At 64.0% G+C, this 230040-nt stretch carries 219 protein-coding genes, 4 tRNA genes, 8 pseudogenes and 1 riboswitch (2 of these 232 running past the window's edge); of the genes and pseudogenes, 138 read left to right on the top strand and 93 right to left on the bottom strand.

Annotated elements, in window-relative coordinates; translation table 11 throughout:
* From QK290_RS05010 to QK290_RS04995, 4 genes are all read left to right on the top strand, one after another.
* A protein-coding gene (locus QK290_RS05010; protein WP_282329580.1) for a cysteine synthase family protein crosses the window boundary here: on the top strand, nt 1-758 show its 3' portion. 187 nt of this gene lie to the left of the window's left edge; only the last 758 of its 945 coding nucleotides appear in the window; its start codon lies off the left edge, out of view; the stop codon is at nt 756-758.
* Between the two features lie 134 nt (nt 759-892).
* Nucleotides 893-1189, top strand: a complete 297-nt coding sequence (locus QK290_RS05005) for an antibiotic biosynthesis monooxygenase (protein ID WP_282329579.1) — start codon at nt 893-895, stop codon at nt 1187-1189.
* A gap of 102 nt (nt 1190-1291) precedes the next feature.
* Nucleotides 1292-2560 (top strand): uroporphyrinogen-III C-methyltransferase, encoded by a 1269-nt coding sequence (cobA, locus tag QK290_RS05000; protein ID WP_282329578.1) that lies wholly within the window; start codon nt 1292-1294, stop codon nt 2558-2560.
* A 52-nt stretch (nt 2561-2612) separates the two neighbouring features.
* Entirely contained in the window at nt 2613-4079 is a 1467-nt protein-coding gene (locus tag QK290_RS04995; RefSeq protein WP_282329577.1) for an FAD-dependent oxidoreductase, read from the top strand.
* A gap of 82 nt (nt 4080-4161) precedes the next feature.
* On the opposite strand, the gene QK290_RS04990 is transcribed toward QK290_RS04995, so the two are convergent.
* Complete coding sequence (locus QK290_RS04990) at nt 4162-4308, bottom strand: hypothetical protein (protein ID WP_282329576.1); 147 nt, start codon at nt 4306-4308, stop codon at nt 4162-4164.
* Nucleotides 4309-4329: 21 nt separating this feature from the next.
* Nucleotides 4330-5157 (bottom strand): DUF1206 domain-containing protein, encoded by an 828-nt coding sequence (locus QK290_RS04985; protein ID WP_282329575.1) that lies wholly within the window; start codon nt 5155-5157, stop codon nt 4330-4332.
* Nucleotides 5158-5384: 227 nt separating this feature from the next.
* Here QK290_RS04985 and QK290_RS04980 point away from each other — a divergent pair, with 227 nt between their 5' ends.
* Nucleotides 5385-5921 carry a hypothetical protein gene (locus QK290_RS04980; protein ID WP_282329574.1) on the top strand — a complete coding sequence of 179 codons (537 nt, stop codon included), beginning with the start codon at nt 5385-5387 and terminating at the stop codon, nt 5919-5921.
* 81 nt (nt 5922-6002) lie between these two features.
* Here QK290_RS04980 and QK290_RS04975 read toward each other — a convergent pair whose 3' ends face one another.
* Together QK290_RS04975 and QK290_RS04970 are read right to left on the bottom strand one after the other, a co-directional pair.
* Nucleotides 6003-6683 (bottom strand): FadR/GntR family transcriptional regulator, encoded by a 681-nt coding sequence (locus QK290_RS04975; protein WP_282329573.1) that lies wholly within the window; start codon nt 6681-6683, stop codon nt 6003-6005.
* A 6-nt stretch (nt 6684-6689) separates the two neighbouring features.
* Nucleotides 6690-7913, bottom strand: a complete 1224-nt coding sequence (locus QK290_RS04970) for an MFS transporter (RefSeq protein WP_282329572.1) — start codon at nt 7911-7913, stop codon at nt 6690-6692.
* A gap of 167 nt (nt 7914-8080) precedes the next feature.
* Between QK290_RS04970 and QK290_RS04965 the strand changes: the two genes are divergently transcribed.
* Nucleotides 8081-9706 (top strand): CYTH and CHAD domain-containing protein, encoded by a 1626-nt coding sequence (locus tag QK290_RS04965; RefSeq protein ID WP_282329571.1) that lies wholly within the window; start codon nt 8081-8083, stop codon nt 9704-9706.
* A gap of 51 nt (nt 9707-9757) precedes the next feature.
* Here QK290_RS04965 and QK290_RS04960 read toward each other — a convergent pair whose 3' ends face one another.
* Nucleotides 9758-11191, bottom strand: a complete 1434-nt coding sequence (locus QK290_RS04960; protein WP_282329570.1) for a PucR family transcriptional regulator — start codon at nt 11189-11191, stop codon at nt 9758-9760.
* A gap of 158 nt (nt 11192-11349) precedes the next feature.
* On the opposite strand from QK290_RS04960, the gene QK290_RS04955 reads away from it, so the two are divergent.
* Complete coding sequence (locus QK290_RS04955; RefSeq protein ID WP_282329569.1) at nt 11350-12780, top strand: gamma-aminobutyraldehyde dehydrogenase; 1431 nt, start codon at nt 11350-11352, stop codon at nt 12778-12780.
* Nucleotides 12781-12864: 84 nt separating this feature from the next.
* The gene (gene gabT / locus QK290_RS04950; RefSeq protein WP_282329568.1) at nt 12865-14235 is read left to right on the top strand and encodes a 4-aminobutyrate--2-oxoglutarate transaminase; all 1371 of its coding nucleotides are present in this window, start codon (nt 12865-12867) and stop codon (nt 14233-14235) included.
* A gap of 135 nt (nt 14236-14370) precedes the next feature.
* Here the strand turns inward: gabT and rarD are convergent, their stop codons facing one another.
* On the bottom strand, nt 14371-15330 hold the full coding sequence (rarD, locus tag QK290_RS04945) for an EamA family transporter RarD (protein WP_282329567.1): 960 nt from the start codon (nt 15328-15330) through the stop codon (nt 14371-14373).
* Nucleotides 15331-15450: 120 nt separating this feature from the next.
* Here rarD and QK290_RS04940 point away from each other — a divergent pair, with 120 nt between their 5' ends.
* The 7 genes from QK290_RS04940 (at nt 15451) to QK290_RS04910 (ending at nt 24412) form a co-directional block, all read left to right on the top strand.
* Nucleotides 15451-16446 carry a DNA topoisomerase IB gene (locus tag QK290_RS04940; protein ID WP_282329566.1) on the top strand — a complete coding sequence of 332 codons (996 nt, stop codon included), beginning with the start codon at nt 15451-15453 and terminating at the stop codon, nt 16444-16446.
* 80 nt (nt 16447-16526) lie between these two features.
* Nucleotides 16527-17981 carry an FAD-dependent oxidoreductase gene (locus tag QK290_RS04935; RefSeq protein ID WP_282329565.1) on the top strand — a complete coding sequence of 485 codons (1455 nt, stop codon included), beginning with the start codon at nt 16527-16529 and terminating at the stop codon, nt 17979-17981.
* 142 nt (nt 17982-18123) lie between these two features.
* Nucleotides 18124-19527, top strand: a complete 1404-nt coding sequence (locus QK290_RS04930; protein WP_282329564.1) for a GAF domain-containing protein — start codon at nt 18124-18126, stop codon at nt 19525-19527.
* A gap of 126 nt (nt 19528-19653) precedes the next feature.
* On the top strand, nt 19654-21177 hold the full coding sequence (locus QK290_RS04925) for an aldehyde dehydrogenase family protein (protein ID WP_282329563.1): 1524 nt from the start codon (nt 19654-19656) through the stop codon (nt 21175-21177).
* A 63-nt stretch (nt 21178-21240) separates the two neighbouring features.
* The gene (adhP, locus tag QK290_RS04920) at nt 21241-22263 is read left to right on the top strand and encodes an alcohol dehydrogenase AdhP (protein ID WP_282329562.1); all 1023 of its coding nucleotides are present in this window, start codon (nt 21241-21243) and stop codon (nt 22261-22263) included.
* Nucleotides 22263-22670 (top strand): DUF779 domain-containing protein, encoded by a 408-nt coding sequence (locus tag QK290_RS04915; RefSeq protein WP_282329561.1) that lies wholly within the window; start codon nt 22263-22265, stop codon nt 22668-22670. The genes adhP and QK290_RS04915 overlap by 1 nt, the downstream gene beginning before the upstream one ends.
* Nucleotides 22671-22846: 176 nt before the next feature.
* Entirely contained in the window at nt 22847-24412 is a 1566-nt protein-coding gene (locus QK290_RS04910) for an amino acid permease (protein ID WP_282329560.1), read from the top strand.
* Between the two features lie 184 nt (nt 24413-24596).
* Here the strand turns inward: QK290_RS04910 and QK290_RS04905 are convergent.
* The 4 genes and pseudogenes from QK290_RS04905 to QK290_RS04890 all read right to left on the bottom strand — a co-directional run.
* A pseudogene (locus QK290_RS04905) lies at nt 24597-24734 on the bottom strand (DUF2461 family protein); the annotation flags it as partial.
* A 77-nt stretch (nt 24735-24811) separates the two neighbouring features.
* The gene (locus tag QK290_RS04900) at nt 24812-26299 is read right to left on the bottom strand and encodes a catalase (RefSeq protein WP_282329559.1); all 1488 of its coding nucleotides are present in this window, start codon (nt 26297-26299) and stop codon (nt 24812-24814) included.
* Between the two features lie 7 nt (nt 26300-26306).
* Nucleotides 26307-26792, bottom strand: a complete 486-nt coding sequence (locus QK290_RS04895) for a Fur family transcriptional regulator (protein WP_282329558.1) — start codon at nt 26790-26792, stop codon at nt 26307-26309.
* Nucleotides 26793-26822: 30 nt separating this feature from the next.
* On the bottom strand, nt 26823-27587 hold the full coding sequence (locus tag QK290_RS04890) for a hypothetical protein (protein ID WP_282329557.1): 765 nt from the start codon (nt 27585-27587) through the stop codon (nt 26823-26825).
* A 151-nt stretch (nt 27588-27738) separates the two neighbouring features.
* On the opposite strand from QK290_RS04890, the pseudogene QK290_RS04885 reads away from it, so the two are divergent.
* Both QK290_RS04885 and htpX read left to right on the top strand, forming a co-directional pair.
* A pseudogene (locus tag QK290_RS04885) lies at nt 27739-27900 on the top strand (MFS transporter); the annotation flags it as partial.
* A gap of 64 nt (nt 27901-27964) precedes the next feature.
* Nucleotides 27965-28831, top strand: a complete 867-nt coding sequence (htpX, locus tag QK290_RS04880) for a zinc metalloprotease HtpX (RefSeq protein WP_282329556.1) — start codon at nt 27965-27967, stop codon at nt 28829-28831.
* A gap of 19 nt (nt 28832-28850) precedes the next feature.
* Here the strand turns inward: htpX and QK290_RS04875 are convergent, their stop codons facing one another.
* Nucleotides 28851-29342, bottom strand: a complete 492-nt coding sequence (locus QK290_RS04875; protein WP_104061835.1) for a YajQ family cyclic di-GMP-binding protein — start codon at nt 29340-29342, stop codon at nt 28851-28853.
* 226 nt (nt 29343-29568) lie between these two features.
* Between QK290_RS04875 and QK290_RS04870 the strand changes: the two genes are divergently transcribed.
* The 3 genes from QK290_RS04870 (at nt 29569) to QK290_RS04860 (ending at nt 30685) form a co-directional block, all read left to right on the top strand.
* On the top strand, nt 29569-29823 hold the full coding sequence (locus QK290_RS04870) for a hypothetical protein (RefSeq protein WP_282329555.1): 255 nt from the start codon (nt 29569-29571) through the stop codon (nt 29821-29823).
* Between the two features lie 180 nt (nt 29824-30003).
* Nucleotides 30004-30085: transfer RNA gene (locus QK290_RS04865), tRNA-Tyr, on the top strand.
* A 168-nt stretch (nt 30086-30253) separates the two neighbouring features.
* Entirely contained in the window at nt 30254-30685 is a 432-nt protein-coding gene (locus QK290_RS04860) for a CBS domain-containing protein (RefSeq protein WP_282329554.1), read from the top strand.
* A 107-nt stretch (nt 30686-30792) separates the two neighbouring features.
* Here the strand turns inward: QK290_RS04860 and QK290_RS04855 are convergent.
* A pseudogene (locus QK290_RS04855) lies at nt 30793-31435 on the bottom strand (LysM domain-containing protein); the annotation flags it as partial.
* Between the two features lie 647 nt (nt 31436-32082).
* Between QK290_RS04855 and QK290_RS04850 the strand changes: the two are divergent.
* On the top strand, nt 32083-32652 hold the full coding sequence (locus QK290_RS04850) for an acyl-CoA thioesterase (RefSeq protein WP_282329553.1): 570 nt from the start codon (nt 32083-32085) through the stop codon (nt 32650-32652).
* A 64-nt stretch (nt 32653-32716) separates the two neighbouring features.
* Here the strand turns inward: QK290_RS04850 and QK290_RS04845 are convergent, their stop codons facing one another.
* Together QK290_RS04845 and QK290_RS04840 are read right to left on the bottom strand one after the other, a co-directional pair.
* The gene (locus QK290_RS04845) at nt 32717-33517 is read right to left on the bottom strand and encodes an ABC transporter permease subunit (RefSeq protein ID WP_282329552.1); all 801 of its coding nucleotides are present in this window, start codon (nt 33515-33517) and stop codon (nt 32717-32719) included.
* Nucleotides 33514-34467, bottom strand: a complete 954-nt coding sequence (locus tag QK290_RS04840) for an ABC transporter ATP-binding protein (RefSeq protein WP_282329551.1) — start codon at nt 34465-34467, stop codon at nt 33514-33516. The genes QK290_RS04845 and QK290_RS04840 overlap by 4 nt, the downstream gene beginning before the upstream one ends.
* A 161-nt stretch (nt 34468-34628) precedes the next feature.
* Here QK290_RS04840 and trxA point away from each other — a divergent pair, with 161 nt between their 5' ends.
* A complete protein-coding gene (gene trxA, locus QK290_RS04835) occupies nt 34629-35075 on the top strand; it encodes a thioredoxin (protein ID WP_282329550.1) in 447 nt (148 codons plus the stop codon).
* A 90-nt stretch (nt 35076-35165) separates the two neighbouring features.
* Here the strand turns inward: trxA and QK290_RS04830 are convergent, their stop codons facing one another.
* Nucleotides 35166-35444 (bottom strand): antibiotic biosynthesis monooxygenase, encoded by a 279-nt coding sequence (locus QK290_RS04830; protein WP_282329549.1) that lies wholly within the window; start codon nt 35442-35444, stop codon nt 35166-35168.
* Between the two features lie 115 nt (nt 35445-35559).
* Here QK290_RS04830 and QK290_RS04825 point away from each other — a divergent pair, with 115 nt between their 5' ends.
* Complete coding sequence (locus QK290_RS04825) at nt 35560-37236, top strand: AMP-binding protein (RefSeq protein WP_282329548.1); 1677 nt, start codon at nt 35560-35562, stop codon at nt 37234-37236.
* A gap of 142 nt (nt 37237-37378) precedes the next feature.
* Complete coding sequence (locus QK290_RS04820) at nt 37379-38299, top strand: hypothetical protein (protein ID WP_282329547.1); 921 nt, start codon at nt 37379-37381, stop codon at nt 38297-38299.
* 75 nt (nt 38300-38374) lie between these two features.
* On the opposite strand, the gene QK290_RS04815 is transcribed toward QK290_RS04820, so the two are convergent.
* A complete protein-coding gene (locus tag QK290_RS04815) occupies nt 38375-39358 on the bottom strand; it encodes a 3-methyladenine DNA glycosylase (RefSeq protein ID WP_282329546.1) in 984 nt (327 codons plus the stop codon).
* 132 nt (nt 39359-39490) lie between these two features.
* Here QK290_RS04815 and QK290_RS04810 point away from each other — a divergent pair, with 132 nt between their 5' ends.
* The 5 genes from QK290_RS04810 to QK290_RS04790 all read left to right on the top strand — a co-directional run bounded on the left by QK290_RS04810 (nt 39491) and on the right by QK290_RS04790 (nt 44314).
* The gene (locus QK290_RS04810) at nt 39491-39778 is read left to right on the top strand and encodes a VOC family protein (protein ID WP_282329545.1); all 288 of its coding nucleotides are present in this window, start codon (nt 39491-39493) and stop codon (nt 39776-39778) included.
* 43 nt (nt 39779-39821) lie between these two features.
* Nucleotides 39822-41207: a cystathionine beta-synthase gene (locus tag QK290_RS04805; protein WP_282329544.1), complete on the top strand. Its 1386-nt coding sequence runs from the start codon at nt 39822-39824 to the stop codon at nt 41205-41207.
* Between the two features lie 70 nt (nt 41208-41277).
* Nucleotides 41278-42438, top strand: coding sequence for a cystathionine gamma-synthase (locus QK290_RS04800; RefSeq protein WP_282329543.1), 1161 nt, complete (start codon nt 41278-41280; stop codon nt 42436-42438).
* A 71-nt stretch (nt 42439-42509) separates the two neighbouring features.
* Entirely contained in the window at nt 42510-42998 is a 489-nt protein-coding gene (locus QK290_RS04795) for a helix-turn-helix domain-containing protein (RefSeq protein ID WP_282329542.1), read from the top strand.
* Nucleotides 42995-44314, top strand: coding sequence for an MFS transporter (locus QK290_RS04790; protein WP_282329541.1), 1320 nt, complete (start codon nt 42995-42997; stop codon nt 44312-44314). Before QK290_RS04795 ends, QK290_RS04790 begins: the two co-directional genes overlap by 4 nt.
* A gap of 32 nt (nt 44315-44346) precedes the next feature.
* Here the strand turns inward: QK290_RS04790 and QK290_RS04785 are convergent, their stop codons facing one another.
* The gene (locus QK290_RS04785; protein WP_282329540.1) at nt 44347-47508 is read right to left on the bottom strand and encodes a glycoside hydrolase family 2 TIM barrel-domain containing protein; all 3162 of its coding nucleotides are present in this window, start codon (nt 47506-47508) and stop codon (nt 44347-44349) included.
* 172 nt (nt 47509-47680) lie between these two features.
* Here QK290_RS04785 and QK290_RS04780 point away from each other — a divergent pair, with 172 nt between their 5' ends.
* Nucleotides 47681-48292: a TetR/AcrR family transcriptional regulator gene (locus QK290_RS04780; RefSeq protein WP_282329539.1), complete on the top strand. Its 612-nt coding sequence runs from the start codon at nt 47681-47683 to the stop codon at nt 48290-48292.
* Between the two features lie 19 nt (nt 48293-48311).
* Here QK290_RS04780 and QK290_RS04775 read toward each other — a convergent pair.
* From QK290_RS04775 to QK290_RS04760, 4 genes and pseudogenes are all read right to left on the bottom strand, one after another.
* Nucleotides 48312-49437 (bottom strand): annotated as a pseudogene (locus QK290_RS04775) (acyl-CoA dehydrogenase family protein).
* Nucleotides 49438-49446: 9 nt separating this feature from the next.
* On the bottom strand, nt 49447-50973 hold the full coding sequence (locus QK290_RS04770) for an APC family permease (protein ID WP_282329538.1): 1527 nt from the start codon (nt 50971-50973) through the stop codon (nt 49447-49449).
* A 31-nt stretch (nt 50974-51004) separates the two neighbouring features.
* Nucleotides 51005-52216 carry a glutathionylspermidine synthase family protein gene (locus QK290_RS04765; protein ID WP_282329537.1) on the bottom strand — a complete coding sequence of 404 codons (1212 nt, stop codon included), beginning with the start codon at nt 52214-52216 and terminating at the stop codon, nt 51005-51007.
* Nucleotides 52217-52218: 2 nt separating this feature from the next.
* On the bottom strand, nt 52219-52812 hold the full coding sequence (locus QK290_RS04760; RefSeq protein WP_282329536.1) for a Tat pathway signal protein: 594 nt from the start codon (nt 52810-52812) through the stop codon (nt 52219-52221).
* Between the two features lie 182 nt (nt 52813-52994).
* On the opposite strand from QK290_RS04760, the gene QK290_RS04755 reads away from it, so the two are divergent.
* The 4 genes from QK290_RS04755 to QK290_RS04740 all read left to right on the top strand — a co-directional run bounded on the left by QK290_RS04755 (nt 52995) and on the right by QK290_RS04740 (nt 56660).
* Nucleotides 52995-53648 carry an MOSC domain-containing protein gene (locus tag QK290_RS04755; RefSeq protein WP_282329631.1) on the top strand — a complete coding sequence of 218 codons (654 nt, stop codon included), beginning with the start codon at nt 52995-52997 and terminating at the stop codon, nt 53646-53648.
* Between the two features lie 406 nt (nt 53649-54054).
* The gene (locus QK290_RS04750) at nt 54055-56217 is read left to right on the top strand and encodes a DEAD/DEAH box helicase (RefSeq protein WP_282329535.1); all 2163 of its coding nucleotides are present in this window, start codon (nt 54055-54057) and stop codon (nt 56215-56217) included.
* Between the two features lie 235 nt (nt 56218-56452).
* A tRNA-Thr gene (locus QK290_RS04745) sits at nt 56453-56524 on the top strand.
* A 62-nt stretch (nt 56525-56586) separates the two neighbouring features.
* Nucleotides 56587-56660 (top strand) — tRNA-Met (locus QK290_RS04740).
* Nucleotides 56661-56732: 72 nt separating this feature from the next.
* Here QK290_RS04740 and QK290_RS04735 read toward each other — a convergent pair.
* Nucleotides 56733-58118: a protein kinase gene (locus QK290_RS04735; protein WP_282329534.1), complete on the bottom strand. Its 1386-nt coding sequence runs from the start codon at nt 58116-58118 to the stop codon at nt 56733-56735.
* A 128-nt stretch (nt 58119-58246) separates the two neighbouring features.
* Here QK290_RS04735 and QK290_RS04730 point away from each other — a divergent pair, with 128 nt between their 5' ends.
* Nucleotides 58247-58804, top strand: a complete 558-nt coding sequence (locus QK290_RS04730; protein ID WP_282329533.1) for a dihydrofolate reductase family protein — start codon at nt 58247-58249, stop codon at nt 58802-58804.
* A 74-nt stretch (nt 58805-58878) separates the two neighbouring features.
* Nucleotides 58879-59535, top strand: a complete 657-nt coding sequence (locus tag QK290_RS04725; protein ID WP_282329532.1) for an SDR family oxidoreductase — start codon at nt 58879-58881, stop codon at nt 59533-59535.
* A 114-nt stretch (nt 59536-59649) separates the two neighbouring features.
* Here QK290_RS04725 and QK290_RS04720 read toward each other — a convergent pair whose 3' ends face one another.
* Nucleotides 59650-60852 (bottom strand): ROK family transcriptional regulator, encoded by a 1203-nt coding sequence (locus QK290_RS04720; RefSeq protein WP_282329531.1) that lies wholly within the window; start codon nt 60850-60852, stop codon nt 59650-59652.
* Nucleotides 60853-61075: 223 nt separating this feature from the next.
* Between QK290_RS04720 and QK290_RS04715 the strand changes: the two genes are divergently transcribed.
* From QK290_RS04715 to QK290_RS04695, 5 genes are read left to right on the top strand one after another with little or no spacing between them, the layout of a single operon-like run.
* The gene (locus tag QK290_RS04715) at nt 61076-62377 is read left to right on the top strand and encodes an extracellular solute-binding protein (RefSeq protein ID WP_282329530.1); all 1302 of its coding nucleotides are present in this window, start codon (nt 61076-61078) and stop codon (nt 62375-62377) included.
* Between the two features lie 26 nt (nt 62378-62403).
* Complete coding sequence (locus QK290_RS04710) at nt 62404-63339, top strand: sugar ABC transporter permease (protein WP_282329529.1); 936 nt, start codon at nt 62404-62406, stop codon at nt 63337-63339.
* Nucleotides 63339-64223, top strand: a complete 885-nt coding sequence (locus tag QK290_RS04705) for a carbohydrate ABC transporter permease (protein ID WP_282329528.1) — start codon at nt 63339-63341, stop codon at nt 64221-64223. The genes QK290_RS04710 and QK290_RS04705 overlap by 1 nt, the downstream gene beginning before the upstream one ends.
* Nucleotides 64224-64276: 53 nt before the next feature.
* Entirely contained in the window at nt 64277-65989 is a 1713-nt protein-coding gene (locus QK290_RS04700) for a glycoside hydrolase family 13 protein (RefSeq protein ID WP_282329527.1), read from the top strand.
* Nucleotides 65989-66930, top strand: a complete 942-nt coding sequence (locus QK290_RS04695) for an aldo/keto reductase (protein WP_282329526.1) — start codon at nt 65989-65991, stop codon at nt 66928-66930. Before QK290_RS04700 ends, QK290_RS04695 begins: the two co-directional genes overlap by 1 nt.
* A 540-nt stretch (nt 66931-67470) precedes the next feature.
* Here the strand turns inward: QK290_RS04695 and QK290_RS04690 are convergent.
* The 6 genes and pseudogenes from QK290_RS04690 to QK290_RS04665 form a co-directional block, all read right to left on the bottom strand.
* A pseudogene (locus QK290_RS04690) lies at nt 67471-68034 on the bottom strand (cation transporter); the annotation flags it as partial.
* 62 nt (nt 68035-68096) lie between these two features.
* Nucleotides 68097-68423: a winged helix-turn-helix domain-containing protein gene (locus tag QK290_RS04685; RefSeq protein WP_282329525.1), complete on the bottom strand. Its 327-nt coding sequence runs from the start codon at nt 68421-68423 to the stop codon at nt 68097-68099.
* A 56-nt stretch (nt 68424-68479) separates the two neighbouring features.
* On the bottom strand, nt 68480-68818 hold the full coding sequence (locus tag QK290_RS04680; protein WP_282329524.1) for a YnfA family protein: 339 nt from the start codon (nt 68816-68818) through the stop codon (nt 68480-68482).
* On the bottom strand, nt 68815-69423 hold the full coding sequence (locus QK290_RS04675; protein WP_348994655.1) for an N-acetyltransferase family protein: 609 nt from the start codon (nt 69421-69423) through the stop codon (nt 68815-68817). Before QK290_RS04675 ends, QK290_RS04680 begins: the two co-directional genes overlap by 4 nt.
* Before the next feature lie 41 nt (nt 69424-69464).
* Nucleotides 69465-69815 carry a metalloregulator ArsR/SmtB family transcription factor gene (locus QK290_RS04670; RefSeq protein ID WP_282329523.1) on the bottom strand — a complete coding sequence of 117 codons (351 nt, stop codon included), beginning with the start codon at nt 69813-69815 and terminating at the stop codon, nt 69465-69467.
* 101 nt (nt 69816-69916) lie between these two features.
* On the bottom strand, nt 69917-70657 hold the full coding sequence (locus QK290_RS04665) for an MIP/aquaporin family protein (protein ID WP_282329522.1): 741 nt from the start codon (nt 70655-70657) through the stop codon (nt 69917-69919).
* A gap of 46 nt (nt 70658-70703) precedes the next feature.
* Between QK290_RS04665 and QK290_RS04660 the strand changes: the two genes are divergently transcribed.
* From QK290_RS04660 to QK290_RS04600, 13 genes and pseudogenes are all read left to right on the top strand, one after another.
* Nucleotides 70704-71378, top strand: a complete 675-nt coding sequence (locus QK290_RS04660; RefSeq protein WP_282329521.1) for a helix-turn-helix domain-containing protein — start codon at nt 70704-70706, stop codon at nt 71376-71378.
* 149 nt (nt 71379-71527) lie between these two features.
* Nucleotides 71528-71950, top strand: coding sequence for an arsenate reductase ArsC (locus QK290_RS04655; RefSeq protein ID WP_282329520.1), 423 nt, complete (start codon nt 71528-71530; stop codon nt 71948-71950).
* A 39-nt stretch (nt 71951-71989) separates the two neighbouring features.
* Nucleotides 71990-72416: pseudogene (locus tag QK290_RS04650) on the top strand (FAD-binding protein).
* Between the two features lie 214 nt (nt 72417-72630).
* Nucleotides 72631-73974 carry an FAD-dependent oxidoreductase gene (locus QK290_RS04645; RefSeq protein WP_282329519.1) on the top strand — a complete coding sequence of 448 codons (1344 nt, stop codon included), beginning with the start codon at nt 72631-72633 and terminating at the stop codon, nt 73972-73974.
* A gap of 93 nt (nt 73975-74067) precedes the next feature.
* On the top strand, nt 74068-74739 hold the full coding sequence (locus tag QK290_RS04640; RefSeq protein ID WP_282329518.1) for an arsenate reductase ArsC: 672 nt from the start codon (nt 74068-74070) through the stop codon (nt 74737-74739).
* Nucleotides 74736-75158, top strand: coding sequence for a low molecular weight phosphatase family protein (locus QK290_RS04635; protein ID WP_282329517.1), 423 nt, complete (start codon nt 74736-74738; stop codon nt 75156-75158). The genes QK290_RS04640 and QK290_RS04635 overlap by 4 nt, the downstream gene beginning before the upstream one ends.
* A gap of 90 nt (nt 75159-75248) precedes the next feature.
* Nucleotides 75249-76112, top strand: a complete 864-nt coding sequence (locus tag QK290_RS04630; protein WP_282329516.1) for a CoA ester lyase — start codon at nt 75249-75251, stop codon at nt 76110-76112.
* Nucleotides 76113-76144: 32 nt separating this feature from the next.
* A complete protein-coding gene (locus QK290_RS04625; RefSeq protein WP_282329515.1) occupies nt 76145-77146 on the top strand; it encodes a DUF2797 domain-containing protein in 1002 nt (333 codons plus the stop codon).
* Nucleotides 77147-77168: 22 nt separating this feature from the next.
* Complete coding sequence (locus QK290_RS04620) at nt 77169-77393, top strand: DUF3188 domain-containing protein (protein WP_282329514.1); 225 nt, start codon at nt 77169-77171, stop codon at nt 77391-77393.
* A 44-nt stretch (nt 77394-77437) separates the two neighbouring features.
* Nucleotides 77438-77905, top strand: a complete 468-nt coding sequence (locus tag QK290_RS04615; RefSeq protein ID WP_282329513.1) for a MaoC family dehydratase N-terminal domain-containing protein — start codon at nt 77438-77440, stop codon at nt 77903-77905.
* 2 nt (nt 77906-77907) lie between these two features.
* Nucleotides 77908-78345: a MaoC family dehydratase gene (locus QK290_RS04610; RefSeq protein WP_282329512.1), complete on the top strand. Its 438-nt coding sequence runs from the start codon at nt 77908-77910 to the stop codon at nt 78343-78345.
* A 162-nt stretch (nt 78346-78507) separates the two neighbouring features.
* Nucleotides 78508-79575, top strand: coding sequence for a UDP-N-acetylmuramate dehydrogenase (locus QK290_RS04605; protein ID WP_282329511.1), 1068 nt, complete (start codon nt 78508-78510; stop codon nt 79573-79575).
* Between the two features lie 39 nt (nt 79576-79614).
* Nucleotides 79615-79795: pseudogene (locus QK290_RS04600) on the top strand (winged helix DNA-binding domain-containing protein); the annotation flags it as partial.
* A gap of 92 nt (nt 79796-79887) precedes the next feature.
* Here the strand turns inward: QK290_RS04600 and asd are convergent.
* From asd to QK290_RS04560, 8 genes are all read right to left on the bottom strand, one after another.
* On the bottom strand, nt 79888-81030 hold the full coding sequence (gene asd / locus QK290_RS04595) for an aspartate-semialdehyde dehydrogenase (protein WP_282329510.1): 1143 nt from the start codon (nt 81028-81030) through the stop codon (nt 79888-79890).
* A gap of 94 nt (nt 81031-81124) precedes the next feature.
* Nucleotides 81125-81343, bottom strand: coding sequence for an NF038396 family protein (locus tag QK290_RS04590; RefSeq protein ID WP_282329509.1), 219 nt, complete (start codon nt 81341-81343; stop codon nt 81125-81127).
* A gap of 1 nt (nt 81344) precedes the next feature.
* Entirely contained in the window at nt 81345-81929 is a 585-nt protein-coding gene (locus QK290_RS04585; RefSeq protein ID WP_282329508.1) for a dihydrofolate reductase, read from the bottom strand.
* Complete coding sequence (locus QK290_RS04580; RefSeq protein WP_282329507.1) at nt 81926-82729, bottom strand: thymidylate synthase; 804 nt, start codon at nt 82727-82729, stop codon at nt 81926-81928. The genes QK290_RS04585 and QK290_RS04580 overlap by 4 nt, the downstream gene beginning before the upstream one ends.
* Nucleotides 82730-82827: 98 nt before the next feature.
* Nucleotides 82828-83796, bottom strand: a complete 969-nt coding sequence (locus QK290_RS04575) for an NUDIX hydrolase (RefSeq protein ID WP_282329506.1) — start codon at nt 83794-83796, stop codon at nt 82828-82830.
* A 10-nt stretch (nt 83797-83806) separates the two neighbouring features.
* Nucleotides 83807-86056 carry an RNA degradosome polyphosphate kinase gene (locus tag QK290_RS04570; RefSeq protein ID WP_282329505.1) on the bottom strand — a complete coding sequence of 750 codons (2250 nt, stop codon included), beginning with the start codon at nt 86054-86056 and terminating at the stop codon, nt 83807-83809.
* A 148-nt stretch (nt 86057-86204) separates the two neighbouring features.
* On the bottom strand, nt 86205-87176 hold the full coding sequence (gene mshD, locus QK290_RS04565) for a mycothiol synthase (protein WP_282329504.1): 972 nt from the start codon (nt 87174-87176) through the stop codon (nt 86205-86207).
* 236 nt (nt 87177-87412) lie between these two features.
* A complete protein-coding gene (locus tag QK290_RS04560) occupies nt 87413-88111 on the bottom strand; it encodes a response regulator transcription factor (protein WP_282329503.1) in 699 nt (232 codons plus the stop codon).
* Nucleotides 88112-88494: 383 nt separating this feature from the next.
* Between QK290_RS04560 and QK290_RS04555 the strand changes: the two genes are divergently transcribed.
* The 6 genes from QK290_RS04555 to QK290_RS04530 all read left to right on the top strand — a co-directional run bounded on the left by QK290_RS04555 (nt 88495) and on the right by QK290_RS04530 (nt 93962).
* Nucleotides 88495-89229: a permease gene (locus QK290_RS04555; protein ID WP_282329630.1), complete on the top strand. Its 735-nt coding sequence runs from the start codon at nt 88495-88497 to the stop codon at nt 89227-89229.
* Nucleotides 89230-89398: 169 nt separating this feature from the next.
* A complete protein-coding gene (locus tag QK290_RS04550) occupies nt 89399-90013 on the top strand; it encodes an FABP family protein (RefSeq protein WP_282329502.1) in 615 nt (204 codons plus the stop codon).
* 74 nt (nt 90014-90087) lie between these two features.
* The gene (locus QK290_RS04545; protein WP_282329501.1) at nt 90088-90810 is read left to right on the top strand and encodes a flavodoxin family protein; all 723 of its coding nucleotides are present in this window, start codon (nt 90088-90090) and stop codon (nt 90808-90810) included.
* 75 nt (nt 90811-90885) lie between these two features.
* A complete protein-coding gene (locus tag QK290_RS04540; RefSeq protein WP_282329500.1) occupies nt 90886-91968 on the top strand; it encodes a glycine cleavage T C-terminal barrel domain-containing protein in 1083 nt (360 codons plus the stop codon).
* A complete protein-coding gene (locus QK290_RS04535) occupies nt 91968-92417 on the top strand; it encodes an ankyrin repeat domain-containing protein (protein ID WP_282329499.1) in 450 nt (149 codons plus the stop codon). The genes QK290_RS04540 and QK290_RS04535 overlap by 1 nt, the downstream gene beginning before the upstream one ends.
* A 36-nt stretch (nt 92418-92453) precedes the next feature.
* Entirely contained in the window at nt 92454-93962 is a 1509-nt protein-coding gene (locus QK290_RS04530; RefSeq protein WP_282329498.1) for a DHA2 family efflux MFS transporter permease subunit, read from the top strand.
* An 8-nt stretch (nt 93963-93970) separates the two neighbouring features.
* Here the strand turns inward: QK290_RS04530 and QK290_RS04525 are convergent, their stop codons facing one another.
* The 8 genes from QK290_RS04525 to QK290_RS04495 form a co-directional block, all read right to left on the bottom strand.
* The gene (locus QK290_RS04525; protein ID WP_282329497.1) at nt 93971-94687 is read right to left on the bottom strand and encodes a GNAT family N-acetyltransferase; all 717 of its coding nucleotides are present in this window, start codon (nt 94685-94687) and stop codon (nt 93971-93973) included.
* A 91-nt stretch (nt 94688-94778) separates the two neighbouring features.
* The gene (locus tag QK290_RS04520; protein WP_282329496.1) at nt 94779-95804 is read right to left on the bottom strand and encodes an ATP-dependent 6-phosphofructokinase; all 1026 of its coding nucleotides are present in this window, start codon (nt 95802-95804) and stop codon (nt 94779-94781) included.
* Between the two features lie 97 nt (nt 95805-95901).
* Nucleotides 95902-96375: a response regulator transcription factor gene (locus tag QK290_RS04515; RefSeq protein WP_282329495.1), complete on the bottom strand. Its 474-nt coding sequence runs from the start codon at nt 96373-96375 to the stop codon at nt 95902-95904.
* Nucleotides 96375-96662, bottom strand: a complete 288-nt coding sequence (locus QK290_RS18625) for a hypothetical protein (protein WP_348994435.1) — start codon at nt 96660-96662, stop codon at nt 96375-96377. The genes QK290_RS04515 and QK290_RS18625 overlap by 1 nt, the downstream gene beginning before the upstream one ends.
* A 3-nt stretch (nt 96663-96665) precedes the next feature.
* Entirely contained in the window at nt 96666-96833 is a 168-nt protein-coding gene (locus QK290_RS18620; protein WP_348994654.1) for an AAA family ATPase, read from the bottom strand.
* Between the two features lie 375 nt (nt 96834-97208).
* Nucleotides 97209-97460 (bottom strand): PspC domain-containing protein, encoded by a 252-nt coding sequence (locus QK290_RS04505; RefSeq protein ID WP_282329494.1) that lies wholly within the window; start codon nt 97458-97460, stop codon nt 97209-97211.
* Between the two features lie 3 nt (nt 97461-97463).
* Nucleotides 97464-97757, bottom strand: a complete 294-nt coding sequence (locus tag QK290_RS04500) for a hypothetical protein (protein WP_282329493.1) — start codon at nt 97755-97757, stop codon at nt 97464-97466.
* A 1-nt stretch (nt 97758) separates the two neighbouring features.
* Nucleotides 97759-99177, bottom strand: coding sequence for a PspC domain-containing protein (locus QK290_RS04495; RefSeq protein WP_282329492.1), 1419 nt, complete (start codon nt 99175-99177; stop codon nt 97759-97761).
* 125 nt (nt 99178-99302) lie between these two features.
* Between QK290_RS04495 and QK290_RS04490 the strand changes: the two genes are divergently transcribed.
* Complete coding sequence (locus tag QK290_RS04490) at nt 99303-100736, top strand: PspC domain-containing protein (protein ID WP_282329491.1); 1434 nt, start codon at nt 99303-99305, stop codon at nt 100734-100736.
* Nucleotides 100733-101414, top strand: a pseudogene (locus QK290_RS04485) (response regulator transcription factor). The gene QK290_RS04490 and the pseudogene QK290_RS04485 overlap by 4 nt, the downstream one beginning before the upstream one ends.
* 84 nt (nt 101415-101498) lie before the next feature.
* Here the strand turns inward: QK290_RS04485 and QK290_RS04480 are convergent.
* Entirely contained in the window at nt 101499-102716 is a 1218-nt protein-coding gene (locus QK290_RS04480; protein ID WP_282329490.1) for a pyridoxal phosphate-dependent aminotransferase, read from the bottom strand.
* Between the two features lie 276 nt (nt 102717-102992).
* Here QK290_RS04480 and QK290_RS04475 point away from each other — a divergent pair.
* The 9 genes from QK290_RS04475 (at nt 102993) to rplL (ending at nt 109555) form a co-directional block, all read left to right on the top strand.
* A tRNA-Trp gene (locus QK290_RS04475) sits at nt 102993-103065 on the top strand.
* An 81-nt stretch (nt 103066-103146) separates the two neighbouring features.
* Complete coding sequence (gene secE, locus QK290_RS04470; protein ID WP_282329489.1) at nt 103147-103431, top strand: preprotein translocase subunit SecE; 285 nt, start codon at nt 103147-103149, stop codon at nt 103429-103431.
* A gap of 116 nt (nt 103432-103547) precedes the next feature.
* Nucleotides 103548-104429: a transcription termination/antitermination protein NusG gene (nusG, locus tag QK290_RS04465; RefSeq protein WP_282329488.1), complete on the top strand. Its 882-nt coding sequence runs from the start codon at nt 103548-103550 to the stop codon at nt 104427-104429.
* Between the two features lie 130 nt (nt 104430-104559).
* Complete coding sequence (gene rplK / locus QK290_RS04460; RefSeq protein WP_024365990.1) at nt 104560-104991, top strand: 50S ribosomal protein L11; 432 nt, start codon at nt 104560-104562, stop codon at nt 104989-104991.
* Between the two features lie 142 nt (nt 104992-105133).
* A complete protein-coding gene (rplA, locus tag QK290_RS04455; protein WP_282329487.1) occupies nt 105134-105841 on the top strand; it encodes a 50S ribosomal protein L1 in 708 nt (235 codons plus the stop codon).
* 114 nt (nt 105842-105955) lie between these two features.
* Nucleotides 105956-107074, top strand: coding sequence for a GNAT family N-acetyltransferase (locus QK290_RS04450; protein ID WP_282329486.1), 1119 nt, complete (start codon nt 105956-105958; stop codon nt 107072-107074).
* Nucleotides 107075-107082: 8 nt separating this feature from the next.
* A complete protein-coding gene (locus QK290_RS04445) occupies nt 107083-108201 on the top strand; it encodes a GNAT family N-acetyltransferase (protein WP_282329629.1) in 1119 nt (372 codons plus the stop codon).
* 296 nt (nt 108202-108497) lie between these two features.
* Nucleotides 108498-109097, top strand: coding sequence for a 50S ribosomal protein L10 (rplJ, locus tag QK290_RS04440; protein ID WP_282329485.1), 600 nt, complete (start codon nt 108498-108500; stop codon nt 109095-109097).
* Between the two features lie 80 nt (nt 109098-109177).
* On the top strand, nt 109178-109555 hold the full coding sequence (rplL, locus tag QK290_RS04435) for a 50S ribosomal protein L7/L12 (protein ID WP_056344416.1): 378 nt from the start codon (nt 109178-109180) through the stop codon (nt 109553-109555).
* A gap of 123 nt (nt 109556-109678) precedes the next feature.
* On the opposite strand, the gene QK290_RS04430 is transcribed toward rplL, so the two are convergent.
* Both QK290_RS04430 and QK290_RS04425 read right to left on the bottom strand, forming a co-directional pair.
* Nucleotides 109679-110176: a YbaK/EbsC family protein gene (locus QK290_RS04430; RefSeq protein ID WP_282329484.1), complete on the bottom strand. Its 498-nt coding sequence runs from the start codon at nt 110174-110176 to the stop codon at nt 109679-109681.
* A 16-nt stretch (nt 110177-110192) separates the two neighbouring features.
* The gene (locus QK290_RS04425) at nt 110193-111392 is read right to left on the bottom strand and encodes an acetyl-CoA C-acetyltransferase (RefSeq protein WP_282329483.1); all 1200 of its coding nucleotides are present in this window, start codon (nt 111390-111392) and stop codon (nt 110193-110195) included.
* A 221-nt stretch (nt 111393-111613) separates the two neighbouring features.
* On the opposite strand from QK290_RS04425, the gene QK290_RS04420 reads away from it, so the two are divergent.
* From QK290_RS04420 to QK290_RS04380, 9 genes are all read left to right on the top strand, one after another.
* Nucleotides 111614-112084: a hypothetical protein gene (locus tag QK290_RS04420; RefSeq protein ID WP_282329482.1), complete on the top strand. Its 471-nt coding sequence runs from the start codon at nt 111614-111616 to the stop codon at nt 112082-112084.
* A 295-nt stretch (nt 112085-112379) separates the two neighbouring features.
* Nucleotides 112380-115898: a DNA-directed RNA polymerase subunit beta gene (gene rpoB, locus QK290_RS04415; protein ID WP_185261231.1), complete on the top strand. Its 3519-nt coding sequence runs from the start codon at nt 112380-112382 to the stop codon at nt 115896-115898.
* A 105-nt stretch (nt 115899-116003) separates the two neighbouring features.
* Complete coding sequence (locus QK290_RS04410) at nt 116004-119903, top strand: DNA-directed RNA polymerase subunit beta' (RefSeq protein WP_185261230.1); 3900 nt, start codon at nt 116004-116006, stop codon at nt 119901-119903.
* 334 nt (nt 119904-120237) lie between these two features.
* Nucleotides 120238-120612, top strand: a complete 375-nt coding sequence (rpsL, locus tag QK290_RS04405; protein WP_011692814.1) for a 30S ribosomal protein S12 — start codon at nt 120238-120240, stop codon at nt 120610-120612.
* Between the two features lies 1 nt (nt 120613).
* Nucleotides 120614-121084: a 30S ribosomal protein S7 gene (gene rpsG / locus QK290_RS04400; protein ID WP_011692813.1), complete on the top strand. Its 471-nt coding sequence runs from the start codon at nt 120614-120616 to the stop codon at nt 121082-121084.
* A gap of 69 nt (nt 121085-121153) precedes the next feature.
* Nucleotides 121154-123268: an elongation factor G gene (gene fusA / locus QK290_RS04395; RefSeq protein ID WP_185261229.1), complete on the top strand. Its 2115-nt coding sequence runs from the start codon at nt 121154-121156 to the stop codon at nt 123266-123268.
* A 245-nt stretch (nt 123269-123513) separates the two neighbouring features.
* Entirely contained in the window at nt 123514-124704 is a 1191-nt protein-coding gene (tuf, locus tag QK290_RS04390; protein WP_111906637.1) for an elongation factor Tu, read from the top strand.
* 154 nt (nt 124705-124858) lie between these two features.
* The gene (locus tag QK290_RS04385) at nt 124859-129073 is read left to right on the top strand and encodes a hypothetical protein (protein ID WP_282329481.1); all 4215 of its coding nucleotides are present in this window, start codon (nt 124859-124861) and stop codon (nt 129071-129073) included.
* A 30-nt stretch (nt 129074-129103) separates the two neighbouring features.
* On the top strand, nt 129104-129229 hold the full coding sequence (locus QK290_RS04380) for a hypothetical protein (protein WP_255527485.1): 126 nt from the start codon (nt 129104-129106) through the stop codon (nt 129227-129229).
* Nucleotides 129230-129302: 73 nt separating this feature from the next.
* On the opposite strand, the gene QK290_RS04375 is transcribed toward QK290_RS04380, so the two are convergent.
* Nucleotides 129303-130754: a GH1 family beta-glucosidase gene (locus tag QK290_RS04375; protein WP_282329480.1), complete on the bottom strand. Its 1452-nt coding sequence runs from the start codon at nt 130752-130754 to the stop codon at nt 129303-129305.
* A 447-nt stretch (nt 130755-131201) separates the two neighbouring features.
* Between QK290_RS04375 and rpsJ the strand changes: the two genes are divergently transcribed.
* The 23 genes from rpsJ to map all read left to right on the top strand — a co-directional run bounded on the left by rpsJ (nt 131202) and on the right by map (nt 144155).
* Nucleotides 131202-131510, top strand: coding sequence for a 30S ribosomal protein S10 (gene rpsJ / locus QK290_RS04370; protein ID WP_038464699.1), 309 nt, complete (start codon nt 131202-131204; stop codon nt 131508-131510).
* A 17-nt stretch (nt 131511-131527) separates the two neighbouring features.
* Nucleotides 131528-132178, top strand: coding sequence for a 50S ribosomal protein L3 (rplC, locus tag QK290_RS04365; RefSeq protein ID WP_160673120.1), 651 nt, complete (start codon nt 131528-131530; stop codon nt 132176-132178).
* Nucleotides 132179-132182: 4 nt separating this feature from the next.
* The gene (gene rplD / locus QK290_RS04360) at nt 132183-132806 is read left to right on the top strand and encodes a 50S ribosomal protein L4 (RefSeq protein WP_185261226.1); all 624 of its coding nucleotides are present in this window, start codon (nt 132183-132185) and stop codon (nt 132804-132806) included.
* Nucleotides 132803-133108: a 50S ribosomal protein L23 gene (gene rplW, locus QK290_RS04355; protein WP_018773664.1), complete on the top strand. Its 306-nt coding sequence runs from the start codon at nt 132803-132805 to the stop codon at nt 133106-133108. Before rplD ends, rplW begins: the two co-directional genes overlap by 4 nt.
* A gap of 29 nt (nt 133109-133137) precedes the next feature.
* Nucleotides 133138-133977 carry a 50S ribosomal protein L2 gene (gene rplB / locus QK290_RS04350; protein WP_185261225.1) on the top strand — a complete coding sequence of 280 codons (840 nt, stop codon included), beginning with the start codon at nt 133138-133140 and terminating at the stop codon, nt 133975-133977.
* Between the two features lie 12 nt (nt 133978-133989).
* Nucleotides 133990-134271 carry a 30S ribosomal protein S19 gene (gene rpsS / locus QK290_RS04345; RefSeq protein WP_011775591.1) on the top strand — a complete coding sequence of 94 codons (282 nt, stop codon included), beginning with the start codon at nt 133990-133992 and terminating at the stop codon, nt 134269-134271.
* A gap of 38 nt (nt 134272-134309) precedes the next feature.
* Nucleotides 134310-134675 carry a 50S ribosomal protein L22 gene (gene rplV / locus QK290_RS04340; RefSeq protein ID WP_056344381.1) on the top strand — a complete coding sequence of 122 codons (366 nt, stop codon included), beginning with the start codon at nt 134310-134312 and terminating at the stop codon, nt 134673-134675.
* Nucleotides 134676-135518, top strand: a complete 843-nt coding sequence (gene rpsC / locus QK290_RS04335) for a 30S ribosomal protein S3 (RefSeq protein ID WP_056344378.1) — start codon at nt 134676-134678, stop codon at nt 135516-135518.
* Nucleotides 135519-135935: a 50S ribosomal protein L16 gene (rplP, locus tag QK290_RS04330; protein ID WP_056344375.1), complete on the top strand. Its 417-nt coding sequence runs from the start codon at nt 135519-135521 to the stop codon at nt 135933-135935.
* A gap of 2 nt (nt 135936-135937) precedes the next feature.
* Complete coding sequence (gene rpmC, locus QK290_RS04325; protein ID WP_282329479.1) at nt 135938-136267, top strand: 50S ribosomal protein L29; 330 nt, start codon at nt 135938-135940, stop codon at nt 136265-136267.
* Nucleotides 136264-136572 carry a 30S ribosomal protein S17 gene (rpsQ, locus tag QK290_RS04320; RefSeq protein ID WP_056344371.1) on the top strand — a complete coding sequence of 103 codons (309 nt, stop codon included), beginning with the start codon at nt 136264-136266 and terminating at the stop codon, nt 136570-136572. Before rpmC ends, rpsQ begins: the two co-directional genes overlap by 4 nt.
* A 418-nt stretch (nt 136573-136990) precedes the next feature.
* On the top strand, nt 136991-137359 hold the full coding sequence (gene rplN / locus QK290_RS04315; protein WP_024366126.1) for a 50S ribosomal protein L14: 369 nt from the start codon (nt 136991-136993) through the stop codon (nt 137357-137359).
* A 3-nt stretch (nt 137360-137362) separates the two neighbouring features.
* Nucleotides 137363-137722 (top strand): 50S ribosomal protein L24, encoded by a 360-nt coding sequence (gene rplX, locus QK290_RS04310; protein WP_282329478.1) that lies wholly within the window; start codon nt 137363-137365, stop codon nt 137720-137722.
* Nucleotides 137722-138303 (top strand): 50S ribosomal protein L5, encoded by a 582-nt coding sequence (gene rplE, locus QK290_RS04305; RefSeq protein WP_141141211.1) that lies wholly within the window; start codon nt 137722-137724, stop codon nt 138301-138303. The genes rplX and rplE overlap by 1 nt, the downstream gene beginning before the upstream one ends.
* Before the next feature lie 78 nt (nt 138304-138381).
* Nucleotides 138382-138780, top strand: coding sequence for a 30S ribosomal protein S8 (gene rpsH / locus QK290_RS04300; RefSeq protein WP_056344363.1), 399 nt, complete (start codon nt 138382-138384; stop codon nt 138778-138780).
* 18 nt (nt 138781-138798) lie between these two features.
* Nucleotides 138799-139335, top strand: coding sequence for a 50S ribosomal protein L6 (gene rplF / locus QK290_RS04295; RefSeq protein ID WP_056344361.1), 537 nt, complete (start codon nt 138799-138801; stop codon nt 139333-139335).
* Nucleotides 139336-139337: 2 nt separating this feature from the next.
* Nucleotides 139338-139721 (top strand): 50S ribosomal protein L18, encoded by a 384-nt coding sequence (rplR, locus tag QK290_RS04290; RefSeq protein ID WP_056344358.1) that lies wholly within the window; start codon nt 139338-139340, stop codon nt 139719-139721.
* Nucleotides 139718-140458, top strand: a complete 741-nt coding sequence (gene rpsE, locus QK290_RS04285) for a 30S ribosomal protein S5 (RefSeq protein ID WP_282329477.1) — start codon at nt 139718-139720, stop codon at nt 140456-140458. The genes rplR and rpsE overlap by 4 nt, the downstream gene beginning before the upstream one ends.
* Nucleotides 140459-140461: 3 nt before the next feature.
* A complete protein-coding gene (gene rpmD, locus QK290_RS04280; protein WP_056344352.1) occupies nt 140462-140668 on the top strand; it encodes a 50S ribosomal protein L30 in 207 nt (68 codons plus the stop codon).
* Nucleotides 140669-141151 (top strand): 50S ribosomal protein L15, encoded by a 483-nt coding sequence (rplO, locus tag QK290_RS04275; protein ID WP_104062629.1) that lies wholly within the window; start codon nt 140669-140671, stop codon nt 141149-141151. It begins immediately after the preceding gene.
* Nucleotides 141152-141370: 219 nt separating this feature from the next.
* Nucleotides 141371-142681 carry a preprotein translocase subunit SecY gene (gene secY, locus QK290_RS04270; RefSeq protein ID WP_282329476.1) on the top strand — a complete coding sequence of 437 codons (1311 nt, stop codon included), beginning with the start codon at nt 141371-141373 and terminating at the stop codon, nt 142679-142681.
* A gap of 5 nt (nt 142682-142686) precedes the next feature.
* Entirely contained in the window at nt 142687-143256 is a 570-nt protein-coding gene (locus QK290_RS04265) for an adenylate kinase (protein WP_282329628.1), read from the top strand.
* Between the two features lie 71 nt (nt 143257-143327).
* Complete coding sequence (gene map / locus QK290_RS04260) at nt 143328-144155, top strand: type I methionyl aminopeptidase (protein ID WP_282329475.1); 828 nt, start codon at nt 143328-143330, stop codon at nt 144153-144155.
* Nucleotides 144156-144257: 102 nt separating this feature from the next.
* Here map and QK290_RS04255 read toward each other — a convergent pair whose 3' ends face one another.
* The 3 genes from QK290_RS04255 to QK290_RS04245 all read right to left on the bottom strand — a co-directional run bounded on the left by QK290_RS04255 (nt 144258) and on the right by QK290_RS04245 (nt 147551).
* Nucleotides 144258-145604 (bottom strand): ABC transporter substrate-binding protein, encoded by a 1347-nt coding sequence (locus tag QK290_RS04255; RefSeq protein WP_282329474.1) that lies wholly within the window; start codon nt 145602-145604, stop codon nt 144258-144260.
* 70 nt (nt 145605-145674) lie between these two features.
* Complete coding sequence (locus QK290_RS04250) at nt 145675-146595, bottom strand: carbohydrate ABC transporter permease (RefSeq protein ID WP_282329473.1); 921 nt, start codon at nt 146593-146595, stop codon at nt 145675-145677.
* Nucleotides 146592-147551, bottom strand: a complete 960-nt coding sequence (locus QK290_RS04245) for a sugar ABC transporter permease (protein WP_282329472.1) — start codon at nt 147549-147551, stop codon at nt 146592-146594. Before QK290_RS04245 ends, QK290_RS04250 begins: the two co-directional genes overlap by 4 nt.
* A 222-nt stretch (nt 147552-147773) precedes the next feature.
* Here QK290_RS04245 and QK290_RS04240 point away from each other — a divergent pair, with 222 nt between their 5' ends.
* The 8 genes from QK290_RS04240 to QK290_RS04205 all read left to right on the top strand — a co-directional run bounded on the left by QK290_RS04240 (nt 147774) and on the right by QK290_RS04205 (nt 153152).
* Complete coding sequence (locus QK290_RS04240) at nt 147774-148736, top strand: P1 family peptidase (RefSeq protein WP_282329471.1); 963 nt, start codon at nt 147774-147776, stop codon at nt 148734-148736.
* A gap of 168 nt (nt 148737-148904) precedes the next feature.
* Nucleotides 148905-149126 (top strand): translation initiation factor IF-1, encoded by a 222-nt coding sequence (infA, locus tag QK290_RS04235; RefSeq protein ID WP_009358723.1) that lies wholly within the window; start codon nt 148905-148907, stop codon nt 149124-149126.
* A 69-nt stretch (nt 149127-149195) separates the two neighbouring features.
* A complete protein-coding gene (gene rpmJ, locus QK290_RS04230; protein WP_009358722.1) occupies nt 149196-149309 on the top strand; it encodes a 50S ribosomal protein L36 in 114 nt (37 codons plus the stop codon).
* Nucleotides 149310-149485: 176 nt separating this feature from the next.
* Nucleotides 149486-149860: a 30S ribosomal protein S13 gene (rpsM, locus tag QK290_RS04225; RefSeq protein WP_066293239.1), complete on the top strand. Its 375-nt coding sequence runs from the start codon at nt 149486-149488 to the stop codon at nt 149858-149860.
* Between the two features lie 51 nt (nt 149861-149911).
* Complete coding sequence (rpsK, locus tag QK290_RS04220; RefSeq protein WP_018769149.1) at nt 149912-150313, top strand: 30S ribosomal protein S11; 402 nt, start codon at nt 149912-149914, stop codon at nt 150311-150313.
* Between the two features lie 132 nt (nt 150314-150445).
* Complete coding sequence (locus QK290_RS04215; RefSeq protein ID WP_056344331.1) at nt 150446-151456, top strand: DNA-directed RNA polymerase subunit alpha; 1011 nt, start codon at nt 150446-150448, stop codon at nt 151454-151456.
* A 77-nt stretch (nt 151457-151533) separates the two neighbouring features.
* Nucleotides 151534-152226 (top strand): 50S ribosomal protein L17, encoded by a 693-nt coding sequence (gene rplQ, locus QK290_RS04210; protein ID WP_282329470.1) that lies wholly within the window; start codon nt 151534-151536, stop codon nt 152224-152226.
* 32 nt (nt 152227-152258) lie between these two features.
* Nucleotides 152259-153152: a tRNA pseudouridine synthase A gene (locus QK290_RS04205; RefSeq protein ID WP_282329469.1), complete on the top strand. Its 894-nt coding sequence runs from the start codon at nt 152259-152261 to the stop codon at nt 153150-153152.
* Nucleotides 153153-153164: 12 nt separating this feature from the next.
* On the opposite strand, the gene QK290_RS04200 is transcribed toward QK290_RS04205, so the two are convergent.
* The 3 genes from QK290_RS04200 to QK290_RS04190 form a co-directional block, all read right to left on the bottom strand.
* A complete protein-coding gene (locus QK290_RS04200; protein WP_282329468.1) occupies nt 153165-154757 on the bottom strand; it encodes a signal peptidase I in 1593 nt (530 codons plus the stop codon).
* 72 nt (nt 154758-154829) lie between these two features.
* Nucleotides 154830-155252 carry a hypothetical protein gene (locus QK290_RS04195; RefSeq protein WP_282329467.1) on the bottom strand — a complete coding sequence of 141 codons (423 nt, stop codon included), beginning with the start codon at nt 155250-155252 and terminating at the stop codon, nt 154830-154832.
* A gap of 21 nt (nt 155253-155273) precedes the next feature.
* Nucleotides 155274-155349: riboswitch (cyclic di-GMP riboswitch) on the bottom strand.
* Between the two features lie 169 nt (nt 155350-155518).
* A complete protein-coding gene (locus QK290_RS04190) occupies nt 155519-157189 on the bottom strand; it encodes a PAS domain-containing sensor histidine kinase (protein WP_282329466.1) in 1671 nt (556 codons plus the stop codon).
* Between the two features lie 261 nt (nt 157190-157450).
* Here QK290_RS04190 and QK290_RS04185 point away from each other — a divergent pair, with 261 nt between their 5' ends.
* Complete coding sequence (locus QK290_RS04185; RefSeq protein ID WP_282329465.1) at nt 157451-158239, top strand: response regulator transcription factor; 789 nt, start codon at nt 157451-157453, stop codon at nt 158237-158239.
* Nucleotides 158240-158259: 20 nt separating this feature from the next.
* Here QK290_RS04185 and QK290_RS04180 read toward each other — a convergent pair whose 3' ends face one another.
* The 11 genes from QK290_RS04180 to QK290_RS04130 form a co-directional block, all read right to left on the bottom strand.
* Nucleotides 158260-158724 carry an Hpt domain-containing protein gene (locus QK290_RS04180; protein ID WP_282329464.1) on the bottom strand — a complete coding sequence of 155 codons (465 nt, stop codon included), beginning with the start codon at nt 158722-158724 and terminating at the stop codon, nt 158260-158262.
* 97 nt (nt 158725-158821) lie between these two features.
* On the bottom strand, nt 158822-159706 hold the full coding sequence (locus QK290_RS04175) for a type II secretion system F family protein (RefSeq protein ID WP_282329463.1): 885 nt from the start codon (nt 159704-159706) through the stop codon (nt 158822-158824).
* 7 nt (nt 159707-159713) lie between these two features.
* Nucleotides 159714-160646, bottom strand: coding sequence for a type II secretion system F family protein (locus QK290_RS04170; RefSeq protein WP_282329462.1), 933 nt, complete (start codon nt 160644-160646; stop codon nt 159714-159716).
* 6 nt (nt 160647-160652) lie between these two features.
* Nucleotides 160653-162200: a CpaF family protein gene (locus tag QK290_RS04165; protein ID WP_282329461.1), complete on the bottom strand. Its 1548-nt coding sequence runs from the start codon at nt 162198-162200 to the stop codon at nt 160653-160655.
* Complete coding sequence (locus QK290_RS04160) at nt 162200-163396, bottom strand: AAA family ATPase (protein ID WP_282329460.1); 1197 nt, start codon at nt 163394-163396, stop codon at nt 162200-162202. Before QK290_RS04160 ends, QK290_RS04165 begins: the two co-directional genes overlap by 1 nt.
* Nucleotides 163393-164163 carry an RcpC/CpaB family pilus assembly protein gene (locus QK290_RS04155; RefSeq protein WP_282329459.1) on the bottom strand — a complete coding sequence of 257 codons (771 nt, stop codon included), beginning with the start codon at nt 164161-164163 and terminating at the stop codon, nt 163393-163395. Before QK290_RS04155 ends, QK290_RS04160 begins: the two co-directional genes overlap by 4 nt.
* Nucleotides 164164-164205: 42 nt before the next feature.
* Nucleotides 164206-165231 (bottom strand): pilus assembly protein TadG-related protein, encoded by a 1026-nt coding sequence (locus QK290_RS04150; RefSeq protein ID WP_282329458.1) that lies wholly within the window; start codon nt 165229-165231, stop codon nt 164206-164208.
* A complete protein-coding gene (locus QK290_RS04145; protein ID WP_282329457.1) occupies nt 165219-165590 on the bottom strand; it encodes a TadE/TadG family type IV pilus assembly protein in 372 nt (123 codons plus the stop codon). Before QK290_RS04145 ends, QK290_RS04150 begins: the two co-directional genes overlap by 13 nt.
* A gap of 134 nt (nt 165591-165724) precedes the next feature.
* Nucleotides 165725-165916, bottom strand: a complete 192-nt coding sequence (locus tag QK290_RS04140; RefSeq protein ID WP_282329456.1) for a Flp family type IVb pilin — start codon at nt 165914-165916, stop codon at nt 165725-165727.
* Nucleotides 165917-166610: 694 nt separating this feature from the next.
* Nucleotides 166611-168416, bottom strand: a complete 1806-nt coding sequence (locus QK290_RS04135; protein ID WP_282329455.1) for a glycosyltransferase family 39 protein — start codon at nt 168414-168416, stop codon at nt 166611-166613.
* A 116-nt stretch (nt 168417-168532) separates the two neighbouring features.
* Nucleotides 168533-169771: a bifunctional glycosyltransferase family 2/GtrA family protein gene (locus tag QK290_RS04130; RefSeq protein WP_282329454.1), complete on the bottom strand. Its 1239-nt coding sequence runs from the start codon at nt 169769-169771 to the stop codon at nt 168533-168535.
* 52 nt (nt 169772-169823) lie between these two features.
* On the opposite strand from QK290_RS04130, the gene QK290_RS04125 reads away from it, so the two are divergent.
* Nucleotides 169824-171803, top strand: coding sequence for a DUF6541 family protein (locus QK290_RS04125; protein WP_282329453.1), 1980 nt, complete (start codon nt 169824-169826; stop codon nt 171801-171803).
* Nucleotides 171804-171956: 153 nt separating this feature from the next.
* Here QK290_RS04125 and QK290_RS04120 read toward each other — a convergent pair whose 3' ends face one another.
* From QK290_RS04120 to QK290_RS04070, 11 genes are all read right to left on the bottom strand, one after another.
* Nucleotides 171957-172172, bottom strand: coding sequence for a Flp family type IVb pilin (locus QK290_RS04120; RefSeq protein ID WP_282329452.1), 216 nt, complete (start codon nt 172170-172172; stop codon nt 171957-171959).
* Between the two features lie 8 nt (nt 172173-172180).
* Nucleotides 172181-173056 carry a type II secretion system F family protein gene (locus QK290_RS04115; protein ID WP_282329451.1) on the bottom strand — a complete coding sequence of 292 codons (876 nt, stop codon included), beginning with the start codon at nt 173054-173056 and terminating at the stop codon, nt 172181-172183.
* Nucleotides 173057-173068: 12 nt separating this feature from the next.
* Complete coding sequence (locus QK290_RS04110; protein ID WP_282329450.1) at nt 173069-174019, bottom strand: type II secretion system F family protein; 951 nt, start codon at nt 174017-174019, stop codon at nt 173069-173071.
* A 2-nt stretch (nt 174020-174021) separates the two neighbouring features.
* Nucleotides 174022-175503 (bottom strand): CpaF family protein, encoded by a 1482-nt coding sequence (locus QK290_RS04105; protein WP_282329449.1) that lies wholly within the window; start codon nt 175501-175503, stop codon nt 174022-174024.
* On the bottom strand, nt 175500-176705 hold the full coding sequence (locus QK290_RS04100) for an AAA family ATPase (protein ID WP_282329448.1): 1206 nt from the start codon (nt 176703-176705) through the stop codon (nt 175500-175502). Before QK290_RS04100 ends, QK290_RS04105 begins: the two co-directional genes overlap by 4 nt.
* Entirely contained in the window at nt 176702-177475 is a 774-nt protein-coding gene (locus QK290_RS04095) for an RcpC/CpaB family pilus assembly protein (RefSeq protein ID WP_282329447.1), read from the bottom strand. Before QK290_RS04095 ends, QK290_RS04100 begins: the two co-directional genes overlap by 4 nt.
* A 21-nt stretch (nt 177476-177496) precedes the next feature.
* Nucleotides 177497-178507, bottom strand: a complete 1011-nt coding sequence (locus QK290_RS04090; RefSeq protein ID WP_282329446.1) for a pilus assembly protein TadG-related protein — start codon at nt 178505-178507, stop codon at nt 177497-177499.
* Nucleotides 178495-178887: a TadE family protein gene (locus tag QK290_RS04085; RefSeq protein ID WP_282329445.1), complete on the bottom strand. Its 393-nt coding sequence runs from the start codon at nt 178885-178887 to the stop codon at nt 178495-178497. Before QK290_RS04085 ends, QK290_RS04090 begins: the two co-directional genes overlap by 13 nt.
* Before the next feature lie 78 nt (nt 178888-178965).
* Entirely contained in the window at nt 178966-179166 is a 201-nt protein-coding gene (locus QK290_RS04080; protein WP_282329444.1) for a Flp family type IVb pilin, read from the bottom strand.
* Between the two features lie 146 nt (nt 179167-179312).
* The gene (locus tag QK290_RS04075; protein ID WP_282329443.1) at nt 179313-179513 is read right to left on the bottom strand and encodes a Flp family type IVb pilin; all 201 of its coding nucleotides are present in this window, start codon (nt 179511-179513) and stop codon (nt 179313-179315) included.
* Between the two features lie 276 nt (nt 179514-179789).
* Entirely contained in the window at nt 179790-180413 is a 624-nt protein-coding gene (locus QK290_RS04070; protein WP_282329442.1) for a prepilin peptidase, read from the bottom strand.
* 338 nt (nt 180414-180751) lie between these two features.
* Between QK290_RS04070 and rplM the strand changes: the two genes are divergently transcribed.
* Both rplM and rpsI read left to right on the top strand, forming a co-directional pair.
* Nucleotides 180752-181195 (top strand): 50S ribosomal protein L13, encoded by a 444-nt coding sequence (gene rplM, locus QK290_RS04065; protein WP_058931751.1) that lies wholly within the window; start codon nt 180752-180754, stop codon nt 181193-181195.
* Nucleotides 181196-181233: 38 nt separating this feature from the next.
* The gene (rpsI, locus tag QK290_RS04060; protein WP_056344277.1) at nt 181234-181740 is read left to right on the top strand and encodes a 30S ribosomal protein S9; all 507 of its coding nucleotides are present in this window, start codon (nt 181234-181236) and stop codon (nt 181738-181740) included.
* Nucleotides 181741-181859: 119 nt separating this feature from the next.
* On the opposite strand, the gene QK290_RS04055 is transcribed toward rpsI, so the two are convergent.
* From QK290_RS04055 to QK290_RS04040, 4 genes are all read right to left on the bottom strand, one after another.
* Nucleotides 181860-183653, bottom strand: a complete 1794-nt coding sequence (locus QK290_RS04055; protein WP_282329441.1) for a glycosyltransferase family 39 protein — start codon at nt 183651-183653, stop codon at nt 181860-181862.
* 76 nt (nt 183654-183729) lie between these two features.
* Nucleotides 183730-185514 carry a glycosyltransferase family 39 protein gene (locus tag QK290_RS04050; RefSeq protein ID WP_282329440.1) on the bottom strand — a complete coding sequence of 595 codons (1785 nt, stop codon included), beginning with the start codon at nt 185512-185514 and terminating at the stop codon, nt 183730-183732.
* A 92-nt stretch (nt 185515-185606) separates the two neighbouring features.
* Nucleotides 185607-186845 carry a bifunctional glycosyltransferase family 2/GtrA family protein gene (locus QK290_RS04045; protein ID WP_282329627.1) on the bottom strand — a complete coding sequence of 413 codons (1239 nt, stop codon included), beginning with the start codon at nt 186843-186845 and terminating at the stop codon, nt 185607-185609.
* A gap of 116 nt (nt 186846-186961) precedes the next feature.
* Nucleotides 186962-188074 (bottom strand): acyltransferase, encoded by a 1113-nt coding sequence (locus tag QK290_RS04040; protein ID WP_282329439.1) that lies wholly within the window; start codon nt 188072-188074, stop codon nt 186962-186964.
* 668 nt (nt 188075-188742) lie between these two features.
* Here QK290_RS04040 and glmM point away from each other — a divergent pair.
* Entirely contained in the window at nt 188743-190104 is a 1362-nt protein-coding gene (gene glmM, locus QK290_RS04035) for a phosphoglucosamine mutase (protein WP_282329438.1), read from the top strand.
* A gap of 59 nt (nt 190105-190163) precedes the next feature.
* Here glmM and mscL read toward each other — a convergent pair whose 3' ends face one another.
* The 3 genes from mscL to coaA form a co-directional block, all read right to left on the bottom strand.
* A complete protein-coding gene (gene mscL, locus QK290_RS04030) occupies nt 190164-190553 on the bottom strand; it encodes a large conductance mechanosensitive channel protein MscL (RefSeq protein ID WP_282329437.1) in 390 nt (129 codons plus the stop codon).
* A gap of 64 nt (nt 190554-190617) precedes the next feature.
* Nucleotides 190618-191490 (bottom strand): M15 family metallopeptidase, encoded by an 873-nt coding sequence (locus QK290_RS04025; protein ID WP_282329436.1) that lies wholly within the window; start codon nt 191488-191490, stop codon nt 190618-190620.
* Between the two features lie 5 nt (nt 191491-191495).
* A complete protein-coding gene (gene coaA / locus QK290_RS04020) occupies nt 191496-192461 on the bottom strand; it encodes a type I pantothenate kinase (RefSeq protein WP_282329435.1) in 966 nt (321 codons plus the stop codon).
* A gap of 88 nt (nt 192462-192549) precedes the next feature.
* Between coaA and glmS the strand changes: the two genes are divergently transcribed.
* Both glmS and QK290_RS04010 read left to right on the top strand, forming a co-directional pair.
* A complete protein-coding gene (gene glmS / locus QK290_RS04015) occupies nt 192550-194439 on the top strand; it encodes a glutamine--fructose-6-phosphate transaminase (isomerizing) (RefSeq protein ID WP_282329434.1) in 1890 nt (629 codons plus the stop codon).
* 10 nt (nt 194440-194449) lie between these two features.
* Entirely contained in the window at nt 194450-195604 is a 1155-nt protein-coding gene (locus tag QK290_RS04010; protein WP_282329433.1) for a hypothetical protein, read from the top strand.
* Here the strand turns inward: QK290_RS04010 and QK290_RS04005 are convergent.
* Both QK290_RS04005 and QK290_RS04000 read right to left on the bottom strand, forming a co-directional pair.
* Nucleotides 195597-196892: a HipA domain-containing protein gene (locus tag QK290_RS04005; RefSeq protein WP_282329432.1), complete on the bottom strand. Its 1296-nt coding sequence runs from the start codon at nt 196890-196892 to the stop codon at nt 195597-195599. The two genes, QK290_RS04010 and QK290_RS04005, sit on opposite strands and share 8 nt — an antisense overlap.
* On the bottom strand, nt 196885-197112 hold the full coding sequence (locus QK290_RS04000; protein ID WP_282329431.1) for a helix-turn-helix domain-containing protein: 228 nt from the start codon (nt 197110-197112) through the stop codon (nt 196885-196887). The genes QK290_RS04005 and QK290_RS04000 overlap by 8 nt, the downstream gene beginning before the upstream one ends.
* A 133-nt stretch (nt 197113-197245) precedes the next feature.
* On the opposite strand from QK290_RS04000, the gene QK290_RS03995 reads away from it, so the two are divergent.
* The 5 genes from QK290_RS03995 to treZ all read left to right on the top strand — a co-directional run bounded on the left by QK290_RS03995 (nt 197246) and on the right by treZ (nt 205702).
* Nucleotides 197246-197593, top strand: a complete 348-nt coding sequence (locus QK290_RS03995; protein WP_056344245.1) for a holo-ACP synthase — start codon at nt 197246-197248, stop codon at nt 197591-197593.
* Between the two features lie 37 nt (nt 197594-197630).
* Nucleotides 197631-199244 (top strand): NAD(P)H-hydrate epimerase, encoded by a 1614-nt coding sequence (locus QK290_RS03990; RefSeq protein WP_282329430.1) that lies wholly within the window; start codon nt 197631-197633, stop codon nt 199242-199244.
* 73 nt (nt 199245-199317) lie between these two features.
* Nucleotides 199318-201573, top strand: coding sequence for a glycogen debranching protein GlgX (glgX, locus tag QK290_RS03985; protein WP_282329429.1), 2256 nt, complete (start codon nt 199318-199320; stop codon nt 201571-201573).
* Nucleotides 201570-203909: a malto-oligosyltrehalose synthase gene (treY, locus tag QK290_RS03980; protein WP_282329428.1), complete on the top strand. Its 2340-nt coding sequence runs from the start codon at nt 201570-201572 to the stop codon at nt 203907-203909. The genes glgX and treY overlap by 4 nt, the downstream gene beginning before the upstream one ends.
* On the top strand, nt 203906-205702 hold the full coding sequence (gene treZ / locus QK290_RS03975) for a malto-oligosyltrehalose trehalohydrolase (protein ID WP_282329427.1): 1797 nt from the start codon (nt 203906-203908) through the stop codon (nt 205700-205702). Before treY ends, treZ begins: the two co-directional genes overlap by 4 nt.
* Before the next feature lie 368 nt (nt 205703-206070).
* Here treZ and QK290_RS03970 read toward each other — a convergent pair whose 3' ends face one another.
* The gene (locus QK290_RS03970) at nt 206071-206247 is read right to left on the bottom strand and encodes a CsbD family protein (protein WP_282329426.1); all 177 of its coding nucleotides are present in this window, start codon (nt 206245-206247) and stop codon (nt 206071-206073) included.
* 282 nt (nt 206248-206529) lie between these two features.
* On the opposite strand from QK290_RS03970, the gene QK290_RS03965 reads away from it, so the two are divergent.
* The 3 genes from QK290_RS03965 to QK290_RS03955 all read left to right on the top strand — a co-directional run bounded on the left by QK290_RS03965 (nt 206530) and on the right by QK290_RS03955 (nt 210566).
* On the top strand, nt 206530-208020 hold the full coding sequence (locus QK290_RS03965; RefSeq protein ID WP_282329425.1) for an NCS1 family nucleobase:cation symporter-1: 1491 nt from the start codon (nt 206530-206532) through the stop codon (nt 208018-208020).
* 260 nt (nt 208021-208280) lie between these two features.
* Entirely contained in the window at nt 208281-209318 is a 1038-nt protein-coding gene (gene mgrA / locus QK290_RS03960) for an L-glyceraldehyde 3-phosphate reductase (RefSeq protein ID WP_282329424.1), read from the top strand.
* Between the two features lie 162 nt (nt 209319-209480).
* Nucleotides 209481-210566 carry an inositol-3-phosphate synthase gene (locus tag QK290_RS03955; protein ID WP_282329423.1) on the top strand — a complete coding sequence of 362 codons (1086 nt, stop codon included), beginning with the start codon at nt 209481-209483 and terminating at the stop codon, nt 210564-210566.
* Between the two features lie 85 nt (nt 210567-210651).
* Here the strand turns inward: QK290_RS03955 and QK290_RS03950 are convergent, their stop codons facing one another.
* The 4 genes from QK290_RS03950 to QK290_RS03935 all read right to left on the bottom strand — a co-directional run bounded on the left by QK290_RS03950 (nt 210652) and on the right by QK290_RS03935 (nt 216278).
* Entirely contained in the window at nt 210652-211569 is a 918-nt protein-coding gene (locus QK290_RS03950) for a DUF559 domain-containing protein (RefSeq protein ID WP_282329422.1), read from the bottom strand.
* Nucleotides 211570-211690: 121 nt separating this feature from the next.
* A complete protein-coding gene (locus QK290_RS03945) occupies nt 211691-213373 on the bottom strand; it encodes a formate--tetrahydrofolate ligase (RefSeq protein WP_282329421.1) in 1683 nt (560 codons plus the stop codon).
* Nucleotides 213374-213428: 55 nt separating this feature from the next.
* Nucleotides 213429-214694 (bottom strand): D-inositol-3-phosphate glycosyltransferase, encoded by a 1266-nt coding sequence (gene mshA / locus QK290_RS03940; RefSeq protein WP_282329420.1) that lies wholly within the window; start codon nt 214692-214694, stop codon nt 213429-213431.
* A gap of 111 nt (nt 214695-214805) precedes the next feature.
* A complete protein-coding gene (locus QK290_RS03935; protein WP_282329419.1) occupies nt 214806-216278 on the bottom strand; it encodes a 6-phospho-beta-glucosidase in 1473 nt (490 codons plus the stop codon).
* 70 nt (nt 216279-216348) lie between these two features.
* On the opposite strand from QK290_RS03935, the gene QK290_RS03930 reads away from it, so the two are divergent.
* Genes QK290_RS03930 through tsaD form a run of 6 tightly spaced genes read left to right on the top strand, consistent with a single transcriptional unit; the run spans nt 216349 to nt 221690 of the window.
* A complete protein-coding gene (locus tag QK290_RS03930; RefSeq protein ID WP_282329418.1) occupies nt 216349-217440 on the top strand; it encodes a carbohydrate kinase family protein in 1092 nt (363 codons plus the stop codon).
* A gap of 48 nt (nt 217441-217488) precedes the next feature.
* Nucleotides 217489-218727, top strand: a complete 1239-nt coding sequence (alr, locus tag QK290_RS03925) for an alanine racemase (RefSeq protein ID WP_282329417.1) — start codon at nt 217489-217491, stop codon at nt 218725-218727.
* Between the two features lie 2 nt (nt 218728-218729).
* Nucleotides 218730-219347, top strand: a complete 618-nt coding sequence (tsaE, locus tag QK290_RS03920) for a tRNA (adenosine(37)-N6)-threonylcarbamoyltransferase complex ATPase subunit type 1 TsaE (protein ID WP_282329626.1) — start codon at nt 218730-218732, stop codon at nt 219345-219347.
* On the top strand, nt 219347-220018 hold the full coding sequence (gene tsaB, locus QK290_RS03915; protein ID WP_282329416.1) for a tRNA (adenosine(37)-N6)-threonylcarbamoyltransferase complex dimerization subunit type 1 TsaB: 672 nt from the start codon (nt 219347-219349) through the stop codon (nt 220016-220018). The genes tsaE and tsaB overlap by 1 nt, the downstream gene beginning before the upstream one ends.
* A 2-nt stretch (nt 220019-220020) precedes the next feature.
* Complete coding sequence (gene rimI, locus QK290_RS03910; protein ID WP_282329415.1) at nt 220021-220569, top strand: ribosomal protein S18-alanine N-acetyltransferase; 549 nt, start codon at nt 220021-220023, stop codon at nt 220567-220569.
* Nucleotides 220566-221690, top strand: a complete 1125-nt coding sequence (tsaD, locus tag QK290_RS03905; RefSeq protein WP_282329414.1) for a tRNA (adenosine(37)-N6)-threonylcarbamoyltransferase complex transferase subunit TsaD — start codon at nt 220566-220568, stop codon at nt 221688-221690. The genes rimI and tsaD overlap by 4 nt, the downstream gene beginning before the upstream one ends.
* A gap of 89 nt (nt 221691-221779) precedes the next feature.
* Here tsaD and QK290_RS03900 read toward each other — a convergent pair whose 3' ends face one another.
* The gene (locus tag QK290_RS03900) at nt 221780-222931 is read right to left on the bottom strand and encodes a glutamate--cysteine ligase (protein WP_282329413.1); all 1152 of its coding nucleotides are present in this window, start codon (nt 222929-222931) and stop codon (nt 221780-221782) included.
* Nucleotides 222932-223272: 341 nt separating this feature from the next.
* Here QK290_RS03900 and QK290_RS03895 point away from each other — a divergent pair, with 341 nt between their 5' ends.
* Both QK290_RS03895 and QK290_RS03890 read left to right on the top strand, forming a co-directional pair.
* The gene (locus QK290_RS03895; protein WP_282329625.1) at nt 223273-224724 is read left to right on the top strand and encodes a glycoside hydrolase family 3 N-terminal domain-containing protein; all 1452 of its coding nucleotides are present in this window, start codon (nt 223273-223275) and stop codon (nt 224722-224724) included.
* A gap of 102 nt (nt 224725-224826) precedes the next feature.
* Entirely contained in the window at nt 224827-225645 is an 819-nt protein-coding gene (locus QK290_RS03890; RefSeq protein ID WP_282329412.1) for a shikimate 5-dehydrogenase, read from the top strand.
* Nucleotides 225646-225669: 24 nt separating this feature from the next.
* Here QK290_RS03890 and QK290_RS03885 read toward each other — a convergent pair whose 3' ends face one another.
* On the bottom strand, nt 225670-226899 hold the full coding sequence (locus QK290_RS03885; protein ID WP_282329411.1) for a class I SAM-dependent methyltransferase: 1230 nt from the start codon (nt 226897-226899) through the stop codon (nt 225670-225672).
* Between the two features lie 54 nt (nt 226900-226953).
* On the opposite strand from QK290_RS03885, the gene QK290_RS03880 reads away from it, so the two are divergent.
* The 4 genes from QK290_RS03880 to QK290_RS03865 form a co-directional block, all read left to right on the top strand.
* Complete coding sequence (locus QK290_RS03880; protein WP_282329410.1) at nt 226954-227337, top strand: hypothetical protein; 384 nt, start codon at nt 226954-226956, stop codon at nt 227335-227337.
* Between the two features lie 211 nt (nt 227338-227548).
* Nucleotides 227549-227842 (top strand): co-chaperone GroES, encoded by a 294-nt coding sequence (gene groES / locus QK290_RS03875; protein ID WP_056344177.1) that lies wholly within the window; start codon nt 227549-227551, stop codon nt 227840-227842.
* A gap of 77 nt (nt 227843-227919) precedes the next feature.
* Nucleotides 227920-229530 carry a chaperonin GroEL gene (groL, locus tag QK290_RS03870; protein WP_248759662.1) on the top strand — a complete coding sequence of 537 codons (1611 nt, stop codon included), beginning with the start codon at nt 227920-227922 and terminating at the stop codon, nt 229528-229530.
* Between the two features lie 235 nt (nt 229531-229765).
* On the top strand, nt 229766-230040 hold the start of the coding sequence (locus QK290_RS03865) for an ATP-dependent DNA ligase (protein WP_282329409.1). It continues 1249 nt past the right edge of the window; 275 of the gene's 1524 nt are visible here — the first part of the coding sequence; the start codon lies at nt 229766-229768; the stop codon falls past the right edge of the window.

The following is a 230040-nucleotide window of genomic DNA, read 5'->3' as shown; positions in this document are numbered from 1 at the left end:
GTGATCTCACCCCCGGCGATACGGTCGTCGAGTACACCGCCGGGACAACTGGCATCTCGCTCGCCCTGGTCTGCGCAGCCAAGGGCTACGGGCTCCATGTAGTTTTTTCGGACGCGTTCAGTGACGAGAAACGCCGCACCATGGAGGCGCTGGGGGCAACGGTTGAGGACGTGCCGAGCGACCACGGACGGATCACGGAGCGGCTGATCAAGGCGATGATCGCCCGGGCGGGTGAACTGAGCGCGCAGCCAGGCCATTGGGCTTGCGACCAGCTCAACAACCGCGACGCCGTGACGGGTTACCTTACGTTGGGCCAGGAAATCTGGCAACAGTCCTACGGCCGCGTCGACGCTTTTGTCCAGTTCGTCGGCACCGCCCACTCGATCCACGGCACGGCGCGTGCCCTGCGCGCCCACCTTCCCGGGGTACGGATCATTGCCGTTGAGCCTGCCGAGTCTGCCGTACTCTCCGGGGGCCCGACGGGCTCCCACCGGATTGAGGGGACCGGCATCGGCTTTATTCCCCCGCTTTGGGAGCCAGCGGAGGTGGATGCGATCGAACGTGTCTCATCGGAAGAAGCGATGGCGATGAGCCGGAGGCTCGCCCGCGAGGAGGGCATCTTCGCCGGCACATCCTCCGGAGGAAATGTCGTTGCCGCGCTTCGCGTGGCCGAACAGCTCGGTCCAGACGCAACCGTTGTCACCGTCATGGTCGACTCCGGCTTCCGCTATCTCAGTACCGGTCTGTACGGGCAGTAGCCGGGACGTGCACCGCGAGGCGTCAGCGGAATCCCATCGTTCCGGCGCACCCTTGTTCTGGTCCGGGCATCTTCCTAGACTCTGGCATAGGCCGGCAGGCGGCCGATTCCGCGGATGTTTTTGAGGAGACTGCAATGGCGCTTAACTTTGGAGTACTGGCACTGGTCGAGGCCAAGCCGGGCAAGGAGCAGGACGTCTGGGACTTCCTCAGTGGAGGCCGTGACATCGTGGCCACCGAGCCGGGCACTAAGACCTGGTACGCCTTCCGCGTCGACGAAAACACCTTCGGCATCTTCGACACCTTCGAGACCGAGGAAGCGCGGCAGGAGCATCTCAGCGGTGCCATCCCGGCGGCGCTCGGCGAACACGGCCCAAGCCTCCTGGCCAAGGATCCCAACATCCGGCTGGTCGAGCTCATCGCCGTAAAGTAGACCGGAACCGGGGCAGCACCGAATATGACGCAGGGTTACCTTACGTGAACTGGTGTTTCCGCTGCCGTTGTTGGTGAAACTGAGCGGCCCTACCGTTGATTCATGGCAATTCAGGATATTTACCCCACAGCACTGCGGCTGCTCGGCCGCCCCGTGCTGGTGGTGGGCGGCGGCCCCGTGGCATCCCGCCGCGCCAAAGGGCTGCTCGACGCCGGTGCACAGGTCACTGTCGTGGCTCCCGCTGTCTCCGCCGCGCTCCGCGAACTGTCCGACGCCGGCCTCCTCGCCTGGGAGCCGCGCACTTACCTTCCGTCCGACGTCGACGGCGTCTGGTTCGTCCAGACAGCCACCGGCGATCCCGCCGTGGACACCCGGGTGTCGGCCGACGCCGAGGCGCAGCGCATCTGGTGCGTCAACGCCTCCGACCACGAAGCCTCAGCCGCGTGGACGCCCGCCGTCGCCGTGGTGGATGACGTGCAGATCGCCGTGAACGCCGGGGGAGACCCGCGCCGCGCCATGGCCCTGCGTGACGCCGTCGCCACCGCCCTGGAAACCGGCGATCTCCCGCTGCGCCGCCGCCGTGCGTCTGCGGGCTCCGTGGCCCTTGTGGGTGGCGGGCCCGGCGATACCGGCCTCATCACCGTCCGCGGCCGCCGGCTCCTGGGTCAGGCCGACGTCGTGGTGGCCGATCGCCTCGGCCCGCGCGAACTGCTCAACGAACTGGGCCCTGACGTCCAGGTCATCGAGGTGGGCAAGACCCCCGGCCACCATCCTGTGCCGCAGGCCGAGATCAACCGCATCCTCGTCGACGAAGCGCTCGCCGGGCACCGCGTGGTCCGGCTCAAGGGCGGCGACCCTTACGTCCTGGGTCGCGGCGGCGAGGAAGCCGAATACTGCCGGCAGCACGGCGTCGAGGTTGAAGTCGTCTCCGGCGTCACGTCCGCGATCTCTGTTCCGGCCGCCGCCGGCATCCCCGTGACGCACCGCGGCCTAGCCAAGGGCTTCAGTGTTGTCACCGGCCATGAGGAGTTGTCCGAGGTCCCCGCCCGGGCAGACCACACCATCGTCCTGCTGATGGGCGTGGCCGCACTTCGCGACTCCGCCGCTGCCCTGGCCGGCGCCGGTTTGCCTCAGGACACTCCAGTTGGCATCGTTGAGAACGGCTATCTGCCGAATCAGCGCGTGACGATCGGCACGCTCGGTTCCATCGCTGACCAGGCGGAAGCCACCGGCGTCGCAAATCCTGCCGTGATTGTGATCGGCGACGTGGTCCGCGTCAGCCCGTTCGCGCCGTCGCACTTCAAGACAGCGGACTACGGCACCACCACCCCGAACAGCCCCCGCACCCCCGCACGAGCCCGCACCACCTAGCCACCCACGTTCTTACCCCTGAAGTCCATGCAGAAGATAAAGGAACACAGCCGTGTCATCAAGCACCTCCGTAGGATCTGCCGAGCGTCCGCTGCGCGTTGCCGTTGTGGGCTCCGGCCCGGCCGGCGTCTACGCCGCGGACATCCTCACCAAGAGCGAAGCCGTCAAGAGCGGCGAGCTGACCGTGAGCATCGACCTCTTTGACCGCTACCCGGCACCCTACGGCCTGATCCGCTACGGCGTGGCCCCGGACCACCCGCGCATCAAGGGCATCGTCAACGCCCTGCACAAGGTCCTGGACCGCGGCGACATCCGCTTCTTCGGCAACGTGGACTATGGCACGGACATTTCCATCGAGGATCTCCGCACGCACTACGACGCCGTCATCTTCGCCACCGGCGCCATCAAGGACGCGGACCTGAACATCCCGGGCGGCGAGCTGGATGGCTCCTACGGCGGCGCAGACTTTGTCTCCTGGTATGACGGCCACCCCGACGTTTCCCGCGAATGGCCGCTGGACGCCACGGAGGTCGCCGTGATCGGCAACGGCAACGTGGCTCTTGACGTGGCCCGCGTCCTGTCCAAGCACGCCGACGACCTGCTGGTCTCCGAAATCCCGGACAATGTCTACGCCGGCTTGAAGAACTCGCCCGTCACGGACGTGCACGTGTTCGGCCGCCGTGGCCCCGCCCAGGTCAAGTTCACCCCGCTGGAGCTGCGCGAGCTGAGCCACTCCAAGGACGTGGACATCATCCTCTACGCCGAGGACTTCGAGTTCGACGAGGAATCCGACCGCCAGGTCCAGAGCAACAACCAGACCAAGACCATGGTTGGCACGCTCACCAACTGGATCGCCGAGCAGCCCGAAGACCTCTCCGAGCTCAAGGCTTCCCGCCGACTGCACCTGCACTTCCTGCACAGCCCGGTGGAGATTTATGACGACGCCGAGACTCCGGGCAAGGTGGCCGGCATTCGGTTCGAGCGCACCGAGCTGGACGGCACGGGCAACGCCCGCGGCACCGGCGAGATCGTGGACTATCCGGTCCAAGCCGTGTACCGCGCGATCGGCTACTTTGGTTCCGCCCTGCCGGAGATCGAGTTCGACCACAAGAAGGGCGTTGTACCGAACGACGGCGGCCGCGTCCTGGATGCCGCCGGCACCCACGTGCCGGGCATCTACGCCACCGGCTGGATCAAGCGTGGACCGGTAGGCCTCATCGGCCACACCAAGGGCGACGCCCTTGAGACCGTGACGTACCTGCTGGAAGACCGCGAAAACCTTCCGGTTGCCGCTGTTCCCGAGGCGGACGCCGTCGTCGAACTCCTCGACGCCCGCGGCGTGAAGTTCACCAGCTGGGAAGGCTGGCTGGCGCTGGACGCGCACGAACTCGCGCTCGGTGCCGCGGCCACGGAGGCCGGCGGTTCTCACGGCGTTGAGGTCAAGCGCGAGCGCATCAAGGTGGTGCCGCGCGAGGACATGGTTGCCATCTCCCGCGATGGCGTAGCAGCCAACGTGTAGCACGCACCAAAAACAAACAACGCGGGGTCACTTTGCGCCCATAAATCCCGTTGGGATGGGCGCGAAGTGACCCCGCGTTGCTTTAACGTCCAGCCCCGACGGCGGCCACGCTGGTGCTGTCATTGATCACCAGTGGCCAGTGGCCCACGGAGTGGTGCAGCCGGGAGCCGGTCCCGGGCCACTGCGCGTCGACGGCCGGGGACATGAACAGTTGGCTCACGGTTGACATTGGCTTCCCTTCCCTTGGTGGTTACATCCTGCCAAACCGGGCCCGGACCAGCGCGAACAGGCCGTAGCAGATAAAACCCACCCCGATCGCGACAAGCAGGTACGGGCCGAACGGATGGTCTCGGAGCGCCTTGAGGCTTCCGTCCAGACCCGTGGATTCCTCGGGACTCTGCTTCCCCGCGGCGATCACAAACAGCAGTCCGGCCAGGTTCAGCGCGATTCCCTTAGCCACGTGCCCGATGACGCCCAAGGAGTCGATGAGCTTGCCGCGGCGGGTGCCCTCGAACCGGAAGAGTTCCTCCTTGAACCCGCGCCGCAGTCCCTTCACCACAAAGTAGACGCCGACGCCCATGGTGGTCAGGCCTACCGCCACCAGCGCAGGCAGCCCGAACTGCGTGTTCAGGAGGGCCGTGCTGAAATCGCGTGCGGTGTCTCCGGAATCTCCGCGCAGGCCCACGGCAAACCCGGCGAAGCTGAGGCCCACACTTCCGTAAGCTACGGCCAAAAAGCCGGAGGAGATCAGCTTTCCGAGCCGCTTCGCTCGGGGAAGACGCCGCGAACGGAGGGTGGCCTCACTGAGTTGCCACAAAGCCAGGCCGGTGCACGCCACGACGCAGGACCACAGCACGGCCGGTCCCCAAGGGTTGGCGCCCAGCTGCTCGATGGCACCGGTGGCTTCCGCCTGCCCCGGCTGGCCGAAGGCCAGGGCGATGGCAATCGCACCAACGATGATGTGAAGCAGGGCCATCACGGCAAATCCCGAGCGCGCCACAACGTCCAGCGCCTTGGTGTCGGACGCCTCCTCGACGGCGTCCGCCGCCTCGCCGATGGCGGATTCCCCGTCTGCCATCAGTCAGCCGTTCGCCGGTTTCCTGGCGCGCAAGGTAGCGGCACCCGCGGCCAGGTCATGTGCGTCATGCATGGCGACGATATTACGCGCAACCGTGCCCGAAGTTGGGGGTTTCGTAACATTGATAAGTGTGCTTACCATGGCATGTCCATGACCCATATGGGCCAGGCCAGGACAGGCCGCACCAGCGGCATTTCGGAACCAGTTCGACGTTAGGAATCCACATCATGGCAGGAAATCTTGTTGCCCGGTCCGTTCACGATCTGAGCGCTGCGGCATGGTTCGGCGGTTCACTCATGGGCGCCATCGGATTGAACGGTGCGGCCGCTGATGCCAAGGACCCGGCCGAGCGGACCCGGCTCTCCAGTGCAGGCTGGATGAAGTGGGCGCCGGTCCAGACTGCGGCTTTCGCCTCGCATTTGCTGGCTGACCTCGCGATTGCCTTTGAGAACAAGGACCGCATCGCGAAGCAGGACGGCGTGGCGCGGGACACTGTGATCAAGACGGCGGTGACCGTGGCCGGCGCCGCCGTGACACTGTACGCCGGGATTCTCGGCAAGAAGGTGGACCAGCTCGCGGACCAGGGCGGCGAGGGGGCCACGGAGCCCAGGGCAGGGGCCTCCGATGAGCTGAAGTCGGCGCAGCAGCAGCTCAAAATGCTGCAGTGGGCCATTCCTGCTTTCGCCGGTGCCGTGATTATCCTCGGTGCCAAGCATGGTGAGATGCAGCGGCCCAAGAACGTGTTCCAGGGTCTCCGCCCCTGACCGGCAGCGGCAGCACTTAGACGCGGTAACGCCCGACGGCGGTGCGGCACCCAGGTGCCGGACCGCCGTCGGGCGCTGGACTTACGCCCGCAGCCACTCCGCGCAGGTGTTAAGGTTCTGGTTGACGCTGGCCACCGCGGAATCGGCGTCGTGGGCCTCGATAGCGTCCACCACGGCACCGTGGCCTTCATTCGTGAGGCCGTCCAGCCTGCCCTTGCGCTGCTGTTTCAGCAGGTCCTGGTGGAACACATCGCCGAAACTGACGTAGAGCTCGTGCAGCAGCGGGTTCCCGGAGGCTTTGGCAAGGCGCGCGTGGAAGGCCCAGTCCGCCCGGGCCCACCCCTCGAAGTCACCGGCGTTCCAGGCGGATTCCCGGGTGGAGAGCACCGTGCGCAGGTCGGCGACGTCGTCGGCCGTTGCATTCCGGGCCGCGAGGCGCGCCGCCTGCGTGTCAAGGCCGAGCCTGACCTCGAGGATGTGTTCGTCCGTGTGGTCCTGGTACATTCGCCGGGCGGCGCCGGACATCTCGCTGGTGGCCCGGACGTAGGTGCCGTCGCCGCGGCGGACCTCCAGCATCCCGCTATGCGCCAGGGCTTTGATGGCTTCGCGCAACGTGCCGCGCGAGACCCCCAGGCCATGCATCAGCTCCGGCTCGGACGGGATGCGCTGGTCCAGGGGCCATTCGCCGGAGTGGACCATCTGACGGAGTTTGGCGGTGACCTCGTCGGCGAGGGGCTGGCGGGGTGAGGTGCTCAGGGTCATGGCGTTCTACTTCTTCAGGGCGGACAAGGGGGCACGGGAGATGAGGTGTGCAACCACCACTTGGACCACGGCAAGTCCCAGCAGCAGTGCGAGGGGAAGCATCCAGCCGCCAGTCCCGCTGAACAGCAGGCCCGCACCGAAGGGGCCGGCCGTGGCCAGCAGGTAGCCGGTGGACTGCGCCAGGGTGGACAGGGCGGTGGTCTCGGCGGTGCTCGTCCCGCTCCGGCTGATCATCACCATCACCAGCGGGAAAATGCCCAGGCCGAAGCCAAGCAGGACGGTGGGGATGACGGCCAGGGCCACCGGCAGGAACATCAGCGCTGACAGGCCGGCCACCATGGTGGTGCTGACCAGATACAGCGCCGGCCGGAGCATCCGGGGCCGCGAGCCGATGGCGATTAGTATCATGCCGGCCGGTACGGAGACCAGCTGCATCAGCCCGTACATCAGGCCGCTGTCCGCTGGGCTGAGGCCCATGCTGATCAGCATCGACGGGAACCAGCTGATGAGCGAGTACGCGAGCAGCGCCTGGAGTGCGAAGAGGGCGGTGAGAAGCTGGCCCTTCCGGGTTCGGATCAGTGGCCATGGGGAGATGCGGGCAGCAGTGTTGCGGACGCTGTTGCGGTGCGCATGCAGAACAACGGGCAGGAAGCCCAGGAAGGCGGCCACGGCCAGGAATCCGATCGTGCCGACGGCGGCGGACGGTGAGCCGAGTGCCAGCGCCATCGGGACGACGGCGACCGCGGTGACGGTGGCGCCGGTGGTCATGGCGACGGTGTAGAGCGCGGTCATCGCCGAGGTGCGGCTGGCGAAATGCTCGCGAATGAACGACGGCATGGCCACGTTGCAGACCGCCAGGCCGGACATCCCCACCACGGTGCCTGCCACGAGCATGCCCGTTGCCGGGATCCCTCGGAGCAGCAGCCCGCCGGCCAGGAACCCAAGCGCCAGCAGGATGGCCTTCTCCACGCCCAGCCGTCCGGTCAGCCACGAGGTCGCGGCCCCCGCCACCGCAAAACAGAGCGTGGGGATGGACGGGATGATCGCTGCCACCAGCGGTCCGTAGCCAAGGACTTGCTGAAAATCGTGGAGGAGGGCCGACGCCGCCGCAATCCCCGCGCGCAGGTTCAGCCCAATAAGCACCAGCGCAATGACGCCGAACACGACGGCGGAACGCGGCTTGGGCGGCGCGTCGGACAGCGTCGGGGTACCGGAAGGGGAAACAGTCATGCCCTTAACGTTAGACGTTAGACGTTTGATGTCTAGACTTCTGTGGTGAACCTCTCCCGGCCGTTAATGTTGCGGGCATAGACTCGGGCCACAAGTGTTCAGTCCCGGGCTCGTAAGAACTTGTCCAGCTGGACCTGGCGCCCGTGATTCTGGAAGGACGGCCGGTCATGGCTTCGCAGGCAGTTGAGGTCGAAAAGAAGTACGACGTCGGCCCGGACGCCGAGGTGCCGGCGCTCGCGGACATCCCCGGGGTCACCCGGGTGGGGGAGCCACACGTGGACACCCTGGAAGCGGTGTACTTCGACACAGCAGGCCATGCGCTCGCCGCCCGCGACATCACACTTCGCCGCCGCACCGGCGGAGTCGACGCCGGCTGGCACCTGAAGCTGACCGCGGAGGGCCCCGGATCCGACGAGGAGTCTGGCGACGCAGCCGGCGGCTCCGGGTCGGAACCCCGGCGTCGCCGCGAGCTGCACGCCCCGCTGGGCCAGCCCGGCGTCGTTCCTGACAGCCTGTTGGCTCACGTGATGGCGTACCTCCGCGGTGAGGACGCCGCACCGGTGGTCCGGCTGAAAACCCGGCGGACCACCTATGCGTTATATGGCGAGGACGGTGTCCACCTGGCGGATTTGGCCGATGACCGCGTGAGCGCAGAGTTGCTCGGCGCTGCGGGCGGCGCGGGTGACGCCGCGATGGGGGACGCGGCAGCGCCCGAGGGGGAGGCACGGACCCGGCAGTGGCGTGAATGGGAACTCGAGCTGGTGCACGGGAGCACTGACCTGTTCCCGGCCGCAGAAAAAATCCTGGCAGCCGCAGGGGCGCGCCCGGCCAAGCACGGCTCCAAGCTGGCAAAGGTCCTGGCGCTGCCTGCCACGGAATCCGGTGCCGCGGCCGGCCCAAAAAGTCCCGGCAAGAAGGATCCGGTGTCAGACCTGCTGACCGCCTACCTGGCTGCGCAGATCCGCGACATCCTGGCACATGATCCCGGCGTCCGTCTGGAGGAACCGGAGGCTGTGCACGATCTGCGGTCGGCCACCCGCCGGGCCCGTTCGGCGCTGCAAGCCTACCGGCGGTTCTACAATGCCCTGGCTGTGCGGCACCTCGGTACAGAGCTCAAATGGCTTGGCCGCGTGCTGGGCGTGCCGCGGGACGCTGAAGTCATGCTGGACCGCCTGCGCGGGCATATGGCGGAGCTGCCCCCGCTACTGGCTTCGGCGGTGAAGGACCGGCTGGAGGATGACCTGGGACCGAGCCGGGACGCAGCCCACCGGAAACTCCAGATGGCGATGGTTTCCGCGCGCTATTTCCAACTCCTGGACGGCCTCGAGGCCTTCCTTGACAACCCGCCAGTCCGCCCGGGCGCCGCAGCCCCGGCCCGTAAGGCGGCAGGGCAGCTGGTGGCCAAGGCCGCCAAACGCCTGCAGCGCGGAGCGAGGACGGCCAAACGTGCACGCCGGGGAGCCGAGCACGAGACGGCGCTGCACGAGGTGCGCAAGGATGCCAAACGGCTGCGGCATGTGGCGGAGTCCGCAGAGCCGGTGCACGGTAAGCGCGCCACGAAGATCGCCAAGGCCGCGCGCCGCCAGCAGCAGATCCTCGGCGATTTCCACGACAGCGTGGTGGCCCGGGACCTGCTGGCCAAGCTGGCGGCGGCGCCGGACCTCCCCGAGGCTGTCGCGTCCGCCTACGTCACGCTCCATACCCGGCAGGTACAGCTCGCGGCCGACGCCGAAGTTGAGTACCGGAAGGAACGCAAGAAGTCCCGCAAACCCCTCCAACGCGGGGTCATTTAGCGCCCATCCGGGGCCGTAACATGGGCGCGATGTGACCCCGCGTTGCGGCACTCAGGGGTGCCGCGCTCCGAGCCGCGACACGGCGAGAGCCAGCCACAGCTGGACACGGTCCGCCGTGACCGAAGGATCGTAGCCGGTGAGTTCGGTGATCTGCGCCAACCGGTACCGCACCGTGTTCCGATGCAGGGTCAGGGCTTCGGCGACGGCGGCCACGGAACCGTTGTTGTTCAGGTAGCTTTCCAGGGTGGTCACCAGTTCCGCGCCGTGGGCAGCGTCGAAGGCGCGGAGTGGGTTCAACGACTCGTGGGCCATGTCAGCCAGCGGAACGTCTTCGCTGGCCAGCAACAGGGAGGTCAGGCTCAGGCGTTCCGGCTCGTTAACCGGCAGGCCGTGGCTGGCCGCATCGCGCGCCTCGAAGTAGCTCCAGCGCAGGCCGTTCGGCTTGGTGTACCCGCCGCCGATCCCGATCGTCGCGTGGATCCCTGCCTCCGCCAGGTGATCGCTGAGGCGCCTGGCCAGCGCAGGTGCCGCGCTGCCGTCGTCGTTAATCACCACCACCAGGTCCTTCCCGACGACGGCGGCCACCGCGTTCTCCAGCGGCTGCGGCACGGAGGTGCTCACCAGCGCCTTGTGATGGGCGGCGGACACCGCCAGCAGCACCACGTTTTTGCGTGTGCTGTTCAGGCCCACGCCGGCGAGGCGCCGCTGGGCCTCGCTGGTCTCCAGGGAGCCGTGGATGACGTCCTCGAGCACCTGGCCGCACAGGGCGCGCTGGGCCTGGCGCTGCTTGACCATGTTGTTCAGCTCCACGCTGATCAGGTTCTGGGCGTAGCCGATAATCCCTGAATCCTCGAACGGCTGGCGGACCCAGAGTGTGCAGGCATCGCGGCGGCCGGTGGGGATGGGGTAGGAGGACCACGTGTCAGCGGTAGGGAGCTCGGAGCTGCTGTTGTACAGGTGGGCGGTGAACTGGGTGAGGGCAATCTCTGTCCGCAGCATGCCGCCCAGGTGCTTCAGGAGCTGGGCGAGGCCGCCGCCGGTGAGGAGCGCGCGGGCCAGGATCTGGTGGCCCGCGATCAGGCGCTCCAGCTTCGCGACGTGATCGGCGGCCTGCGCTTCCGCCACCAGTTTGCCGATGGCAATGAACGGCGTCTCGTACGGCACCTGGACTATCGGCAGCCCCCAGCGGTTGGCCTCGGCAATCAGGGCCGGCGGGACGGCGTCGTGCGTCAGACCGGTCCCGAAGCCGATGCCCACGGCTCCGGCGCGCTGGACCTGCCGGACGAAGCGCCGCTGCTCGGGCGCGGACCGCAGGCGCATGCCGGTGGTGAGTACCAGTTCGCCGCCGCTGAGGAAGCGCTGCGGGTCTTCCAGTTCCGTGACGGCAACCCAGTTGATGTCCTCGTGCCAGGTGGTCTCGGCAAGGCCTGCATTGGATAGGTGGAGGGAGTGCACGCCGAGCAGGGTGGCGAGGGAGATGGCCATGGTCCAAGGATAGACGGATGCTGGTCAACCGCACTAAACATTGCGCCCCAGGGTGTGCAGGTGGCTATTCCCCGGGGTGTTGGTGCTGGCATAGGCTCAAGGCAGTCGCAACCATCCGCTTTGCAGCTGATGTTCCCTTATGAAAGAGGTTGTACACCGTGGTTCAAACCTTGCAGAACTTCATCAATGGTGAGTTCGTCACGCCTGCGGGCACCGACCTGCTGGACATCGTTAACCCCACCAACGGCGAGGTTGTGGCGCAGTCTCCTGTGTCCATCCAGGCCGACGTCGACGCTGCCATGACCGCGGCCAAGGACGCCTTCAAGACCTGGAAGCACGCCACCCCCGGGCAGCGCCAGCTGATGCTCCTCAAGCTCGCGGACGCCGTTGAGGCCAACAGTGACGAACTTGTGGAGGCCCAGCACCGCAACACCGGGCAGGTGCGCAGCCTGATCGCGTCCGAGGAAGTGGCCGCCGGCGCGGACCAGCTCCGCTTCTTCGCCGGTGCCGCGCGCATCCTCGAGGGCAAGTCCGCGGGCGAGTACTTCGAAGGCCACACCTCCTATGTACGCCGCGAGCCCATCGGCGTCGTGGCCCAGGTTGCCCCGTGGAACTACCCGTTCCTGATGGCCATCTGGAAGATCGGCCCCGCCCTCGCGGCCGGCAACGCCGTGGTCCTCAAGCCCTCCGACACCACCCCGGAGTCCACCCTGGTGCTGGCCCGCCTGGCCGGCGACATCCTGCCCGCCGGCGTCCTGAACGTCGTTCTGGGAACCGGCGCAACCGGCGCGATGATGGTGGAGCACCGGGTCCCCGGCCTGGTCTCCATCACGGGTTCGGTCCGGGCCGGCATCGCCGTGGCCTCCGGGGCCGCGAAGGGCCTCAAGCGCGCCCACCTGGAGCTCGGCGGCAAGGCCCCGGCCATCGTGTTCAAGGACGCGGACATCAAGAAGAGCGCCGCGGCCATCGCCGAGTTCGCCTTCTTCAACGCCGGCCAGGACTGCACCGCCATCACCCGCGTGCTGGTTGAGGATTCGGTCCACGACGACGTCGTGGCAGCCATGGTGGAGCACACAAAGACCCTGCACACCGGCTCGCAGAACGACGAAGACAACTACTTCGGCCCGCTGAACAACGTGAACCACTTCAACGCCGTCACCTCCGTGGTGGAGCACCTGCCGGAAAACTGTCAGGTTGTTACGGGCGGGCACCGCGCCGGGGACAAGGGCTTCTTCTTCGAACCCACCATCGTCACCGGCGCCAAGCAGACCGACGACATCGTCCAGAAGGAAACCTTTGGCCCGGTCATCACCGTGCAGAAGTTCTCATCCGAAGCGGAGGCACTCGAGCTGGCCAACGACGTCGAATACGCACTCGCATCCAGCGTCTGGACGTCCGACCACGGCACGGCCATGCGGATGAGCCGCGACCTGGACTTCGGCGCGGTCTGGATCAACACCCACATCCTCCTCACCGCTGAAATGCCCCACGGTGGCTTCAAGCAGTCCGGCTACGGCAAGGACCTCTCCATGTACGGCGTCGAGGACTACACCCGCATCAAGCACGTCATGAGCGCACTCGACGCCTAGTCCCCACCGGCGCCCTAACCTCGCTCCGCTTCGGCCAGGGAACCCTGCCGGCGTGGGCCCATTCAGCAAGGAAAAACGACTCCCATGAGCACCACAGCAAGTGAAATCACCTTCCGCCTGGAACAGAAGCGCCGTGTCCAGGCCGACTTCCCGGGCCCCAAGTCCATCGCCCTGACCGAGCGCCGCAAGGCAGTGGTCGCCGCTGGTGTCGCCTCCGCCGTTCCGGTCTACGTTGCGGACGCCGACGGCGGCATCATCCACGACGTCGACGGCAACTCCTTCATTGATCTCGGCTCGGGCATCGCGGTGACCAGCGTCGGCGCATCCGATCCCGCCGTCGTCGGGGCCGTGAAGGAAGCGGTGGAGCACTTCACCCACACCTGCTTTATGGTCACTCCGTACGAGAGCTACGTTGCCCTCGCGGAGCAGCTCAACCGCCTGACCCCGGGTAGCCACGAGAAGCGGACCGTGCTGTTCAACTCCGGCGCAGAGGCTGTGGAGAACGCCGTCAAGGTGGCCCGCCTCGCCACCGGGCGTGACGCCGTCGTTGCCTTTGACCACGCCTACCACGGCCGCACCAACCTGACCATGGCGCTGACCGCGAAGGCGATGCCGTACAAGATCAACTTCGGCCCGTTCGCGCCCGAGGTCTACCGCATGCCCATGAGCTACCCGTACCGCGAGGAGAATGCCTCGATCACCGGTGCGGAGGCCGCCAAGCGCGCCATCTCCATGATCGAGAAGCAGATCGGCGGCGGCCAGGTGGCCGCGATCATCATCGAACCCATCCAGGGGGAGGGCGGCTTCATTGTCCCGGCCGAGGGTTTCCTGCCGGCACTGGCCGCCTGGGCCAAGGCAAACGGCGTGGTGTTCATCGCCGACGAGGTCCAGTCCGGTTTCTGCCGCACCGGCGAATGGTTCGCGGTGGACCACGAGGGCGTTGTCCCGGACATCATCACCATGGCCAAGGGCATCGCTGGCGGCATGCCGCTGTCCGCAATCACCGGCCGCGCGGACCTGCTGGACGCCGTCCACCCGGGCGGACTGGGCGGCACCTACGGCGGTAACCCGGTTGCCTGCGCTGCCGCGCTGGCCGCGATCGGATCCATGGAGGAATACAACCTCGCCGGCCGCGCGCGCCACATCGAGCAGCTTGCCACGGGACGCCTGCAGGAGCTGCAGGCTGAGCTCGCCGGCGCCGGGACTGCCGTGATCGGCGACATTCGTGGCCGCGGCGCGATGCTGGCCGTCGAACTGGTCCAGGCCGGGTCGAAGGAACCCAACCCCGAGCTGACCAAGGCCGTGGCCGCCGCTTGCCTCAAGGAAGGCGTCATCATCCTCACCTGCGGCACCTACGGCAACGTCATCCGCCTGCTGCCGCCGCTGGTCATCACCGACGACCTGCTGAACGACGGCCTGGACGTCCTCGCCGCGGCCATTAAGGCCAACGCTTAGGACTCACCTCCACAGAGTTAGCGTCCCCTCGCAACGGCGCGAACGAACACTTGAGGCCCTGGAAACTCGCGTTTCCAGGGCCTCAAGTGTTCGTTCGCGCTGGGGGTGGGGCTTAAGTGTTCGTTCGCGCTCGTCTTACGAGGTGCGGGCCCGCTTCCTTGCCAACGAGTTTTTTCGGGTGGCACGGAGCATGTCGACGGTCAGCAGCAGCAGGGCAAGCCACACCACCCCGAAGCCGATCCAGCGGCTGGTGGTCATGGCTTCCTGGAAGACCACCAGCGCCACGATGAACTGCAGGAGCGGGGCTACGTACTGCAGCAGCCCGATGGTGGTCATGGGCAGCCGGCGGGCCGATGCGCCGAAGAACAGCAGCGGCACCGCGGTGATCACGCCGGAGGCCGCCAGGAGCCAGAAATGCCCGGGGCCCTGGCTGGCCAGGGTGGCCGAGCCACTGACACCCAGGAACACCATGGTGGCCGCGGCGATCGGGGCCAGCACGATGGTTTCCAGGCTGAGGCTGGTCACCGCGTCCACTTTCGGGCCAACCCGTTTCTTCACAAACCCGTACAGCCCAAAGCTGAAGGCCAGTGTCAGCGCGATCCACGGCAGTTTGCCGTAGCTCACTGTCAGCACGGCTACTGCCACAAAACCGATCCCGACGGCGGCCCACTGGAGGGGGCGCAGCTTCTCCTTGAGGACGAACACACCCAGGAGGACCGAGACCAGCGGATTGATGAAGTAGCCCAGCGCGGCTTCGACAGCCTGGCCGGTGGTGACGCCGTAGGTGTACGTCAGCCAGTTCACGGCAATGAGGGCAGCCGCCAGGGCCAGTGAACCGAACACCGAGCGGTCCCGGAACGCCCGGGCCAGCGCGCGCCAGGACCGGGTGACGGTGATCAGGAGAATGCAGAAAAGCAGGGACCACACCACGCGGTTGGCCACGATCTCCACCGCTCCGGCGGGCATCAGCGCAAAGAAGTACAGGGGAAGCAGCCCCCACAACCCGTACGCGCCGAACCCGAACAGGACTCCCGCCGTCGTCTCCTTGTCCACAGCCTTAAGACCGGATGGAGCGGTGACAGCGGTCTTGGGCAAGGAGTTCGTTTCAGGGGGAGTAGGCACCTAACCAATAACACCAGTTGTTGGACTCGTATTCCAGTCAATAGTCAGTACGCTGTCCTTCATGGAACCGATGAACTCCCAGCTGGCCGTCCCGTGAGGCTCCGCCGCAGCAACGCGAACGGCCGCGGCTACCGTCGCGTGCCCGCCGGGACGGGGTTCAGCTACCGGGACCTGGCCGGCTCCACGCTGCCGCCGGGGCCGGTCCGGGACAGGCTGGAGAGCATCGGCATCCCGCCGGCCTGGACCGACGTCTGGATTGCGCCGTTCGACAACGGTCACATCCAGGCGACCGGCCTGGATGCGATGGGCCGGCGGCAGTACATCTACCACCCTGCCTGGCGCGAGCGGAAGGACCGGGTGAAGTTTGACCGCGCCCTGCAACTGGCCGAGTCGCTGCCCACCGCCCGCCGGCTGGTCACCCTGGACCTGCGCAGCGACGGTACCAGCCGCGAACGTGTACTGGCGGCGGCTTTCCGGATGCTGGACAGCGGGTCCCTGCGCGTGGGATCCGAGCGGTACACCAACGAGAACGGCAGCCGCGGCCTGGCCACGCTCCTGTGCGCGCATGTCCACGTCCGCAGGGAGTGCCTGGAGCTGAAGTTTCCGGCCAAGAGCGGCAAGGACTGGGAATCGGAAATCCACGACGCCGACCTCGCCGCCCTGGTGCGGACGCTTAAGCGCCGCGGTGGAAATGCCAGGCTGCTGGCGTACAAGGAGGGCCGGACCTGGCGGCCGGTCACCAGCGCGGACATCAATGCCTACGTCAAGGAGCGGACGGGCCTGGACTTCACCGCCAAGGACTTCCGGACGCTGCGCGGAACCGTGGCGGCCGCCATCAGCCTGGCGCGCAGCGGCCCGCAGAGGACTGTTTCGGCGCGGAAGGGCGCCATCAGCGTGGCCATGCTGGAGGCTGCCGCGGTACTGGGGAACACGCCGTCCATCGCGCGCAAAAGTTATGTTGATCCCCGGCTGCTGGACCACTTTGCCGCGGGGGAGACCATCGACCCCAAACGCCTGGACTCCGCGGAGGCCGAGCTCCGGGCGCTGTTGTACCGGGAAGGCGACGTGGTGCCGCTGGAACACATTTAGAATGGGACATTGTGCGCAACTGCACTGCGCGCTGCACTGCGCGTCTCCGTCGCAATCTCCTCGTTCCAGAAGGGCTCCCGGTGTCCAACCCAGGCGAAACCACCTCCAAGCGTCCACTCCGCGTTGCCATTGTGGGTGCGGGGCCGGCAGGTGTTTATGCGGCGGACATCCTGACCAAGTCCAACGGTGTTAAGGACGGCGATTTTGAGGTCAGCATCGACCTTTTCGAGGCCTACCCTGCCCCGTACGGCCTGATCCGCTACGGCGTCGCGCCGGACCACCCCCGCATCAAGGGGATCGTGAACGCGCTGCACAAGGTCCTGGACCGGGGCGACATCCGCTTCCTGGGCAACGTCACGTACGGCCGTGACCTCACCCTCCATGACTTCCGGGCCTTCTACGACGCCGTAATTTTCTCCACCGGCGCCATCAAGGACGCCGATCTGCCTATCCCGGGCATCGACCTGGCGGGATCATTCGGCGGCGCCGACTTTGTGTCCTGGTACGACGGCCACCCCGACGTGCCCCGCGACTGGCCGCTGGAAGCCAAGGAAATCGCGGTGATCGGCAATGGGAACGTGGCGCTGGATGTGGCCCGGATGCTCGTCAAGCACGCCGATGAACTCCTCACCACCGAGATCCCGGACAACGTCTACCAGGGCTTGAAGAACTCACCGGTCACGGACGTGCACGTCTTCGGCCGCCGTGGCCCGGCACAGGTCAAGTTCACGCCGCTGGAGCTGCGCGAGCTGAGCCACATGAAGGACGTGGACATTGTCCTGTACCCGGAGGACTTTGAGTTCGATGAGGCTTCCGACGACGCCATTCGCAGCAACAACCAGATCAAAACCATGGTGAACACGCTGACCAACTGGCTCGTGGAAGAGCACGCCGAAGCGGAAGAACCGTCCTCACGCCGCCTGCACCTGCACTTCCTGCACAGCCCGGTTGAGGTCTACGGAAACCCCGACGACGGCGGGTCCGGCCAGGTGGCCGGCATCAAGTTTGAGCGGATGGAACTGGACGGCACCGGCAACGTCAAGGGCACGGGCGAGTTTGTGGACTACCCCGTCCAGGCCGTGTACCGAGCCATCGGCTACCACGGCTCGCCCCTGGACGAGCTGGAATACAACGCCAAACGCGGAGTGATCCCCAACGAGGGCGGCCGCGTGCTCGACGCCGACGGCACCCCCGTCCCCGGCATCTACGCCACCGGCTGGATCAAGCGCGGGCCGGTCGGCCTGATCGGCCACACCAAGGGCGACGCCCTGGAAACCATCGGCTTCCTGCTGGAGGACCGGCTCACGCTTCCCCCGGCGGAGAATCCTGATCCGCAGGCCATCATCGACCTCTTGCAGGAGCGCAGCATCGAGTTCACCACGTGGGAGGGCTGGATCAAGCTGGATGCGCACGAAGCAGCCCTCGGCGCAGCGTGGACCGAAGGCGAGCCGGGCACCGACGGGACCGCCGCCGTCGTGCGTGAACGCATCAAGGTAGTCCCGCGCGAGGAAATGATCAGCATCTCCCGCGCCTGACCCAGCCTCACCCACCAAAACAGCGCGAACGGACACTTGAGGCCCCAGCCAGAGGGGCCTCAAGTGTCCGTTCGCGCAAGTGGGCTGGCGCTGGAGGGTTCGCGCTGGCGGCCAGTAGACTTGCAGGACCGATGGGAGTTCGATGAGGAACCTGATCCTGCCGCCGGCATCTGACGGCGAAGCGACAACGCTGGCCCAGCGTGATGCCCTGGCCGCGCATGAGCAGCTTGGCGCCCATGCATTTCCGGACGCGCCGGAAATCCCCGGGCTGCGCAGGCTGATCCGGGAATCCTGGCAGCGGTCCGTCAAACTGCAGGCCAACCCGGACAACCCCGAAGCACCCCTTGTCCTGCAGACGGACGAACTTGAGGAATACCGGCGGCAGCACCCTTTGGCCAGCATCATGCCCGTGATCCACAAGCTCCTGGTCCAGCCCAGCCACGACAGCGGCCTGCTCGTTGCTGTCGGTGACGAAGTTGGCCGTCTGCTCTGGGTGGAAGGGGATCCCGCCCTGCAGCGCCGCGCCGAAGGCATGATGTTCGTCCCGGGCGCCGACTGGTCAGAGGCCACGGTGGGGACCAGTGCGCCCGGAACTGCCCTGGCCCTGGGCCGCGGGATCCAGATTTCCGGGGCGGAGCATTACCAGCGGTCCGTGCACGCATGGAGCTGCACCGCCGTCCCGTTCCACGATCCGGATTCCGGTGCGCTGCTGGGCGTTGTGGACATTACGGGCAAGGCCAGTGCGGTGGCGGCCCACACGCTGTCCCTCGTAGAGGCGACCGTCGCTGCCGCGCAGGCGCAGCTCCGAGTTGAACGCCTGCAGCTGGCGGCGACCCTAGCCAGCCGGCCGGCCCGACGGCGGAACACCAGTACAGCGTCAGGGTCACGGTCGGCCAGATCGGACTCGGCGCGGGCCGGGGGAGTCGGCGGTGCTAAAGAAGGCAGCCTGTACCGCAACAGCCTGCAGCTGCTGGCCCGCGACCAGGCCCTGCTCAGTATCGAAGGAAAAACGGTGGCACTGTCCGCCCGCCACAGTGAAATCCTCGCACTGCTCAGCACCCACCCCGCCGGGCTGAGCGCCGAGGAGCTGAGCTTCCTGCTCTACCCGGGCGACGGCCCCACCATGACGCTCCGCGCGGAAATGGTCCGGTTGCGCAAGATCCTCCAGCAGCTCAACCCGGCCGCCGTCCCCGAATCCCGGCCGTACAAACTCACCATGGACCTGGTCCCGGACAGCGGGCAGGTGCTGACCTGTCTGCAGCGCGGCGCCCACCGGATTGCACTCGAAATCTACCGCGGCGCCGTGCTGCCGCGCTCCGAAGCGCCGGGCATCATCGACCTCCGCGACAGGGTCTCCTCGCTCATGCGCGAAGCGGTCCTGACGGACGGCAGTGCCGAGACGCTGCTCAAATACGCTGCCCTCCCGGAAGCGAGGGACGACGTCGCCGTCCGGACTGCCGCCCTGAAGCTGCTGCCGCTGCGCTCGCCGAAGCGGGCCGCCATCGTTGCGGACCTTGAGCGGCTGGAAGCTGAACTCAGCGCCTGACCAGCGGGGGCCGTGAGCTGGCTCACACCCGCGCAACCTGACTGCAACCTTCACACTCCTACGCTGAAACCAACGGCGGACGCCATCATCAGGCGCCACCTTTCATGCACAGCAAAGGAGCTAGCAATGACTGTTTACGCACAGCCCGGTACCGAGGGTTCGAAGGTCACGTTCAAGAACCGCTATGAGAACTGGATCGGCGGCGAGTGGGTTGCCCCCGTCAAGGGCCAGTACTTCGAGAACATCACACCCGTCACCGGTAAGGTCTTCTGCGAAGTGGCGCGCGGCACCGCGGAAGACGTTGAACTCGCCCTGGACGCGGCCCACAAGATTGCACCGTCCTGGGGCAAGACCTCCGTGGCCGAGCGCGCCGCGGTCCTGAACAAGATCGCCGACCGCATCGACGAGAACCTCGAGATGCTCGCCGTCGCCGAATCGTGGGACAACGGCAAGCCCATCCGCGAAACCCTGAACGCAGACATCCCCCTTGCCGCGGACCACTTCCGCTACTTCGCCGCCGCCGTCCGCGCCCAGGAGGGCCGGCTTTCACAGCTCGACGACGACACCACCGCCTACCACTATCACGAGCCGCTCGGCGTCGTGGGCCAGATCATCCCGTGGAACTTCCCCATCCTGATGGCCGTTTGGAAGCTTGCCCCCGCCCTCGCAGCCGGCAACGCCGTGGTCCTCAAGCCCGCAGAGCAGACGCCGTCGTCCATTTTGGTCCTGATGGAACTCATCGGTGACCTGCTGCCCGCCGGTGTGCTCAACGTGGTCAACGGCTTCGGCGTCGAGGCCGGCAAGCCGCTCGCGTCCAGCCCGCGGATCCGCAAGATCGCCTTCACCGGCGAAACCTCCACTGGCCGCCTGATCAGCCAGTATGCGTCCCAGAACCTGATCCCCGTCACCCTGGAGCTCGGCGGCAAGAGCCCGAACATCTTCTTCAACGATGTTGCCGAGTCCGACGACGCGTTCTATGACAAGGCGCAGGAGGGCTTCGCGCTCTTCGCCTTCAACCAGGGCGAGGTCTGCACCTGCCCGTCCCGCGCACTGGTCCAGGAGGACATCTACGATTCCTTCATGGCCGACGCCGTGGCCCGGGTGGAGAAAATCATCCAGGGCAACCCGCTGGACACCGAAACCCAGCTCGGCGCCCAGGCCTCCAACGACCAGCTTGAGAAGATCCTCTCCTACATTGACATCGGCAAGCAGGAGGGCGCCAAGGTGCTTACCGGCGGCGCCCGCGCCGAAATGGCCGGCGACCTGGCCGGCGGATATTACGTTCAGCCCACCGTTTTCGAGGGCCACAACAAGATGCGGATCTTCCAGGAGGAGATCTTCGGACCTGTTGTGTCTGTCGCCCGGTTCAGCGACTACGACGACGCGATGGAAATCGCCAACGACACCCTCTACGGGCTTGGCGCCGGCGTCTGGTCGCGGAACGGCAACGTCGCCTACCGCGCCGGGCGCGAGATCCAGGCCGGCCGTGTCTGGGTCAACAACTACCACGCCTACCCGGCTGGCGCCGCGTTCGGCGGGTACAAGTCCTCCGGCATCGGACGTGAAAACCACTCCATGATGCTGGACCACTACCAGCAGACCAAGAACCTGCTGGTCAGCTACAACGAAAACAAGCTCGGCTTCTTCTAAGCCCTCAGGAAGGCAGCACCACCTCCACCGCTCCAACGCTTTATCAACGCAAGGATTTCGCCAATGACGACGACAATGCAAGCAGCAGTAGTAACCGAGTTCGGCAAGGATCTTCAGATCCAGACCCTCCCCATTCCAACCCCGGGCCGGGGTGAGGCGCTGGTCAAGGTCATCACCACCGGCGTCTGCCACACCGACCTCCACGCGGCGGCGGGCGACTGGCCGGTCAAGCCGACACCACCGTTCATCCCCGGCCACGAAGGCGTAGGGGAAGTGGTTGCCCTGGGCGAAGGGGTCACCGACCTGGCTGTCGGCGACCTCGTCGGCAACGCCTGGCTCTGGTCCGCCTGCGGCGACTGCCAGTACTGCCGGACCGGCTGGGAGACGCTCTGCGAAGTGCAGAAGAACGCAGGCTACAGTGTGGACGGTTCCTTCGGGGAGTACATGCTCGTGGACACGCGTTTTGCGGCCCGCATCCCGGCGGGCTCGGACCCCGTCGAAATCGCCCCGGTGCTTTGCGCCGGCGTCACGGTCTACAAGGGTCTGAAGATGACCGAAGCCAAGCCCGGACAGTGGGTTACCATTTCCGGCATCGGCGGCCTCGGCCACATTGCTGTCCAGTACGCCGTGGCGATGGGCCTGCGGGTAGCGGCCGTGGATATCGCGGACGACAAACTCGCCCTGGCCAAGAAGCATGGTGCGGAGCTGACCGTCAACGCGCTGCACGAAGATCCCGCTGAAGTTATCCAACGCGAAACCGGAGGTTGCCATGGAGTCCTGGTCACCGCAGTACACCCGTCTGCTTTTGGCCAGGCGATCGGCATGGCCCGTCGGGGCGGGACGATTGTGTTCAACGGCCTGCCGCCGGGCGACTTCCCGGCACCGATCTTCGAGATTGTGCTCAAGGGCCTGACCGTCCGCGGCTCGATCGTGGGGACCCGGCAGGACCTGGAGGAAGCACTCGAGTTCTACGCCGAGGGCAAGATCCATCCCACGGTGTCCACCCGGGAACTCTCCGAGGTCAACGCCGTTCTTGACGAGATGAAACACGCCAAGATCGACGGCCGCGTCGTCATCAAGTACTGATGATGGAGGCGAGGCTTGACGCGGCAGTGACGCTGCCCGGGGAGGACATCTCCCGCGTGGCGCTCACGGCCGAGGCCCTGGAACTGCTCAGGAAACTATGGGGCCAGCACGGACCCCTCATGTTCCACCAGTCAGGCGGCTGCTGCGACGGGTCCTCGCCCATGTGTTATCCGGCCGGGGAGTTCATCACCGCGGAAGCTGACGTCCTCCTGGGGCTGTTCGACATCGCCGACGGCCTGGAGCCGTGGCCCCTCGAGTTCTGGATGTCCAAGGAGCAGTTCAACTACTGGAGCCACACCCATCTGACCGTGGACGTGGTCCAGGGCCGGGGGAGCGGATTCTCGGTTGAGTCGCCGGAAGGCAAACGGTTCCTGATCCGGTCAAAGCTGATGGACTGGCCCGTCTAAACGGTTCGATCGAAAGGCCCTTGAGGTCCTCCAAAGGAGGGCTTCAGGGGCCTTTTCGCAATTATCTTCGGCATTAGTTGCGTCTCACCATGCGGGACGGGTGTGAACGTCCAGTGGGTGGACAAGTATCGTTGATGGGTCTGTTTCCAATACAAATCAGGATTGTGGAATTCCTTATGAACCTTCTCCGGACCAAATCCATCGAGCAGTCCATAGCCGACGCCGATGAACCCGGACGCAAGCTCAAGCGGTCGCTGAGCAGCTGGGACCTGATGATCATGGGTGTCGCAGTCGCCGTCGGCGCCGGTATCTTCTCGGTGGGCGCCAAGGCCGCAGCCAACTTCTCCGGCCCCGCCGTGACGCTGTCCTTCGCCGTTGCCGCCGTGACGTGTGCCCTGGCCATCATGTGCTATGCCGAGTTTGCGACAGCTATTCCGGTCGCCGGGTCGGCCTACGTCTTCACGTACGCCACCATGGGCGAACTGCTCGCCTGGATCATCGGCTGGAACCTGATCCTGGAACTGTTCACCGCTGCGGCAGTGATCGCCAAGTACTGGGGCATCTACCTCAGCAAGGTGTTTGCACTGATGGGCGCCGACGTGCCGCCGGCGCTGTCGATCGGCGGCGTGAACCTCTACTGGGGCGCGTTCCTGATCGTTGCCGTCTTCACCGTGCTGCTGGTTATGGGCACCAAGCTCTCCGCCCGCGTGGGCAACGTCTTCACCCTGATTAAGATCGCCGTGGTGCTGTTTGTGATCGTGGTGGGTTTCACGTACGTGAAGTTCGAGAACTACGTGCCGTTTGTGCCTGCGGCGGAACCCACAGCCAGCGGCGCCGCGGACGTCCTGAAGCAGTCATTCTTCGGCTTCCTCACCGGCGCCGCGCCTGCACAGTACGGCACTCTGGGGATCTTCGCCGGCGCTGCCCTGGTGTTCTTCGCCTTCATCGGCTTTGACGTCGTGGCCACGTCCGCGGAGGAAGTCAAGAACCCGCAGAAGACCCTGCCGCGCGGCATCTTCGGCGGCCTGGCCGTGGTGACGCTGCTATACATCCTGGTGTCCCTCGCGCTCACCGGCATGGTGTCCTACACGGACCTCGCGGCAGCTGAAACCCCCACCCTCACCACCGCCTTCGAGGCCGTCGGCAATACCACCGCGGCTAAGGTCATCGCCTTCGGCTCCCTGATCGGCCTCACCACCGTCATCATGGTGCTGCTGATGGGGCTGTCCCGCGTGGTGCTGGCCATGAGCCGCGATGGGCTGCTGCCCCGCGCACTGTCCAAGACCAGCGAAAAGCGTTCGACGCCGGTCCGCCTCCAGATCATCTGCGGCGCCGCAGTAGCACTTGTGGCCGGCCTGACCAACGTGGACCTGCTGGAGGAAATGATCAACATCGGCACGCTGTCCGCGTTTGTGGTGGTGAGCCTGGGCATCCTGGTGCTGCGCAAAAAGCGCCCGGACCTGAAGCCGTCCTTCCGCGTTCCGTTCGGCAAGGTCCTGCCGGTGGTTTCCGCCGTCCTGTGCCTGTACCTGATGACGAACCTCGCCGTGGAGACCTGGATCTTTTTTGCCGGCTGGCTGGTCATCGGCGTGGTGATCTATTTCGCCTACGGTCAGCGGCACTCCCGCCTGAACGAAAGGTTCGCCGAAGCAAAGTCCGCCGTGGACGCCACGGAATCCAGCGCGGACGCCGGCCTTGCCGGCCGTGCAGCAGCCGAGGACGAAGCCCTCAGCCGCCAGTAGGCCCGTACCCGCGCAGCTGCCAAGGCTGCTTCGCCACAGAGGCACCCGTCCACCCCGTAGGTGGCAGGGTGCCTCTGCCGTTTAACCCTCCTTGTGATCCGGCCGATTTTCTACAGGAAAGTCCGGAGTCAGGGCTCTGCGTGCCGGCCTACCCAGTCCACCAGGGGCCGCAACTCGTCCCACAGCCCCGCGATTTCCCGTACGGCGATTTGTCTTGGGAGAACCTGATGTCCCGGTTGGGCCGGAAGATCTTGCCCGGCCCGAACCGGGGCTCCAGTTCGGCCAGCAGGGCCGTGACCGGATCCCGCACGAGGGTGTTGTAGCCGTCCTTGCGGAAACACGTCCGCCCCGCCACGAAACCGTGACGGGGCGGACGTTGCACCACAAGGGGCGGAGAAACTAGCCGATCTTGTTGGCAGCCTCAGCGTCGGAATCAGGGGAGCCCGTGCCCAGGTTGGCGCGCAGCTTGGCGCCGAGTTCGGCGTCCACGTTGGTCCAGTACTGGATGGCTCGTTCCTTGATCTCGGCGATCTTCACGCCGCCCACAGCACCGGTGATGGTGTCCAGCAGGCGGGCCTTGGCGCCGTCGTCGAACACCTCGCGGTACAGGGTGCCAGCCTGGACGAAGTCGCCGTCCTCGGCGTGCAGGGAGTGTGCGGAGAGCGTAAGCTCGCCGTCGTTCTCCCAGCCACCGGCCGGGGAAGCCGGCTCAACGGCAGCGGGACCGTTAAAGGAGTTCGGCGCGTAAACCGGTACTGAGGGGGCGTTGAAGTGGTAACGCCCGGCGCCGTCCTGGCTGTAGTTGTTGACCTGGTTCTTCGGCTGGTTCACCGGGATCTGCGCGTGGTTGGTGCCCACGCGGTAGCGGTGTGCGTCGGCGTAGGAGAAGATGCGGGCCTGCAGCATCTTGTCCGGGGAAGCGGCGATACCGGGCACGAAGTTCGACGGCGCGAAGGTGGCCTGTTCGATCTGCGAGAAGTAGTTCTCCGGGTTCTTGTTCAGCTCCATGGTGCCCACGTGGATCAGCGGGTAGTCCGTGTGCGGCCACACCTTGGTGAGGTCGAACGGGTTGAAGCGGTAGCCCTTGGCATCTTCGTACGGCATGACCTGGACGTGCAGTTCCCAGGACGGGAAGTTGCCCTCGGCGATGTTTTCCTGCAGGTCGCGGATGTAGAAGTCCGCGTCCGAGCCGGCCAGCTCTTCAGCCTGGTCGCCGGACATGGTCTTGACGCCCTGGTTGGACTTGAAGTGGTACTTGACCCAGAAGCGCTCGCCCGCGGCGTTGATCCACTGGTAGGTGTGCGAGCCGTAGCCCTGCATTTCACGCCAGGAGGCCGGCAGGCCGCGGTCGCCCATGAGCCAGGTGACCTGGTGTGCGGACTCGGGGGACAGGGTCCAGAAGTCCCACTGCATGTCGGCGTCGCGCAGGTGGGTGCCCGGGAGGCGCTTCTGCGAGTGGATGAAGTCCGGGAACTTGATGCCGTCGCGGATGAAGAAGACGGGGGTGTTGTTGCCCACGAGGTCGTAGTTGCCCTCGGAGGTGTAGAACTTGACGGCGAAACCGCGGGGGTCGCGCCAGGTGTCCGGGGAGCCTGCTTCGCCGGCAACCGAGGAGAAGCGGATCAGCATCTCGGTCTCAGCGCCCGGCTGCAGGAACGCGGCCTTGGTGTACTTGGAGATGTCCGAAGTGGCCTTGAACGTACCGAATGCGCCGCCGCCCTTGGCGTGCACTACGCGCTCCGGTACCCGCTCGCGGTTGAACTGGGCGAGCTTTTCGATCAGGTAGTGGTCCGTGAGGATGATGGCGCCGTCGGCACCGACGGACTGTGCGTGCGCGTCGGAAGTGACGGGCGCGCCGGACTGGGTTGTTGAGATGTTCGCAGTCATTTTTCTCCTATTTCTCGATTACTTGTGAGGGACGTTCAGAAGGAAGTTTTTGGGACGCCTGGCAGTCCTGGCAGATGCCCTGGTACATCACGTCGGCGATCTGGATGGTCATCGGCTTGGAGTTCTCATCCCAGTGCGGGGTGAGGCAGGGCGCGTGTCCGACGGCGCAGTCGACGTCCTCCACGAGGCCGCAGCTGATGCAGATGGCGTGGTGGTGGTTGTCACCGACGCGGGTCTCGTACAGGGCCGGGGAATGCGGCGGTTCGAAGCGGCGCAGCATGTGCAGATCGGTCAGGTCGCCGAGGACCACGTATACGGATTGCGCGGTCAGCTCCGGAAGCTCGGTGCGCGCGGCGGCCAGGATGCTCTCCGCGGGGGAGTGCGGGTGATGTTCGACGGCGGTGAGCACGGCGAGCCGCTGCCTGGTCACCCGGCGGCCGTGGGCGCGCAGGGCAGCAGCCCATGCATCGTGGCCGCCAAAGTGTTCCGTCATGCCTCTATTGAAACACTTATTATGAGTCGATCACAATAAGGCTTGGCTTACTTTCGGCAAATCCAGGAATTCCTGCATGGGGTTGAGGGATTCTCCTGCCGAGCGGCCCATGGCATGGAATTTCAGGCCGCCGGCTCCGGGCTCCGGCACCACACAGCTTAGACCCGTCACGCCGGGGCGGTCCGTCAGGCCCTGGATGGCGGCGGCCAGCGCCAGCAGGTGACCCGGGGTCAGGACGGCTCCGCCCGGCGCCGGCGGCAACGCCGGGGAGAGTAGTGTGTGGTGCGCTCCGGCCTTGACCTGCGGGGCCCTGGCAGTGAGTTCCGGGAAGGTGCCGTCCGCCGGCGGGACGGGCTCTGCCTCTTGCTCCGCAGCCAGCCGGCGCAGGGCGGTGCGGAGGCCGCCGTCGTACTCTTTGAGCTCTTCCGCTGGGGCCGGCACCCGGCGCTGCGCGGGAAGGCGCAGCTGTTCGCCGGGGGTGACCGGCTCGGCGTCCCAGCGCCCGAACAAGTGGAAGGTGGGGGTGGAGGATTCCGCCTCCGGTTCGCCTATGGCCGCTCCGATGGGGTGCCACCGGTGCGCAAACATTACCGTGCAGCGGCTGGCTCCCAGGACTTCGGCGAGGGCCTGCCGGGCAACGTTGTCGCAGTGCAGCCAGTCAGTGGCCGAGCGGAGATCGAACGCGGTGGCCGGATTGGTGAGCCGGATCAGCAGATGGCCGGCGTTCAGAGCAGTCCGGGGCCGGGCAACCTCCCAGAAATCCGAGGCAAAAAGCAGCCGCCTGGACACATTCATAAGCCGATTCCTTTCCCCCGACTGAGGATACCAATCGTGTGACAGAACAGGACGCCGCTGCCCCATTAGGGTTGAGGTGTACCGGCTCACGCAGGACAGTTTCTATGTGGGCCTGCTGGGTGTGTTTGCGCTGGTGCCGCGTCAACCAGCCGGCCCGCGGGTGGGTGACATGCTGGCAGGCGCCGGGACTAAGATTTTGAGTGAAGTCTTTGTCATGCTGTTGGGCGGGGTTTTGTGCATCGCGGTGGCCTGGCCGGCGGCACAGCTGCAGCCGGGCTTCTGCAAGTACGATGCCCGCGACCCGGTGCCTTAGGACCTTGCGGTGTGGGGGCAATGCATTGTTGGCAACTTTGTCCGGTCGACGAGGAGGAGTGGACGTGCACAAGCATTACAACGGGCTGAAAACTGCGGCGCTCTTTGGCGTCCTGTGGGCGGTGCTCCTGGGCCTGGGCGGCCTGATCGGGATCAATACCCGCAGTGCAGCGCCCATCTGGATCATGGCCCTGATCGGTGTGGCCACCACGGCATACGGCTACTGGAACAGCGACAAGATTGCCATCCGTTCCATGCAGGCCTACCCTGTGACGGAGGCCCAGGCGCCACAGCTGTACCAGATTGTCCGCGAACTCTCGGTCCGGGCCAACCAGCCGATGCCGCGCATCTACCTCTCACCCACCATGAACCCGAACGCGTTCGCCACCGGCCGGAACCCCAAAAACGCCGCCGTGTGCTGCACCGAGGGGATCCTGCAGCTGCTCGATGCCCGGGAACTGCGCGGAGTTCTGGGGCACGAGCTGATGCACGTGTACAACCGGGACATCCTTACGTCCTCGGTGGCTGCCGCCGTGGCCGGCGTCATCACGTCCGTGGGCCAGATGTTGCTGTTCTTCGGCGGCGACCGGCGCAACTCCAACCCGCTGGCCATGCTGGCGATGGCGCTTTTGGCGCCGTTTGCGGCGTCGCTGATCCAGCTGGCCATCTCCAGGACCCGCGAGTACGACGCCGATGAGGACGGTTCGGAGCTCACCGGCGATCCGCTGGCACTTGCCTCGGCCCTGCGCAAGATTGAGCAGGGGGTGCGGATAGCGCCGCTGCCGCAGGAGCAGAAGCTGGTCAACACCTCGCACCTGATGATCGCCAACCCGTTCCGCGGCGGGGCGATGACCAAGCTTTTCGCCACGCACCCGCCGATGAAGGAGCGGATCGCCCGGCTGGAACGGATTGCCGGCCGGCCGCTGAACTGAGGACGACCGAGGAGGGGTGCTAGCTGCGGAAGTTGACGAACTGCAGGTCCGCCTCGTCGAAGTCCTTCAGCAGCGCCATAACAGACTGCAGGTCATCGCGGGACTTGGACGAGACGCGGAGTTCGTCGCCCTGGATCTGGGATTTGACCCCCTTGGGGCCCTCGTCGCGGATCAGCTTGTTGATCTTCTTGGCCAGATCCTGCTCGATGCCTTCCTTGATGGAGGCTTCCAGCCGGAATTCCTTGCCGGATGGGTACGGCTCACCGGTGTCCAGGGACTTCAGGGAGATGCCGCGGCGGATCAGCTTCGATTGGAGGACGTCCAGCACGGCCAGGACGCGTTCCTCCGAGTTCGCCTTCATCAGGATCTTCTCGCCGCTGAATTCGACCTCGGCGCCGACGCCCTTGAAGTCGTAGCGCTGGACCAGTTCCTTCTGTGCCTGGTTTAGCGCGTTGGCCACTTCCTGCTTGTCCACTTTGCTTACGACGTCGAACGTTGACTCGCCTGCCATGATTCTCCTTGTGCCGGTGGGTGCCCTGAAATTGGCTCTGCAGGGCGTGGATCTCTGCATTCCAGCCTAATACGGATCGCCCGGCTGTGGCGCTGCGGCGGTTGCGGCGCCGTTGTGGATTCGGTATGTTTCCGGATTCACAGTTCCCTCATAGCGGATGCACTGCGGGAACGAAGCCGGGTGATGGAGAGTTGAACGCGTTGGAAGTAGCTCGAAAGGGAACACCATGCCACGCACCGCCGTCCGTTACGTCACTCGAACCACCGCCGCAGCCGCCGGCGCCGTGGCCACCGCCGCAACCTCGGTTGCCGCAGCAGCTATCGCCGCCTCCATCATCTTCAGCCCTGTCCCGGATGCCTCGGCCCGCATGGACGGTGTGAGTGAGGACCTGCTGCGGGCGGTCCAGCTGAACCAGATCACCGAGGAGCAGGCCGTCAAGTTCGAGGCAAGGCTGGCCGGACGGATTCTCGGCGACGCCTGAGCCCCCCGTTTTTCGCGGAATTGCGGGGCTTCCGGCGGCGTTTTGAGGGGCCCGCCGCCTCGATTCGATGTTTCGGCAGAAGTTCTGTAAAGTTGTCTTGCCCGCGGTTACTGGAAGCGGAACGGCCCGGAAACGGACGTTCTGCACACTGCAGCCGGGGGTGATCTTCTTTTGAAGTTCGGCAGATTACCCGAGCGGCCAAAGGGGGCTGACTGTAAATCAGCTGGCAACGCCTACGGGGGTTCGAATCCCTCATCTGCCACCCAAGGAAAAGCCTCCGGAACCCATCAGGTTCCGGAGGCTTTTTTGTGCCCGAAATCAGAGGAGGGGCCGTCGTCGACATCAGTGTTGGCCCCGGCGTAGGCTGGCACCATCGGCGCATATGTCCCCGATGCCTTGCGTCGATACATCACTCGATGAAGGAGAACCAATGAGCGTTGTACGTGAATTTATGACCACGGATGCACAGTGTATTAAGGAGCATCAGTCCCTCGCAGATGCCGCTCGGATGATGTTGGATCTGGACTGCGGATCGCTGCCGATCTGCGGCGATGACGGCAAGTTGAAGGGCATGATCACCGACCGCGACATCGTGGTCAGGTGCGTTGCCGCCGGCCGTGATCCCCGCGAGATGCTGGCCAGCGAGCTGGCCACCGGCAGGCCCCACTGGGTTGACGCCGATGCCAGTGTTGACGCAGCGATCGAAATCATGGAGCGGCACCAGGTAAGGCGGCTCCCGGTTATTGGCGACCACAAGATGGTTGGCATCATCAGCCAGGGCGACATTGCGCGCAACTACACCGAGGAGCGCGTGGGCGAACTGGTGGAGCACATTTCGGAACGCCACCCGATGTCTGCATAGTCAGGCAAATTCCCGCATGGCCTTGTTCGCGGCTCCTTGCCTTAAGGTTCGGAACCGCGAACAAGCTTCGGAAACGCTGGACCGCGTACCGGGGCCGGACCTGCCTATCAGTTGAGCGCGATCAGAAGCATCTGGTTGGTCCCGGGGATGCAGGTCTGCAGGATGGCCCGGGGGAAGCCGCCGAATACCGTGATGACATCGTTGGTGGTTCCCGGGTTGGGGACCTGGCCCCTCGCTGCCGCTGTGTAGATCCCGTAGCCCGGAATGCTGACGGTCTCGCCCACGCCGATGCCGGAGAAACGCGCCACCCGCCGCAGAAGTCGTGCTCCGTGATGAAGAGCGAGTTGCCGTCGTTTGGCGTGTAGTGGATGGGCCCCATGCAGGCGTCCAGCATGGCCTGTCCGCCAGTGCCCGCGACGTAGATGGTGCGGACAGCGGGCGCGGCCTGGACCGGCGCCGGGGCGGGGACGTAGGCCGGTGAAGCAGCGACGGGGTCAGTGCATGCCGTAGCCGGGGCTGGAGCGGAAACCTCGACGGCGGGTCCCGTCAGCTTCAGCATCTGGCCTGGGACGATGATGCTGTACAGGCCCAATCCGTTGGCGGCCAGCATTGCGTTCGTGTCAACGCCGTACCTGCCCGCAATCCCACCGACAGTGTCGCCGGGAGCCACCGTGTAGAGGTTGGGGTCGGCCGCTGGTGCCGGAGTAGGTTCGGGCGCTGGAGGTGGGGGGCCTCGGCCGGGGCCGCGGGCGCCGCGGCTGTGACTTCAGGCTGCGCGGTGCCGGCTGCCGCCCCATCAAAGTCAACGGACCCAACATAAGGCGCGTCCAGGGGCACCGCCGCCAAAGGCCGGGCAACCCGCACTACGGGAGAGGCCGCCGTCGTAGTGGCCCCCGGTGGCACCGACAACTCTGCCGTGGGGGCGGGGCCGGCCAGGTGGTGGTGGTGGCCCACCACAGGGCGTCTCCGAAGGTCAGGATCTTGGCATCCGGGGCAGGCTGTTCAATGTCCAACACCGCCAGCGCGCCAACGAATACCAGGAGCGCCGCCGACCCGGCCACGTACGTGTCCACCCGGCCCCTCAGGGTTTCGCCGATGGTCCTGTGCAGGACCGAAAGCAGTGTAACCAGCCGGAGCAGGCGCAGCGGCCGGAAATGGAAGGGCCACGATCAGCAGTTCGTGCAGGTTCCATACAAATCAACGGCGTCACTCTCTGGCCAGCCACCGTTTCGTAGCGTTATCCGGGGCGAAGATACCCCACGTCAGCAACATCACGGTCTCGAGCTATTCTGCACTCGGCGAGGTCGCGGTAGCGTTGTTGCGTCATGGGCCACGTCCACGTGGCGGCCCAGCTTCTTTGGACTTGCCAGTAAGTTACTGCCGGGTAACATGGAGGCATGCACCTGCTTTTGCGAACGCTTCTGATGCTGTTCACCGCCGCCCGCCGCTCCGCGCTGACCATCTGGGACACATCGTCCCTGCCGCTGCGCGTCCTGCCCACCGATATCGACATCGCCATGCACGTCAACAACGGCATGTACTTTTCCCTCATGGACCTGGGCCGGTTCGACCTGATGGTCCGCAGCGGCGTGTGGAAGACGATGCGCCGGCGCGGCTGGACACCGGTGGCGGCGGGGGAGACCATCGCTTTCCGGAAGTCGCTGCAGCTCTGGCAGCGGTACACCATCGAAACGAGGATCATCGGCCTGGATGCCAAGGCCATCTACTTTGAGCAGCGCATGGTGTCCGACGGCGAGATTTACGCGCGTGCCTACATCGCCACCCGCTTGGTCTGCAAGGGCAAGCCGGTGAGCCAGGAGGAGATCCTGCGCGAGTTCGGGCAGCCCCCGGCAGATATGGTGCTGCCCGAATGGATCCACGAGTGGCGCGAGACCAACGCACTGCCCGGCAGCCGGACGCCGGCGCCGCACCTTTGGGAAAGCCTCAACCGGGAACCTCGGCCCTGACCGCAGACCCCGGCCGCTGGCCACCCTGACCGGCGCCAACCCTGGCCGCCGGTTACCCGGAAAGCTACGTGCCGACGTCGCGCCTGTCCACAGAGAAGGCGGCCACGGCCACCAGCGCCGCCGAAATTCCCCAGATCCACCCTGCCGCAGCCCAGTCCGCGCCGTTGACCACCGGTGAATTACCGTAAGCCCAGTGGTATGGGCTCAGATTCAGCAGCCACCCAACGTCCTCGCTCTGCCGGCCGACGGCGTTGAAGGTGTATCCAAGGACTCCGACGGCGGCGCCCGCGGCCAGTCCGTACGTCCGCCTTCCGGACATAGCGCCGGCGCATAGCGCGGTCGTTCCGCTCAGCAGTGCCAGCCCTGCAAACAGCACTGCTGCGCCGAAGAGGTTATCGGGCCGTATGGCCAGGTGGGCCGAATCATTGAGCAGCCGGACCATGGCAAAGACCAGGGCCGCGAGCAGCACCACACGAAGGAAGAGGGAGAGTGCGCGTTCCAGGACCACCTGGACGCGGGTCACCCCGTGGGCGAGGGTCAGCTCCAGCTGCCCGGACTCTTCGTCGCCGCCCACCGCGGCGGCACCCCACCCGACAGAAGCGATGGTCATCAGCAGGAAGCCGAGCAGGCCGAACAGCGTGGCCTGGGTGTACCCGGGACCGGTGGCGATCTGGTCGTAGTTCAGCGCCTTGGTCATCTCGGCCGGGAGGGAATCGATCATGCCCTGCATCTCCGTACTCCCGCCGATGGACGGGTACAGCGGCAGGTACAGGAACGTGGCGCCGGCCAGGGCGGCAGCCCATGCCGTGGTGGAGCGCCAGGAATCCAAGAAGGCCCGGCGGAACAGCGGCAGCGTGGTGCTCATCGCACGGCCTCCCGCTGCTCGGTGTCGTCGGGACCTGCGTCCGCGGGACTTGAATACATCTTGAGCACTGACTCCTCAAGATCCGGTTCCGCCAGCACCAGGTCCGTCAGCTCCAGCGTTCCCAGGGCCCTGACCAGCGGCTGGATGGCCCCCTCCAGCGTGGCGGTCAAGGTGATGCTGCCGCCGGACTCCAGCACCTCAACGTGCCCGACGCCGGGTACCCCAGCCAGCAGCGCGCCGGCGTCGTGCGCTGTTATTCCGATCGCTGTGAACCGGACCCGGCGCACCGCACCTTCCCGAAGCCCGCTCACGGACTCGACGGCGATGATCCGGCCATCCCGGAGGATGGCCACCGTGTCTGCGGTCTGCTGGACCTCGCTGAGGACGTGGGAGCTGAGGAAGATGGTCTGGCCGTTGTGCTGCGCCTCGCGGACCATGGCATGGAATTCCTGCTGGACCAGCGGATCCAGGCCGCTGGTGGGCTCATCGAGGACCAGGAGCTCGGGGTCGTGCATAAACGCCTGGACCAGGCCCAACTTCTGTTTGTTGCCTTTGGACAGCTTGCGCGTGTGGCGGTCCAGGTCGAGCCCAAGCCGTTCGGCCAGGTCTTCGATCCTGCCCGGGGGCACCGGACCGCTGATGGCCTGGTAGTGGGCCAGGAGTGTCCGGCCCGTGACGCGGCCCTCGAGGAACAGCTCACCCGGAAGGTAGCCGATCCGCCGGCGGAGTTCCGGACCACCCGCCCGGGGGTCCTTGCCCAGGACCCGGACCTGCCCGGAGGTGGGACGGATGATGTCCAGTAGGCAGCGCATGGTGGTGGTCTTGCCGGCGCCGTTGGGGCCTATCACGCCGAACACGGAGCCTGCCTCGACCGCGAAATCCACCCCGTGGAGCACCTCGCGCCGGCCGAATTTCTTCGTCAGGGACTGGGCGGAGATAGCCTGGTCCATGAACCCTCCTGGATGCGGCAGTCGGCGGCTGATGACCCCAAGGGTAGGCCTCACAATGCCCGGTGTACACGGCCCCGCACCGGATATTCCCGATGACGCGGGGAGCGAACAGGGGACGCCCGGCCGGGACATCGGCCTGCGCCTCGCGTACCGTTGAAGGCATGGCTACCGTAGATATCACAGGTGAACAGTTCGCATCGACCATCGAAGGCAACGACATTGTCCTGGTGGACTTCTGGGCTGAATGGTGCGGTCCCTGCAAGCAGTTCGGGCCCACGTACAAGGCCGTGTCGGAGAAGCACTCCGACGTCCTGTTCACAAAGGTGGACACCGAGGCGCAGCAGCAGCTCGCCGCCGAGGCCGGAATTACTTCCATCCCCACGCTGATGGCGTTCCGCGAAAAGGTCCTGGTCTTCTCCCAGCCGGGTGCCCTGAACGCCCAGCAGCTGGAGCAGGTTGTTGACGCGGTCAAGGCCCTGGACATGGAGGAGGTCCACGCCCATGTGGCGCGCTCGCAGGCAGAAGCCGCAGCCGCCGCGGAAAGCAACCCGGCCACCGCCGGAAAGACGTCCGGCCCCCAGGATGGCACACAGATCCCGGATATCTAAGCGCCCTTACCTGCAACGCGGGGTCACTTCGCGCCCATAAATCTTGGTTAGATGGGCGCGAAGTGACCCCGCGTTGTGGTTTGCGGAAGGTTACAGGCGTTCCAGCTGCACGGGCTCGGCCAGCAGCGCGCTCAGGGATTCGTTCAGGTCCTGGACGGCGGTGCCCCTGGAATGCTTCGCAAGCAGTTCCTCGGATTCCCACTGTTCCGTCAGGACCAGCTTCTCTTCAGTAGCTTCGGTCAGCTCGTAGCGGATGCAGCCGGCTTCGTTGACCACCTCGTCGATGGCGATTTCCAGGGCGAGCTTCACACGGAAGAACTCGCCGTCGTTGGGGATGAACGTTGCCTGCAGGTCGATGGGTGCACTCATGGATTTCACAATACCGGGAGCCGGCATGCAGGCCCGCCCTGTTTACGCGCGGGCACCCTCCTGTTGCGCTTCTCCTGCGCTTTCATTGCCGGGGGCCAGGCGGTAGCGTGCCAGCATGCGCGCTTACACAGCCGGGGACACTGACGTCCCGCTTCTCGAGGAAACCATCGGCCGGAACTTCGAGCGGGTGGTGGCCCGGTTCCCCTTCCACGACGCGCTGATCGAGGCCGCGCCGGTGCCGGGCGCCGACGCCCGACGATGGAGCTACACCAAAATGAACGACGACGTCGATCGCCTCGCGCGTGCGCTCCTCGCCTCGGGGGTGGCCAAGGGGGACCGGGTTGGCATCTGGTCCCCGAACTGCGCCGAATGGACGCTGCTGCAGTACGCCACGGCCAAGGCCGGCGCTATCCTGGTCAACGTGAACCCGGCCTACCGGAGCCACGAGTTGGAGTTTGTGGTGAAGCAGAACGGCATGCGGATGCTGGTGACGGCGCCGTCGGACCGGAACAGCGACTACGTGGGGATGGCGCGCCAGGCGCTCGCCGGCTGCCCGGACCTGCGGGAACTGGTGTTCCTGCCGGATTACGGCCTGGACGAGCTTGACGCCGGGGACCCCAAAAGCCACGGGGAGCTGACGTATGCCGAGCTGCTTAAGCGGGCCGACGCCGTCGGCCATTCCGGTCTGAAGGCCCGCATGGCGGAGCTGGGCCCGCACGATCCCATCAACCTGCAGTACACGTCCGGGACCACGGGCTTCCCCAAAGGCGCAACGCTGACGCACCACAACATCCTGAACAACGGCTACTCCATCGGTGAACTACTGGGCTACACCGAGCACGACCGGGTGGTGATCCCGGTGCCGTTCTACCACTGCTTCGGGATGGTGATCGGGAACCTGGCGGCCCTCAGCCACGGTGCGGCCACCATCATCCCCGGCCGCGGCTTCACGCCGGCGGCGGCGCTGGAAGCCGTCCAGGACTTTGGCGGGACATCGCTGTACGGCGTGCCCACCATGTTCATCGCCGAACTGGCACTGCCGGACTTTGCCTCCTATGACCTGGCCACGCTCCGGACCGGTGTCATGGCAGGATCGGTGTGCCCCATCGACGTGATGAACCGGGTGATCTCGGAGATGCACATGGTGGACGTGGCCATTTGCTACGGCATGACCGAGACATCCCCGGTGTCCACAATGACCCGCAAGGGTGACACTCTGCAGCATCGCACCGAAACCGTGGGCCGCACCATGCCCAGGCTGGAAAGCCAAATCATCGACCCGGGCACCGGCGAAGTGCTGGAGCGCGGCGGGATCGGAGAGCTGTGCACGCGCGGCTATGCCGTCATGGCCGGGTACTGGGAGCAGCCGGACAAGACCGCGGAAGCCATCGATGCCGACGGCTGGATGCACACCGGCGACCTCGCCCGGATGGACGACCAGGGTTACGCGGTGATCGAGGGCCGGATCGAGGACCTCGTGATCCGCGGCGGCGAAAACATCTACCCGCGCGAGATCGAGGAATTCCTGTACAGCCACCCGTCCATCCAGGATGTGCAGGTGATCGGAGTGCCCGATGCCAAATACGGCGAGGAACTGATGGCCTGCATCATCCTCGCTCCGGGGGCGGAACCGCTGGACGCGGCTTCACTTGCGGATTTCTGCCGGGGCAAGCTGGCACATTACAAGATCCCGCGCTACGTGGACGTCCGCGAAAGCTTCCCCATGACCGTTTCCGGGAAGATCCGCAAAGTGGAGATGCGCGAGGAAGCCGTGGGCCGGCTGGGCCTCTGACGCACCCCCATAGCAACGCGGGGTCACTTACGGCCCATGTTTGCATCCCGGATGGGCCGTAAGTGACCCCGCGTTGGGGTGGATGAAACCGGGCCTGTGGATAACTCAGTATCCTCTCAACGGTGCGGACAGAATGGTGCACATGGTCCGCATCACGCCCTTGCCGCAGACGCTCAACACCCAGCCGTTCACCATCTATGAGTCCCGGATGCTGGGGGTCGCGCCCAAGCGCCTTCGCGCCAGGGACGTGCTCGACGGCGGACGGCTGATTTACCTGCCTGCCGGCCGTGAGTTTGTCCTTGCCGAACGGTCCCGGGTCCTTGCCGCGGCAACGCCCGGAGCCTGGGTTTCCCACGAGAGCGCGGCAATACTGACCGGGCTCGGCCTGCCGCCCTGGCTGGGTAAGGAGGAAACGATCCACCTCAGCAAACCCCACGGACTTCCTCGGGTCCGCCGTGCCGGAGTGGCCGGCCACCGGGTGCATGCGCTGCCCGGCGAGGTCATGGAAATCGACGGAATCCCAGTCTCCGTCCCGCCCCGGACCTGGCTTGATCTGGCGCATCACGTACCGCTGGCATATGTGATCGCCATGGGAGACCAGCTGATCCGCATGCCTCGGCCCGGTCTTGAAGGAAGGACCGAACCATACGCCTTCAAGGAAGGACTGCGATTGCTCATCCGGCAGCATCCAAACATGAAGGGTGTGGAGAAGGCCCGGCTTGCCCTGGACGAGATGAGAGTCGGCGCGGACTCGTTTCCGGAGACATTCCTACGCCTGGCCATGCTGGATGCCCGACTTCCTGAGCCGGAATTGCAGCTCCGTCTGGATCCGGATGACCCGTGGTCGCCGTCCGCGGACCTGGGCTACCGGCGCTTCAGGACCGCAGTGCAGTACGACGGCGCCCCTCATCTCACCCGGGATCAGCAGTCGCGGGACAACCGCCGGGACGAAGGCTTCACCAATGCCGGTTGGTCCTATTTCAAGGCCAACGCGGATGACCTTGCCGAAGGATTCACCAGCCTCATCGCCAGGATCAAGAAGGCCAAACTCCGCTCCCTCTAGTCCAATGCGGGGTCACTTAGCGCCCATGTTGGCGTCCCGCATGGGCGCTAAGTGACCCCGCGTTGCTTTCGGTGGTCAGTGCCGGCGGTGGTCCTGGATGGTCATCCGCGGCCCGAACGTCGGTTTGCGGAAGCCGCTCAGGCCGATCATCCGGACCACCCGCTGCCGGTGCCCGGTCCATGGCTCAAGCAAGGCCAGCATGCCGGCGTCGTCCGTCCGGCGGCCGGTGAGGGCGGCGCCCACATAGGCGGCGAGGTGGTAGTCGCCCACCGCGATGGAGTCCGGGCATCCATGCGTGCGCTGTACCACTTCGGCCGCGGTCCACACCCCGATGCCGGGGATCACCTGCAGCTTTGCTGCCGCATCCGCGGACGGCAGGGCGGCCAGCCGTTCAAGCGCGACGGCGGATCGCAGGGCCCGCATGACGGTCGCCGAACGCTGGGGTCCTACGCCGGCCTGGTGCCATTCCCACGAGGGGATGCGCTGCCACTGCTCAGGGGTGGGCTGGAGGCGGAGCCCTTCCGGCGCCGCGCTTCCGGCCGCCGGAGCCGGCGAGCCGAACCGGTACATCAGGTACCGGTAGCCGCGGCGGGCCTCAATAACGGTGACCTTCTGCTCGAGGATAGTGGGCACGAGGCAATCAACCACCCGCCCGGTCGAAGGGAGATGGACAGCCAGGTTCCGGCGTCGGGCGTCCCGGACCATCCTTGGGAGCGTGGCGTGGAAGTCCGGTTCGTCAAACGCCGACCAGTCGTCCCCGGCGCCCAGAAACCGGGGCACTCCGGCGAGTCCGGCGGCAGAACCGGGACCCCAGGCCTGCGCGTCAACAGCGGCGTCAACAGCCCCGTCCGCAGCAGCGGTGAGGCGCAGCGTGACCGGGCCGTCCGGCGTCGTAAACGCTGTCCATATCCCGTTAGGCCCGAACGAAAACGACGGATCACCGGTACCCCGCAGGAGCGTTCCCAGCGTCTGGTGCAGGCTGTACGGGCCGTCCGGATGCCAGCGCAGGGACGCATCCGCGGCGGCTGCAAGCCGGGCCGGAGCGTCAAGGATGGTCATGTATTCATGGTCCCACGGTGGGCTGACAACGTAGCTTCCGGAGGCCCTTACAGTCCGAAGACGCCAGGACTAGACTCCATCGTGTGGCGCAGGGCGTCCGCGCTTTTCCCCTCGCATTCAAAGGAGCATGCAGTGGCTGGAGTTGTGCATTTCGAGATCCCCACCGGTGACAAAGAACGCGCCAACACCTTCTACCAGAGCGCGTTCGGCTGCACCCTGCTCCCCATGCAGGGGATGGACTACACCAGCGCCATCACTACGCCGTCGGACGAACAGACAGGCATGCCGAGCGCGCCGGGGCCATCAACCGTGGCCCAGGCCAAGGACGCCGTTCCCGGCATGGGCTGGTACGCCTATTTCAAGGACACCGAAGTCAACATCATGGGCCTCTGGCAGACGGATTCCTCGGCGGGGAGCTGAGCCCCGGGCAGGACCAACGGCGGCAGGCGGTAACTTTGTACCTATGAAGTACGCGCAGTCCGTCCTGGACCTCATCGGAAACACGCCGCTCATCAAGCTCAACCACGTAACGGAAGGCCTCAAAGCCACTGTCCTGGTCAAGCTGGAATACATCAATCCTGGCGGCTCCATCAAGGACCGCATCGCGGTGAAAATGATCGAAGAGGCCGAACGGACCGGCAAGCTCCTGCCTGGCGGGACCATCGTTGAGCCGACGTCGGGCAACACCGGTGTTGGTCTGGCGCTCGTTGCCCAGCAAAAGGGCTACAAATGCATCTTCGTGGTGCCGGACAAGGTGGGCGAGGACAAGCGCGCCGTGCTTCAGGCGTATGGCGCCGAGGTCGTGGTCACCCCCACGTCTGTGGCCCCGGACAGCCCGCAGAGTTATTACAGCGTCTCGGACCGGCTCGTCACGGAAATTCCGGGTGCCTACAAGCCTGACCAGTTCTCCAACCCGGCCGCGCCCGGCAGCCACTACGAGTCCACAGGACCGGAGATCTGGCAGGACACGGACGGCACGGTGACGCACTGCGTGATCGGCGCCGGCACCGGCGGCACCATCACCGGCACCGGCCGTTTCCTCAAGGAGATCTCGGCGGAGCGTCCGGAGGCCGACGGCGGCCGGGTCAGGATCATCGGGGCGGACCCCGCAGGTTCGGTCTACTCCGGCGGCACCGGGCGCCCGTACTTCGTGGAGGGAGTGGGTGAGGACATGTGGCCGGCCAACTACGACAAATCCGTGCCGGACGACGTCATTGCCGTCACCGACGCCGATTCCTTCGCCATGACCCGGCGGCTGGCCCGCGAGGAAGGGCTGCTGGTGGGCGGCTCGTCCGGCATGGCCGTGGTGGCAGCACTGGAGACCGCCCGCGACCTCCCCGATAGCGCCGTGGTGGTGGTCATCCTCCCGGACTCCGGCCGCGGCTACCTGGCCAAGATCTTCAACGACCAGTGGATGCGTTCCTACGGCTTCCTCTCCGGCGGCGAAGAAGCCTCCGTGGGTGAGGTCATCAAGACCAAGAACGGCGAGCTGCCGGATCTGGTCCACATCCACCCCAACGAGACCGTCCGTGATGTCATCAACATCATGAACGAGTTCGGCGTCAGCCACATCCCGGTCCTCTCGCAGGAACCGCCGGTGGTCATGGGCGAGGTCCTGGGCGCCGTGGATGAGCGCAGCCTGACCTCCAAGCTGTTCCGCGGCGAAGCCAAGCTGACGGACAAGATCTCCGAGCACATGGGGCCCCGCCTGCCCGTCATCGGCTCACTGGAAACCATCTCCGCAGCCCGCGAGCTGCTCTCCGACGTGGACACCGTGATGGTGACGTTCGTCGGCGCGCCCGTGGGAATCCTCACCCGCCACGACCTCCTCGCCTACCTCAGCAACTAATACCCCGGTGGTTGAGCCTGTCGAAACCAGGATCTCGACAGGCTCGATCACCGCATGAAAGGACCTTCAAATGTCTGCAGAAAACCAGGGTTTCAACACGCGCGCCGTCCACGCCGGCCAGGCCTTCGAGCCCCGCACCGGCGCCGTGGTCCCGCCGGTGCACTTCAGCTCCACGTACGCCCAGGACGGAATCGGCGGGCTCCGCGACGGCTACGAATACGGCCGCGGCACCAACCCAACGCGCGACGCCCTGCAGGAGCAGCTCGCGGCGCTCGAAGGCGGAAGCCATGCGTACTCCTTCAGCTCCGGCCTCGCGGCGGAGGACTCCCTGATCCGGGCGCTGACCCGGCCCGGCGACCATATTGTGCTCGGCAACGACGCCTACGGCGGCACCTACCGGCTCATCAACCGCGTGCTCGGGGACTGGGGGATCGGCAACACGCCCGTGGACATGGCGGACCTGGACGCGGTGCGCAAAGCCGTGGCCGCGAGCAAGACCCGCTTCGTCTGGGTGGAGACCCCTTCCAACCCGCTGATGAAGATCACCGATATTGCGGCGCTCGCGGCGATAGCGCACGACGCCGGTGCCCTCCTCGTGGTGGACAATACCTTCGCGTCGCCCTACCTTCAGACCCCGCTCGCCCTGGGTGCCGACGTCGTGGTCCACTCCACCACCAAGTACATCGGCGGGCACTCCGATGTGGTGGGCGGCGCCATTGTGGTCAACGACGCGGAGCTCGCGGAGAAGATCGGCTTTGTGCAGTTCGCCGTGGGCGCGGTGTCCGGCCCGATGGACGCGTTCCTCACTACCCGTGGCCTGAAGACGCTCGGCGTGCGGATGGACCGGCACAGCGACAACGGCCAGGCCGTGGCCGAATGGCTGCTGCAGCGCCCCGAGGTGGAGGCTGTGCTGTACCCGGGCCTGCCCTCCCACCCGGGCCACGAGCTGGCGAGGAAGCAGATGAAGAAGTTCGGTGGCATGGTCTCCGTCCAGTTCAAGGGCGGCGAGGCGGCGGCCCGCACGGTCGCGGAAAACACGCAGGTGTTCACGCTGGCGGAATCCCTGGGCGGCATCGAATCGCTGATGAACTACCCCTCGGAGATGACCCACGCATCGGTCAAGGGCACTGAGCTCGCGGTTCCGGTCAACCTGATCCGGCTCTCCTGCGGCATCGAGGACGTGGAAGACCTCATCGCGGACCTGGAGCGGGCTTTCACGTTCCTCGAGTAGCACCTTCCCACCACGGGCACGAGCCAAAAGGCGCCCTGGCTTTCTTCAAGAAAGTTAGCTAGGGTGCCTTTATGGTACTCCGCTCCGACTGGTCCCAGCGCAACTGCAGCATGGCACGAGGTCTCGACATTTTGGGTGACCCCTGGAGCATGCTTGTGCTCCGCGAGGTCTTTTTCGGCAACGGGCGTTTCGACGCCATGAAGTCCCGGCTCGCGGTCGCGGACTCGGTGCTCACCAGGCGCCTGGCGGGTCTGGTGGAGTCGGGGCTGCTGGCGAAGAAGGCGTACGACGACGGGGGCCGCACCCGCCAGGAGTACGTCCTGACCCCGACGGGTGAGGACGCCCTCCCTATCCTGAACGCCGTGGTTATGTGGGCGGAAAAGCACCTCCCGGCACCCTCGGACCAGGCCCACATGTACGTGATCCATTCCGGCTGCGGCCAGCGGACCAGTTCCGCGGACACCTGCACCGGCTGCGGGGAACGGCTGACCGCCGCGAACACCAGCTGGCACAGCCTCACCCGGACGGATGCGCCGGTGCAACTGGCCACCGCCGCGTGAGCGCCACGGAAACAACCCGGCGTCGGCGCCTGCACCCCGCCTGGATCGTCGCGGCAGTCGCCTTCCTGGCCCTCGTGGGAGCCGCCGGATTCCGTGCTGCCCCGGGCGTCCTGATGGTGCCGCTGCAGCAGGAGTTCGGCTGGTCCACCACCGTTCTGTCGGCAGCCGTCAGCATCAACCTGGTGCTGTTTGGCCTGACCGCCCCCTTCGCCGCTGCCCTGATGGAAAGATTCGGAATCAGGGCCGTCACCGCCACCGCCCTGGTGCTGATCGGCGCGGGCAGCGCGCTCACGGTGCTGGTCAACCAGTCCTGGCAGATTCTCCTGACCTGGGGCCTTTTGATTGGACTCGGCACCGGGTCCATGGCGCTCGTCTTCGCCGCCACTATCGCCAACACCTGGTTCTCCAAGAGCCGGGGCCTGGTGATCGGCATCCTCACCGCCGGCAGCGCTGCCGGCCAGCTGGTCTTCCTGCCGTTCATCGCCATGCTGGCCCAGGACCCGGGTTGGCGGCAGGCATCGCTGCTGATCGCCGCCGGCGCGCTGGCGGTGGTGCCGCTGGTGCTGAAGTTCCTCAAGAACTCACCGGCCGACGTCGGCGCCTTGCCTTACGGTGAAACGGCACCTAAGAAGGGCGTGACTGAGGCTGCCGCTGCCGCCCTTGCGACGGACAGTGGGCGTAACAGCAACGCCGCGGTGCGCGCCCTCCAGGTGCTCAAGCGGGCCAGCAAGGTGCGGACGTTCTGGGCGTTGGTGGCGGGATTCGCGATCTGCGGCGCCACCACGAACGGGCTGATCGGCACACACTTCATCCCCTCCGCCCACGACCACGGCATGCCCGAAACCACCGCGGCCGGGCTGCTTGCCGTCGTCGGGATCTTTGACATCGTGGGCACCATCGCCTCCGGCTGGCTGACCGACCGCTACAACCCAAAGATCCTGCTGGCCGTGTATTACCAGTTCCGGGGGATCGGCCTGCTGGTGCTGCCGCTGCTCCTGAGCGCCAGCATCCAGCCAAGCATGATCGTTTTTGTGGTGATCTACGGCCTGGACTGGGTGGCCACCGTGCCGCCCACCGCGGCAATCTGCCGGAAAACGTTCGGCGCGGACGGCAGCGTGGTGTTCGGTTGGGTGTTCGCGGCCCACCAGCTGGGCGCGGCCGCCGCGGCCCTCGGCGCCGGCGTCATCCGGGACGCCACCGGCCAGTACACCTACGCCTGGTTCGGCGCGGCGGCCATGTGCACCATCGCCGCCGTGATCAGCGCGACCATCCGCAAGGACGCCGGCCAGAAGGAGCCGGTGGCCGTGGCAGTTTGAGCTGGACGGCTGATCGCGCGGCTGCCGGGCCTCTACCCGGCAGTCCCGATCCGCAGCGTCAGCGTGCGGGCCTCCGGGCGAAGCGCGAACTCCGGCCAGACGTCCGGACCGCAGGCCCGTGAACCCAAACCGTGCTGGGCGGCGTCCAGGTAGAGGTAGCTGTGCGCACTTGGAGGCAACTCGTGGGGATGGGCCGCCGCGCTGACCTCCTGTGCCGTGTGACGGGCCAGGGTGAAACCGGGCCGGCGCCCGCGGGCATCCGCCACCGTGTCCATTTTCAGCCAGGGCGCGCCCGCGTTGTTCAGCTCGAGTGAACGCACAGCGCTGCGGTGCCCGCTTTCCTGCGGCTTCGCGTACGGGATTGTGAGGTCGTCGATGGCCGCCGAATACCGCCCGATCAGTGCTGCGTGCATGCTGTCCGGATACGATTCCCGCGGTCCGGCGCCGAACCAGGAGGCACCGTCCACGGAGCCGGGCAAATCGAACTGGACCCCGATGCGCGGCCAGATCATGTTCCAGCCGGCACTGGGAACAATGTCCAGGCGCAGCCACAGCTCCCCATCCGCGAGCTGCCAGTGCTCTTCGACCGTCACGGAGTCGGCGCTGTCCGCGGGCGCGTACCGCGTCCGGACCGCCACGCCTGAATCGTTCGCCGCGACCTTTTCTACCCGGGCAGTCAGACGGTCCAAGCCTGCTGTCCGCCACACCGAGGCCGACGTCGGAGCCGGCACGCCGTTTCCGTTGTTCAGCCACGGGTCGCCGAGATCGTAACTGCCGCCGCCGGCTCCCTCGTCGTTGTCCGTTGGTGCGCGCCAGAGCTCCAAGCGGGGACCGGCCACCGACAAACCGCCCAGCGACACAAGTCGGCCCTCCTCGAAGACCGCGGGTCCGAGGGTTACCGTTCCGGCCCCAGCGGAACCGGCACCCGCAGGCCCGGCCGCCAGGCTGCCTGTCCTGCCGGCGGAAGCCAGCGGCCGCGGCGCCTGGACCGGGGCTGCAGGCGCCGTGAGATCCAGCTGGGCCGCTGAAATCACGTGCCCGGCCGGAGCCCAGCCGGTGTCCTTGCGGAGTACGGCTTCAACGGTGAGCCAATGCTCCCCGGGCCCGGAGACGGTGAACTCCGGTAGCGCGAGGGTCACTGATTCGCCGGCCGCAAGAGCCTTGCCGGACGTGCCGGCAACTGCCAGTTCGCCCGAGTCGCTGCGGATGCCGTCCACTTCAGTCCGCCACTGGAACACAACGTCGGAGGCGTCCGCCGAGTGCCGCAGATTGGTGACCGTGATGAACTGCCGCGTACCGCCGTCGGACGCCGTTCCGACGGGCACCTCGGTGCCGAAGCCCAATCGGATCGGCGCCACGATCTGCTTGTATTCGAAAAGTCCCGGGCTCGGTGTCGAATCGGAGAGAACCATTCCGTCCATCACGAAGTTGCCGTCGTGGATGACTTCGTTGAAATCGCCGCCGTAGGCGAAGAATTCGGTTCCGTCTGCCGTGCGTGTGCGGATGCCGTGGTCCCGCCATTCCCAGACGAACCCACCGTGCAGCCGTGGGTAGCGGTCAACGAGGTTCTCATATTGGTCGATGGCACCGGGGCCGTTGCCCATCGCATGAACGTACTCGCACAGGATGAAGGGTTTGGTCCGCTGGCGTGCCGACTCGGCGGCGGAACAGCCGAGCAGCAGGGAGCCGGAGCCGTCCCGGCCGATCGCTTCAGTCTCGGGCACGGAGGAGTACATCCGCGAATAGACATCCGTATAGGCGCCGCTGTAATCACCCTCATAGTGCACGGGGCGTCCGGTGTCACGGGCATGGGCCCACGCGGCCATGGCTGCGAGGTTGGCACCCGTGCCAGCCTCGTTGCCCAGCGACCACATCACGATGGAGGGGTGGTTCTTGTCGCGCTCAATGGTGCGCTCGATGCGGTCCACAAAGGCTTCGCGCCAGGCGGGGTCGTCGCTGGGATTTCCGGCCCATTGCTGGGCATGGAATCCGTGCGTTTCGAGGTCGCACTCAAGAGTCACCCAGAAGCCCATTTCATCGGCCAGGTCCAGCAACCGGGGATGGGGCGGATAGTGGCTGGTGCGGATCGCATTGACGTTGAACTGCTTCATAAGGGCCAGATCGGTGCGGGCAAACTCTTCGTCGAAGACGCGGCCCCGGTCTGGATGCGTCTCATGCCGGTTCATGCCGTGGAACACCACACGCCGGCCGTTCACCAGAAAGCGGTCCCCCACGATTTCCACCGTCCGGAACCCCAGTCGGAGCGAGACCGTCTCGGCAGCGCTGGCCACCGTTGCGTCGTACAGCCGCGGGATCTCGGCAGACCACGGTTCGACGGCGTTGATCGCCACCGGGGCAACGTCCGCCGCGGAGTTCCACGTGACGTCCACGCCCAGCTCCGGAACGGACAGCGTCACCGGAAAGGCGTCACCGGTTGCCGTGATCTCAGGGTCAATCGTGCCGGCGCCGGAATCACCGGAGCCGCTGAACGAGGTGCGCAGCCAGACGTCGTCGATGCCGCCTGCCGGCCGTGCCTGAAGCGTCACGTCGCGGAAGATGCCGGGCATCCACCACTGGTCCTGGTCTTCGAGGTAGCTCGACGCCGACCACTGGTGCACCCGCACGGCCAGCACGTTCGATCCCGAACGCACAGCATCGGTTATATCGAATTCCTGAGCCAGCCGGCTCCCGACGCCGACGCCGATCGGCACCCCGTTGACCCATACCTTGTACCGCGATTCGACGCCGTCGAACCGCAGCAGGATCCGCTCGGCTTCGGACCATGATTCCGGGAGGTCGAAGGTGCGCCGGTAGTCGCCGGTGGGATTCTCGTCGGGGACGTTGGGCGCATCGGTGGGGAAGGGGAACTGGACGTTGGTGTAAATGGGCCGCCCGTAGCGACCGTCGCCTTCCAGCACCCAATGGGCCGGGACGGCGATCTCGTCCCATAACGAGTCATCGAACGCCTCCTCCGCGACGCTCTCCACAGCCTCGCCGGCGGGCAGGACGCCGCGGCCCCCGGGGGTTCCGGGTGCACCAGGCAGGAGCCGGAAGCGCCAATTGCCGTTGAGCGACTGGGTGGGAGCCGTGGTGTGCAGCCAGGAGCGGGCGGCCGTCCGCCGGCCCGAACCCGGTCCGCGGTCAGTGATGTAGGAAACGTCGGCGGTGCGGCCGGACGCTGTGAACTGGGACATTACTGGTCTGCTCCTTCTGTCAGCCCGCCGCGCCAGAGGCGCTGCAGGACCATCATGGCAAGACTGTGAGGTCCGACACGTCCGGGACCGTTACGAGAAAGGCTAACACAAAATTCGAGTAGTGACTCGAATTTTGATTTATCGCACAAATCCGCCTGTACACTGGCATGCCATGACCACAAACGAGGCGGGGCGGCCGTCCCGGAGGGGACCATATGCGAAGTCGACGGAACGCAGGCAAGCCATACTTGTTGCCGCGCACGCAGTCTTTGCGGCCCACGGGTACCGCGGGGGCTCCTTGCAGGATGTTGCAGACCACCTCGGCATGAGCCAGACGAGCCTCCTGCATTACTTCCCGTCGAAAAGCGATCTGCTGCTTGCCGTGCTCAACTGGCGCGACTCGAATACCGGAGATGGCACAACACCTCCCGATCCCGGGGAAGGGCTCGTTGACGCCGTGATCCGCCAGGCCCGCTTCAATGAAGAAGTCCCGGGCGTCATTGAGTTGTACACCGTGCTGTGCGCGGAATCCGTCACGGACGGCCATCCGGGGCGCGAATTTTTCACCGAACGATTTGACCGGTTGCGGGGGAGCTACGCCCGTCGGTTCACGCAGCTCGCCGAGGAAGGGCGGCTGCGCCCCGGTGTGGAACCGGAAGCCGCCGCGGCATCCTTGATTGCCCTGTGGGACGGCATCCAAACACAGTGGCTGTTGTCGCCCGATAGCGTCGACATGGCAGGGTGCCTGCGTGGCTACCTTGGGCTGGTCATCCTGCCCGATTAGCCACGCGGGGCAGGTATGTTTACCGGAACGCGCCGAGGCCCGTGATGTGCTGGCCCAGCACCAGAAGGTGGACCTCGTCGGGGCCCTCGTACGTGCGGACTGACTCCAGGTTGGCAGCATGCCGCAGCGGCGAATAGTCCAGCGTGATGCCGTTGCCGCCGGGGATGGAACGGGCTTCCCGGGCGATCTTGATGGCCTCGCGCACGTTGTTCAGCTTGCCCAGCGAGATCTGCTCGGGCCGCAGCTTCCTTTCGTCTTTGAGGCGCCCCAGGTAGTAGGCCAGTATGGTGCCTTTCTGGATCTCCAGCAGCATATTCACCAGCTTTTCCTGCGTCAGCTGGTACCCGGCCAGCGGCTTGCCAAACTGCAGCCGGTCCTGCGAATACGCCAGGGCGGCCTCGTAGGAATCACGCGCGGCGCCCATGGCACCCCAGCCGGACGCCGTCGAAGGCCACATCGCACTGGATGGAAGCGCGCATGGAGAGTTTCTGCGCGATGGGGGTGGTGGTCACACCCGGCGTGCCGGCCGGCACCAGGAAGCCGCGGACGCCGTCGTCGGTTTTTGCCCACACCACCATCACCCCGGCCACGGACGCCAGCCCGATCCAGCGCTTGGCGCCGTCCAGGACCCAGCCGGCGTTGTCGCCGGTGCCGTCCCGGCGGGCAAAGGTGGTCATCGAGGACGGGTCGGAGCCCGCCGTGGGTTCGGTCAGGGCGAAGCAGCCGATCACTTCGCCGGCAGCCATCCGGGGGAGCCACTCCTGCTTCTGGTCCTCCGAACCCCATTTATGGATCGCCGTCATGGCCAGGGACCCCTGCACCGAGACGAAGGTCCGGATTCCGGAATCGCCGGCCTCAACTTCCATCGCGGCCAGGCCGTATTCGACGGCGGAACGGCCCGGGCAGCCGTACCCTTCCAGGTGCATCCCCAGGACGCCGAGCTCGCCGAGCTCGGGAGCGAGCTCCAGCGGAAAGGCGGCGTCGTCATACCAGCGGGCGATGTTTGGTTTGATCCGCTGGTCGGTGAAGTCGCGGATTCTCTGCCGAACTTCCAGCTCGTCCGAGCTCAGCAGCGCATCAAGGGCCAGGATGTCCGAAGGGTCCGGCGCGGCAGGTACTTGGGCAGTGACATCAGCGTCGCTCATCTGAGTATCTTAGGCCGACGTCGAGCTGGCGGACGCCGCCGTCGGCTTCCCGGTGAAGTACTCCCGCGTTGACGGCAGGAGCCGGCAGACAACGGCCAGGACAACGCCCAGGGCCAGGAGCACCACGCCGCTGATAAACGCCCCGCCGACGCCGAAGATCTGGGTGTCACCGTAGGCCGGATCCCACATCTGGACGGCGGAAATGAAAAACGCCGCGGTGAGAATCAGTGCACCGAGCAGCGGAAAGATGCCCCGGAACCAGAGATTGCGGGCCGATTCCCGCAGCGTGCCGCGGAAATACCAGAAGCACGCGAAGCCGGTCAGTGCATAGTAGAACGCGATGAACAGGCTGATGGCGCTGATGGAATCGGAGAGCAGGTTTTCGCTGAGGAAGCTCATGGCTACGTAATACGCCACGGCCGCTGCGCCCATGACCTGGGTGGAGAATCCGGGGGTCTGGTTGCGGGTATGGACTTCGCCGAACTTCGGCGGCAGCGCGCCGTGAACACCCATCGACAGGGTGCCGCGGGCCGTGGGCAGGATGGTGGTCTGCGTGGAAGACAGGACCGAAGCCAGCACGGCCACCACAATCAGCCAGCCCCACGGACCCAAAACCACGTCCTTCATGGCCAGGAAGACGTCGGCCTGGTTCGCTTCGTTGCCCAGGCCAATGCCCTCGGTACCCACGGTGGCGTACATCATCACAAGGAGGGCTACCGAGACGTAGATGGCCACCAGGACAAAAGCTGAAATGACGGCGCCGCGCCCCGGCGTCGTGGTCGGGTTTTCGGTTTCCTCGTTCACGGCCAGGCAGGTATCCCAGCCCCAATAGATGAACAGGGCAAGGAGCGCCCCGTGCACCACGGCGAACGGGTCCGCGAAGGCGCCGGCTGGGTTGAACCACTCGACGTCGAAGGCCTGGCCCTCGGGCGCACCGCCCGCGATCCGCACAATGATGGCCAGCGCGAAGATGCCCAGCGAGACGTACTGCACGTACGTCAGGACCCGCTGGACGTGCTCACCCAGCCGGATGCCCCGGTAGTTCACCAGGGTCATGAAGACGATGAACAGCACACCGGTGGCCGTGACCACCACGTTGTTTTCGGCCAGTGAGCCGTCGCCGATCAGCAGCCACAGGTACTGGCCTGCCACCTGCGCCAGGTTGGCCAGGACCACGATGCCGGCCAGGGCAACACCCCAGCCGCCCAGCCAGCCCGCCCAGGGACCGAACGCCCGGCGGGACCAGGTGAACGTGGTGCCGCAATCCGGCATGGCGCTGTTCAGCTCCCGGAAGGCGTAGGCGATGAACAGGACAGGGATGAACCCGAGGACCAGGATCAGGGGAGTGTAGGTTCCGTTCACGGCGACGATCAGGCCCAGCGTGGCGGCCAGCGAATACACGGGCGCCGTGGACGCGAGGCCCAGCATGACCGAGTCGCCGAGGTCCAGGATTCCCGCGTGGAGCCCCTTGGCGGGGACGGCACCGCCGGAGGGTCCGCCGGAAGCGCCGCCCGCCGTCGTCGTCTCCGCACTCATACGGTCACCGGGCTCGGGAAGTTCAGGGGGCTCATAGTGCAATACCTGCTTTGCTGGAGTGGGCCTGCGCTGAAAGCGGCGCCGGGGCGTCAATGGTGTTGGGCACAAAACGGCAGAAGTAGTCGGTGATGGGGCCGTCCGATTCGCGGATCCCGCAGCCCACGGACTCGCCGTCCACCACCCAGAGGCCCAGGACGGGGTGGTTGCCGTCGAAGTCGGGCAGCGGGTGGAACTGCTGGTAGCACCAGCCCTCACGGCCGTACCCGCCGGGCTGCTCCAGGCTGATGCCCGGGGCGTGGATTTTGATGTTGTCGCCTTCGCGCCCGTGCAGCGGCTTGGCCACCCAGTCCTTCAGGGGTCCGGGTTCGTTGAGGTAGGCGGGCAACAGGTTGGGGTGGTCCGGGTACAGGTGCCACAGCGCGGCCAGCAAGGCCTTGTTGGAGAGCAGCATCTTCCACGCAGGCTCCACCCAGCGGGGATTGTGTGCGCGCTGCAGCAGCCGGTGCCCGAACGGCTCCTTCATCATCAGCTCCCACGGGTACAGCTTGAACATGGTGCTGATCATGAAGTTGTCCAGGTCCACAAAGCGGTTCAGGTTGGGATCCCAGCCGATATCGGACATGTTGATGCCGATGGTGGTCCAGCCCGCCTGGCTGGCCACGTCCCGCATGTATCCGGCCGTCATCCAGTCCTCGCCGGACTCCTCAGCCTCCGAATGGGCAATGTGCAGCGTGCTCATGCCGGTGCGGTACTGCATTTTCTTCCACTGCCGGATCAGGGCTTCGTGGATGCCGTTCCACTGGTCCTTGTCGGGGAACACGTCCTGCAGCCAGAACCATTGCGCCACGGCGGCTTCGATCAGGCCCGTGGGGGTGTCGGCGTTGTACTCCAGCATCTTGGCCGGTCCGCCCTGGCCGTCATAGATAAAGTCGAAGCGGCCGTAGATATCCAAGTCAGCGGCCTGCAAAGACTCAGCCGCGAGCTCCAGTGCCTGCGGGCCGATGCCGATGTTCCCCATGGCACCGGTGGCCAGGAACCTGGCCGCCTCCAGGCACATCCTGTGCGTGTCCTCGGCTGTGACCTCCAGCGTCTCCACCTCGTCCATGGTGAATTCGTAGTAGGCAGCCTCGTTCCAGTATTCAATCTTCTTACCGTCCGGCATGGTGGTGGTGGAGAAGACCAGGCCCTGCTCTTCGATCTTCTGCTTCCAGTCAGGCCTGGGCTCCGATAACAACCGCTTCACACCTAGCCCCCCGTGCTTCCGCCTTTGGAGCTGCTGCCAAAGCCGCCCCTGCTGACTGTTCCGCCCTTGGTGCTGTACCCGGTGGAAGCCTTGGCGCCGCTGGGGATGGTGCTGGTGTAGCTCGGGTACGAGGACCGGTTCTGGCCTACGCCGGGAACGCTGGCGCCGCGGGAGTAGAAGTACCATGCGTAGAGTGCGCCACTGCGGCCGGCGGAGCTGTTGCACTGAGTATCTTCCACGCGCTCGCCGGTTTCGTCGTTGAAGCAGACCTGGGCGTAGTCGGCCTCATCCTGGTTGCTGGCCACAACAGCGGTGATGGTGCCGGCAAGGAGGGCCGTGACTCCCAACCCCACCACGACGGTCCGCCGCTGGGAACGCTTTTTGTGCGCGGCCGCATCATGGGTCTGACGCTCGCGGTCACGGGCGAAGGGATCAACCGTGGGAATGGGTTCGTTCAGGAGTTCAGGGCGCAGTTCCGGCTTGGGAACCTGCCAGGGCGGCGGCTTCGGCACGCCGTGATCCTTGCCTTGACCGGCGCCCTGGTCTTTGGGCTGGTCTCTGTCCGGACCGTTGCCTTGGCCCATTTCCGGGTCCATGACGTCCCCCCTGGTAGTCCATGCTGAATGTGGGCGCAGCTGTGCGCCGGAAGCTCAATCCTGAGTTCAGCCTAGCCGCTGCCCTGGCTGGCTGCGAGCGTCTGCGCCAGCCGGAAACCGGGGGAGAAGTCCCCACACTGCCGACCGGGCTCAATGTCCGCATGGGAACCTACACTGGAGCCATGGAAACCGCATCTGTGCTTGCCGTCTGCCGCGTCCATCAGCTCCTGCCCGACGAGGGGAGCGTGGGTGTCACGGCCATCGACAAGCGGCCGGTTGAAGGGCCTGTCAAGGTCCACAAACTGGGGCTCCATGGTGATATCCAGGCGAGCCGTGTCCACCACGGCGGTGAAGACCAGGCCCTCTACGCGTACTCCCAGAAGGACGCCGACTACTGGATGAACCAGCTTCAGCGCGACCTTCCGCCGGGGATCTTCGGTGAGAACCTGCGCGTAGCCGGAATCGAAACCACCGGCGCGGTCATCGGGGAACGCTGGAAGATCGGTCTCGACGTCGAAGTGGAGGTCACCTCCCCGCGCACACCCTGCGCCACCTTCCAGCGCAGCATGGGAGAGCCGCAGTGGGTAAAGCGCTTTACCGAAGCGGGCCTGGTGGGCGCGTACCTCCGTGTGGTCCGTACCGGCACCTTCCGGGCAGGGGACCACATCCACCGACTTTTTGTCCCAAGGCACGGCATCACCGTCGGAAAATGGTTCAACGAACCGGACCTTGAGTCGATGGAGGCGTTGCGGGACGCCGACGCCGACGGCGAGATCCGGCTGCAGCCCGAATACCAGGAGGAGTTTGCCCGGCTGCAGCGGCAGTTGGCCCGGTAGCCCACTGGCTGAAATGCCACGAAGGGGAGCCGTGTGCGCAAGCTCACCGCCGCCGTCGTACGTTCAATTAGCCGCAAAGCGGATCTGTACCTTACACTTGAAACATCCCCCACTCCGGAAATCCCTTATTCCTGCCCAATTTTTGAGGCAGGACTGGCAAGTGTTGGGGCCCGCTATTGTGATGCGGGCATTTTCATAGGGAGAGCCGGCTAAAGAAAACGCTGTACAGACTGCTGGGATAGCAGCCAAGAGATGCAGCGGGAAGTCCTGCCACGGGATTGCGAAAGCGCCGGACTTCTAAGTGACCGGCCGGTCAATGTATGCCCGGCACCCACGGCACACGTACTGCGGCTCCGCTCACCTCGGGTTGTGCCGCCTGGCCCCCTATGGATGAGGAAATTTCCCTATGCCCGAAAATCAAAATGACGCCACCGCTGAAGCAGTAACTGCCGAAACCGTTGCTGTCGAATTCACCGAGGCCGTTGCCCCCGCAGCAGAGCCCGCCGCCACCGAAGTTGAAGCCCCCGCCGCTCCCGCCAAGGTTGAAGAAGCTCCCGTAGCCAAGGCTGAAGAAGCTAAGACCGAAGAGGCACCCGCCAAGGCTGAGGAAGCCGAAGAAGAGGGCGTCAAGTTCGCCGATCTTGGCATCGATGCCCGCGTCCTCGCTGCGCTGCAGGATGTCGGCTACGAAAAGCCTTCCCCCATCCAGGCAGCAACCATCCCGCTGCTGCTTGAAGGCCGCGACGTTGTGGGCCTCGCCCAGACCGGCACCGGTAAGACTGCAGCATTCGCAGTACCGGCGCTGTCCCGCCTGGCTGAGCTCCACGACCTCCACGGCCCGTCACGCAAGACGCAGGCCCTGGTCCTGGCTCCGACCCGCGAGCTCGCGCTTCAGGTCGCCGAGGCCTTCACCTCGTACGCCAAGCACATCGATGACTTCACCGTCCTCCCCGTCTACGGCGGCTCCGCTTACGGCCCCCAGCTCGCCGGCCTGCGCCGCGGTGCCCAGGTTGTTGTCGGTACTCCGGGCCGTGTGATCGACCACATCTCCAAGGGCTCCCTAGACCTGTCCGAGCTCCAGTACCTGGTGCTGGACGAGGCTGACGAAATGCTGCGCATGGGCTTCGCTGAAGACGTGGAACAGATCTTCCAGCAGACCCCGTCGGACCGCCAGGTTGCACTGTTCTCGGCCACCATGCCGAGCCAGATCCGCCGGATGTCCAAGCAGTACCTGAACAACCCGGCCGAGATCTCGGTCAAGTCCAAGACCACCACCGGCGCCAACACCCGCCAGCGGTACCTGCAGGTTATGGGCCCGCACAAGCTTGACGCCCTGACGCGCATCCTCGAGGTTGAAGAGTTCGACGGCGTTATCGCCTTCGTGCGCACCAAGATGGCTACCGAGGACCTGGCTGACAAGCTGAAGGCCCGCGGCTTCCAGGCTGCCGCCATCAACGGCGACATCCCGCAGCAGCAGCGCGAACGCACTGTCGAGGCGCTGAAGGAAGGCCGCATCGATATCCTGGTGGCCACCGACGTCGCCGCCCGTGGCCTTGACGTTGAGCGCATCAGCCACGTGGTCAACTACGACATCCCACACGACACCGAGTCCTACGTCCACCGCATCGGCCGCACCGGCCGTGCAGGCCGTTCCGGCGACGCCATCCTGTTCATGACGCCGCGCGAGAAGTACCTGCTGCGTTCCATCGAGAAGGCAACCCGCCAGCCGGTGGAGCAGATGCACCTGCCCACGGCCGAGACCGTCAACACGCTGCGCCTGGGCAAGTTCGCCGAGCGCATCACGGAGACCCTCGAGTCCGAGGACGTTGCCGCGTTCCGCGACCTCATCTCCTCCTACGAGGAAGAGCACAACGTGCCGGCCTCGGAGATCGCTGCTGCACTGGCCGTGATGGCCCAGGGCGGTCAGCCGCTGCTCGTCAAGGAACTGGCCGCAGCTCCCGATTTCCAGAAGCGCGAGCGCTCCAAGGACGGCTTCGGCTCACGTGGCCCCACCCGTACGCTCACCGAAGGCAATGCCACCTACCGGATCGCCGTCGGACGCCGCCAGCGCGTTATGCCGGGCTCCATCGTGGGCGCCATTGCCAACGAAGGCGGCATCTCCTCGGCCAACATCGGCGGCATCGACATTCGCGCCGACCACTCCCTCGTGGAGCTCCCGGCGGACCTTAGCGCCGACCAGCTGAAGGCGCTGTCCCGCACCCGGATCGGCGGCGAGCTGATCCACCTCGAGCTGGACAACGGCCGCAAGCCCTCCGGCGACGGCGAGCGTGGCGGCTACCAGGGCAACCGTGGCGGCGGCGACCGCGGCGGTTACCAGGGCAACCGTGGCGGCGGCGACCGTGGCGGTTACTCCGGCGGTGGCGAGCGTGGCGGCAACTTCAAGGGCAACGGCGGGTTCAAGAAGGAATTCCGCAAGACCGACGGCGAGCGTAGCTCCGCTGACCGTGGCGGCCGCTCCTTCAGCGACCGCAACGAGCGCAGCGTGGGCACGGACGCGGCACGCAAGCCGCGCACCGAAGGCGGCTTCAAGCCCCGCAACAAGTGGTAACCACTGCTTCCTAAAGTGAACTGAGAACGGGCCGGCTTCCTGCCGGCCCGTTCTGCTTTAACCTTGCCGCTGATGTTCGCTTGGTCACATGTCCGCAGGGATCCGTCCCCGGGCCCGTGCATGGTCCGCCCGAAGGCCCCAGGAAGCCCGTATTTTCGGCATTTTTGGCCGCTTTCGCACCGTTCTGGAGCCGATTTGTTGGTGGCCAAATCTTCCGGTAGAGTATTTACTCGTTGCCCCCCTAGCTCAGTGGTAGAGCGCGTTCTTGGTAAGAACGAGGTCACCGGATCGATTCCGGTGGGGGGCTCTGGATGAGGGCCTGTGTCAAGGCGGTTTTTGACCGGCTTGGCGCAGGTTTTTCTCATTCGTGGCGGTGTAGCTCAGTTGGTTAGAGCGCACGACTCATAATCGTGAGGTCGGGAGATCGAGCCTCCCCACCGCTACAGGCTAAGCCCCCGGAATCCACGGATTCCGGGGGCTTTTTGGCGACTATCGATAGTTCGCACTGCCCGGGGTTAGGGCGACAGCACGGTTTGAGCTGATTTTCGGCTGGCGAGGCGCAGTTCCAGATCATTCATGACCAACGCTGCCAGGTCCTGCAGGGTGGCCGTTTCTGCCGGCGTCATCGTCCGCGGGGCGATGTCGAGGATGCACAGGGTTCCTAGGTTATAGCCCTCGCGGGTCCTCAGCGGTGCGCCGGCGTAGAAACCGAGGCCGAAATCTCCGGCGACTAGGGGATTGGCGAGTGTCCGTGGGTCTTCGGGTGCGTTCTCCACAACCCAGACCTCGCCCTGCATGATGGCTGACGCGCAAAGGCCCGGGTCCCGGGCGACTTGCGCGACCGTGGTCCCGTGGTGGGACTTGAACCAGATGCGATCATGATCGACGATACTTACGATTGCTATCGGGACGTTGAAAAGCCTTGCTGCCAGTGCGGTTATTCTGTCGAAGGTGCCGTCCGGCAGGGTGTCCAGGACCCGGTATCGGTGCACCGCGGCCATGCGGTCGGCTTCGTCGTCGGGAATGATGGAGGGGTCCACCTTGCGTTTGCCCCGGCCCGCTGAGACCCGCTCAGCGAGTGACATGGACACTTCGCGGGCTGCGGGTCGGTCCAACGGGTCGGCCGCGGTCATGGCGGCAAGCAGTGTCTTCCAGTCCTGATCCATGTCGGCAGGAATGGGAGGGTCCTGGAACAGCCGGGCGACGGCGCTCTGCAGTGGGTCCCCGGGGTAGGCTGCCTTTCCGGCCAGGCACTCCAGCAGGACCAGGCCGAGGGAATAAACATCGCTGGCCGGAGTAACGGGTTCAGCGCGTGCCTGTTCCGGGCTGAGGTAGGCCGCGGTCCCCAAAAACGCACCGTCCGCATCTTTGGGTGTTTCTGAAATGCGCGCGATTCCGAAATCGGTCAATTTCGCCCGCATTCTCGCGGCGTCATTATGGTAGTCAAAGATCATGATATTGCCTGGTTTGACGTCCCGGTGGATGACATCATTGCGATGGATATAGGCTAAAGCGTCCGCGAGGTCACGCCCTATTTGTGCGGTGTGGCGCGCGCCAAGCGGGCCGCTGCCAAGCCGCTGCTTCAGATCCGGTCCATCGATCAGTTCCATCACCAGGTAGACCCTGGGCCGGCCAGGGACGGAGCGGTCTACGCCGGCGTCCAAAAGGGTGACCAGGCCGTGATGATGCATGCGGGCCAGGATCTTCACCTCATCGTCGTCCGCGCCTGCGCCGCTGGTGCTGCGGGCTGGTTTCCTGATGATTTTGACAGCTACGTCACGCCCAAGGAATTCATCCACGGCCCGATACACGGTGGCCATCGCGCCGGAGCCTATCCGCTCCAGGACGCGGTAACGGCCGCCGAGGAACATGTCTGAGCGGCTGCTGTCCGGAGTGATCACTCAGCAACCTTACTTTCTTGGGTTGCCCGGCGCTAAAGCATCCACTAGCCTGCCAATCCGCAGGGTCTGATACCGCGTTCCCGGCGGTATCTATCCAACGGCGGGCGGGCGGCGGCACAATGGGCCGTATGGGCCAGCTTTTCTACTCAGGCATCGCGTCCCTGGACGGCTATGTGGCGGACCGGGACGGCAACTTCAGCTGGAGTGAGCCGGACGAGGAGGTGCATACCTTCGTCAACGATCTCGAACGCGACGTAGGAACCTACCTCTACGGCCGCCGTATGTACCAGGTCATGTCGGTGTGGGAAACCATGGATACTCCCGATCTCCCGGCCTATATCCGGGACTATGCGCGGATGTGGCAGAGGGCAGAGAAAGTTGTCTATTCCACCACCCTCACCGCCGCATCCACGGCCAAAACCGGGATTGAGCGGATTTTTGCTCCCGAGGCCGTCCGGGACCTGAAGAACGTCACTGACGGGAACATCAGCATCGCCGGCCCCATCTTGGCGGCCGCCGCGCTCCGGGCAGGACTGGTGGAGGAATGCCGTTTGTTCCTTAACCCGGTGGCAGTGGGAGGAGGCCGGCGATTCCTGCCGGACGGGCTGGGCCTGCGGCTTGAACTCCTCGAAGAGCACACCTTTGGAAACGGCGTCGTCTACCTCCGTTACCGCACGCTTTCCTGACGGCGGCCAGGACTGCTGTCCACATACCGCCGGCAAATGCGCCTGCCCGCCGCCGCGAGGGGCAGAATGGGGGCATGACCCGCATCGTTATCATCGGCGGCCACGGCAAAGTGGCCCTCCACCTGTCCGCGCTTCTTACAACCGAAGGTCACAGCGTCACGTCGATCATCCGCAACCCGGACCATGCGGCCGACGTCGCTGCAACCGGAGCTACGCCGTCAGTCCTGGATGTTGAAAATTCGACGACGGCGGCAATCGCCGACGCCCTCAAGGACCATGACGCCGTCGTCTGGTCCGCCGGGGCCGGGGGAGGAAGTCCGGACCGCACTTATGCGGTGGACCGTGACGCAGCCATCCGGTCCATGGACGCGGCGTCGGAGGCCGGCGTCGGGCGGTACATCATGGTGTCCTACCTGGGCGCGGGGCCGGACCACGGCGTCCCGGCGGAGAACAGCTTCTTTGCCTACGCGGACGCCAAGGCGGCGGCGGATGAGTATCTGCGCGGCACCGCACTGGCCTGGACCATCCTGGGTCCGGGGACGCTGACGGACCAGCCGGGGACAGGGCTCATCGAAGTGGACCCCGGAACGGACGGCAGCCGGGCAACCTCGCGCAGCAACACGGCCAGTGTGGCAGCAGCCGTGCTTGACCTGCCGGAAACGGCGGGGAGGACCATCGAATTCCGTGACGGCACACTCCCGATTGCCGCCGCCCTGGAGCCGCAGCCGTAGCCGAGGGGCCGGCCGCAACGCTGGAATAACACAGCGCGAAGGGACAGTTGAGGCCCTGGAATCGATGCGGATCCGGGGCCTCAACTGTCCCTTCGCGCCGTTGGAGCACGCAGCTTAAGCCGGTACCGCGAGCTCCAGGTCCAGGGTGTTTTTTTCCACGTAGTCGAGGGCGCACCGTACGGCGCCGACGGTCACGATCGAATCGCCCAGCGGGGAAACCGCCACCCGCGCGGGAGTGACAGTGTATTCCTTGAGGCGTTCGGCGATCGGCCCAAGCAGCACGCCGGCAGATTTTGCCACGGCGCCGCCGATGACCACCAGTTCCGGGTTGATGATGGTCGACACGGCCCCGATGACCCGGGCCATCCTGTCGGCCAGCCGTTCGAGGATCGCCCGCGCCACGGCATCTCCGTTGGCAGCAGCCGCGAAGACCTGCTCCGCTTCGACGCCTTCGGCGGCAAAGTCCCGGAGAGATGTTTTGGCCTTGCCGGCAAGGGCGACTGCTGCCCACGTCCTTGCAAGTGCGGCGATGCCGTAGGTATCTCCCACACCCTCCACCATGTCGAGGAAGGCGAGTTCGCCGGCGCCTCCTCCCCGACCGTGCAGCAGCCGCCCGCCGTCGATCACTCCCGAGCCGAGGCGCTCGCTGGCAAGGATGACCACGACGTCGTCCACCCCGACAGCCGCGCCCCTCCAGCGGTCGCCGAGTGCGGCCAGGTTCGCGTCGTTCTCGAGTAGTACCGTCCAACCCCGCCGGTCCCGCAGCGCAGCCTTCAGGTCGACGTCGAACAGTCCCCAGAAGTGCTGCGTCACCAGCACCTCGCCGTTACGGTCAACTGGCGCCGCAACGCCGGCGCAGACGGCCAGGACGGAATCCGGCGAAGCGCCCACGCCGTGCAGTGCCATCATGGCGGTGCGGTCAATCACAGCAATACGTTCCTCGGCAGGGATTTCGGCTTCCGCGAACGGCTGGCTGGCCCTGCCGATTGCCTTCCCACGGAGATCCGACACCACGACGGTGGCCTTGGAGACACCCACGTCCATGCCAAGCACGTAGCCGGCTCGTTCGCTGAGCTCGAACCGCCGTGCCGGCCGGCCCTTCTGATAGCCACCAAATGCCCGTTGGTTCTCCAGTTCGCGGATCCAGCCCCGCTGCATGAGGTCCTCACATACCGCAATGGCCGTGGCCCGCGTGAGTCCGGTGGCCTCCATGACTTCGGTGACAGTCACCGCTTCTGAGGCGCGCATGAAGTCAAGGACGGCTCCGGCACTCACCCGACGTAGTAATTGGGGCGTTGCCACGGATATTTCAGTCATGGGTGTTGACCTCTCTGTGCTCTGCACCACATAATACTTGAGGAACTAAATTTAGATTCCAAATAAACACTCCAAGCTATGTGGGCCGGACGGCCGCCGACCACTGGCACCCCAGCCCTTCACTCAGCCTTTGCAAAGGAGCAACCGTGAACCGCATCCCGAAGCATTGCCCACTCCCGCCCAAGCCGCGGCCCCGTCAGTCCCGTACGTCAGCCTCTGCCCTGTGAAAGCCGCTGTTCCGGCAATGCTGCCCAGCAGACGCTCCCTCTTCCGGGTAGCCGGTCTGGCCGGGGTGGCAGCCCTCATTCCGCTCTCCGGCTGTGCCGGCAACGCAGGCCAGCAGAACGGTGTCACCACTCTCCGCTTCATGCAGAACAAGCCGGAGGTGGTGAACTACTTCGACCAGGTCATCAAGGACTTCGAGGCGCTCAATCCTGATATCCGCGTGATCCAAGACTTCAACGAGGGCAACTTCGTGCCCGGCCTGGTCCGGAACGATCCGCCCGACGTCGTGACCCGAGGCTTCGCGAAGGCAACTGCCGACTTCGTGAAGAAGGGCATCTTCGCCGACCTCAGCGACCTCCCCGCAGCGTCCACCATTGATCCTGAGATGCAGGAGCTCATCAGCTCTTGGGGCCAGTACAACGGCAACGAGGTCAGCGCCCTGCCGTTCTCCTTGGCTGCGGCCGGCGTCATCTACAACCGGGACATCTTCGACGCCAATGGCGTAGCCGTCCCCACCACCTGGGACGAATTCGTGGCAGCCTGTGAAACCTTCAAGACGGCCGGCATCACGCCGATTTACGGAACGTTCAAAGACTCCTGGACCCTGGCACAGGGCATGTTCGACTACGTCTCCGGCGGTTCACTGGACTCGGCGGAATTTTTCACCAGGATCAATGCCAAGGGTGCCGATATCAGCGCGGAAGCCGCCGAATCCTTCACCACCAACTTCGGGCCCGCGCTGCCCCAGATGCTCCAGCTCGTTTCCTATTCCCAGAATGGCGCCAGCAGCAAGAACTACGCGGACGGAAATGCTGCCTTCGCCAAAGGACAGGCCGCCATGTACCTCCAAGGACCCTGGGCCCTGTCGCAGCTGGTTTCGGCCAACAAGGACATCAGGGTGGGTACATTCCCCCTGCCCGTAACGAACAACCCGGAGGAAACCAAGGCAAGGGTGAACGTGGACATGGCACTGTCCATCACCAGGAACACTCCCAATATGGCTGCGGCCCGGCGTTTCGTCGGTTACCTGCTGGAACCCTCAGTAGTGAACACGTACAACGAAAAGAACGCCGCCTTCTCGCCGCTCAAGGACGCCCCGCCGGTGACCAACCCGCAGATCAGCGGACTGGACGAATCGGTCAGAAAAGCCCGCTACTACCAGGGCGCCGGCACATACTTCCCGCCGTCGGTGCCACTGCACAACTACATCCAGTCTTTTGTGTACAGCAAGAACGGCGACCAGTTCCTCGCCGCTCTCGACGACGAATGGCGCCGCGTCGCCGAAAGGACGGCGGTCTGATGCCCACCACGATTCCAGGAGTCCCCATGACAACGACGTCCACCGTGGCGAAGGTCGGCCCCAGTCCGGAACGCCCGGCCGAGACCAACGTGCGACGGTCCCCGCGACGGATCGACCCCACGTATTACTGGATGGTGGTGCCGGTACTGGCACTCTTCGCCTTTTTCATCACCCTTCCTGCGCTGGTAGGCGTCTTTTTCAGCCTGACAAACTACGCCGGCTACGGAGAATGGACGTTCATCGGCTTCGCCAACTATGTGAACATCTTCAAGGATCCGGCAATCCTGCAGTCCTACATCTTCACGTTTGTATTCGCGCTGACCACCACGGTGGTAGTCAATATCGTGGCCCTCGCGATCGCCTTGGGACTGAATGCGAAAATCAAGTGGCGCACCGGTATCCGCACCGTGTTCTTCATCCCCATGGTGCTGTCCGCTCTGGTTGTGTCCTTCGTATTCAACTACCTGTTCTCGAACACCCTTCCGGTGCTGGCCGAGCGGTTCGGCGTCACCCCGTTGGCCACGAGCATCCTGGCCAACGAAAGCCTCGCCTGGCTGGCCATTGTCCTGGTCACGGTGTGGCAGGCCGCGCCCGGGGCGACCATCATTTACCTCGCGGGTCTCCAGAGCGTGCCCGCCGAAGTCTACGACGCCGCTGACCTGGACGGCGCGGGCAGTTTCCGGCAGTTCCTCAGCCTCACACTGCCCCTCATCCTCGGCTACCTCGTCATCAATGTGATCCTCGGCTTCAAGGGATTCCTGGGGACTTACGAGATCATCGTGGGCCTCACCGGCGGCGGGCCGGGCATGGCAACCCAGTCGGTGGCCATGCGCATCTTCTCCGGCTTCACAGGCGGCGACTACTCCTACCAGATGGCAAATGCCGTCATCTACTTCCTGATCACCTTGCTGATCTCCGTCATCCAGCTGCGCCTCATCCAGCGCCGGGGGGTATCCCTCTAATGACCGCATCACTACTTCCACAGCGCAGAACCCGTGTCCTCACAAAACGCCCGTCCGGCCGCGAGGGCTTCAAAATCAACTGGTGGCTCACCGCCCTCATGCTGGTGGCATCCCTGACAGTCCTGCTGCCGCTGTACTTCACCGTGGCCATGGCCCTGAAGTCCCCGGACCAGATCGGCACCGGGACCGGCCTGGCCTGGCCCAACCCGATGAACTGGGAGAACTTCGCCGCGGCGTACGTCGCTACCAACTTCCCGCGTGCCTTTATGTCCACGGCCTTTGTCACCGTCTTCAGCGTCCTGGGCTCGCTTGCCTGCAGCTCGCTGGTGGCCTACGCCATCGCGCGGAACTGGAACCACCGCTTCTTCCGCGGTTCCTTTGTGTACCTCCTGTCCGCCATGTTCATCCCGTTTCCCGTGATCATCCTTCCCCTGATCAAGCAGACAGCACTCCTTGGCCTGGACAACCCGGCCGGCGTCGTTTTCCTGCACGTGCTGGGCGGAATCTCGTTTAACGCGCTGCTGTACATCGCCTTCGTCCGCTCCATTCCGGCGGAACTGGAGGAATCGGCCCGGATGGACGGCGCCACCACCTGGCAGGTGTTCCGCAAGGTCATCTTCCCGCTGCTGGCTCCCATGAACGCCACAGTAGGCATCTTCGCCTTCCTGGGTTCGTGGAACGACTTCCTGCTGCCGCAGATGATGATCGCCGACCCGGCCCTGCAGACCCTCCCCGTGGTCCAAATGCTGTTCCAGGGCGAGTTCAACACCAACTACAGCCTCGCGTTCGCGTCCTACCTGATGGCCATGGCGCCCACCTTGGTGGTTTACATCCTGGCCCAACGTTGGGTACTGTCCGGAGTCATGCGCGGGGCCGTTAAATAGCCAGACTTATTCACCCAGCAAGAACAACCCAAACAAGAGAAAAGGATCATCCTTTGTCCACCACTGCCACGCTGGCAACCCTGTCCGATTCCGACCGTCTGGCCGATCCCAACTGGTGGCGCCAGGCCGCGGTTTACCAGATCTATCCCCGCAGTTTTTCCGATTCAAACGGGGACGGCATGGGTGACATCAAGGGCATCACGGCCAGGGTCCCGTACCTGCGGGAACTGGGCATCGACGCCGTATGGCTCAGCCCGTTCTACCCGTCAGCCCTCGCCGATGGTGGATACGATGTTGACGACTACCGCGACGTGGACCCCAAACTGGGCACGCTGGCGGACTTCGACGAGATGGCCAAAGCGCTGCACGCCGCCGGCATCAAGCTGATCGCCGACATTGTCCCCAACCACTCCTCGAACCGGCACAACTGGTTCAAGGAGGCACTAGCCTCGCCGAAGGGTTCCGCCGCGCGTGAGCGCTACATCTTCCGTGACGGTAAAGGACCCAACGGCGAATTTCCGCCGTCGGACTGGGACTCCGTCTTCGGCGGACCCGCCTGGGAACGCATCAGCGAGCCCGACGGAACCCCCGGGCAGTGGTACATGCACATCTTCGCCAAGGAGCAGCCGGACCTGAACTGGGCCAGCCGGGAGGTCCGCGATGACTTCCTGAAGACCCTGCGTTTCTGGTCCGACCGCGGCGTGGACGGCTTCCGCGTGGACGTGGCCCACGCCCTCACCAAGGACCTCACCGAGCCGCTCCTCTCCAAGCTGGAGCTGACCGAGGCCAACACCGGTACCGACGGGTTCGACGACGGTTCGCACCCGTTCTGGGACCGCGACGACGTGCACGACATCTACGTCGAATGGCGCGAAGTCTTCAACGAATACAACCCCCCACGCACCGCCGTCGCCGAAGCCTGGGTGCATGCCACCCGCCGTGCCCGCTACGCCAGCCCGGAGGGCCTCGGCCAGGCCTTCAACTTCGACCTGCTCCAGGCCGACTTCAACGCCGAGGATTTCCGCGAAATCATCACCCGCAACCTCGCCGAAGCCGCCGCGACCGGGGCGTCCTCCACCTGGGTTTTCTCCAACCACGACGTCGTCCGGCATGCCACGCGCTACGGCCTGCCCAAGGCGTCCAAGGGCAAGAAGCACGCCAAGGGCCAGGACGGCAAGGGCTGGCTGCTGGCCGGCGGCCCCAAGGAGGAACTCGACGTGGACCTTGGCGAGCGCCGTGCCCGCGCCGCCACCCTGCTGATGCTCGCTGTGCCCGGGTCGGCCTACCTGTACCAGGGCGAGGAGCTGGGCCTGCAGGAAGTGGCGGAGATTCCGGACTCCGAGCGCCAGGACCCCGCGTTCTTCCGGAGCAGGGGTGTCGAGGTGGGCCGTGACGGCTGCCGCGTGCCCCTGCCCTGGAAGGTTGAAGGGACCTCCTTCGGCTTTGGCGACGGCGGCGCGCACCTGCCGCAGCCGCAGTGGTTCAGCAAGTACGCGGTGGAGGCGCAGGACGGTACCGAAAACTCCACCCTGGAGCTGTACCGCACGGCCCTGAAGCTGCGCCGCGAACTGCAGGCCAACGAGGAGCTGGAGTGGGTGGAGACCGGCAACCCCGAGGTCCTGCATTTCCGACGCCCCGGCGGCTGGCAGTCCGTTACCAACTTCGGGGACACCGCCGTCGAACTGCCGGGAGGAGCGCTGCTAGTGAGCAGCTCAGCGCTGGAAGACGGCAAACTGGGCGCCAACAGCACCGCCTGGCTGCGCTGATGCAGGAACTCATCTACGGCTGCATGGGCCTGGGCGGCAGCTGGACCGACGAACCGCACGGAACCGAACATGTGGACCAAGCCGCTGCCGCCGTCGAGGCCGCACTGGATGCCGGCATTACGCTGTTCGACCACGCAGACATCTACCGCAGCGGCAAGTCTGAAGCGGTGTTCGGCGAGGTGCTGGCGGCAACGCCCGGCCTGCGCGACCGGATCCGGCTGCAGACCAAGTGCGGGATCCGCCTCAACGAACGCGGGCTGGCCACGCACTATGACCTCAGCCGGGAATCCATCCTGGAACGGGTGGACGGAAGCCTGAAGAGACTGCAGACGGACTACGTGGACGTCCTCCTGCTGCACCGCCCCGATCCCCTGACGGACCTGGCGGAGGTGGCGGCCGCCGTCGGGCAACTTGTGGCTGACGGCAGGATACGGGCGCTAGGGGTGTCCAACATGTCCGGCGCGCAGATCGATGCGCTGCAGGAACGGCTGGAGGCGCCGGTGGTGGCCAACCAGCTGGAGATGAGCCTGCTGAAGCGGGCCTGGCTGGAGAGCCAGGTGCTGGTGAACCATCCGGAGTCGGTGGATTACAGCTTCCCGCACGGGACCCTGGAGTACTGCAGCAGCAACGGCGTCACCGTCCAGGCTTACGGTGCGCTGGCGCAGGGCCTGTACACCGGGGCAGCTCCGGAAAACCCGACGGCGGCCGAGACTGCCGCGGCCGCGATGGTTGCGGAGCTTGCCGGTCAGTACGGCACCACGGGGGAGGCTGTCCTTCTGGGCTGGCTGATGAAGCATCCGGCCGGCATCGCGCCCGTGATCGGCACCGTGAATCCGGCGAGAATCGCGGCCTGCGCGGACGCCGCCCGCGTTGCGGAGGCCATGACCCGGGCCCACTGGTACGGGCTATGGGTTGCGGCACGGGGCAGCACCCTCCCCTGAGCCCCGGTGATCGAGCCTGTCGAGATCCAGAGTTTTGACACTAGCTCGTCAGGCTCGATCACGGGGGAAGCCTTATGAGTTGGTCACGGCAAGACGGAACGCTGATGGTAAGTGTCAGAGGCCGTGGTTCGTCAGGGCTTCCATCACCTGATCGATGGTCGGAACGCCGGCAAGTCCGTCTGGCGTGAGGTAGATCCTGCAGGCTAGATCGCCGGCCGGCGCCCCGGCGGGGAAGATGTCAGCCCCGTTTGCCGTGATCGTTGGAGAACCGGCAAAGCCCGTCCCGGCCGTATCTGCCGAAGTCTTGATGCGCCGCATATGGACGCGGATGTCCTGGCGACCCAAGGCTATCAGGGCGGCTTCCACCTGCTCGAGTGCTATTGCCACATTCGGGCAGTCATCGATGTGCAGGAGTTCTATTCTCACTTTACTGCCGGTACCCGATTCGGCTACGGCGCAGCAGCCGGAAGCATGGCTTTGCGCAACATCCGACTTCCGGGATGCCGGATCGAGCACATCGGCCGGTTCGGTCCCCGGCTCAGGGACGGCGCAGCAAACGTCCCCTTTCCAGGCGTTGAGGCCTTCGCGAGTGGCGATCCCGGCGATGATCAGTGCCGCGCCGGCGTCTGCCCACCACCATCCCAGTGCGCTGTTGAGAACCAGGCCCACCAGCAGAACGGCGGACAGATATGTGCACAGCAGGGTTTGTTTTGAATCTGCGACCGCGGTTCGGGAGCCAAGTTCCCGGCCCGCTCGGCGTTGGAGCCAGGACAGGACGGGCATGATGGCCAGCGACAGGGCAGCGATCAGAATACCGGGGCTGGAATGCTGTGCCTGGTTGCCTCCGGACAGGGTCCTGACCGAGTCCGCGGCGACGAACAGTGCGAGGGCGAAGAAGGATATCGCGATGAGCCGCAGGGTGATGTGCTCGCGCCGTTCCGGGTCCCGCGCGGAAAACTGCCAGGACAGGGCGACCGCGGAAGCGACCTCGATCAACGAATCAAGCCCGAATCCGACGAGGGCCGAGGAACCGGCCAGGTTGCCCGCCCACAATGCGACCACGGCCTCAACGACGTTGTAGGTGATCGTCGCGGCCGCGAACATGCGGATGCGGCGGCTCAGGACAACACGGCGGTCAGCGGTAGGCCCACTTTGAATTTCCGTGGTCACACCAGGCACATCCCGTCGGGTGCGCAGCAGGCAGGATCCACGGACAGCACTACGCCCAACAGATCCATGATCGCGTGGCCCAGCCGTGCATCAGCAAGCTCATACCGGGTCCGCCGGCCGTCCGGGACGGCCACCACCAGGCCGCAGCCCCGCAGGCATGTCAGATGATTGGACATGCTCTGCCGCGAGACGCCCAGTGAATCGGCCAGGTCGGACGGGTACCCGGGCACATCCGCCAAGGCAAGCAGAATCCGCGCCCGGGTAGGGTCAGAGACCGCGTAGCCGAACCGGGCCAGAACCGGGGCACTCACAAGGGTTTCCATCAGTCAATAGTACAGCCATGAATGTATTCACGGAAATATGTACTCGAGGCGGATTTTCAGACAGCGTTGCGTGGTGCGAACATGATTACGGCCACCCCGAGCAGGCAGATCACGGAGCCGGTGACATCCCACCGGTCAGGCCGGAACCCATCGAAGATCATGCCCCAGATCAGTGATCCGGCCACGAACACGCCTCCGTAGGCGGCGAGTATCCGGCCGAAGTGGGCGTCCGGCTGCAGGGTCGCGGCGAAGCCGTAGATTCCGAGGGCGAGCACTCCCAGGCCCGCCCACCACCAGTCCTTGCCCTCGCGGACAGACTGCCAAACGAGCCAGGCCCCACCAATTTCGGCCGCGGCGGCGAGGATGAACAGCAGAACTGTTTTTGCGATAGTCACGGATTCAGTATTGCAGGACGCCCCGGCGTTCCGGGCAGCAGTATGGCTTGCGCGCGAGTATGCGGAGTCATTGGGGAATGAGCCGTCCGTACTTTCCGGGACCGGCCGGCTTTTCGCTGACTAGATGAAGGGGAGCGGCGTTCGATCAAGATCGCGACCCGCCACTGGCCGGCAAGGGAACCATGTGACATGCGGGCAATGCGGTTTCTGCGTCCGACGATAACGAAACCGGCGGTGTCGTGGAGGTGGAGGCTGGGTCCATTCTCGGAAAACACACTGGCCTGAATCGTCCAGATTCCAGCGCTCTCCGTGGAGTTGATGAGGGCGTTCAGGAGGGCTCTGCCGAGACCGAAACCGCAGGCTTCCGCGGTCACGTAGATGGAGTGTTCCACTACTCCTGCGTAGGCCGGTCGGGAGGAGGCGGGCGATGCCGCGGTCCAGCCGAGTGCTTGACCTTCGCTGGATGCTGCGACATGGCGGTGGCGGGGCAGCCTGGACCGGTCGAACGAGTCCCAGTCAGGGGCTTGCGATTCGAAGGTTGGCTGGCCCGTGTCGATACCTTCCTGGTAAATCCGCCGGACTGACGGCCAGTCGGACGGCTCCATGTTCCGCAGGGTCACCGTGTCCCGCGGGATCACCGTGGGGGTCATAAGTCGCCCAGGATGCCGGCGGCGTCGTCGAGGGCGCTGGGGACGAGGGAGTAGTAGGCCCAGGTGCCGCGTTTTTCGCGGCGCAGCAGCCCTGCCTCCACCAGGATTTTCAGGTGGTGGGAGACCGTGGGCTGGCCCAGGTCCAGAGGTGCCGTCAGGTCGCACACGCAGGTTTCACCGGAAGCGTCGGCCTTGACGATGGAGAGCAGTCGCAGCCGGTTCGGATCGGCCAGCGCCTTGAAGACCAGGGCTTTCTGCTGCGCTTCCTCGGCCCCCAGTGCAGTCGGCCCTGCCGGGGTGCGGCAGGCGTCATCCGTGGCCTGGTCGGGGCGGGGCGCCAAGTTCATGTGCCCATTATGCCTCGATATTGACTGTCATCAATATGAGCATTGCGGTTCCGTCGCGGCTCGGCTGCCGGGGGCGCCCGGCCCGGCCGGCCGGTGACGTACTAGGAGCTGGCACTTTCCGACCAGCGCGGAAGAACGACGTCGTCCGCATAGTTCGCGGCGGAGGGGAACAGGACGAGCAGCAGCCCCAGGCCTACGGCTGCCCCGAGCAGCTGCGCCACCACAAAGCCGGGGACGGAGCCCGGCGCGATGCCGGCGAAGGTGTCGCTGAAGATGCGGCCGACCGTCACGGCCGGGTTCGCGAACGACGACGAGGACGTGAACCAGCAGGCGGCGCCGATATAGGCACCTACCGCCGGAGCCGCGAGGGCGCCCCGGTTGGTCGCGGCCAGGGCGAAAATCAGCAGGACGAGTCCTGCGGTGGCGACGACTTCACCCAGCAGGTGCCCGGTGGTGGCACGGTCCTTCATCGAGATGGAGGTTCCCACCTCAAACATGGCGTTCGCGAGCGCGCTGCCGCCGATGGCACCCACGGTTTGTGCAATCGCGTAGGTGCCGAGCTCCGGCAGCGTCAACCCGGTTCCGCGGCGCCGCCCCAGGATCCAGTCGACGAGCGAGACCGCGGGGTTGAAATGAGCGCCGCTGACGGGGCCGAGGATGAGGATCAATACAGTCAATCCCAGGAGTGTGGCGGTGCTGTTCTGCAGTAGCTGTAGGCCCACGTCACCGGGGGATAGCTGCTGTGCCGCGATCCCGGAACCGACAACGATGGTGACAAGCAGGCCGGTGCCCAGCAGTTCGGCGACGGTGCGGCGCCACAGTGGCGGCTGATTGGAAGTCATGCCAACTAGCTTGACCCAAGATATTATCTCAGTCAAAATTGAACCAATGAATACTGAGCCAGCTGAAGCCTTTCAGGCGCGGGTCGCCAAGCATGCCGCCCTCGCGGATCCCGCACGGCTGCGTATCGTGGATCTGCTGACGCTGGGGGATCTTGCCCCTACAGAGCTTCAAGCTGAGCTCGGGATGCCCTCCAACCTGCTGTCCCACCACCTGCGCGCGTTGGAGGGTGCAGGCCTGACGACCCGTCGCCGCTCTGAAGCGGACAGGCGGCGCAGCTACGTCCGGCTTGCCATCGGGGCGCTCGAAGGGCTGGCGCCTGGGGCTCAGTATGGGGCCAGTCGTGTCCTCTTCGTATGCACGCGGAACAGCGCCCGGTCGCAACTGGCCGCCGCGCTCTGGAACCAGACCAGCGGAATCCCCTCGATCTCGGCCGGAACTCATCCCGCGGACAGTATTGCCCGGGGGACCATTGATGTAGCCCGCCGCCACGGCGTTGCTCTCGCGGACGTTTCCCCGCGCCGGCTGGATGACGTGGGGCGCGATGAAGACTTCGTCGTGACTGTGTGCGACAACGCCCACGAGGAACTGCCCGGCCTTCGGGGTATCCACTGGTCTGTCCCGGATCCGCTGCGGCTGAACACCAGGGAGGCCTTTGAGGGCGCTTTTACTGACATCTTCCATCGCGTCCAAGACCTCGCGCCCCGCCTGCGCGCTGCCTGATATTCCACCGGATCTAAATATTGACAATCATCAATCTTTCGTTCGACACTGCATGCATCGACAATCATCAATGTCTGGTCGGAAAAGCGGTGCAGGCGCAATAACCTCAAACAGACCGATCCGCACCCAACTGACTCCAGGAGAAACACGTGAGCACCGAAACCGCCAAGAAGCCCTCCGTCCTTTTTGTCTGCGTCCACAATGCCGGCCGTTCCCAGATGGCCGCTGCCTTCCTCACCACGCTTTCCAAGGGCGGGATCGAGGTCCGTTCCGCCGGTTCCCAGCCTGCGGATAAGGTCAACCCGGCCGCCGTCGAGGCCATGGCCGAGGTCGGCATTGACATGTCTGCCGAGATCCCCAAGGTCCTCACCACCGAGGCCGTCAAAGAGTCCGACGTTGTGATCACGATGGGCTGCGGCGACGAATGCCCGTACTTCCCGGGCAAGCGCTACGAAGACTGGGACCTGGAGGATCCGGCCGGCCAGGGTGTTGAAGCGGTCCGCCCCATCCGCGACGAAATCAAGGCCCGCATCGAAGGACTCATCGAGTCCCTGATCCCGGCCGCCAAGTAACCCCCAAATCGGCATTTTCGAATCTTAGGAGAGACCTTCGTGAGCGCCGAACGGTTGATCATCATCGGCTCCGGCACTGCCGGCTACACGGCCGCCATTTACGCCGCCCCCGCCGGACTCACTCCGCTGGTCCTGGCCGGCTCGGTCACCGCCGGCGGTGCTTTGATGAACACCACCGAGGTGGAGAACTTCCCGGGCTTCCCGGGCGGTATCCAGGGCCCAGCGAGCCATGGACAACCCCAAGATCAGCTTCGCGTGGAACTCCGCGATCACGGCAATCCACGGTGATGCCAAAGTCACCGGCGTCTTCGCCTGCGGGGACGCCGTGCACCACCGCTACCGCCAGGCGATCACGGCCGCCGGCACCGGCTGCGCCGCCGCCCTCGATGCGGAACGCTACCTCGCCGCAGTGGACGACGCCGACAGCATCGCCACGGCACTGGTCGAAGTGCCGACCCACGCCTGACCACCCAAGGAAGGAGAGGGGGTGAGCTGGATGGACACCGGATGCTGCACCGACGCGGGCTGCTGTGACGAGGACGATCTGGACTGCTGCTAACCTCCCCTCCTTCCGCCCAACTAGGTAGCAGCAAGTGTCGTTATGGGCCCTCAAAACGACATTTACTGCTACCTAGTTGGGCGACGAACTGTCACACCCACAGATGAAACAGAGGACAACCATGGATTCAGCGAATGACCTTCCTATTGCAGTGATCGGCGCCGGCCCTGTGGGACTGGCCACCGCGGCCCACCTGCTCGAACGCGGCCTCGAGCCGCTGATCTTCGAGGCAGGCCCGACGGCGGGTTCCGCCATCGAACAGTGGCGCCACATCCGGCTGTTCTCACCCTGGCGGTTCAACCTCGACGCCGCGGCCGTGCGTTTGCTGGAGGCCGCCGGCTGGGAAACCCCTCGCCTGACGGCACTGCCTTACGGCGGGGAACTGATCGATAATTACCTCGCCCCGCTGGCAGCAACCCCGGAGATCTCCTCCCGGCTCCAGACCAACGCACGCGTCATTGCCGTCACACGCCAAGGCATGGACAAAACCCACGTCCGGGACCGTGACACCACCCCTTTCACCGTCCGGGTCGAACAGGAGCGCGGCGAGGTCCGCGACCACACGGTGGCCGCCGTGATTGACGCTTCCGGCACCTGGTCCACCCGCAACCCGCTTGGAACCTCCGGCCTGCCCGCCATCGGCGAAAATACGGCCGACGACCGGATCTCGTCTCCGCTGCCGGACGTCACAGGGCGGGACCGTGCCACCTTCGCGAACCGTCGCGTCCTGGTCGTGGGAGCCGGGCACTCGGCCGCGAACACACTGATCAATCTGGCAGACCTCGCCAAGGAAGAGCCCGGAACCACCATTCTGTGGGCCGTGCGCGGAGGGTCCGCCGACAAGGTCTACGGCGGCGGAGACGCCGACGGCCTGCCCGCCCGCGGCCAACTGGGCGCCCGGCTCCGCCGACTCGCGAAGGCCGGAACCATCGAACTGCACACCGGCTTCGGCATCTCCTCACTGAAGACCCTGGATACCCATGTGAGCGTCGAAGCCGCCGACGGACGCACCCTGGACGCCGACGTCATCATCCCTTGCACAGGCTTCCGGCCGGACCTGGACATCCTGCGCGAGCTCCGGCTCAACCTTGATGCCGCCGTCGAGGCCCCGGTCGAGCTCGGTCCGCTGATCGACCCCGAATTCCATTCCTGCGGTACGGTCCAGCCGCACGGCGCCAAACTTCTCGCCCACCCGGAAAAGGACTTCTACATCGTCGGCATGAAGTCCTATGGCCGTGCCCCGACCTTCCTGCTGGCTACCGGCTACGAACAGGTCAGGTCTGTCGCAGCGGCACTCTCCGGAGACCAGGCCGCGGCGGACACTGTCCACCTGGAACTGCCCGAAACCGGGGTCTGCTCCACCGACGCCGGCACCAGCTGCGACGTCCCCGCGGCTTCACCGGCAGACACCGACGGATCGTCGGAGGGCAGCTGTTGTGCCGCCCCGGAGCCGGTCCTCATTTGATTCCCCACCGGGCTGGCTCACGGCCGCTCCGGGGAACACTGACCACACCAACTACGACGCACCGTTCCGGACGCACGCCAAGGGAGTATTGCCATGACCGAACACCAGAAAACGACGCTGGGATTACAGGACAATACTGAAATTCTGCACCGGATCAGCGAACGCCTCGCCGAGCGTTTCACCGGGGTGTTCGCCGTCGAGACGGTCGAACGCTACGTCTTCGAGTCCTACACAGCCTTGGCCAGGACAGCGAAGATCAGCGCCTACCTGCCTGCCACCACGGAGCACTTCGCCAACGACCGGCTGGCCGCCCTGGCTAAATCCAAAGGGTCGGTGGTCTCCGAGGTCCCGGAGGTCCTGTTCGTTTGCGTGCAGAACGCCGGCAGGTCACAGATGGCTGCCGCGCTGCTCAACGTTGAAGCCAAGGGCAGGATCCGCGTCCGGTCGGCAGGCTCCATGCCGGCAGCTGAGCTGGATCCAACCGTTGTGACTGTAATGTCCGAAATGGGCTTGGACCTGGGCAAGGACTATCCGAAGCCGCTCACGGACGATGTCGTGCGGGCATCTGACGTCGTCATCACCATGGGCTGCGGGGATTCCTGCCCGATCTACCCCGGGAAACGCTACGAAGACTGGGACCTCGCCGACCCCGCCGGTCAGTCCCTGGAGACAATCCGGGTCATTCGCGACGAAATCCAGGCGCGCATCAAAACCCTCGTTGGCTCACTCCTGGCCGCAGAACAGAAAGAAGACACCAACTCATGACCGAAAGCACCAAGGCTCCGCGCGTCCTGTTCGTTTGCAGCAAGAACGGCGGCAAATCCCAACTGGCGGCCGGCCTCATGCGCGATCTCGCCGGGAACGACGTCACCGTTTACTCGGCAGGCACCAGGCCGGGCAGCTGCCTGAACAATGAGGCCGTGGAATCCCTGAACGAGCTCGGCATCGACATCACGGGGGAGCACCCCAAGGCTGTCACTGACGAGGTGCTTGACGCCGTCGACGTCGTTATCGTGCTGGGCACCGAAGCCAAGCTCGAAGCCCGCGAAGGCACCCGCTTCGAAACCTGGGAGACCGACGAACCTTCCACCCGGGGCATAGAAGGCACCGAACGCATGCGCCTCGTCCGCGACGACATCAACACCCGCGTCCGAAAGCTCTATGCGGAACTCACAGGCAACTGAGCCTGCCGTATCCCGGTCGTATCTGTATTGTTCGGCACGTCCGGCGCCATGGCTTAGCGCTGGCGGTGCCCGGGCAGATACGGTAGTAGCATGACGTCACCCACCGCCACCGAGACCTTACGCCCCAAGCGCAACATCCCAGCAGAAATCGCCCGTTCGTGGCTTCTGGTCAACGCCATGAAAGCCGACCTGTTTGACCAGTCGGCTGTTTCGCGCGCTGACTCGATAATCCTGGACATCGAGGACGCCGTGGACCCGTCGCAAAAGGACGAGGCGCGCGGGCACGTGATTGACTGGCTCTGCGGCGGCGGCCAGGCCTGGGTCCGCATCAACGACGCCACCAGCCCGTTCTGGGCCGATGACCTGGCAGGGTTGCGCGGGACGCCCGGCCTGCTCGGCGTGATGCTCGCCAAGACCGAATCAGCTGATCAGGTGACCGAAAGCTTCCACCGGATGGACGGCAAGACGCCCGTCATCCCGCTCGTGGAATCGGCGCTCGGCATCGAGGAAGCCAACAACATCGCCAAGGCCCAGGGTGCTTTCCGCCTCGCTTTCGGCTCCGGCGACTTCCGCCGCGACACCGGCATGGCGGCCACACCGGAGGCCATGGCGTACCCGCGCGCGAAACTGGTGGTTGCCAGCCGCGTCGGCAACCTGCCGGGCCCCATCGACGGCCCCACCGTCGGCACCAACCACCCCATCCTGCGAGAGCAGACCGGCATCACCGTGATGATGGGGATGACCGGCAAGCTGTGCCTGGCCATCGACCAGACGAACGTCATCAACGAGGTCATCAGCCCCACCCCGTCGGACGTCGCCTGGGCCACGGACTTTATGTCCGACTTCGAGGCCAACGGCCGCGTCATCCGTGACGGCTCGGACCTGCCCCGCCTGGGCCGCGCCGAAAAGATCATGAAGCTCGCGGTAGCGTTCGGCGTGCAGCCGGCGCTGTAGCGCTACCCGCACACCCAAGCACAGGAGACCCCGTGACCGATACTCGTTATCTGGTTCACGGGGTCTTTTGGGATGGCGCCCCGGCGCAGACGGTAAGGCACGACGGCGGCAGCCCTGTTCTGCGCCTCCAGTCACCGTCCGGGAACGTCCGCGAGGTCAGCCTCAAGCCGGGCGCCAGGCTCGGTTTCGCGGTCGCCGATCACCGCAGGTTCTGCCTGGGGCACCACAAGGTCCACTCAGCCAGTAGCCGAGACCACATCCTGTGCCCGGCCAGCGCCCGCGCCGTGAAGGGCAAGCAGTGCGAACGCTGCTTTGTGCTGGACGATTCCCGCCTCATCCACGATTTCCACCGGGGCGGCCGTGTTCCGGACGGGCTGCGAACTTATCTTCTGCAGGATCACTGGCTCTACGTTGCCACGTTCGCCGGCGGGGCCAGCAAGGTGGGCACGGCGTCCCACCTGAGGAAATGGAACCGGCTCGCGGAACAGGGCGCGGTGGTGGCGCGGTACGTTGCCAGGGCGGCGGACGGCCGGGTGGTGCGGATCCTTGAGGACATGGTGACGCGCGAGGCCGGGCTCGCGCAGCAGGTCCGCTCCGCCGCGAAAGCCGAAGCCCTCGCGGGGCCGTTGCCCGCGGCCACCTTGGACGGCATCAACGAGCGGCACGCGGCCGCGGTCCGCACGATGCTGGGCCAGGCCGCCGTCGACGGTTCCAGCCCAGAAGGTTCCAGCCCAGAGGGTTCCAGCCCAGAGGGTTTCAGCCCAGAAGATTTCAGCATTGTGGACGAACTGTGGGTGCGGCCGGCGCAGGCGGCAGGGCTCTGTGCCCCCACGGCGCGCCACACCTACCCTCATCCGTTGGAGCAGGGAAAGCACGGCTTCGGCATCAACGCGCTGAGCGGGACCAACGCCCTCGCCAGCCTGGCCGGAACGGATGCGGCGTTTGTGGTGAACCTGGCCCGGCTGGCTGCCCGGACCATCGTCCTGGGCGACTTCGCCTCGGAGGTGCCGGCCGTGCAGGAATCGCTGTTCTGAACGTGCTCGGTAGACTGTCACGGTGCTCAAAGAATTCTGGGAGTCAGCGCCCACCTCGTACAAAGTCCTGGTGTTCGGCGCCATGGGCCTCATCGCCGTCGGGATCATCCTGAACCTGGTGGGCAACACCACCAACAACCGTGACCTCGCCATGGCGTCCCTTGCGGTCATCGGCCTAGGCCTGGTCCTGCACATCATCGGGATTGTGGTGCGGGGCCAGACTATTCGGAAGAACCTCCGCAAGTAGCCGGAATTCCTGGTGTCCCGGGGCAGACCGATAGGCTTGAGGCCATGACTATCAATCCGGACCTGCAGGGCCGCAGCTACCCTGCCGCAGAGGTTTACGACGTCGGCCGCGAGAAGATCCGCGAGTTCGCCCGCGCGGTCAAGGCCACGCACCCAGCCCATTTCGACGTCGAGGCCGCGAAGGCCCTCGGACACAAGGATTTGGTGGCACCACCCACGTTCGCCATCATCATCGCCCAGCGCGCCGATGCCCAGCTGATCGAGGATCCGGACGCCGGCATCGACTTCTCCCGTGTGGTCCACGCCGACCAGCGCTTCATCCACCACCGCCCCATCTTTGCCGGCGACCGGCTGGTTGCCGAACTGCACGTTGACGGTGTCCGTGCCATGGGCGGCGGGGCCATGATCACCACCCGCCAGGAAATTTTTGCCCTGAACGACGGCGGCAACGGGTCGCGCGAGGCAGTCGCCACCACCACTTCATCCATCCTCGTCCGCGGAGAGGGACAGTAACCATGAGCCCCAGCTTCCACGAACTCAGCGCCGGCCAGGACATCGGCAGCCGCACCATCGAGGTCACCCGGACCGACCTGGTCAAGTACGCCGGCGCCTCCGGCGACTTCAACCCCATCCACTGGAACGAAGCCTTCGCCACCGGCGTGGAACTGCCCGGCGTCATTGCCCACGGCATGTTCACCATGGGTGCCGCCGTCCAGCTGGTGACCGACTGGGCAGGCGACCCCGCCGCCGTCGTCGACTTCCAGACCCGCTTCACCAAGCCGGTCCTGGTTACCGACACCACCGGAACCCCGGACGCCGGGGCCATCATCGAGGTCAGCGGCGCCATTGGAAAGCTCGACGCCGAGGCCGGCACCGCCCGCGTTGACCTCACCGTGGTTGCTGCGGGCCAGAAAGTGCTGATGAAGGCCCAAGCCGTCGTCAGGCTTTCATGATCCTTTGACCTGAACGCAACTGCCTCGGCCGAGGTCATGGCTTGGCGCAATGCCGTTGTGGTTGCCCACGCCGGCAGCGGACCTGCCCCCGGCACTGTTGGTTTGCTGTTGCTGTGCATGACGCTAGGGTCGTTCGTGTGGCTTTCCCTATAGTGTGGTCTGGTGACTTCCACTTTGCTCTCCCAGCTGACCACCGCCGCCGTCGGAGGACCCGCCGGCAAGTACATTGAGGCCACAACCGAGGCGGAGATCATCGACGCCGTCCGCACGGCGGACGCTGCGGGGGAGCAGGTCCTCATCATCGGCGGCGGCTCCAACCTCCTGATTTCCGACGACGGTTTCCCCGGCACCGTGATCAGGATCGCCTCGCAGGGGTTCACCGTCAACGCCGAGGATTCCTGCGGCGGCGTGGCAGTGGTGGTCCAGGCCGGCCACAATTGGGATGCCCTGGTGGAACACGCCGTGCTGCATGCCTGGTCCGGCCTTGAAGCGCTGTCCGGTATCCCGGGCGCCACGGGCGCCACGCCGGTGCAGAACGTCGGGGCCTACGGATCGGACGTCTCCCAAACCATCGCGGCGGTACGCACCTGGGACCGGAGCCGGAACTCGGTCCAGACCTTCACAAACTCCGAGTTGAAGTTCGGCTACCGCGATTCCATTCTGAAGCAGACCACTGTCGAGGGCTCACCCCGCTACGTGGTGCTGACCGTGGAATTCCAGCTCCCGCTGGCCCGGATGAGCGCGCCCATCCGCTACGCCGAACTGGCCCGCTCACTCGGTGTGGAGGCAGGCAAACGGGCTTACTCCAACGATGTCCGCCGGGAAGTCCTGCGGTTGCGGGCCTCCAAGGGCATGGTGCTCGACCCGGCCGACCGGGACACTTATTCCACCGGTTCGTTCTTCACCAACCCGATAGTCCCCGTGGACGTGGCGGCAACGCTGCCGGAGTCCGCGCCGCAGTACCCCGCCGGGGCGGACGGGCTGGTGAAGCTGTCCGCCGCGTGGCTGATCGACCAGGCAGGGTTCGGCAAGGGCTATGGCCTGGAAGGGGTCAGCGCCTCCGGCGGCCGGGCGTCATTGTCCACGAAACATACGCTGGCCATCACCAACCGTGGCTCCGCCAGCGCCACGGACATGCTGGTCATCGCGCGCGAGGTGCGCGCCGGCGTCGTCGAACGCTTTGGCATTGAACTTCACCCGGAACCGCTGCTCATTGGCCTGGCGCTCTAGCGTCAGCCTGCGTCAATGCTCGACGACGGTGTGCCCGGCAGCCTCGTCTTGGAGCCGGAGCACGCCAACAAGATCGTCCCGGGCGGCAACGGAGTATTCAAGAAGACAGTCGTGGCAGGGGGAGAAGTGATCGGCACGTGGGCGCGCGCCGGCAGGACCCGCCGGTCAGGCGGCTTTCGAGAAAGCGGCCGAACTATACCGCGCGTTCCTGGACAGCTGACACTGATAGCAACGCGGGGTCACTTAAGGCCCATCCGACGGTGCGGAATGGGCCTTAAGTGACCCCGCGTTGCTGCTTAGAGTGAGGCGGACCTACAGGTTCCCGGTGGCGATGTTGAGCATGCGGCGCAGCGGCTCGGCGGCGCCCCAGAGCAGCTGGTCACCAACGGTGAAGGCGCTGATGAATTCCGGGCCCATTTCCATCTTGCGGATGCGGCCCACGGGGATGTCCAGTGTGCCGGACGCGGCCACGGGGGTCAGGCCTGCCATGGAGTCTTCCTTGGTGTTCGGGATGACCTTGGCCCACTCGTTGTCTTCCGCGAGAAGCTTCTCGATCTCGGCCACGGAGAGGTCCTCGCGGAGCTTGAGCGTCAGCGCCTGCGAGTGCGAACGCATGGCGCCGATCCGGATGCACAGGCCGTCCATGATGATCCGGTTTTCGTCCGATGTGCCCAGAATCTTGTTGGTCTCAACCCCGGCCTTCCACTCTTCTTTTGACCGGCCGTTGCCCAGGTCCGCATCGATCCACGGGATCAGGGAACCGGCCAGCGGCACGCCGAACTGGGTGGCGTCGATGTCGGTGCGCTGATGGGCCAGGACCTTGCGGTCAATTTCGAGGATGGCCGACGCCGGGTCGTCCAGTTCCGAGCTGACCTCGGCGTTGAGCGTGCCGAACTGGCTGAGCAGCTCGCGCATGTGCCGGGCGCCGCCGCCGGAGGCCGCCTGGTAGGTCATGGAGGTGCCCCATTCGACGAGGCCATTCTTGAACAGCCCGCCGAGGCCCATAAGCATGCAGGAGACAGTACAGTTGCCCCCGATGAAGTCCTTGGTGCCGTTGACCAGGCCCTTGTCGATGACGTCGCGGTTGATCGGGTCCAGCACGATGATCGAGTCGTCGTTCATGCGCAGCGTGGAGGCGGCGTCGATCCAGAGGCCGTCCCAGCCGCGGCTGCGCAGCTCGGTGTGCACACGCGTGGTGTAGTCCCCGCCCTGGGCGGTGACAATAATGGGCAGCTTAGCCAGCGTGTCGACGTCGAACGCGTCCCCAAGCTTGCCGGCCGCGCCAGCGGCAGCACCGGCAATCGACGGGGCGGCAGCTCCCGCGTTTGACGTGGAGAAGAACACCGGGTTGATGTTGGCGAAGTCGCCTTCGTCCTGCATGCGCTGCATCAGGACGGAGCCGACCATGCCGCGCCATCCGACCAGGCCGACGGAGGGGGTAGCTGCTGTAGTCATTCGTACAGTTTAGACGCCGGAACGGGCCAGGCGCAGTCGGTTACGTCATACCCCGTGGGGACGGCGTGCGGCAGCGCGCGGCAGGAAACCGATGTCAGCCGCGGTTAGTTTCCGCCAGCACCGCGGCTTTGCGGAGCCGCAACGCGTAGAAGGCGCCGAAGGCGAAGACCTGCGTGACCACCACCAGCACGATGGCCCCGGGGATCTTGTTGCCGCCCAGGATCATGGTCAGGCCAACGATCGCAGACAGCAGCGCGAGCAGCGGCAGCAGCATGTAGCCCAGGACAAACAGTGTTTCCGGTTTTTTCAACATCTCAGCCCTGCGTCCTAATCCATTTGGTAAACCTGTAGCGTGTTCCGTTGGCTGCTGTCAGCCACCCGTCCGGCGGGACGGACGCCGCCGCCTCCCAGGTTTCGTCGAGCTCGGGAGCGAACGTGTCGCCGTCGGCCTCCACATCGATGGTGGTGACCACCGCGACGTTGGCGAGTTCGGTGGACTGGCGGAAGACTTCGCCGCCGCCCAGGATCCACACGGTCCCGCCGCCGTCGACGAACTGAGACTCCAGGAGGGCATCATCCAGGGAGGGGACCACGACGGCGCCCTCCGCCTCGGGCGTTTCGCCCCAGTTTTTCTGCCGCGTGATCACAATGTTGGTCCGGCCCGGCAGGGGACGGTACTTGTCCGGGAAGGACAGCCACGTCTTGCGGCCCATGATCACCGGATGCCCCATGGTGAGACGGTTGAAGTGCTTCAGGTCTTCGGGCAGGTGCCAGGGCATGTCGCCGTTTTTGCCGATCACGCCGCCGGACGTCTGCGCCCACACCAGGCCGACGCCGGTCACGGAACCGGAAAGCTCCTGGGCGAAGGACTGGGGGTCTGCTGCGTTTCCGGTACTCATACGGCGATCGGGGCCTTGATCGTGGGGTGGTGCTGGTAACCAACCACCTCGAAGTCCTCGAGCGTGTAATCGAAGATCGAGGCCGGCTTCCGGGCGATCAACAGCTGCGGATAGTCATACGGTTTCCTGTCCAGCTGTTTCAGGACCTGGTCCATGTGGTTCTCGTAAATGTGGACGTCGCCACCGGTCCAGACAAACTCGCCGGGCTCCAGCCCTACCTGCTGCGCCACCATGCAGGTGAGCAAGGCGTAGGAGGCGATGTTGAAGGGCACGCCCAGGAACATGTCCGCCGAGCGCTGGTAGAGCTGGCAGGACAATTTGCCGTCAGCCACATAGAACTGGAAGAACGCGTGGCACGGAGGCAGCGCCATATCCTTGAGCTCGGAGACGTTCCACGCGGACACAATGTGCCGGCGTGAATCCGGGTTGGTTTTGAGGTTCTCCACAAGCTCGGCGACCTGGTCAATATGGCCGCCGTCAGGGGTGGGCCAGCTGCGCCACTGGACGCCGTACACGGGACCCAGTTCGCCTTCCGCGTCAGCCCACTCGTTCCAGATGCTCACGCCCTGGTCCTGCATCCACTTTGCGTTCGATTCGCCGCGCAGGAACCACAACAGCTCTACCGCCACGGACTTGAAATGCACGCGTTTGGTGGTGATCAGCGGGAAGCTCCGGCCAAGGTCAAAGCGCAGTTGACGGCCGAAAACGCTGGTGGTTCCGGTGCCCGTGCGGTCGGATTTGTGCGTGCCATGGGCCAGGACATCGCGCAGGAGGTCTTCATAAGGCGTCGGGATGCTCACGGCTAAAGTCTACCGGGCGCTCCGCCCGCGGCCGCCGATGACATTGCCCGGACAGGGACCGGGTCCGCCATGCCGGGATGCAGCCGGGCGCTCAAACCTTAGTCGTCGAAGGGCTTCAATTGCTCCACGGCCACGATGCGGTGCTTGTTGCCGACGGCCACATGGCACACCACCATCTCGCCAGGGGACAGATAAGGGTCCGAGTCGGGCAGGAGCGTGCGCAGGCGGCCCGGCATGTGCTTACCCAGCTGGCCCAGGACTGTGGGCAGTGCAGGTCGATGCGTGCAGACGGCGACGGGCTGTGCCTTTTCCAGGAGCGACTCGATGACGGCAGCGGTTTTTTTGGGCGTCCGGGCGTGCTTATGTTCTGTCAGCGCCTCCACCAGCTTGACCTTGGCCCCGGTCGCCCTCAGGTAAGGCGCCACGGTTGACACGCAACGCTGCCAAGGGCTGGTCACCACGCGCGGCGGCTTCCAGGCCTGCAACAGCCGGCCCACGGCCTGGGCCTGCCTGATCCCCGTCGCGGCCAGCGGCCGTTCACCCTCGGCTTTGGACCAGGACGAGCGCGGTTTGGCCTTCGCATGCCGCACCACAATCAGTGGCCACGTGTTCAGCTCACCGCGGCTATGGGCAGCCTGCAGATACTCCAGGGGAACGACGTCGGACGGGTTGGTCAGCAGCCCGGCGGCCGTTTCGGGGGCGCACCACACCACGCGGTCCACCTCCTTGCCGTCTGGAACGAGCCGGGCACCGTTAACCTGGACCGCCCAGTAGTGGACCACCTTCAGTCCGGACGGCACGTGGTAATGGATGGGTGGGAGCGGGATACCCAGGGGCGCGGCAAGCCCGATTTCCTCCTGCACCTCACGTGCGGCGCATTCGGGAATGGTCTCGCCGGGGTCGATCTTGCCCTTGGGCCAGGACCAGTCGTCATACCGCGGACGGTGGATCAGCAGGACTTCAAGACCGTCCGAGTTGATCCGCCAGGGCAGCGCCCCGGCCGCAACGACGGCAACTGCCTCGCCGGGATGGTCTGTCTGATCTGCTACGAGGATGTCGCTCGCCAACGCCGTAGCCCTACCGCCGGCTCAGGCTGCGCTGGCGGGTGCGCGAGGCCAGCAGCCAGGACTGGATGTCGTCGAGGGGGCTGCCGTCGTCGGCAGTGTGGTGACGGTTCCACAAGCCCTCGTTATCCAAGTGCCAGCTGGCTGTTTCCGGGTCCATGTAGCGCTGCAGCAGGTCAAGGACGTAGCGGATGTCGTCAGGATTGGACAGCTGGACCAGGGCCTCGACCCTGCGGTCCAGGTTTCGGTGCATCATGTCGGCCGAGCCGATGTACACCACGGGATCGCCGCCGTTGGCGAAGGCGAAAACCCGGGAGTGTTCCAGGAAGCGGCCCAGCACCGAGCGCACGGTGATGTTGTCGCTGAGGCCCGGGACGCCGGGACGCAGCGAGCAAATGCCGCGCACAATGACGTCCACCATCACACCGGCCTGGGAGGCGCGGTACAGGGAATCGATGATGGCTTCGTCCACCATGGAGTTGACCTTGATCTGCACCCTGGCGGCCAGCCCGGCGCGGGCGTTGCGGATCTCGGTTTCGATGCGGTCAATCAGCCCCGAGCGGACGGAGCGGGGAGCAACCAGGAGCCGCTTGAACGTGGACTTCGGCGCGTAGCCGGAGAGCTGGTTGAACAGCTTGGAAAGGTCCTCGCCCACCTGGTCATTGGCGGTCAGCAGGCCAAGATCCTCGTAGTAGCGGGCCGTGCGGGGGTGGTAGTTGCCGGTGCCGATGTGGCAGTAGCGGCGCAGCCCGTCCACTTCCTGGCGAACCACCAGCGACAGCTTGCAGTGGGTTTTCAGGCCCACGATGCCGTAGACCACGTGGACGCCCGCCTGTTCCAGCTTCCGGGCCCAGGAGATGTTGGCCTGCTCATCGAACCTGGCCTTGATCTCCACGAGGGCCAGCACCTGCTTGCCGGCCTCGGCTGCGTCGATCAGGGCGTCAACGATGGGGGAGTCGCCCGAAGTCCGGTACAGGGTCTGCTTGATGGCCTGGACCTTGGGGTCCGCGGCCGCCTGTTCCAGAAACGCCTGCACCGAGGTGGAGAAGGAGTCGTACGGGTGGTGGAGCAGGATGTCGCGGCGGCGCATGGCCGAGAAAACGTTGGCGGCCTTGGACGTCTCGGACTCGTTCAGGAACCGGGACGTGTGCGGCAGCTGCTTGGGGTAATGAAGGTCGGCACGGTCAATTCCGGCAATGACGGACAGCCCGCGGAGGTCCAACGGAGCCGGCAGCGAGTACACCTCGGACTCTTCCACGCCGAGCTCACGGATGAGCAGGGCCCGGATGTTCGGGTTGATGTCGTGGGTGACCTCAAGACGTACGGGAGGGCCGAACCGGCGGCGCAGCAGTTCCTTCTCCAGCGCCTGCAGGAGGTTCTCGGCGTCGTCCTCTTCCACCTCAAGGTCTTCATTGCGGGTGACGCGGAAGATGTGGTGTTCCAGGACTTCCATGCCGGCGAAGAGCTTGTCCAGGTGGACGGCGATGACTTCCTCAAGCGCGATAAAACGTGCCACGCGTCCCGCGACAGCTCCGGCCCGCGGACCGTCGATGGAGATCAGGCGGGGAAGCTGGTCCGGAACCTTGAGGCGGGCGAAGAGCTCCTTGTCGCTCACAGGGTTGCGAACCACCACGGCCAGGTTCAGGGACAGTCCCGAAATGTAGGGGAACGGGTGCGCCGGGTCCACAGCCAGAGGCGTCAGGATGGGGAAGACCTTTTCGGCGAACATCGCGCTGAGCTGCTGCTTGGCGGCGTCGTCCAGTTCGTCCCAGTGCATCAGGTGGATGTGCTCGTAGGCCAGGGCGGGGCGGATCTGTTCGGCGTAGACCTGGGCATGGCGCTGCTGGAGGCGGTGGGCTTCGTCGCCGATCTTCTCCAGGACCTCTACCGGGCTAAGTCCGGCAGGGGAGGGCACCGCGAGGTTGGTGGCGATCCGCCGCTTCAGGCCTGCCACGCGGACCATAAAGAACTCGTCAAGGTTGGACGCGAAGATGGACAGGAAAGCCACACGTTCCAGGAGGTGGAGCGCGGGATCTTCGGCGAGCTCCAGGACGCGGGAGTTGAATGCCAGCCAGCTGAGCTCGCGGTCCAGGAACCGGTCCGGCCGGATGTCCCCTTCAGGCACAGGGTTTGGCGCAAATTCGGGGATGTCGATCCGGTCCTGCGTTGCACGCGAGGCGGGGACTTCAGACGAGCCGAAGCGCGCGCGCACCGGCACCGAGGCGCCTTCGGACGTGACTGTTCCGGCGGGTTCCGGTTTCATGGTCTCTCCTCTTACCTGGCGCTTGATGCTGGCCCTCGGCCGGCGCGGTTCTCTACCAACCTTACAATCAATCAGCATTCACGAGCCTTGGATTTGGGCTTATCCGAAGCTGCTAGTCACACGAGTGGGCTAACTCACCCGGGCCCCTCTAAACGGCGGACAGCGGGCCGTACATCACGTCCATGTCCCAGCGTGTGAAGCCCAAGCCCCGGTAGAGGGACACGGCCGCAGCGTTGTCGGCATCCGTATAAAGCATCACGGCGTGAAGCCCCAGGCCCTGAAGATGCCTGATGCCTGCCACGGTGAGTGCCTTGCCCAGGCCCATACCCTGCGCGGCAGGTGTCACGCCCACCGCATAGACCTCGCCGATCGCCGGATGGGCGCCGTGGTGCGGATGCACCTTGGTCCAGTGGAATCCCAACAGCCGGTCCTCGGCGTCCACCGCCAGCAGGAAGCCGGCGGGATCAAACCAGTCCTCGGCCAGCCGGGCATCCAGGTCCGCGCGGGACATAGAGCCCTGCTCGGGGTGGTGGGCAAAGGCGGCGCGGTTCGCAGCCAGCCAACCGTCCTCGTCCTTGCCCGGCACAAAGGCGCGGAGCGTGACGCCGTCCGGGAGACCGACGTCGGGCAGTTCCGCAGTGGCGGTAGTCAGCCTCATCTTCCAGAGCTCGCGGACCGGACCGTAGCCGTAGCGGGCGGCGAGGTCCGCTGCCGCCTCGTGGTTGCCATGGGACCAAGCCTTCAGGCCGTCCAGGCCGCGCTCTGACTTCAGTGCGCCCACAAGGCGGTCTGCCACGCCCTGGTTGCGGTAGCTCGGATGGACGGCGATTTCCAGCACGCCGCCGTCGTCCGCTTCCGCGACAACGACCGCAAACCCGGCCAGGTCCTGACCGGAGGAAGGATCGGAATCTTCGTCCGGTGCGTAGAGCGCAAGGGTCAGGAGGGAATGCTCCGCCGAGTCCCCGGCGCGGAGCGTCACCACCGTTTGTTCAGACAGTGAGGGGTTGCCGTCAGACTCCTCGGCAGCTGCCAGGAGCGTCACGCAGTCCTTCAGCAGTTGTTCCTCCACGCCGCCGTGGACAACAAAGACGGGCCATTTTTCCGGGTGCGCAGGACTCATGAGGCTAGGCTATACGCCCCGGCCGGAAGGCGCCCCGATTTGATGGCCCCGGGGCAGGCACGTATAGTCGTTATCTCACCCGCCGGTTACGGCGGGAACGAGGGGGATCCACCAGTGGGGTGGCCTCGATACGTTCGACCCGTATGTCCTCCACCAGCAAAGCTTCACAAATACAGGAACAGCCCCGGGCCACTCGTCCGGGGCTGTTCCTGCCTGAAGGTGCTGTTTGAACGGTGTCAGGCTTCTGTCAGTTCGTCTTCCTGCTGCCGCACCAGGGTCAGGCGGTAGCCGACGTTCCGGACCGTGCTGATCAGGTTTTCGTGGTCGGCGCCGAGTTTGGCGCGCAGCCGCCGCACGTGGACATCAACGGTGCGCGTGCCGCCGTAGTAGTCATAGCCCCACACCTCGGTGAGCAGCTGCTGGCGGGTGAAGACGCGGCCGGGGTGCTGGGCGAGGTATTTGAGGAGTTCGAATTCCTTGAACGTCAGGTTTAGGGGCGCTCCGTTGACGCGCGCCGTATAGCTCGCTTCGTCGATGACCACACCCGCCGCGCGGATCTCCGTGGGGGCGTCATCCTTGTCCGGCACAGCCCGCGCTATGGAGAGCCTGATGCGGGCTTCCACTTCGGCGGGACCGGCTGAATCGAGCACGATGTCATCTACTGCCCAAGCCGACGAAACAGCGGCCATGCCGCCTTCGGTCAGGATCAGGACCAAGGGTGCGCTCAGGCCGGTGGCTTTCAGCAACTGGGTGAGGGAGCGGGCGCCCACCAGGTCCTTGCGGGCGTCCAGGAGCACGACGTCGCAGGGATCTGTCTCCAGCAGGGCTGTGGGTTCCGCGGCGAGGATGTGCACACGGTGATTCAGCAATTCCAGGGCAGGCAGGATATTTACCGATGAACCGGTGCTGTTCGTCAATAGCAGGATGTGCGACATTGTTCCTCCAAGGGGCGTCCGCGCATCTTCGGGCGACTGAACCGGGTTTTCACCGGCCGGTACTATCTGTACTGCAGCGAAATTCGCCGACTTAAGGATCTATCCGGCAGGCATCCGTTGCAGGAAGCGTAGCTGAACCTTGAGTATACCCACCAGCCCGCGCGGCGGCACGGATTCCGGCCCGGCAAACTTCCGCTTTGCGACATATCCGGGTCATATAAGGCAGGATTGAGCCGTGGGGCAGAACGCCCTGACGCGGTAGGCAGAGCCGCCGGGTCCACAGCCAGAATGGGATGCCACGAATTGAGTGCAGAGTCGAAGCCGCCGCGATCCGGCCGGCCGGGTCCCCTGTGACCGCCGAGGTGCAGGCCCCGGCAAAATCACTGGGCTCGTGGGTCATCGGTGTTGTCGGAGTGGCGGGTCTGGTGGCCATCATCGCCGGCGTGTACGTCTCCCGCGAGGCACTTGTCGGCGTCGCCGTGGTGATCGCCATGGCGGTCGGCATCGGCTGGCCTCACTTCCTCCGCATCCCCGCGAAGAAGACCCTGGCAGCGGTCATTGCGCTGGCCGGCGTCGGGTCTGCGCTCGCTGCCGGTTTCGTCCCCGCGCCGGGCTTCCTGGACTGGACGCCTGCATTCATGGCGCTGGGCATGATGGCTGTGTTCATCGTGCAGCTCATCCGAGGCACCGGCCAGGCCCAACGGCTTGAATCCACCCTTGGCTGCTGCGCCGGTGTGCTCCTCTCATGCCTGGGTGCCGGCTGGATTGCCGGCGCGCGCTTCAACGGCGTGCGGGAGATGCTCCTGGTCGCTGCCATTAGCGCCGCCGTGGCACTGCTGGCCGGCCTGATCCGATGGCCGGACAGCATCGTGGCCCCGCTCGGCATCGTGATGGCAGGACTTGCCGGGCCACTTGCCGGCCTGGTCTTCTCCGACATTACAGTTGTGCCCGCGGCGATCTTCGGCGTTGTGGTGGGCGCCGTGCTGGTCAGCTTCCGGCGCCTGGTAACACTCCGCGGCGGTCCGCTGAATCTTTTGGCTGCGGTTAGCATGGGGCTTGCACCGGTTTCGGCCGTGGGCTCCCTGGCTTACTTCATAGACAAACTCCTCATCTACTAACCGGTTAGGATGGCATCATGTCCGTACTTGCATTTGAAATCTTCTTCCTCGTCCTGCTCGGCATCGCCAGCCTGTCCATGGCCTGGTTCGCCGGCTTTGTGGTTTACCGCCTCTTTAAAGGCCAGAAGTAAACCTGTTCAACGAACTAGCATTTTCCTGAGGTAATTGCGTGCCGATAGAAATTCCTACAGACCTGACACCGGAACTTGTTCCGCTTTCCTGGCTCATTGGTGAGTGGGAGGGCAGCGGCCGGCTCGGGAGCGGGGACGAGGACTCGGAGCACTTCCTCCAGCATGTGTCCTTCACGCATAACGGTCTGCCGTATCTGCAGTACCGCGCGGAGAGCTGGTTAACTGACGACGACGGCACACGCCTGCGGCCGCTGACGGTTGAGACCGGCTTTTGGGCGCTGGAGCGCAAACAGCTTGATGCCGACGGCGGACCGGGCCTGATTCCGGCCGATATTGTTCCCGCACTCAAGAGCGCCGATGAAGTCGAAGCGCTGCGCAATAAAGACGGCGGGTTCGATATCTCGGTGTCCATCTCACATCCCGGCGGGATCTCTGAGCTCTACTACGGGCAGATCAAAGGCCCGCAGATCCAGCTCAGCACCGACATGGTGATGCGCGGCAGCCATTCCAAGGACTACAGCGCGGCCACCCGGATCTTCGGCCTCGTGGACGGCAATTTGCTCTGGCGCTGGGACGTGGCCCCCGGCGGAACATCACAGCCCGGCAAAGGTCTCGAGGCGCACGCCTCGGCTTTCCTCGAAAAGGTTTCCTGACACCCAGCCGCGTCACCGATTCTCAGTAGACTTGGCTTCCTGGGCAACACCGGCGAGTGAATCAAGGGAGCGTCATGGCTACACCGAAGAACTCCACCGATTACAGCGACCTGAAGGCTGTGTACTTTAACGGGACCCTTAAGCGGTCGCCGGAGACCAGCAACACCGAGGGCCTGATCAACGTCAGCCGCCTCATCATGGAGAAGCAGGGCGTCAGCACCCGCGTGATCAGGACCGTCGATCACGACATCGCCAGCGGTGTCTACCCCGACATGACCGAGCACGGCTGGCCGTCCGATGAGTGGCCGGAACTTTACCCGGCTGTTGAAGAAGCCGACATTGTGGTGGTTGCCGGTCCCATCTGGCTCGGCGATAACTCCTCACAGACAAAGATGCTCATCGAACGGCTGTACGCCCACTCCGGGCAGCTCAACAGCAAGGGACAGTGGGCGTTCTACCCCAAGGTGGGCGGCTGCCTGATCACCGGCAACGAGGATGGCATCAAGCACTGTTCCATGAACGTGCTGTACAGCCTGCAGCATGTCGGCTTCACCATACCCCCGCAGGCCGACGCCGGCTGGATCGGCCCGGTGGGTCCGGGCCCGAGCTACCTGGATGAAGGCTCCGGCGGCCCCGAATCCGACTTCACCAACCGCAACACCACCTTTATGACCTGGAACCTGCTGCATTTCGCCCGGATGCTCAAGGACGCTGGTGGGATTCCCGCGTACGGCAATCTCCCTGAAGAATGGAAAGCCGGAACCCGCTTCGACTTCGAGAACCCCGAATACCGCTGACGCCGCCCCCGGGCGGGGAGCGGGATCCGCTGCCCTTGACCGGAATACCTACTCTCCTAAGGACGTTCCCCCAGTATGACTACTCCCAGCCCCCTACTGTCGCGCCCCGGCGCCGTCGAGGCCACCGGCGCGGACGCCGGCGTCGCATCCCACTATGGTGAGCCGCTGCGTGAGCAGCGCGCCCTCGCAGCCGGTACCGCCGTCGTCGACCTCTCCCACCGCGGCGTGGTGACCGTCAGCGGTCCGGACCGGCTGACCTGGCTGAACACCCTGTCTTCCCAGCAGGTCACCGGCCTGCAGCCTGGGGAGTCAAGCGAGCTGCTGTTCCTGAGTGTCCAGGGCCGGATCGAGTTTGACGCCCGGGTAGTGGACGACGGCGGGACCACCTGGCTGATTGTTGAGGCCGCCGAGGCTGCACCGCTGGCTGAGTGGCTGAACAAAATGAAGTTCATGCTGCGCGTCGAGATCACCGACGTCTCCGCCGACTGGGCAGTTCTCGGGTCCACTAAGACTGTGGTGGAATGGTCCGGACTGCTGGCGTGGCAGGATCCGTGGCCGCACGTTGGCGCCGGCGGCTACTCCTACGCCGTGGTCCCGGAAGAAGGACACCCGGGGCTGGAGCGGCCATGGATCGAGTACCTGGTGCCGGCTGCTGAACTCGAGGAAACCTTGGCGGACCGCCCGCTCGCCGGGGTCATGGCGGCCGAAGCCCTCCGCATCGCTGCGTGGCGCCCCAGGCTGGGCGCGGAAACCGACGACAAAACCATTCCGCACGAACTGGACCTGCTCCGTACCGCCGTGCACCTGTCCAAGGGCTGCTACAAGGGCCAGGAGACCGTCGCCCGCGTGCACAACCTGGGCCATCCGCCGCGGCGCCTGGTGTTCCTGCAGCTGGACGGGTCGCAGCACACCATGCCAGCTCCCGGCAGCCCGGTGATGCTCGGCGAGCGGAAGGTCGGGACAGTGACGTCCGTTGCCCAGCACTATGAAATGGGCCCGGTGGCGTTGGCCGTCATCAAGCGGTCCGTCGCACCGGATGAAATGCTGACCGTGCTGGACGGCGAGGAGCCGTACATCGCTGCCCAGGAAGTAATTGTTGCTCCCGACGCCGGCCAGGTAGTGGGGCGCCAGACTGGATTCCTGAGGGGGACCCGCTGATGACCGAGAACACCGCATCCGACGACGCTTCACCCGGCGATGCCAGCGCCGATGCCTCAACGCCGGACGACGAGGCCGTGGCGTTGGCGCACCGGCTCTTCCAGGCTGCCCGGGAGGGGGACGCCGGACTCCTGCGCGGCTATTTGGACGCCGGCGCCCCGGCCACAATGACCAATGCGGCCGGCGATTCCCTGCTGATGCTGGCTGCCTACCACGGCCACGCGGAAACGGTGCAGCTGATCCTTGAGCACGGCGGTGAGGCCAATACGGCCAACGACCGCGGCCAGACCCCCCTGGCCGGTGCAGCATTCAAGGGGTACACGGAGGTGTCCCGGGTGTTGCTGGACGCCGGTGCAGATCCCGACGCCGGCAGCCCCTCCGCCCGGGCTGCGGCGCAGATGTTCGCCCGCGCGGACATCCTCGATCTGCTGGGCAGCGTTCCGCAGTGAGTCACGAGCGGCAGCCGACGTAGTCAAAGGAACCGCATGGAAACTGTAGCCAGGCCTTGGTTGGCTTTGTGGTCGCTGGTGGTGGGGTTCTTTATGATCCTGATCGACACCACCATCGTGTTCGTGGCTAACCCCAGTATCGGAAGGGCGCTCGACGCCGATATCACGGCCGTCGTCTGGGTTACCAGCGCGTACCTGCTGTCCTATGCCGTGCTCCTGTTGATTGCCGGGCGTCTGGGGGACCGTTTCGGACCGAAAAAGGTCTACATTGCGGGTCTGGCGGTATTTACACTCGCGTCCCTGTGGTGTGGGCTGTCCGGCGACATCGCGATCCTCATCCTGGCCCGGACCGTGCAAGGAGTGGGCGGTGCCCTGATGACGCCCCAGACCATGGCGGTGATTACCCGCATCTTCCCGCCGGACCGCCGTGGCGCGGCCATGGGGCTGTGGGGTGCCACGGCGGGCATGGCCATCCTGGTGGGGCCCATCCTCGGCGGAGTCCTGGTTGATTCCCTTGGCTGGGAGTGGATTTTCTTCATCAATGTGCCCATCGGCATCGTGGCGTTCCTGCTGGTGATGCGCAACGTCCCGGAACTGAAAACGCACAGCCACTCCTTCGATGTGGTGGGGGTGCTCCTGAGCGCCGTTGCCATGTTCCTGATCGTTTTCGGGATACAGGAAGGACAGACGTACAAGTGGGGGACCATTGATGGCGGCCCGTTCACGGTATGGGGCCTGATCATCGCCGGCGTTGTTGTAATGGCGATTTTCATCGGCTGGCAGTGGTGGCTTGAACGGAGAGGCGGCGAACCCTTGCTGCCGCTGGGCCTGTTCCAGGACCGGAACTTCGCGCTGGGAAACGCGGGAATAGCCGTGGTGGGATTTTCCATTACGGCCTACCCTTTGGCTTCCATGATTTTTTACCAGGTCGCATTGGGTCTGACTCCCACGCAGTCTGCCCTGTTGCTGATTCCGATGGCCGTCCTCACCGGTGCGTTGTCGCCCATAGTGGGCAAGCTGATTGACCGCGTCAATCCGCGCTGGTTTGCAGTCACCGGGATGCTGCTTTTCACCTTGGCCATCTCCTGGACGTCGGTGCTTATGACGCCCGATACTCCTGTCTGGATGTTCCTCCTGCCGAGTGCGGTACAGGGCCTGGGCATGGGCTGCATCTTCGGGCCGATCGCCAATGCCACCACACGAAATCTGGCGCCGCGCCAGGCGGGTGCCGGTTCGGGTGTTTTCAATACCAGCCGGCAGATCGGTTCAGTGCTAGGGGCAGCCGCCATGGCCGCACTGATTCAGACCCGGATTGTGGCCGAATTCCCGCCTCTGCCGCCCGGACAGACGGCGTCCACTGAAGGCTTTGGCGCGGCCCTGCCGCAGGCGCTGCACGCACCGTTCGCGACGGCGATGGGCCAGTCCGTCCTGTTGCCGGCGGCAGTGCTTCTCGTCGGCGCGCTGACAGTAGCGTTTTTCGCGAAGCCCGAGCCCGTTCCCCAGCCCGGGGATGGTGCTGAGGCGGAAGTCCCCGCCGCCGGCTGATGTGCAGTTCAGCGCAGGTGCACGCTGGTCTGGATGCCGCCGGCGGACAGGCCAAGCTGCCGCGCCAGGGCCACCGCCCCGGTATTGCTGACTTCGGCGCGCCACTGGACGGTGAGGCCCGCCGCGAGGGCCTCGTGGGCGGCGATGGATGCGGCCACGGATCCCAGCCCGCGTCGCCGCCACTCGGGGTCCACCAGGACTCCCATCCGGGCGAGAAGGCCTTCCCATTCCCCGTAGGCGCCGCATGCCACCGGAAGGCGCTGCCCGTCCACCTCGTGGAGGATCGTGTACCGGTGCTCAAGTTTTGACAGGTGCACTTCGTTGACGTCGTCCGGCGGGCACAGGCCTTCCAGCTCGATCGCCTCTGGATTTCCGTGGGACACGGTGAGTTCTTCGGAGGGCTGGCGCAGGGGCAGGTCGTCGGCGAAGAACAACGCCGCCGCGCCCAGGCCGTGGCCTCCGTGGGACCGGGTCAGGGTCAGCAGTGTCACATGCTGGGCCATCTCTTCGTCCGGAATTCCGGCGGCGGCGTCAATGACCCATTGTGGTCCCACCAGTGCCGAGCTGCCGAACAGCCTGACGAACTCCACTGTCTCTGCAGCGTTGTCGGCCCTGACCATCCGCTCGCCGGAACTCAGCGACGCAGCGAAAGCGCCGTCGTCGAGCCCCAAATGCCGGGCCCAAGCGAGCTGGATGATGGCGGCAGAACCGGGGTCAAGAGTCATATCCCCAGCCTACCCAGCACAGCGAAGCGCGAACGGACACTTGGGGCCCCACAGCAGAGGGGCCCCAAGTGTCCGTTCGCGCGTAGACGGCTCAGCCGAAGAGGACCGCGGCCTCGTCGTAGCGCTTCTGCGGAACGGTCTTCAGCTGGCCCAGGGCCTTGTCGAAGCTCACGTGCTCAATGTCGGTGCCCTTAAGCGCCACCATAGTGCCCCAGTAACCCTCCACGACGGAGTCGATCGCGGCCATGCCCAGACGGGTGGCGAGCACACGGTCGAACGCGGACGGCACGCCGCCGCGCTGGATGTGCCCCAGGATGGTGGCGCGGGTCTCGATGCCGGTGCGGGCTTCAATCTCAGGGGCGAGCTGGTCCGCGATCCCGCCCAGCCGTGGCCGGCCGAACGTGTCCAGGCCTCGCTCGGAGTGCGGGGATTCCATGTGGTCCGGCACAAAGCCCTCGGCCACCACAATCAGCGGAGCGCGGCCACGGTCGTGGGCTTCCTGGACCCATTCGGCGATCTGCTCAATGCTGACCTTCTGCTCGGGGATCAGGATGGCGTGCGCGCCGGCCGCCATGCCGGCGTGCAGTGCGATCCAGCCCACGTGACGGCCCATCACCTCGGCGATCATGCAACGATGGTGGGACTCGCCCGTAGTCCGGAGCCGGTCAATGGCTTCGGTGGCGATCTGCACGGCCGTGTCGAAACCGAAGGTGTAATCCGTGGCGTCGAGGTCGTTGTCCACGGTCTTGGGGACGCCCACAATCTTGAGCCCGGCATCCGTGAGGCGCTTCGCAGCAGCCAGGGTCCCTTCTCCGCCGATCGCGATGATGGCGTCGATGCCGAGGCGGTCCATATGGGCCTTGATGACCTCCGGCCCGCCGCCGTTTTCAAACGGGTTGGTGCGGGAGGTGCCCAGGATGGTGCCACCCTGCTTGGCGATGCCGCGGACCAAGGTGCGGGGAATATCGATGATGTCGCCTTCGACGACGCCCCGCCAGCCGTCCAGGAACCCCACGAATTCGTGGCCGTGGATGGCGATGCCCTTGAGGACGGCTCCGCGGATGACAGCGTTCAGTCCGGGGCAGTCGCCGCCGCTGGTAAGAATTCCAATTTTCATGTCTCGGCTCAAATCCTGGTGTGAAGGTATACAGGCAGAGCGCCACGCTGAGCTCACCTAGATTGTAGTCGGCGGTGTGCGTTACGACACAAACCGGTTACAAAATGCCGCGTTCCATGGAAAGGACCACGGCACGGGTCCTGTCGTCCACGTCCAGCTTGTTGAAGATCCGCAGCAGGTGGGTCTTGGCCGTCGCTTCGGCAATGTGGAGCGCGGCGGCCACCCCGGGATTGCTCAAACCCTGTGCCACGCAACGAAGGACCTCCACCTCCCGGGCCGTCAGCCGAGGCAGTTCAGGCTCGCGCATCCGCGAGACCAGGCGTGCCGCCACCGGCGGAGCGAGAACCGTCTCACCGCGCGCTGCAGCGCGCACGGCCTCGATGATGCGGTCCCCGGCCGTGTCCTTCAGAAGATAGCCCACCGCCCCTGACTCCACTGCGCGCATGATGTCGGAGTCGTCGTCGTACGTGGTCAGCACCAGCACCTTCAGGAAACCGCCGAGCACGTCGCCGCCGCTTCCGCCTCGGACTGGGCCCAGCGAGAAGCCCGAATCGTGGGTGCCAGCCGACATCATCCTCCCCAGCAACGCGCGGTGGCGCTGGCGCCGTCCAGGAAGGGCCTCCGCAGGTCCATGAGTACGACGGCGGGGCGCAGCCGGCTGACGGCGTCCACCGCCTCCTCGCCGCCGTCGGAGAGCGACGCGACCAGGGACGCCGGCTGCTCTGTAGCCACTTCACGCACGCCGAAAGCATCCCGCCACCGGACGCGCGGTGCGCGGAGGCCCGTGCCGCCGATGTCCTGCTGGTTACCTTCGGCGATCAGCCGTCCGTGGGTGATGATGCCGAGCAGGTCCGCCAATTGCTACGCCTCGTCCAGGTAGTGCGTGCTGCGGACAATGCTGGTGCCGCCGCCGCTCAGCTGGCGGATGAGGTCCCAGAACTGCCGCCGGGCTTCGGGATCGAAGCCTGTGGTGGGTTCATCCAGGAAGAGGACTTCCGGGTTGCCGATGATCCCCAGCGCAACGTCCAGCCGCCGCCGCTGGCCGCCCGAAAGGGTTGAGATTCGGGCGCCGCCCTTGCCGCCGAGCCCAACGGACTTGACCTCGCCGCTGTCCGGTTTCCGGTGGCCTTCCAGGATCTCGATGGTGGTGGACTTGCCGGCGCCGTGGGGCCTAGGAGGGCGTAGGTTTCACCGGCAAGGATGGTCAGATCCACCTGGTCCACTGCCGTGGGGTTCCCGCCTTTGGGCAGGCCGTCCGTTTTGTTGAGGTCACGGACCGCAATGGCATCAGGGGCTTGCCGCTGCCCCGGGCTGAGGGAACTGTTCATGCTTCCAGCGTGGCAGTCCCGGGGTCCCGGCCAACAGACCAGGCCGGTTGAACGTGACGGTTCTTGGTCTGTGGTGTCAGCTGATGGACCGGCGGTCCAGGAAGTTCTGCAGCGGGATGGAGTTCTGCTGGTCAGGAAGGACCAGCCAGGCCGCGATGTAGAGGACGACGGCGGGACCGGGGAGGAGGCAGAAGACCAGGAAAGCGATCCGGACGAATGCCACATCCACGTTGAGCTTTGCTGCAATGCCGCCGCACACACCTCCCAGCCAGCGTTGGGGCCCACGGTTCAGGCCGAAGCCCCTGACGATGCTGAAGAACTTGTCCATGGTTCAAGACTTCCCTGTTGCGGGTTCGTTGTCACGTTTCCGGGCCGAGAGGAGACCGCCGATCACCAGCGCGGCGCCGGCGCCGATCATCAGGCCGATCAGGACATAGGTGCCGTTCAGGGTCACCACACCCAACCGGGCGATGATGATCAGGGCGGCCAGCGCCATCACGATCAAGCCCCAGACTATGGTGCCCACGCGGGCGGATGGCTGCTGCGGGGCGTCGGCTCCTGGGTGACCGGCCGCCGTCGTGCTTTCCGGAGTGTATGGGTCCGGTGACGGATTGACGCTGCTCATGTCAGTTCCCTTCCTGGATGGTGACGTTGCTGAAGGTGCCGTCGATCTCCACGATCAGCTTGGCGCCGGGCTTGTCGGTGTTGTAGCTGCTCTCGCGGGTGGAGATGCCGCTCCGGTGGTCGTTGCCTTCGGTGAGGTTGCCCATGGTCATGTCCGCCCTGATGTCTACGGGGACGTTGTCCGGAATGACCACCTTGACGTTGCTGGCGGTGATGTCCAGGGAAACTACGACGTCGGAGGCCAGCGGGGCGGTGACGTTCAGTTCCGTGAGGTCAACAGTCCCGCGGCCTGCGGTGATGTCGAAGCCGTTCCGTGCCTGTTCGATGCTGACGGGTGCCCAGTCGACCTGGGTGAAGCGGACCCTGTCGCCGTTGCCCGCGACGTTGAAGATTCCGCCGATCACCAGGGCCACAACGGCGAAGAAGCCGAGGATTCCTGACGTCCTGCCGCGCAGCCCCGCAATGAGGATGCCCAGGCCCAGGACCGCTGCGCCGCTGGCCCAGACGATCGCGTTGGTGGCGTCGCCGAGGTTGATCACGTTACCGGCGTTAAGGGCCTTGAGCCCGCCGCCCACCAGAAGCGCTGTTCCGGCTGTAATGGCTACGGCCGGGGCGCCGGGGCCGGAGGGACGGACCTTGGGTGCCCGGGACGGACCCTGCGGTGGCTGGTAGCCGCCGTCGCTACCGCCCCCGCCGTAGGAGCCACCGCTGCCGTAGCTGCCGCCGCCGTGTGGCGGGTTGACGCTCGACGGCGGGACCGGCAGGTAAGGTCCGCCGCCGGACGGGCCGGCCGTGCGGGTGGAGGTGGAATCCGTCGCCGCGAACGGCGAGGCGTAGGGGATTGTGGGATAGGCAGCCGAGTAACCGGAGTTTCCGCCGGCCGGCTGCGGTGTGGTGTTCATAAGGGCTCCGTTCCGGGCCTTGCTGCGTTGGGTCAGGTAGTAGATCAAATAGATGGCGCCGCCCACCCAGAAGACGGTCCAGAGGAATCCGCCGAAGCCGTTGCGGCTCCAGCCCCAGAATCCGCCACCGAGCCCGGTGAGCCCCACCACGGTGGTGATCAGCGAGCCTGTCATACCGCTGGACCAGCGGCCGGCCCCGGCTTCCTGGACGTGGATACGTCCGTCGGGTTCGGGAAGGAATGCCCAGGCCAGGCCGTAGAGAAGGACGCCGATTCCGGCGAAGAGGGTGAGAACAATGAAGATGCCGCGCACAATCAGCGGATCAATGCCCATCCGGTGTGCGATGCCGCTGGAGACGCCGCCGATCCACCGGTCGCGGCCGCGCTGGATGCCGTGGCTCCGGACCCAGGTGAAGAAGTCATTCGGCTGGCCCGGTGCTTTGGCGCCGGTCTGCGGGTCGCGTGGGGGGAGCGGTTCCGTGGGCTGGCCATCATCGGGGGTAGGGGTCTGGGAGTTCATACTTCGATCCTGCCGTCCGGCGCGGCGGCGCTCTACCGGGGAACACCCTGACTCGCCCCTGAGTTACCCCCCGGTTCGGGCCGGAATCGGGTCCGGGGAACCCTGATCCGTGCTTGGATTGACACATGATCCCCGCCCTCACCCGCCCACCGCTTGTCCGCAGCAGCGACCGCGTCATCGCGGGCGTCTGCGCTGGCCTCGCGGCGCATCTGGGCTGGCCGGTGAAAAGCGTGCGGATCGGCATGGCATTCGCAACCCTCGTCGGCGGCGCCGGGTTCGCCTTCTATGCGTGGCTCTGGATCATGGTCCCCACCGCAGACGAAAGCGCCCGCCGCAACGCCAGGCGTCCGGCGTCGCCCATTGCGCCGGCCGTCAGCCTTGACCCGGCATTCAGCGCCGGGCCTCCGCCAGTGCCGACCTCGCCCGGTCTGCCCGCGGCCGGTCCATGGTGGGGAAATCCCGACGCCGGTGCTTTCGCCCCCGGTTTCGCTCCCAGTGGTGTCTCCGGCGGCGGGCCCCCTGCCGGCTACCCCGCCGGTTACCCGGCCGCCGTGCGGTCGCCGTGGTTCCGGGTCCGCCGCACGCGGTACGGCAAGGAAATGCTGCTGGGCGCCGGGCTCCTCCTGGTGGCGGGCATCATGATTGCCCGGCTGCTCGGCGTGGACGTGCCCCTGGGGACCCTCATCCCCGCCGCCGCCGTGCTGAGCGGTGCAGCCATCGCCTGGATGCAGCTCGACGAAACCCGCCGTGCCGGGCTCGTGGACAAAACCAAGGCCGACCAGGCAGGCGGCTGGGCGCGCCTCGCCGCCGGATTGGCGCTGGTGGTTGCCGGCGTGCTGGTAATGGTCTCCGGTTCCGGATCCTGGGAACAAACCTGGCTGGCCCTGCTCGCATCGGTGGCGGTGCTTGGCGGCGTGGTTCTGGTGCTCCTTCCGTGGGCCCTCAAATTCTGGCGGGACCTGGAAACAGAGCGCGCGGGCCGGATCCGCGAAACGGAGCGGGCCGAAATTGCTGCCCACCTGCACGACTCCGTCCTCCAGACCCTCGCCCTGATCCAGCGGCGGGCGGGAAACGAACACGACGTCCTCCGGCTCGCCCGGGCCCAGGAACGCGAACTCAGGAGCTGGCTGTTCCAGGACCCCGGTAAGGAAGCAGGCCAGCTTTCGGCCCGCATCAAGGCGGCGGCGGCCGAGGTGGAAGACTCCCTCGGCAACGCCGTGGAGGTGGTCAGCGTCGGGGACACCGCCATGACCGAATCCCACGAGGCGCTGCTCCAGGCCAGCCGTGAGGCGATGCTCAATGCGTCCCGTCACGGCGGCGGGACCGTCTCTGTCTACCTGGAAGTTTCCGATGGACGCACAGAAATCTTCATCAAGGACAGGGGTCCGGGCTTCGACCTGCAGGATGTTCCCGAAGACCGGCTCGGCGTCCGTGAATCGATCATTGGACGCATGAAACGGCACGGTGGATCTGCGTCCATAACCAGCACGCCGGACGGTACGGAGGTGCGGCTGGGCATGCCGGCGCTCCAAACGGACAACGCGGAAGGAAAATCATGAACAACGTACAGGGGACCGCGGGCATCCGCCCCGCACAGCCGGTCCGGGTGGTGATCGTGGACGACCACGCTATCTTCCGTTCGGGGCTCAAAGCTGACCTCGATCAGAGCATCCTCGTTGTTGGGGAAGCGGCCACTGTTGAGCAGGCAATCGCTGTAATCGCGCAGGAGCGTCCGGAGGTGGTGCTCCTGGATGTGCACCTGCCTGGCGGCCTGGGCGGTGGTGGCCGGGAAGTCATCGCGGGTTCCGTGGCGCTCCTGGGCACTACCAAGTTCCTGGCACTGAGCGTCTCCGACGCCGCCGAGGACGTGGTATCGGTCATCCGCGCCGGCGCCCGGGGGTACGTCACCAAGACAATTTCCGGGGCCGAAATCACCGACGCGGTGTTCCGCGTGGCCGGCGGCGACGCCGTGTTCTCGCCCCGGCTGGCCGGCTTTGTGCTGGACGCCTTTGGCACCGCTCCGGCGGACATTGCCGACGACGAGCTGGACAGGCTTTCCGCCCGCGAGCTCGAAGTGATGCGCCTGATCGCCCGCGGCTACAGCTATAAGGAGGTGGCCAAAGAGCTGTTCATCAGCATCAAAACCGTGGAAACCCACGTGTCAGCGGTGCTTCGCACTCCAGCTCTCCAGCCGGCACGAGCTGACCAAGTGGGCCGCCGAACGCCGCCTCCTCTAGCCCCAAAGATGCGCTATCACTTTTGGTGGTTATAAGCCGTGCATAAGGACCAAAAGTGATAGCGCATATGCTGTTCGGGGAGGCCTACTTGGCTTTGCCCAGGAAGTCCTGGAGCCGGGCGACGCCGGTGGCCAGGTCCTCGTCGCCGAGTGCGTAGGAGAGCCGCAGGTAGCCGGAGGGGCCGAACGCCTCACCGGGCACCACAGCCACCTCAACTTCATCCAGGATCAAAGCAGCGAGTTCGGCGGAGGTGGACGGCGTTGCGGTGCCCGCCGCCGTCGGGAATTCCTTCCCCAGCAGCGCACGGACGTCCGCGTAGACGTAGAACGCACCCTTCGGCGTCGGGCACTCAACACCGTCAATCGCATTCAGGCCGGCCACGATCGCCTTGCGGCGGCGGTCAAACGCCACCTTCATCTCGTCCACGGCGGTCAGCGGTCCGGAGACGGCGGCGAGGGCTGCAATCTGCATGATGTTCGAAACGTTGGACGTGGCGTGCGACTGCAGGTTGGTGGCCGCCTTGATGACGTCGGCCGGGCCGATCATCCAGCCGACCCGCCAGCCGGTCATCGCATAGGTCTTGGCCACGCCATTGAGGATGACCACTTTGTCGCCGAGTTCCGGAGCTGCCGTGGCTATCGAGGTGAACGGGACGCCGTCGTAGGTCAGGTGCTCATAGATCTCGTCGGTGACCACCCAGAGCCCCTTGGCTGCGGCCCACTTGCCGATCTCAGCCACATGCTCCGGGCTGTACACGGCGCCGGTGGGGTTGGACGGCGAGACAAACAGCAGGATCTTGCTCTTGTCCGTTACAGCGGCCTCAAGCTGCTCAACGGTGACCAGGTAGTCCTGCTCAGGTCCGGCGAACACCTCAACGGGAACACCGCCGGCGAGCCTGATGGCCTCCGGGTACGTGGTCCAGAACGGTGTGGGGACAATCACTTCGTCGCCCGGATCCACCAGCGTGGCGAAGGTGTTGTACACGGCCTGCTTGCCGCCGTTGGTCACCAGGACCTGGGACGGATCCACGGCGTAGCCGGAGTCGCGGAGCGTCTTCTCGGCGATGGCTTTTTTGAGCTCCGGCAGTCCGGCGGCGGGGGAGTAGCGGTGGTACTTGGGCTGGCTGGCGGCCTCGATGGACGCTTTGACGATGTAGTCCGGGGTGGGGAAGTCCGGTTCCCCTGCCCCGAAGCCAATAACCGGCCGCCCCGCTGCCTTCAGCGCCTTGGCCTTGGCATCAACGGCCAGGGTTGCGGATTCGGCAATAGCGGAAATGCGCTTGGAAACGCGGGCGGCAGACATGGCAGGGTCCGTTCTTCGCTTGCAGCCCGGAGGCTGAATGGTGGAATTCGACGTGATCTACTCTATGCTGTTCAGCGGATCGTTCGGGCTGCCGGCGTGGATGTGACAGCAGGTCAAGTCACCCACCAGGGCAGGATTGGAGGGTCCGGAATGAAGCTGGTTCGACGTAGACGAAGTTGTTGCGTAGACTGGTTCTCCGGTGTTGAAAACACGGATGATGACGTGCGCCCCAGTGCAAACTGCGGAAGTTTTGTTAGGATGCTGTTTTCGATCCATAGGGTAGTGGCGCAATTGGTAGCGCAGCGGTCTCCAAAACCGCAGGTTGCAGGTTCGAGTCCTGTCTGCCCTGCGCAAGCTGTTCCGGCGGAATGCCGGAGCACGCGCAGCAACCATGGTTCTGATCAGGACCGGGTAATCCAACATTGCAAAGATGAGCGAGGAACAGGTGACCGAAACAGCTGCCAGCAGCTCCAAGGGCCGCCCAGCTAAGAAGGACGCCAAGGCAAACTTCTTCGCTCGAATTGCACTCTTTATGCGCCAGGTCATCGGCGAACTGAAGAAGGTTGTTGCACCAACCCGCAAGGAACTGATCAACTACACGCTCGTGGTGCTGGTGTTCGTGGCCATCATGATGGTGATCGTCAGCCTGCTGGACATCGGTTTTGGAACCGTGGTCAGCTGGGTCTTCGGCGGGATAGCTCCCGGGGACCGCTAAGGCATATCGTCCGCAGGCCGCGTGGCCTTGTCCGGGTAAACCGGAAGAATCCACGCGGTGTGCGGAATTGAGCCATTTAAATAGGCATGTTAGGCAATGAGGAAGCAGGAGACCAAGTGTCTGAGCAGGAGCTCGAGGTAACCGAGACTGAGCTGGAAGAGTCCACGGACAACACGGCGGCCGCCACGGTTGAAGCCGGTGAAGAGTCCGAGGTTGAGTCCGCTGCGCCCGATTCCGCTGACGCCGATTCCGCTGACGCCGATTCCGCCGACGATTCAGACGATCCAGAGGATGCCGATTCAGAAGGTGACGCCGTAGAAGGCGAAGCTGCTGAAGGCGACTCAGAGAGCGACGACGCAGACGCAGACGCCCTGGCAGCCGCGGCCGCCCAGGCCGAAGTTGACCCCGCCGACGAATTCAAAGCCAAGCTGCGCCGCCAGGAGGGTGACTGGTACGTCATCCACTCCTACGCCGGCTACGAAAACCGCGTCAAAGCCAACCTTGAGACCCGCATCCAGACCCTGGACATGGAAGATTACATCTTCGAAATCCAGGTGCCCATGGAAGAGGTCGTTGAGATCAAGAACGCTCAGCGCAAGGTCATCAACCGCGTCCGGATCCCCGGCTACGTCCTGGTCCGCATGGACCTGACGGATGCCTCCTGGGGCGCCGTCCGCCACACCCCCGGCGTTACCGGCTTCGTGGGCAACGCCCACAACCCGGTGCCGCTGCGCCTCGACGAAGTCTTCTCCATGCTCGCGCCGGTCTTCGAAGAAGAGCAGGCCGAAAAGGGCAAGCCCGTCAAGCACGCTGCCGCCCAGGTCGACATCGACTTCGAGGTCGGCGAATCGGTCATCGTCAAGGAAGGTCCGTTCGAGACCCTTCCCGCCACGATCTCCGAGATCAAGGTGGAATCCCAGACCCTCGTGGTGCTCGTGTCGATCTTCGAACGCGAAACCCCGGTCACGCTGGCATTCAACCAGGTCAGCAAGATCTAATAACCCGCACAGAATTCGTTCCGGACTGCCCGCTTAGCAGCCCCGGAACGGCCGGTCGCCTCGCCATGGCGACCACCAACCTGAGGCACGCTCCTGTGTCCCAGGAAGATATTGAGAGAAGGACCTTACATTGGCTCCCAAGAAGAAGGTCACCGGCCTCATCAAGCTGCAGATCCAGGCAGGCGCCGCTAACCCGGCCCCGCCGATCGGTCCTGCACTTGGCCAGCACGGTGTCAACATCATGGAATTCTGCAAGGCGTACAACGCTGCCACAGAAGCCCAGCGCGGAAACGTTATCCCCGTGGAAATCACGGTCTACGAAGACCGTTCCTTCACGTTCATCACCAAGACCCCGCCGGCTGCAGAGCTCATCAAGAAGGCTGCAGGCGTTGCCAAGGGTTCACCCACCCCGCACACCGTCAAGGTTGCCAAGCTGACTCAGGCCCAGGTCAACGAGATCGCCACCACCAAGATGGAAGATCTCAACGCCACCAGCCTCGAAGGCGCAGCGAAGATCATCGCCGGTACCGCCCGCTCCATGGGTATCACCGTAGAAGGCTAAAAGCCTTCACCGTCGGGAAGCCGGCACCACTGCCGGACAACCGGCACAAACCGTAATGTCGCAGGATCCATTCAGGATCCTCGGCTGTGGCAGGGCCCAGCGCGGTCCGTAGACCACAACTGCACAAGGAGAAATAAGCAGCATGGCAAAGCGCAGCAAAGCATATGAGGCAGCAGCCGCCAAGATCGACGCGGAGAACTTCTACGCGCCGTTCGAGGCAGTAACGCTCGCCAAGGACACCAACCCGTCCAAGTTCGACGCCACCGTTGAGGTTGCCTTCCGCCTGGGCGTTGACCCTCGCAAGGCTGACCAGATGGTCCGCGGCACCGTTATCCTGCCCCACGGCACGGGTAAGGTCTCCCGCGTACTGGTTTTCGCAACGGGCGACAAGGCTGAGGCAGCAATCGCTGCCGGCGCCGACTTCGTTGGTTCCGATGACCTGATCGAAAAAATCGCAGCCGGCTGGACCGACTTCGATGCAGCCGTTGCCACCCCTGACCTCATGGGCAAGGTTGGCCGTCTTGGTAAGGTCCTGGGTCCCCGTAACCTGATGCCGAACCCGAAGACCGGCACCGTGACCGCAGATGTTGCCAAGGCTGTCAACGACATCAAGGGTGGCAAGATCGACTTCCGCGTCGACAAGCACTCGAACCTGCACTTCATCATCGGCAAGGTCTCCTTCGACGCCCTCAAGCTGGCCGAGAACTACGCAGCAGCACTGGAAGAGGTGCTTCGTTTGAAGCCGTCCGCTTCCAAGGGCCGCTACATCCAGAAGGCCACCGTGGCCACCACGTTCGGTCCCGGCATCTCCGTCGACCCCAACGTCACGAAGGTCCTGACCGAGGCCTAGTCCTCAGCAGCACTTCCGCCGGTTCATTCCGGCACACCCTGGGACCGTCCGGCACTGCGCCGGGCGGTCCTTTGGTTTACCCCGCTGAACCGTCCGGATGGTTAGGTTGGGGGCATGACCGGCCAGCAGCTGAAGATCACCGCAGTCGCCATTCCTGCAGCGCTCGACGCCGGGACGCACCACAGTGCCGGCGGCACCGCCGGCTTGATGGACTTTCACGAGTGCCACGCCTTGCGCGAGAAACACGAACTGGAGAAATGGGGCGACCTGGACCGCTGCCCCACAGCCATGGAGAGCCTGGAATACTGGCGCGGTAATCAGTACGAGGATCGCCGGCTCGTCATCGCACGGCTTGGCCAGCAAACCGTGGGCACCTGCTCCGTAACCCTGCCCCTACGCGAAAACACGTCCACGGCAGGGATCCTGGTGGACGTGGCGGCAGCCTTTCGGCGGCAGGGCTGGGGCCGGAAGCTGCTGGAACATGCCGAGGCTGTTGCCGCGGACAACGGCCGCACTTCTTTTAATGCCTACTGTGAGCTGCCCTCCGGGACAGGGGATAAGGACACCCTGCTGATTCCCGCCAAATCGGGAGCGGGCGGGCTGCCCGCAGATAACCCTGCCGTGGCCTTTGCGGACGGTGCGGGTTACGAGCTCGAGCAGGTGGAGAGGGCCAGCCGGCTCACGCTGCCGGTCCCGGCGAACCAACTCGATGCACTGGAGCTGGAGGCATCTTCACGGGCAACCGGATACACCCTGGTGGGCTGGTCTGATCGGTGTCCTGACGAACTCGTGGTGGAATACGCAGTCCTCAAGAACCGGATGAGCACGGACGTCCCTATCGCCGGCCTGGACTGGGAAGCTGAGGACTGGGACCCTGTCAGGGTCCGGCAGGAGGAGCAGTCGAGCAGCCGCGGCGGCGTGCAGAGCCAGGTCGCGGCGGCGCTGCACAGGCCTACCGGCAAGCTGGTGGCCTACACGGTCGCGAACTGGCGGCCGGGCATTCCTGCGAGCATTGCCCAGCAGGACACGCTGGTCGCGTCCGAGCACCGCGGCCAGAGGCTGGGATTGCTGGTCAAGACAGCGAACCTGCGGGCGGCCCAGCATCGGTGGCCCACGGCGCGATCGGTGCTGACATGGAACGCTGTGGAAAACCGGCATATGCTGGCGATAAATAGTTTGCTTGGATTCACACCTGCTGGTTATGAGGGCGAATGGCAGAAACGGCTGGGATGACGCACCTGATGGCAGAAGACGTACGGATCGAGCAGCTGTGGATCCCGGATACCTTGGACGCGCCTGACGCAACGGATTTTTTGGCTGCCGTCGAGGTGGGCCGCAAAGTCCGGATGCAGACCTGGGGCACTGATGACCTCGCTTACACGCCACTGGAGAAGCTCCTTGAGCTGGCCGATCCCTATGAGCGCCAGATTATCTTGGTGGCCAAGGCCGGGGATCGGATCATCGGCACGGTGGACATTGCCCTGCCGCTGACGGACAACCTGGACACGGCGGAGTTCACGCTGGACATCCTGCCGGAATTCCAGCGCCAGGGGGTGGGCCGCAAACTGCTCCTCGCGGCCGAACACCTGGCGCGCAGCGAGGGCCGTACCATGATCCTCGTTGACACCAACCATCCCGGCGCGTCCCTGCACGAGTTCGAGGCTGCCCAGCTGGTGCCGGGTTCAGGCCAGGGCTTTGTGCCGCTGGAAAGCCGGGAAGTCGAATTCGCGCGCCGGACGGGCTACACGCTGCAGCACATCGAACAGTTCAGCGCCTGTGCACTGCCCTTGGACACCAAGCTCGTGGCCGATCTCCAGGCCGAGGCTGATGAAGCCAACAACGGGCGGTACCGGCTCCATCACTGGACTGACCGCTGCCCGGATGAGTGGCTGGAAGCCGTAGCCGTGCTCGAGAACCAGGCGGGCGCCGACGTCGATCCTGCCCTTGAGCCCCCCATAGACCAGGACATGGTGTTCGACGGCGGTATCCTCCGCGGGGCCGAAGAGGCCACCATCGCGCAGGGGAGGCGGACGGTGGTGACCGCCGTTGAGCATCTGGCCACCGGGGCACTGGTGGGCCTGACCACTATCAGCGTCCTGGCCCACCGGCCCGATGTGGTGTTCCAGGACGACACCCTGGTCCTGCAGGAACACCGCGGGAACAAGCTGGGGCTTTTGATCAAGGTGGCCAACATGGAGCGGCTCACCGAGCAGTTCCCGGACGCCCGGGTCATCTACACCTGGAACGCCCCCGAGAACAGGTACCTGCTGACTGTCAACCAGCAGCTGGGCTTCACCACGGCCGGCGTGACCGGCATCTGGCAAAAAGAGCTCCCAGACCTGGGGACCAGTAAGAGCTGAGGCCGATTTGGTGGTCCGGCGGCCCGTCCCGTAAGCTTGAACTACCAAAGACCGTCGGTTGTTGGAAATCCATTCTCCTGAGCGCAGCTCAACTCTGCAGTTGTGTGCGGGAGGCCAAATGTATTTCTGGACGAAGGACCCTGAACATAGGGCGGCCGGCGCAGGTGAACGAAGCAACGCTCCACAGTGAAAGCCGTGTCGAGCCAAGCCCCGTGCATCTGCGCGGGGCGTTTTTTAGTTTTAGCTCATCTGAGCGGGGCCCGTCGCATACCGGCACTATCCCCGGAAGGAGGGTTATGGCAACGCCTACAAAGGTTTCAGCAGTAGCTGAGATCACTAACGATTTCAAGGAATCGAACGCCGCTGTCCTGACCGAATACCGTGGGCTCACCGTTGCACAGCTCAAGCAGCTGCGTGTTTCTCTCGGCCAGGACACCAAGTTCTCGGTCGTCAAGAACACCCTGACCGCAATTGCAGCCAAGGAAGCTGGTGTCGAAGCATTCAACGACCAGCTCTCCGGCCCCACTGCAATCGCGTTCATCAAGGGTGACGCAGTTGCCGCTGCCAAGAGCCTGACGGATTTTGCCAAGGCCAACAAGCAGCTGGTCATCAAGACCGGTTACTTCGAGGGCAAGGCACTGAACGCGAGCGAAGTCGCTGCCCTGGCAGCACTCGAGTCCCGCGAGCTGCAGCTCGCAAAGGTTGCAGGCATCCTCAAGGCTCCTGCTGCCGCCGCTGCACGCACCATTGACGCACTGCGCCTCAAGCTCGAAGAAGCGAACGGTTCACCGGCAGCAGCCGAGGCTCCCGCCGCGGAAGATGCTCCGGCCGCAGACGAAGCCCCCGAAGCAGCTGCAGAGGCTCCCGCCGAAGCACCCGCTGCCGAAGAGAACTAGTTTCTCTTCACCCACCAGACTCCGGTGTGAAGGCAATGGCCCAGGCCGCCAAGCACCACCTATAGGAAGGACGCCACACCATGGCGAAGCTCACCAACGAAGAGCTCATTGAAGCTTTCAAGGAACTGACCATCATCGAGCTCTCCGAGTTCGTCAAGCTCTTCGAAGAGACCTTCGAAGTTACTGCAGCTGCAGTTGCTGTTGCTGGCCCCGCCGGTGGCGGCGCAGCTGAAGAAGCTGAAGAGCAGACTGAATTCGACGTTATCCTCGAATCAGCTGGCGAAAAGAAGATCGCAGTGATCAAGGAAGTTCGCGCAATCACTTCCCTGGGTCTGAAGGAAGCTAAGGACGTTGTTGACAGCGCTCCGAAGGCTGTTCTCGAAGGCGTCACGAAGGAAGCTGCCGAGAAGGCAGTGGAGCAGCTCCAGGCTGCCGGCGCAACCGTTACCCTCAAGTAACTCACGCCGCTTCACGGAAACCCCGTCCACTTCGGTGGGCGGGGTTTCCTGCGTTTAACCCAACGCGGGGTCACATATGGCCCATGAAGTGCCCATTGATAGGCCGTAAGTGACCCCGCGTTGCTAGTTCGGTTCGGAGATATCGGCGACAACGGCGCCCAGGGCTGCGGTAAGGGCGTCGGCGTCCACAAAGGCGCTGTAGCCGTGTTCGCCGGCGCCCATGGAGATCCGGCGTCCGGCAATGGTGGCGTCCGCGTACACCGGCCAGGCGGTGGTGCTGCCGAGCGGCGTGATGGTCCCGCGTTCGTATCCGGTCGCGTCGAGCGCTACGTCCGCGGGCGGCAATGAGAGTTTGTTGACGCCCACCAGGGTCCGCAGTTTTGGCCACGAGATTTGCCGGTCACCCGGAATCAGCGCGAACAGGAACGTTCCGTCCTTGTGTTTGACCACCAGGGACTTCACGATTTCCGCCGGCGTGATGCCCAGGATCCCGGCAGCCTCCTCGAGGCTCCGCACAGCGAGGCGCTCCACAATCTGCACGGCCAGGCCGCGCGCGGCGGCGTCAGCAAGGAAGCGCTGACGTCCGACGGCGGCACTTGGGTTGCCGGCCTGCCCCACCATCAGTCCCTGCCCGCCATCAGTCGCGGTACAGCAGCAGGGCTTCACCCTGACCGCCGCCGCCGCACAGGGAGACCGCGGCCTTACCGCTGCCACGCCGTTTAAGTTCGTGGGCCGCGTGCAGCGCCAACCGCGCACCGGACGCCCCGATCGGGTGGCCCAGCGCAATGGCGCCGCCGTGGATGTTGCACTTTTCCAGCGGGTAGTCCAGGTCTTTCAGCGACTGCACTGCGACCGAACCGAATGCTTCGTTAATTTCGATGAAGTCCAGGTCGGCAGTGGTCCATTCCGCCCGCTGCAGAGCGTTCATGATGGCGTGGGACGGCTGCGAATGCAGGGAGTTGTCCGGGCCGGCAACCTGGCCGGGCTTCCCCACCACAGCCAGGTATTCCAGCCCGTTCTCCTCCGCGAACCGGCGCGACGCCAGCACCAGCGCGGAGGCGCCGTCGGACAGGGGAGAGGAGTTGCCGGCCGTGATGGTTCCCTCGCTGACGAAGGCGGCCCGCAGCCCGGACAGGGACTCGACGGACGTGTTCGGCCGTACGCCTTCATCGGTGGAGACAATAATGGGATCGCCCTTGCGCTGCTTGACGCTGATGGGCGCGATCTCGTCGTCGAAGACGCCGTTCTTTCCCGCCAGCGCGGCACGCTGGTGCGATTGGGCGGCAACGTTGTCCTGCGAGGTCCGGTCGATGCCCAGCGTCAGGTTCTTGGTTTCGGTGGACAGCCCCATGGACTGGCCATCGAACGCATCCGTGAGTCCATCGTGCGCAGCGACATCCAGCGCCTGGATGGCGCCGTAGGTCCAGCCCTGGCGCGAACCCGGCAGGAGGTGGGGCGCGCGGGACATGGATTCCTGGCCACCGGCCACCACCACCGTGGCGTCGCCGCTGCGGATCATCCTGGCGGCGTCGATCACCGCGGTCAGCCCGGACAGGCACACCTTGTTGATGGTGAGAGCAGGAACGTTCCAGCCAATCCCTGCGCCAATGGCGCTCTGGCGTGCGGGGTTCTGACCGGCACCGGCCTGCAGGACCTGGCCCATGATGACGGCATCCACCTGGCCGGCCTGCACGCCGCTCGCGGCGACCGCGGACCTGATCGCGTGCGCTCCGAGTTCGACGGCGGTGAAGCTCGCCAGTTGCCCGTTGAGCCGGCCCTGCGGCGTGCGCGCACCAGCCAGGATAACAACGTCAGTATTGTCGTTGGAGTTGCCCATTGTGATCTCTTCCGCTCTGAATCGATGTACTTCCAAGGCTACCGTGAGGCATGTCACCCATTAATCCAAACGCCGAATGGGTCCCGGAGATTCCAGTGGTGACGGCACGGCCAATAGGGGAGAACTACCCATCCGCCGGGTGTGCGCGTGGTCGCGGCGGTGCGTAGGGTGGACGGCGAAGACGAAAGCATCAGAGCAACGCAAAAACAGGGAGCAGCATCTTGAAGAAAATCGTCGCCGCGGCAGCCATAGCCAGCCTCGCGGGACTCACGGCCTGCAGCGTTGCCACTCCCGCGCCGGACATCTCTTCATCAACAGCAGCCCCCACTGTGTCCACTTCAGTGCCCTCCACTGCGTCGCCGTCGCGCTCTTTCAGTCCGTCGGCCGCACCCCAGGCCCGGGGCATAAAGGCAGCCTGCGAGACGTTCAACTCGCTCTACGCCGAGTACAGGACTATCCGGGACGATTCCAGCGCCTACGAGGACATCTACTTTGCCGCGCAGGACGCCAAAGAAACAGTGTCCGGGAACCTGGTGGGACTGTTTACCTCACTCAGCGGCCTGGCGCTTGACCACTCATCGGCAGTTAAGAAGGGCGCCGCGCCCGAGCAGGAATCAAAGGATGGCGTGCGTGACGCCGTGTTCGCCAACGCGGGCGAATGCACAGCAGCGGGCGTTACGCTGCGCCTCTGACGCCTCTTCCGGTACAAAAAATCGGTGCTTGCAATAAGTCCGGTTGTGGGGTAGACACGTAATTGGTTTTGCCGTATCGTAGATATTTGCGTCTTCCCTGTTTACCTTCAGCCTTCATATAGCGGTGGGCTTTGCCTGGCAGCTGACCATCAACGTGCCGTCAACAACGTCATTGTATGGAAAGCCCCGGCCCGGGTCATATAGCGGAACCGGATGGTAGCACTGCGGAGTCATTCCGCAGGGTGCATAGCGGGGGAGATCTGAAAACGCCTGAAGGTCTGTGGAAGGATCCCTCTTGGTCGCCTCGAGCACCTCTAATGTAAATAACACTGCCACCGCTATCGAATCAAACAGCACTGATGGTGCCACGCGCCGGCTCTCATTCGCAAAGATTCACGAACCGCTGGACGTTCCGAATCTCCTTGCCCTGCAGACGGACAGCTTCGACTGGCTGGTCGGAAACGAACGCTGGCAGGCCCGCGTAGCGAAGGCCGTCGAAGAAAACGATCTCAGTGTCGCCACCTCGTCCGGACTGTCGGACATCTTTGAAGAGATCTCCCCGATCGAGGACTTCCAGGGCACCATGTCCCTGAGCTTCTCCGATCCGGAGTTCGCTGACCCGAAGTACACCATGGCCGAGTGCAAGGACCGGGACGCAACGTATTCGGCACCGCTGTACGTCAAGGCCGAGTTCATGAACAACAACACGGGCGAAATCAAGCAGCAGACCGTGTTCATGGGCGACTTCCCCCTCATGACGGAGAAGGGCACCTTCGTCGTCAACGGCACCGAGCGTGTGGTCGTCTCCCAGCTGGTCCGTTCACCGGGCGCCTACTTTGAGCGCACCGCCGACAAGACCAGTGATAAGGACATCTTCACTGCCAAAATCATCCCGTCCCGCGGTGCATGGTTTGAACTCGAGATCGACAAGCGCGACCAGGTCGGCGTTCGCCTCGACCGTAAGCGCAAGCAGTCCGTCACTGTTCTGCTGAAGGCCCTGGGCTGGACCGAAGGCCAGATCCTCGAAGAGTTCGGCCAGTACGACTCCATGCGCGCAACGCTGGAGAAGGACGCCACCGAGACCCGCGAAGACGCGTTGCTGGACATCTACCGGAAGCTGCGACCGGGCGAGCCGCCCACAGTCGAGGCTGCCCAGTCCCTCCTGGACAACCTGTACTTCAACTCCAAGCGCTACGATCTGGCCAAGGTTGGCCGTTACAAGATCAACCGCAAGCTTGGCATCGACCGCTCCCTTGGCGACAAGGAAGCTTCGGTCCTGCACGTTGAAGACATCGTGGCCATGATCAAGTTCCTGGTTGCCCTGCACGCTGGCGAGAAGACCCTCACGGGCAAGCGTGATGGCCAGGACCACGAGCTGCGCGTTGATATCGATGACATCGATCACTTCGGCAACCGTCGTATCCGCGCCGTCGGCGAGCTCATCGAGAACCAGGTCCGCACGGGCCTGTCCCGTATGGAGCGCGTTGTCCGCGAGCGCATGACCACCCAGGACGTCGAGGCAATCACGCCGCAGACACTGATCAACATCCGCCCTGTTGTTGCAGCCATCAAGGAGTTCTTCGGAACGTCCCAGCTGTCGCAGTTCATGGACCAGAACAACCCGCTCTCGGGTCTGACCCACAAGCGCCGTTTGTCCGCGCTTGGCCCGGGTGGTCTGTCCCGTGACCGCGCAGGCATGGAAGTTCGAGACGTTCACCCGTCCCACTACGGACGTATGTGCCCCATCGAAACCCCTGAAGGCCCGAACATTGGTCTGATCGGTTCGCTGGCATCCTACGGCCGCATCAACCCGTTCGGCTTCATCGAGACTCCTTACCGTCTCGTCGCTGAAGGCGTTGTCTCCGATGAGGTCCAGTACCTCACGGCCGACGACGAGGCAGAGGTCCTGATCGCTCAGGCCAACGCTCCGCTGGACGAGAACAAGAAGTTCGCAGAAGAGACCGTCCTGGTCCGCGCCCGTGGTGGTGGAGGCGAGCCTGTGCTCGTTCCCGCCGGCGAGGTCGAGTTCATGGACGTTTCCCCGCGCCAGATGGTGTCCGTGGCTACGGCACTGATCCCGTTCCTCGAGCATGACGATGCTAACCGCGCACTCATGGGTGCCAACATGCAGCGCCAGGCCGTGCCGCTGGTCCGTTCCGAAGCCCCGTTCGTGGGCACCGGCATGGAGCGCGCCGCCGCCGTCGACGCCGGTGATGTCACCATCGCGAAGAAGGCCGGTGTGGTTACCGAGGTTTCCGCTGAGCTCGTCATCATGCTCAACGACGACGGTACGGAAACCAACTACCGCATCAACAAGTTCGCACGCTCCAACCAGGGCAACTGCTACAACAACCGTGTCCTGGTGAACGAAGGCCAGCGCCTCGAGGTCGGCGGCATCATCGCCGACGGTCCGGCAACGGACCAGGGCGAACTCGCCCTCGGTAAGAACCTGCTCGTGGCATTCATGTCATGGGAAGGCCACAACTTCGAGGACGCCATCATCCTCTCGCAGCGCATTGTTGCCGAGGACGTACTTTCCTCCATCCACATCGAGGAGCACGAGATCGATGCCCGCGACACCAAGCTTGGTGCCGAGGAAATCACCCGTGACATCCCCAACGTGTCCGAGGAAGTCCTGGCAGGCCTGGACGAGCGCGGCATCATCCACATCGGTGCCGAAGTTGAAGCCGGCGACATCCTGGTCGGAAAGGTCACCCCGAAGGGTGAAACCGAGCTGACCCCGGAAGAGCGCCTGCTGCGTGCCATCTTCGGTGAGAAGTCCCGCGAAGTGCGCGACACCTCCCTGAAGGTTCCGCACGGCGAGTCCGGCACCGTCATCGGCGTGCGCGTCTTCGACCGCGACAACGACGATGAACTGCCCCCGGGCGTGAACCAGCTGGTGCGCGTCTACGTGGCCGCCAAGCGCAAGATCACCGACGGTGACAAGCTCGCTGGCCGTCACGGCAACAAGGGTGTTATCTCCAAGATCCTCCCGATCGAGGACATGCCCTTCCTTGCCGACGGTACCCCCGTGGATATCGTCCTGAACCCGCTGGGTGTTCCGGGCCGTATGAACGTCGGTCAGGTGCTGGAAACGCACCTCGGCTGGGTTGCCAAGACCGGTTGGAAGATCGAAGGCGAGCCCGAGTGGATGAAGCAGCTGCCGAACCTGCCGCGCGAGAGTGGCTCAACCACTGTTGCAACGCCGGTGTTCGATGGCGCCCGTGAAGAGGAAATCACGGGTCTGCTGGACTCCACCAACGTCACCCGCGACGGCGACCGCCTGATCAACTCCTCAGGCAAGACCCGCCTCTTCGACGGCCGCTCCGGCGAGCCGTTCCCGGATCCGATCTCGGTCGGCTACATGTACATCCTGAAGCTCCACCACCTGGTGGACGACAAGATCCACGCCCGTTCCACTGGCCCGTACTCCATGATCACGCAGCAGCCGCTGGGTGGTAAGGCACAGTTCGGTGGCCAGCGCTTCGGTGAGATGGAAGTGTGGGCGCTGGAAGCTTATGGCGCCGCGTACACACTCCAGGAACTCCTCACCATCAAGTCGGATGATATTCACGGTCGTGTCAAGGTCTACGAAGCAATCGTCAAGGGCGAGAACATCCCCGAGCCGGGCGTTCCTGAGTCCTTCAAGGTCTTGATCAAAGAAATGCAGTCACTGTGCCTGAACGTGGAAGTACTCTCCACGGACGGAACCACAATTGAAATGCGTGACTCTGATGACGCAGTCTTCACGGCTGCGGAAGAACTGGGCATCGATCTGTCTCGTGCAGAGCCCAGTTCCGTAGAAGAGGTTTAGCAGGTTGATGTCCGACGGCGGGTGACCACCCGCCGTCGGACATCACCTCCCTCTTCCCGTAACCAAGACTTCAGAATTTAGAGAACAAGAGAGAACAGGGACCATATGTCCAGCGAATCCTCCTTCGGCCTCATGCAGATCGGCCTCGCCACCGCGGATGACATCCGTGGCTGGTCTTACGGCGAGGTTAAGAAGCCGGAAACCATCAACTACCGCACACTCAAGCCCGAGAAGGACGGCCTCTTCTGCGAGAAGATCTTCGGCCCTTCCCGTGACTGGGAATGCTACTGCGGTAAGTACAAGCGTGTGCGCTTCAAGGGCATCATTTGCGAGCGGTGTGGCGTTGAAGTCACCCGTGCGAAGGTCCGCCGTGAGCGCATGGGCCACATTGAGCTGGCCGCCCCGGTCACGCACATCTGGTACTTCAAGGGTGTTCCGTCCCGTCTGGGCTACCTCCTTGACCTGGCGCCGAAGGACCTCGAAAAGGTCATCTACTTCGCTGCCTACATGATCACCAGCGTCGACGCCGACAGCCGCCACGAGGAACTGCCCAACCTGCAGGTTGAGCACGACATCGAGAAGAAGCAGCTGATCGACAACCGCGACTCCGACATCGCCACGATTGCCCGTGACCTCGAAAATGAGATCGCGCGCCTCGAAGGTGAAGGTGCCAAGGCCGCCGACAAGAAGAAGGCCCGCGACTCCGCAGACCGTCAGATGGCTAACGTGCGTAAGCGTGCCGATGCCGAGATCGAACGCCTCGAGCAGGTCTGGGACCGTTTCAAGAACCTGAAGGTCGCAGACCTCGAAGGCGACGAAGGCCTCTACCGCGAGCTGCGCGACCGCTACGGCATGTACTTCGAAGGCTCCATGGGTGCCGAAGCGATCAAGAAGCGTCTTGAGAACTTCGACATGCAGGCCGAGTCTGACCTGCTGCGCGACATCATTGCCAACGGCAAGGGCCAGCGCAAGACCCGCGCCCTGAAGCGCCTGAAGGTGGTCAACGCGTTCCTGACTACCAACAACAGCCCGCTGGGCATGGTGCTGGACGCAGTTCCGGTGATCCCGCCGGAACTGCGCCCGATGGTCCAGCTGGACGGTGGCCGCTTCGCGACTTCCGACCTTAACGACCTCTACCGTCGTGTGATCAACCGCAACAACCGCCTCAAGCGCCTGCTCGATCTCGGTGCCCCGGAGATCATCGTCAACAACGAGAAGCGCATGCTTCAGGAAGCTGTTGACAGCCTCTTCGACAACGGCCGTCGCGGCCGTCCGGTCACCGGTCCTGGCAACCGTCCGCTGAAGTCCCTGTCCGACATGCTCAAGGGCAAGCAGGGTCGTTTCCGCCAGAACCTTCTCGGCAAGCGCGTTGACTACTCCGGCCGTTCGGTCATCGTCGTCGGCCCGCAGCTGAAGCTGCACCAGTGTGGTCTGCCCAAGCAGATGGCACTGGAGCTCTTCAAACCGTTCGTGATGAAGCGACTGGTTGACCTCAACCACGCACAGAACATCAAGTCGGCCAAGCGCATGGTCGAGCGTTACCGTCCGCAGGTCTGGGACGTGCTGGAAGAGATCATCACCGAACACCCGGTGCTGCTCAACCGTGCACCCACCCTGCACCGCCTTGGCATCCAGGCGTTCGAACCGCAGCTTGTTGAAGGCAAGGCAATCCAGCTCCACCCGCTGGTTTGTGGCGCCTTCAACGCTGACTTCGACGGCGACCAGATGGCAGTCCACCTGCCGCTGAGCCCCGAGGCCCAGGCTGAGGCACGCATCCTGATGCTGTCCTCGAACAACATCCTGAAGCCGTCCGACGGCCGCCCGGTCACCCTGCCTTCGCAGGATATGATCATCGGTCTCTACCACCTGACCACCAAGCGTGTCGGTTCAGCTGGCGAAGGCCGCGTCTTCTCCTCGGTTTCCGAAGCCATCATGGCCTACGACCTCCGCGAGCTGCACTTGAACTCGCAGGTCAGGATCCGTCTCGAAGGCTTCGTTCCGTACGCGGGCTGGGAAGCTCCGGAAGGCTGGGAAGCCGGCCAGCCGGTGATCGTCCAGACCTCCCTGGGACAGGTCATTTTCAACCAGACGCTGCCGGCGGATTACCCGTGGGTTGAGAACGTTGCGGACAAGGGCGAACTGTCCACGATCGTCAACGATCTCGCCGAGCGCTACCCGAAGGTGGTCACGGCGGCAACGCTGGACAACCTGAAGGACGCCGGTTTCTACTGGGCCACCCGGTCCGGCGTTACCGTCGCCATCTCGGACATCGAGGTACCCAAGGACAAGCCGCGGATCCTCGCCGGCTACGAAACCATGGCGGCCAAGATCCAGGGCCAGTACGACAAGGGCCTGATCGACGACGACGAGCGTCGCCAGGAACTGATCGAGATCTGGAACAAGGCAACCAACGAGATCGCCCAGGTAATGCGTGACAACCTGTCGCCGATGAACACCATCAACCGCATGGTGTCCTCCGGTGCACGTGGTAACTGGATGCAGGTTCGTCAGATCGCGGGTATCCGTGGCCTGGTGGCCAACCCCAAGGGTGAAATCATCCCGCGTCCAATCAAGTCCTCGTACCGCGAGGGCCTGTCGGTGCTGGAATACTTCATCGCCACGCACGGTGCCCGTAAGGGTCTGGCTGACACTGCGCTGCGTACCGCCAACTCGGGTTACCTGACCCGTCGTCTGGTGGACGTGTCGCAGGACGTTATCGTCCGCGAAGAGGACTGCGGCACCGAGCGCGGCCTGGTTACGGCAATCGCCGTGCCGGACGCCAACGGCGAGCTGGTCCTGGATGAGAACGTCGAGAACAGCGCCTACGCCCGCACGCTCGCTGTTGATGTTGTGGACTCCAAGGGCAATGTCCTTGCAGCCGGCGGCACCGACTGCGGCGACGTCGTGATCGCTGAACTGTTCGCAGCCGGCATCACCGAGGTCAAGGTCCGCTCCGTACTCACCTGTGAGTCCAGCGTCGGCACCTGCGCCCTGTGCTACGGCCGTTCACTGGCCACGGGCAAGACCGTGGACATCGGCGAGGCTGTCGGCATCATCGCCGCACAGTCCATCGGTGAGCCCGGTACCCAGCTGACCATGCGTACGTTCCACACCGGTGGTGCTGTTTCCGCCAGCGGTGGCGACGACATCACCCAGGGTCTGCCCCGTATCCAGGAGCTCTTCGAAGCCCGTACTCCGAAGGGTGTCGCGCCGATTGCTGAAGCAGCCGGCCGAATCGCCATCGAAGAGTCCGAGCGTCAGATGCGCCTGGTCATCACTCCGGATGACGGCTCTGAAGAGATCGCCTACCCGGTGCTGCGTCGTTCACGCCTCCTCATCGAGGATGGCGAGCACGTCACAGTAGGCCAGAAGCTCATCAACGGTCCGGTGGATCCCAAGCAGGTACTGCGCATCATGGGTCCCCGTGCCGCGCAGAAGTTCCTGGTGGACGAGGTCCAGGGCGTGTACCGCAGCCAGGGTATCGGTATCCACGACAAGCACGTCGAGGTTATCGTTCGCCAGATGCTGCGCCGCGTCACGGTCATCGAGTCCGGCGAATCGGATCTGCTCCCCGGCGAACTCGCCGAGCGCAGCCGCTTCGAGGACGCCAACCGCCGCGTTGTGTCCGAGGGCAAGACTCCGGCTTCCGGACGTCCTGAGCTCATGGGCATCACCAAGGCGTCCCTGGCCACCGAGTCCTGGCTGTCGGCAGCTTCCTTCCAGGAGACCACCCGCGTCCTGACGCAGGCGGCCATGGAAGGCAAGAGCGACCCGCTGCTTGGCCTCAAGGAGAACGTCATCATCGGTAAGCTGATCCCGGCCGGCACGGGTCTCCCGCGCTACACCGAGGTCACCGTAGAGCCCACTGAGGAAGCGAAGGCCAACCTGTTCACCGGCCCCAGCGCGTTCAGTGACTTCTCGTACGACTCCCTGGGCGGCGACGGAGCTCCTGAGTTCCACGCCATCCCGCTGGATGACTACGATCTCGGCAACGATTTCCGCTAGTCGATTGCGGTGAAAGGCCCCGTCTCCACTTGGTGGAGGCGGGGCCTTTCGCCTACACCCGATTAAGGGCCCGGGTCCAGCCGTGCTAAACTTTGGGTAATTGTTCTGTGTGGCAGTGGATGAAGGCCGCCGCAGCATCATTTTGGTTTTGTTCTCATGATGCTGGGTGGAGCTTGTTTCCGGGTTGCGGGTAAGGTGCGCAACGAATGCCACACTTTTGCACGCCTACGCAAGTTTCCAGAGGCCGCAGCTGCAAGGAACAACGCCAAAACCATTGTGTTCAGGCTGGCGCCTGAGCGTGAAGGTAGAGATCAAACCAACGGAGAACACGAGAGTGCCTACGATTAACCAGCTGGTCCGTAAGGGCCGCACGCCTAAGGTCAAAAAGACCAAGGCTCCCGCGCTTAACGGCAGCCCGATGCGCCGCGGTGTTTGCACCCGCGTTTACACCACCACCCCCAAGAAGCCGAACTCGGCTCTTCGTAAGGTTGCACGTGTGCGCCTCAACGGTGGCGTTGAAGTTACCGCTTACATCCCCGGTGTCGGCCACAACCTGCAGGAGCACTCCATTGTGCTCGTTCGCGGCGGTCGCGTGAAGGACCTCCCCGGTGTCCGTTACAAGATCGTCCGTGGCGCCCTCGATACCCAGGGTGTGAAGAACCGTAAGCAGGCACGCAGCCGCTACGGCGCAAAGATGGAGAAGAAGTAATATGCCTCGCAAGGGTCCGGCCCCCAAGCGGCCGCTCGTACTAGATCCCGTTTACGGCTCCCCGCTGGTAACCCAGCTGATCAACAAGGTGCTGGTTGACGGTAAGAAGTCCACCGCAGAGCGCATTGTTTACGGTGCCCTCGAAGGCGCCCGCGCCAAGTCCGGCGGCGACCCCGTAGCAGCCCTCAAGAAGGCCATGGAGAACGTCAAGCCTTCCCTCGAGGTCCGCTCACGCCGCGTTGGTGGCGCTACCTACCAGGTTCCGGTTGAGGTCAAGCCGGGCCGCTCCACCGCCCTCGCCCTGCGTTGGCTGGTTGGCTACTCCAAGGCCCGCCGTGAAAAGACCATGACCGAGCGCCTCCAGAACGAAATCCTGGATGCCTCCAACGGTCTCGGTGCCGCTGTGAAGCGTCGCGAAGACACCCACAAGATGGCCGAGTCCAACAAGGCCTTCGCACACTACCGCTGGTAATACTTCCCGGACGCCGCCGGCTCGACTGAGCCGGCGGCGAACGCGTAGTCCATCCGAAAGGGAGACACCGTGGCACAGGACGTGCTTACAGACCTTAGTAAGGTCCGCAACATCGGCATCATGGCTCACATCGATGCCGGCAAGACCACCACCACCGAGCGCATTCTGTTCTACACAGGTGTGAACCACAAGATCGGCGAAACGCACGACGGCGCTTCGACGACTGACTGGATGGAACAGGAAAAGGAACGCGGCATCACCATCACGTCTGCCGCCGTGACCTGCTTCTGGGACAACAACCAGATCAACATCATTGACACCCCCGGCCACGTTGACTTCACCGTCGAGGTTGAGCGCTCACTGCGCGTCCTCGACGGCGCCGTCGCCGTGTTCGATGGTAAAGAAGGTGTCGAGCCCCAGTCCGAGACCGTGTGGCGCCAGGCTGACAAGTACAACGTTCCGCGTATCTGCTTCGTCAACAAGATGGACAAGCTCGGTGCTGATTTCTACTACACGGTAGATACCATCATCAGCCGCCTCGGTGCCAAGCCGCTCGTTATGCAGCTGCCGATCGGTGCCGAGAACGACTTCGTCGGCGTCGTCGACATCCTGGAAATGCGCGCGCTGGTCTGGCCTGGCGACTCCAAGGGTGACGTCACCATGGGTGCCAAGTACGAAGTTCAGGAGATCCCCGCGGATCTGCTGGAGAAGGCCAAGGAATACCGGGCTGCCCTCGTTGAGACGGTGGCTGACGCTACCGAAGAGCTCATGGAGAAGTACCTTGAGGGTGAAGAACTCACCGTCGAGGAGCTCAAGGCCGGCATCCGCAAGATGACGATCAACTCTGAGCTCTACCCGGTCTTCTGTGGCTCCGCGTTCAAGAACCGCGGCGTTCAGCCGATGCTTGACGCCGTGGTTGACTACCTGCCGAACCCGCTCGACGTCCCGCCGATGATCGGTCACGATCCTCGCGACGAAGAGAAGGAACTCACGCGCGCGCCTTCCTCCGAGGAGCCGTTCTCGGCTCTGGCGTTCAAGATTGCTGCGCACCCGTTCTTCGGCCAGCTCACCTTCATCCGCGTGTACTCCGGTCACGTCGAAGCGGGTGCTCAGGTGGTCAACTCCACCAAGGGCAAGAAGGAGCGCATCGGCAAGCTGTTCCAGATGCACGCCAACAAGGAAATGCCCGTTGAGGGCGCTACCGCGGGCCACATCTACGCAGCGATCGGGCTGAAGGACACAACCACGGGCGACACCCTGTGTGACTCCGCGAACCAGATTGTCCTCGAGTCCATGAGCTTCCCGGAGCCCGTGATCTCGGTTGCCATCGAACCGAACACCAAGGGTGACCAGGAGAAGCTCTCACTGGCTATCCAGAAGCTCTCTGCTGAGGACCCGACCTTCCAGGTCTCCCTCAACGAGGACACCGGTCAGACCATCATCGCCGGCATGGGCGAGCTCCACCTGGATATCCTGGTGGACCGCATGCGCCGCGAGTTCAAGGTCGAGGCTAACGTCGGCAAGCCGCAGGTCGCTTACCGCGAAACCATCAAGAATGTTGTTGCGCGTCACGACTACACGCACAAGAAGCAGACCGGTGGTTCGGGTCAGTTCGCAAAGATCCAGATTGCCATTGGGCCGCTGGACACTTCCGAAGGCGAGCTCTACGAGTTCGAGAACAAGGTCACCGGTGGCCGTATTCCGCGCGAATACATCCCGTCGGTTGACGCCGGTATCCAGGATGCACTGAACGACGGCGTCCTGGCTGGTTACCCGGTTGTCGGCATCAAGGCGACGCTGATTGACGGCGCTTACCACGATGTTGACTCTTCGGAAATGGCGTTCAAGATCGCCGGGCGTATGGCTTTCAAGGAAGCCGCACGCAAGGCGAACCCCATCCTGCTCGAACCGCTGATGGATGTAGAGGTCCGCACCCCTGAGGAATACATGGGTGAAGTAATCGGTGACCTCAACTCCCGCCGTGGCCAGATGCAGTCCATGGAAGATGCACAGGGTGTCAAGGTCATCCGTGCGCACGTCCCGCTGTCCGGCATGTTCGGCTACATCGGTGACCTGCGTTCGAAGACCCAGGGCCGCGCTGTGTACTCCATGACGTTCCACAGCTACGCGGAGGTCCCGAAGGCATTTGCTGACGAGATCATCCAGAAGAACCGCGGCGAGTAGTCTTCCGACTTTCGCAGCAAAAACTCGGGTGCGTTTCCGGTTCACGGAAGCTCACCTGGTGCAGGTGGCCGGGTCCGGTCAAGCCGGGCCCCGGCCACCTGCACGAACAGGCTCGAGGGACTAGTATTAGTTCCTGAATCTGCAATTTCACCAATCCAAAGCCCCCCAAGTAGACTTGCCTGAGTTTCTGCCGCGATAAGCGCGGCTGAAGGGTAAGTCATTTGAAAACGTTCTAGGAGGAACCTGTGGCAAAGGCAAAGTTCGAGCGGACTAAGCCGCACGTCAACATCGGCACCATTGGTCACGTTGACCACGGTAAGACGACGCTGACTGCCGCCATTTCCAAGGTGCTGTACGACAAGTACCCGACTCTCAACGAGCAGCGCGACTTCGCGTCGATTGACTCTGCTCCGGAAGAGCGCCAGCGTGGCATCACGATTAACATTTCCCACGTTGAGTACCAGACCGAGAAGCGCCACTACGCACACGTAGACGCTCCGGGTCACGCTGACTACATCAAGAACATGATCACCGGTGCTGCACAGATGGACGGTGCAATCCTCGTGGTTGCCGCCACTGACGGCCCGATGGCTCAGACCCGCGAGCACGTTCTGCTTGCCCGCCAGGTTGGCGTTCCCTACCTGCTGGTTGCGCTGAACAAGTCCGACATGGTTGATGACGAAGAACTGTTGGACCTCGTTGAAATGGAAGTTCGTGAGCTGCTTTCGGCTCAGGGCTTCGATGGCGATGAAGCTCCGGTTGTTCGCGTTTCCGGTCTGAAGGCTCTCGAAGGCGACCCCATCTGGGTCAAGTCCGTTGAGGACCTCATGGCAGCCGTCGACGAGTCCGTTCCGGACCCCGTACGCGACCGTGACAAGCCGTTCCTGATGCCGATCGAAGATGTCTTCACGATCACCGGCCGTGGCACCGTTGTAACGGGCCGCGCCGAGCGTGGAACCCTCGCCATCAACTCTGAGGTCGAGATCGTCGGCATCCGCCCGGTCCAGAAGACCACGGTTACCGGTATCGAGATGTTCCACAAGCAGCTCGACGAAGCATGGGCCGGCGAGAACTGTGGCCTCCTGCTCCGCGGTCTGAAGCGTGATGACGTAGAGCGTGGCCAGGTTGTCGTCAAGCCGGGTTCCATTACCCCGCACACCGACTTCGAGGCCAACGTCTACATCCTCTCCAAGGATGAAGGCGGACGCCACAACCCGTTCTACTCGAACTACCGCCCGCAGTTCTACTTCCGCACCACGGACGTAACCGGCGTTATCACCCTGCCGGAAGGCACGGAAATGGTTATGCCTGGCGACAACACTGAGATGACCGTTGCGCTCATCCAGCCCATCGCCATGGAAGAGGGCCTCGGCTTCGCTATCCGCGAAGGCGGCCGCACCGTTGGTTCAGGACGCGTTACCAAGATCGTCAAGTAATTTACTTGTTGATTACGGAGCCGATGGCCGTCTGACGGCCTGACGCAAAGTTTGGAATAGCCCCGCTGCTAGTGCAGCGGGGCTGTTCTTTGTTACAGTTAATCCAATCAATGGATTAACTGTGCAGGCAGGCCTGCCCTTTGGAGGGAACGCCGTGAGGGACGAATCTTATGAAGTGGGCTACCGTGCCGGTCACCTTCAGGGGTGGCTTGACGCCGTGGCCAAGCTCCAGCCCTCAGTCCAGCCAGGTCAGGGCGCCACGCCAGCGCCAAGTCCCATCGGCGCAGACTTGGCGTCGGAGTGGTTGCCGGTATCAGCTAATGAACAAACGATCATCGAGGCGCCGCCAGTTTCGGCGCCTTTTTCGACTCCATCGCCCAGCGCGCCGGTGCCACAGCGGTTTCCGCCGCAGGCCCCGGCAGCTTCGTTCCAGGCATACCCGGAGACACCGGCCCAGCGCCAGGCCCGGCGTGAAAAGCGGGACCGGCAGAACATCAACATCACGCTCTATGTGGCCAGCCTGCTGCTGGTTGCTGCCGCTGCACTCTTCATCGGCACGAGCCTTCCGCCCACGTTGCGCTTTGCCGGTATCTGCGCTGTTACGGCGCTGTTCTATGGCGCGGGATTTGCACTGCATGCAAGGGTCCCGCGGCTGAAGCCGGCCGCGGTGGCATTCACCGGAACCGGGCTCGCCCTGGTTCCCGTGACCGGCCTGGCGCTCTACAACTTTGCGCTGCATCACGGCCCAGCCGCCTGGCTGATCACGTCATTGATTGGTACTGCTGCCTACGTTGCGGCAGCGATCCGGCTCGAGAGCAGGGTCCTGGTGTACTTTTCCCTCACGTTTGTGGCCTCCACGGCGTTCTCCGGCGTTTCCATCATGGGTGGGGCGCTCGTCTGGTACTTCGCGGTACTTATAGCCGTGGCCGTGCTGCTGACGGGCCTTGCCCTCGCCCGGCCGGGCTGGTTGCCGCCGGTGTATGTCAGACCGCTGATGGTCTTGCACCCGTTGGTGGTTCCCGCCGTTGCGGCTGCTGCGACCTGCGTACCGTTGCTCTTGGACAAAGCTGAGTACGCGCTGGTCATCGGCATGTGCGGTATTTATTTCGCCCTTATGGCCGTTGTTCCGGGGCGGTTCCGGCTGATCAACTTCTACGCAGCACGCGGCGCCCTGACCCTGGCTGCCGCCGTCGAAATTTGGCATCTGACCGGCCGGGGGACCGATGCCCTGCTCGCCGCCGGCGTACTGTTCGGCGCACAGGCAGGGGGACTGGCGCTCCTACCGAAAAGGCTGACACTGTGGTTCCCCGAGCCACTGCAGGCAGATCCGTCAGCCGCCGGCAACGGTCAAAACGCCGCCGGATCACGCTGGTGGGTTGATGCTCAGGTGACGTTCGCCCTCCAACTTGCTGCCACCACGGCTTTCAGAATTCAGGAGATGGCCGTCGGCTTCTTCCTCGCTGTTGACGGCTACAGGTCAATCGATGCAGGCGCAACGATGCCCCTCTGGGTGCCGGTGGCCTTGTCGCTCGGCACGGGAATGGTGGTGGCCACCAGGTGGGCGGGCCGGGCGGAATGGGCGCCTGTTGCAGCGTTGGTTTTGGCCGGAATCGTTTCTCCTTCGATGGGCGCGTGGCCGCTGGCTGGACTGCTGCTCGCAGCTGCAGGCTTCTGGGCGATCCGTAGTGTCTTCGCGGCAGGTGATTTCCAGTGCCGCCTGGTTCTGGGCGCCCGGTTGGCCCTCACATGCGCGGTCCCCGTAACCGTGGCGGCCGTGATGGATGACAGTCCCGGGCGGGCCGAGTCATCTGTGTTCGCACTCTTGCCGGCGCTGGTGGGCCAGCAGCTCCTAACAGCGTTGCTGCAGCGCTTCGGGGTGCGGACGTCTGCGCCGGAGGCAACGTTGGCCGTCTTCGGTGCCGGGGGTGCGCTTGTCCTGATCGGGCTGCCGATCATTGAGGCCTCGCCGGACCACGGCCTGACCGCCGTCGGCGTGATCATCCAGCTGGCAGCGGCATTGAGTGTAGGAGCCCTGTTGGTTCCTCGGCCGGCCACTGAACCGGACTGGTTTGCAACGGTATGGGAGGCCTTGCCGCTGGGTATGTCTGCGGTGGCCGCCACGGTCGCGTTCCAGGCGGTTTCACAAGGCTTCGGCAACGTGGTGCTGCTGCTGGTAATGGCCTATCTGGTCATCACGGCGACGGGTCTGCGCCTGCGCCAACACCGCTGGGCGTACTGGTGGTTCGCCCGGGCGGTAGCCACAGTCCTTGCCCTGACAGCCTTTCACCAGCTACAGCTGGACGGAGGTCTGGTGGTCATTGCGGCCGAGGTGGTCCGTCCTGCCGCGGTCCTGGTGGCCGTGCTGGCACTCCAGCTTTGCCTTCCGTTGGTGGCCGCCATCCGCCGTCGTGCTCCCCGCGGGATTCTTGCTGATGCGGGGGCCCTGGTCCTTCTCCAACTGGCCGGCAGTGCCAGCCTTGCGCAGGCAGTTGCCGCCGACTGGCAGGCAACCTCCGCTGCAGGAGTCGTGGCCCTCGGCGCCGCGGCCGCAGGGTACTACCTCCGCAAGGAGGCGGGTGCCGTCTGGTTGGCCCCGCTGGCGTTCTCGGTGCTGCTTGTCCTCAGCGATGGCGATCTGCTTCGGGTGGAACTGATCCTCGGTATCTTCGCGGTCTACTCCACGCTGATGGTGGTGGCCGAGCAGCAGCGGGGAAGGAAGGGCTGGTATTTTGTGGCGGCCCGCGTCCTGACGGCAGGCCTCGCCCTTGTCCTCAGCTACGACATCACCGCCTCGCCCACTGTGGTTTCGGTGACCTTTGCCCTGGTGCTCGCGGCCCAGCATGCCGTCCGATGGGTGATGCGCTCACGGCTGGTTGACATCCCCTTCCAGCAGGCCGCAGTCTGGATCACCCTGGCGGGGCAGGCGTTGCTGCCACTTGCGTACGTATCGAGGCCGGTTGGCGTCGGGCTGCTGGAGCAGGACGACGACGGCGGCCGCTGGGTAGTGCTGTTGGAACTCCTGATGCTCCTGGTCTCTGCAGTGCTGGCCAGGAGACTCTTCAGTGCCCGCGGCGCCCTGTACTTCGCTGTCTATGCGGCGCTGTTCGGGGTGCTCGCCTTGGGCCCGCTGTTCACGTTCGGCGGGACGGTCCTGCTGTTCCCGGTCCTGAGCCACACCGGAACTGCGGTGGCACTGCTGGGTGTTGCGCTTCTCGCGGCCGCTGCCGGCATCTTGCGACAGCAAAAGAACGTGGGCCGGCAGGATGGGCTACCGCAGAACGGGAGCAATCAGAACGCTGGCGCCGCGGATGTAGAGCACTGGCTGTGGCTCGTTACCGCCGGCTCGTTTGCCGGTGTCGGGCTGCTGATCTCGCCGTTGGCGGCCGACTGGGTGACGGGAGCGGCTGTCCTGGCCCTGTCAGCCGTGTGTTTTGCCGCCTCGCACGTCGAGGAGTTGCCGGTCCTGTATCCGCCGGCAGCCCTGGCCGCGCTCGGCGGGTCCGTCGCCTTGGCGGCGGAGGCATATCAGGACGTCCCGGGCGCTTGGGGCGGATTCCTGCCGTGGCTGACCGGCGCGGGTGCGGCTTCGGCCGCCCTCTATGCCGTGCGGCTGGTGCGGCGCGTCCCGTTGCAGGCTGAGCCGGTGCGCCGTTGGTCGCTGGCCGGCACGGCCTTCCTGGGCCTCGTCCTGACGGTCTTCGTCGGAATCCGGCACGAAGCAACGTCCTGGACGGCGGCCGCCGTGCTGGCCGCCGCCGTCGGGGTGTCCTACAGGGAGGCACCCGCAAGGGTGCGACGGATCGCCCTCGAAGTGGGTGCGTTGCTGCTCACAGTAGCCATCCAGCGCGCTGCCATCTTCGAACTGGACGCGCCTGAAGATCGCACAGGCCGGCTATTGACCGACCTTCCCAGTCCCTTCTGGGTTGTCCAGTGGTACGTGCTCCTGGCCGCTGTCCTCGGTGGCTTGCGCTACCTCGCCGGCAACCAAGCTGCCGGCCGGTTACTGGTGGGCGCGGCCTCTGTTTTGCTCTCGCTGAGCGGCCTGGGCATAGTGTTCGGCGGGAACGCTGGGCAGCAGCTGTGGGTCCTGGTGCTTCTCGCCCTGCTGCTCATGGCAGGCCTTGGCCTGGGAGAGCGGCTGTTTGTCTGCTGGGGCGCATCAGGCGTTGCCGCCTGCATTCTGTGGGCAATGCGGCAGTACACGTTCCTGCTACTCGCATTCATAGCCGCGGGGCTGATCGTCTTTGCCGTCTGGCGGCTGAACCGTGGAACGGCCGGCCAGGCGCCGGACTCGGGGCCGGATATGACTCCTGGTCCTGAGTCCAACCCGCTGTCCCGCGACGGCAGGGAACCGTCACACCGGCACTGATACTGTTGCTGACAGCGAGAGGAGTACATCATGGGATGGCTGATATTTCTGATCATCGCGGTAGCGGTGGTTGCCGGAGTTTTCTGGGCCAAGAAGCATTTCCGCACTGAGATTGACCGCGCCAAGCGCATCAACCGGGCAAACAAGGATAAGTAGCAGGGCCGGCGGGCGTCAGCGGGGCGTTCGTCCGGGGTCGCCGGGGGTCAGCCGCAGTTCAACCGAGCGGGCTTCACGCGGGCGGGCCTCCACCGGCCAGGGATCTCCGGGCGTGGCTGAGTGCCCGATACCAGTAGAACGATTCCTTGGGAGTTCGCTCCAGGGAGTCGAAATCCACGTGGACCAGGCCGAAACGCTGTGAGTACCCCGCAGCCCATTCGAAGTTGTCCATCAGGGTCCAGACGTAATAGCCGCGGAGGTCCACGTCGTGGGCGATTCCGCCCGGTGCCGTCGCTTCCAGCGCGTGCCGCAGGTGTCCCGCGATGTAATTGATCCGCTGCTTGTCCTGGATGGGGCCGTTCACATGGTCGGGCTCCGGGAAGCTGGCGCCACTTTCGGTGATGTACAGCGGAGGCAGGTCCCCTCTATAGCGGTCCTTGAGTTCGCGCAGCAGGATACCCAGATGCTCCGGTGCTACCGGCCAGCCGAAACCAGTAGTGCTGTATTCGGGAAACGGTTCCTGGTGGAACGGCACCCGCACCATGGCCTCGGCGGGACCCGTGGGACTTTCGGCTGGCCCGCGTCCGGCTGCCACCTTCGTTGGGTAGTAATAGTTCACGCCGTAGAAGTCCAGGGGCTGGTGGATAGTGTGGAGGTCGGCGTCGGGGATTCTGCCAAACGACCGGAACCACGGCTTAGCGATAAGCGGCGGGCGGGGATACCGGCCCAGGAGGACCGGATCGGCATAAATGCGGTTAAGCATCAGGTCGAAAACCACCGCGATGTACTTGTCCGTGATTTTCCGCGTGGCTGGCCGGACGGGAGAGTGGAGGTTGGTCACGCCGATTCCGCCGTGGACCCCTGCTGCACGCAACGCCTGGACAGCCATGCCATGGGCAAGCAGCTGGTTGTGGACGGCAGGAAAGGCGTCAAAGAGCAGGTCCTGTCCGGGGGCATGAACGCCCAGAGCATAGCCGTTGAGTACTACAGAGGCGGGTTCGTTGAGGGTGACCCATTGGTCCACGCGATCACCAAAACGCCGGCCAGCCTCCCCGGCATACTCAGCGAAGCGTTCGGCGGTTGCCCTGTTCATCCAGCCGCCACGGTGTTCCAGGGGCAGGGGCGTATCCCAGTGGTAGAGGGTGGCCATGGGGGAGATGCCGGCCTCAAGCAGTTGGTCGATCAGGCGGTCGTAGAAGTCCAGACCCTGTTCGTTGAACGCGCCGCGGCCGTCCGGCTGGATCCGCGGCCACGAGATGGAAAAGCGGTAGGAATCCACGCCGAGATCCCGCATCAGAGCCACATCTTCGGGCGAGCGGTTGTAGTGGTCGCAGGCCACGGCGGGGGAATGTCCATCGATGATGGCGCCGGGCTTCTCCGCGAAGGCGTCCCAGCCGGAGGGACCACGCCCGTCAGCGGAGAGGGAACCTTCGATTTGGAAGGCGGCCGCGGCAACTCCCAGGGTGAATGAGCTGGGTAGACGGCCGGCCAGGTCCTGGACGGAAACGTCATTTTCGACGGTCATTCCCCCATCATCCATTCGGATGTTGCCGAAGGCAATGACCCCAGGCGGCGCAGGGCCCGAATGCGCAGTGTGCCGGCACGTCTGCTGCGCGGGGGAGCCGTCAGCCTGCAGATTCGCTTCTGGGCATAATATCCGGCATACTAGATGAGTTGTTCAAGCGCTTCTTCGTGTCCCGATCCGGATAATGCCGGGTGTCAGGGTCCAAGTGGAAGCCCAAACATAACCCACTCCCCATGGAACTGCGGATTTGTATGCGTGCTAAGCGCGACACGCCCGACCGCGGGGGTCGGTTACGTCGACAAGGTGAGGAACCCGGATTCATCCGGATTCAGCTTGTGCGGCGGGTGGTAGTTCAGACTTCAAATGCTTCGGCAGCCACATGCAACAAGAAAGTGAACAGAGCAGCCCTCACCGGGAGCAGCACTAACTGAAAGAGAGTCAGGCGACATGGCGGGACAAAAAATCCGCATCCGGCTGAAGTCATATGACCACGAGGTCATTGACGTTTCAGCACGGAAGATCGTTGAGACGGTCACGCGCGCAGGCGCAACGGTAGTTGGCCCCGTGCCGCTGCCGACGGAGAAGAACATTTACTGTGTTATCCGCTCTCCGCACAAGTACAAGGACAGCCGCGAGCACTTTGAAATGCGCACGCACAAGCGTCTTATCGACATCATCGATCCCACGCCGAAGGCTGTTGATTCGCTTATGCGTCTCGACCTGCCGGCCGACGTAAACATCGAAATCAAGCTGTAGGGAGGTGCTGAGAGACTATGACCGCAACCCGTAACGTAAAGGGCCTGCTGGGCACGAAGCTCGGCATGACCCAGGTCTGGGACGAGAACAACAAACTCATCCCCGTCACTGTGGTCCAGGCAGATTCGAACGTCATCACCCAGCTGCGCAACGCAGCCACTGATGGCTACGTAGCTGTACAGATCGGCTACGGCCAGATCGATCCCCGCAAGGTCACCAAGCCGCTGGCTGGTCACTTTGAAAAGGCAGGCGTCACGCCTCGCCGCCACGTCGTCGAACTGCGCACTGCAGATGCCGACACTTACGAGCTGGGCCAGGAGCTTTCTGTTGAGCTCTTCGAAGCCGGCCAGAAGATCGACGTTATTGGCACCACCAAGGGTAAGGGCTTCGCCGGTGTTATGAAGCGTCACGGCTTCCACGGCGCCCCCGCCTCACACGGTGCTCACAAGAACCACCGTAAGCCCGGTTCAATCGGTGGCGCATCCACCCCGAGCCGCGTCTTCAAGGGCATGAAAATGGCCGGCCGCATGGGCGCCGTTCGTCACACCACGCTGAACCTCACGGTTCACGCAGTTGACGTCGAGAAGTCGCTGCTCCTCATCAAGGGTGCCGTCCCCGGCGCCCGCGGCCAGGTCGTCCTCGTACGCACCGCCGTGAAGGGAGCCTAGTTCAATGACTAGCACTGTCAAGGTTGACCTGCCTGCAGAGATCTTCGACGTTCAGACCAACGTGCCGCTGCTGCACCAGGTCGTCGTAGCCCAGCTCGCTGCTGCTCGCCAGGGTACCCACAAGACCAAGACCCGCGCCGAAGTTTCCGGTGCTGGTCGCAAGCCGTTCAAGCAGAAGGGCACCGGCCGCGCCCGTCAGGGTTCAATCCGTGCTCCTCACATGACCGGTGGTGGCGTAGTCCACGGTCCCACACCGCGTGACTACAGCCAGCGGACCCCCAAGAAGATGATTGCTGCTGCACTGCGCGGCGCACTCTCTGACCGGGCACGCAACGGACGCATCCACGTTGTTGCCGAACTGGTGGAGGGCACCAAGCCGTCCGTCAAGAACGCACTGGCAACGCTGCGCGAAGTTTCTGAGCGCAAGAACCTGCTGGTTGTCATCGAGCGCGCCAACGATGTTGCAGCACTTTCCGTGCGCAACCTCGCCGGTGTTCACGTTCTGTACGCAGACCAGCTGAACACCTACGACGTACTCGTCTCTGACGACGTTGTCTTCACCAAGGCTGCCTACGAAGCATTCGTTGCTGACCGGGCAGTAGCAAAGAACGAGGAGGATGCCAAGTGAGTGCAGCCACCATCAAAGACCCGCGCGACGTCGTGCTTGCACCCGTCGTATCGGAAAAAAGCTACGGCCTGATCGATGAGGGCAAGTACACCTTCTTGGTGGACCCCCGCTCGAACAAGACCGAGATCAAGCTGGCCGTGGAGAAGATTTTCTCCGTCAAGGTCGAATCGATCAACACCATCAACCGTGCCGGTAAGCGCAAGCGAACCAAATTCGGATGGGGTACCCGCAAGAACACCAAGCGTGCAATTGTGAGCCTCAAAGAAGGCACCATCGACATCTTCGGCGGTCCGCTCTCGTAGCGGAGACCACTTTAACGAGGAAATAAACTATGGGAATCCGTAAGTACAAGCCGACTACCCCGGGCCGTCGTGGCTCGAGCGTAGCGGACTTCACCGAAATCACGCGGTCGACGCCGGAAAAGTCGTTGGTACGTCCGCTGCCCAAAAAGGGCGGCCGTAACAACTCCGGTAAGATCACGACCCGTCACAAGGGTGGTGGCCACAAGCGCCAGTACCGTCTGATCGACTTCCGTCGCCACGACAAAGACGGCGTCAACGCCCGCGTTGCCGAAATCGAGTACGATCCGAACCGTACGGCTCGCATCGCCCTCCTGCACTACATTGATGGCACCAAGCGTTACATCATCGCCCCGAACAAGCTCTCCCAGGGTGATGTTGTTGAGGCAGGTTCCGGTGCTGACATCAAGCCCGGTAACAACCTGCCGCTGCTCAACATCCCGGTTGGTACCGTAATCCACGCAGTTGAACTGCGTCCGGGTGGCGGCGCCAAGATGGGCCGCTCCGCCGGCGCATCGATCCAGCTTGTTGCCAAGGAAGGCCGCTTCGCCCAGCTGCGTCTGCCTTCCGGCGAAATCCGCAACGTTGACGTGCGCTGCCGCGCAACCGTCGGCGAGGTCGGCAACGCCGAGCAGTCGAACATCAACTGGGGTAAGGCCGGCCGCATGCGGTGGAAGGGCGTTCGCCCGACCGTCCGTGGTGTCGCGATGAACCCGGTTGACCACCCGCACGGTGGTGGCGAGGGTAAGACGTCCGGTGGACGTCACCCCGTCAACCCGAACGGTAAGCGGGAAGGCCGCACCCGGCGTCCCAACAAAGAGAGCGACAAGCTTATTGTTCGTCGCCGTCGTACTGGCAAGAACAAGCGATAGGAGCCTGGACACATGCCACGCAGCCTGAAAAAAGGTCCTTTCGTTGACCAGCACCTCTTTGTAAAGGTAGCCAGGGAAAACGATAAGGGCACCAAGAACGTCATCAAGACCTGGTCCCGCCGTTCGATGATCATCCCCGACATGCTCGGGCACACGATCGCCGTACACGACGGACGCAAGCACATTCCGGTGTTTGTCACCGAGTCGATGGTCGGGCACAAGCTCGGCGAATTCGCTCCCACGCGGACATTCCGCGGCCATGTCAAGGACGACCGTAAGGGCAAGCGCCGCTAGGCGCCTGCACTTACGTCAAAGACGAGAGAAGGAAAGCAATGGAAGCCAAGGCAATTGCGCGTCACATCCGCGTAACGCCTATGAAGGCCCGGCGCGTCGTCAACCTTGTTCGTGGTAAGCAAGCGAATGAGGCTCTGGCAATTCTGAAGTTTGCCCCCCAGGCAGCTTCGGAGCCGGTATTCAAGGTAGTACAGTCGGCAATCGCAAACGCCCGGTCCCTCGCGGACCGCGACGGTGTTTCGTTTGACGAAAGCGACCTCATCATCAGCGAAATGTTCGTTGATGAAGGCCCGACCATGAAGCGGTTCCAGCCGCGTGCTCAGGGTCGTGCATTTCAGATCAAGAAGCGCACCAGCCACATCACTGTGGTAGTCGCTACACCTGAGAAAGAGGAGGCTCGCTAAGTGGGACAGAAAGTTAACCCGCACGGGTTCCGACTCGGCATCACCACCGATCACGTATCGCACTGGTTCGCTGACAGCACCAAGCCCGGACAGCGGTACAAGGACTTCGTTCGCGAAGACATCCGTATCCGCCAGCTCATGTCAGTTGGCATGGAGCGCGCCGGTATCGCCAAGGTTGAGATCGAGCGCACCCGTGACCGTGTCCGCGTGGATATCCACACGGCACGTCCCGGTATCGTTATCGGCCGCCGCGGCGCTGAAGCAGACCGCATCCGCGGCGAGCTTGAGAAGCTGACGGGCAAGCAGGTCCAGCTGAACATCCTCGAGGTCAAGAACCCCGAGATGGAAGCACAGCTTGTTGCCCAGGGCGTTGCTGAGCAGCTGACTTCCCGCGTGGCTTTCCGCCGTGCGATGAAGAAGGCCATGCAGTCCGCCCAGCGTGCAGGTGCCAAGGGCATCCGTATCGCTTGCTCCGGTCGACTGGGTGGCGCAGAAATGTCCCGCTCGGAGTTCTACCGCGAAGGCCGTGTGCCCCTGCACACCCTCCGTGCGAACATCGACTACGGCTTCTACGAGGCCAAGACCACCTTCGGCCGCATCGGCGTGAAGGTCTGGATCTACAAGGGTGACGTCACCGCCAAGGAATTGGCTCAGCAGGCAGCTGCTGCTCCGTCCCGTGGCCGCGGCCCCAGCGACCGTCCGGGCCGCCCGGGTGGCGCCGGCGGCGCTGACCGTGGTGACCGCCGTCGTCGTACCGACCGTCCGGCAGCGGAGGCAGCTCCGGCTGCCGAAGCTCCGGCAGTTGAGGCTGCACCTGCTGCAGTAGAAGGAGGACAGGCTTAAATGCTTATCCCACGTCGAGTCAAGCACCGTAAGCAGCACCACCCGGGTCGTTCCGGCGCTGCTACGGGCGGCACCAAGGTCTCCTTCGGTGAGTGGGGTATCCAGGCTCTGAGCCCGGCATACGTCACGAACCGTCAGATCGAGTCTGCCCGTATCGCAATGACCCGCCACATCAAGCGTGGCGGCAAGGTCTGGATCAACATCTATCCTGACCGTCCGATCACCAAGAAGCCTGCCGAAACCCGCATGGGTTCCGGTAAGGGTTCGCCGGAATGGTGGGTCTCAAACGTCAAGCCGGGCCGGGTTCTCTTTGAGATCTCCGGCGTCGAGGAATCGGTAGCTCGCGAGGCCCTGCGCCTGGCAATCCACAAGCTCCCGTTGAAGGCACGCATTTTGCGTCGCGAAGGTGGTGAATAGAAATGTCAGTAGGATCCAAGGAACTTGCATCCGCACAGCTGGACACGTTCGACAACGAGCGCCTCGTTGAAGAACTCCGTAAGGCTAAGGAAGAGCTGTTCAACCTGCGTTTCCAGTCCGCCACCGGTCAGCTGGAGAACCACGGTCGTCTGCGCGCGGTAAAGAAGGACATCGCACGCATCTACACCGTTCTCCGTGAGCGCGAGCTGGGCATTCGTGCCGAGGTTGCCGCACCGGTTGTGGAAGCCAAGGAAGAGAAGAAGTCCAAGAAGGCTGCAGCCAAGAAGGCCGAAACGGCTGAAACGGTTGAGGCCGAGGAGGATGCCAAGTGAGTGAAAAGGACGAGAACGTGACGGAAACTGTTTCCGCAGCAGCTACGGCTGGCGAACGCGGTGACCGTAAGACGAAGCGTGGCTACGTAGTCTCGGACAAGATGGAAAAGACCATCGTTGTCCAGGTAGAAGACCGCGTAAAGCACGCTTTGTACGGCAAAGTCATCCGCCGCAACACGAAGATCAAGGCTCACGACGAAGAGAACAGCGCCGGCATCGGCGACCTCGTTCTCCTCGCCGAGACCCGCCCGCTGTCCGCTACCAAGCGGTGGCGTCTGGTCGAGATCCTCGAAAAGGCCAAGTAACACCCAGCGGCCTGCTTGCAGGTACTGCACCGGAAACCCCCGTTCCCTCTTGGGAGCGGGGGTTTCCTGCGCTTTGCGGCGGGTGGGCTGGCTGGGCTTACCGGTGTCCAATGGTTGTGCTCTGTAAGCCGCCCTGTGATATGGGAGATGGCCCCAACTGTGCTAGGATATTGAGTTTGTATGGCGCCCTCTGTGCGCCGTCATCAACCTCGTAAACAATCGTGCCACGGCATAGTGCCCCCTAGTGCCTCGGACCTGTCCGAATCCGCCTGGGAAGCAAATGTTTTTGGCACGGGAGTTTAGGCCTGGTCTGGCAAAATCCAGGCAGGTCAAGAGACACCCCGATCAACCGTTCCGCAAGGCTCATTCCGTAGGAAGATTTTCGGTCTGAGAACCGGCGCGACGCAAGGAGTAAATAGTGATTCAGCAGGAGTCGCGACTCAAGGTCGCCGACAACACGGGTGCTAAGGAAATCCTTACCATTCGCGTTCTCGGTGGATCTGGCCGTCGCTACGCAGGCATTGGCGACGTCATCGTCGCTACCGTCAAGGATGCAATTCCGGGCGGCAACGTAAAGAAGGGCGATGTTGTTAAGGCAGTCATCGTCCGTACCAAGAAGGAACGCCGCCGTGCGGATGGTTCCTACATCAAGTTTGACGAGAACGCAGCTGTGATCCTGAAGGCTGACGGTGACCCCCGCGGTACCCGCATCTTCGGACCGGTTGGTCGTGAACTTCGTGACAAGAAGTTCATGAAGATCGTTTCTCTGGCTCCGGAGGTGCTCTAGTCCATGGCTAAGATCAAAAAGGGTGACCTCGTTCAGGTCATCACTGGCGCCAAGGCTGAGCGCGGCGGCGACAAAGGTAAGCAGGGCAAGGTTCTGCGCGTGTTCCCTGAGACCAACCGCGTGTTGGTTGAAGGCATTAACCGCGTAACCAAGCACACCAAGGCCGGTCAGTCGCAGCGCGGCACCAAGACCGGTGGCATCGAGGTCGTAGAAGCTTCGGTCCACATCTCCAACGTGGCTCTGGTTGACCCGTCCACCAAGAAGCCCACCCGCGTCGGTTTCCGCACCGAGACCGTTGAGCGCGATGGCGTGAAGCGCGAAGTGCGTGTCCGCGTGGCCAAGAGCTCCGGGAAGGACATCTAATGACTGAGACTCTCGAGACTCCGGCAACGAAGATCGTTCCTCGTCTGAAGACAAAGTACGCCGATTCGATCAAGAGCACGCTCGTTGAGGAATTCAAGTACACCAACGTCAACCAGGTTCCCCGCCTGGTGAAGGTCGTTGTGAACATGGGTGTTGGAGATGCCGCTAAGGACTCCAAGCTGATCGACGGCGCTGTCCGCGATCTGACCCTGATCACCGGCCAGAAGCCGCAGGTAACCAAGGCCCGCAAGTCGATCGCACAGTTCAAGCTGCGCGAAGGCATGCCCATCGGCGCACACGCAACTCTGCGTGGAGACCGCATGTGGGAATTCCTGGATCGTCTGGTCACGCTGGCTCTGCCCCGTATCCGCGACTTCCGCGGCCTCAGTGGCAAGCAGTTCGACGGCAACGGCAACTACACCTTCGGTCTGACCGAGCAGGTTATGTTCCACGAAATCGACCAGGATTCCATCGACCGCGTACGCGGCATGGACATCACGGTTGTAACCACCGCCAAGACCAACGACGAAGGCCGCGCGCTGCTCAAGGCGCTTGGTTTCCCGTTCAAGGCCGAAGACTAATCTAACTACGTAACAGGTCCTTCGCTGAAGCTTTACGCGGCAGCGAGGAAACCGTTATGAGGAAGGGCAAGAGCCCAAATGACAATGACTGATCCGGTCGCAGACATGCTTACGCGTCTGCGCAATGCAAACTCGGCTTACCACGATTCCGTGTCCATGCCGTACAGCAAGCTCAAGGCACGCGTTGCCGACATCCTGAAGGCTGAAGGTTACATCGCCTCCTGGAAAGAAGAAGACGCAGAGGTTGGCAAGAAGCTGACCCTGGACCTTAAGTTCGGACCGAACCGCGAGCGTTCAATCGCTGGCGTTCGCCGTATTTCCAAGCCGGGCCTGCGTGTTTACGCAAAGTCCACCAACCTCCCGCACGTGCTCGGTGGCCTGGGTGTCGCAATCCTGTCCACCTCTTCCGGCCTCTTGACTGATAAGCAAGCCGGCAAGAAGGGCGTGGGCGGCGAAGTCCTCGCCTACGTCTGGTAACGGGAAAGGAAGAGAATAATGTCACGTATTGGACGTCTCCCCATCACCGTTCCTGCCGGCGTTGAGGTCAAGGTTGACGGCTCTGTCGTCAGCGTCAAGGGTGCCAAAGGCGAGCTGAACCACACTGTGGCCAGCCCGATCGAGGTTTCCCTGGAAGCAGAGACCCTGACTGTCGCCCGCCCGAACGACGAGCGCGCCTCCCGTTCACTCCACGGCCTGACCCGCACCCTGATCTCCAACATGATCGAGGGCGTTACCAAGGGCTACGAGAAGAAGCTTGAAATCGTTGGTACTGGTTACCGCGTTCAGGCCAAGGGATCTGACCTTGAGTTCGCTCTCGGCTACAGCCACCCGGTAAATGTCACCGCACCGGACGGCATCACCTTTGCAGTTGAGACCCCGACCAAGCTCTCTGTTTCAGGTATCAACAAGCAGCAGGTCGGCGAGGTTGCTGCCAACATTCGCAAGCTGCGGAAGCCGGACCCCTACAAGGGCAAGGGCATCCGCTACGCAGGCGAAGTCATCCGCCGCAAGGTCGGAAAGGCTGGTAAGTAACCATGGCCATCTCAATTAACAAGAAGCGTACGAACAAGAGCAAGTCTGCTTCGCGCAGCCGCCGCCAGCTTCGTATCCGCAAGCGCATCTCCGGCACGGCTGTACGTCCTCGTCTGGTCGTCAACCGCTCCGCACGCCACGTATTCGTCCAGGTTGTCGATGACACCAAGGGCCTGACCGTAGCAAGCGCCTCCACACTGGAAGCCGACCTTCGTGCATTCGAAGGCGACAAGACCGCCAAGGCCAAGCGCGTTGGCGAGCTCGTTGCCGCTCGTGCCAAGGCTGCCGGTATCGAAGCTGTTGTCTTCGACCGCGGTGGTAACAAGTACCACGGCCGGATCGCCGCCGTCGCTGACGGTGCACGTGAAGGTGGGCTGTCACTGTGACGGAAGCAAACAAGGAAAAGGACACTGTGTCTGCAGATCAGAAGGCAACTGTTGCCGTAGCTGCTCCGGCCACTGAGACCACTGCGCCCGCAGCTGCTGCCGATGACCGCCGTGGTGGCGCTCGTCGTGGCGGCGAGCGTGGCGACCGTGCTCAGGGCGGTCGCGACGGCGGCCGTGGTGGCCGTGGTGGCCGCGACGGCGGCCGCGAAGCCGAGAAGAGCCAGTTCATTGAACGCGTTGTCACCATCAACCGCGTTTCCAAGGTCGTCAAGGGTGGTCGTCGCTTCAGCTTCACCGCTCTGGTCGTCGTTGGTGACGGTAACGGCATGGTCGGCGTGGGCTACGGCAAGGCTAAGGAAGTTCCCGCCGCAATCGCGAAGGGCGTAGAAGAGGCCAAGAAGTCCTTCTTCCGCGTTCCCCGCATTGGGAACACCATCCCGCACCGGGTTCAGGGTGAGGCCGCTGCCGGCGTCGTAATGCTGCGTCCGGCTTCCGCCGGTACCGGTGTTATTGCCGGTGGTCCGGTCCGCGCCATCTTGGAGTGCGTGGGCATCCACGACATCCTCTCCAAGTCGCTGGGTTCCTCCAACGCCATCAACATCGTTCACGCGACTGTTGCTGCGCTGAAGCAGCTCGAAGAGCCGGCAGCAGTGGCAGCACGCCGCGGCCTGCCGCTGGACGAGGTTGCTCCGCCGGCAATGGTGAAGGCAATCCTGAACCAGAAGGCGGGTGTCTAAGCCATGGCTAAGAACCTGATTCCCTCCGACCTTCAGTTGGAGATCACTCAGATCAAGTCCGCCATTGGCGGCAAGCAGAACCAGCGCGACACCCTTCGGTCCCTCGGCCTGAAGCGGATCGGACACACCGTTGTCCGCACCGCCGACGCCGTGACGGTTGGAATGCTCAACACGGTTCCGCACCTGGTAAAGGTAGAGGAGGCGAAGTAAATGGCAGAGAAAAAGATCGCCGCAGAGACTGCTGAGAAGCAGAACACACTGAAGGTTCACCACCTGCGTCCCGCCCCGGGTGCCAAGACCGCCAAGACCCGAGTTGGTCGTGGTGAAGGTTCCAAGGGCAAGACCGCTGGTCGCGGTACCAAGGGTACGAAGGCCCGCTACCAGATCAAGGCTGGCTTTGCCGGCGGCCAGTTGCCGCTGCACATGCGCCTGCCGAAGCTGCGCGGCTTCAAGAACCCGTTCCGGGTTGAGTTCCAGGTTGTAAACCTGGACAAGCTCAACGAGCTGTTCCCGGAAGGTGGCACCGTCACCGTGGAGAACCTGGTCGAAAAGGGTGCCGTTCGCAAGAACCAGCCCGTCAAGGTGCTTGGCACCGGCGACATCACCGTCAAGGTTGACGTCACCGTCCACGCATTCTCGGCCAGCGCCGCGGAAAAGATTGCAGCAGCAGGCGGAAGCACCACCGCTCTCTAGTAGACGGTGGGTGAACGCCCGTTGTGAACTCCCGGTGTGCAAGGCCCCCAGGGCCCTGCACGCCGGGAGTTTTTTCACATCCGCCGGCCGACTATTTCCGCCCGTTCGCCGCAATCGCGGGTTCGCGGATTGTTCGCATGGCCGATCCACCCGTTAGACTCGGTTGTTGGGATTATTGTCCCCCATCACACCACGCTTATAAACAACACAGGAGGACGCTTGCTTAGCGCATTTGGCCGGGCCTTTCGCACGCCTGACCTGCGACGCAAGTTGTTGTTCACGCTGGCAATCATCACAATCTTCCGCTTGGGTGCATTCATCCCCTCGCCTGGTGTGAACTACCAGAATGTCCAGCAATGCTTGCAGAGCGGTCAGAGCGCTGGCGGGCTTTATCAGCTCGTCAACCTGTTCAGCGGCGGTGCCTTGCTTCAGGTGTCCATCTTCGCGCTGGGCATCATGCCGTACATCACGGCCAGCATCATTGTGCAGTTGCTCCGGGTGGTCATTCCCCGGTTCCAGGAGCTGTACGAGGAGGGCGCCTCCGGGCAGTCCAAACTCACCCAGTACACGCGCTACCTCACCATTGCCCTGGGCCTGCTGAACGCCACGACGTTGGTGTCGCTTGCGCGTTCAGGCCAGCTGCTTCCGGGCTGTGCCTTGCCGATCATCCCGGATAACAGCATCATCACCACTATCCTGCTGATCATCACGCTGACCGCCGGTACCGGGCTCATCATGTGGATGGGCGAACTCGTCACCGAAAAGGGTGTGGGCAACGGCATGTCGCTGCTCATCTTCACCTCGATCTCGGCGCAGTTCCCCACCTCGCTCGGTGCCATCTGGAGCTCGCAGGGTCCGGGAACCTTCTTCCTGGTCCTGATCATCGGCCTGGTGACGGTTGCCCTGGTGGTTTTTGTAGAGCAGTCCCAGCGCCGAATCCCGGTGCAGTACGCCAAGCGGATGATCGGGCGCCGGACTGTCGGCGGCACCAGCACCTACATCCCCATCAAGGTGAACATGGCGGGCGTGATCCCCGTGATCTTCGCATCATCCATGCTCTATCTGCCGGGACTGATCTCACAGTTCAACCAGCCCAAAGCGGGCGAGGCTCTCGCACCGTGGGTTGAGTGGATTAATAACAACCTGACCCGAGGAGATCACCCGATCTATATGGCGCTGTACTTCGCCATGATCGTGTTCTTCACCTACTTCTACGTCGCGATCACCTTCAACCCTGAAGAGGTCTCCGACAACATGAAGAAGTACGGTGGTTTCATCCCGGGTATCCGTGCCGGAAAACCGACCGCGGATTACCTCCAGTACGTGCTCTCCCGGATCACGCTGCCCGGCGCCATGTACCTGGGCTTCGTGGCGCTGATTCCGCTGGTGGCATTGGTACTGATCAACGCGAACCAGAACTTCCCGTTCGGTGGCACCTCGATCCTGATCATGGTGGGCGTTGGCCTTGAAACCGTCAAGCAAATAGATGCGCAGCTACAGCAACGTCACTACGAAGGGCTTTTGCGATGACGAAAATGTTGATTATTGGACCCCCCGGTTCCGGAAAAGGTACGCAAGCGGAACGCATTTCCGAGCGCCTCGGCGTCGTGGCGATTTCCACCGGTGATATCTTCCGCGCCAATGTGAAGGGCGAAACTCCTCTTGGCATCGAAGCCAAGAAGTACATGGACGCCGGGGACTTCGTTCCGGACAGCGTCACCAACAAGATGGTCCGGGACCGCCTCAGCGAGTCGGATGTGGAAAACGGCTTCCTCCTGGACGGCTACCCGCGCACCACGGCGCAGGTGGACTACCTGGACGGTATCCTCGCGAACAGCGAAGAAAGGCTCGACGTCGTCCTGCAGCTCACGGCCGATGACGAGGAACTCGTCTCCCGCCTGTTGGGCCGTGCCAAGGAAACCGGCCGGAGCGACGACAACGAAGCCGTGATCCGCCACCGTCTGGACCTGTACCACGAGCAGACCGAGGCCGTTGTGGCCAAGTATGCCGAACGCGGCATCCTGACCCAGGTCGACGGCATCGGCGGCATCGACGAGGTCACCGACCGCGTGATGCAGGCTATCAAGGCAGCCCAGGCAGCCTAAGCCAGGCACACCAGCTTTTCGAGGCTCCTCCCGGCATCCGGGAGGAGCCTCAGCCATTGAGAGGACACACCATGGCCTTCGGCCAGCCCCGTATCGAATACAAGACCAACGCCCAGATGCGCATCATGCACGACGCCGGGCTGGTGCTGAGCCGCGCGCTCGACGCCGCTGTGGCGGCTGCCGCTCCCGGCGTCACCACCAAGCAGCTGGACGATGTTTTCGCCGCGGTGCTGAACGAGGCCGGCGCCAAGTCGAACTTCCTTGGGTACCACGGTTTCCCCGCCACCATCTGCACCTCGGTGAACGAGGAAGTGGTGCACGGCATCCCCGGCGGCAAGGTCCTCAACGATGGCGACATCATCTCGATCGACGGCGGCGCGATTGTTGACGGCTGGCACTCCGACTCTGCACGGACCGTCATCGTGGGCGAAGTTGACCCTGAAGACCAGCGGCTCTCCGATGTCACCCAGGCCGCGATGTGGCGCGGCATCGCCGCGCTGGCCACGGGCAGCCACGTGGGCGATATCGGCGCAGCCATCGACGACTACGTTGCGTCCGTGCCGGGCAAGCCGCTGGGCATCCTGGAGGACTACGTGGGCCACGGCATCGGCTCCGAAATGCACATGGCCCCTGATGTCCTGAACTACCGCACCAGCCACCGCGGTCCCAAGATCAAGCCCGGACTGTGCTTAGCCATCGAGCCCATGCTGGTCCGCGGCAGCATTGACACCGCCGTGCTGGAGGACGACTGGACCGTGGTGACCACCGACGGCAAGCGCTCGTGCCAATGGGAGCACTCGGTTGCGGTCCATGAAAAGGGGATCTGGGTACTCTCAGCCCCCGACGGCGGAGCGGAGCACCTGGTGCCTCTCGGCGTCGTGCCTGTTCCGATCCCGTAGGTCCTTCGACGCAGCTTTGCCGTCGACGCGCAAAATCCCTGCCGCTACCTGAAAACCGGTAGCGGCAGGGATTTTGCGTATCGCAGGGCACTTAGTGCATCGTCAGGCCTTGAGCTTCGGCTTAACGTCCTTGGTGTAGATTCCCTCGAGTGTGGCCTTCAGCTCGGTCATGGTGGCCTTTACGTCGCCTTCCTGGGTAAGGATCTTGGCGGCAGCCTTGGCCATCTCCTGATCGGCGCCTGGGAGGAACACGCGGGCGCGATCCTGCACCTTGGTTACGGCAAGTTGGTCCATGGCGGTCTTGATCTGGGGAGTTCTGGCCAGCACTGCCGTCATATCGGCGGAGGTGCGGGTCGGCATGTATCCGGTAGCGGCGGAGAATGCCGCCGTGTTTTCGGGCTCGGTCATGAACTTCAGGAACGTTCCCGCGGCGAGCTGTTCCTCCTTGCTGATACCGCTCGGGATGCCCAGGCCGGCGCCGCCTGTGGGGCAAACTCCGGTTTTCGCTTTGGGGCCGCCGGGAAGGAAACCTACGCCAACGTTGAAGGTGGCAGACTTCAGCACCCCGAGCAGGGAACCAGTCGAGGAGATGGTGGCGGAGGTCAGACCGGCCGAGAAATCGTCGGCGGCTTCCTTGGACGAGACCCCCGCCCAGGCGTGCTTATAGATGGAGTCCTGGGCCCACTGCAATGCTTCCACCGATTCGGCCGAATCACAGGTGATCTCCCAGTCCGTTGACCAGCCGCCGCCCCAGCCCCAAAGGTTGTTCTGCAGGGTCCAGCCTGCGTAGCCGGCCAGGGCGGGGTAGATGTAGGCATACTGTGCACCCGAGGCCGCTTTCAACTTCGGGGCCCACTCGCCAAATTCCTGCCACGTTGCGGGCGCCCGGTCCGGCAGGCCTGCGGCCGCAAAGTGGTCCTTGTTGTAGTAGAACAGCGGCGTAGAGCGCCCGTAGGGGAGCGCCCACTGCCTGTCGTCGTACTTGTAATCGTCCACGAGGGATTGTCGGAAATCGTCGACCTTGATGTCCAGCTCCTTGATCAGCCCGTCGACCGGAATGATGCTGCCGTTCGTGAAGTAGCGGAACCACCAGACATCGGACAGGACCACAACAGCGGGCAGCCCCGATTTGGCGGCCTGCGAGGTCTGGAACTTCTGCGCGATTTCCTCGTAGTTCGCACCGGCCGTGACCAGGTTTACTTTGATGTCCGGGTACTTCGCGTGGAATTTTTCGATGATGGATTTCTCGACGTCCTGGGACTTACCCGGGTGGTTGGACCAGAAATCGATCTTCGCGGCCGGCTTGACGCCGCTGAAATCAATGTCCGCCGCTTCGCTTGCTGCCGTGGTGCCGCCCGTGTCAGGGCCCCCGCAGGCGGAAAGCGCTGCCGCACTGGCGGTAACGCCGGCCAGGCCCAGGAAGTGCCGTCGGTCAAGATTCGTAGTCATGATGGTTCCTTTCGGTTGTTGCCTTAAAGGGATTTGCTGCTTCTGGTGGAAGAACGACGGCGGACGCGGGTCAGCCGGTAACGCTGCCTTGGGTGAGTCCGGCAACGATGTAGCGCTGCAGTGCTGCGAAGATCACCAGGATGGGTACGATGACCAGCACAGCGCCGGCCATGAGGATGCCCCAGCCGGAGGCGTTGCTTTCGGAGTTCTGCAGCAGCGTCAGGCCGACCGGCAGGGTCATGGTTTCCGGACGGTCCGTGATGATGAGCGGCCAGATGTATTCGTTCCATTCACTGACAACCGTCACCAGCGCCACTGTGGCAATGGAAGGAACCGAGACAGGGACCACGATCTGCCACAGGCGGCGCCAGTGACCTGCGCCGTCAATCTCGGCGGATTCCAGGATCGACGCTGGCAGGGTCAGGAAATGTTGCCGAAGGAGGAACGTTCCGAATGCGGTTCCCAGTCCTGGGAGGATGATGCCCCAGAGAGTATTTTTGCCGCCCATGCCGGCAATCAAAATGTAGTTGGGCAGGATGGATACCTGCGGCGGCACCATCAGGGCCACAAGAATCAGTATGAAGATGGCGTTTTTGAACGGGAAGCGGACAAACACCAGCGCATAAGCGGTCAGGATGGCCAGCAACACCTTGACGGTGGCGCCAACCACGGTCACGATCGTGCTGTTGATGAAGAACTGGGCGAACGGCACGGTGGTCATGGCGATGTTGTAGTTCTCCACGTTGACGCTGTCCGGAAGAATCTGCAGGTCCGTGGTGATGATTTCACCAGGCAGTTTGAGGGAACTCAGGATCATCCACAGCAGGGGCAGGAAAACCACCATCGTGGCAACAACGAGCGGAATGTACCCGCCGACGATTGTCTGGAGCAGGTTCCGGGCCGAGAACGGACGCTCCCGGGGCACGAATGCTTCAGGATGGACCAGCGGGGGAGCGCTCGGGTCGGGGTTGACCGGCGACAGGGAACTCATGAGTAGTGCACCTTTCGTTCCACGAAGCGGAGTTGGAGCAGGGTGACAACCAGCAGGATGGCAAACAGGATCACGGAAATCGAGGCGGAGTATCCGGCCCTATTGAAGGCCCCGAATGCCTGCAGGTAGGCCTCGTAGATCAGGGTGCTGGTGCCAGTCCCGAGCGGCGTCATTATCCGGATCAGGTCGAAGGCCTGAAGGGAGCTCAGCATGCTGGTGATCAGCAGGAAAAAAGTGGTGGGTGACAGCAGCGGGATCGACATACTGACGAAGCGCCTGAATCCGTTCGCCCCGTCGAGCGAGGCGGCTTCCATAACGTCCTGGGGCAGTGACTGCAGGCCGGCAAGGTACACCACGGCGCAGTATCCGAGGTTTTTCCAGATGTAGACGAGGATGACCATCACCAGGGAAAGCTGCGGGTCATTGATCCACTGCGGGCTCTGCTGTCCCAGACCGCGGAGGATCCAGGCCAGCACACCGTAGCCGGGATCGAAAATGAACAGCCAGACCAGGCCCACCCCCACGCCGGACAACACGTACGGGGCGAAAACAGCCGACCTTGCGAACGTTGTGCCGCGGACCTTGGAGTTCAGCGCCAGAGCTATGAGCAGGCCTAGGATCATGGAACCGCCCACTGTCACCAGGGTGAACACTGCCGTGGTGCCGAGCACTTTGGTAGCGTCGTTGCTGCTGAAGAAGGTGACGTAGTTGTCTAGTCCCACCACCGTTGCCGACGCCGAACCCAGGGTCCAGTCAAGGGTCGAGTAGTAGATATTGCTGATGAGCGGGCGGTAGGTAAACACGGCGATGAGTACGAGGTTTGGCAGTGCCAACGCCAGGAACACGAAGAAGTCCCGCCGGGCCCGGCCGGACCAGCGATTCGGGCGTCGCCGCGTTGGCGGGCCAAGAGGGCCCGGGGGCTCTGTGGAACGTGTGGAGGCGAGTTGACGCGTCATGAGGGTCTCCAACGGATCGGGGCCCGCACTAGGCGGGCCTTGCGGGCAGGGAATCTAGCCATACTTCACCACACGGTCGGTGAGCAGAATCCCGCATAAGCCCTCGCCAGAGGATTGTTGTTGGAGGCTTCATCGCCCATTAACTCCGTGTTTCCAGCAGTATTGCACAGTGTTTGTTTGACGCGCCGGAGCGACGGTTCGCGATGGAGCAGAATGGAGCCCATGGGAGCCATAACTGACGTGCCGGGGATTCGGGTAGGACACCAGCAGAAGTCCGGCGACGGCTGGCTGACAGGCGTAAGCGTGGTCCTCCCGCCGCCGGGGACAGTCGGTTCCGTGGACGTCCGCGGCGGGGCCCCGGGTACGCACGAGACTGACGCGCTGGACCCCACCACGCTGGTGTCCACCGTGGACGCTGTGGTCCTCACCGGCGGCAGTGCCTACGGGCTCGTCTCCGCCCACGGTGCGCAGAGCTGGTGCGAAGAGAACGGCCGGGGCTTCGCCGTCCCCGGGGGAGTGGTGCCGATCGTCCCTGCCGCCGCTATCTTCGACCTGGGCAGGGGCGGCGATTTCTCTGCGCGCCCGACGGCGGACATGGGCTACGCAGCAACTGTTGCGGCCGCTGCCGAAAAGGACGGGCACGACGTCGGACGCGGCAGTGTGGGCGCCGGCACCGGAGCTCTTATTGGCCGGGGACAGTTCAAGGGCGGAGTGGGTACCGCATCGGTCACGCTCGAGAACGGCGTGGTTGTGGGGGCGCTGGCCGTGGTGAACGCCCTTGGCTTTCCGGTGTCGGACGGGCGGCAGGAGCCGCAACCCTCCGCGCGCTCGGTCGTTCCTCCCCACGAGCCCCCTAACCTCGCAAGCTCGGCCAGGGAACCCGGCTCGCGTGGGCCCACCTTAGACGCGCCGACAGCGTTGAATACGACATTGGTGGTTGTTGCTACGAACGCTGTCCTGGACCCCGCCGAGTGCTACCGGACTGCTTCTGCTGCACATGCTGGGCTGGCTCGCGCGCTTAATCCTTCGCACACGTTGGCGGACGGGGATACTGTGTTCTGCCTCGCCACTGGCGACGTGGCGCTGGACCGCAGTACTGAAACTGCCCGTCAGGTGAGTCTCATTACCCTGCAGAGCGCGGCAGCCGACGTCGTACGCTTGGCGATCCTGGACGGGATTGTGTAACTCGGTATTTTTTGGTAACTGAGTACAGATGTAGTAACGTTGTTTGTTGGTTGTCTGCCCAGCTGTGCCCTGTTTGGGGCCGGAGGCGGTCACCGATCCAACAAAAACGTTCGTGGTCATGTCCGGTGCAATCCGGCAGGGCTGCGGCAACAACAGTTAGCGGAGGGTATGGCCAAGAAGGACGGGGTCATTGAGATCGAAGGCGTTGTGACTGAGGCGCTGCCTAACGCGATGTTTCGCGTTGAGCTGACCAACAAGCACATCGTACTCGCGCACATCTCAGGCAAGATGCGCCAGCACTACATCAGGATTCTCCCTGAGGACCGGGTAGTGGTGGAACTGAGCCCTTATGACCTCACTCGGGGTCGTATCGTCTACCGCTACAAGTAAATTCTGGGCGGCCTCAGCGTGAGCTGAAGGCTGCACCAGTTGACCAACTGCCACACGCAAAGGAACGCCATGAAGGTCAAGCCGAGCGTCAAGCAGATCTGCGAAAAGTGCAAAGTGATCCGCCGTAATGGCCGGGTCATGGTGATCTGCGAGAACCCGCGCCACAAGCAGCGCCAGGGCTAATTTCCCTTCCGAGGGAAATCCTGGGTTGCTAACCCACGCAAGTAAATAAAAGGCAGCACAAGCTGAACTGGGACGTATGAGCCCGGACAGCTAACCCCCGGTCGGAGGCTGGGGCCGCACAGAACGTGCGGGTGTACTGCCTACGACCTCCGGTTTATTCAAGGAGCACTGCCTCTATGGCTCGTCTCGCTGGCGTAGACATTCCCCGCGAAAAGCGGTTGGAAATTGCGCTTACTTACATCTACGGCGTGGGCAAGACCCGTGCACACGAAACCCTGGCTGCCACTGGCATCAGCGCTGACGTCCGCGTTAAGGACCTCACCGATACCCAGCTGGTGGAACTTCGTGACTACATTGAAGGCAACTACAAGGTTGAGGGTGACCTTCGCCGCGAAGTAGCAGCTGATATCCGCCGCAAGGTTGAAATCGGCAGCTACGAAGGTATTCGCCACCGTAAGGGCCTGCCAGTGCGCGGACAGCGTACGAAGACGAACGCACGTACCCGTAAGGGTCCGAAGCGCACCGTTGCAGGCAAGAAGAAGGCACGTTAAATCCCTCGGGATTGACTCGTCTTCCCCCAATAACTTTCTGTAGGAGAAAAAATGCCCCCGAAGACTCGTGGCGCGGTTCGCAAGCCGCGTAAGAAGGACAAAAAGAATATCGCGCTGGGCCAGGCGCACATCAAGAGCACTTTTAACAACACCATCGTGTCCATCACGGACCCGAATGGCGCTGTTATCTCTTGGGCTTCCTCAGGTGAGGTTGGCTTCAAGGGCTCACGCAAGTCCACCCCGTTCGCAGCCCAGATGGCTGCCGAAGCTGCTGCCAAGCGTGCGCAGGAGCACGGCATGCGCAAGGTTGACGTTTTCGTCAAGGGACCCGGTTCAGGCCGCGAAACCGCAATCCGATCGCTGCAGGCCGCTGGCCTGGAGGTTGGCTCCATCCAGGACGTCACCCCCGCAGCGCACAACGGCTGCCGTCCGCCGAAGCGCCGCCGCGTCTAAGGCTTTTCCAGCAGCTTGAGCTTGCCCGGACCGTCAATGGTCCGGGCAAGCCCAGCCGCGTTAAGTCTTCAGACCAAATTTCCACCACCTGTGTTGCGTCATATAGCGGATGCTCGCCGAAAGGAAACCTAAGTGCTCATTGCACAGCGCCCCACCCTCTCCGAAGAGGTCGTCTCCGATAACCGCTCGCGTTTCATCATTGAACCGCTGGAACCGGGCTTCGGCTACACCCTAGGAAACTCCCTCCGCCGTACCCTGCTCTCCTCCATCCCCGGTGCCGCTGTAACCAGCATCCGGATCGATGGCGTGCTGCACGAGTTCACCACGGTTCCGGGTGTCAAGGAAGATGTCACTGAGATCATCCTGAACATCAAGAGCCTCTCGGTTTCCTCCGAGCACGACGAGCCGGTTGTGGCTTACCTGCGCAAGCAGGGCCCCGGAGTCGTCACCGCCGCGGACATCGCTCCGCCGGCCGGCGTCGAATTCCACAACCCGGATCTGCACATTGCCACGCTGAACTCGAAGGGCAAGTTCGAACTCGAACTGACCATCGAGCGCGGCCGCGGCTACGTTTCGGCAGCTCAGAACAAGTCCGGCGACTCCGAGATCGGCCGTATCCCGGTCGACTCGATCTACTCGCCGGTCCTGAAGGTTACTTTCCGCGTGGAAGCAACCCGTGTTGAGCAGCGCACCGACTTCGACAAGCTCATTGTCGACGTCGAGACCAAGCAGGCCATCGCCCCGCGCGATGCTGTTGCTTCCGCAGGTACCACCCTGGTGGAACTCTTCGGTCTGGCCCGCGAGCTGAACACCGCAGCTGAAGGTATCGAGATTGGTCCCTCGCCGACGGATGCTGCCCTGGCAGCAGACATGGCACTGCCGATCGAGGATCTGGACCTCACCGTCCGTTCCTACAACTGCCTCAAGCGTGAGGGCATCCACACCGTGGGTGAACTTGTTGCACGCTCCGAGGCTGACCTCATGGACATCCGTAACTTCGGTGCGAAGTCCATTGACGAGGTCAAGGCAAAGCTGGTTGAACTGGGCCTGTCCCTCAAGGACTCGCCTCCCGGTTTTGACCTCGCAGCACGCGCCGCAGCAATTGAAGAGGACGACGCCGCTTTCGGCGACGACGAACTCTAACAAACAGATCTTGGCCGGCTGGCTGGATGCACCACGGTGTGCGCAGCCCACTGGCTTCCATATGAGGAGAAACTATTATGCCTACCCCCGCTAAGGGTCCGCGCCTCGGAGGCGGAGCGGCTCACGAGCGTCTTATGCTCGCGAACCTGTCCGCCGCACTGTTCGAGCACAAGCGGATCACCACCACGGTGACCAAGGCCAAGCGACTGAAGCCGTACGCCGAGCGCCTGGTGACTTTCGCCAAGCGTGGCGACCTGGCTTCCCGCCGCCGTGTACTCGGCCTGATCAGCAACAAGGGCATCGTCCACGAGCTGTTCACCGACATTGCACAGGCAGTGGAGAACCGCAACGGCGGCTACACCCGCATCACCAAGATCGGCAACCGTAAGGGCGACAACGCTCCCATGGCTGTCATCGAACTGGTTCTCGAGCCGGTTTCCGCCAAGCAGGCCGTTGTGGCCGAGGCTACCCAGGCTGCTGCCAAGGCTGCTCCGGTTGCTGAAGAAGCTCCGGTTGTTGAGACCGAAGCCGCCGAGACCGAAGCTGCTGAAGCCAAGTACGCCGGCTCCAAGCCTGCTACGGCTGACAACGTTGCCCCTGAGGGCTTCGAGGTCAAGGGCAACGAGGACTCCATGAAGTACCACGTTCCCGGCTCACGCTGGTACGACGCCACGGTTGCTGAAGTCTGGTTCGACTCTGCTGAGTCCGCCGCAGCCGCAGGTTTCGTGCCTGCCGGTGGCGACGCTGCACAGGCCGTCGAAGCTGAGTAATCAGGCTCTGACGCTCCAGTAGACTTATGTCTATGAACGACCAAAAACCCGCTGCCCCCGTTTTGGGGGGCGGCGGGTTTTTGCGTGTCCGGTTTGATTTATCGTACGACGGCGGCCCCTTCAACGGGTGGGCAGTGCAGCCGGGATTGCGGACAGTCCAAGGCATCCTGGAAGAGGCCCTGGCGTTGTTGATCCGCCGGCCCATCCGGGTCACCGTGGCGGGACGTACGGACGCCGGTGTGCACGCCCGCGGCCAGGTGGTCCACCTGGACCTGACCGAGGCCGAGTGGCTGAAACTGCCGCGCGGGCACGAACTGGATCCCGCCGTCGCATTCCTTCGGCGGATTCGCGGCGCCCTCAGCAGGGGGTTGGGGGACCTGAGCGGGGCTATCGAGGTCCACCTGGTGTCCCTGGCGCCCGTGGGGTTCGATGCCAGGTTCTCTGCACTCTGGCGGCGCTACAGCTACCGCATCGCGGACGGACCTGCCCTGTGGGATCCGCTTGAACGGTACTTCACGCTCTGGCACCAAAGCCCGCTGGACGTGGACCTGCTGAACGCGGGAGCCATGCAGCTGCTGGGGCTGCAGAACTTCCTGTCCTACTGCAAGCCGCGGGAGGGTGCCACCACCGTCCGTGAGCTGCAGCGCTTCGAGTTCCACCGCAGTGAAGACGGCGTCATTGTGGCCACCGTCCAGGCAGACGCGTTCTGCCACAACATGGTGCGCTCCCTGGTTGGCTCAGCCCTTTTCGTGGGCGAGGGCATCGAGGAGCCGGACTGGCTGCATGAGCGGCTGCTGGCCAAAAAGCGGGATGCCAAGTCCGTCCTGGCTGCACCGCACCCGCTGGTCCTCGAGGAAGTGGCTTACCCGTCCGACGACGAGATGCTGGCGAGGGCTGAGCTGACCCGGGCCGTGCGGCAGCACTGACCCGTTCTCCGGCTAAGAGTTCCGGTCAGCCGGGGAGGCGGGGTGTGCCGCCGCAAGGTCCAGCCCATCAGAAACATTCTCTGCCGGGGCTGTGATGGCCGCCCCCGCCCGGTAGCGGTAGGTGGTGCTTTCGTCCTGCACAATGAACGTTTCCACTCCGCTGCGGGTCCAATGCAGGACCAGGAGTCCATAGCGTTCCGCGAGTTTTGCGAGTGTGGCGAAGCTGGTCACATCGATGACCGGACGGCCCTGGGGTGCGGTCATGGGATGTACCCGGACCAAAAGCGATGAGTAGCGGCGGCGGATGCCGGTGGCTTCGTCCACCGGGGTGCTCCTGCGGGCCATGATGACCACCACGAGGGCTGCAATGAGGGCCGTCAGCAGCAGCACGGCGGAGAGGCCCCGGGCAGTCGCTGCGCTGATGTTCCAGCCGTTGAAGCCCAGTGTCCGTGGTGCCATGACTGTCTGCTGGGTGGTGGCGCTGTCGGTGACGCTGAGGGCCTGCTCGCCCCCGGTCAGTGAGAGCTGGAGGGGCGTCATGCTGAGCTGCAGCTTCGGTTTGAATTCCGCGCCTGTTTCGGTGGTCACCTGCGGGACAACTGCTATGGCGACAGGAGCGGCGCTGAGACCGGTGACGGCGGCGGCGGCGTCTGCCTTCGCCTGGAATGATTTAAGGTCCAGGGTCACTGTGCCTTCGTAGCTGTCGCCGGTGACGGGCTGGGGTCCTGCCAGCGGGACGGTGGAGCGCCAGCCGCTGGGTGAGGTGAGTTCGGCAGCGACTTCAACCGTGCCGGGATCGCCTTCGTAGGCGAAGTCCACCTCCACGGTGTTGGCAAGTTTGCGGAACACCGGGTCCGGCGAGCTCACAGTCGTGCCGTCGTAGGCAGCGCTCTGGCCGACGTCGGCCGCGTAGGAGAATGTCATGCTGGTGCCGTTTTTGACCTCGGCTGATGAGGATTGTTCCAGGGGACCTGCCCAGGCGAGGGCCGCTAGGGATGCCCCCAGGATGCCGACGACGGCGGTCCCGGCGGCAGCGAGCCGCAGTGGGCCCGGGAGGTTACCCATCGGGAGACTGGCGCCTGAGGGGAGCTTGGCGGGGCGATCGCTGATATGGCGGGACACGGTGGTTCTCCTGTTTCTGCGTCTGTTCCTGGACGTGGCGGCGGATCCGCCGCCGGCGATGAGCGCAAAGGCGATGGCGCCGAGTACGGGAGGGCTGGTAAGAATCTTTAGCCAGGTCCCGGCATGGGGAATGTGAAGAACCGCCCGTCCCACGAGGTCTTCGACGCCTGGCCGCATGGGATCTACGGATTCGTTGTTGTCGCCCTTGAAGGTAAAGGACTTGGAATCCCCGCCAATGATCCGGTGAAGGGCCACGTCGTATTCATTCGAAAGTTTGTACGCAGCGATGTCGCCAACCGAGTAGGATCGGGCTTTGGAAACAATTACGAGATCGCCTTCGTAGTAAGCAGGCTGCATGCTGACGCCCTCGGTGACGACGACCGCCAGCTGGCCGCTGGCCAGGGCTGTTCCGACCAATGCAAGCAGCCCGGCAGCCAGTGTGAGGAACACTGCTGACAAGCTTCGGGCCAGTCGATTGGTCATGAATGCTGCCTGTTCACTAGAGGTGAAGGAACGGCCCGTCATCAAGCTGACGGGCCGTTCCCGGTGGTGCTACTAGCTGACGGTGACTGCGAGGCTGGAGAGCCCCGTGTAACCGGTCTCGGTAACTCCAGTCGTTGCCGGGTCCTCGACGAAGGTGCAGTCGGATACGTTGGCCGTCGTGGCTCCGATGACTCCACAGCTGAAGGTGCCACCCGTACCGCCCGACGGTGCTGCCGCCACGGCCTTGCCTGCTGCGTCCGCGGCAAAGGTCAGAGTGATGGTGTTTACCTGGTTCTTGGTGGTGGTATCAAAGAAGCCGTAGCCCACGGTCGTCAGGGTTGCGCCCGAAACGGCCTGGCTGACAGTACCGCCGACGAACTGGGCAGAAGCTGCGGTGCCGGACGTGGTGACACCCGTGCCGGTGAAAGCGGAGCCGGCGGCAACAGCGAGGCCGGCGACGGACAGGGCGGTGATGATCTTTGCGGATTTGCGCATGATGATGTTTCTCTTTCAGTTTAGGGTGGCCCGGCTGACCCTGAGTGGCCCCGTGGCTTTGCGTCCCAGGTTTGCACCGGGTTTGCCTTTATCAGTGAACCGATTTGAAGAAGAACTTTGCGGTTTGTCTTGCACCGATAAAACGAAGGTAGCAAGGGAAAAAGCTCAAATTCGAAAGTTTGGATGGTCCTGCGGGAAGCCTTGGCCACCTCTCTCCATTCGGTGGAGATATCGCGGTAAACCTGCGACTGAAGCGAAAACCTGCGCTAAAAGGATGGGGAATAGCCCTCCGCCGGCAATGTGAGAGTAAACGTGCTGCCCATTCCTGGTTTGCTGTCACAGGAGATTTTCCCGCCGTGGCGTTCCAAGATGGTCTTGGTGATGGCAAGGCCCAGCCCGGCTCCGGGGATGGCTGCGTCTCGGGCAGACTCGGCGCGGAAGAACCGGCTGAAGACCTTGGCCGCGTCCTCCGGTGCCATGCCCATCCCGGTGTCCTGAATAACCAGCTTGACCCAGTCTTCGGTGCCGGCCGCGCTGATGGTCACGGTGCCGCCGTCGGGGGAGTACTTGATGGCGTTCGACACGAGATTGTCCAGTGCCTGGCCGATCCGGAGCGGGTCGGCGTAGGCCCAGAGCGGGGAGGGCACGTCGGCCACCAGCGCCACATCTGCTCGCTCCGCCTGCGCCTGCGCCGAGCCGATGCTGGTCTCCACCAGGCCGGAAATGTCGGTGCGCTTCGGGTGGACGTTCAGCGCCGCGGAGGCCTCGAGCGTCAGATCCGAGACCAGGGCAAGCAGCCGTTCGGAGTTGCGCTGTACCACGCCGAGGCGGCGGACCGTGAGGGCAGGCATTCCGTCGCTGTCCTCGAGTACGAGGTCAATGTTGCCCAGGATGGAATTGAGTGGGGACCTGAACTCGTGGGAGACATTCGCGACCAGTTCCTCGTTCGCGGCCATGGCTTCGACCAGCCCCGTGACGTCGTTGTAGACCACCACCGCTCCGGTGAGGCGGCCGGCGTCGTCCATTAACGGCCTGGCGGCGGTGGACACCGCGCGCTGCTGCGGGGCATCGCCGATCCAGACAAGATAGTCCGCAAATGATTCACCCTCGATGGCGCGCCGGAGGGGACGCTTGTCCGGCGGGAGGGGAGTCACTTTGTCTTGGGCGAAGACCCGCTGTTGGCTATGGTCGGCAGGCACGACGCCGGCGGGTGTGGCGGTCTGCTGCCAACGCCTCATCATGTTGTTGGCCAGCAGTTGGTTACCGATCGAATCGACGGCAATAATGCCGACGTCGGTGGCATCCAGGATGGTCACCAGGAGCTTCTCGCGTTCCCGGCTCGCGGCGAGAAGCTCCCGCAGCTCCTGGCCCATGGCTTGTAGCTCGCGGTGCTGGACGCGCATATTGACGCTGGCGAAGCGGATTGCGAGAGAAACAGCAAGCATCACCAGCGGGAAAAGAACGAGGACCGTGACGTCCGCAGCCGTGAGGTTGGGCAACTTCGGGGCTGTTGATGGAACCATGATCAGGAGCGGACCCACAGCGCTCAGTACAACGCTGGTCCGGACCAGCATCCCGGAAGCGGCCAGCCAGATCACCGGAAACACCACCAGGATTGCCAGTCCCGGCAGGAGCGGCGCGGCGCCGTTGCGCAGCAGTCCTACGGCGAGAAGGTCCAGCACCGGAATGATTAGGTAGGCGCTTTGGCGCAGGCGCTCCCAGGGAGTCAGGAAACATGCCAGGAAGAGGGCGGCGTGCAGTGCCAGTCCGGCCAGGTAGAGGGGGCTGGACAGCAGCGATGGCCAGCCGAAGGGTGTCATCACGCCAAGGACGGTAACAATCAGGGATAGCGGAAGCTGGCACAAGGCCACTTGGGTGCGGGGGCCCAGGTTCTTGAACTTTAGGGCCACTCCCCGAGGTGATGGACGTACAGCCATACGGGATCTCCAACTTTCTTGACGGCCCCCAATTCCAATTCCGTCCCCAACCAATTCACGCGCCCAAATGCTCATCAGGTGAAGCACTACACCCTCTGAATCCTAATGCGTATGTGCTGTCATGATAATTGACTTTTCAGAATGAAACGTGAAGAGGAGTGTCATCCGCCGTTCATACTTGTACCGTAGAGAGAGTTGGAGTGGAAGAGAAAATTGGCGCTGGGCTAATGAGCTCTCTTCCACCTGGCAACGGGGACAGTAATGGATGATCTTGGGGTAGCAGTAGTAATCGAAGACGACGTGGATGTGAGAAACCTTCTCGAAGGTGTCCTGTCCCAGGCGGGTTTCGAGGTCCACACCGCTGCGGACGGAAGGGAAGGCGTTGAAGTAGTGCGCCACCGGCAGGCCAATGTGGTGACGCTTGATATCGGCCTTCCGGACATCGACGGGCTCGAGGTGCTGAGGCGGATCCGCGGTTTCAGTAACGCCTACGTGGTGATGCTGACAGGCCGGACAGACGAGCCGGACCTGCTGTCCGCGTTGAACGCCGGGGCAGATGATTACATTGCCAAGCCTTTCCGGCCGCGTGAGCTCCGCGCAAGGGTTGCTGCGATGCTGCGTAGACCCCGGCCTGACATCGGTCTCGAACAGCCAGCGCCTGCCGCGTGGCCGGCACCGCCGGCTGAACCAGCGCAGCTGGCTGAGACCGGTGTGTTACGCCACAACGGACTCGCATTGAATCCTCGGACCCGCACAGTCCATATGGACGGCGAAAACCTGGGTCTCACCCGCAGTGAGTTTGACCTGCTCCACACGCTGTTGAAGGGATCGGGTGCGGTTTGTACCAGATCCCACCTGGTACGTGCTGTCCGAGGGGACCTCTACGAAGCAGATGCCTATATCAGTGACGCCGACGAGCGGGCTGTGGAGGTCCACATCGGAAACCTTCGCCGCAAGCTGCAGGAAGACCCACAGTCTCCACGGTGGCTACAGACTGTCCGCGGAGTGGGGTACCGGTTGGCGCCGAAGCGGGCCGACCAGCAGATTTAATGGATGTTGGCGGCGGGCCACTAATCGTTCTTGAGGATGTAGCTGGACTGGAGTTCTGAAACCGTCTGGTTGCCGTCTTCGGCAACGCGCTTCATGATGATCTCTCCCTGGCCAAAGTTGCCTTGGCGGATAACACCTTCCAGGAGTTCGGCGAGGCGTGCCAGCCGCAGTCCGCCCACCATGGCTGAAGTGATCTTCAGACTGATGACCGCGTCCAGTGCGGCGTCCATGTCCTGGTTCTGCACGGCCGCTGCCAGTTTTGCACACCGTTGGTCCCACATCGCCGCGTAATCGCGTGCGAAGCGGAGCGCAAGCTCCGATCCGTCCAGCTCTTCCTCCAGTTCGGCGAGGACGCCTGTGTCAACGAGAGGCAAGGTCTCGGGTGTTTCGTGAGTCACCGCAAGGCCGGTGGCAGACCCGGGACCGGCCAGCGTGGCGTCCGGCGGGACACCCTTGCTGGTGGGGCCCGGATCTGAAATGTACATGTTTCAAGGCTACTTCCTGATTTCTCGATGGGGCCTGACTTAAGCCGATCCTGTGGAAACCTTGCGGGTGCTTGAGGAACGGGGTGTCGCAGCTGAATTACTGGCCGCTGAACGTGACAACCGTGTTGATAACAGCAGGACCGAGAATTGCAATGAAGAGCACGGGAAAGATAAAGAAGAGCAGAGGGAAAAGGATCATCACGGGGAGTTTCATGGCCTTTTCCTCGGCGCGCTGACGGCGTTTGACGCGCATGACCTTGGCCTGGATCCGCAGCACCCGGCTGATGGCGATGCCGTACGTATCGGCCTGCACCACCGCCTGGACGAAGCTTCGCAGTTCCGGGATGCTGGTCCGCTCCGCGAGCGCCTGGTAGGACTCACGGCGGCTGCGGCCCACCTGCATGTCCTGCAGCGTGCGGACCAGCTCTTCGGCCAGCGGGCCCTTGCCGTTTTCGCCGGCCCGGGCCATCGCCCCTTCGAAGCCAAGGCCCGCCTCCACAGAGATCAGCATCTGGTCCAGGGTGTTGGCCAGTTCCAGCTGCATGGCCTTCTGCCGCTCCAGGCCTTTGCTGTACAGCATCAGGTCCGGGATGAAGTAGCCGAGGAACAGCAGGAAGATCCCGGCGAGCTTCATGACGGGCGTGGTGCCGACGGCGCTCAGGTAGAGGCCTAGGGATGCGCCCGCTACGCCGAGGGCGATCTTGGCGCCGAGGACCTTTTCCAGTGGCATCGATACCGGCCTGCCGGCAAGTGACAGTAGGCGGTCGAGCTTGCGGACATAGGCAGGGGGAGTCAGGCGATAACCGATCCCGGCCACAATGCCGGCATCCTTCTTCTCGACCGTCTCAGGAGCTCGGTGGCCTCGGGTAAGGATGGCTACGGTGGCGGTCCGAGCCTTCCTGTCAACGGAGAGGATGGACCAGGTCAGGTAACCGATGGGTACGGAAACCAGCAGGAGCGAGGAAAGAATCAGCGGGCTCATCGTTGCCTCAGAACTTCAGATCAATGATCTTGCGCATCCACAGGCTGCCGATCGTCATGAGCACTACGGACGCACCGATCATGGCCCAGCCGAGCGGGTGCGTGAACATCGAATTCATGTAGCCCGGGTTGACTGTCATGAGCATCAGCACAATGCCGAAGGGCATCGCAATGAGAATGTAGGCCGAGAACTTCCCTTCGGCGGCGAGCGACTTGATGTGCCCCTTAATCTCGCTGCGCTCGCGGATGGTTTCGTTCACCTGATCCAGGACCTCCGCCAGGTTGCCGCCTACCTCGCGGTTGATCTGGATGGCCTGCGCGATCCACACGAAATCCTCGTTTCGCATGCGTTCGGAAGTGTCAGTGAGGGACGCCAGCAGATCGCGGCCCAGACTGGTCTCGGTGACGACGCGGCGCATCTCTTCTGACGTTGGGCTTTGTGACTCGGTCGCCGCGGCGTCGATGGCGCGCAGTATGCTGTGTCCTGCGCGAAGCCCGCCGGAAAGCAGTTGCAGGGTGTCACCAAGCTGGGTGTCAAACTTAGCCCGCCGTTTCCCGGCCAGGAATCCAAGTACAAGGTGCCCTGCGAACGGCGCCAGGATAACCAGCAGGACGGAGATGACTGGTAGGCCGATCACCATTCCCACGAGTGCTCCCACAATGGCACCGGCAATGACCAGCACCATGTACTCAGTCTGGCTCAGCCGGAGCCCTGCATTTTCCAGAGCCTCGCGGTTGTAGAGCCGGACGTTCCTGCTTCCAAGGAACCGGCCCAGGCCTCCCACCGTCGCGTCAGCTAGCCGGGTAAGGTTCGACGGCGGATCCGCCTGAAAGGGCCGGCGCCTGTCTACGGCGATCTCGGGGGTATGCGGCAGCACCAGCGCCACACCCACCATGATGGGGGCGAGGAAAAGGAGGGCTGCTCCAATGATGATCAACATGCGGTCCTAAGCCTTTCCGTTGCCGGCTGGGTTCGCGCCAGCCGGGCCCGTCGGAGTGGCGAACACCGACGGCGACACGTGGATTCCGAGGTCCTCAAAACGGTCGATAAAGCGCGGCCGAATGCCAGTTGCCACGGGCTTGCCCAGGAAGCGCCCGTGCTGGTCAACACCGGCGGAATAGTCGAACACAAACGCATCCTGAAGGGTCACAATGTCCCCTTCCATGCCCTGCACCTCAGTCACGTGAGTGATGCGGCGCGAGCCATCGCGCAAGCGCGAGATCTGGACAATGAGGTTCACGGCGGAAGCGATCTGCTCGCGGATGGCGCGCAGCGGCAGATCCATGCCCGCCATGAGGACAAGAGTCTCTAGGCGTGCGACGGCGTCGCGGGGCGAGTTGGAGTGCACAGTGGAAAGTGATCCGTCGTGGCCAGTGTTCATCGCCTGCAGCATGTCCAGGGATTCGCCGCCACGGACCTCGCCCACCACAATGCGGTCAGGGCGCATACGCAGGGAGTTCCGGAGGAGCTCGCGGATGGTCACTTCGCCTTTACCCTCAGTATTGGGCGGGCGGCTTTCCAACCGGACCACATGGTCCTGCTGGATCTGGAGTTCCACGGCGTCCTCGATTGTCACAATCCTCTCGTTTGCCGGGAGGAATGAGGACAGCACGTTCAGGAGCGTTGTTTTGCCGGTGCCCGTTCCGCCGGACACGATGATGTTGAGCTTGGCTTTGACGCACGCGTTCAGCAGTTCTGCCATCTCGGGAGTGAGTGTGCCGAAATCGATGAGGTTGCGGACGGTGAGGGGTACCTTGCTGAACTTACGGATGGTTAACGATGAGCCGCCAACCGCCAGGGGAGGGATCACCGCATTGACACGGGAGCCGTCTTCCAGCCGGGCATCCACCAGGGGAGAGGACTCATCAATGCGCCGGCCCACCTTGGACACGATGCGTTCGATGACCTTGCGCAGGTGCTCCTCGGAGCTGAACCGGGAATCCGCCAGGGTGAGGTGCCCTTTACGCTCCACGTAGATCTGGTCCATCCGGTTGACCATGATTTCGGTAACAGCGGGATCATCCAGCAGCCGCTGAAGCGGGCCGAAGCCAAGAACATCATCGGCTACGTCCTGGACTAACCGTGTTCGCTCTTCAGCGGAGAGCGGCACCTGCTCTGCGTCGATGATCCGCGTGAGCTCATCGCGGGCAGAGGATTTCAGCTCATGCTCCGTGATGGCGGAGTCGTTGAACCGGGCGCCCATGTGTTCAAACAGTGCCGTCGCTGCCCGTTCCTTCAGGGCCGCGAAAACATCGACGGGCTTCTGGGGTTTTGGCTTTGTCTCCTCGGGCTGTGTGTGCGGGGGGACGACAACGGCGGCAGGCGGTGCCGGCGTCGTCCGTTTTTGCGGGGTCTGGTCCGACCACTGCACGCGCTGGGACTGTACCTCCGGCCGCGGGATATCGAGGGTAGGAGCTGAGGCCTTCACGGAAGAAGACTGGGCAGTTGGCCGGGACTTGGCCTGGGCGGCGGTGATGCGCTCTGAAAGTTTCATTAGACAACTACCCTTCGGTGCAGTTTGCGCTGGGATTTTGCCCGCCACGCAGGATTGAAGCGCTCCACGAGTTGGTTGAGCCCTTTGATCGCAGGGTCCTTCACCGGCTCCTGGAGTACCGGGATTCCGCGGTTTGTGGAGAGGGCCACCGCCCTGGAGCGCGGGATGCTCACATCAATCGGCGCCCCGATAGTCGATTCGAGGTCCTGGACGGTAAGGCCATTCTTGGAGTCAGCCATGTTCAACACCACGTGACGGGTCTCGGGAACGATGTCCAGCTGGCGCAGGACCTCAAGGCCTGAACGCAGGCCCCGCACGCTGGGGATGTCCATGCCGCTTACCCAGACCACATCGGTGCACTTTTCCATGGCCGCCAGCCCAATCTCGGGCAGCCCTGGCGCGGTATCCACCACGACATACTGGAACTGCTCTGACAGCTGTTCGATCAGCCGGGTGATTTGGTCGGAGGTGATCTCGTCCGCATCGACGGGCGTGGGGGGAGCGCAAAGGGCATAGATGCTGCCTGGATGCACCGTGAGGAAGGCCTTGAGGACCAGGGAGTCCTGGCTGGCGGCGGGGGAGACCGCGTCCGTGACAGTGTGCTCAGGGTCCAGGTAGAGCCCTGAAGCGACGTCACCGAACTGGAGGTCGAGGTCCACGATGACGACGCTCATGGGGGCGATTTTCCCCAGTCCGATGGCGATGTTGGTGGCGATGGTGGTTTTGCCTACGCCGCCCTTGGGCGAGAAGACGCCGATGACCAGGCCCTTGTTGCTCTCAGCGACCTGCTGGGGTGCGAGGGTGCGGTGGCGGCTGGCGTAGGACTGGCTGGCGCGCTCCAAGAGGACACGCAGCTGGGCGGCGTCCGAATCGGGGGCGGCGATGTCGGTGATGCCTGCCCGCATGGCATGCAGGAGGAATTCGGGTTCGGGTTCGGCGACCACAATCACGGCGAGCTCCGGGAAGCTGACGTTCAGGACAGTAGCGAAACGTAGTGCCTCGTCCAAAGGAACCTCGGGTCCCAGGATCAGGACCTCCGGCTGCTCCTGGTCCAGGCTCGCGAAGAGCTGGTGCGGGTCAGGGGGGAGCGAACTCGTGGCGAAGGTTTGCACGCCGCCGTGTAGGCCGCCAGCCACCGCTTCGCGGATACGGGAGTCGAAGTCGACGTCGGGTGTGATGAGGACGAAGCGGCTCATTTGTAGAGGTCCGACTTCAGCATGATGCGCGGCCCGGTGTCGGTGGCATCAAGGGGTTCCCTGCTGAGCCAAATGGAAGCGTACTCGGCGGCGAAGACGATCTTGTTGGCGTTGATGTCGTCAACCGCAACTGTGACCATCAGCAGTCCGGTGGGTAGGTTCACGTCACGGGGATCGGGCTGCGCTTCACCGGTCGCCGTGGGCGCCGGCTTGGCGGCCGCTCCTTCCGGCGCTCGCTGGACGGCGGTCACAAGAGCCTTGTGGATCGAGAGCTGGACGGTTTCCTTATCGGACTTCGCCTCAACGCCACCACTGGGCATCGAGATGAAGATGCCAACATGGTCGCCGGGCGTCACGCGGCCGCCGACGACGCGCTGCGGCTCCAGCTGGAAGGAGACTTCCTGCAGGCCTGCCGGCACCGGCACAGAGCCGGAAGACTTCAGCTCCTCCGGGGAGACAAGGCGTTCGGCCAGCAACTGCTCGCCGGGGACCAGGTCTGCGGCAGTTACTTTTCCAGCCGCTCCGTCCAGGGTGTTCAGGGCGGTTTTTGCGACGGCGGTGCCCGGCAGTTGCTGGAGGGTGACTGCCGCCTTTAGCGTATCTGCCGAAGAGCCAGCCGGCACGGCCTTGGTGACCACCAGGACGCCTACAGGATCAAGGTTCCGAACGGCCCGCTGGTCCGCGCCCTGGGCGTAGGTGACAACGATCACCGCCCCGACGATGGCCAGCAGGACCGCTATCACTCCTGCCAACAAACGTGATTTCACTGACTGCTCCTGGTTTTTTGAAAAATCATGGTGCTATTCGGTCTAACTGCTAAGCGCGACAACGGTCGCGCCGTCGGGGTTTACTGGCCCCAAGGTATAGCCGTTTGCCAGGGAAACGTATTTGACGAATGTGCCGATGATTCCGCGGCATGGTTCCCGGCATTCTAGACCTGCCGGTACGTCCGGTGTTCTGTTGCGGAAGGTGTAGGGAAGTCCTGTATTGCCAACCTTCCACCCGGCAACCTTGAACGCGGCGAACGTTGTCAGTCCGTAGACAGCGCCGGTTCCGGTTCCGGTGACGGCATTAAAGATGGGCAGCAACACGATTACGTCTTTGCCTGCATTCATGTCTGCCGCCCAGCCATTTAGCGTGGCCTCGCAATTTGGCGGCGCATTGTTACCGGTATCTCCACCGGCCGTGCTCGTTGCGATGTCGATGAACGCCCCGCACTGTCCCGCATCCTGTTTAAGGCCGCCGAAGCCGCCCTCCACCGCGGCGCCCGACGGACCGTAATTGCAGTCGGCGTTCGCGTTTTTCCCGTGCAGTTGGAGGAGCTGCATAACATCCGTGTTGCCGCGCACCTGGCAGATGGAAACTGTGATGGGAAACGGCGTGGTGCCCTTCACCGGGCTACCCCATTTGACGGTTGCCGGGGCGTTGACCTCGGTGGTCTTGAGGCCGAAGACGTGGGCGAAGAACAGGGATACTTGGTTGGGTGTGTGCCCTGCTTCTTGGGAGCCGACCGTGACCGTGACGGTGCGGGCGGTCTTGTCCAGCGCCACGGACTTGATGTTGCTGAGACCGTCATTGGCGTTGCTATTGGCAAGACTCGGCGCCAGGGAGGACGTGGACACGCAGTCCGGATCTGTGGCGCTCTTGGCACACTTTTGTGCGATGGCAAGTGCTGCGGCGTCGGCTCCGTTCCGCAACTGCGTGCGTTCCGAGTAGAGCATGCTCACGTCCACAGCCATTGCTCCGAAGCCCAGAAACGCGACCAGCATCAGGGCGACGATTACACTAACGGCGCCGCGCTCGCCGTCGTGCTTTCTGCGTGTCAGCCGCCGCATAACATGGCCCCTTTGCCCGTCATGGCGAACGGGCCTGCAATGCCTGTCATGGTGGATAGGTTGTATGTGATGGTGATAGTCATCTGGGCGTTGGGGGTGCATTTCGTGCTGCCGAAAATGATGTTGGCGTCGGTCAACGCAGGGTTCAGGGACACCGCCGCGTTCTTGGCCGCAGTGCGGGCTGCCGTTTCGCTGCTGGAGATGGCCATGACCCGGACCCCTTCACGGGCGGCAGCTGAGAGTGATGCCTGCGCGTTGTACGCCCGACTGAATTCCATAATGCCCAAGAGGAGCATGACAAGGACGGGCGCCAGGATCGCGAACTCGACGGCGGCCGCCCCGCGTTCGTTGTTCTGCATTCGGTGCACCTTTTGGTTGACTGGTTCTTCGCGTCGGCGCAGTTGGAAACACGTTGGGCGGTGCAGGTACGCCTCCTGCACCGCACAACAGCTGGACAGTGTTAGGCCGCCAGGTCTTGCATGCGGGCCGTGCCTTAGAGCTTGGCAGTCACATCTGTAAACAGCGTGTTGAGCTGGCCGCCCAAGGTGCTCACAGCGACGATGATGACGACGGCGATGAGGCCGACCATGATGCCGTATTCGACAGCTGTTGCGCCCTTTTCGTCGTGGAGGCGGCTCTTGAGGTTGAAGCCGATGGTCTGAAGGGTGGCTATGAGAGAAAGCATTATGAACTCCTGAGCGAGTGGGTTTGGCTGGCCCTGCACCAGCTCTAAGACGAAGCTAGCAAGGCTTGACGCGGTGTTGACCGAGTCTTGCAAGATCCTGCGCAAAGGCTTTTCAACGTATTCCTTTCCTGCGCATTTACTTGGAAAACCCTGCGAAACTGGAAAAGCCTGCAGGCCTCGAAGGCGAAGCCGGCCCCAAGTATGGCTGCTTCGAAGGGAATGGGCTCCCCGAGGAATCAAGATGCCCGCGCAGCTCAACCACTTCGATCGGGCCGGCGACAGGGATATCGCGCAGGCGTTGGGGGCGGCGGCAATGAACGCGGGTGCTGATCACGCCGCAGTCGGGGCAACCCTGTGGGAAGTCCGCGGCGACCGTGACAACACGGATGCCGGCGGCGTCGTCATTGATGGCGGAAAGCACCTGGTAATCGGGCAGATTGAAGATTGTCGTGGCCGCATCCGGGCACGACTGGCTAGGCTGGATCTAGGCTCGTGGTTCCTGACTGATGATGAATGCTTAGACACATCCATCCCAGCAGGGTCACGGGTCCCTACTTTGCTAGGACACGAACCCCGGGTTCACCACCAACCGTGAAGCCAGGGAAGGGAACGGCATCAAACCATACCGGCCAGAGAGCGACCGCGGTTGCCCGTTTTTGATTCGTCTTTGCCGCCCACAACAATTTCGGCGCTCCTACGGCAGCGTGCTGTAGTACTGGGCGCTGCCGATTTGTTCGGCCCGATAGTGGTCTCTTACCCATTCGACGATTCTTGCGGACTCCCCGCGCCCCTCAAGGGTCAGCGGGGGCAGGTCCTGAATGACTATTGAGGCCACCTGCTGGCCGGCGACCATACGCTGAAACTGCTCCAAGGTCGGGAAGGGATCAGTGCCGTCAAAACCGCCCAGCGGCAGCACCGAGCGTTTGCTCGCCAGCTGATAGTTGGCCGCTGTCTCCGAGCCCACCATGGCCGCCGCCCATGTGCTACTGGCTGGAGTGGAACGGAGCCGCGAAACGATGCCGGATTCCGGTAGATTGCCGAACATCACCGCCACAAAACTGGGCGGCACATTGGAACCCATCTGCTGACGGTCGGGATGGTCCGTGCGGAGGCCGAGAATACTGGGACCAGCCACGACGCCTGCACCCTCGTGGGGACTCAGAACTGTATTAACGGACCAGACGAAAGGACCGGCCATTAGCGCCACAGCCAAAAGTCCCCTTGGCACGTTCCGGAGTGCTGGAAACGGAGGTGGGACCGCCAGAACGGCGATGGCGACTGACCAGACCAACAATGCCGCCAAGGGACCAAGGGGGAAATCAGCGGTTGAGCGACTCGCCGAGACAAAGGCCAGAACCATGGTCGCCAGGAGCGTTCCAGCGAGCACCCCACGTATGTTTCGCCGATGACGAAGCCGGTACAAGTGCAACAGACCGGTCGCTGCGAGGCAGGATAGCGGCGGTACAGCAGTTAGAGAGTAATAAGGATGGACAATCCCGGACATGAAGGCCAGCACAGTTGAGGAGCAGAGAAACCACACACTACAAAGACTGAGGAACGCGCGATACCGCCTGCTACCGCTTTGCCGTGTGATGTGCCAGATCGCAAGGCACAGGCCTGCTACAGCCAGAGGCAGGAACCATCCGAATTGGCCAGAGAATTGCGGTTGCAGGAAACGCTGAAATCCTGGATCCAGTTTTTCCGCCAGGCTCGCTGTGCTGGGAGACATCGTCCGACTGGCGTCCTCACCGCTAAGGCGGTCCAGGCCGTTGTAGCCCAAGCTCAATTCCACGGCGCTGTTAAAACGGGATCCTCCGACGAAGGGCCGGTTGGCAGCCGGGACCAATTGGACCAGGACAAACCACCAACCGCCCGTAATCGCGGCTGCTACAAGGGCTGTGGCGAGATGCAGAACGCGCTTTAATAATGGCGCCGCGGCAAACATGAGATAGGCCGCAGCAACGGCAGGCAGTACCAGTGCTATTTGCAGCTGCTTGGTCAGCAGAGCAGCGCCCGTGAGCGCACCGGCCAAAATCAGCCACCGAACCCTGTTGCGGCGGATGGACTCCAACGCAGCATAGGCTATGCCGATCATCAGCAGGGTAAGCAACGCATCCGGATTGTTATAGCGGAACATCACCACTGCAACCGGCGTTACGGCGAAAAACGTCGCTGCGAGAAGCCCCGCGGCGCTACCGATATAAGTGCGGACCATGCGGTAAAGCAGGTAGACACTGGCAACGCCCATCAGCGCCTGTGGCACCAAGATGCTCCAGGGACTCAGACCAAAGGCCCCGACGGAAGCCGACATTACCCAGAGGCTCAGCGGAGGCTTGTCGACACTAATGGCGTTGCCTGGATCGGAGGACGAAAAGAAGAATGCTGTCCAATCCTGCGAGCCTGCCATGGCTGCTGCAGAATAATAGGAGTTAGCCCATCCATTTCGATCAAGGCCCCAAAGATAGAGGAGACCGGTCAGGGCTAAGAGTACCCATAACATCTGGTTTTCCCTCCGCCGGGGCGGGGACTGCGGGCGCGGCGTAGCGGGGAGGGCGGGCGTCTGAAGTACTTCTGATGGAACCTCAGGGGGGGTGATCGGGCTCGGGGCGGAGGGCTTCAAGCTACCCGAGCCGTTTTAAGGCTTGAGGTCATCAGACGGGCAGCTCCGTCGGCTCTGCGAACACGGAATACCCAGACGCGCAGCAGGACGAAGCGCATTAGTGTCGCGAGGATATTGGCGCCTGTCAGAGTCACAAGCTCCATAGTAGATGACGAATTCGGTGTAGCAGCATGCAATACCAAGAGTGATGATGATGTGATTGACCAGGCCATTGTGAAGACAACAAGCCCCTGGAACTGCTGCGTGAAGAGCCTATCCGGGCCGTTGATGCCGAACGTGAAACGGCGATTAGCGGCTGTATTTCCGATCGCCGTCAGGAGGAGGGCTAGAAAATTGGCCTCCTGTGCCCCAAAAGGCTCCTGAAACAGCACAAAGAGCAAAGCGAATGCCAATGTTGATACGGCCCCGACCACCCCGAACCGAATAACCTGACCAAAAAAGCTGGGGCGCCACTGCGGAACTATCGGGCGCCGCCCGAGCTCTGCATAAATTGCTTGGACGGGAATCACACCCTTCACCAAGGAGCCAGCAACGCGGACCAGTCCGCGAATGTCGTCGATTGCAGTCTGCTTGATGTCCACCCGACTGTCCGGGTCGTCCACCCAGTCCACGGGAATCTCGTGAATTCGTAGGCCGGACCGCTCCGCAATGATTAGGAGTTCGGTGTCAAAGAACCAGCCGTTGTCTTCGACGTGGGGAAGGAGCGTTTTGGCGACGTCGGCACGGATGGCCTTGAAACCGCACTGAGCGTCGGAGAAACGCACCTGCATGGTTCGTTTTAGCAGAAAGTTGTATGAGCGCGAAATGAATTCGCGCTTCGGGCCTCGGCTCACGCGGGAGCTCTGGCCAAGCCTCGTGCCGATGGAGATATCGGAATGGCCGGACAGCAGCGGTGCCACCAACGGCGGCAGGGCCGCGAGATCAGTGGAGAGGTCCACATCCAAATACGCCAGGACCGTGGCCTTGGAGGAACTCCAAGCATCCCGAAGGGCCCATCCGCGTCCCTTAACCTCGAGGCGCCGATAAGCAACGTTTGGCATACGGTCGGCAAGGTTGGCAGCAATAATGGGTGTTCTGTCAGTGCTGGCGTTGTCAGCGATGGTAATCTGCCACGTCATTGACATTTCAAGTTGTAAGTAACTTGCGAGCTCGATGATGCTCTTTTCGAGTACCGATTCCTCATTGAAAACCGGTACAACAATTTCAAGCGCCAGGCCCCCGTGGCTAAGTTTCATGCTATGTATGCTATAGGCGCGCAGGGAGGACTTGTGGGCAGAATGTCGAAACTTGGGGAATACTGATGAACTACTTGGCGAATCCTTGATCTCTTGGCTTGCCGCACTGCCGGGTCTCGGTGTCGCGACGGCAGTACTCATGCTGCCCGGGCTACTCTTGGGCTGGGCGCTGGGGCTTCGGCGCATATGGATGGTGTCACTTGCGCCCGTACTGACGGCATCACTTGTTGCCGTGTCCACTCTTGTCTGTTGGTGGTTGCATATCGACTGGCAGATCGGCGTCTTTGCCGTGGCCGTGGTATTACTTGTCGGAGCCGTTCTAGTCCTGCTCCGGACAGCGGCCAGGCTATGGCCGAAAAGCTTTGGATGGCCCCCGGCCGAACAAAGCGCTGGCACGGCGTACTGGTTTGCCTTAGTGGCTAGCGGGGTCCTTCTGACCTTGCGCTATGTCCAGATCGTTGAGCGTCCCGGCAACATCAATCAGGGCATTGACGTGCCATTCCACCTGAATCTGGTCCAGCAGATCATAGATTCGGGCGACGGATCGCCCTTCTCGGTGAGAGGACTGATGGGCGAATCGACCGGGTTTTACCCTCAGATCTGGCACGCGCTTGCCGCTTTGGTGGCTGAGGCGACCCGGCTACCGGTGGTTGAAGCGGCGAACGCCCTCAATTTTGCGATAGTAGCTGCCGCTTGGCCCCTGGGCGTGCTTCTTTTGGTCCATGTGGTAGTTGGGCCCAAGATCGTTGCCCTGTTGTCTGCCGGGGTCGCCAGTGCGGGTTTCTTCGCCTTCCCTTTCACAGTCATGCAGAGCCAAAAGAGTGACTTCGGACCGCTATTTCCCTACATGCTTGCGGTGACGTTTTTGGCTCCGCTACTTATGGTTTTGGCGACGATATTTAAGTTTGGCAAGACAACGCCCGTGCCTTGGCCGCTAGGGCTGACCACGCTGGTTGTCGGTCTGTCAGGACTCGTATGCACGCATATGTCGGCGCTTGTGGCCCTCGTTGGACTTTCATCGGCTTTCGCCGCCATGGCTGCCGCGCGTTCGTTCCGGCAGCTCAAACAGCAACGGTCCGATCCCTTTGGATACCTGCAATGGATCGCATTTTGGATTAGCGTATTTGCCTTTGGCCTGGTGGTTTGGGTAGTTGTGCGACCTTGGACCACCACCTGGGATCCGATTGACTCGTTACCGGCGGCTGTGGGGAGCGTGCTCCTGGCAGCACCTACGCACGGGGACGTGGACTGGGGCCTGGCGGTGCTTACCCTGCTCGGAACCGCTCTTCTGATCGGGCGGCCAACCGAACGGTGGTTTTTGGCCTCGTACGGAGGTGCAGTTATGTTGTACCTGGTGGCGGCATCGGTTCCGGAGCCACTCGCTAGACAGATTATTATTGGCGCCTGGTATGGTGACCCACCTCGCCTTGCGGCCCTTCTGCCAATGTTCTGGACCGTCTTTGTCGGTGCAGCGGCCATCTGGATCTTTGAGGGTATTGCCCCCCGCTACCGCATCAAATGGCTCGTTCCCGTTGGCATCGCAGCGATCGCGACATCCGCCATCATCTGGCCAACGAATTCGCAAACGGCGCCGGGCCGGGAACATACGTACTCTTTAACTGGGGACTCGCCGCTGCTGAGCCCCAATGAACTTGACCTGTTGAAGCGGCTCAGCGCAGAGGTACCGGAGGGTGCTGTGATGGCCAACAATCCTTGGGATGGTAGTTCCACGGCCTATGCCATTGCGGATCGCCGGGTACTATTCCCGCACGCGTACACGGGTTCGAATGCAGACCGTTTACTTCTGGCCAAGATGCTGAATCAAGCCACGCCGGGATCTGAGGCCTGCGCGGCTGCGAAACGGGAGAACATTCAATTTCTCCTCGACTTTGGCGACCACTTCATTGATCCCCTACGCAAGGAAGTCAATGATTTTCCGGGCATTAAAGTTCCCGACAATTCGCCGGCGTTCGTCAAAATGGACCAGCAAGGCTCCGCGGTGCTGTATAGATTCGTGGGTTGCGACCTGTAGCCTCGATTTCTCACGAAACTGGGCTTTCTCAGCTTGTATCTCTTAAGTACCCCTGTTGGGTTGGGGTGGTGTTGTTTACGAAAACGGACCCCCTCGGTTCTGGGTTCCGAGGGGGTCCGGTATTTGGGGCGCCGAGTGGCGCGAGGGCAGGGCTTAGGGAAGTCCGAGGGCGGTTTTCAGAGTTGTGGTCATGCCCTCGTAGTGGAGGTTAAGGGCCTGTCCAAAGGCTGTAACTCCAAAGACAAGGGCCAGTGCCAAGAACGAGAGTAAGATCCCGTACTCGGTTGCAGTGGCCCCATGTTGGTCGCGACGGAGAGCTGTGAGAGCTTCCGCGGCTTGCTCGACGAGGTTGGTGAGTTGATGGAACATTGTTCCCCCTATTTGAAAGCGGCCATGATCTGGAGCACAGCCGGCCCCAGCAAGACAATGAACAGAGTTGGCAGGATGAAGAAGATCAAGGGGAACAGCATCTTGACTGGCATCTTCATGGCGTGTTCTTCAGCGCGTTGCCGCCGCTTGATCCTCATATCTTTGGCTTGGGCCTTGAGAACGCCGGCAATCGCAATACCGTATGTGTCTGCCTGGACCACTGCTCTGATAAAGCTGCGGACATCAGGAACGTCTACCCGGTCGGACAAGGATAGATATGCTTCCTTGCGGGACCGTCCGACCTGGATGTCTTGGAGTGTTCTGATCAATTCGTCGGCAAGCGGGCCCCGGCCGTTCTCGCCTGCACGTCCCATTGCCGTCTCGAAACCGAGGCCGGCCTGCACTGAGATAAGCATCTGGTCAAGGGCATTAGGCAGTTCGAGCCTGATTTCTTCACGGCGTTTTTGTGCCATGTTGCGTATTAGGATGTCCGGGACGAAGTAGCACAGGGCAGCGATTCCAAGGAGGAGCACGAACCTGGCACTGGATGGTTCTCCTATCAGGATGAGGAGACCCAAGATGGCTCCTCCGAATGCCAGCATTGGTTTGACCATGATGACGCGTGCCAATGGCCATTGCTTGGGCCGCCCCGCACCGGCCAGTTGTTTGTCCAGCCACGCCTCGTAGCTGTGAGGGGTCAAACGACGCGACAATGCAGCGATATGCTCATTGACGTTCACTGCCTGGGGCGCTTGACCGCGGCGCAAGCCCAGATTCGTCTGGATATTCCGCAGGCCGGCGCGGTCTCCCGTGAAGGTCAGCCAGATCATGCCGGATATTGGCAGGACGATGGCCAAGATTGCTGCTGATGCGATGGGTTGCATCTCTTCTGCCCCCTAGTACTTTGGCTTAATGATTCGACTGAGCCAGAGCCCGCCAACTGACAGAAGCAGCACGGCGGCACCCAGCATCGCAAAACCGATGACGGTCGTCGTAAAGACCTTGGCGTAGAGGGGGTTGAAGAGCACTAATCCGATGAACATGCAGATCGGCAATGCCATCAGGACCAAAGCCGAGACCCGCCCCTCTGCGCTCAGTGCCCGCACTTGGCCTCTTACCTGGTTCCTATCGCGGATCGTTTCGCCCACGTGGTCAAGGACTTCGGCCAGGTCGCCACCCACTTCACGGTGGATCTCAATTGCCTGTGCAATCCAATAGAAGTCCTCGCTGGCAGTTCGCCGCGAGACATCGGCCAGCGATTCCCCCAAGTCCCGTCCGATTCTGGTCTCATTTACAACTCTGCTCAGCTCCTCGGACATCGGGGCTTCACTTTCCTGGGCGGCGGCATCTATGGCCCGCAACAGGCTATGACCGGCACGGAGGCCTCCGGAAAACATCTGAAGGGTGTCCGGAACCTGCTCGTCAAACTTCCTGCGACGCCGGCCGATCAGAACGTTGACGGCCAGGTACAGCAGGAAGGGGGACAGCAGCGAGGACAGGATGCCGATGCCAACGCCGCCGAGAAAAAACCCCAGCACCGTCGCCACGAGAGTGATTGCCCCAGCCATCAGCAGATAGTCTCCCGGCTCCTTATTGAGCCCAGCCTGCTCCAACCTTTCTCGGCTGAAGAAGCCGGCGGGGCGGCTCTTAAGGCCACGGTTGAGGGCCCCCACGGCCTGATTCGTCAACCTCGTCAGACTGGAGGAATTCTGCACAGCGTCAGGACGTCTGCGCGAGAGAGGAACCCCAGCCCTGCCCCTAAATACAACGCCGAAAAGTAGGACAAGGGACAGATAGACCAATAGGAGACCACCAATGAACAGGGATACAGGCATGTCGGTGGCCATGGCTACCTGCCCCTTACTGACTGGGCCCCGAAGACGTGGGGCGAAATCTTGATGCCGAGTTCTACGAAACGGTCCGTGAACCGCGGCCTCACGCCTGTCGGGACAGGTTTGCCAAGGAATCGACCGTTGGAGTCCACGCCCGCCGAATAATCGAAAATGAAGGCATCTTGGAGGGTGACAATATCGCCTTCCATGCCCTGAACCTCGGTGATGTGGGTGACCCTGCGAGTTCCATCTCGGAGCCTTGAAATATGGACGATGAGATTGACGGCGGAGGCCACCTGTTCCCGAACAGCCCGCAGTGGGATGTCCATGCCGGCCATCAGCACCAGCGTCTCGAGACGCGCAATGGCATCCCTGGGGGAGTTGGCGTGGACGGTGGACAGCGATCCATCATGGCCGGTGTTCATTGCTTGCAACATGTCCAGGCACTCGCCTCCGCGGACTTCGCCGACAACAATCCGGTCGGGCCGCATGCGGAGTGAGTTCCTCACGAGGTCCCGGATAGCTACTTCGCCCTTGCCCTCGATATTTGGCGGACGGCTCTCCAACCGGACAACGTGGTCCTGCTGCAACTGGAGTTCAACGGCGTCCTCAATGGTCACGATGCGGTCTGAATCCGGGATAAATGAGGAGAGTGCGTTGAGCAACGTCGTCTTGCCGGTGCCGGTCCCTCCCGAAACGATGATGTTCATCCGTGCCAGGACACATGCCTGAAGAAGCTCAGCCATCTCTGGCGACAGACTGCCGTAAGCGATGAGCTTCTGGACAGTCAACGCGTCCCTGCCGAACTTTCGAATCGTGAGGGCGGGGCCGTTGACTGCCAAGGGCGGAATGATCGCATTGACGCGGGACCCATCGGCCAGACGGGCGTCCACGAGCGGCGAGGATTCGTCGATCCGCCGGCCGACCTTTGACACGATCCTTTCGATCACGCGCCGCAACGCGTCATCGGAAGCGAACTTAGTGTCTGTCATGGTCAGCTTGCCATCTCGCTCAACATAAACCTGGTCGTAACGGTTGACCATAACCTCGGTCACTGTCGGATCGTCCAGGAACCGCTGAATTGGGCCGTGACCAAGGACGTCGTCGATGATCTCGCGGATCAACCTCTGGCGCTCGGTCGCTGTCAACGGCACCTGTTCCTCGTCGACGACGATTTTCAGTTCGTCCTTGACATACTGATGGAGTTCAGCTTCCTCGAGTGAAGAGTCAGTAATTCGGGCGCCGAGGCGCTCGTATAGTGCCTGGCTGGCGCGTTCCTTCAGGGCGCCAAGCGCCCCACTGGCAGCAGCTGCCGTCGGGGTGAGTTCCACCACGTCCGCGGCATGGGCGGTCTCAGCGGTCTTAGCCTCATGGATTCGCCCAAGTGTCGCGGGCTCGGCTGCGGCCGACGCCGTGAATGGGTTTGGCGGTATGGCCTCGATGGCGGCCGGGCTGGCCTCCGTGCCACGTACTTTTTCGAGTCTGCGTGCGAGGTTCACTGGACGACCGCCCTTCGGTGCAGTTTCTTATGAGGTCTGGCTTCCCAATTGGGCTTGAATCGATCGACCAGCTGTCGGAGTCCCTTGGTTGCAGGGTCTCGGCTGTTGTCTTGGAGCAGGGGAACGCCCTTGTTCGTGGAAAACGGAAGGGTCCTGGACCGCGGAAGCACCACGTCAATTGGCGCGCCTATCGTTGCTTCGACGTCCTGCAGAGTCAGACCAGTTCGACGGTCTGCCATATTTAGAACCACGTGCCGGCGCTCAGGCAAAAGGTTCAGTTCCGCTAGGATGTGACTTCCAGTCCGCAGACCCCTGATGCTGGGAATATCCATGCCGCAGATCCATACGGCATCCGACGCCAGGTCCAAGGTTGCGAGGACATGTTCGCCCAACCCCGGGGCGGTGTCGACCACGACGTACTGGAATTCCTGCCGCAGTTGCTTGAGCAAGTGGCTGACGTTTTCACCGCTGATTCGGTCCATTTCCACTGGGTTCCGCGGCGCGCAGAGCGCATAGATTCCTGCTGGATGCACGCTGAGATAGGTCTTGAGGACCATGGAATCCTGACTGGCGGCGCCAACCACGGCATCGGTGATGGTGTGTTCAGGCTCCAGCATGAGGCCACTCGCAACATCGCCAAATTGGAGGTCCAAGTCAACAATCACTACGCCCATCGGGGCGAATTGACCCAGGCCAACTGCGATGTTCGTCGCCACAGTGGTCTTGCCTACGCCACCCTTCGGGGAGATGACGGCAATGATACGTCCGCCTTCGGCATGCTCATGGTGTTCGGAACTGCTTGGCGCGAGGCCTCGCCGACGACCGGCTGCTGCCAGGCTGGCCCGTTCCACAATGATCCGAATGCGATCAGTTTCGGCGGCCGGGTCCAAAAGGTCCCGGATGCCGGCGCGCATCGCCTGGATTGCGATATCGGACGACTCGCCTGCAACGAGGATCATGCTGATCTCCGGGTACTGAAGGTCCATGACGGAGGCAAATTTCAGTGCGTCATCCTCAGGCAGTCCCGGCCCTAGGATAAAGACTTCAGGCGGTTCCCCGAGGAGCTGCTTGAGGACTTCCTCTGGACCCGAGGGGAGATAGTCGGCTTGGAAAAACTGCAGGGACCCTTGCATCCCGGCGGTAGCCATTCGTACGCGGCGTTCGAAATCGGAGTTCGGTGTGATGAGAACAAACCGGCTCATCGGAATACCTTCGTATTGTCCACTGGCCCGGCAGTTCCTTCGATTGCGCCGGCCGGTTCCTTGGATAGATAGATTTTGCCGAATTCGATTGCGTAAACCAGGCGTTCAGCGTCGACAGAGTTTCTGGCGAGAGTAATCAGGTAGGTGCCGTCCGTCTGGTTGTTATTAGCGGAATTCAGCGAGCCCTGTGATTGTCCTTGTTGTGCGGAGTCCGGCTGCGCTGGACTGCCGTTGCTGAACTGAGCCGCAGTAACCAGAACTTTGTGGAAGGTCAGCTGCGTCGCTTCGGACTTTGCCGCCGCATCTCCCGATGCCGACTGTAGCGAGATGAAAATGCCTACGGTGTCACCGGCATTGATCTTTCCGCCGGCCACGCGCTCTATGGGAAGCTTCAGGGAGATCTCCTGCATTCCGTCTGGCACTGCGATCCTCGAAGGGCCGAGGAAGGCGCTGGCGTCCACCAGTCGGCTGGAAAGTAGCTGTTCGCCGGGGACCAGTGAAACGGCGGTCACCTTCGAACCAAACTCAGCAAGGTCCGTAACAGTTCCCTCAGTGAGAGTCGATTTTTGGATGGGTCTCTTGGTGACAGAATCGCTCAGTCCGCTAACCGGAGTCCCGGCGGGAATGGCCTTTTGAACAACATAGACCTCTGAGGTCTCCGTGCCGGCCATTGCCCGTTGATCCGCACTTTGTACATAGGTGATGAGAAGGACTGTGCCGAGTATTGCAACAACTAATGCGGCGATGCCTCCCAGTAGGCGTGTTTTCAATGTTTTCCCCTTTGCTACTTATTACTTGGTCAAACCGAGGATGGTGACGTTGCCGTTTTGAGTGGTCGAGCCTCCCGTGAAGAGGCTCGGATCCGCGGCGAAACCCTTGAAGGTGCCGTAAAGTCCCTTCTCACTACCGCTGAATATGTTGGTCGGGTCATATTTCGCCTGACCGGACAAATTCCATGCCTGGAGATCGAAGCCCGCCCACTTCTCGATGAAATACTGGACGTTGCTACCGGAACACGTTCCGAATGTCGCTGTGGACATTCCATTGCAGGTGTACTTATAGACTGGAATCGCCACTGTGGAGTTCGCCAGCGAGGGGTTGAGCGCTGGATTGAAGAGGTCCAGGCAGCCAGTGGGGACGCTGGCGCCCGAACTGGTGTAGCTCCATTGGTCTACCGTCGCCGTGACGGTGCAGCCCGTGTTGCCGTCCGGCATGAGCCAAGCAAATCCGCCGGGAATGATCTGGTTCGAAGGGTTCAACCCATTGCAATCCCTGGCACCACCTTGAACCAGGATCTTGTGGGGCATCCCGTCGTCCTGGAACTCGCAGGGTGCGAACGTCAGGGGGAGAATCGAGACGCCTTTTGTCGGGTATAGCCATTTGGCTGTCGCCGTCGCACCCACTTTGGCGGGGGGCGAGTTCAGGACGTTCGCAAACATCTTTGTGAGGAACCCGGCATTTGTGGTGCCGTCCTTCGTTGATGTGGTGACTGTCACCTGGCCGGCCACAGATAAATCTACGGACTCCACCGTCGACTTCCCGTCGTTGGAATTACTATTCGCAAGAGAAGCGGCCACGGCGTTTGCATTTGCCTGGGTGCATCCGCCGGATTCCGAGCAGAGATCAGCTCCGGCGAGTGCTCCGGCGTCAGCGGCGTTCTGGAGTTGCGCCCGTTCGGCATAAATCTGACCAACATCCACAGCCATTGCACCCGCGCCGATGAGCACGAGCATCATCACGGCCACCATGACGCCGGCGGCACCTCGTTCACGTGACTCAGTACGGGTGACTATCCGCCGCATCTCATGGCTCCTACTCCTGTAAGGGTTACGGAACTTCCAAACAGCCCGGTCAATGTTGCCGACGTGTAGGAAATGGTCACTTTCGCCGTGGCATTGGGTGTGCAGGCAGTCGGGTTGAACGTATAGACAAAGGCGCCTGTATTCAGGCCCGGTGCGCCGGCGACGGCGGCCGCTTTTGCATCAGTCTGGCTGTTCTTGACGGCCATGGTCCGGGCCGCCTCACGCGCCGCTTGTGTCACCGAGATCTGTGCGTTATATGCATTCGCGAATTCGACGATTCCGGTCAGGACGGCCAGCAGCAACGGTGCAACTAAGGCAAACTCGACGGCGACAGCGCCACGGCTTTTGTTGTCCTTATGTTTATTACATGTCTTCTTCAACGGATCCCCCGAGGGCGGCTGGAAGCTTGGTGGTGTGCCGCGCAATTAGGCGCGGCACACCACGCGGGTGGTGTGCAGTTACCAGGTCCCGACGCGGGACGCCAGCGTGGAGAACCAATCGTTCAGGGCGTTTCCAAAAAGGGTGACGCCGGCGATGATGAGCAGGGCAATGAATGCGACGAGGAGGGAGTATTCGGTGGCTGTTGCGCCCTTTTCGGAAGAAAGTCGGTCTTTGACTCCGCTCACAAAGGCGAGGACGGAGACCATCAGTGTTGTCATTGTGAATTCCTTATTTTGGTCAAAGCTCGTTGAGTCTGCGGCCAAGTCCCACCTCCGCTCGACGGGATCGCGGCTTGGATTGGAAACTCTCGGTGGCGTGCCGCGCCGTTCCAGGAACTGGAGCGGCACGCCCCGGGAAGTTTCAGTTACCAGGTGCCGACCCGCGAAGCGAGCGTGGAGAACCAGGCGTTGAGCGCGTTGCCAAAAAGCGTTACGCCGGCAATGATGAGCAGGGCGATGAATGCGACGAGGAGTGAGTACTCCGTTGCCGTTGCACCTTTTTCGGAGGAGAATCGATCCTTTACTCCGGCTACGAAAGCCATCATTGAGACCATAAGAGAAGTCATTTTATTGTCCTTAATTCGATGAAATTGATATGGATACTTTCAACGAATTTCCAGCTGCCCCCATAATTCCCTAGCGGCTGGACTTCGCTAAGAAAAGATTGGCACTGGGCTTTCACGGCAACAATGCGTAGCGGTACTCGAATTTCTAAGGGATGTTTTTCCGGCATACTCGGAACAAGAACCGGAGTACTCACCTCTGAACGGAGAGTGAGCAGATCACTACTTAGGCGGGATGCTGCAACTCCGCCAGTCTGGGCTCAGGCCACCCCTGGCGAGCTATCCGAAGAAGAGAGCTATACCCACCGCTGAGGCCAGCATTGAAGGGCCATGCGGCACCTCGGAGGGGCGTTCTACGCGGGTTCTGCGTACTACCAAGAGTGCGATAACTCCGTTGAGGATGAAGCCCAGCAGGCCGCCATAGAGGAGCTGGCTCCACCCTAAGTACCCCAAGTAGAGGCCGATCGGCGCCGCAAGCTTTACGTCGCCCATTCCCATGCCCGCAGGCGAAATTAACGCCAGAATCAGGTAGGTGGCAAACAGAATTGCAGCGCCACCCAGTGCGCGAGCGAGGCTGGACCACTGTTCCCCGCTAAAGGCGGCCCCTAGAAGTAAGAAAAGGCATCCTGTTAACAGCAAAAGAACCAGCGGATTCGGCAGCAAATGCAGCGAGATATCAATTCGAGCCAGTTGTACACCCAAAATGACGAAGAGTAGAAAGGCCGGCAGCGCAGGGTCGGCGCCGAAACGGAGTGCGAAGGCTCCGCTGAGGGCTCCGGTGATCGCCGCCGTCGTGATCCTTGCTCCCCGACCGGGCATCGGGCCGACGCGGGGGAGCAGCTTTGCGATAAGCAACTCAGCCAACGGTGAGGCGATGAGTCCTATCAGGCCGATGACGGCCACAAAAAGTGGTCCTGCTAAGCCAGCGTCGCCCCAAGAAGTCACTGCATCCCCTGTTATGTCGGCCCGGCGGAATTACTCATGGGTGTCCGGCTACCCCATTTTGACCCTGAGGCCAGGTTCAAGCTAACATTGGTAGTCGTTGTGCGTGTCCTTTCTCGATGATGCGTGCCCGCTTGAGAATCCGGTTGCAGGATGACTACTCAACGAGCACATTCGGGACCTCAGGATTACTGGTTACATAGAGCCCTCACCTCTGTTCCGGTAGCGCATAGATAGTAGGTGCACACGCTTGAGTGACACCTAAACAAGAACGCCAGAACAAGAACGAGGCAAAAACCGTGCGTACGTACACCCCGAAGCCCGGCGATATCAACCGCCAGTGGCACGTCATTGACGCCACAGACGTTGTCCTTGGTCGTCTTGCGAGCCAGACCGCAATCCTGCTGCGCGGCAAGCACAAGGCCACCTTTGCGTCCCACATGGACATGGGCGATTTCGTCATCATCATCAACGCTGAGAAGGTAGCCCTGACCGGCGCCAAGCTGGAGCAGAAGCGCGCATACCGCCACTCCGGCTACCCGGGCGGCCTGACCTCCGTCAACTACGCGGAACTCCTGGAATCAAACCCGGTTCGCGCCGTTGAGAAGGCCATCAAGGGCATGCTTCCCAAGAACTCCCTCGCTGCACAGCAGCTGGGCAAGCTGAAGGTGTACCGCGGTGCAGAGCACCCGCACGCCGCCCAGCAGCCCAAGACGTTCGAAATTTCCCAGGTCGCCCAGTAGTCCTGGCCACCAAACAACTTATCTATACAAGGAGAATCGTGGCTCAGAACGAAGAGACCACCGAGGCCGTTGTGGCTGAGGAAAACCCGACCAGCTACACCTCGGAGAGCGGTCCTGCAGAAGCAGAAGCGCCGAAGAAGGAACGCCCGGCACTGACCGTCGCCGGCGCCGCAGTTGGCCGCCGGAAGGAAGCTGTCGCCCGCGTGCGCATCGTCCCCGGCACCGGCAAGTGGACCATCAACGGCCGCGCGCTGGACAACTACTTCCCGAACAAGCTGCACCAGCAGGACGTCAACGAGCCCTTCAAGATCCTTGATCTTGACGGCGCCTACGACGTCATCGCCCGCATCCACGGTGGCGGCATCTCCGGCCAGGCCGGTGCCCTGCGCCTCGGCATCGCCCGTTCACTGAACGAGATCGACACCGAGAACAACCGCGCCACCCTGAAGAAGGCCGGTTACCTGCGTCGTGACGCACGCGTCATCGAGCGTAAGAAGGCCGGTCTCAAGAAGGCCCGTAAGGCTCAGCAGTACTCCAAGCGCTAATTCCGCTCGCAAAGAAGCCCGTCCCGCCATTGGTGGGGCGGGCTTTTTTGCGTGCGCCGACATGGGTGCCGCTTTTGATGGTGCAGGCGCTCTTGTACCCAGTCAGCGACAGCGCGGCCCTATCTGCGCAAGTCGTATACGGTGATACCGTCAATATGCTGCGGCGTGACGGTATCAGAAGCCCATTTCTGGATGGCCAAGAGTTCGCTGCTGAGGCCTGGCACTTTTAGTTGCTCGGGCTGTACAACCAAGTAGCAAAGTTGCCCGTTCTGGGCTATTTCCTTGAATTGTTCAAGGGTTGGCGTAGCGTCCAGGGCGGCAAAGCCGCCGAGCGGCATAACCGGCCTCCCCACCTCCAGTTGGAAGCGGGCAGCAGTCTGCCCTGGATAAGTGGCAGCGGCCCAGGTGCAGCCCGGCGAAGCGTTTCTAATGTAGGCCGACAGTGTAGGGCTGGGTGTGACACCTATTGCCAAGCCAGTTGCCCATGCGGGGTCATTGCGCTTGACGCCGTCCAAGAACCGGCTGATGGTGTTGGGGCTCCGGGAGAGGCCGCCTGAGAGCGGATTGGAGCCCTGCTGTGGAGAAGTCAAAGTCAGCATGGAGCATACTAGGGGCCCAACTAGCAAAGCGCCGATACCGAGACTGGCCGCGACCGGCGTAACCCACTTGAAGGGGGCCGGCACCGAGAGCGCTGCTGCGCCGATCAGCCCGATAAGCAGCAACGCCGTCCCCACAGCCTCAGGATAGGACGCACTGACCTGCCACATTGCGTGTGAGAATAGCGAACTGAGCACGATGGCGGCCGCGATCCCGATACGCTGCGGAATCGACCTAGCCGATGAAACTATCATCTGGCTTCCCAGCCCGATGCAAAGTGCCAAGGGCGCCGCTATTGAGGCGGTGTAGTACGAATGAATGCTATTGCCCATAAAGCTAAGCACAGCGTACGTCGAGATCATCCAGGTTGCTGCGGCTACTGCAAATATGGGTCGACTGGCCTCACTTCGTCGACGGACGGCCTGAACCGCAATGATGGCGCAGACCATCAGTGCTGGCAGCAGCAGCCAGCCTGACTCCTGACCATAATTGGAGTTGAATAAACGGAAAAAGCTGGCGTCCGTAGTGATGCTCTGGAATTCTTGAGGGGTCAGTGCTGCCGAGGGTCCGTCCCCCGACTGGACAATTCTATCGATTCCGTTGTAACCCATAGTCAACTCGAGCATGCTATTAGTTGTTGACCCCCCCACGTACGGGCGGGAGTTAGACGGCGTAAGGTCAACGGCTAGCGGCCATGCAAGAGCGCCAGCTGCTAGAAGCAGACCGGCCAGAACCAGCGAGACCGCGCGTTTCCGCCAGCTCTTCTGGCCGTACAGGCAGAACACAATGGCGATAGCTGGCAAGACAAGAAACGCCTGAAGCTGTTTCGCGAGGAAGCCCAGAGCCAGAAATCCGGCCGCTAGGTATAGATACCGGACCCGCCCTGACTCTGTTGCTCGGATGCCTGCATAAATGGCCAATAGCATCAGGAGCACCATCAGTGGATCAGGGTTGTTGTAGCGTGCGAGAAGCACTGTGATGGGCGTGCTGGCGAAGACGGCGGCCGAAAGGAGGCCAGCATAGGACGGAAGGTGCCGTCTGGCCAGACGGTAAATTAGAAGCGTGCTACACGAGGTCATCGCCGCCTGAGGCAGCAGCAGGGCCCATGTGTTCAGTCCGAAGAGTCGGACGGACAAGCCCATGATCCAAAGGCTGAGAGGCGGCTTATCGACTGTTATTGAGTTGCCCCAGTCCGCAGATCCGAAGAAGAATGCTGCCGGGTCATGAAGGCCAGCCTGCACTGCCGCCGAGTAGTAGGGGTTAGCCCATCCGTTCGCTGCCAATCCCCAAATATATAGGACGGCGGCTCCAACCATAATTAGCACGAGTGCTGGAAGTTCCCACCAAGGCCTGCGGAGGAACAAGCGAGAGTCACTGAGGGCGGCAATATCTCTATTCCGTAAGGTCGTAGATTGTGACACCGTCAACTTCTTCTCCCTTGTAGTTGGCGTGGACCCAATCCGTGATGGCGGCAGCATCCATTCCAAGCGGTACTCCGTCAAGGATTGGTTGTTGCCATATGAAGTAACCGATCTTCTGCTTCTGGACCAGGGTCTTGAACTGTTCGAAGGTAGGGGCGGGGTCCTCACCCAGCCACCCTCCCAGCGCGATAACCGGCCGGTTAGAGGCCAACTGATATTGGGCCGCGTTCTGGGCGGTATAGGTGGCCGCCGCCCATTTAGCCTCGCTGGTTTCTCTGAGAAGTGTCGTCACGCCGTCTGCTGGCGTAACCCCGTATCCGAGATGGCGTGCCAGGGGAGGATTCCCGAGACGGGCTGCCTCAAGGTGTGCCGACAGTGCGTCAGGATTGTTGGCCACCGGCCCCGACAGGGGATTGGTGCCCGACTGGGGTCGAGTTAAGGTAATAACGTCCGTTGCCACTGGAGAAATCACCATGGATAACATCACCAGGGCCATGGCAGCGACGCGCGCGAGCGGCCGTGCTGCCAAGAGCCACCCAGCCGTGGCCAGACACGTGGCGCATGCGACGACGAGCGGCCACAGGCCCCAATCGTTGCTGTACTGGAAAATGCGGAATGCGATATATCCGGTCCCGGACACAAGGACAGCGCCGATAAGGCGGGGAACTCCTCGATGCCTCAGATTCCACAGAACCTGGATTCCCAAAGGAACCACGATGGCGACGGGAGCCGCGATGGAAAAAATATAGTACGTGTGTGTCATCGTGCCCATGTAGCTCAGGACAAGGTAGACGGTGACCAGCCACACAACGCCAACGGCCATCAGACGTGAACCCTGTCTGCCGCTCCCTGACTGTCGCCACAGCACTACCAACGCGAGGGCGCAAATCAGCGCGGTGAAAAGTAGCCACGCTCCTTCGGGAGCAAAATTGGCGTTAAAGAGACGGCCCGGGCCGCCGTCGTAGTTCATATCGGACGGGACAGGGGCTTCCGCGGTCCCAGGCTGTGAATCCGCGCTGAACCGAAGGAAACGAGCCAGGCCGTTGTAGTCCAGCGTCAGTTCGAGCATACTATTCGACGCGGATCCGCCAACATAGGGTCTGTCGGCGGCGGGGGTCACATCCACTATGGTCATCCACCAGCCGCCGCTTATTACCATCGCCGCTAGCGTTCCTAGCAGCCGGAGGAGGCGCGCCCCTATGGTGCCGACGCCAAGTAGAAGCACCGCGAGGAGGAGTGCGGGAATCACCAGGAAGGCCTGGATCTGCTTTGCCATGAACCCAAGGCCCAGGGCTGTCCCGGTCAGTAGGAACCAGGCCCAGCAGTTGTTGTCCATGGCCCTGAGTGCGAAGTAGACGGCTGCCACGGTCAGTAACCCCATAAGCGGCTCAGGGTTGTTGAACCGCGACATCAGCAGCACTACTGGGGTGGTGGCGTAGATGAGACCGCCCAACAATGCGATAGCGGCAGGGTGGCTGCGGCGGATGACTTTGTATATCAGCCAGGTCGTGGCTAGACCCATGAGAGCCTGGGGAACCAAAATGGCCCAAAAGTTCAGGCCGAACAGCCGCACTGACAAGGACATGATCCAAATACTCAGGGGGGGCTTGTCGACAGTGATGAGGTTGCCGGCATCAAGTGAGCCGAAGAAGAAGGCTTTCCAGTCCTCGGATCCGGCCTGCGCCGCAGCGGAGTAGTAGGGATTCGCCCAGCCATTGCGGTCCAGCCCCCATAGGAACGCTGCCGCTGTGCCCAAGAGGAGGACTGTCAGACCGATTTGCTCCCACGGCAGGCGATGCCGGGCAGTATCATTCGCGCGAACCGGGACCTGGCTCGCTTCTTTGATGCTCAACGGACAGACTGTCCGGCAGGCCGTAGTCCGAGCACCGCGGACCGTTCGTCCATTTGGCGGACGCGGAACACCCAGATCCGGAGGAGCACAAACCTCATCAGCGTTGCGAAAACGTTGGCGGCCGTCAAGGTGAGTAACTCCGTACTAGGTGCGGCATTGACGTTGATCGAATGAAGGATCAGAAGCGAAGAGGACGTAATTCCCCAAGCCAGCAGGAAGACGATAAGGCCTTGCAATTGCTGCGTAAATAACCGTCCGGGGCCGCTGATGCCGAAGGTGAACCGGCGGTTGGCCGCCGTGTTGCCGACAGCTGTCATTAGCAGGGCCAGGAAGTTTGCCTCTTGAGAGCTGAAGGGACCTTGGAGCACCAAATAGAGCAGCGCGAAGGCGAGGGTCGAGACAGCTCCCACCAAGCCAAACCGGATGACTTGCCCGAAGAAACTTGGCCGCGCGGGCGGAACGATTGGCCGGCGGCCAAGCTCGGCATAGATGGCCTGCACAGGAATTGTTCCCCTGATCAGGGAACCAGCGACCCGGACCATGCCGCGAAGATCGTCGTAAGCAGTCTGTTTGAGGTTAACGCGGCTGTCCGGATCATCAACCCAGTCCACGGGAATTTCGTGGATGCGCAGCCCGGATCGTTCGGCAATGATCAGCAGCTCAGTATCAAAGAACCAACCGTTGTCCTCAACATGCGGAAGCAGGCGTTTTGCCACGTCGGCCCGTATTGCTTTGAAGCCACACTGCGCATCCGAAAACCGGACCTGCATTGTCCGCCGAAGCAGGAAATTATACGAACGCGAAATGAATTCCCGCTTCGGTCCGCGACTCACACGCGAGCTCTGTCCCAGCCGGGTGCCGATGGAAATATCCGAATGACCCGAAAGCAGCGGCGCCACCAAGGGTGGCAACGCCGCCAGGTCAGTGGAAAGGTCGACATCCAGGTAGGCGAGGACTTTCGCTTCCGAAGCTCCCCAAGCATCCCGGAGAGCGTACCCCCGTCCCTTTACTTCCAGACGGCGGTAATGCACATGAGGCAACTGCTCACTGAGCCGAGCGGCAATCGCTGGTGTTCTGTCAGTGCTTGCATTGTCCGCAATGGTGATTTTCCACGCCGAAGGCATTTCGAGCGTCAGATATTCGGAGAGCGTCGTGATGCTGTTTTCGAGTACCGCTTCCTCGTTGAAAACCGGTACTACAATTTCGAGCGCCAAGCCCCCATAGCTAGGTGTCATGAATGGATCGTAGAGGTCCAAAGATCTTGCTGGCGAGAGTTCCTTCAAAAGTCGAGTACTCAGCCGCAAAAACCAAGTAGTGCGAGGGACTCTAGACCAGCCAAGGGTTCGGCTACCTACTTACCCGGGTGGTGTACTTCACGGGGCGTTGCCGAGGGTTTCATCTTAGAACCGCGAAGAGATCGCAGCCATTTTTCCGCAGGTTTCTCTACGAACTCGTGCAGGAGGCCAGAAAGTGCAATGGAGGCAAATATCACGATGACCGCGGCCATCAATGCATCCCCCACAGGCTGCTCGCCGATGAGAGGTCTGACCACTCTCAGTACGAGCTCGTGAACGAGGTACAGCGCGAACGACCACTGGCCGAGACGCACCAGCGCACTCGAGGCGAGTCTGCCGCTACTGCCCGATAGATCTCGGCTCGCTGACGCAGAGATGACCGCAAGGAAACCGGGGATCATGGCTAAGTTGGCGTAGATAACAGGCAGACCACCGGATGTCCCCATGAAGATCAGCGACACAGTGGTCAAACCAACCAGGGAAATCGCTGATAGTCCAATCGCGTGCACAAGACGAAACCGGGGGCGCCAGCCACGGTTCATAACCGTGGCCAGGCACATGCCGAGGACGAACTCTCCGAGGCGGTAGAGCGGCATGGTTCCCAAGAGATAATCCGCTACCGAAAACGATGCGAAGGAGGACAAGCTTAGACCTACCAGGGCAAGAGCCACCAGAACGCCTCCAGCAATCCAGGCCACTGACCGATGACTGCCAAGCTTCCGAAAAAGGAGCGGAAACAGTAAATAGAAGAATGCCTCGCACGATAACGACCAAGAAACCCCGTTAAACGATGTCAGGAAAGGGCTGCCCGGGATCCACGCCTGGGTTAACGTTACAACGAACGGCACCGCCGAGAAAGTAGCTGAAGACGTGGCGCTCAACAACGGAATCCAGATCGAGGCGATCATGGTCAACATATGGAGGGGCCAGATCCGAGCGAACCGATTCCAATAGAACCGCCCCGATCGGACATCGGAACGGTAGGACCATGCGAGGACAAATCCGGAGAGAATGAAGAAGAAAGTTACACCAGTGAACCCGTACCCGAACACAGCTAGGCCGTCGCTGAGCTGGGGGACATAGATTCGCAAGTGGTAGAGGACCACCGCCATCGCTGCGAAAAAGCGAAGCCCCGTCAGACTGTTCAATTGAGTGCGAATTGTCGGCACGCCCTACGTCCCCCTCGCCGTCGTTACCAACTGCTGCAGCGAGCATACTCGCATCATCGAGAATTCGGTCAGGTCAAGCCCGGGGCGACGGAGTCTAAATGGGGCCGCATGGCTCCGGCAGTGACATCTACGACGTCACGGCCGGCATCCACGATGGCGGCCGGTCTCAAACAGGCCAGTAACGCTCCGCATTACTCCAAGGGCTATAACCGCTTACTCGGGAGCCCGTCTCACGTTTGGTGCGGAGTTTTCCTACCATTGCAATTGATGACTTGTATGAACTAGCTTTACGTCACACGACCACTTCGAGTGGACCCGGGACGTCACTGTTAGGTGGCGTCCAAGTGTGGATATGAGCCATGCGCCTCCTTGAACAAGGACTCGCCCATGGCTACTTGCACCAAGATCACCTATCCGACCGTTTGGGACGCAAACCGCGCGCTCCGAATCATCGTTCTCAAAGGCTCCTCATCGGGCGGCAAGCAGCCCGCCAGCGTCCACCCATGTGGAGACTGCCAGGGATGGCATCTGACGTCGAAGCGGGCCAAGGGGAAGGCAATCAAGTGGCAACTCCATCTTCAGGACCACGGTAAGGGACAGACCAATCTGGTGTCCCCCTGACCAGTCGTTTCAAGCGCCCAAGCGTCCATCACCTAGACTTATCCACGATGTCTAGATTATTTGGAACAGATGGTGTCCGGGGCCTGGCTAACGGCCTGTTGACGGCCGAGCTGGCTATGAAGCTTGCCCAGGCGGCCGCCGTCGTGCTTGGTCATGACCGCAATACCAACGGCACCCGGCCCCGTGCCGTGGTGGCGCGTGACCCCCGCGCCAGCGGGGAATTCATCGCCGCCGCTGTGGAGGCAGGGCTCTCCAGCTCCGGTATTGACGTCTACGACGCCGGTGTCCTTCCGACTCCCGCGGCGGCGTACCTGGTGGCAGACCTCGACGCCGACTTCGGCGTCATGATCTCGGCTTCCCACAACCCCGCTCCTGACAATGGGATCAAGTTCTTCGCCCGCGGCGGCCAGAAGCTCCCCGACGATGTCGAGAACGCCATCGAGGAACAGATGAGCAAGGAGCCCGTGCGGCCCGTCGGCAGCAACGTGGGCCGGATTCAACGCTTCTCCGACGCCGAAGACCGCTACGTCGTCCACCTCCTGCAGACGCTCCCGCACCGCCTCGACGGCCTGAAGGTTGTCCTCGACTGCGCCCACGGCGCCGCCAGCGGCTGCTCGCCCCAGGTCTTTAAGGACGCCGGCGCCGACGTCCTGGTGATCGGCGCGGAGCCGGACGGCCACAACATCAATGACGGCGTCGGTTCCACCCATCTCGGTCCGCTCAAGGCCGCGGTGCTGAAGCACGGCGCCGACCTGGGCATCGCCCACGACGGCGACGCTGACCGCTGCCTCGCCGTGGACCACGAAGGCACCGAAGTGGACGGCGACCAGATCATGGCAATCCTGGCCGTCGCCCTCAAAGCCTCAGGCAAACTCATCGACGACGTCCTGGTTGCCACCGTCATGAGCAACCTCGGCCTCAAGATCGCCCTCCGCGAAGCGGGCATCAGCATCCGCGAAACAGCGGTGGGGGACCGCTACGTTCTTGAAGGCATGCGCGACGGCGGATTCAACCTCGGCGGCGAGCAGTCCGGCCACGTGATCTTCGCCGACCACGCCACCACCGGCGACGGCGTCCTTACCGGCCTGCAGCTCGCTGCGCAGATCGCGCTGACAGGCAAACCGCTCAAGGAGCTCGCCACTGTGATGACCAAGCTCCCGCAGGTACTCATCAACGTCAAGGGCGTGGACCGCAGCCGCGTGCATAGCTCCGAGGTGCTGGCAGTGGCCGTGGCCGAGGCCGCAGCCGAACTAGGCGAGACCGGACGTGTCCTGCTCCGCCCCTCAGGCACCGAGCCCGTAGTGCGGGTCATGGTGGAAGCCGGCGACGAAGCCACGGCCCAGTCCGTCGCCGAGCGCCTTGCCCAGGTTGTCCGCACCGAGCTCGCGCTGGAGCTGGTGGCGGACTGACCCGGAAAGCACAAAAAAGAATGGCCGGCCTCCGCAGGGAGACTGGCCATTCTCCTTTGTCAGCGGTCGCTGACCTTCAGCGCATCCCGGATTTCGGTAAGCAGGGCGATCTGCGGGTCTTCCGCAGCCTCTTCCTTGACGTCCTTGTTGATTCCCAGCTTGCGGTTACGGAGCTCGATCATGTGGTTCATGGGAAGTACCACCACGAAGTAGATGGAGGCGGCCACCAGCACGAAAGAAATGATGGAGGAGATGACGGACCCATACATGAATCCCTCCCACTGCATCTCTTCAACGCCCTTGGCATTGAACAGACGTCCGATCAGGGGCGTCAGCAGGCCCTGGACGATAGAGGTCACGACGGAGCTGAATGCGGCACCCATCACAACGGCTACAGCAAGGTCAACGACATTGCCCTTCATAATGAAATTCCTGAATCCTGTCAGCATGAGTACCAAGCTAGCGCATCGCCGTTCACAGCGGATGACGCACTGAAACACATCAGCCCGGTGTTCACGCGTACCCTGGTGCCGCGTCCACCCCGAAGTACTCCTCCACAGTGCTAATCCCGCGCCCAAAGATGTCGGTGGCCGCTTCCACGCCGATATACCGCAGGTGCCACGGCTCGTAGTAGTAGCCGGTGATCGGGTGGAACATCCACGGGTACCGCACCACAAAACCGAAGCGGTGGGCGTTCGTCTTCGCCCACACCGCCGCCGGCTGATCCGCGAAGCACGGCTGGAAGCCACATGCACCGCCGCCATCGCCTATGTCGAAGGACCAGCCGGTCTGGTGCTCCGAGTAGCCGGGGCGGGCGCTGGCGGTGTCGGCATCGGCCTGGCCGCGGGCCGCCACATAACCGTTGTAGGTCGCCACCTGCGTGCCGTATGAGCGGTAACCGCTCGCCAGCGTCATGTTCACGCCGTCCTGCGCGGCCGCGGCGAACATTGCTTCCGCGGCAGCCGCCGTCGTGCTGTTCAGCAGTGCCGCCTCGCCGGGAACGGCCAGCGGGATGTTGGGCTGGACCAGATCCGCCGGAACGTAGTCCGCCGGCGCCAGCGGACGGTGTTTGTTGACCACCAGCCATGGGCTGGCCGGATCCGTCAGCGAGAACTGACGGGGCAGCGCTGCCGACGGCGGTACGGGAGCCTGCGGCGGCGGCTCAGCTGCCGCCGTCGTGCTTTCGACAGAAGGGACAGCTACTGCGGACGGGGATGCGGAAGTCACCCCAGATGCAGGGGAGGAGGACGACGGCGTCATCGCGGCGGGTGCCTCCGGCGTGCACGCTGCCAGGACAGTCAGCCCGGCTCCGGCGGCGAGGAAGCGGGCGAAGGACCGGCGGCTGGCCCCAGGGAGAAGGCCGCCTGCCACGCAGTTGTGGCACATGTGGGTTAAACCTTCCGCAGGAGCATGCGGCGGATGGAGTGGTCCGCGTCCTTGGTCAGCACCAGCTGGGCGCGGCCACGGGTGGGGAGGACGTTTTCCTCCAGGTTGGGCTCGTTGATGCGCTTCCAGATGTCCCGGGCAGTGGTCTCCGCTTCGGACTCGGAGAGGGTGGCATACCGGTGGAAGTAGGACTCCGGCTGCGCGAATGCGGTGCTCTGGAGCTTCCGGAACCGCTCCACGTACCACTCCTCGATGAAGGAGGTCTTGGCATCCACATAGATGGAGAAATCGAAGAAATCGCTCAGCGCCAGCCCCTGCTTGCCGTCGTGGCGCGGGCGCGCGGGGGCCAGCACGTTCAGGCCCTCCACAATCAGCACGTCCGGGCGGCGGACCACCACTTCCTTCTCCGGCACGATGTCGTAGGTAACGTGGGAGTACCAGGGTGCCCTGACCTCCTCTGCGCCGCCCTTGATCTCGCTCACAAAGCGCAGCAGGGCGCGGCGGTCGTAGGACTCCGGGAAACCTTTGCGTTCCAGCAGCTGCCGGCGCTTGAGCTCAGCCAGGGGATAGAGGAAGCCGTCGGTGGTGATCAGCTCGACGTTCGGGGTGCCGGGCCAGCGCCGCAGCATCTCCCGGAGCACGCGCGCAATGGTGGACTTCCCCACGGCCACCGAGCCGGCCACACCGATGACGAAGGGAGTGCGCTGGGTCTGCTCTCCCAGGAAGGTGGTGGTGGCCGAATGAAGCTGGCCCGCGGCCTCCACATAAAGGTGCAGGAGCCGCGACAGGGGCAGGTAGACCTCGCGGATCTCCTTCATGTCCAGAGGATCGCCGAGGCCACGCAGACGGACAATGTCCTCTTCGTTAAGCGGCTGCTCCATCTGGGCTGCGAGCCGGGACCAGGTCTGACGGTCCAGCTCAACGAACGGGGAGGCACCCTCTCCATTCGCTTCGTTGCGTTGCAAAGTCACTTTAGAGATTCTGCCCCTCGGGCGGCTGAGAGCGAAATGGAGCGCCCTGAGTTTAAAACTCAACCCAGCTGCCGATAAGCTGGGGCCCATGTGTGGAATCGTTGGATATGTGGGCCATCCTGACCGTGGGAATTCCGGTCACAGCGCGTTGGATGTAGTCCTTGAAGGATTGCGCCGCCTTGAGTACCGGGGTTACGACTCCGCGGGCGTGGCGGTGGTCTCTCACGGGTCCATCGAGTCCCGGAAGAAGTCCGGCAAGCTGAGCAACCTCCTCGCCGAGCTGGAGGAACACCCGCTGCCGGAGACGTTCACCGGTATCGGCCACACCCGCTGGGCCACGCACGGAGGCCCCACTGACCAGAACGCGCACCCGCACCTGGCCGACGGCGGCAAGCTGGCCCTGATCCACAACGGCATCATCGAAAACTTTGCCGAGCTGAAGCTGGAGCTCGTGGCCAAGGGCTACGCGTTCGAGTCCGAGACGGACACCGAGGTCGCGGCCGTGCTGCTGGGTGATATTTTCCGCAACAAGCTGGGTGGTGTTGCGTCCGGCGGCGGCCTGACGCTGGCGATGCAGCTCGCCTGCCAGCGCCTTGAGGGTGCTTTCACGCTGCTTGCCGTGCACGCGGACCAGCCCGACGTTGTGGTGGCTGCACGCCGTAACTCACCCCTGGTGGTGGGCCTGGGCGAGGGCGAGAACTTCCTGGGCTCGGACGTGTCCGGGTTCATCGATTACACCCGCCGTGCGGTGGAGCTGGGCCAGGACCAGATTGTCACCATCACCGCGGACACGGTGGAGATCACCGATTTCTATGGCGCCCCGGCCGAGGGCAAGGAATACCACGTGGACTGGGATCCGGAATCGGCGGAAAAGGGCGGGTTCCCGTCCTTCATGGAGAAGGAAATCCATGACCAGCCCAATGCCGTGCTGCAGACCCTGCTGGGCCGCTCGGACGTCAACGGCAAGCTGACCCTCGATGAGCTCCGCATTGACCCGCAGCTGCTGAAGAACATCGACAAGATCATTGTGCTGGCCTGCGGCACGTCCGCGTACGCCGGGCAGGTGGCCAAGTACGCCATCGAGCGCTGGTGCCGGATCGCCACCGAGGTGGAACTCTCCCACGAGTTCCGCTACCGGGACCCGATCGTGGACGCGAACACTCTGATCGTCTCGATCTCCCAGTCCGGCGAGACCATGGACACCCTGATGGCCGTCCGCTACGCCAAGGAACAGGGCGCCAAGACAGTCTCGATCTGCAACACCAACGGCTCCACGATCCCGCGTGAATCCGACGCCGTGCTCTACACGCACGCCGGCCCGGAAATTGCGGTGGCCTCCACCAAGGCATTCCTGGCCCAGATCACCGCCGCCTACCTGCTGGGCCTGTACCTGGCGCAGCTGCGCGGGAACAAGTTCCAGGGCGAGATCAAGGACATCCTGGCGGACCTGAACAAGATCCCGGCCAAGATCCAGCGGATCCTGGACAACGAGGCGCAGATCAAGGAACTCGGCACGTCCATGAAGGATGCGAAGTCCGTGCTGTTCCTGGGCCGCCACGTTGGCTTCCCGGTGGCCATGGAAGGTGCGCTGAAGCTCAAGGAGCTCGCGTACATCCACGCCGAAGGGTTCGCCGCCGGCGAGCTCAAACACGGCCCGATCGCGCTGATCGAGGAAGGCCAGCCCGTGTTTGTGGTGGTCCCGTCCCCGCGCGGCCGCGACTCGCTGCACGCCAAGGTGGTCTCGAACATCCAGGAAGTCCGGGCCCGCGGCGCCAAGACCATCGTGATCGCCGAAGAGGGCGACGAGGCCGTGAAGGCCTACGCCGAGCACGTTTTCTACGTCCCGGCGACGGACACGCTGCTGGCACCGCTGCTCAGCACGGTCCCGCTGCAGATCTTCGCCCTGGCCCTCGCCTCGGCCAAGGGCTACGACGTGGACCAGCCCCGCAACCTCGCCAAGAGCGTCACCGTGGAGTAACCGCAGGCTGATGAACACCGACGAACTGTTGGACCGGGCGGGGAACCTCAAGGAAGCCCTGGTCGCCTACGCATCCTCCCCGGGGTTCGCCCGGCGTCTTTCGCAGGCCATGTCAGACTTCTCCGGGCTTGGGGGTGGGGAACAGAATCAGTGGGCGGAGGCCGTCGAGTCGCTGCTCTATGACCCGGACCAGGGCGGACGCGAGCCGCTACTCGACCGCTATCTGCGCACCAACAAGAATATTGAGCCTGACGAGCGACTCGTCTACGAGGGTTGGCGGGAGCGTAATGTTATCGGCGTCTTCCGCGTCGATGCCCGCAAAGGTGCCCGGCTTAGCCTGCATAACCTCATCGATCAGATGGATTACGATTCCTACGCCACCGCCGGGGCGGAGGCAATCAGCTTCGTCCAGCGAGGCGGCTACGTCATGACGCGTCTGGTGCCCATCGGGGATCTCTGGACGATCAGCGGGACCATGCGCCTGTTCGGCCCGCGGGACCTCCCCGGCGTCCAGACCCTGGCCGCGTCCCTGCTCAAACGCTTTCCCACCTTGGTATTCAATAATCCGGCGAATGTCGAGCAGGGACGCAGGATCGTCGGAGAGCACCACACCACGTTCCTGGACCTCTTTGGCGCGCATATCGTGAGCGGTACCGGGGGTGACATCATTGCGGCGTACCGCAGTTTCCTGAATGCCTGCAGCGAGGCGTCCGTCGCTGCAAATCCCAAGGCTTCCGCGCTGGTGACCGCCGCCGAACAGATCGCGCCGGATGATTCCTTCCCGCCGGAGCTGGCAGAGTCCGACGACGTAGCGCTCTACCATCATCCGCTGATGGGTGTCTCCTTCCTGGTCTGCTACGGGCAGGTCGAGGCGGCATGCCGGACGCCTCCGGCCAATGCGGAGGACCCCGCTGCGGAAGTCCTGCGTGGCTATGTGGAGGACAAGACGGTTCCCGGTTACGTCCTTGAGGACCTTGCAGCGAAATACCCGGACACGGTCGACGCCGCCTACCGGGCTGCCTTGTCCAGCCCCGGATTCCGCTGGGAGCACGACGGCGTGGCCCTGCTCCGCCTGCACAAGCCGAACTTCACCCGGGACAAAGAACTTCCTGGCGTCACGCCGGTGCCTTCATCACTGATCGATGAATACCGCCGGCTCAGCTAGGGCCCGGAACTGGGCCCAGTGCGGCAAGGGACGGGTGCGCGCCGCCAATCCCGGCGGCCTTGCCGTTCAGAAGGTTCCTCGTCCCGTGGCCGATGTACCGCGCCACTTTCTCTCCGACGGCGGATGCGTCCGCTTGTTCGAGGACGTGGGCCAGCTCCTCGAGCGTTCCGGTGACCGAGTGCCGTGCTTGCCGTTCGTCGAGTCCCCAGGAGACGCCCTCGGCGACGAGGTCATCTACGGTCAGTGACGGCTGATAGGCGCGGGAGTTGATCCGGAGGGACATGTTCAGCTGACCGTTGGGCGCGAGGGCGTGTGTTGACACGTCGTAGAGGGGCGCCAGAGTGACGGTTCCGTTCGGGCTCCGCAGCGTGGAGAAATTCTTGGCGTGGGCGTCAGTGTTGCCGACGGCGGTGTTGAACGCCGTGTGCGCGAGTAGTGTCTCGCGGTCGTCGGGCCCGGCTCCGAGGATGTCCCGGCGTCGTCGCAGCAGCCCGGCGAGGTTCTTCAGCTTTGCCGTGGGATTGACGCCTTCGAATTTGCTGTCCGTGTCCCAAGGCAGTCCGAGGGCCTGGGCGCCGTCCTCTTGGTGGATACGCTCCACGCTCCGACCGGCCATGCGGCGGTCGTAGCGTTCCAGGACGAGGACGCTCCGGCCCGCGAAGGAGCGCACGTCGCTGGCGAACGTGGTCAGACCGATCCGCCGCGAAAGCTCTAGACAGAACGCCTCGGCGTGCAGGGCATGCTCGTTCCCGGCGGCCACCGGCTTGAGGATGTGGGTGGAGGCGGCGCCGTCGACGCCCGCGTGCCAGGCTCCGTCCAGCAGGGCAAGGGTGGTCTTAGGCTGGTAACCGGCCAAAGAGCCGCCGCCGCCGACGGCGCCAAGCGCGTAGTCGTTGATGAGGGTCAACCGCTCGGCGATCTGCTCATCGGTCAGGGCCTCATAGGATTCGGCCGGTTCCCCGGGGGCGCCGCCGACACGGATGGCGCCGGCGACGTCGCGGCCGGCATAGGAGACCAGTGCGAACACGTCGTTGCGGCCGGCCTGAGCCTGTTTGGCGAGGTTGGTCCGGCCGGAGCCTTCAGGCAGTAGTCCACCAAAGAATGCGGTGGCCGACTCCGGGGTCGAGGGACGGGGTCCGAGGGGGAGGTTGGCGGACAGGATTCTGGAGCCGATCCCGAACCGGGCCATCCCCGCCTCGGAGGATTCGAACGTGACTGTGGCCGCACTGTTGCGGACCATGCGGCCGATGACGGTGCCGTAGAGGTGGACATCCTGAGCTTCAGCCACGGTCGGCACCTTCCCGGAACGTCAGTTCGATGCCCAGTTTTTCCATGACGGCGAAGAACTGGTCGTTGAGCACCTTGGGCTTGCCCGTCTCCAGCTCGGAGAGGTACCGCTGGCTGACGCCGAGTCGGCTGGCAAGCTCGCGCTGGGAGAGGCCGCTGCGTTGGCGGATGCCGTAGACCATCAGGCCCAGGTCCGCTACTGACTTCATGACGCCGTGCACGCAGCCTCCTTGATAAGTTATTCGTAGTAGCTGACTAATGATTACCTTTTCGTAATCATACCAGCGTGATTACGAAAACGTAATGGCGCGCGCTGTGCACGGCAGGTGCGGAGCGTCCCCGTAGAATAGCGCCATGATTGTTGGCATTGGCGTAGACGTTGTAGACATCGAGCGGTTCGGCCGCCAGCTTGAGCGCACCCCGGGGCTCCGCGACCGGCTGTTCGTACCCGCGGAACGCGAGCTGAACACCCGCTCGCTGGCCGCGCGGTTCGCCGCCAAGGAGGCCGTGGCCAAGGTCCTCGGCGCGCCCGCCGGCATGAACTGGCAGGACTGCTGGATTGGCCTGGACCAGCACGGCCCCACCATCCAGGTCAAAGGCACCGTCCTCGCGGTGGCCGAGTCCAAGGGCGTCAAGCGCTGGCACGTCTCCATGAGCCATGACGGCGGGATCGCCACCGCCACGGTCCTGGCCGAAGGCTGAGCCACCTACTGCTCAGCCCACCGACGGACCTGACACCGTGATCAGCGCCTATACCGGAACCCAGATCAGGGTGGCCGAACAGCCGTTCCTGACTGCCGGGATGGGCGCTGTTCTGATGCAGAGAGCCTCCCACGGGCTTGCCAACGCGGTGGTGCACGAGCTGAAGGCACGCGGCCGGCGACTTTACGGCGCCAGCGTGGCCGTCCTCGCAGGCAAAGGCAACAACGGCGGAGACGGCCTCTTCGCCGCCTCGTTCCTGGCCGCCAGGGGAATGCGTGCGACGGCGGTGCTCACCGCCGGAGCGGCGCACCCCGAGGCGCTGGCTGCTTTTGAGCGCGCCGGCGGGCGCGTGCACCTCCTCACTGAGGTCAATGCCGGCCAGCTGGCGGCACACTTGGCGAGTGCCGACGTCGTAATTGACGCAATCCTGGGGACAGGCGCCAACGGGGGTTTACGCGGGGTGGCCGCTGACCTGGTCAGGGGTCTTGCGGAACTGCGGCTCTCGTCCGGGGAGCCGGGGATCGTGGTGGCCTGCGATGTTCCCAGCGGCGTGGACGCCGATACCGGGGAAGCGCATGAGCCGGTGCTCTCCGCGGATGTGACCGTAACATTCGGCGCAGCCAAGGTGGGACTGCTGGCGGACCCTGGCGCCGATCATGCCGGCCGCGTCCACGTGGTGCCCATAGGCATCGAAGAACACCTGCCGTGGCCGGCGCTGCGCAGGTTTGAGCTGCCGGACCTGGCCCGGCTCCTGCCGCAGCCCGGGAGGCGCTCGCACAAGTACTCCCGCGGCGTCCTGGGCGTTGTGGCCGGATCCGCCGACTATCCCGGCGCCGCCGTGCTCGCCTGCCGTGGCGCGCTGGCTGCCGGCGCGGCGATGGTCCGCTACCTGGGTCCGCCCGAGGTAGCCAACCTGGTCCGGCAGTCCTGCCCGGAAGTAGTCTGCAGCACGGGCTCCGTTGCGGACACCCACGTCCAGGCGTGGCTCGTTGGTTCGGGCATGGGGCCCGGCGACACCGAACAGCTCCAGCGCGCCCACGACGCCGTGGAGTCCGGCCTGCCCGTGATCGCCGACGCCGGGGCGCTGCCTGCCCTGCCCGTGGTCCTGGGGCCGCAGGTGGTGCTCACGCCGCACGCCGGCGAACTGGCGTCCCTCCTGCAGCGGCTTGCCTCGTCCCCGGACAGCCCCGACTTTGATCCTGCCCCCGAGCGTAGCGCCGTCGAGTCCTCCACCCTCGGTGCTGCCCGGCGTGCGGCCGTGCTGACCGAGGCCACCGTCCTGCTGAAGGGCGCCACCACGGTGGTTGCGTCGCCCTTTCAAGACTTCTACAGCCAGGCGGACGGCACGCCGTGGCTTGCCACCGCCGGAAGCGGCGACGTCCTGGCCGGGATCATCGGTGCGCTGCTCGCCCAGATGGGGTCCGACGTCGGGCGCTTCCGTGACGCGGGCATCGATCCGGACGAGCGCTGGGCGGCGATTGCAGCCCTCGGGGCAAGTCTCCACGGGCTTGCCGGGGCAACGGCGTCCGGCGGCGGGCCGCTGACAGCAGGCCGCATTGCCGACGCCGTACCAGACGTTTGGAGTAAAGCCAGCATGCTTAGTAAACCGACGGGTCAGAAACGTAATAGTCTCACCCACCCGCTACCGTAGGCAGAGGTTCTGCACCGGCTGGGGCGGTTTTTGTGTCCACGCCCCGGCTGTCGAACAATTATGAGGAGTACGCATGGAAATCTGGCCCGGAACGGCTTATCCGCTTGGCGCCACTTTTGACGGGACCGGCACGAACTTCGCTCTGTTCAGCGAGCATGCCGAAAAGGTAGAGCTGTGCCTTTTTGATGACGACGGTGTTGAGACGCGGTTCACGCTCGATGAAGTGGACGGCTACGTGTGGCACGGCTACGTCCCGCAGGTCCAGCCGGGCCAGAAATACGGCTACCGCGTCCACGGGCCCTATGACCCGGACTCAGGCAACCGCTTCAACCCCAACAAGCTGCTCCTGGACCCGTACGCCAAGGCTGTGCACGGCCAGGTGGACTGGGACCCGGCCCTGTTCTCCTACAACCTGGGCGAGCCGGACTCCGTCAATAATGAGGACTCGGCGCCGCACATGATGATGGGTGTGGTCATCAACCCGTTCTTCGACTGGGACGGCGACCACAACCTCCGTGTCCCGTACCACAAGTCGGTCATATATGAGGCGCACGTCAAGGGTCTCACCCAGCTCCATCCCGAGATCCCCGAGGAGCAGCGCGGAACCTATGCCGGCGTGGCGCACCCGTCAGTGATCTCACACCTGCAGAAGCTCGGCATCACCGCGATCGAACTGATGCCGGTGCACCAGTTCGTCAACGAGGGAACCCTGCAGGACCAGGGGCTGAACAACTACTGGGGCTACAACACCATCGGCTTCTTCGCGCCGCAAAACACCTACAGCTCCACCGGCGACACCGGCCAGCAGGTCCAGGACTTCAAAGCCATGGTCCGCTCGCTGCACCGGGCCGGCATCGAAGTGATTTTGGATGTGGTGTACAACCACACCGCCGAAGGCAACCACCTGGGGCCCACGCTCTCCTTCAAGGGCATCGACAACCCCTCCTACTATCGGCTGATGGAGGGCGACGAGAAGCACTACATGGACTACACGGGCACCGGCAACTCGCTCAACGTCCGCCAGCCCCACTCGCTGCAACTGCTCATGGATTCGCTGCGGTACTGGGTCACCGAAATGCACGTGGATGGCTTCCGCTTCGACCTCGCCTCCACCCTGGCGCGCGAGTTCTACGATGTGGACAAGCTCTCCACGTTCTTCGAACTCATCCAGCAGGACCCGGTGGTGTCCCAGGTCAAGCTCATCGCCGAGCCCTGGGATGTGGGTCCGGGCGGCTACCAGGTGGGTAACTTCCCGCCGCAGTGGACAGAATGGAACGGCAAATACCGAGACACGGTCCGGGACTTCTGGCGCGGCGAACCGGCAACGCTGGGCGAGTTCGCTTCGCGCATCACCGGTTCGGCCGACCTGTACGAGCATTCGGGCCGGCGTCCCGTAGCGTCCATCAACTTTGTCACCGCCCATGATGGCTTCACGCTGGCAGACCTGGTGTCCTACAACGAAAAGCGCAACGACGCCAACGGCGAGGACAACAACGACGGCGAGTCCCACAACCGGTCGTGGAACTGCGGGGCCGAGGGCCCCACCGACGATCCCGCCGTCCTCGGGCTGCGCGCCCGCCAGCAGCGGAACTTCATCGCCTCGCTGCTCCTGTCCCAGGGTGTGCCCATGCTGCTGCATGGAGACGAACTGGGCCGCACCCAGCAGGGCAACAACAACGGCTACTGCCAGGATTCGGAACTGACCTGGATCAACTGGGAGAACATCGACCAGCCCCTCGTTGAGTTCACGTCCGCCGTCAACGCGCTGCGGGCCAAGCACCCCACCTTCCGCCGGAGCCGGTTCTTTGACGGCCGTCCCGTGTTGCGAGGGGAAGGCGAGCGGCTGCCGGACATCGTATGGCTGGACCTCGAGGGCGAAAACATGAAGCCCGAGGACTGGGACAGCGGTTTCGGCCGGTCGGTGGGAGTGTTCCTCAACGGCGACGGCATCCAGGGCAAGGACGTCCGAGGCCGCCGGATTACCGACGTGAACTTCGTGCTGTACTTCAACGCGCACGACGACATGGTGAACTTCACCCTTCCAAATGACGAGTACGCGCCGGCGTGGGACATCATCATCGACACCGCCGGGCATAACGCGGACACTGCTCCGGTGAAGGCCGGCCAGACCCTGACCGTCGATGCCAAGTCACTGGTGGTCCTCAGAGCGCACATGGTGGAGGAAGCCGAGCCAGACCACTCAGTGGCTGCCTCGCTGGCTGCCCTGACGCAGACCAGCACCAGCGAGACCGAAGCCCTTAGTACGCCCACCGTGCCCGAGCCCAAGAAAACGAAAAAGGTCAGCAAGCCGAAAGACCAGGAAAAGTGAAGGTTCCGGCGTCCACCTACCGGCTCCAGATCCGGAGCAGCTTCACGCTTTTCGATGCTGCCGAAACGGTTCCGTACCTGAAATCACTGGGTGTGGACTGGGTCTACCTGTCTCCGATCCTGACGGCGGAACAAAGATCCGATCACGGCTACGACGTGACGGATCCGTCGTCGGTGGATCCGGAGCGGGGCGGCCCGGAAGGACTGCTGGCGCTTTCTGCTGCCGCGCGGGAACATGGCATGGGCGTGCTTGTGGACATTGTCCCCAACCATGTGGGTGTGGCCTCGCCGGCGCAGAACCCGTGGTGGTGGTCGCTGTTGCAGGAAGGGCGCGGCTCGCCGTACGCGGAAGCGTTCGACGTCGACTGGGACTTTGGTGCCGGCCGGATCCGGATCCCCGTCCTGGGCGGCGATGACGACCTTGATGTGCTGGAGGTTGCCGATGGCGAGCTCCACTATTACGGCCACCGGTTTCCGTTGGCCGCAGGATCATACTCCGACGGCGACTCTCCGCGGGCTGTGCATGAGCGGCAGCATTACGAACTCGTCTCCTGGCGCCGGGCGGACAATGAGCTGAACTACCGGCGGTTCTTCGCGGTCAACACCTTGGCGGGTATCCGGGTTGAGAACCCCTGGGTCTTCGACCAGGCCCACGCAGAGGTGAAGCGGTGGTTCGATGCCGGCCTGGTTGACGGGCTGCGCGTGGACCACCCGGACGGCCTGGCGGATCCCGCCGGGTATCTTCGGTGGCTCAAGGACCTCAGCGGCGGAGCGTACGTCCTGGTGGAGAAGATCCTGGAGCCGGGGGAGGAGCTCCCGACGGAATTCGCCTGCGAGGGCACCACCGGCTATGACGCCCTGGCCGACCTGGACCGGCTGCTGGTGGAACCGGCCGGCGAGGCTGCTCTGAACGCGTTGGATGCACAGCTCCGTTCCGGGGAGCCTGCCGACTATGCGGGCATGATCCTGGGGACCAAGCGTGCCGTGGCTGATGGCATGCTGCGGTCCGAGGTCCTGCGGCTGGCCCGCCTGGTCCATGCTGACGCCGGGCTGTCTGCTGACCTGTCCGCGGAAGCCTCGGCGGATGCCCTGGCCGAGGTCATCGCGGCTTTCCCCGTGTACCGCACCTACCTGCCCACGGGTGAGGATGTGCTGCGTGAAGCCTGCGCGGCTGCTGCTCGCCAGCGTCCTGACCTTTCCGACACGCTGGAGGCTCTGCTTCCCCTCCTGCTGAAGCCCGAGACTGAACTGGGCCTGCGGTTCCAGCAGACGTCCGGCATGGTGATGGCCAAGGGTGTTGAGGACACGGCCTTCTACCGCTACAACCGGCTGGGGACACTGACGGAAGTGGGAGCGGACCCGTCCCACTTCTCGCTCGCCCCGGAAGAGTTCCACCGGCGGATGGCCGAGCGCCAAGAGTCCCTGCCGCTGTCCATGACCACGCTGACCACGCACGACACCAAGCGCAGCGAGGACACGCGGGCACGGATCTCCGTGATCGCTGAGCTGCCGGCGGAGTGGGCAGGAACCCTGGACACTCTTCGCGGGCTCGCCCCGGTGCCCGACGGCCCGTTCGAGGCGTTGCTGTGGCAGGCGGTCATCGGTGCGTGGCCGGCGTCGCGGGAACGGTTGCATGCCTACGCCGAGAAAGCCGCCCGGGAGGCAGCCAACTCCACCACGTGGACAGATCCGGACGAGAAGTTCGAATCACGGGTCACGGCTGCTGTGAATGCTGCGTTCGACGACGACCGGGTCACGACCGTGATCGAGGACTTCGTCGCCCGGACGGCTGCCTTTGCCGCAACCAATTCGCTGTCCCTGAAGCTGCTCCAGCTGACCATGCCCGGGGTGCCCGATGTTTACCAGGGCACCGAATTCCACGACCGGTCGCTGGCCGACCCGGACAACCGGCGGGCTGTCGACTTCGAACGGCGCGAAACCGCCTTGGCCGTGCTGGATGCGGGTACCCTTCCGGCAGACTTCCGGGACGAAGCCGCCAAACTGCTGGTGACCTCCCGGGCGCTCCGGCTGCGCCGGGACCGGCCCGAACTTTTCGAGGGCTACCGGCCCGTTCTTGCGTCCGGCCCGGCCGCTGACCACCTGGTGGCGTTCGACCGTGGGGCTGGCGCCACAAGAGGCGCCCTGACCCTGGCAACTCGGCTTCCCTGCGGACTGGAACGCGCCGGCGGGTGGCGGGATACCGCCGTCGAACTTTCCACGGCCATGTGCGATGAACTTACAGGACGGACGCACGGCCCAGGCCCGGTGCCGGTGGCCGACATCCTCCAGCCTTACCCTGTGGCGCTGCTGGCGCCCGTGAACGGAGAGAACGCATGAGCCTGACGCACCACGGTTCCGGCCGGTTCGATGTCTGGGCCCCGGACGCCTCGGCCGTTTCGCTGCTCGCCAACGGGCAGCAGTACCCCATGAAGCAGCTGGCGGCAGCCCCTGGTGCAGATGGCTGGTGGTCCGCGCCGGACGCGCCGGCGGACTCAGACGTGGAGTACGGTTACCTGCTCGACGGCGAGACGCATCCACTGCCGGACCCCCGGTCCCGCCGCCTCCCGGATGGTGTCCATGCCCTGTCCCGCACCTTCGATCCCGGCTCCTACGCTTGGCAGGACGCCGGCTGGCAGGGCAAGGAACTGCGCGGTTCGGTCATCTACGAACTTCACGTGGGAACCTTCACCCCCGAAGGAACATTGGACGCCGCCGCGGATAAGCTCGGATACCTCGCGGACCTGGGCGTCGACTTTGTGGAGCTGCTGCCGGTCAACGGATTCAACGGTACCCACAACTGGGGTTACGACGGTGTCCAGTGGTTCGCGGTCCACGAAGGCTACGGCGGGCCTGCGGCCTACCAGCGCTTTGTGGACGCCGCCCACGCCGCCGGACTGGGCGTCATCCAGGACGTGGTCTACAACCACCTGGGCCCCAGCGGCAACTACCTGCCCAAATTCGGCCCCTACCTCAAACAGGGGGACGCCAACACGTGGGGCGATTCGGTCAACCTCGACGGCCCGGGCTCCGACGTCGTCCGTGAATACATCCTGGACAACGCGGCCCTGTGGCTGCGCGACTATCACGTGGACGGGCTGCGACTGGATGCCGTTCACGCACTCCGCGATGAGCGGGCCGTGCACCTCCTGGAGGAGTTCGGCGCGCTGGGCGATGCCATCTCCACGGAGACAGGGCTTCCCAAGACCTTGATCGCCGAATCGGACCTGAACAATCCGCGGCTGATCTATCCCCGCGATTCCAACGGCTTCGGTCTTGCCGGGCAGTGGAGCGACGACTTCCACCATGCGGTGCACGTCAATGTCAGCGGCGAGACCGCAGGGTATTACGGCGATTTCGCGTCCCTCGGCGTGCTGGCCAAGGTCCTCAAGGATGGCTTCCTGCACGACGGCAGCTACTCCAGCTTCCGCGGACGCCACCACGGCCGGCCCATCGACACCTCGCTGGTCCACCCCGCGGCCTTGGTGGTCTGCAGCCAGAACCACGACCAGATCGGCAACCGTGCCATCGGCGACAGGCTGTCCCAGTCCCTCCCGTACGGCCCGCTGGCCGTAGCCGCAGTGCTGACGCTGACCGCGCCGTTTACGCCCATGCTGTTTATGGGCGAGGAGTTCGGGGCCTCTACCCCTTGGCAGTTCTTCACCTCGCACCCCGAACCGGAGCTGGGCAAGGCGACGGCGGAGGGCAGAATCCGCGAGTTCGAACGCATGGGGTGGGATCCCGCCGTCGTCCCCGATCCACAGGATCCCGAAACGTTCCGGCGCTCCAAACTCAACTGGGCGGAGGCCGCTGAGGGTGACCACGCGCGGCTCCTGTCCCTCTACCGTTCGCTGACGGCGCTGCGGCGGGCTCACCCCGAACTGGCCGGGCTGGGGTTCGAGGAAACCGACGTGACGTTCGACGACGACGCCGGCTGGTTGCGCTTCCGGCGCGGGTCGATGGAGGTGCTGCTGAACTTCTCGGCATCGCCGGTGCGGCTGGACGGTTTGGGCGGCTCGGTGCTGCTGTCGACGGACGAGGACACCCTGTTCCACGACGATTCGTTCGTGCTGGCGGCGCACAGTGGGGCGGTTCTTACTGCAGGGGCAGAAGTAGCCTCGAGCCCTCCCTGACGCGGAAATTAGGGTGACGTTGTCCCGTTGACTGGAAGTTAGGATGGGAATTTGTGTCGCTGGGGAATCAGGGCGGGCGGCGCACCCTGTGCCGCTCCGCTCTCTTCTGCACGCGGGCTGCCTGGCTGGTGTCGCTTCCGGGTAGTTATCCGGATTTGGTGTCAGATGCGTCCGTGGGCCCCTCCCCGTCCTGGGCTGCTTCGGGCTCTCCGCGTCCGGGCAGGCCCCGCCAGATGAGTACCCCTGCGGCCGCGGCCGCCGCGAGAAGGCCCGCGGTCAGCCATGTTTTGGCGTGGCCGTGGTGTGTACGGTTGAGTTTCCGCTCTGCCCGGCGCCCCCGGTCCGCGGCAGCCTGCGGGCCGTGGGCCTCAGTGTTTCTTGAAGGCGTCCTTGATTTTTTCTGCGGCCTGCTTCAGGTTTGCCTTGCTCTGGTCGGTTTTGCCTTGGGCTTTCAGGCTTTCATTCCCGGTCGCCTCGCCGGCTGTTTCTTTGCCTTTGCCCGCGGCCTTTTCGGCGGCGTGCTTGAACTTGTCACCCAAACCCATGATCTTTTCCCCTATCGAGCGGATGGTCCGCCGGGTAGTCCCGACAGGACATCTTCATCATAGCCCCGGGTGCCCTCACAGTATCCTCGTCCTGCGCTGTTCATTAGCGCCAAAGAATCAGGTGCAGGGAAACTGTGTACGGGTCCTCTGCGGCCCGCCGGACCTCGGGGGTCGGGTATCGCCCCATTGACTCTTTGTGATCCAGGTCATATTCTAGCGGCGGAAGAAAGTTTCCACGATACGTAATTTCTCCAGCGTTTTTGAGTGCGGATTGAGGCTGTCATGACCATTCATAACAATGACCTTGAGGACGCCGACCTGACGGTAACTGGTGCGGATCCGTCCCTGTATAACGAGGATCTTGCCCCGCTGCCGGCGTCGAGACGTACCTGGGGCTGGTTCGCCATCTTCAACGTCTGGTCAAACGACATTCAAAGCCTGGCCGGCTACACCCTGGCCGCCAGCCTGTTCATTACCGCAGGGATCAACGGCTGGTTCGTCTTTGCCGCCATCCTGCTCTCCGGATTCATCATCAAGGTCCTCGTCGATCTGAGCGGGCGGCCAAGTGTCAAGTATGGGTTTCCGTTCCCGGTGCTTGCCCGGGCTTCAATGGGTGTGCGAGGAGCCCAGTTCCCGGCCATTGTCCGTGCCGTGGTCGCCATTTTCTGGTACGGCGCCCAGACATATTTCGCTTCGACGGCAATCTCACTGGCCTTGAACGCTCTGCTGGGGAGGCCGGGAGGCGCCGAGTTCCTCGGGATGGACTGGGTGTCCTGGGTTTCCTATGTGCTCGCATCTGCCCTGCAGGTTGCGCTCTTCCTTGGCGGTATCGAACGGATTGCACGCTTCCTCAACGTCGCAGGGCCAGCCGTTTACTTGGTGATGATCGCCCTGCTCGTGGCGATCTGGGTTCAGGTCGGCACTGAACTGCCCCAAGCCGTCGGGACCATCTTCTCCCGCGCCGATGTGACGGGTTGGGCTGCCTTCTCCGCGTTCGCAGGAGTCACTGGCACCATGGTGGCCTACTTCGCCGCCGTCGTCATCAACTTCGGTGACTTCGCACGCAACGTTCGCACGGAGCGGGCCATGCGCTTCGGCAACCTTACCGGGCTGCCGATCAGTTTGGCTCTGTTCACCTTTCTTTCGGTATTCATCACGGCGGGCGCCTATCTCCTGTACCAGGACGGGCAGGGAGAGCCTCTGACCAATCCGGCCGACATTGTCGGTCTCGTGGACAGCGTTCCTCTCACCGTCCTGGCAGCCGTGACCTTCCTGGTCGCGACCCTTGGCATCAATGTCGTGGCCAACTTCATCCCCCCGTCCTATTCTCTGTCGAATATCAGCCCGGCCAGGATCTCCTTCCGCAAGGCGGGCATGATCACAGCGGTTGCTGGATTCATCATCGGGGCGCTGTGGGTTGCGGTCATCTCAAGCATCGGGCTGCCCAAGTTCGTTGACACGCTGGGCGCTGTGCTGGCCCCGCTGTACGGCATCATCATTGCCGACTACTACGTTGTGCGGAAGCAACGCCTTAATCTTCACGACCTGTACTCGACCGACCCCCAAGGCGCCTACCACTTCACCGGCGGATGGAACCGCAGGGCGCTCATGGCCTTCGGCCTGGCTGCCGTCTTCTCGGTCCTGGCCGTATGGCTGCCGCAGATGGCCCAGCTCAGCGGTTTCGCCTGGATCCTCGGTGCTGCGCTCGGCGGGCTCTTCCACTGGATGGCGATGCGGAAGTTTGTCGTCCACACTTCCCATCTCGACCGCTGACATGTAGGTCATCACCGGTCTTCCATCTAGGTCGCGTCGCGACAGCGAAGTCCGTTCTCGATGGCCCAGTGGCCGCGGCTGAACGCACCGATCCGGGCCGGTTTGCCCTCGGTGGTCGGATGCGGGGTGTCGATGCCCAGCCCGGCCCTCTTGGTTCGGTATGTCGGTCAGGTGGGTACCAGTCGGGCCGTCCCAGGGGGCTCCGTTCAGACTGACCCTTGCGGTCTGTAGTGCGCGTCACAGGTGGCAGGATGGTATGTATGACTTATTCAGCCGCGGAAAACCGCTATGAATCCATGCCCTACCGCCGCGTCGGACGCAGCGGACTGAAACTGCCAGCCATTTCCCTGGGCCTCTGGCACAACTTCGGCGACGACAAGCCCTTCGAAGTGCAGCGCGCTATCCTGCGCCGAGCCTTCGATCTGGGCGTCACCCACTTCGACCTCGCGAACAATTACGGTCCGCCCTACGGCGCCGCCGAAACCAACTTCGGCCGCCACTTCAAGGACGACTTCAAGCCCTACCGCGACGAACTCATCATCTCCAGCAAAGCCGGCTACGACATGTGGCCGGGACCGTACGGCAACTTTGGCTCCCGCAAGTACCTGCTGGCCAGCCTGGACCAGTCCCTGGAGCGCATGGGCCTGGATTACGTGGACATCTTCTACAGCCACCGTCCGGACCCGGAAACGCCGATGGAAGAAACCATGGGCGCCCTGGACCACGCAGTCCGCTCGGGCAAGGCCCTGTACGCCGGCATCTCGTCCTACACTCCGGCCCAGACCCTCGAAGCGGCCCGGATCCTGAAGGAACTCGGTACGCCGTTGCTGATCCACCAGCCGAGCTACTCCATGCTGAACCGCTGGACCGAGAACGGCAGCCCCAACCTCTACGAAGCGCTGGAGCAGGTGGGCGCCGGCTGCATCGCCTTCTCGCCGCTGGCCCAGGGGATGCTCACAGGCCGCTACCTCAACGGCGTGCCCGCAGATTCCCGGGCAGCGCAGCACAAGTCCCTGGACCAAGCCATGATCACTCCAGAAAACCTGGACCGCGTGCGCGGGCTCAACCGGATCGCCGAGGGCCGGGGCCAAACCCTGGCTCAGATGGCGATCGGCTGGATCCTGCGCGAGCAGAGCAAGGGCTCGTCCGTGACCTCAGCGCTCGTCGGCGCATCCAGTGTCCGGCAGTTGGAAGACACTCTGTCCGCCATTAACAACCTGGACTTCACCGCCGACGAGGTTGATGCCATCGACGAGTTCGCCGTTGAGTCGGACATCAACCTGTGGAAGCAAAAGTAACCACGTAACGCTTCGACTGAAAGGGGCCGGGAACAATCCCGGCCCCCTCTTGGTTGGGTAAGATGAAATGGCGCCGAATAATGGCGCACTGCCAGCGTGCCGCCGTCGTACCTTTCCGGTACTGACCGTCCTGGCGGCTGAAGTTTTCTTCAAAGGAGTTCCGTGTCTGCAAATCCGATTCGTGTTGCCATCGTTGGTGTAGGTAACTGCGCCGCCTCGCTCGTCCAGGGCGTGCAGTATTACCGTGACGCCGATCCCCAGGCCACGATCCCGGGTCTGATGCACGTGGAGTTCGGCAAGTACCACGTCAACGATGTCCAGTTTGTTGCTGCTTTTGATGTTGACGGCAAGAAAGTGGGCGTGGACCTCGCCGACGCCATCCTGGCCAGCGAGAACAACACCATCAAAATCGCCGACGTGCCCCCCACAGGTGTGACCGTCCAGCGCGGCCACACCCTCGACGGCCTCGGCAAGTACTACCTCGAGACCATCGAACAGTCCGCCGAAGAGCCCGTTGACATCGTCGCCGCGCTCCGCGCATCCAAGGCAGACGTTATGGTGTGCTACCTCCCGGTTGGTTCCGAGGATGCTGCACACTTCTACGCGCAGGCTGCCATCGACGCCGGCGTGGCGTTCGTCAACGCCCTCCCCGTGTTCATCGCCGGCACCAAGGAATGGGCCGACAAGTTCACCGCCGCCGGCGTGCCGATCGTGGGCGACGACATCAAGAGCCAGATCGGTGCAACCATCACGCACCGCGTGATGGCCAAGCTCTTCGAAGACCGCGGCGTCACCCTGGACCGCACGTACCAGCTGAACGTCGGCGGCAACATGGACTTCAAGAACATGCTGGAGCGCGACCGCCTTGAGTCCAAGAAGATCTCCAAGACCCAGGCGGTGACGTCCAACGTTGAAGCTGACATTGCACCGCGCAACGTCCACATCGGTCCGTCTGACTACGTCCAGTGGCTCGATGACCGCAAGTGGGCCTTCGTCCGCCTCGAAGGCCGCAACTTCGGTGACGCCCCCGTGTCGCTGGAATACAAGCTGGAAGTCTGGGACTCACCCAACTCCGCCGGCGTGATCATCGATGCCATCCGCGCCGCCAAGATCGGCCTGGACCGAGGCATCGGCGGCCCGCTGCTCTCCGCCTCGAGCTACTTCATGAAGTCCCCGCCCGAGCAGTTCAACGACGACCTCGCCCGTGAAAAGGTCGAGGCCTTCATCCGCGGAGACCTGGAGCGCTAACCCGCTCTCCACCCTCTCGTTGCTCTATCAGTTGTGGTCCCCAAATCTATGGTTTGGCGACTGCAACTGATAGGGCAACAGGCGTTTAAGGGGACTTGAGTGCAAGCCGGACCTGATTGACCGCGCGGTGGAAGTCGTGGGCCAGATCGTCCGCGTTGAATTTGAAGTACCTCCAGCCAGCGGCATTGAACGTTTCGTCGCGGCGATTGTCGCGCGACTGCTGCTCGCGGGTCAGGTGATGGCCGCCGTCGTACTGGATGGCGATCCGATGGGCGCGGTAGCCCAGGTCTGCCGCCGGCGAATACGGGTCGGCCTTCACAATCCGTAGTTGCAGTTCTGGCTCCGGCAGGCCCGCGGCAGTTAATGCGAGGCGCAGGAACGTCTCAGGAGCGGAATCTGCACCGGGACGGATGAGCTCGACAGCTGCCCTTGCTTTCACGATGCCCTTGAGCTTCGGGTGCCTCTTCAGCATTTCTTGCAGCTCCGGAAGGGTTGACCAAGGCTCTGCGCGGTCTTCGAGGCCGGGCCGAGGCAGACGGATCAGTTGGTCACCCACAGCCACGAGGTCCTCCAGCGGCACGAGGTTGGCAAGGTCAAGCCAAGTGCGGGCCGGCGTGGAGATCCGCATCCCGTCCAGCATCATGATCTCCCCATCAAAGGCAAGGACGGTATGGCCGACCACGCCTTCGCGCCGCACCGGTGGCAGGTTCCTGGGCTTGCTCAGATGGAGTTCCCGGCAGTCGCGGAACCAGGTAGGAAGCCAGAGCCCAAGCACGACGGCGGCCGTCAGGTGCGAGATCCAGGCGCCCGGAGTGGCAGCGGAGAGTGCCCTGGCAAGGCCCCGGATTTCAAAGTCCCAGCCCGTGGGCAGATACAGCAACCGTCCGGCGGACGCGAGGTCGGAGGAACGAAGTCTTCCGCTGCTCAGGCTGGCAGCCCGCGCCTCATGGACAGTGAACGGAGCGGACGAAAGGCTGAACGGCAGAGGTGCGGAGGGTCGCATGCGCACCATTGTCGCCCGAAGCCAATCTCTCCCGCAGAAGTTATCCACAGCTCCCGATGCTCTATCACTTTTGGTCGCTCTGGCCCCGGAATAAGAGCTCAAAGTGATAGAGCAACGTGGGTCAGGAGAGGCCTACCGGGTTGCCGGCGTCGTCGACGTCCATTCGCATGGCGGCGGGGGCGGCGGGGAGGCCAGGCATCGTCATGACGGCACCGGTCAGGGCCACGATGAAGCCCGCGCCGGTCTTGGGGATGAGGTCCCGGACGTGCACGGTGAAGCCCTTGGGAGCCCCCAGCCGGGAGGCGTCGTCGGTGAAGGAATACTGGGTCTTGGCCATGCAGACGGGAAGCCCGGACCAGCCGTTCTTTTCGATCTCGGCCAGGCGCTTCAGGGCGGGGACTGAGAAGTCCACCCCGTCCGCGCCGTAGATCTCCTGCGCAATGGTCCGGATCTTCTCCTCCACGGGCACGTCCAAGGGATACAGATGCCGGAAGCTGTTCGGCCCAGCAACCGCGGCGGCGACCTTCGCGGCCAGCTCGTCGCCGCCGTCGCCACCGCCGCCCCGGCCCCACACATCCGCCACCGCAGCATGGACCCCCTCCGCCGCGCACCACTCCAGGAGCCAGTCCAGCTCCTCTTCCGTGTCGGACGAGAACCTGTTGATGGCCACCACCGGTGCCACCCCGAACTTCTCCACGTTGTGCACGTGCCGCCGAAGATTCGCGACGCCGGCCTGCAGCGCCTCAAGGTCGGGTTCCGTCAGCCGGTCTTTGGGCACGCCGCCGTGCATCTTGAGCGCTCGGACAGTGGCCACAACCACGACGGCGGACGGCGCCACGTCAGCGATCCGCGCCTTGATGTCCATGTACTTCTCCGCGCCCAGGTCTGCGCCGAAGCCAGCCTCGGTGACCACGATGTCCGCGAGCCGCCGGGCCGTCTGGGTGGCAATCAGCGAGTTGCACCCGTGCGCGATGTTGGCGAACGGCCCGCCGTGCACCAGCGCGGGAGTGCCGGCAATGGTCTGCACCAGGTTGGGCTTGATGGCTTCCTTCAGGAGCAGGGTCAGGGCGCCCTGGACGCCGAGGTCCGCCACGGTGACCGGAACGCGGGAGTACGTGTAGCCGAACGTGATCCGGCCCAAGCGCTCGCGGAGGTCGGCCAGGCTGGTGGCCAGGCAGAAAACCGCCATGATCTCCGAAGCCACGGTGATGTCGAAGCCGTCCTGCCGGGGCACACCCTGGGTGGGACCGCCCAGGCCAATGATGACCTCGCGGAGCGACCTGTCATTCATGTCCAGGACGCGTTTGAACGTCATCCGCCGGGGGTCGATGTTCAGCTCGTTGCCCTGGTAGATGTGGTTGTCCACGAGCGCCATCAGGGCATTGTTCGCAGACGTCACGGCATGGAAATCACCGGTGAAGTGCAGGTTGATCTCGTCCATCGGCAGCACCTGGGAGTAGCCGCCGCCAGTGGCGCCGCCCTTCATTCCCAGGATCGGGCCCAGCGAGGGTTCCCGCAGCGCGATCATCACCTTGTGCCCGGCCCGGGCCAGCGAATCGGCGAGCCCCACCGTGGTGGTGGACTTCCCCTCGCCGGCGGGCGTCGGCGACATCGCAGAGACGAGTACCACCTTTCCGGCGGGCGCCGGCGCAGTCAGCAACGCCGGATCAACCTTCGCCTTGTACCGCCCGTAAAGTTCCAGAGCGGCGGCGTTGATGCCCGCGGCAGCTGCAATCTCCTCGATGGGCCTCATCTGTGCCTGCCGTGCGATCTTGAGGTCGCTGAGGGAATTCCGTTCAGACATCCTTGTCCTTTTGTTGGGGGCCGGGTACTAAAGGCAGACGGCGGCTGACCACCGCTTAGGGTGCCGAGTCCGCCGGGATCAGCCGGCGGGCCAGCTGCTGTTCGACGGCGGCGTGGTAAGTCTCGAGCGTGATCGCGGCAGTGCGGTTCCAGCCCAGGTTCTCCGCCCGGATGGCCGCGGCCCGCCCCATGTCGGCCCGCGTGTCCGGATCGTCGTACATGGCCTCGAGCGCGTCCGCCCAGACCAAGGCGTGGTGCCCGTCCACCAGCAGCCCGGTCCGGCCATGGCAGATGGCGCGGGACAGTCCGCCCACCCGGGTGCCCACCACGGGGGTCCCGCAGGCCTGCGCCTCAATGGCCACGAGTCCGAACGATTCGCTGTAGGAAGGCATCACCACAACGTCGGCCGCCCGGAACCAGGACGCCAGGTCAGCCGCGCTGACCGGGGGAAGGTGCGTGACGACGTCGTCCATTCCGGACTCCGAGATCAGGTGCCGGAGGTTGAAGTCCTTGTTGCCGCTGAGGGCGCCCAGGATGGTGAGCCGCAGATCGATCCCGGGCCGCCGGGCGCGAAGCAGGGCAGCCGCCTTGAGCAGGATCTGCGGGCCCTTCAGCCGCTGGATCCGGCCGGCGAACACCAGGTGGAACGTCTCCGGCGAAACACCGTGTTCGGCCCGGGACCGCGCGCGGAACGCGGGTGTAAAGGTGCTGAGGTCCACGCCCGGCGGCGCCACATCGATACGGTCGTAATCTGCACCGTAGTGGGACACCAGCTCTTCGGCTTCGGCCGTGGTGTTGGCAATCAGGCGGGCGGCGCCGTCGACGATCCGGTGCTCGCCCTCCTCACGCTGCCGCGGCTCGGGCTGTTCGCCGGACTCCAGCAGGAGGTTCTTGACCTTGGCCATGGTGTGCATGGTGTGGACGAGCGGCACGCCCCAAAGTTCCGAGAGCTCCAGTCCGGCGATCCCGGACACCCAATAGTGCGAATGGATGACGTCGTAGCGGCCGTGCGGCTGGCGCTGCCGGATCTGGTCGATCTCGGCCACCATGCTGTGGAGCAGCGCCGGCAGTTCTTCCTTGGGGATCTTCCGCGGCGGGCCGGCCAGCACGTTATGGACGCACACGCCGGGGAAGGGATGTTCGACGGCGGCCTGCTTGGCTGAGGTGGAGCGCGTGAAGATCTCCACGTGCACGCCGGTCTCGGCGAGCGCGGAGGCCAGCTCCCGGATGTAGACGTTCATCCCGCCGGCGTCGCCGGAGCCTGGCTGCTCCATCGGGGAGGTGTGGAGGGAGAGTAACGCGACCCTGCGGATCAATGTCATGGCTTCTCCTTCCCACCGCTGGCGCGGCGCGGGCGCTGAAGTTGCCCGCTCGGTAAAACACTACTCCAGCCGCTCCGGGACGGCCGCCCGGCACGTGATGTACCGGAAACTTTAGCCGCGCCAAAGCTCCAGCAGCGGCGGGAACGCGCGCTCATAGCCGGCCAGCAGCTTGGCCCCGAGCGCGGGGGAGCCTACCAGGGGGTGCCGGCTGAAGGCGTCGACGGCGGCCGTCCGGTCTCCGTGCGTCGCTGCCCGGGCAGTGAGCCGTTCCACCTCCTTGACGCGCCGGAGCAGGGTGAGTTGCTCCGTCCCCGGCGGCGACTGGGGAAGCGGCACCGCGCCGTCGGGCGTTACGGTGCAGGGGACCTCGACGACGGCGTCCGCCGGCAGTCCCGGAATGGCCGGTTCCGTGGTGGTGCTTCCGGGGGCGGCACCCCCGCCAGGATCGGACGGAAGCATATTGGGGGTGTTGAGGATGAGCTGGGCCTCCCCGGCCCCCGCCAATGCGCGCATCACGGCGAGGGCGACGCGTTCGTAGCCGCCGCCGGCGAGGTCGTCCTCGTCACGCTGCTCGCCGCGGGTCCGTGCCTCGGCAAGGTAGCCTTCCTCCCGCGAGCGGCGGGCGGCGTCCCACAGGGTGTAGGCGTCAGGGCCGGCTGAGGCGAGCCGCGGGTACAGCTCGGCCTGCTGGTGGTGGATGGACTCGCCGCGGGTCTGGGCCATGGCGCGCATAGCCGCGGCGGCGCTGTCTTGCTGATAGTAGTAATAGAGGTATTCGTTGGGCAGGGCGCCGAGGTCCTGGAGGAACCGCTGCGGGAAGAGGCGGCCTTCCTCAAAAGTGCTGAGGGCAGCCGGGTTCGAAAGCAGGCCGGGCAGCAGGTCCTGGCTACCGGACTCCAGCCGGTAGAGCCAGCCCAGGTGGTTCAATCCGAAGTAACCCACGCCGTCGAGCCTTCCGTCCGGCAGCGGCAGGCCGGCCGCGCGGGCCGCCCGGTGCACCAGGCCGCCCGCGGAATCGCAGATCCCGATGACCTTCCGGCCCAGGACAGGCAACAGCGCTTCGGTGACCATGCCGGCCGGGTTGGTGAAGTTGATCAGCCACGCGTCCGGGCAAAACTCCTTCATCTGCCGCGCCAGGTGCAGCATTTCCGGAATGGTGCGCAGCGCATAGGAGATGCCGCCCGCGCCGGTGGTTTCCTGGCCAAGAAGGCCGAGGTCCTGGGCCACCCGTTCGTCGTGGATCCGGCCGGCTGTGCCGCCGGGGCGGATCGCCGCGAACACCAGGTCTGTCCCCGCCAGGGCCTCGGGCAGGGACGTGGTGGAACGCACGGCGGGCGGCCGGACACCGGAGCGAGGGCCAGCGGCGGGGCCGCCGGCGGGGCGGCCTCCGGCGGTGGGGCCTCCGGCGGGGCGGCCGTCGGACTCCGGCATGGCGCGCAGAACCGCGGTGATGGCTCGCAGGCGGGCGGGATCGACGTCGAACAGCACCAGCTCGCTGACCAGCCCCGCGAACGCGCCGGACGCCAGCGCCCGGTAGACAAGCGGCACGCGGAATCCGCCGCCGCCGGCAATCATAAGCCGCATAGTCAGCAGTGTAGGCCTCCGCCAGGCGCGCCCCTACCGTGGGGCCGCGGCAGGGCGTAGTCTGCCGGACATGGACGCCATCCCGGACCGCCGCTTCGATCCGCTCGCAACCGTCCGCGCGCAGTCCGGCGGCGGGTTCGACCTGATCCTCGCCGGAACGGTCTTCCAGGACATCATCTTCACCGGCCTGCCCCACGCGCCCGAGCCGGGCACGGAAATCTGGAGCGATGGCATGGGCAGCTGCCCCGGCGGCGTCGCGAACCAGGCCATTGCGGCGGCGAGGCTGGGACTGCGCACCGGATTGGCCGCCGCGTTCGGGGACGACGGTTACGGGGACTACAACTGGAAGATATTGGCACGGCAAGAGCACGTGGACCTGAGTATGTCCCGCAAAGTCGAGGGGTGGCATTCGCCGGTCACCGTCTCGCTCTGCGTGGCGAAGGACCGGTCGCTGGTGACGCACGGCCACCCGGCCCCCGTGACGTCGTCCGAACTGATTGGTTCACCGCCCCGGGCGCTCGCCGGCATTGCCGAGCTCGGCGTCGAGATTGAACCCTGGGCCGTGGCCGCGCAGAAGGAAGGCGTGAAGTTGTTTGGGGATGTGGGGTGGGATCCCAGCGGTGAATGGTCACGGGTCCGGCTGGACAACCTGCAGTACTTCCATGCGTTCCTGCCCAACCAGCGCGAGGCCATGGCCTTCACCGGGAAGGATAATCCGTGGTCCGCGCTGTACGCCCTCGCCGATCGCGTGCCAGTGGCCGTGGTGACGCTCGGCGCGCAGGGTGCCATGGCCGTGGACTCGGAGACGGGGGAGGAGGAGTGGGTACCGTCGCCGCCGGTCATTGCTTTGGATCCCACCGGCGCCGGGGACTGCTTCGACGCGGCCTTCATCGTGGGCAGCCTGGCCGGCTGGCCGCTGGGCAACAGGCTTCGCTTCGCAAACCTCTGCGCCTCCCTCGCTGTGCAGGAAGTGGGCGGTTCGTTGGCGGCACCCGGCTGGGGAGACATCGCAGACTGGTGGCAGCGGGCCAACTCCAGGCCGGAACGCCAGAGCAGCCAGTGGCTCCGCCGCTTCGGCTTCCTGGCCGACATTCTCCACGACATACCGCTTGGGGCCCAGCGCCGGGCCACCGCCACGATCGCGCACTTGTCCGATGCCTGAGGGCGCCGCGATTATCCCGCCCTGAGCGCCCGCACTAGAATCACTAGCGTGACTTATCCCGTAACAACCGGTGACTTCCGCGCGGCCCCAGGAACGGATCCTGTGAACGAGCGGTCCGCCGTTATAGACCTGGACGCAATCCGCCACAACGTGCGGCGGCTGGCGGACGCGGCCTTGCCCGCCAAGGTCATGGCCGTGGTGAAGGCTGACGCGTACGGACACGGCGCGGTTCCTGTAGCCCGGGCTGCCCTCGAAGCCGGCGCATCCTGGCTGGGCGTCGCACACATCTCCGAGGCGCTGGCACTGCGGGCGGCCGGCATCGAAGCCCCCCTGCTGGCCTGGCTGCACACGGCGGAAAGCAACTTCGCTGCGGCGGTGGCTGCCGGCGTGGACATCGGCTGCTCCGGCTGGGAACTGGACCGCATTGTGGCGGCCGCGCGTGACCAGGAGCGTCCCGCCCGGATCCACCTGAAAGTGGACACGGGCCTGGGCCGGAACGGTGCAACGCTCGATGCCTGGGACCAGCTGCTGGGCGAGGCCATGGAGTACCAGGACCAGGGCCTCCTGCGGGTAGTGGGCATCTTCTCCCATCTGTCTGTTGCGGATGAACCCGAACGGCCGGAAACCGACGATCAGCTGGCGGCCTTCCGCGAGGTGCTGGCCGTGGCTGAGGACGCCGGTGTGGACCCCGAAGTCCGCCACCTGGCCAACACCCCGGCCACGCTGTCCCGCCCCGATACCCACTTTGACATGGTCCGCGTGGGCCTGGGCATCTACGGCCTCTCGCCTTTTGAAGGCCAGACCTCCGCCGAACTGGGTCTCCGTCCCGCGATGACGCTGCGCACCCTGGTGTCCCAGTGCAAGCAGGTCCCTGATGGGCAGGGCGTTTCCTACGGCCTGCGCTACCGCACCAGCGGCCCCAGCACCCTGGCGCTGATCCCGCTGGGCTACGCGGACGGCGTGCCCCGCATTGCCACCGGCGGTCCCGTCCGGGTGGCCGGCCGGACCTACCCCGTGGTGGGCCGGATCGCCATGGACCAGATGGTCATCGACCTCGGCAACATCGGCCCCGCCGGCGCGGACCTCTTCGGCGCCGAAGCGGTGCTGTTCGGTAACGGGGACGACGGCGGTCCCACGGCGGACGACTGGGCGGCCGCCGCCGGCACCAACAACTACGAGATCGTGACCCGGATCAGCCCGCGGGTGCCACGCCGGGTAATTAACGAAAGTCCCGCCGTCGGCCATCCTGCCGTGGGAAATCCCGACGCCGGGCAGGCAACACCGTGAGCATGGCCCCGGCAGAGATGCCCCACTGGGAAGAGACGCTGAGGGTCACAACGGCGGACCAGACCCACGCGCTCGCCGCCGCATTGGGTGCGGAGCTGCAGGCCGGGGACCTGGTGGTACTGACCGGCGAGCTGGGTGCCGGGAAAACCACCTTCACGCAGGGCCTCGGCGAAGGCCTCGGTGTGCGTGCGGGCATCATTTCGCCCACCTTTGTCCTGGTCCGTATCCACCCCAACCTGCCCGACGGCCCGCGGCCCGGTGGCCCCGACCTGGTGCACGTGGACGCGTACCGGCTGGGATCGGCGTCGGAAATCGACGACATTGACCTGGAAAACACGCTGGACTCGGCCGTGACCGTGGTGGAGTGGGGACGCGGCCGGGTGGAGCACCTGAGCGAGAGCCGGCTGGAAGTGGACCTGCACCGGGCGATCGGGCTGGAACCGGTCGGGCTGGAAGGGGCGACGGATCCGGCGGAACGGAAACCCAACCCCGCCCACACCGAAATCCTGGACTTCGACACCGAGGACCTCGATGAGCCCCGCACCGTCGTGATGCGCGGCTTCGGTCCCCGCTGGAGCACCAAGCCTGCCCTGGGCGGGGCCTTCGAAGGGACACCCTGATGCTTATTCTTGCCATCGACACCTCCGCCGTGGCCAGTGCTGCGCTGGTCTCGGACGACGCCCTCGAAGGCGTTGTGGCCAGCTTCTCCACCGAGGACACCCGCAGCCACGCCGAAGTTCTGGCCCCCGGCATCGAGGACCTGCTTGCCTCCGCCGGCGTCACCGGCCGGGACATTGACGCGATCGTGACAGGCGTGGGCCCAGGCCCGTTCACCGGACTGCGCTCGGGGATCGCAACCGCCAGGACGCTCGCCTTCGTCTGGGACAAACCGCTGTACGGGCTGATGAGCCTGGACGCCGTGGCGCTGGAAGTGGCAGAGTCCACCGAGGCCGCGGCCGAATTCCTGGTGGTCACGGACGCCCGGCGCAAAGAGGTGTACTGGGCGCGGTACAGCCTCGCCGACGGCCAATTGCCGCAGCTTGAGGACGGCCCGCACGTCAGCTTCGCCGCCGACCTCCCGGACCTCCCGGCTTACGGCGCCGGCGCCGGACTCTACAGTGACGTGCTGCGCGCCGACGCGGGTTTCAGTAACGAGCAGCCCGACGCTCTCTACCTCGGACAGTTCGCCCTGGCCCGGCTCGCCTCCGGCAAGCAACTGCTCGACTCCACGCCCCTGTACCTCCGCGAGTCGGACGCCCAGGTCCCGGGCCCACGGAAGCGGGCCCTGTGAGCATGCCTACCAGCGCAGACAGTTCCAGCGCCGACGGCGTGGTGTTCCGGGACATGACCCTGGAAGACGTGCCCGCAGTGGACGCTCTGGAGCAGCGCCTGTTCCCGGCGGACGCATGGCCGGTGCACATGTTCCTGTCCGAACTGTCCCAGCACGAAACGCGCCGCTACCTCGTGGCGGAAAGTGGCGGGGACATTGTGGGCTACGCCGGTCTGATGTGCATCGAGCCGATCGCGGATGTCCAGACCATCGCCGTCGTGCCTGAATGTGAAGGCCGGGGCATTGGCTCAAGGCTCCTGACCCGGCTGATCGATGAAGCCCGGCTCCGCGGGGCCGCGGACGTCCTCCTGGAGGTCCGTGCGGACAATCCCCGGGCGCAGCAGCTGTACGTGCGGTTCGGCTTCGAGCAGATCCACGTCCGCCGCGGGTATTACCGCGACGGGGTTGACGCCCTCATCATGCGGCTGCAACTGCTCCCCGAAGGCACAGCCCCCGCACCAGCCGACCCGGCACCAGCCCCGGACCCCACAACAGAAGCAGGCAAGTCATGAACAGCTCGCAGCCCCTGGTGCTGGGCATCGAATCCTCCTGCGACGAAACCGGCGTGGGCATCGTCCGCGGCACCACGCTGCTCACCAACACGGTGTCCTCCTCGATGGACGAGCACGTCCGCTTCGGCGGCGTGATCCCCGAGATCGCCTCCCGCGCACACCTTGATGCCTTTGTGCCCACTCTGCGGCAGGCCCTGGCCGACGCCGACGTGACCCTGGCGGACGTGGACGCGATTGCCGTCACCTCCGGCCCCGGGCTGGCAGGCGCCCTGATGGTGGGGGTCTGCGCCGCGAAGGCGTTGGCCGTGGCCACCGGCAAGCCGCTGTATGCCATCAATCACCTGGTGGCGCATGTCGGCGTCGGGCTGCTGGATGTAAACCCCGACGGCGGTGCTGCCGCGGGTGCTGCGGTTGGGCTCGGTCATGCCGGCCGTCTCCCGGAGAACCTGGGTGCCCTGCTGGTCTCCGGCGGGCACACCGAGATCCTGAAGATCAACAGCATCACCAGCGACGTCCGGCTCCTCGGCTCCACCATCGACGACGCCGCCGGCGAAGCCTACGACAAGGTGGCCCGCATCCTGGGCCTCGGCTACCCGGGCGGCCCGGCCATCGACAAGCTCGCCCGCACCGGCAACCCCAAAGCCATCCGTTTCCCGCGCGGCCTCAGCCAGCCAAAGTACATGGGCACCGCCGAGGAGCCGGGAAAACACCGCTACGACTGGTCCTTCAGCGGCCTGAAGACTGCGGTGGCGCGGTGCGTCGAGCAGTTCGAGGCCCGCGGCGAAGAGGTGCCGGTGGCCGACGTCGCCGCCGCCTTCCAGGAAGCGGTGGTGGACGTTATCACGTCCAAGGCCGTCCTGGCCTGCCGCGAGCATGGCATCAAAGACGTTCTCTTGGGCGGGGGAGTGGCAGCCAACTCCAGGCTGCGGGAACTCACCGGTCAGCGCTGTTCGTCCGCCGGAATCAGACTCCATGTGCCGCCGCTGGAGCTGTGCACGGACAACGGCGCCATGGTGGCGGCCCTCGGTGCCCAGCTGGTGATGGCCGGGATCGGGCCCAGCGGCATCCGCTTCGCCCCGGACTCCTCGATGCCGGTCACCGCGGTGTCACTCCCCGCCTGACCTGACTGTTGAAACCCCACTTGCTCTATCAGCTGTGGTCCCCAAACCGCCGGGTTAGGGCCCACAACTGATAGGGCAACGGGTGGGATCTAGCCCGTGGGCCCGTTCCGCATCTGCTTGACCAGGTCCAGCACCACGGCCTGCAGGTCGCCGCCGTGCTCGGCAGCGACGCGGCGCTGCCGCTGGTACCCGGCGCCGCGGCGGATGATCTTTTCGACGTCGGCCAGTTCGTCGGGGCAGCCGAGTTTCGCGGCCACCGGCTCCAGCCGGTTCAAGGTCTCCAGAAGGTGGTCGGTGACCAGCTGTTCGTTGCCGGCGGCGTCGAGGATGATGATGGCCTCCATGCCGTAGCGGGCGGCACGCCACTTGTTCTCCTGGAGGTGCCACGGCGGCATCGTGGGGATGGTCCCGCCGTTATCCAGCGTGGTGGAGAGTTCATCCACCAGGCACTGGGTGAGGGCTGCAATCGCGCCCACTTCCTCCAGCGTGGCCAGGCCGTCGCAGATCCGCATCTCGATGGTGCCCAGGTTCGGGACCGGCCGGATGTCCCAGCGGATTTCGGACAGGGTGTCGATCACACCGGTGGTGAACATGTCCTGGACGTAGGACTCGTACTCGGTCCACGAGCGGAACGTAAACGGCAAACCGGCGGTGGGAAGCTGCTGGAACATGAGGGCCCGGTGCGACGCGTAGCCGGTGTCCTCCCCACCCCAGAACGGGCTCGACGCCGAGAGCGCCTGGAAGTGCGGGAAGTAGTTCAGGAGCCCGTCCATCACAGGCAGGGCCTTTTCGCGCCGGTCCAGGCCCACGTGGACGTGTACGCCGTAGATGACCATCTGCCGGCCCCACCACTGGGTGCGGTCGATCAGCTTGGCGTACCGGGCCTTGTCCGTCACGGGCTGCAGCTGCGGCGGGCTGAACGGGTGGCTGCCGGCGCAGAAAACCTCCACGCCCATGGGATCGGTGATTTCGCGGACCGCGGCCAGGGACCGGCTGAGGTCTTCCTTGGCTTCGGCGGCAGTTTCGCAGATGCCGGTGACCAGCTCCACGGTGTTGAGCAGCAGTTCCTGCTTGATGTGCGGGTGTTCGTCGTCTTCGTTGAGTTCGGGGTGCCTGGCAACCACGCCGCTGAGCACTTCGTTGGCGACCGATGCCAGTTCGCCGGTCTGGCCGTCCACCAGGGCCAGCTCCCATTCCACACCAAGAGTTGATTGCTTCGATGAAGCGAAATCAATCTTCATGCGTTCCCCTAACTGTTCGAATATCACTGGGCACGCGCCGCATTCAAGTCTAGTGCAGGGGTAGCATCGAGTTGATGGCCTTGTTTATATGGAGCCGTGAGTGTGTTCACAAATCCACCCTCTTTTTCGCGGCCGCCGCCGTGGCCGCCATGACGGCCTGCACGGCGGTTCCCACCACCACCCCGGCGTCCTCCAGCCCCGCGCCGGCCTCAACCCCGGGATCAGAGCGTGCGACGACGGCACCCCCGTCCGCTTCCCCCTCACCTGACCCCGGGCTCCGTCCGCTGGGCTGGGGGCCCGAACAGCGGGACCAGGATGCCGCCGTAGCCGCCGTGGCGGCGATGTCTGTCGAGGAGAAGGCCGGCCAGGTGCTGATGCCGGTATATGCCGGCACCGATGCCGAAGCCCAGGCCGCAACCATAGAACGCCTCCATCTGGCGGGGTCCATCATCATGGGCGACAACGTCCCGCTCGACGCGCGCGGGCAGACAGATCCGGCTGCCCTGACAGCGGTCAACGCCCGGCTGGCCCAGGCCACAAAAGCTGACGGCAGGCCCTGGCCCGGGCTCATCGGCGTGGACCAGGAGGGCGGGATCGTGGCGCGGCTCGGTGCGCCCCTGACCGAATGGCCAACCGCCCTGAGCTACGGAGCCGCCGGAAATGTGCCGCTCGCCAAGGAAGCAGGCCGCGCCATGGCCGCGGAGCTCGGGTCGCTGGGCTTCACCGTGGACTTCGCGCCTGTTGCGGATGTGACCATCGGGCCCGCAGATCCAACCATCGGTGCCCGGTCAATGTCCGCTAACCCGGACGCAGCGGGAGCGCTGGCCGTGGGGTTCTCACAGGGCATGCAGGAGGCCGGCGTCCTGCCGGCCCTCAAACACTTCCCGGGCCACGGCTCCGTGACCGTTGACTCGCACCAGGATCTTCCGGTGCAGCCCGCGGGCATCGCGGAGCTCGAGGCCCGGGACTGGAAGCCCTTCCGGGCAGCCATCGCAGCCGGTGTTCCTATGGTCATGACCGGGCACATCGCCGTACCGGCCCTGGAACCCGGCGTTCCGGCGTCGTTGTCAGGACCTGCTTACGCTGCTTTGCGCGGCATGGGTTACGAGGGTGTGGCCGTAACCGATGCCCTCAATATGGGGGCAGTCCAGAAGCAGTACCCGGGCGGCTCCGCAGCAACGGCGGCGCTGGTTGCCGGCGCGGACCTGCTGCTGATGCCGACGGATGTGGGGCAGTCTCACGCGGCCATCGTCAGCGCCGTGGCGGCCGGAACCCTGCCCGCGGCGCGCCTGGACGAAGCAGCCATCCGGGTGGCGACCATGATGATTTGGCGCGGCCGCGTCACCTCGCCGCCCGACGGCTCGGCCCCTGCCAGCGCCGCCCCCGGCAGCGGCGGCGATATCTCGGCGCGGGTCTCCGCGGGTGCCGTCACAGTTCTGTCCGGACACTGCGGCGCGCCGATCGTCCAGGGAAGCATCCGGATCGCGGGCGGATCAGCGCAGGACAGAGCACGGTTTGAAGCTGCCGCAGCGAAGGCCGGGCTCGGCACCGGGGCTGGCCCCCTGGTCAGCCTCATCGGTTACGCCGGACGTCCGGTCGGGGGCGATATCGCTGTGGCCCTGGATGCGCCGTGGCCGCTGCAGGATTCCACTGCCCCGGTAAAGGTTGCGCTGTACGGCCGCACGCCTGGCGCTTTTGACGCCCTCGTTGCCGTGCTGGCAGGCAAGGCGACTGCCCCGGGGAAGCTGCCCGCCGCCGTCGGAAGCTATCCGGCCGGAACGGGTTGCCCGTAACGGAACGTGTCCACCCCAACTAGGTAGCAGCAGATGTCGTTTTGAGCGCTCATAACGACATCAACTGCGACCCAGTTGGGGGGAAACGCGTTTAATGGACAGGTGCCCATTCTGAATAAAGACATGACCTTGTGTATTTCGCTGTCGGCCCGGCCCAGCAACAACGGGACCCGGTTCCATAACCACCTCTACGACCAACTGGACCTGAACTGGATCTACAAGGCCTTTGCCCCCACCGACCTGGCCCAGGCGATCGCCGGCGTCAGGGGCCTGGGCATCCGCGGCTGTGCGGTGTCCATGCCGTACAAGGAGGACGTGATGGCCCTCGTGGATGAGCTGGATCCCTCCGCCAGGGCCATCGATTCGGTCAACACGATCGTGAACACCGACGGGCGTCTGTTGGCCTACAACACCGACTACACCGCGATCGAACAGCTGCTCAAAAGCAACGCCGTGCCCACGGACTACTCGGTGCTGGTCCAGGGTGCCGGCGGCATGGCCAAGGCCACCGTCGCGGCCCTGCGCGACGCCGGCTTCACGGACGTCACGGTCATCGCCCGGAACGAAGACACAGGACGGGCGCTCGCTGAGCAGTACGGTTTCCACTGGCGTGCAACGCTCGACGGCGGGACCGCGGACCTGATCATCAACGTCACCCCCATCGGTATGGCAGGCGGCCCGGAAGTGGACTCGCTGTCCTTCCCGGAAGCTGCGATCGCCGCGGCCAAGGTTGTGTTCGATGTTGTGGCGCTGCCGGCCGAGACGCCACTGATCAAGGCGGCACGCGCCGCCGGGAAACAGGTGATCACGGGCGCCGAGGTGGCCACCATCCAGGCGCTCGAGCAGTTTGTGCTCTACACCGGCGTCCGGCCCACCGACGAGCAGGTCCGGGCCGCCGAGGACTTTATGCGTGCCCGGTAGGACGCGCGCGGTAGGGAATCGTTCTTAGATGGGCTCCACCGAGATGGCCACCCGGTCCTCCCCAATGCGGGTCAGGACCAGAGTGGCTGTTTTTTGTCCGGATTTCTTCCCGGCACCCTTGTTGCCGGCGAACAGCTGCTTGCGCAGTTCCTCCGGGGTTACCGAGGTGCCGCGCTTTTTGATGTCCAGCACCGTGATGCCGTTTTCCTTCACCCAGGCCTTGAGCGCCTTGACGTTGTACGGCATCACTTCCAGGACCTTGTAGGCGCGGGCGAACGGCGTGTCCACCAGCTCCGGAGCGCAGATGTACGCGATGTGCTCATCCAGCAGGTGCCCGCCCAGTTGAAGCGCGACGTCGGCCACCAGGCCTGCGCGGATCACCGCACCATCGGGCTCATACAGGTAGCCCTCCGCCGGACCCACCGGCGCTACCGGACCGCCGTCGAAATCTTCAGCGCTGGTCAGCTCGGCGGCACCCTGCGGGCCGAGCAGCAGCGCGGCCCGGCGGATTCCGGGCCGGCGCACGGAGTTGAACCACAGGGCCACCTCGGTGACGTCGCCGCCCACCGACACCCACTGCGCCTCGCAGCCGGCGGGAACTGACTCGTGCGGCATGCCGGGGCCCATCTTGACCCCGACGGCGCGCCCGGTGGCAGCGAGCGATTCCACAAATGACAGGGGCGGTGAAAACGCCTCAGGATCCCAGATCCGCTTGGTACCCGACGTGGAGGTGACGCGTCGTGCGGGATCCAGCCAGACGCCGTCGACCCCGTCCAACGGGACGGTGGTGGCGTCCGAATGCACCACGGTTGCGTTGGGGAAGGGGATCAGGTTGACCGTGGCGCAGGCGGCGGTGGTTTCGTCCATCTCCACGGCCGTGACCGTGATGTCCATTGATGCCAGGGCCAGGGAGTCCGCGGCAAGGCCGCAGCCGAGGTCCGCCACATGGCGGACGCCGGCCTGCGCAAAGCGCTCGGCATGCCTTGCTGCGACCGTGAGACGCGTGGCCTGTTCCAGCCCGGCCTGCGTGAAGAGCATGCTCCGGGCGAACTCGCCGAACTTCAGCTCGGCCTTGGTGCGGAGCCGGGACTGGGTGAGAACGGCGGAGACCAACGCGGGGGAGTGGCCGGCCTTGCGGAGGGCCGCGTTAAGCTCGAACGCTTTGTTCTCGTGGTAGGGGCCCAGGGACGCCAGGAGCTCCCAGCCTTCGCTCGTGAGCAGTGGGGCGATCTGGTCCTGCGGTGCTTGAGCCATGGGTTCAAGCCTAGTGGAGGGGGCCGGTGGCCAGATCCGGCTAGGGTTGAAGGCATGGAAGACAGCGCAGGCAGCCAGCCGTCCGGACTACCGCAAGCCAGTAGGCCGGACCTGGTGAAGTTCGCCCGCCCCGCGCTGATTGCAGGATCCGCAGTGGCCGTTGTCTGCGTCGCGCTGCTCGTGATCATCTTCTTCCTGGACACCTTCAACGCCACCGTCTACTCCGTGGGCGGCAAGAACATCCAGGACGCCACGGATGAGGCAGGGGAGATTCGCGGCCTCTACGCCGGGGCGCGCGTAGGCGGCATCATCATGCTGGTGGTCTCGCTGCTGGCTGCCGTGGGCGGCGCCCTGGTGCTGTATCTGCAGCGGGGCACAGTCGATGAAGGGGACGACGGCGACGAGGACGTCGACCTTGAGGACCTTACCGGCCGGTAAAAGGCTGTTCGCCGGAGACATAATTCTGGCACTCGCCTTGACCGAGTGCTAACCAAAACATAGAGTCATCATTAGCACTCTCCCCAGGAGGGTGCTAATACATGACGAGCTGCCAGCCAGGCTGCTGCCGGCACCGCGACGACGGTTTGCCAGCCACGGCGAAACAGCTCAACTGTCCACAAATTTCGCTGACGTAGAAGGAGAGGTCCGAGTGTCGGTCTCTATTAAGCCTCTTGAGGATCGTATTGTTGTCCGCCCGCTCGAAGCCGAGCAGACCACGGCTTCCGGCCTGGTTATCCCGGACTCCGCACAGGAGAAGCCGCAGGAGGGTGAAGTTGTTGCAGTAGGCCCCGGCCGCTTCGAAGACGGCAACCGCGTGCCTGTCGACGTAGCCGTTGGCGACGTTGTCATCTACTCCAAGTACGGTGGAACCGAAGTCAAGACCGGTGGCAACGAGTACCTCGTGCTCTCCGCCCGCGACGTTCTGGCGATCGTCGTAAAGTAACTCTTTGGATCCCCGTGCCGCTGATCATGCATTCCGCTGGTCAGCTGTGCGGGGTTCTGTCTTGAAAGGACAAAACCATGGCAAAGCAGCTTGCGTTTAACGACGCTGCCCGCCGGTCGCTTGAAGCCGGCATCGATAAGCTCGCCAACACTGTCAAGGTGACGCTCGGCCCCCGCGGCCGCAACGTTGTCCTCGACAAAAAGTGGGGGGCACCCACCATCACCAACGATGGCGTCACCATCGCGCGTGAAATTGAGCTTGATGACCCGTACGAGAACCTTGGTGCGCAGCTGGCCAAGGAAGTCGCCACGAAGACCAACGATGTTGCCGGCGACGGCACCACCACGGCCACCGTGCTCGCCCAGGCCCTGGTCAAGGAAGGCCTGCGCAACGTTGCGGCGGGCGCCGCTCCGGGCCAGATCAAGCGCGGCATCGAGGTTTCCGTAGAAGCCATTGCAGCCCGTCTGCTTGAGAACGCACGCCCGGTTGAAGGCACCCAGGTTGCCAGCGTGGCAGCCATCTCGGCCCAGAGCGACGAAATCGGCGAGCTCCTCGCCGAGGCATTTGGCAAGGTCGGCAAGGATGGTGTGATCACCATCGAGGAGTCCTCCACCACGCAGACCGAGCTGGTCCTCACCGAAGGCATGCAGTTCGACAAGGGCTACCTGTCCCCGTACTTCGTGACCGACTCCGAACGCCAGGAAGCCGTCCTCGAAGACGCCCTTATCCTGATCAACCAGGGCAAGATCTCCTCCGTGCAGGACTTCCTGCCGCTGCTGGAGAAGGCGCTGGCGAGCTCCAAGCCGCTCTTCATCATTGCCGAAGATGTTGAGGGCGAGGCCCTGTCCACGCTGATCGTCAACCGCATCCGCGGAACCCTGAACGTTGTTGCCGTCAAGGCTCCGGGCTTCGGCGATCGCCGCAAGGCCATGCTGCAGGACATTGCAACCCTCACCGGTGCGCAGGTCATCTCCGCGGAACTGGGCCTCAGCCTGGATTCGGTTGGCCTGGAGGTGCTGGGTACCGCCCGCCGCATCACGGTCACCAAGGACAACACCACCATCGTTGACGGCGCCGGTTCCGCAGAAGACGTCGCAGCCCGGGTTTCCCAGCTGCGCGCCGAGCTCACCCGCACCGACTCCGACTGGGACAAGGAAAAGCTCCAGGAACGCTTGGCCAAGCTGGCCGGCGGCATCGGTGTCATCAAGGTCGGCGCAGCCACCGAAGTCGAGCTGAAGGAAAAGAAGCACCGCATCGAAGATGCAGTGTCCTCCACCCGCGCCGCCCTCGAAGAGGGCATCGTTGCCGGTGGCGGTTCCGCTCTGATCCACGCCCTGAAGGCCCTCGACGAGGATCCTGCGGTCAAGGCACTCGAAGGCGACGCCGCCGCTGCTGTGGGCATCGTCCGCCGCGCGCTGGTGCAGCCGCTTCGTTGGATCGCCCAGAACGCCGGTTTCGACGGCTACGTTGTCACCGCCAAGGTTGCCGAGCTCGAAACCAACAACGGCTTCAACGCCAAGACGGGTGAGTATGAGGACCTGATCGCCGCCGGTGTCATCGACCCGGTCAAGGTCACCCGTGCAGCCCTGCGCAACGCGGCATCCATCGCTGCGCTGGTTCTCACCACCGAGACCCTCGTAGTGGAGAAGCCCGCAAACGAAGACGAGCACGCAGGCCACAGCCACTAGTAGGCTGCTTTTCCCTCACCTCGCTTCGTCGGTCAGGGAACCCTGACAGCGTGGGCTCAGGCTTCTGTCGAGTCTCCGGACAAAGAACCGGTCCAGCTTCGGCTGGGCCGGTTCTTTGTGCTTATTGGCGTCTGCCGCGAGTAATGAACCGGTTCGCCACAATGATTCCCCGTGCTCCAGTCTGGAACTGCGTTCCGGCACTGTCCAGAGTCGGCGGCCGTGGCAGACTGATGCCATGTTGCTCGATGAGCTCGTGAAAACCTCGGATGCCGTCGCGTCCACCCGCTCCCGGCTCGCGAAGGTCGACGCACTGGCCGATCTCCTGCGCCGGCTCGAGCCAGTGGACATCGCGACGGCCGTCGGCTTGCTTATCGCCCAGCCGCGGCAAGGCCGCGTCGGCATCGGCTGGCGCGGCATGACGGCAGCCATGGGGGAGCCGGCCGCCGAGCCGAGCCTGACGGTGGCCGACCTCGACGCTGCGCTGGACCGGCTGCTAGCCACCTCAGGCGC

The sequence above is a fragment of the Pseudarthrobacter sp. AL07 genome, assembly GCF_029960665.1.
In the GTDB taxonomy this organism is placed as follows: Bacteria; Actinomycetota; Actinomycetes; order Actinomycetales; family Micrococcaceae; genus Arthrobacter.
This window is presented reverse-complemented; position numbering and strand designations above follow the sequence as displayed.

Coding starts and splice junctions, on each gene's coding strand:
- rplQ (WP_282329470.1), top strand. CDS start 151,534: ATGCCTACCCCCGCTAAGGGTCCGCGCCTCGGAGGCGGAGCGGCTCAC.
- QK290_RS04785 (WP_282329540.1), bottom strand. CDS start 47,508: ATGTCCCAGTTCACAGCGTCCGGCCGCACCGCCGACGTTTCCTACATC.
- QK290_RS04205 (WP_282329469.1), top strand. CDS start 152,259: ATGAACGACCAAAAACCCGCTGCCCCCGTTTTGGGGGGCGGCGGGTTT.
- QK290_RS04075 (WP_282329443.1), bottom strand. CDS start 179,513: ATGACTTCTCTTATGGTCTCAATGATGGCTTTCGTAGCCGGAGTAAAG.
- QK290_RS04900 (WP_282329559.1), bottom strand. CDS start 26,299: ATGACTGCGAACATCTCAACAACCCAGTCCGGCGCGCCCGTCACTTCC.
- QK290_RS04805 (WP_282329544.1), top strand. CDS start 39,822: ATGAAGTACGCGCAGTCCGTCCTGGACCTCATCGGAAACACGCCGCTC.
- QK290_RS04980 (WP_282329574.1), top strand. CDS start 5,385: ATGGCAGGAAATCTTGTTGCCCGGTCCGTTCACGATCTGAGCGCTGCG.
- rpsG (WP_011692813.1), top strand. CDS start 120,614: ATGCCTCGCAAGGGTCCGGCCCCCAAGCGGCCGCTCGTACTAGATCCC.
- QK290_RS04025 (WP_282329436.1), bottom strand. CDS start 191,490: ATGTGCCACAACTGCGTGGCAGGCGGCCTTCTCCCTGGGGCCAGCCGC.
- QK290_RS04430 (WP_282329484.1), bottom strand. CDS start 110,176: ATGGTGGGGCAGGCCGGCAACCCAAGTGCCGCCGTCGGACGTCAGCGC.
- QK290_RS04640 (WP_282329518.1), top strand. CDS start 74,068: ATGACCGAACACCAGAAAACGACGCTGGGATTACAGGACAATACTGAA.
- mscL (WP_282329437.1), bottom strand. CDS start 190,553: ATGCTGACAGGATTCAGGAATTTCATTATGAAGGGCAATGTCGTTGAC.
- QK290_RS04410 (WP_185261230.1), top strand. CDS start 116,004: ATGTCCAGCGAATCCTCCTTCGGCCTCATGCAGATCGGCCTCGCCACC.
- rpsM (WP_066293239.1), top strand. CDS start 149,486: ATGGCTCGTCTCGCTGGCGTAGACATTCCCCGCGAAAAGCGGTTGGAA.
- QK290_RS04255 (WP_282329474.1), bottom strand. CDS start 145,604: ATGACTACGAATCTTGACCGACGGCACTTCCTGGGCCTGGCCGGCGTT.
- QK290_RS04665 (WP_282329522.1), bottom strand. CDS start 70,657: ATGACTTCCAATCAGCCGCCACTGTGGCGCCGCACCGTCGCCGAACTG.
- glgX (WP_282329429.1), top strand. CDS start 199,318: ATGGAAATCTGGCCCGGAACGGCTTATCCGCTTGGCGCCACTTTTGAC.
- rplP (WP_056344375.1), top strand. CDS start 135,519: ATGCTTATCCCACGTCGAGTCAAGCACCGTAAGCAGCACCACCCGGGT.
- QK290_RS03935 (WP_282329419.1), bottom strand. CDS start 216,278: ATGCGGCTTATGATTGCCGGCGGCGGCGGATTCCGCGTGCCGCTTGTC.
- QK290_RS04860 (WP_282329554.1), top strand. CDS start 30,254: ATGAGCGTTGTACGTGAATTTATGACCACGGATGCACAGTGTATTAAG.
- QK290_RS04585 (WP_282329508.1), bottom strand. CDS start 81,929: ATGAGTACCGGAAACGCAGCAGACCCCCAGTCCTTCGCCCAGGAGCTT.
- QK290_RS04535 (WP_282329499.1), top strand. CDS start 91,968: ATGACCGAGAACACCGCATCCGACGACGCTTCACCCGGCGATGCCAGC.
- QK290_RS04530 (WP_282329498.1), top strand. CDS start 92,454: ATGGAAACTGTAGCCAGGCCTTGGTTGGCTTTGTGGTCGCTGGTGGTG.
- QK290_RS04915 (WP_282329561.1), top strand. CDS start 22,263: ATGATGGAGGCGAGGCTTGACGCGGCAGTGACGCTGCCCGGGGAGGAC.
- QK290_RS04990 (WP_282329576.1), bottom strand. CDS start 4,308: ATGTCAACCGTGAGCCAACTGTTCATGTCCCCGGCCGTCGACGCGCAG.
- QK290_RS04135 (WP_282329455.1), bottom strand. CDS start 168,416: ATGTTATGGGTACTCTTAGCCCTGACCGGTCTCCTCTATCTTTGGGGC.
- QK290_RS04725 (WP_282329532.1), top strand. CDS start 58,879: ATGACCCGCATCGTTATCATCGGCGGCCACGGCAAAGTGGCCCTCCAC.
- rplC (WP_160673120.1), top strand. CDS start 131,528: ATGACCGCAACCCGTAACGTAAAGGGCCTGCTGGGCACGAAGCTCGGC.
- QK290_RS04545 (WP_282329501.1), top strand. CDS start 90,088: ATGGCTACACCGAAGAACTCCACCGATTACAGCGACCTGAAGGCTGTG.
- QK290_RS04490 (WP_282329491.1), top strand. CDS start 99,303: ATGATCCCCGCCCTCACCCGCCCACCGCTTGTCCGCAGCAGCGACCGC.
- gabT (WP_282329568.1), top strand. CDS start 12,865: ATGAGCACCACAGCAAGTGAAATCACCTTCCGCCTGGAACAGAAGCGC.
- QK290_RS04755 (WP_282329631.1), top strand. CDS start 52,995: ATGGAAACCGCATCTGTGCTTGCCGTCTGCCGCGTCCATCAGCTCCTG.
- tsaB (WP_282329416.1), top strand. CDS start 219,347: ATGCTTATTCTTGCCATCGACACCTCCGCCGTGGCCAGTGCTGCGCTG.
- rplX (WP_282329478.1), top strand. CDS start 137,363: ATGGCTAAGATCAAAAAGGGTGACCTCGTTCAGGTCATCACTGGCGCC.
- QK290_RS04090 (WP_282329446.1), bottom strand. CDS start 178,507: ATGCGGCGGATAGTCACCCGTACTGAGTCACGTGAACGAGGTGCCGCC.
- rpsS (WP_011775591.1), top strand. CDS start 133,990: ATGCCACGCAGCCTGAAAAAAGGTCCTTTCGTTGACCAGCACCTCTTT.
- QK290_RS04100 (WP_282329448.1), bottom strand. CDS start 176,705: ATGAGCCGGTTTGTTCTCATCACACCGAACTCCGATTTCGAACGCCGC.
- rpmD (WP_056344352.1), top strand. CDS start 140,462: ATGGCTAAGAACCTGATTCCCTCCGACCTTCAGTTGGAGATCACTCAG.
- QK290_RS04720 (WP_282329531.1), bottom strand. CDS start 60,852: ATGACTGAAATATCCGTGGCAACGCCCCAATTACTACGTCGGGTGAGT.
- QK290_RS03880 (WP_282329410.1), top strand. CDS start 226,954: ATGGAAGACAGCGCAGGCAGCCAGCCGTCCGGACTACCGCAAGCCAGT.
- QK290_RS04875 (WP_104061835.1), bottom strand. CDS start 29,342: ATGGCAGGCGAGTCAACGTTCGACGTCGTAAGCAAAGTGGACAAGCAG.
- QK290_RS04200 (WP_282329468.1), bottom strand. CDS start 154,757: ATGACCAATCGACTGGCCCGAAGCTTGTCAGCAGTGTTCCTCACACTG.
- QK290_RS04145 (WP_282329457.1), bottom strand. CDS start 165,590: ATGCAGAACAACGAACGCGGGGCGGCCGCCGTCGAGTTCGCGATCCTG.
- QK290_RS04820 (WP_282329547.1), top strand. CDS start 37,379: ATGGTCCGCATCACGCCCTTGCCGCAGACGCTCAACACCCAGCCGTTC.
- QK290_RS04800 (WP_282329543.1), top strand. CDS start 41,278: ATGTCTGCAGAAAACCAGGGTTTCAACACGCGCGCCGTCCACGCCGGC.
- QK290_RS04525 (WP_282329497.1), bottom strand. CDS start 94,687: ATGACTCTTGACCCCGGTTCTGCCGCCATCATCCAGCTCGCTTGGGCC.
- QK290_RS04520 (WP_282329496.1), bottom strand. CDS start 95,804: ATGAAAATTGGAATTCTTACCAGCGGCGGCGACTGCCCCGGACTGAAC.
- rpmC (WP_282329479.1), top strand. CDS start 135,938: ATGTCAGTAGGATCCAAGGAACTTGCATCCGCACAGCTGGACACGTTC.
- QK290_RS04500 (WP_282329493.1), bottom strand. CDS start 97,757: ATGAGCAGCGTCAATCCGTCACCGGACCCATACACTCCGGAAAGCACG.
- mshD (WP_282329504.1), bottom strand. CDS start 87,176: ATGAGTCCTGCGCACCCGGAAAAATGGCCCGTCTTTGTTGTCCACGGC.
- rplV (WP_056344381.1), top strand. CDS start 134,310: ATGGAAGCCAAGGCAATTGCGCGTCACATCCGCGTAACGCCTATGAAG.
- QK290_RS04250 (WP_282329473.1), bottom strand. CDS start 146,595: ATGAGTTCCCTGTCGCCGGTCAACCCCGACCCGAGCGCTCCCCCGCTG.
- tsaD (WP_282329414.1), top strand. CDS start 220,566: ATGAACAGCTCGCAGCCCCTGGTGCTGGGCATCGAATCCTCCTGCGAC.
- QK290_RS04045 (WP_282329627.1), bottom strand. CDS start 186,845: ATGACACCTAGCTATGGGGGCTTGGCGCTCGAAATTGTAGTACCGGTT.
- QK290_RS04630 (WP_282329516.1), top strand. CDS start 75,249: ATGACGTCACCCACCGCCACCGAGACCTTACGCCCCAAGCGCAACATC.
- QK290_RS04240 (WP_282329471.1), top strand. CDS start 147,774: ATGGGAGCCATAACTGACGTGCCGGGGATTCGGGTAGGACACCAGCAG.
- rplF (WP_056344361.1), top strand. CDS start 138,799: ATGTCACGTATTGGACGTCTCCCCATCACCGTTCCTGCCGGCGTTGAG.
- cobA (WP_282329578.1), top strand. CDS start 1,292: ATGGCAATTCAGGATATTTACCCCACAGCACTGCGGCTGCTCGGCCGC.
- rplE (WP_141141211.1), top strand. CDS start 137,722: ATGACTGAGACTCTCGAGACTCCGGCAACGAAGATCGTTCCTCGTCTG.
- asd (WP_282329510.1), bottom strand. CDS start 81,030: ATGACTACAGCAGCTACCCCCTCCGTCGGCCTGGTCGGATGGCGCGGC.
- QK290_RS04170 (WP_282329462.1), bottom strand. CDS start 160,646: ATGTTGATCATCATTGGAGCAGCCCTCCTTTTCCTCGCCCCCATCATG.
- QK290_RS04165 (WP_282329461.1), bottom strand. CDS start 162,200: ATGAAACTTTCAGAGCGCATCACCGCCGCCCAGGCCAAGTCCCGGCCA.
- QK290_RS04610 (WP_282329512.1), top strand. CDS start 77,908: ATGAGCCCCAGCTTCCACGAACTCAGCGCCGGCCAGGACATCGGCAGC.
- QK290_RS03995 (WP_056344245.1), top strand. CDS start 197,246: ATGATTGTTGGCATTGGCGTAGACGTTGTAGACATCGAGCGGTTCGGC.
- QK290_RS03900 (WP_282329413.1), bottom strand. CDS start 222,931: ATGAAGATTGATTTCGCTTCATCGAAGCAATCAACTCTTGGTGTGGAA.
- QK290_RS04925 (WP_282329563.1), top strand. CDS start 19,654: ATGACTGTTTACGCACAGCCCGGTACCGAGGGTTCGAAGGTCACGTTC.
- QK290_RS04615 (WP_282329513.1), top strand. CDS start 77,438: ATGACTATCAATCCGGACCTGCAGGGCCGCAGCTACCCTGCCGCAGAG.
- QK290_RS04730 (WP_282329533.1), top strand. CDS start 58,247: ATGGGCCAGCTTTTCTACTCAGGCATCGCGTCCCTGGACGGCTATGTG.
- QK290_RS04895 (WP_282329558.1), bottom strand. CDS start 26,792: ATGACGGAACACTTTGGCGGCCACGATGCATGGGCTGCTGCCCTGCGC.
- QK290_RS04695 (WP_282329526.1), top strand. CDS start 65,989: ATGCAGGAACTCATCTACGGCTGCATGGGCCTGGGCGGCAGCTGGACC.
- rimI (WP_282329415.1), top strand. CDS start 220,021: ATGCCTACCAGCGCAGACAGTTCCAGCGCCGACGGCGTGGTGTTCCGG.
- rplJ (WP_282329485.1), top strand. CDS start 108,498: ATGGCAACGCCTACAAAGGTTTCAGCAGTAGCTGAGATCACTAACGAT.
- QK290_RS04140 (WP_282329456.1), bottom strand. CDS start 165,916: ATGCTTTCTCTCATAGCCACCCTTCAGACCATCGGCTTCAACCTCAAG.
- QK290_RS04780 (WP_282329539.1), top strand. CDS start 47,681: ATGACCACAAACGAGGCGGGGCGGCCGTCCCGGAGGGGACCATATGCG.
- QK290_RS03895 (WP_282329625.1), top strand. CDS start 223,273: ATGTCTGTCGAGGAGAAGGCCGGCCAGGTGCTGATGCCGGTATATGCC.
- QK290_RS04635 (WP_282329517.1), top strand. CDS start 74,736: ATGACCGAAAGCACCAAGGCTCCGCGCGTCCTGTTCGTTTGCAGCAAG.
- QK290_RS04850 (WP_282329553.1), top strand. CDS start 32,083: ATGCACCTGCTTTTGCGAACGCTTCTGATGCTGTTCACCGCCGCCCGC.
- QK290_RS04515 (WP_282329495.1), bottom strand. CDS start 96,375: ATGTCGGCTGGCACCCACGATTCGGGCTTCTCGCTGGGCCCAGTCCGA.
- QK290_RS04055 (WP_282329441.1), bottom strand. CDS start 183,653: ATGGTTGGAGCCGCCGTCCTATATATTTGGGGATTGGCAGCGAACGGA.
- QK290_RS04375 (WP_282329480.1), bottom strand. CDS start 130,754: ATGACCGTCGAAAATGACGTTTCCGTCCAGGACCTGGCCGGCCGTCTA.
- QK290_RS03950 (WP_282329422.1), bottom strand. CDS start 211,569: ATGCGACCCTCCGCACCTCTGCCGTTCAGCCTTTCGTCCGCTCCGTTC.
- QK290_RS04185 (WP_282329465.1), top strand. CDS start 157,451: ATGGATGATCTTGGGGTAGCAGTAGTAATCGAAGACGACGTGGATGTG.
- QK290_RS04795 (WP_282329542.1), top strand. CDS start 42,510: ATGGTACTCCGCTCCGACTGGTCCCAGCGCAACTGCAGCATGGCACGA.
- rpsJ (WP_038464699.1), top strand. CDS start 131,202: ATGGCGGGACAAAAAATCCGCATCCGGCTGAAGTCATATGACCACGAG.
- QK290_RS04970 (WP_282329572.1), bottom strand. CDS start 7,913: ATGACTGTTTCCCCTTCCGGTACCCCGACGCTGTCCGACGCGCCGCCC.
- QK290_RS04150 (WP_282329458.1), bottom strand. CDS start 165,231: ATGCGGCGGCTGACACGCAGAAAGCACGACGGCGAGCGCGGCGCCGTT.
- rplB (WP_185261225.1), top strand. CDS start 133,138: ATGGGAATCCGTAAGTACAAGCCGACTACCCCGGGCCGTCGTGGCTCG.
- QK290_RS04660 (WP_282329521.1), top strand. CDS start 70,704: ATGAATACTGAGCCAGCTGAAGCCTTTCAGGCGCGGGTCGCCAAGCAT.
- QK290_RS03970 (WP_282329426.1), bottom strand. CDS start 206,247: ATGGGTTTGGGTGACAAGTTCAAGCACGCCGCCGAAAAGGCCGCGGGC.
- QK290_RS04830 (WP_282329549.1), bottom strand. CDS start 35,444: ATGAGTGCACCCATCGACCTGCAGGCAACGTTCATCCCCAACGACGGC.
- QK290_RS04425 (WP_282329483.1), bottom strand. CDS start 111,392: ATGGGCAACTCCAACGACAATACTGACGTTGTTATCCTGGCTGGTGCG.
- QK290_RS04770 (WP_282329538.1), bottom strand. CDS start 50,973: ATGAGTGCGGAGACGACGACGGCGGGCGGCGCTTCCGGCGGACCCTCC.
- QK290_RS04710 (WP_282329529.1), top strand. CDS start 62,404: ATGACAACGACGTCCACCGTGGCGAAGGTCGGCCCCAGTCCGGAACGC.
- QK290_RS04840 (WP_282329551.1), bottom strand. CDS start 34,467: ATGGACCAGGCTATCTCCGCCCAGTCCCTGACGAAGAAATTCGGCCGG.
- QK290_RS04560 (WP_282329503.1), bottom strand. CDS start 88,111: ATGTCGCACATCCTGCTATTGACGAACAGCACCGGTTCATCGGTAAAT.
- map (WP_282329475.1), top strand. CDS start 143,328: ATGGCCTTCGGCCAGCCCCGTATCGAATACAAGACCAACGCCCAGATG.
- QK290_RS04180 (WP_282329464.1), bottom strand. CDS start 158,724: ATGTACATTTCAGATCCGGGCCCCACCAGCAAGGGTGTCCCGCCGGAC.
- QK290_RS04265 (WP_282329628.1), top strand. CDS start 142,687: ATGTTGATTATTGGACCCCCCGGTTCCGGAAAAGGTACGCAAGCGGAA.
- rplO (WP_104062629.1), top strand. CDS start 140,669: ATGGCAGAGAAAAAGATCGCCGCAGAGACTGCTGAGAAGCAGAACACA.
- QK290_RS04175 (WP_282329463.1), bottom strand. CDS start 159,706: ATGAGCCCGCTGATTCTTTCCTCGCTCCTGCTGGTTTCCGTACCCATC.
- QK290_RS04960 (WP_282329570.1), bottom strand. CDS start 11,191: ATGGCCATCTCCCTCGCCACCCTGCTCGGCGTGCACTCCCTCCACCTA.
- QK290_RS04590 (WP_282329509.1), bottom strand. CDS start 81,343: ATGTTGAAAAAACCGGAAACACTGTTTGTCCTGGGCTACATGCTGCTG.
- treZ (WP_282329427.1), top strand. CDS start 203,906: ATGAGCCTGACGCACCACGGTTCCGGCCGGTTCGATGTCTGGGCCCCG.
- QK290_RS04445 (WP_282329629.1), top strand. CDS start 107,083: ATGGCAGAAGACGTACGGATCGAGCAGCTGTGGATCCCGGATACCTTG.
- QK290_RS04380 (WP_255527485.1), top strand. CDS start 129,104: ATGGGATGGCTGATATTTCTGATCATCGCGGTAGCGGTGGTTGCCGGA.
- QK290_RS04930 (WP_282329564.1), top strand. CDS start 18,124: ATGAGGAACCTGATCCTGCCGCCGGCATCTGACGGCGAAGCGACAACG.
- rplA (WP_282329487.1), top strand. CDS start 105,134: ATGGCAAAGCGCAGCAAAGCATATGAGGCAGCAGCCGCCAAGATCGAC.
- QK290_RS04010 (WP_282329433.1), top strand. CDS start 194,450: ATGAACACCGACGAACTGTTGGACCGGGCGGGGAACCTCAAGGAAGCC.
- QK290_RS04825 (WP_282329548.1), top strand. CDS start 35,560: ATGCGCGCTTACACAGCCGGGGACACTGACGTCCCGCTTCTCGAGGAA.
- QK290_RS04645 (WP_282329519.1), top strand. CDS start 72,631: ATGGATTCAGCGAATGACCTTCCTATTGCAGTGATCGGCGCCGGCCCT.
- QK290_RS04670 (WP_282329523.1), bottom strand. CDS start 69,815: ATGAACTTGGCGCCCCGCCCCGACCAGGCCACGGATGACGCCTGCCGC.
- QK290_RS03885 (WP_282329411.1), bottom strand. CDS start 226,899: ATGGCTCAAGCACCGCAGGACCAGATCGCCCCACTGCTCACGAGCGAA.
- QK290_RS04845 (WP_282329552.1), bottom strand. CDS start 33,517: ATGAGCACCACGCTGCCGCTGTTCCGCCGGGCCTTCTTGGATTCCTGG.
- QK290_RS04115 (WP_282329451.1), bottom strand. CDS start 173,056: ATGCAACCCATCGCATCAGCAGCAATCTTGGCCATCGTCCTGCCAATA.
- adhP (WP_282329562.1), top strand. CDS start 21,241: ATGACGACGACAATGCAAGCAGCAGTAGTAACCGAGTTCGGCAAGGAT.
- QK290_RS04985 (WP_282329575.1), bottom strand. CDS start 5,157: ATGGCAGACGGGGAATCCGCCATCGGCGAGGCGGCGGACGCCGTCGAG.
- QK290_RS04495 (WP_282329492.1), bottom strand. CDS start 99,177: ATGAACTCCCAGACCCCTACCCCCGATGATGGCCAGCCCACGGAACCG.
- QK290_RS04190 (WP_282329466.1), bottom strand. CDS start 157,189: ATGGCTGTACGTCCATCACCTCGGGGAGTGGCCCTAAAGTTCAAGAAC.
- QK290_RS04195 (WP_282329467.1), bottom strand. CDS start 155,252: ATGCGCAAATCCGCAAAGATCATCACCGCCCTGTCCGTCGCCGGCCTC.
- QK290_RS04760 (WP_282329536.1), bottom strand. CDS start 52,812: ATGGACCCGGAAATGGGCCAAGGCAACGGTCCGGACAGAGACCAGCCC.
- QK290_RS04965 (WP_282329571.1), top strand. CDS start 8,081: ATGGCTTCGCAGGCAGTTGAGGTCGAAAAGAAGTACGACGTCGGCCCG.
- QK290_RS04540 (WP_282329500.1), top strand. CDS start 90,886: ATGACTACTCCCAGCCCCCTACTGTCGCGCCCCGGCGCCGTCGAGGCC.
- rpsH (WP_056344363.1), top strand. CDS start 138,382: ATGACAATGACTGATCCGGTCGCAGACATGCTTACGCGTCTGCGCAAT.
- mgrA (WP_282329424.1), top strand. CDS start 208,281: ATGACTTATTCAGCCGCGGAAAACCGCTATGAATCCATGCCCTACCGC.
- groL (WP_248759662.1), top strand. CDS start 227,920: ATGGCAAAGCAGCTTGCGTTTAACGACGCTGCCCGCCGGTCGCTTGAA.
- QK290_RS04080 (WP_282329444.1), bottom strand. CDS start 179,166: ATGACAACACTGATGGTCTCCGTCCTCGCCTTTGTGAGCGGAGTCAAA.
- QK290_RS04675 (WP_348994655.1), bottom strand. CDS start 69,423: ATGGAGCCGTCCGACTGGCCGTCAGTCCGGCGGATTTACCAGGAAGGT.
- secE (WP_282329489.1), top strand. CDS start 103,147: ATGAGCGAGGAACAGGTGACCGAAACAGCTGCCAGCAGCTCCAAGGGC.
- rplD (WP_185261226.1), top strand. CDS start 132,183: ATGACTAGCACTGTCAAGGTTGACCTGCCTGCAGAGATCTTCGACGTT.
- QK290_RS04975 (WP_282329573.1), bottom strand. CDS start 6,683: ATGACCCTGAGCACCTCACCCCGCCAGCCCCTCGCCGACGAGGTCACC.
- glmS (WP_282329434.1), top strand. CDS start 192,550: ATGTGTGGAATCGTTGGATATGTGGGCCATCCTGACCGTGGGAATTCC.
- rpsK (WP_018769149.1), top strand. CDS start 149,912: ATGCCCCCGAAGACTCGTGGCGCGGTTCGCAAGCCGCGTAAGAAGGAC.
- rplL (WP_056344416.1), top strand. CDS start 109,178: ATGGCGAAGCTCACCAACGAAGAGCTCATTGAAGCTTTCAAGGAACTG.
- QK290_RS04890 (WP_282329557.1), bottom strand. CDS start 27,587: ATGAATGTGTCCAGGCGGCTGCTTTTTGCCTCGGATTTCTGGGAGGTT.
- QK290_RS04870 (WP_282329555.1), top strand. CDS start 29,569: ATGCCACGCACCGCCGTCCGTTACGTCACTCGAACCACCGCCGCAGCC.
- QK290_RS03930 (WP_282329418.1), top strand. CDS start 216,349: ATGGACGCCATCCCGGACCGCCGCTTCGATCCGCTCGCAACCGTCCGC.
- QK290_RS04450 (WP_282329486.1), top strand. CDS start 105,956: ATGACCGGCCAGCAGCTGAAGATCACCGCAGTCGCCATTCCTGCAGCG.
- trxA (WP_282329550.1), top strand. CDS start 34,629: ATGGCTACCGTAGATATCACAGGTGAACAGTTCGCATCGACCATCGAA.
- QK290_RS04570 (WP_282329505.1), bottom strand. CDS start 86,056: ATGAAACCGGAACCCGCCGGAACAGTCACGTCCGAAGGCGCCTCGGTG.
- QK290_RS03965 (WP_282329425.1), top strand. CDS start 206,530: ATGACCATTCATAACAATGACCTTGAGGACGCCGACCTGACGGTAACT.
- QK290_RS04815 (WP_282329546.1), bottom strand. CDS start 39,358: ATGACCATCCTTGACGCTCCGGCCCGGCTTGCAGCCGCCGCGGATGCG.
- QK290_RS05005 (WP_282329579.1), top strand. CDS start 893: ATGGCGCTTAACTTTGGAGTACTGGCACTGGTCGAGGCCAAGCCGGGC.
- QK290_RS04505 (WP_282329494.1), bottom strand. CDS start 97,460: ATGGACAAGTTCTTCAGCATCGTCAGGGGCTTCGGCCTGAACCGTGGG.
- glmM (WP_282329438.1), top strand. CDS start 188,743: ATGTCTAGATTATTTGGAACAGATGGTGTCCGGGGCCTGGCTAACGGC.
- QK290_RS04245 (WP_282329472.1), bottom strand. CDS start 147,551: ATGACGCGTCAACTCGCCTCCACACGTTCCACAGAGCCCCCGGGCCCT.
- QK290_RS04160 (WP_282329460.1), bottom strand. CDS start 163,396: ATGAGCCGCTTCGTCCTCATCACACCCGACGTCGACTTCGACTCCCGT.
- QK290_RS03945 (WP_282329421.1), bottom strand. CDS start 213,373: ATGTCTGAACGGAATTCCCTCAGCGACCTCAAGATCGCACGGCAGGCA.
- rpmJ (WP_009358722.1), top strand. CDS start 149,196: ATGAAGGTCAAGCCGAGCGTCAAGCAGATCTGCGAAAAGTGCAAAGTG.
- mshA (WP_282329420.1), bottom strand. CDS start 214,694: ATGACATTGATCCGCAGGGTCGCGTTACTCTCCCTCCACACCTCCCCG.
- tsaE (WP_282329626.1), top strand. CDS start 218,730: ATGGCCCCGGCAGAGATGCCCCACTGGGAAGAGACGCTGAGGGTCACA.
- QK290_RS04750 (WP_282329535.1), top strand. CDS start 54,055: ATGCCCGAAAATCAAAATGACGCCACCGCTGAAGCAGTAACTGCCGAA.
- QK290_RS04120 (WP_282329452.1), bottom strand. CDS start 172,172: ATGTTCCATCAACTCACCAACCTCGTCGAGCAAGCCGCGGAAGCTCTC.
- QK290_RS04685 (WP_282329525.1), bottom strand. CDS start 68,423: ATGGAAACCCTTGTGAGTGCCCCGGTTCTGGCCCGGTTCGGCTACGCG.
- infA (WP_009358723.1), top strand. CDS start 148,905: ATGGCCAAGAAGGACGGGGTCATTGAGATCGAAGGCGTTGTGACTGAG.
- QK290_RS04705 (WP_282329528.1), top strand. CDS start 63,339: ATGACCGCATCACTACTTCCACAGCGCAGAACCCGTGTCCTCACAAAA.
- QK290_RS04130 (WP_282329454.1), bottom strand. CDS start 169,771: ATGAAACTTAGCCACGGGGGCCTGGCGCTTGAAATTGTTGTACCGGTT.
- rplR (WP_056344358.1), top strand. CDS start 139,338: ATGGCCATCTCAATTAACAAGAAGCGTACGAACAAGAGCAAGTCTGCT.
- QK290_RS04910 (WP_282329560.1), top strand. CDS start 22,847: ATGAACCTTCTCCGGACCAAATCCATCGAGCAGTCCATAGCCGACGCC.
- QK290_RS04110 (WP_282329450.1), bottom strand. CDS start 174,019: ATGGCCACCGACATGCCTGTATCCCTGTTCATTGGTGGTCTCCTATTG.
- QK290_RS04480 (WP_282329490.1), bottom strand. CDS start 102,716: ATGTCTGCCGCCCGCGTTTCCAAGCGCATTTCCGCTATTGCCGAATCC.